Origin of the sequence: Salinimicrobium terrae DSM 17865, assembly GCF_000424665.1 — a bacterium.
Taxonomy (GTDB): domain Bacteria; phylum Bacteroidota; class Bacteroidia; order Flavobacteriales; family Flavobacteriaceae; genus Salinimicrobium; species Salinimicrobium terrae.
The window spans coordinates 57,672-288,357 of record NZ_AUKI01000016.1; the positions used below are offsets into that span (position 1 = coordinate 57,672).

General features: G+C 40.2%; 229 protein-coding genes and 2 tRNA genes (2 of these 231 only partly in view). 124 read left to right on the forward strand and 107 right to left on the reverse strand.

Features of this window, described 5'->3' with window-relative positions; genetic code table 11:
* The 5 genes in view from sufC to H148_RS0105635 are tightly spaced (at most 41 nt apart) and all read right to left on the reverse strand, a layout consistent with a single transcriptional unit that may run on beyond the window.
* Positions 1 to 177, reverse strand: the 5' end (the start) of a protein-coding gene (gene sufC / locus H148_RS0105615) for a Fe-S cluster assembly ATPase SufC (protein WP_029033933.1). It extends 576 nt beyond the left edge of the window; the window shows 177 of its 753 coding nt (coding positions 1–177); the start codon lies at positions 175 to 177; its stop codon lies off the left edge, out of view.
* Positions 178 to 199: 22 nt separating this feature from the next.
* Positions 200 to 610 (reverse strand): hypothetical protein, encoded by a 411-nt coding sequence (locus H148_RS17305; RefSeq protein ID WP_051286231.1) that lies wholly within the window; start codon positions 608 to 610, stop codon positions 200 to 202.
* A 6-nt stretch (positions 611 to 616) separates the two neighbouring features.
* Positions 617 to 2,062, reverse strand: coding sequence for a Fe-S cluster assembly protein SufB (sufB, locus tag H148_RS0105625; protein WP_029033934.1), 1,446 nt, complete (start codon positions 2,060 to 2,062; stop codon positions 617 to 619).
* Between the two features lie 41 nt (positions 2,063 to 2,103).
* Complete coding sequence (locus H148_RS0105630; RefSeq protein ID WP_029033935.1) at positions 2,104 to 2,496, reverse strand: four helix bundle protein; 393 nt, start codon at positions 2,494 to 2,496, stop codon at positions 2,104 to 2,106.
* Positions 2,497 to 2,531: 35 nt separating this feature from the next.
* Positions 2,532 to 2,861, reverse strand: coding sequence for a HesB/IscA family protein (locus H148_RS0105635; RefSeq protein WP_029033936.1), 330 nt, complete (start codon positions 2,859 to 2,861; stop codon positions 2,532 to 2,534).
* A gap of 274 nt (positions 2,862 to 3,135) precedes the next feature.
* Here H148_RS0105635 and thiL point away from each other — a divergent pair, with 274 nt between their 5' ends.
* Positions 3,136 to 4,188, forward strand: coding sequence for a thiamine-phosphate kinase (thiL, locus tag H148_RS0105645; protein WP_029033937.1), 1,053 nt, complete (start codon positions 3,136 to 3,138; stop codon positions 4,186 to 4,188).
* Here the strand turns inward: thiL and H148_RS0105650 are convergent.
* The 3 genes from H148_RS0105650 to H148_RS0105660 all read right to left on the reverse strand — a co-directional run bounded on the left by H148_RS0105650 (position 4,185) and on the right by H148_RS0105660 (position 6,671).
* Positions 4,185 to 4,454, reverse strand: a complete 270-nt coding sequence (locus H148_RS0105650; RefSeq protein ID WP_037324691.1) for a hypothetical protein — start codon at positions 4,452 to 4,454, stop codon at positions 4,185 to 4,187. The two genes, thiL and H148_RS0105650, sit on opposite strands and share 4 nt — an antisense overlap.
* A gap of 69 nt (positions 4,455 to 4,523) precedes the next feature.
* Complete coding sequence (locus H148_RS0105655) at positions 4,524 to 5,297, reverse strand: alpha/beta fold hydrolase (RefSeq protein ID WP_029033939.1); 774 nt, start codon at positions 5,295 to 5,297, stop codon at positions 4,524 to 4,526.
* Positions 5,298 to 5,378: 81 nt separating this feature from the next.
* Complete coding sequence (locus H148_RS0105660) at positions 5,379 to 6,671, reverse strand: aminopeptidase P family protein (protein WP_029033940.1); 1,293 nt, start codon at positions 6,669 to 6,671, stop codon at positions 5,379 to 5,381.
* A gap of 406 nt (positions 6,672 to 7,077) precedes the next feature.
* Between H148_RS0105660 and H148_RS0105665 the strand changes: the two genes are divergently transcribed.
* From H148_RS0105665 to H148_RS0105680, 4 genes are all read left to right on the forward strand, one after another.
* A complete protein-coding gene (locus tag H148_RS0105665; RefSeq protein ID WP_029033941.1) occupies positions 7,078 to 7,878 on the forward strand; it encodes a succinate dehydrogenase cytochrome b subunit in 801 nt (266 codons plus the stop codon).
* A 3-nt stretch (positions 7,879 to 7,881) separates the two neighbouring features.
* Entirely contained in the window at positions 7,882 to 9,885 is a 2,004-nt protein-coding gene (locus H148_RS0105670) for a fumarate reductase/succinate dehydrogenase flavoprotein subunit (RefSeq protein WP_029033942.1), read from the forward strand.
* A 78-nt stretch (positions 9,886 to 9,963) separates the two neighbouring features.
* Positions 9,964 to 10,707 carry a succinate dehydrogenase/fumarate reductase iron-sulfur subunit gene (locus H148_RS0105675; protein ID WP_029033943.1) on the forward strand — a complete coding sequence of 248 codons (744 nt, stop codon included), beginning with the start codon at positions 9,964 to 9,966 and terminating at the stop codon, positions 10,705 to 10,707.
* Positions 10,708 to 10,785: 78 nt separating this feature from the next.
* Positions 10,786 to 11,943, forward strand: a complete 1,158-nt coding sequence (locus tag H148_RS0105680) for a methionine aminotransferase (RefSeq protein WP_029033944.1) — start codon at positions 10,786 to 10,788, stop codon at positions 11,941 to 11,943.
* 2 nt (positions 11,944 to 11,945) lie between these two features.
* On the opposite strand, the gene H148_RS0105685 is transcribed toward H148_RS0105680, so the two are convergent.
* On the reverse strand, positions 11,946 to 12,461 hold the full coding sequence (locus tag H148_RS0105685; protein ID WP_029033945.1) for a DUF1440 domain-containing protein: 516 nt from the start codon (positions 12,459 to 12,461) through the stop codon (positions 11,946 to 11,948).
* Positions 12,462 to 12,562: 101 nt separating this feature from the next.
* On the opposite strand from H148_RS0105685, the gene H148_RS0105690 reads away from it, so the two are divergent.
* On the forward strand, positions 12,563 to 13,342 hold the full coding sequence (locus tag H148_RS0105690) for an amidohydrolase (protein WP_029033946.1): 780 nt from the start codon (positions 12,563 to 12,565) through the stop codon (positions 13,340 to 13,342).
* On the opposite strand, the gene H148_RS17310 is transcribed toward H148_RS0105690, so the two are convergent.
* Both H148_RS17310 and H148_RS0105700 read right to left on the reverse strand, forming a co-directional pair.
* Positions 13,329 to 14,966, reverse strand: coding sequence for an Ig-like domain-containing domain (locus H148_RS17310; protein WP_051286233.1), 1,638 nt, complete (start codon positions 14,964 to 14,966; stop codon positions 13,329 to 13,331). The genes H148_RS0105690 and H148_RS17310 overlap by 14 nt on opposite strands.
* Positions 14,967 to 15,016: 50 nt before the next feature.
* Positions 15,017 to 15,697: a ComF family protein gene (locus tag H148_RS0105700; RefSeq protein ID WP_029033947.1), complete on the reverse strand. Its 681-nt coding sequence runs from the start codon at positions 15,695 to 15,697 to the stop codon at positions 15,017 to 15,019.
* A 73-nt stretch (positions 15,698 to 15,770) separates the two neighbouring features.
* Here H148_RS0105700 and H148_RS0105705 point away from each other — a divergent pair, with 73 nt between their 5' ends.
* The 5 genes from H148_RS0105705 (at position 15,771) to H148_RS0105725 (ending at position 23,175) form a co-directional block, all read left to right on the forward strand.
* On the forward strand, positions 15,771 to 16,652 hold the full coding sequence (locus H148_RS0105705) for a hypothetical protein (RefSeq protein WP_029033948.1): 882 nt from the start codon (positions 15,771 to 15,773) through the stop codon (positions 16,650 to 16,652).
* Positions 16,653 to 16,715: 63 nt separating this feature from the next.
* Complete coding sequence (locus H148_RS0105710) at positions 16,716 to 18,254, forward strand: glycine--tRNA ligase (RefSeq protein ID WP_029033949.1); 1,539 nt, start codon at positions 16,716 to 16,718, stop codon at positions 18,252 to 18,254.
* A 108-nt stretch (positions 18,255 to 18,362) separates the two neighbouring features.
* Positions 18,363 to 21,347: a GEVED domain-containing protein gene (locus H148_RS0105715; RefSeq protein WP_029033950.1), complete on the forward strand. Its 2,985-nt coding sequence runs from the start codon at positions 18,363 to 18,365 to the stop codon at positions 21,345 to 21,347.
* A 78-nt stretch (positions 21,348 to 21,425) separates the two neighbouring features.
* Positions 21,426 to 22,193, forward strand: a complete 768-nt coding sequence (locus H148_RS0105720) for an exodeoxyribonuclease III (protein WP_029033951.1) — start codon at positions 21,426 to 21,428, stop codon at positions 22,191 to 22,193.
* Between the two features lie 10 nt (positions 22,194 to 22,203).
* Positions 22,204 to 23,175 (forward strand): OmpA/MotB family protein, encoded by a 972-nt coding sequence (locus H148_RS0105725; protein ID WP_029033952.1) that lies wholly within the window; start codon positions 22,204 to 22,206, stop codon positions 23,173 to 23,175.
* Between the two features lie 8 nt (positions 23,176 to 23,183).
* Here the strand turns inward: H148_RS0105725 and H148_RS0105730 are convergent, their stop codons facing one another.
* The 7 genes from H148_RS0105730 to panC form a co-directional block, all read right to left on the reverse strand.
* A complete protein-coding gene (locus tag H148_RS0105730; RefSeq protein ID WP_051286235.1) occupies positions 23,184 to 24,260 on the reverse strand; it encodes a M23 family metallopeptidase in 1,077 nt (358 codons plus the stop codon).
* 139 nt (positions 24,261 to 24,399) lie between these two features.
* The gene (locus H148_RS0105735) at positions 24,400 to 24,924 is read right to left on the reverse strand and encodes a GNAT family N-acetyltransferase (RefSeq protein WP_029033954.1); all 525 of its coding nucleotides are present in this window, start codon (positions 24,922 to 24,924) and stop codon (positions 24,400 to 24,402) included.
* Positions 24,925 to 24,955: 31 nt separating this feature from the next.
* Positions 24,956 to 26,320, reverse strand: a complete 1,365-nt coding sequence (gene radA, locus H148_RS0105740) for a DNA repair protein RadA (protein ID WP_029033955.1) — start codon at positions 26,318 to 26,320, stop codon at positions 24,956 to 24,958.
* A gap of 24 nt (positions 26,321 to 26,344) precedes the next feature.
* A complete protein-coding gene (locus tag H148_RS0105745) occupies positions 26,345 to 27,490 on the reverse strand; it encodes an alpha/beta hydrolase (protein WP_029033956.1) in 1,146 nt (381 codons plus the stop codon).
* A gap of 35 nt (positions 27,491 to 27,525) precedes the next feature.
* Entirely contained in the window at positions 27,526 to 28,491 is a 966-nt protein-coding gene (locus tag H148_RS0105750; protein WP_029033957.1) for a lysylphosphatidylglycerol synthase transmembrane domain-containing protein, read from the reverse strand.
* A gap of 3 nt (positions 28,492 to 28,494) precedes the next feature.
* Positions 28,495 to 28,845, reverse strand: a complete 351-nt coding sequence (gene panD / locus H148_RS0105755) for an aspartate 1-decarboxylase (protein WP_029033958.1) — start codon at positions 28,843 to 28,845, stop codon at positions 28,495 to 28,497.
* Between the two features lie 4 nt (positions 28,846 to 28,849).
* Positions 28,850 to 29,698 carry a pantoate--beta-alanine ligase gene (gene panC / locus H148_RS0105760; RefSeq protein WP_029033959.1) on the reverse strand — a complete coding sequence of 283 codons (849 nt, stop codon included), beginning with the start codon at positions 29,696 to 29,698 and terminating at the stop codon, positions 28,850 to 28,852.
* A 106-nt stretch (positions 29,699 to 29,804) separates the two neighbouring features.
* Here panC and H148_RS0105765 point away from each other — a divergent pair, with 106 nt between their 5' ends.
* The 5 genes from H148_RS0105765 to H148_RS0105795 all read left to right on the forward strand — a co-directional run bounded on the left by H148_RS0105765 (position 29,805) and on the right by H148_RS0105795 (position 36,525).
* On the forward strand, positions 29,805 to 30,614 hold the full coding sequence (locus H148_RS0105765; protein ID WP_029033960.1) for a glycogen/starch synthase: 810 nt from the start codon (positions 29,805 to 29,807) through the stop codon (positions 30,612 to 30,614).
* A 15-nt stretch (positions 30,615 to 30,629) separates the two neighbouring features.
* Positions 30,630 to 32,195: a BamH family beta-barrel-assembly machinery protein gene (gene bamH / locus H148_RS0105770; protein ID WP_029033961.1), complete on the forward strand. Its 1,566-nt coding sequence runs from the start codon at positions 30,630 to 30,632 to the stop codon at positions 32,193 to 32,195.
* A gap of 3 nt (positions 32,196 to 32,198) precedes the next feature.
* On the forward strand, positions 32,199 to 34,046 hold the full coding sequence (glmS, locus tag H148_RS0105775; protein WP_029033962.1) for a glutamine--fructose-6-phosphate transaminase (isomerizing): 1,848 nt from the start codon (positions 32,199 to 32,201) through the stop codon (positions 34,044 to 34,046).
* Between the two features lie 596 nt (positions 34,047 to 34,642).
* Positions 34,643 to 36,154 (forward strand): F0F1 ATP synthase subunit beta, encoded by a 1,512-nt coding sequence (gene atpD, locus H148_RS0105790; protein ID WP_029033964.1) that lies wholly within the window; start codon positions 34,643 to 34,645, stop codon positions 36,152 to 36,154.
* 80 nt (positions 36,155 to 36,234) lie between these two features.
* Positions 36,235 to 36,525: a FoF1 ATP synthase subunit delta/epsilon gene (locus H148_RS0105795; protein ID WP_029033965.1), complete on the forward strand. Its 291-nt coding sequence runs from the start codon at positions 36,235 to 36,237 to the stop codon at positions 36,523 to 36,525.
* A 459-nt stretch (positions 36,526 to 36,984) separates the two neighbouring features.
* Here the strand turns inward: H148_RS0105795 and H148_RS0105800 are convergent, their stop codons facing one another.
* Entirely contained in the window at positions 36,985 to 38,757 is a 1,773-nt protein-coding gene (locus H148_RS0105800; protein ID WP_029033966.1) for a M61 family metallopeptidase, read from the reverse strand.
* Positions 38,758 to 39,058: 301 nt separating this feature from the next.
* Between H148_RS0105800 and H148_RS0105810 the strand changes: the two genes are divergently transcribed.
* The 7 genes from H148_RS0105810 to mnhG are packed head-to-tail and all read left to right on the forward strand — an operon-like array spanning position 39,059 to position 44,794.
* The gene (locus H148_RS0105810; RefSeq protein WP_029033967.1) at positions 39,059 to 41,377 is read left to right on the forward strand and encodes a putative monovalent cation/H+ antiporter subunit A; all 2,319 of its coding nucleotides are present in this window, start codon (positions 39,059 to 39,061) and stop codon (positions 41,375 to 41,377) included.
* 4 nt (positions 41,378 to 41,381) lie between these two features.
* Complete coding sequence (locus H148_RS0105815) at positions 41,382 to 41,795, forward strand: Na+/H+ antiporter subunit B (protein WP_029033968.1); 414 nt, start codon at positions 41,382 to 41,384, stop codon at positions 41,793 to 41,795.
* 3 nt (positions 41,796 to 41,798) lie between these two features.
* Positions 41,799 to 42,152, forward strand: a complete 354-nt coding sequence (locus H148_RS0105820; RefSeq protein WP_029033969.1) for a Na+/H+ antiporter subunit C — start codon at positions 41,799 to 41,801, stop codon at positions 42,150 to 42,152.
* On the forward strand, positions 42,149 to 43,657 hold the full coding sequence (locus tag H148_RS0105825; protein WP_029033970.1) for a proton-conducting transporter transmembrane domain-containing protein: 1,509 nt from the start codon (positions 42,149 to 42,151) through the stop codon (positions 43,655 to 43,657). Before H148_RS0105820 ends, H148_RS0105825 begins: the two co-directional genes overlap by 4 nt.
* A 5-nt stretch (positions 43,658 to 43,662) precedes the next feature.
* Complete coding sequence (locus tag H148_RS0105830) at positions 43,663 to 44,139, forward strand: Na+/H+ antiporter subunit E (protein ID WP_029033971.1); 477 nt, start codon at positions 43,663 to 43,665, stop codon at positions 44,137 to 44,139.
* Positions 44,136 to 44,414 (forward strand): cation:proton antiporter, encoded by a 279-nt coding sequence (locus tag H148_RS0105835; RefSeq protein ID WP_029033972.1) that lies wholly within the window; start codon positions 44,136 to 44,138, stop codon positions 44,412 to 44,414. Before H148_RS0105830 ends, H148_RS0105835 begins: the two co-directional genes overlap by 4 nt.
* The gene (mnhG, locus tag H148_RS0105840; RefSeq protein ID WP_029033973.1) at positions 44,411 to 44,794 is read left to right on the forward strand and encodes a monovalent cation/H(+) antiporter subunit G; all 384 of its coding nucleotides are present in this window, start codon (positions 44,411 to 44,413) and stop codon (positions 44,792 to 44,794) included. Before H148_RS0105835 ends, mnhG begins: the two co-directional genes overlap by 4 nt.
* Here mnhG and H148_RS0105845 read toward each other — a convergent pair.
* Positions 44,791 to 45,240 (reverse strand): MgtC/SapB family protein, encoded by a 450-nt coding sequence (locus H148_RS0105845; protein ID WP_029033974.1) that lies wholly within the window; start codon positions 45,238 to 45,240, stop codon positions 44,791 to 44,793. The genes mnhG and H148_RS0105845 overlap by 4 nt on opposite strands.
* A 24-nt stretch (positions 45,241 to 45,264) precedes the next feature.
* Between H148_RS0105845 and H148_RS0105850 the strand changes: the two genes are divergently transcribed.
* The 9 genes from H148_RS0105850 (at position 45,265) to H148_RS0105890 (ending at position 53,227) form a co-directional block, all read left to right on the forward strand.
* Complete coding sequence (locus H148_RS0105850) at positions 45,265 to 46,404, forward strand: aminotransferase class I/II-fold pyridoxal phosphate-dependent enzyme (protein WP_029033975.1); 1,140 nt, start codon at positions 45,265 to 45,267, stop codon at positions 46,402 to 46,404.
* Positions 46,401 to 46,814 carry a putative signal transducing protein gene (locus tag H148_RS0105855; protein ID WP_029033976.1) on the forward strand — a complete coding sequence of 138 codons (414 nt, stop codon included), beginning with the start codon at positions 46,401 to 46,403 and terminating at the stop codon, positions 46,812 to 46,814. The genes H148_RS0105850 and H148_RS0105855 overlap by 4 nt, the downstream gene beginning before the upstream one ends.
* A complete protein-coding gene (gene bioD / locus H148_RS0105860; RefSeq protein WP_029033977.1) occupies positions 46,811 to 47,440 on the forward strand; it encodes a dethiobiotin synthase in 630 nt (209 codons plus the stop codon). The genes H148_RS0105855 and bioD overlap by 4 nt, the downstream gene beginning before the upstream one ends.
* Positions 47,430 to 48,704 carry an adenosylmethionine--8-amino-7-oxononanoate transaminase gene (bioA, locus tag H148_RS0105865; RefSeq protein ID WP_029033978.1) on the forward strand — a complete coding sequence of 425 codons (1,275 nt, stop codon included), beginning with the start codon at positions 47,430 to 47,432 and terminating at the stop codon, positions 48,702 to 48,704. The genes bioD and bioA overlap by 11 nt, the downstream gene beginning before the upstream one ends.
* A 64-nt stretch (positions 48,705 to 48,768) precedes the next feature.
* Positions 48,769 to 49,356, forward strand: coding sequence for an SET domain-containing protein (locus H148_RS0105870; protein ID WP_029033979.1), 588 nt, complete (start codon positions 48,769 to 48,771; stop codon positions 49,354 to 49,356).
* A 57-nt stretch (positions 49,357 to 49,413) separates the two neighbouring features.
* A complete protein-coding gene (locus tag H148_RS0105875) occupies positions 49,414 to 50,574 on the forward strand; it encodes a beta-ketoacyl synthase N-terminal-like domain-containing protein (RefSeq protein ID WP_029033980.1) in 1,161 nt (386 codons plus the stop codon).
* 73 nt (positions 50,575 to 50,647) lie between these two features.
* Complete coding sequence (bioB, locus tag H148_RS0105880; RefSeq protein ID WP_029033981.1) at positions 50,648 to 51,742, forward strand: biotin synthase BioB; 1,095 nt, start codon at positions 50,648 to 50,650, stop codon at positions 51,740 to 51,742.
* A 62-nt stretch (positions 51,743 to 51,804) separates the two neighbouring features.
* Positions 51,805 to 52,671 (forward strand): cupin-like domain-containing protein, encoded by an 867-nt coding sequence (locus H148_RS0105885; protein ID WP_037324739.1) that lies wholly within the window; start codon positions 51,805 to 51,807, stop codon positions 52,669 to 52,671.
* Between the two features lie 130 nt (positions 52,672 to 52,801).
* Complete coding sequence (locus H148_RS0105890) at positions 52,802 to 53,227, forward strand: ester cyclase (protein ID WP_029033983.1); 426 nt, start codon at positions 52,802 to 52,804, stop codon at positions 53,225 to 53,227.
* On the opposite strand, the gene H148_RS0105895 is transcribed toward H148_RS0105890, so the two are convergent.
* The 3 genes from H148_RS0105895 to H148_RS0105910 all read right to left on the reverse strand — a co-directional run bounded on the left by H148_RS0105895 (position 53,224) and on the right by H148_RS0105910 (position 55,990).
* A complete protein-coding gene (locus H148_RS0105895) occupies positions 53,224 to 53,703 on the reverse strand; it encodes a regulatory protein RecX (protein ID WP_029033984.1) in 480 nt (159 codons plus the stop codon). The two genes, H148_RS0105890 and H148_RS0105895, sit on opposite strands and share 4 nt — an antisense overlap.
* Before the next feature lie 124 nt (positions 53,704 to 53,827).
* The gene (locus H148_RS0105900; protein WP_029033985.1) at positions 53,828 to 55,369 is read right to left on the reverse strand and encodes an Rne/Rng family ribonuclease; all 1,542 of its coding nucleotides are present in this window, start codon (positions 55,367 to 55,369) and stop codon (positions 53,828 to 53,830) included.
* Between the two features lie 297 nt (positions 55,370 to 55,666).
* A complete protein-coding gene (locus H148_RS0105910; RefSeq protein WP_281169107.1) occupies positions 55,667 to 55,990 on the reverse strand; it encodes an HU family DNA-binding protein in 324 nt (107 codons plus the stop codon).
* 103 nt (positions 55,991 to 56,093) lie between these two features.
* On the opposite strand from H148_RS0105910, the gene mutY reads away from it, so the two are divergent.
* The 6 genes from mutY to H148_RS18585 all read left to right on the forward strand — a co-directional run bounded on the left by mutY (position 56,094) and on the right by H148_RS18585 (position 60,806).
* Positions 56,094 to 57,128 (forward strand): A/G-specific adenine glycosylase, encoded by a 1,035-nt coding sequence (mutY, locus tag H148_RS0105915; RefSeq protein WP_029033987.1) that lies wholly within the window; start codon positions 56,094 to 56,096, stop codon positions 57,126 to 57,128.
* 97 nt (positions 57,129 to 57,225) lie between these two features.
* Positions 57,226 to 57,720, forward strand: a complete 495-nt coding sequence (locus H148_RS0105925) for a single-stranded DNA-binding protein (protein WP_029033988.1) — start codon at positions 57,226 to 57,228, stop codon at positions 57,718 to 57,720.
* 21 nt (positions 57,721 to 57,741) lie between these two features.
* Positions 57,742 to 59,061: a gliding motility-associated protein GldE gene (locus tag H148_RS0105930; protein ID WP_029033989.1), complete on the forward strand. Its 1,320-nt coding sequence runs from the start codon at positions 57,742 to 57,744 to the stop codon at positions 59,059 to 59,061.
* Positions 59,058 to 59,633 carry a gliding motility lipoprotein GldD gene (gene gldD / locus H148_RS0105935; protein ID WP_029033990.1) on the forward strand — a complete coding sequence of 192 codons (576 nt, stop codon included), beginning with the start codon at positions 59,058 to 59,060 and terminating at the stop codon, positions 59,631 to 59,633. The genes H148_RS0105930 and gldD overlap by 4 nt, the downstream gene beginning before the upstream one ends.
* A 46-nt stretch (positions 59,634 to 59,679) precedes the next feature.
* Entirely contained in the window at positions 59,680 to 60,564 is an 885-nt protein-coding gene (locus tag H148_RS0105940) for a DMT family transporter (protein ID WP_029033991.1), read from the forward strand.
* A 68-nt stretch (positions 60,565 to 60,632) separates the two neighbouring features.
* Complete coding sequence (locus H148_RS18585; RefSeq protein ID WP_156877209.1) at positions 60,633 to 60,806, forward strand: hypothetical protein; 174 nt, start codon at positions 60,633 to 60,635, stop codon at positions 60,804 to 60,806.
* A 139-nt stretch (positions 60,807 to 60,945) separates the two neighbouring features.
* Here the strand turns inward: H148_RS18585 and H148_RS0105950 are convergent, their stop codons facing one another.
* A complete protein-coding gene (locus H148_RS0105950) occupies positions 60,946 to 63,009 on the reverse strand; it encodes a M16 family metallopeptidase (protein WP_029033992.1) in 2,064 nt (687 codons plus the stop codon).
* 20 nt (positions 63,010 to 63,029) lie between these two features.
* Positions 63,030 to 64,349: a M16 family metallopeptidase gene (locus tag H148_RS0105955; RefSeq protein ID WP_029033993.1), complete on the reverse strand. Its 1,320-nt coding sequence runs from the start codon at positions 64,347 to 64,349 to the stop codon at positions 63,030 to 63,032.
* Between the two features lie 179 nt (positions 64,350 to 64,528).
* On the opposite strand from H148_RS0105955, the gene H148_RS0105960 reads away from it, so the two are divergent.
* The 5 genes from H148_RS0105960 (at position 64,529) to H148_RS0105980 (ending at position 66,614) form a co-directional block, all read left to right on the forward strand.
* Positions 64,529 to 64,993, forward strand: a complete 465-nt coding sequence (locus H148_RS0105960) for a DUF4199 domain-containing protein (RefSeq protein ID WP_029033994.1) — start codon at positions 64,529 to 64,531, stop codon at positions 64,991 to 64,993.
* A gap of 93 nt (positions 64,994 to 65,086) precedes the next feature.
* The gene (gene rplU / locus H148_RS0105965) at positions 65,087 to 65,572 is read left to right on the forward strand and encodes a 50S ribosomal protein L21 (RefSeq protein ID WP_029033995.1); all 486 of its coding nucleotides are present in this window, start codon (positions 65,087 to 65,089) and stop codon (positions 65,570 to 65,572) included.
* Positions 65,573 to 65,599: 27 nt separating this feature from the next.
* Complete coding sequence (gene rpmA, locus H148_RS0105970) at positions 65,600 to 65,860, forward strand: 50S ribosomal protein L27 (protein ID WP_029033996.1); 261 nt, start codon at positions 65,600 to 65,602, stop codon at positions 65,858 to 65,860.
* An 87-nt stretch (positions 65,861 to 65,947) separates the two neighbouring features.
* Complete coding sequence (locus H148_RS0105975; RefSeq protein WP_029033997.1) at positions 65,948 to 66,265, forward strand: hypothetical protein; 318 nt, start codon at positions 65,948 to 65,950, stop codon at positions 66,263 to 66,265.
* Between the two features lie 34 nt (positions 66,266 to 66,299).
* Positions 66,300 to 66,614 (forward strand): putative signal transducing protein, encoded by a 315-nt coding sequence (locus tag H148_RS0105980; protein WP_029033998.1) that lies wholly within the window; start codon positions 66,300 to 66,302, stop codon positions 66,612 to 66,614.
* 385 nt (positions 66,615 to 66,999) lie between these two features.
* On the opposite strand, the gene ahcY is transcribed toward H148_RS0105980, so the two are convergent.
* A complete protein-coding gene (gene ahcY, locus H148_RS0105985) occupies positions 67,000 to 68,316 on the reverse strand; it encodes an adenosylhomocysteinase (protein ID WP_029033999.1) in 1,317 nt (438 codons plus the stop codon).
* Positions 68,317 to 68,378: 62 nt separating this feature from the next.
* On the opposite strand from ahcY, the gene H148_RS0105990 reads away from it, so the two are divergent.
* The 9 genes from H148_RS0105990 to H148_RS0106035 all read left to right on the forward strand — a co-directional run bounded on the left by H148_RS0105990 (position 68,379) and on the right by H148_RS0106035 (position 75,308).
* On the forward strand, positions 68,379 to 69,014 hold the full coding sequence (locus tag H148_RS0105990; protein WP_029034000.1) for a 4'-phosphopantetheinyl transferase family protein: 636 nt from the start codon (positions 68,379 to 68,381) through the stop codon (positions 69,012 to 69,014).
* The gene (locus H148_RS0105995; protein WP_029034001.1) at positions 69,014 to 69,721 is read left to right on the forward strand and encodes a phosphoglycerol geranylgeranyltransferase; all 708 of its coding nucleotides are present in this window, start codon (positions 69,014 to 69,016) and stop codon (positions 69,719 to 69,721) included. Before H148_RS0105990 ends, H148_RS0105995 begins: the two co-directional genes overlap by 1 nt.
* Before the next feature lie 87 nt (positions 69,722 to 69,808).
* Complete coding sequence (locus H148_RS0106000) at positions 69,809 to 70,069, forward strand: YkoF family thiamine/hydroxymethylpyrimidine-binding protein (RefSeq protein ID WP_029034002.1); 261 nt, start codon at positions 69,809 to 69,811, stop codon at positions 70,067 to 70,069.
* Positions 70,053 to 70,688: a nicotinamide riboside transporter PnuC gene (gene pnuC / locus H148_RS0106005; RefSeq protein ID WP_029034003.1), complete on the forward strand. Its 636-nt coding sequence runs from the start codon at positions 70,053 to 70,055 to the stop codon at positions 70,686 to 70,688. Before H148_RS0106000 ends, pnuC begins: the two co-directional genes overlap by 17 nt.
* On the forward strand, positions 70,646 to 71,224 hold the full coding sequence (locus H148_RS0106010; RefSeq protein WP_029034004.1) for an AAA family ATPase: 579 nt from the start codon (positions 70,646 to 70,648) through the stop codon (positions 71,222 to 71,224). Before pnuC ends, H148_RS0106010 begins: the two co-directional genes overlap by 43 nt.
* Positions 71,214 to 72,764 carry a DUF4301 family protein gene (locus H148_RS0106015; protein ID WP_029034005.1) on the forward strand — a complete coding sequence of 517 codons (1,551 nt, stop codon included), beginning with the start codon at positions 71,214 to 71,216 and terminating at the stop codon, positions 72,762 to 72,764. The genes H148_RS0106010 and H148_RS0106015 overlap by 11 nt, the downstream gene beginning before the upstream one ends.
* Positions 72,765 to 73,169 carry an alternative ribosome rescue aminoacyl-tRNA hydrolase ArfB gene (arfB, locus tag H148_RS0106020; protein ID WP_029034006.1) on the forward strand — a complete coding sequence of 135 codons (405 nt, stop codon included), beginning with the start codon at positions 72,765 to 72,767 and terminating at the stop codon, positions 73,167 to 73,169.
* A 169-nt stretch (positions 73,170 to 73,338) separates the two neighbouring features.
* Entirely contained in the window at positions 73,339 to 73,713 is a 375-nt protein-coding gene (locus H148_RS0106025) for a hypothetical protein (RefSeq protein ID WP_029034007.1), read from the forward strand.
* Positions 73,714 to 73,967: 254 nt separating this feature from the next.
* Positions 73,968 to 75,308 (forward strand): sigma-54-dependent transcriptional regulator, encoded by a 1,341-nt coding sequence (locus H148_RS0106035; RefSeq protein WP_029034008.1) that lies wholly within the window; start codon positions 73,968 to 73,970, stop codon positions 75,306 to 75,308.
* Here H148_RS0106035 and H148_RS0106040 read toward each other — a convergent pair.
* Complete coding sequence (locus tag H148_RS0106040) at positions 75,298 to 77,712, reverse strand: hybrid sensor histidine kinase/response regulator (RefSeq protein ID WP_029034009.1); 2,415 nt, start codon at positions 77,710 to 77,712, stop codon at positions 75,298 to 75,300. The two genes, H148_RS0106035 and H148_RS0106040, sit on opposite strands and share 11 nt — an antisense overlap.
* Before the next feature lie 296 nt (positions 77,713 to 78,008).
* On the opposite strand from H148_RS0106040, the gene H148_RS0106050 reads away from it, so the two are divergent.
* The gene (locus tag H148_RS0106050; protein WP_029034010.1) at positions 78,009 to 80,366 is read left to right on the forward strand and encodes a TonB-dependent receptor; all 2,358 of its coding nucleotides are present in this window, start codon (positions 78,009 to 78,011) and stop codon (positions 80,364 to 80,366) included.
* 58 nt (positions 80,367 to 80,424) lie between these two features.
* On the opposite strand, the gene H148_RS0106055 is transcribed toward H148_RS0106050, so the two are convergent.
* Positions 80,425 to 80,853: a Rieske (2Fe-2S) protein gene (locus H148_RS0106055; RefSeq protein WP_029034011.1), complete on the reverse strand. Its 429-nt coding sequence runs from the start codon at positions 80,851 to 80,853 to the stop codon at positions 80,425 to 80,427.
* A gap of 116 nt (positions 80,854 to 80,969) precedes the next feature.
* Between H148_RS0106055 and greA the strand changes: the two genes are divergently transcribed.
* From greA to H148_RS0106070, 3 genes are all read left to right on the forward strand, one after another.
* Complete coding sequence (greA, locus tag H148_RS0106060) at positions 80,970 to 81,446, forward strand: transcription elongation factor GreA (RefSeq protein ID WP_029034012.1); 477 nt, start codon at positions 80,970 to 80,972, stop codon at positions 81,444 to 81,446.
* Between the two features lie 104 nt (positions 81,447 to 81,550).
* Positions 81,551 to 81,940 (forward strand): HIT family protein, encoded by a 390-nt coding sequence (locus tag H148_RS0106065; RefSeq protein ID WP_029034013.1) that lies wholly within the window; start codon positions 81,551 to 81,553, stop codon positions 81,938 to 81,940.
* Positions 81,940 to 82,350: an acyl-CoA thioesterase gene (locus H148_RS0106070; protein WP_029034014.1), complete on the forward strand. Its 411-nt coding sequence runs from the start codon at positions 81,940 to 81,942 to the stop codon at positions 82,348 to 82,350. Before H148_RS0106065 ends, H148_RS0106070 begins: the two co-directional genes overlap by 1 nt.
* Here H148_RS0106070 and H148_RS0106075 read toward each other — a convergent pair.
* A complete protein-coding gene (locus H148_RS0106075) occupies positions 82,334 to 83,494 on the reverse strand; it encodes a sensor histidine kinase (protein WP_029034015.1) in 1,161 nt (386 codons plus the stop codon). The two genes, H148_RS0106070 and H148_RS0106075, sit on opposite strands and share 17 nt — an antisense overlap.
* Before the next feature lie 110 nt (positions 83,495 to 83,604).
* Between H148_RS0106075 and H148_RS0106080 the strand changes: the two genes are divergently transcribed.
* The 3 genes from H148_RS0106080 (at position 83,605) to aat (ending at position 85,596) form a co-directional block, all read left to right on the forward strand.
* Positions 83,605 to 84,483: a flavin reductase family protein gene (locus tag H148_RS0106080; RefSeq protein ID WP_029034016.1), complete on the forward strand. Its 879-nt coding sequence runs from the start codon at positions 83,605 to 83,607 to the stop codon at positions 84,481 to 84,483.
* 1 nt (position 84,484) lies between these two features.
* Positions 84,485 to 84,856 carry a DUF3127 domain-containing protein gene (locus tag H148_RS0106085; RefSeq protein ID WP_029034017.1) on the forward strand — a complete coding sequence of 124 codons (372 nt, stop codon included), beginning with the start codon at positions 84,485 to 84,487 and terminating at the stop codon, positions 84,854 to 84,856.
* 101 nt (positions 84,857 to 84,957) lie between these two features.
* Positions 84,958 to 85,596 carry a leucyl/phenylalanyl-tRNA--protein transferase gene (gene aat / locus H148_RS0106090; RefSeq protein WP_029034018.1) on the forward strand — a complete coding sequence of 213 codons (639 nt, stop codon included), beginning with the start codon at positions 84,958 to 84,960 and terminating at the stop codon, positions 85,594 to 85,596.
* On the opposite strand, the gene H148_RS18285 is transcribed toward aat, so the two are convergent.
* The 7 genes from H148_RS18285 to H148_RS0106125 form a co-directional block, all read right to left on the reverse strand.
* Positions 85,593 to 86,282, reverse strand: coding sequence for a DUF2490 domain-containing protein (locus H148_RS18285; protein WP_083961587.1), 690 nt, complete (start codon positions 86,280 to 86,282; stop codon positions 85,593 to 85,595). The genes aat and H148_RS18285 overlap by 4 nt on opposite strands.
* A gap of 4 nt (positions 86,283 to 86,286) precedes the next feature.
* Positions 86,287 to 86,871 (reverse strand): DNA-3-methyladenine glycosylase I, encoded by a 585-nt coding sequence (locus H148_RS0106100; protein ID WP_029034020.1) that lies wholly within the window; start codon positions 86,869 to 86,871, stop codon positions 86,287 to 86,289.
* Positions 86,871 to 87,596: an energy transducer TonB family protein gene (locus H148_RS0106105; protein ID WP_029034021.1), complete on the reverse strand. Its 726-nt coding sequence runs from the start codon at positions 87,594 to 87,596 to the stop codon at positions 86,871 to 86,873. Before H148_RS0106105 ends, H148_RS0106100 begins: the two co-directional genes overlap by 1 nt.
* Positions 87,597 to 87,599: 3 nt before the next feature.
* Positions 87,600 to 88,304, reverse strand: coding sequence for a tRNA pseudouridine(55) synthase TruB (truB, locus tag H148_RS0106110; RefSeq protein ID WP_029034022.1), 705 nt, complete (start codon positions 88,302 to 88,304; stop codon positions 87,600 to 87,602).
* A gap of 2 nt (positions 88,305 to 88,306) precedes the next feature.
* A complete protein-coding gene (locus tag H148_RS0106115; protein ID WP_029034023.1) occupies positions 88,307 to 89,107 on the reverse strand; it encodes an undecaprenyl-diphosphate phosphatase in 801 nt (266 codons plus the stop codon).
* Positions 89,108 to 89,109: 2 nt separating this feature from the next.
* Positions 89,110 to 89,364, reverse strand: coding sequence for a DUF3098 domain-containing protein (locus H148_RS0106120; RefSeq protein WP_029034024.1), 255 nt, complete (start codon positions 89,362 to 89,364; stop codon positions 89,110 to 89,112).
* Between the two features lie 71 nt (positions 89,365 to 89,435).
* A complete protein-coding gene (locus tag H148_RS0106125) occupies positions 89,436 to 90,314 on the reverse strand; it encodes a cell division protein FtsX (protein WP_029034025.1) in 879 nt (292 codons plus the stop codon).
* A 152-nt stretch (positions 90,315 to 90,466) separates the two neighbouring features.
* On the opposite strand from H148_RS0106125, the gene leuS reads away from it, so the two are divergent.
* Both leuS and H148_RS0106140 read left to right on the forward strand, forming a co-directional pair.
* Positions 90,467 to 93,283, forward strand: a complete 2,817-nt coding sequence (gene leuS / locus H148_RS0106135; RefSeq protein ID WP_029034026.1) for a leucine--tRNA ligase — start codon at positions 90,467 to 90,469, stop codon at positions 93,281 to 93,283.
* A gap of 116 nt (positions 93,284 to 93,399) precedes the next feature.
* Positions 93,400 to 94,092 carry a zinc metallopeptidase gene (locus H148_RS0106140; protein ID WP_029034027.1) on the forward strand — a complete coding sequence of 231 codons (693 nt, stop codon included), beginning with the start codon at positions 93,400 to 93,402 and terminating at the stop codon, positions 94,090 to 94,092.
* A 75-nt stretch (positions 94,093 to 94,167) separates the two neighbouring features.
* Here the strand turns inward: H148_RS0106140 and H148_RS0106145 are convergent, their stop codons facing one another.
* The 3 genes from H148_RS0106145 to H148_RS0106155 form a co-directional block, all read right to left on the reverse strand.
* Entirely contained in the window at positions 94,168 to 94,680 is a 513-nt protein-coding gene (locus H148_RS0106145; protein WP_029034028.1) for a ferritin, read from the reverse strand.
* An 85-nt stretch (positions 94,681 to 94,765) separates the two neighbouring features.
* A complete protein-coding gene (locus tag H148_RS0106150; RefSeq protein WP_029034029.1) occupies positions 94,766 to 95,077 on the reverse strand; it encodes a hypothetical protein in 312 nt (103 codons plus the stop codon).
* A 93-nt stretch (positions 95,078 to 95,170) separates the two neighbouring features.
* The gene (locus tag H148_RS0106155) at positions 95,171 to 96,544 is read right to left on the reverse strand and encodes a saccharopine dehydrogenase family protein (protein ID WP_029034030.1); all 1,374 of its coding nucleotides are present in this window, start codon (positions 96,542 to 96,544) and stop codon (positions 95,171 to 95,173) included.
* Between the two features lie 78 nt (positions 96,545 to 96,622).
* On the opposite strand from H148_RS0106155, the gene H148_RS0106160 reads away from it, so the two are divergent.
* Both H148_RS0106160 and pckA read left to right on the forward strand, forming a co-directional pair.
* The gene (locus H148_RS0106160; RefSeq protein ID WP_029034031.1) at positions 96,623 to 97,012 is read left to right on the forward strand and encodes a DUF423 domain-containing protein; all 390 of its coding nucleotides are present in this window, start codon (positions 96,623 to 96,625) and stop codon (positions 97,010 to 97,012) included.
* A gap of 78 nt (positions 97,013 to 97,090) precedes the next feature.
* Positions 97,091 to 98,692, forward strand: coding sequence for a phosphoenolpyruvate carboxykinase (ATP) (gene pckA / locus H148_RS0106165; RefSeq protein WP_029034032.1), 1,602 nt, complete (start codon positions 97,091 to 97,093; stop codon positions 98,690 to 98,692).
* 66 nt (positions 98,693 to 98,758) lie between these two features.
* On the opposite strand, the gene H148_RS0106170 is transcribed toward pckA, so the two are convergent.
* Together H148_RS0106170 and H148_RS0106175 are read right to left on the reverse strand one after the other, a co-directional pair.
* Entirely contained in the window at positions 98,759 to 99,508 is a 750-nt protein-coding gene (locus tag H148_RS0106170) for a uroporphyrinogen-III synthase (protein WP_029034033.1), read from the reverse strand.
* Between the two features lie 11 nt (positions 99,509 to 99,519).
* Positions 99,520 to 100,188: a DUF4271 domain-containing protein gene (locus tag H148_RS0106175; protein WP_029034034.1), complete on the reverse strand. Its 669-nt coding sequence runs from the start codon at positions 100,186 to 100,188 to the stop codon at positions 99,520 to 99,522.
* Positions 100,189 to 100,288: 100 nt separating this feature from the next.
* On the opposite strand from H148_RS0106175, the gene H148_RS0106180 reads away from it, so the two are divergent.
* The 3 genes from H148_RS0106180 to H148_RS17320 are packed head-to-tail and all read left to right on the forward strand — an operon-like array spanning position 100,289 to position 102,850.
* Positions 100,289 to 101,020, forward strand: coding sequence for a polyprenol monophosphomannose synthase (locus tag H148_RS0106180; protein WP_029034035.1), 732 nt, complete (start codon positions 100,289 to 100,291; stop codon positions 101,018 to 101,020).
* A complete protein-coding gene (locus tag H148_RS0106185) occupies positions 101,020 to 102,360 on the forward strand; it encodes a dihydroorotase (protein WP_029034036.1) in 1,341 nt (446 codons plus the stop codon). The genes H148_RS0106180 and H148_RS0106185 overlap by 1 nt, the downstream gene beginning before the upstream one ends.
* Before the next feature lies 1 nt (position 102,361).
* Positions 102,362 to 102,850, forward strand: coding sequence for a DUF4296 domain-containing protein (locus H148_RS17320; RefSeq protein WP_051286241.1), 489 nt, complete (start codon positions 102,362 to 102,364; stop codon positions 102,848 to 102,850).
* 3 nt (positions 102,851 to 102,853) lie between these two features.
* Here H148_RS17320 and H148_RS0106195 read toward each other — a convergent pair whose 3' ends face one another.
* Complete coding sequence (locus H148_RS0106195; RefSeq protein ID WP_029034037.1) at positions 102,854 to 103,873, reverse strand: SDR family oxidoreductase; 1,020 nt, start codon at positions 103,871 to 103,873, stop codon at positions 102,854 to 102,856.
* An 82-nt stretch (positions 103,874 to 103,955) separates the two neighbouring features.
* Here H148_RS0106195 and tyrS point away from each other — a divergent pair, with 82 nt between their 5' ends.
* A complete protein-coding gene (tyrS, locus tag H148_RS0106200) occupies positions 103,956 to 105,251 on the forward strand; it encodes a tyrosine--tRNA ligase (RefSeq protein WP_029034038.1) in 1,296 nt (431 codons plus the stop codon).
* Positions 105,252 to 105,381: 130 nt separating this feature from the next.
* Here tyrS and H148_RS0106205 read toward each other — a convergent pair whose 3' ends face one another.
* The 4 genes from H148_RS0106205 to H148_RS0106220 all read right to left on the reverse strand — a co-directional run bounded on the left by H148_RS0106205 (position 105,382) and on the right by H148_RS0106220 (position 110,802).
* Positions 105,382 to 106,362: a phenylacetate--CoA ligase family protein gene (locus H148_RS0106205; protein ID WP_029034039.1), complete on the reverse strand. Its 981-nt coding sequence runs from the start codon at positions 106,360 to 106,362 to the stop codon at positions 105,382 to 105,384.
* 40 nt (positions 106,363 to 106,402) lie between these two features.
* Positions 106,403 to 106,741, reverse strand: a complete 339-nt coding sequence (locus H148_RS0106210) for a T9SS type A sorting domain-containing protein (RefSeq protein WP_029034040.1) — start codon at positions 106,739 to 106,741, stop codon at positions 106,403 to 106,405.
* Between the two features lie 173 nt (positions 106,742 to 106,914).
* Positions 106,915 to 107,964: a hypothetical protein gene (locus H148_RS0106215; RefSeq protein WP_029034041.1), complete on the reverse strand. Its 1,050-nt coding sequence runs from the start codon at positions 107,962 to 107,964 to the stop codon at positions 106,915 to 106,917.
* A gap of 48 nt (positions 107,965 to 108,012) precedes the next feature.
* On the reverse strand, positions 108,013 to 110,802 hold the full coding sequence (locus tag H148_RS0106220) for a TonB-dependent receptor (RefSeq protein ID WP_029034042.1): 2,790 nt from the start codon (positions 110,800 to 110,802) through the stop codon (positions 108,013 to 108,015).
* A gap of 189 nt (positions 110,803 to 110,991) precedes the next feature.
* Between H148_RS0106220 and H148_RS0106225 the strand changes: the two genes are divergently transcribed.
* Positions 110,992 to 111,678, forward strand: a complete 687-nt coding sequence (locus H148_RS0106225) for a response regulator transcription factor (RefSeq protein WP_029034043.1) — start codon at positions 110,992 to 110,994, stop codon at positions 111,676 to 111,678.
* A complete protein-coding gene (locus H148_RS0106230) occupies positions 111,678 to 112,754 on the forward strand; it encodes a sensor histidine kinase (RefSeq protein WP_029034044.1) in 1,077 nt (358 codons plus the stop codon). Before H148_RS0106225 ends, H148_RS0106230 begins: the two co-directional genes overlap by 1 nt.
* On the opposite strand, the gene H148_RS0106235 is transcribed toward H148_RS0106230, so the two are convergent.
* The gene (locus H148_RS0106235; RefSeq protein WP_029034045.1) at positions 112,692 to 113,750 is read right to left on the reverse strand and encodes a glycosyltransferase; all 1,059 of its coding nucleotides are present in this window, start codon (positions 113,748 to 113,750) and stop codon (positions 112,692 to 112,694) included. The genes H148_RS0106230 and H148_RS0106235 overlap by 63 nt on opposite strands.
* Before the next feature lie 69 nt (positions 113,751 to 113,819).
* Here H148_RS0106235 and trmB point away from each other — a divergent pair, with 69 nt between their 5' ends.
* The 7 genes from trmB (at position 113,820) to H148_RS0106270 (ending at position 118,433) form a co-directional block, all read left to right on the forward strand.
* Positions 113,820 to 114,494, forward strand: coding sequence for a tRNA (guanosine(46)-N7)-methyltransferase TrmB (gene trmB, locus H148_RS0106240; protein WP_029034046.1), 675 nt, complete (start codon positions 113,820 to 113,822; stop codon positions 114,492 to 114,494).
* Between the two features lie 6 nt (positions 114,495 to 114,500).
* Entirely contained in the window at positions 114,501 to 115,124 is a 624-nt protein-coding gene (locus tag H148_RS0106245; RefSeq protein WP_029034047.1) for a LysE family transporter, read from the forward strand.
* A complete protein-coding gene (locus tag H148_RS0106250) occupies positions 115,121 to 115,447 on the forward strand; it encodes an MGMT family protein (protein ID WP_029034048.1) in 327 nt (108 codons plus the stop codon). Before H148_RS0106245 ends, H148_RS0106250 begins: the two co-directional genes overlap by 4 nt.
* Positions 115,448 to 115,573: 126 nt before the next feature.
* Positions 115,574 to 116,701, forward strand: coding sequence for an Mrp/NBP35 family ATP-binding protein (locus H148_RS0106255; protein ID WP_029034049.1), 1,128 nt, complete (start codon positions 115,574 to 115,576; stop codon positions 116,699 to 116,701).
* 2 nt (positions 116,702 to 116,703) lie between these two features.
* Positions 116,704 to 116,949: a NifU family protein gene (locus tag H148_RS0106260; protein ID WP_029034050.1), complete on the forward strand. Its 246-nt coding sequence runs from the start codon at positions 116,704 to 116,706 to the stop codon at positions 116,947 to 116,949.
* A gap of 29 nt (positions 116,950 to 116,978) precedes the next feature.
* Positions 116,979 to 118,040, forward strand: coding sequence for an NAD(P)/FAD-dependent oxidoreductase (locus tag H148_RS0106265; protein ID WP_029034051.1), 1,062 nt, complete (start codon positions 116,979 to 116,981; stop codon positions 118,038 to 118,040).
* Positions 118,041 to 118,094: 54 nt separating this feature from the next.
* A complete protein-coding gene (locus tag H148_RS0106270) occupies positions 118,095 to 118,433 on the forward strand; it encodes a 2Fe-2S iron-sulfur cluster-binding protein (RefSeq protein ID WP_029034052.1) in 339 nt (112 codons plus the stop codon).
* A gap of 216 nt (positions 118,434 to 118,649) precedes the next feature.
* Here the strand turns inward: H148_RS0106270 and H148_RS0106280 are convergent, their stop codons facing one another.
* Positions 118,650 to 119,558, reverse strand: a complete 909-nt coding sequence (locus tag H148_RS0106280) for a metallophosphoesterase family protein (protein WP_037324697.1) — start codon at positions 119,556 to 119,558, stop codon at positions 118,650 to 118,652.
* 20 nt (positions 119,559 to 119,578) lie between these two features.
* The gene (locus tag H148_RS0106285; protein WP_029034054.1) at positions 119,579 to 120,757 is read right to left on the reverse strand and encodes an acyl-CoA dehydrogenase family protein; all 1,179 of its coding nucleotides are present in this window, start codon (positions 120,755 to 120,757) and stop codon (positions 119,579 to 119,581) included.
* A gap of 140 nt (positions 120,758 to 120,897) precedes the next feature.
* On the opposite strand from H148_RS0106285, the gene H148_RS0106290 reads away from it, so the two are divergent.
* Entirely contained in the window at positions 120,898 to 121,731 is an 834-nt protein-coding gene (locus tag H148_RS0106290) for a tetratricopeptide repeat protein (RefSeq protein WP_029034055.1), read from the forward strand.
* Between the two features lie 166 nt (positions 121,732 to 121,897).
* On the opposite strand, the gene H148_RS0106300 is transcribed toward H148_RS0106290, so the two are convergent.
* The 4 genes from H148_RS0106300 to H148_RS0106315 all read right to left on the reverse strand — a co-directional run bounded on the left by H148_RS0106300 (position 121,898) and on the right by H148_RS0106315 (position 124,314).
* Positions 121,898 to 122,617, reverse strand: a complete 720-nt coding sequence (locus H148_RS0106300; protein WP_029034056.1) for a tRNA1(Val) (adenine(37)-N6)-methyltransferase — start codon at positions 122,615 to 122,617, stop codon at positions 121,898 to 121,900.
* A 108-nt stretch (positions 122,618 to 122,725) separates the two neighbouring features.
* Positions 122,726 to 123,067, reverse strand: a complete 342-nt coding sequence (locus H148_RS0106305; protein WP_029034057.1) for a four helix bundle protein — start codon at positions 123,065 to 123,067, stop codon at positions 122,726 to 122,728.
* A 133-nt stretch (positions 123,068 to 123,200) separates the two neighbouring features.
* A complete protein-coding gene (rimM, locus tag H148_RS0106310; protein WP_029034058.1) occupies positions 123,201 to 123,725 on the reverse strand; it encodes a ribosome maturation factor RimM in 525 nt (174 codons plus the stop codon).
* A 19-nt stretch (positions 123,726 to 123,744) separates the two neighbouring features.
* A complete protein-coding gene (locus tag H148_RS0106315) occupies positions 123,745 to 124,314 on the reverse strand; it encodes a 30S ribosomal protein S16 (protein WP_029034059.1) in 570 nt (189 codons plus the stop codon).
* Positions 124,315 to 124,554: 240 nt separating this feature from the next.
* Here H148_RS0106315 and H148_RS0106320 point away from each other — a divergent pair, with 240 nt between their 5' ends.
* From H148_RS0106320 to H148_RS0106355, 7 genes are all read left to right on the forward strand, one after another.
* Positions 124,555 to 125,004: a ferritin-like domain-containing protein gene (locus H148_RS0106320; RefSeq protein WP_029034060.1), complete on the forward strand. Its 450-nt coding sequence runs from the start codon at positions 124,555 to 124,557 to the stop codon at positions 125,002 to 125,004.
* A 212-nt stretch (positions 125,005 to 125,216) separates the two neighbouring features.
* Positions 125,217 to 129,599: a DNA polymerase III subunit alpha gene (gene dnaE, locus H148_RS0106325; protein ID WP_029034061.1), complete on the forward strand. Its 4,383-nt coding sequence runs from the start codon at positions 125,217 to 125,219 to the stop codon at positions 129,597 to 129,599.
* Positions 129,600 to 130,121: 522 nt separating this feature from the next.
* The gene (gene trxA, locus H148_RS0106335) at positions 130,122 to 130,466 is read left to right on the forward strand and encodes a thioredoxin (RefSeq protein ID WP_425414068.1); all 345 of its coding nucleotides are present in this window, start codon (positions 130,122 to 130,124) and stop codon (positions 130,464 to 130,466) included.
* A 96-nt stretch (positions 130,467 to 130,562) separates the two neighbouring features.
* Positions 130,563 to 131,492, forward strand: coding sequence for a DUF58 domain-containing protein (locus H148_RS0106340; protein ID WP_029034063.1), 930 nt, complete (start codon positions 130,563 to 130,565; stop codon positions 131,490 to 131,492).
* Positions 131,493 to 131,577: 85 nt separating this feature from the next.
* Positions 131,578 to 131,651 (forward strand) — tRNA-Asp (locus tag H148_RS0106345).
* Between the two features lie 285 nt (positions 131,652 to 131,936).
* Complete coding sequence (locus tag H148_RS0106350) at positions 131,937 to 133,133, forward strand: site-specific integrase (RefSeq protein ID WP_029034064.1); 1,197 nt, start codon at positions 131,937 to 131,939, stop codon at positions 133,131 to 133,133.
* 142 nt (positions 133,134 to 133,275) lie between these two features.
* Positions 133,276 to 133,710, forward strand: a complete 435-nt coding sequence (locus H148_RS0106355; RefSeq protein ID WP_029034065.1) for a hypothetical protein — start codon at positions 133,276 to 133,278, stop codon at positions 133,708 to 133,710.
* 16 nt (positions 133,711 to 133,726) lie between these two features.
* Here the strand turns inward: H148_RS0106355 and H148_RS0106360 are convergent, their stop codons facing one another.
* Entirely contained in the window at positions 133,727 to 133,960 is a 234-nt protein-coding gene (locus H148_RS0106360) for a hypothetical protein (protein WP_029034066.1), read from the reverse strand.
* 69 nt (positions 133,961 to 134,029) lie between these two features.
* Between H148_RS0106360 and H148_RS0106365 the strand changes: the two genes are divergently transcribed.
* Positions 134,030 to 134,413, forward strand: a complete 384-nt coding sequence (locus H148_RS0106365; protein WP_156877210.1) for a hypothetical protein — start codon at positions 134,030 to 134,032, stop codon at positions 134,411 to 134,413.
* Here the strand turns inward: H148_RS0106365 and H148_RS0106370 are convergent.
* The gene (locus tag H148_RS0106370; RefSeq protein WP_029034068.1) at positions 134,410 to 134,637 is read right to left on the reverse strand and encodes a helix-turn-helix domain-containing protein; all 228 of its coding nucleotides are present in this window, start codon (positions 134,635 to 134,637) and stop codon (positions 134,410 to 134,412) included. The genes H148_RS0106365 and H148_RS0106370 overlap by 4 nt on opposite strands.
* Before the next feature lie 83 nt (positions 134,638 to 134,720).
* On the opposite strand from H148_RS0106370, the gene H148_RS0106375 reads away from it, so the two are divergent.
* The 6 genes from H148_RS0106375 to H148_RS18730 all read left to right on the forward strand — a co-directional run bounded on the left by H148_RS0106375 (position 134,721) and on the right by H148_RS18730 (position 139,205).
* On the forward strand, positions 134,721 to 135,575 hold the full coding sequence (locus H148_RS0106375; protein WP_029034069.1) for a hypothetical protein: 855 nt from the start codon (positions 134,721 to 134,723) through the stop codon (positions 135,573 to 135,575).
* On the forward strand, positions 135,572 to 136,399 hold the full coding sequence (locus H148_RS0106380; protein WP_029034070.1) for a hypothetical protein: 828 nt from the start codon (positions 135,572 to 135,574) through the stop codon (positions 136,397 to 136,399). The genes H148_RS0106375 and H148_RS0106380 overlap by 4 nt, the downstream gene beginning before the upstream one ends.
* 213 nt (positions 136,400 to 136,612) lie before the next feature.
* Entirely contained in the window at positions 136,613 to 136,954 is a 342-nt protein-coding gene (locus H148_RS17325) for a hypothetical protein (RefSeq protein WP_037324700.1), read from the forward strand.
* A 112-nt stretch (positions 136,955 to 137,066) separates the two neighbouring features.
* On the forward strand, positions 137,067 to 137,927 hold the full coding sequence (locus H148_RS17330; RefSeq protein WP_051286275.1) for an AAA family ATPase: 861 nt from the start codon (positions 137,067 to 137,069) through the stop codon (positions 137,925 to 137,927).
* A gap of 10 nt (positions 137,928 to 137,937) precedes the next feature.
* Positions 137,938 to 138,921 (forward strand): DUF3871 family protein, encoded by a 984-nt coding sequence (locus H148_RS0106395; protein WP_051286277.1) that lies wholly within the window; start codon positions 137,938 to 137,940, stop codon positions 138,919 to 138,921.
* 20 nt (positions 138,922 to 138,941) lie between these two features.
* Positions 138,942 to 139,205, forward strand: a complete 264-nt coding sequence (locus tag H148_RS18730) for a hypothetical protein (RefSeq protein WP_029034072.1) — start codon at positions 138,942 to 138,944, stop codon at positions 139,203 to 139,205.
* 148 nt (positions 139,206 to 139,353) lie between these two features.
* Here H148_RS18730 and H148_RS0106405 read toward each other — a convergent pair whose 3' ends face one another.
* Together H148_RS0106405 and H148_RS0106410 are read right to left on the reverse strand one after the other, a co-directional pair.
* Positions 139,354 to 141,678: a DEAD/DEAH box helicase family protein gene (locus H148_RS0106405; protein ID WP_029034073.1), complete on the reverse strand. Its 2,325-nt coding sequence runs from the start codon at positions 141,676 to 141,678 to the stop codon at positions 139,354 to 139,356.
* A 19-nt stretch (positions 141,679 to 141,697) separates the two neighbouring features.
* The gene (locus tag H148_RS0106410) at positions 141,698 to 144,952 is read right to left on the reverse strand and encodes an Eco57I restriction-modification methylase domain-containing protein (protein WP_029034074.1); all 3,255 of its coding nucleotides are present in this window, start codon (positions 144,950 to 144,952) and stop codon (positions 141,698 to 141,700) included.
* Between the two features lie 543 nt (positions 144,953 to 145,495).
* On the opposite strand from H148_RS0106410, the gene H148_RS0106420 reads away from it, so the two are divergent.
* Both H148_RS0106420 and H148_RS0106425 read left to right on the forward strand, forming a co-directional pair.
* On the forward strand, positions 145,496 to 146,440 hold the full coding sequence (locus tag H148_RS0106420) for a DUF4382 domain-containing protein (RefSeq protein ID WP_037324752.1): 945 nt from the start codon (positions 145,496 to 145,498) through the stop codon (positions 146,438 to 146,440).
* A gap of 188 nt (positions 146,441 to 146,628) precedes the next feature.
* A complete protein-coding gene (locus H148_RS0106425; RefSeq protein WP_029034076.1) occupies positions 146,629 to 147,834 on the forward strand; it encodes a site-specific integrase in 1,206 nt (401 codons plus the stop codon).
* Between the two features lie 215 nt (positions 147,835 to 148,049).
* Here the strand turns inward: H148_RS0106425 and H148_RS0106430 are convergent, their stop codons facing one another.
* Both H148_RS0106430 and H148_RS0106435 read right to left on the reverse strand, forming a co-directional pair.
* Complete coding sequence (locus tag H148_RS0106430) at positions 148,050 to 148,583, reverse strand: EF-hand domain-containing protein (protein ID WP_156877212.1); 534 nt, start codon at positions 148,581 to 148,583, stop codon at positions 148,050 to 148,052.
* Between the two features lie 221 nt (positions 148,584 to 148,804).
* A complete protein-coding gene (locus H148_RS0106435) occupies positions 148,805 to 149,179 on the reverse strand; it encodes an SH3 domain-containing protein (RefSeq protein ID WP_029034078.1) in 375 nt (124 codons plus the stop codon).
* Positions 149,180 to 149,341: 162 nt separating this feature from the next.
* On the opposite strand from H148_RS0106435, the gene H148_RS0106440 reads away from it, so the two are divergent.
* Positions 149,342 to 149,836 (forward strand): hypothetical protein, encoded by a 495-nt coding sequence (locus H148_RS0106440; protein WP_029034079.1) that lies wholly within the window; start codon positions 149,342 to 149,344, stop codon positions 149,834 to 149,836.
* A 559-nt stretch (positions 149,837 to 150,395) separates the two neighbouring features.
* Here the strand turns inward: H148_RS0106440 and H148_RS17340 are convergent.
* The 20 genes from H148_RS17340 to ccoS form a co-directional block, all read right to left on the reverse strand.
* Complete coding sequence (locus H148_RS17340; protein ID WP_051286245.1) at positions 150,396 to 151,049, reverse strand: hypothetical protein; 654 nt, start codon at positions 151,047 to 151,049, stop codon at positions 150,396 to 150,398.
* A gap of 485 nt (positions 151,050 to 151,534) precedes the next feature.
* Positions 151,535 to 151,876 (reverse strand): hypothetical protein, encoded by a 342-nt coding sequence (locus tag H148_RS0106450; RefSeq protein WP_029034080.1) that lies wholly within the window; start codon positions 151,874 to 151,876, stop codon positions 151,535 to 151,537.
* Positions 151,877 to 152,466: 590 nt separating this feature from the next.
* Positions 152,467 to 152,646, reverse strand: coding sequence for a hypothetical protein (locus H148_RS0106460; protein WP_156877213.1), 180 nt, complete (start codon positions 152,644 to 152,646; stop codon positions 152,467 to 152,469).
* Between the two features lie 90 nt (positions 152,647 to 152,736).
* A complete protein-coding gene (locus tag H148_RS0106465) occupies positions 152,737 to 153,468 on the reverse strand; it encodes an SDR family oxidoreductase (protein ID WP_029034082.1) in 732 nt (243 codons plus the stop codon).
* 223 nt (positions 153,469 to 153,691) lie between these two features.
* Positions 153,692 to 154,078 (reverse strand): group III truncated hemoglobin, encoded by a 387-nt coding sequence (locus tag H148_RS0106470; protein WP_029034083.1) that lies wholly within the window; start codon positions 154,076 to 154,078, stop codon positions 153,692 to 153,694.
* 18 nt (positions 154,079 to 154,096) lie between these two features.
* Positions 154,097 to 154,387, reverse strand: a complete 291-nt coding sequence (locus tag H148_RS0106475) for a hypothetical protein (RefSeq protein WP_029034084.1) — start codon at positions 154,385 to 154,387, stop codon at positions 154,097 to 154,099.
* Between the two features lie 122 nt (positions 154,388 to 154,509).
* Positions 154,510 to 155,103 (reverse strand): Crp/Fnr family transcriptional regulator, encoded by a 594-nt coding sequence (locus H148_RS0106480; RefSeq protein ID WP_029034085.1) that lies wholly within the window; start codon positions 155,101 to 155,103, stop codon positions 154,510 to 154,512.
* A gap of 4 nt (positions 155,104 to 155,107) precedes the next feature.
* Entirely contained in the window at positions 155,108 to 155,407 is a 300-nt protein-coding gene (gene trxA, locus H148_RS0106485; protein WP_029034086.1) for a thioredoxin, read from the reverse strand.
* Between the two features lie 61 nt (positions 155,408 to 155,468).
* Entirely contained in the window at positions 155,469 to 156,743 is a 1,275-nt protein-coding gene (locus H148_RS0106490; RefSeq protein WP_029034087.1) for an acetyl-CoA hydrolase/transferase family protein, read from the reverse strand.
* A 4-nt stretch (positions 156,744 to 156,747) separates the two neighbouring features.
* Positions 156,748 to 157,317 (reverse strand): YceI family protein, encoded by a 570-nt coding sequence (locus H148_RS0106495; RefSeq protein WP_029034088.1) that lies wholly within the window; start codon positions 157,315 to 157,317, stop codon positions 156,748 to 156,750.
* Between the two features lie 75 nt (positions 157,318 to 157,392).
* The gene (locus tag H148_RS0106500) at positions 157,393 to 158,658 is read right to left on the reverse strand and encodes a hypothetical protein (RefSeq protein ID WP_029034089.1); all 1,266 of its coding nucleotides are present in this window, start codon (positions 158,656 to 158,658) and stop codon (positions 157,393 to 157,395) included.
* Between the two features lie 41 nt (positions 158,659 to 158,699).
* Positions 158,700 to 159,290: a YceI family protein gene (locus H148_RS0106505; protein WP_029034090.1), complete on the reverse strand. Its 591-nt coding sequence runs from the start codon at positions 159,288 to 159,290 to the stop codon at positions 158,700 to 158,702.
* A gap of 353 nt (positions 159,291 to 159,643) precedes the next feature.
* The gene (locus H148_RS0106510) at positions 159,644 to 160,345 is read right to left on the reverse strand and encodes a sulfite exporter TauE/SafE family protein (RefSeq protein WP_029034091.1); all 702 of its coding nucleotides are present in this window, start codon (positions 160,343 to 160,345) and stop codon (positions 159,644 to 159,646) included.
* Positions 160,346 to 160,792, reverse strand: a complete 447-nt coding sequence (locus H148_RS0106515) for a FixH family protein (protein WP_029034092.1) — start codon at positions 160,790 to 160,792, stop codon at positions 160,346 to 160,348.
* Positions 160,793 to 160,796: 4 nt separating this feature from the next.
* Positions 160,797 to 161,093, reverse strand: coding sequence for a cupin domain-containing protein (locus tag H148_RS0106520; protein WP_029034093.1), 297 nt, complete (start codon positions 161,091 to 161,093; stop codon positions 160,797 to 160,799).
* 17 nt (positions 161,094 to 161,110) lie between these two features.
* Positions 161,111 to 162,529, reverse strand: coding sequence for a cytochrome c oxidase accessory protein CcoG (gene ccoG / locus H148_RS0106525; RefSeq protein ID WP_029034094.1), 1,419 nt, complete (start codon positions 162,527 to 162,529; stop codon positions 161,111 to 161,113).
* 30 nt (positions 162,530 to 162,559) lie between these two features.
* Positions 162,560 to 163,435 carry a cbb3-type cytochrome c oxidase N-terminal domain-containing protein gene (locus tag H148_RS0106530; protein ID WP_029034095.1) on the reverse strand — a complete coding sequence of 292 codons (876 nt, stop codon included), beginning with the start codon at positions 163,433 to 163,435 and terminating at the stop codon, positions 162,560 to 162,562.
* Entirely contained in the window at positions 163,432 to 163,620 is a 189-nt protein-coding gene (locus H148_RS0106535) for a cytochrome c oxidase subunit IV (RefSeq protein ID WP_029034096.1), read from the reverse strand. The genes H148_RS0106530 and H148_RS0106535 overlap by 4 nt, the downstream gene beginning before the upstream one ends.
* 6 nt (positions 163,621 to 163,626) lie before the next feature.
* On the reverse strand, positions 163,627 to 165,816 hold the full coding sequence (ccoN, locus tag H148_RS0106540; protein WP_029034097.1) for a cytochrome-c oxidase, cbb3-type subunit I: 2,190 nt from the start codon (positions 165,814 to 165,816) through the stop codon (positions 163,627 to 163,629).
* 2 nt (positions 165,817 to 165,818) lie between these two features.
* Positions 165,819 to 165,998 carry a cbb3-type cytochrome oxidase assembly protein CcoS gene (ccoS, locus tag H148_RS0106545; protein WP_029034098.1) on the reverse strand — a complete coding sequence of 60 codons (180 nt, stop codon included), beginning with the start codon at positions 165,996 to 165,998 and terminating at the stop codon, positions 165,819 to 165,821.
* Positions 165,999 to 166,176: 178 nt separating this feature from the next.
* On the opposite strand from ccoS, the gene nirK reads away from it, so the two are divergent.
* From nirK to H148_RS0106560, 3 genes are read left to right on the forward strand one after another with little or no spacing between them, the layout of a single operon-like run.
* The gene (nirK, locus tag H148_RS0106550; RefSeq protein WP_029034099.1) at positions 166,177 to 167,628 is read left to right on the forward strand and encodes a copper-containing nitrite reductase; all 1,452 of its coding nucleotides are present in this window, start codon (positions 166,177 to 166,179) and stop codon (positions 167,626 to 167,628) included.
* A gap of 6 nt (positions 167,629 to 167,634) precedes the next feature.
* Positions 167,635 to 168,414, forward strand: coding sequence for a formylglycine-generating enzyme family protein (locus H148_RS0106555; RefSeq protein WP_029034100.1), 780 nt, complete (start codon positions 167,635 to 167,637; stop codon positions 168,412 to 168,414).
* A gap of 11 nt (positions 168,415 to 168,425) precedes the next feature.
* Positions 168,426 to 169,055 carry an SCO family protein gene (locus H148_RS0106560; protein ID WP_029034101.1) on the forward strand — a complete coding sequence of 210 codons (630 nt, stop codon included), beginning with the start codon at positions 168,426 to 168,428 and terminating at the stop codon, positions 169,053 to 169,055.
* A 744-nt stretch (positions 169,056 to 169,799) separates the two neighbouring features.
* On the opposite strand, the gene H148_RS0106570 is transcribed toward H148_RS0106560, so the two are convergent.
* The 3 genes from H148_RS0106570 to H148_RS0106580 form a co-directional block, all read right to left on the reverse strand.
* On the reverse strand, positions 169,800 to 172,169 hold the full coding sequence (locus tag H148_RS0106570; RefSeq protein WP_029034102.1) for a heavy metal translocating P-type ATPase: 2,370 nt from the start codon (positions 172,167 to 172,169) through the stop codon (positions 169,800 to 169,802).
* A 115-nt stretch (positions 172,170 to 172,284) separates the two neighbouring features.
* Positions 172,285 to 173,172, reverse strand: coding sequence for a YihY/virulence factor BrkB family protein (locus H148_RS17345; RefSeq protein ID WP_037324704.1), 888 nt, complete (start codon positions 173,170 to 173,172; stop codon positions 172,285 to 172,287).
* A gap of 74 nt (positions 173,173 to 173,246) precedes the next feature.
* Complete coding sequence (locus H148_RS0106580) at positions 173,247 to 174,509, reverse strand: cation:proton antiporter (protein WP_245583392.1); 1,263 nt, start codon at positions 174,507 to 174,509, stop codon at positions 173,247 to 173,249.
* 137 nt (positions 174,510 to 174,646) lie between these two features.
* Here H148_RS0106580 and H148_RS0106585 point away from each other — a divergent pair, with 137 nt between their 5' ends.
* Positions 174,647 to 175,414 (forward strand): XRE family transcriptional regulator, encoded by a 768-nt coding sequence (locus H148_RS0106585; RefSeq protein ID WP_029034104.1) that lies wholly within the window; start codon positions 174,647 to 174,649, stop codon positions 175,412 to 175,414.
* An 84-nt stretch (positions 175,415 to 175,498) separates the two neighbouring features.
* Here the strand turns inward: H148_RS0106585 and H148_RS0106590 are convergent, their stop codons facing one another.
* The 5 genes from H148_RS0106590 to H148_RS0106610 form a co-directional block, all read right to left on the reverse strand.
* Positions 175,499 to 175,732 (reverse strand): hypothetical protein, encoded by a 234-nt coding sequence (locus H148_RS0106590; RefSeq protein WP_029034105.1) that lies wholly within the window; start codon positions 175,730 to 175,732, stop codon positions 175,499 to 175,501.
* 196 nt (positions 175,733 to 175,928) lie between these two features.
* Positions 175,929 to 176,540 carry an EF-hand domain-containing protein gene (locus H148_RS17350; RefSeq protein ID WP_037324707.1) on the reverse strand — a complete coding sequence of 204 codons (612 nt, stop codon included), beginning with the start codon at positions 176,538 to 176,540 and terminating at the stop codon, positions 175,929 to 175,931.
* A gap of 66 nt (positions 176,541 to 176,606) precedes the next feature.
* Positions 176,607 to 178,295, reverse strand: a complete 1,689-nt coding sequence (locus H148_RS0106600; protein ID WP_029034106.1) for a hypothetical protein — start codon at positions 178,293 to 178,295, stop codon at positions 176,607 to 176,609.
* A gap of 135 nt (positions 178,296 to 178,430) precedes the next feature.
* Positions 178,431 to 178,826, reverse strand: a complete 396-nt coding sequence (locus H148_RS0106605) for a response regulator (protein ID WP_029034107.1) — start codon at positions 178,824 to 178,826, stop codon at positions 178,431 to 178,433.
* Between the two features lie 106 nt (positions 178,827 to 178,932).
* Positions 178,933 to 179,430 carry a DUF456 domain-containing protein gene (locus tag H148_RS0106610; protein WP_029034108.1) on the reverse strand — a complete coding sequence of 166 codons (498 nt, stop codon included), beginning with the start codon at positions 179,428 to 179,430 and terminating at the stop codon, positions 178,933 to 178,935.
* 107 nt (positions 179,431 to 179,537) lie between these two features.
* Between H148_RS0106610 and H148_RS0106615 the strand changes: the two genes are divergently transcribed.
* The 4 genes from H148_RS0106615 to H148_RS0106630 all read left to right on the forward strand — a co-directional run bounded on the left by H148_RS0106615 (position 179,538) and on the right by H148_RS0106630 (position 182,983).
* Positions 179,538 to 179,900: a BlaI/MecI/CopY family transcriptional regulator gene (locus H148_RS0106615; protein WP_029034109.1), complete on the forward strand. Its 363-nt coding sequence runs from the start codon at positions 179,538 to 179,540 to the stop codon at positions 179,898 to 179,900.
* A complete protein-coding gene (locus H148_RS17355) occupies positions 179,900 to 181,276 on the forward strand; it encodes a M56 family metallopeptidase (protein WP_051286247.1) in 1,377 nt (458 codons plus the stop codon). Before H148_RS0106615 ends, H148_RS17355 begins: the two co-directional genes overlap by 1 nt.
* 7 nt (positions 181,277 to 181,283) lie before the next feature.
* On the forward strand, positions 181,284 to 182,441 hold the full coding sequence (locus H148_RS0106625; RefSeq protein WP_029034110.1) for a tetratricopeptide repeat protein: 1,158 nt from the start codon (positions 181,284 to 181,286) through the stop codon (positions 182,439 to 182,441).
* 62 nt (positions 182,442 to 182,503) lie between these two features.
* Positions 182,504 to 182,983, forward strand: coding sequence for a hypothetical protein (locus H148_RS0106630; RefSeq protein WP_029034111.1), 480 nt, complete (start codon positions 182,504 to 182,506; stop codon positions 182,981 to 182,983).
* A 2-nt stretch (positions 182,984 to 182,985) separates the two neighbouring features.
* Here the strand turns inward: H148_RS0106630 and H148_RS0106635 are convergent, their stop codons facing one another.
* Genes H148_RS0106635 through H148_RS0106645 form a run of 3 tightly spaced genes read right to left on the reverse strand, consistent with a single transcriptional unit; the run spans position 182,986 to position 186,000 of the window.
* Positions 182,986 to 183,858, reverse strand: coding sequence for a hypothetical protein (locus H148_RS0106635; RefSeq protein WP_029034112.1), 873 nt, complete (start codon positions 183,856 to 183,858; stop codon positions 182,986 to 182,988).
* A 46-nt stretch (positions 183,859 to 183,904) separates the two neighbouring features.
* Positions 183,905 to 185,038, reverse strand: coding sequence for a glycosyltransferase (locus H148_RS0106640; RefSeq protein WP_029034113.1), 1,134 nt, complete (start codon positions 185,036 to 185,038; stop codon positions 183,905 to 183,907).
* Entirely contained in the window at positions 185,035 to 186,000 is a 966-nt protein-coding gene (locus tag H148_RS0106645; protein WP_029034114.1) for a lysylphosphatidylglycerol synthase domain-containing protein, read from the reverse strand. The genes H148_RS0106640 and H148_RS0106645 overlap by 4 nt, the downstream gene beginning before the upstream one ends.
* A gap of 75 nt (positions 186,001 to 186,075) precedes the next feature.
* On the opposite strand from H148_RS0106645, the gene ruvC reads away from it, so the two are divergent.
* The 12 genes from ruvC to H148_RS0106705 all read left to right on the forward strand — a co-directional run bounded on the left by ruvC (position 186,076) and on the right by H148_RS0106705 (position 196,531).
* Entirely contained in the window at positions 186,076 to 186,633 is a 558-nt protein-coding gene (gene ruvC / locus H148_RS0106650) for a crossover junction endodeoxyribonuclease RuvC (protein WP_029034115.1), read from the forward strand.
* A 60-nt stretch (positions 186,634 to 186,693) separates the two neighbouring features.
* Positions 186,694 to 187,092: a transposase gene (locus H148_RS0106655; RefSeq protein WP_029034116.1), complete on the forward strand. Its 399-nt coding sequence runs from the start codon at positions 186,694 to 186,696 to the stop codon at positions 187,090 to 187,092.
* A gap of 8 nt (positions 187,093 to 187,100) precedes the next feature.
* Positions 187,101 to 187,931 (forward strand): IS3 family transposase, encoded by an 831-nt coding sequence (locus H148_RS17360; RefSeq protein ID WP_156877214.1) that lies wholly within the window; start codon positions 187,101 to 187,103, stop codon positions 187,929 to 187,931.
* 51 nt (positions 187,932 to 187,982) lie between these two features.
* Positions 187,983 to 188,342, forward strand: coding sequence for a four helix bundle protein (locus H148_RS0106665; RefSeq protein WP_029034117.1), 360 nt, complete (start codon positions 187,983 to 187,985; stop codon positions 188,340 to 188,342).
* Positions 188,343 to 188,429: 87 nt separating this feature from the next.
* Complete coding sequence (gene hemW, locus H148_RS0106670) at positions 188,430 to 189,548, forward strand: radical SAM family heme chaperone HemW (RefSeq protein ID WP_037324710.1); 1,119 nt, start codon at positions 188,430 to 188,432, stop codon at positions 189,546 to 189,548.
* A gap of 209 nt (positions 189,549 to 189,757) precedes the next feature.
* The gene (locus H148_RS0106675; RefSeq protein ID WP_029034119.1) at positions 189,758 to 190,510 is read left to right on the forward strand and encodes a cyclase family protein; all 753 of its coding nucleotides are present in this window, start codon (positions 189,758 to 189,760) and stop codon (positions 190,508 to 190,510) included.
* Positions 190,507 to 190,893 (forward strand): DUF4260 domain-containing protein, encoded by a 387-nt coding sequence (locus H148_RS0106680; RefSeq protein ID WP_029034120.1) that lies wholly within the window; start codon positions 190,507 to 190,509, stop codon positions 190,891 to 190,893. The genes H148_RS0106675 and H148_RS0106680 overlap by 4 nt, the downstream gene beginning before the upstream one ends.
* Before the next feature lie 18 nt (positions 190,894 to 190,911).
* Positions 190,912 to 191,268, forward strand: coding sequence for an MmcQ/YjbR family DNA-binding protein (locus H148_RS0106685; RefSeq protein ID WP_029034121.1), 357 nt, complete (start codon positions 190,912 to 190,914; stop codon positions 191,266 to 191,268).
* An 8-nt stretch (positions 191,269 to 191,276) separates the two neighbouring features.
* Positions 191,277 to 193,049: a MutS-related protein gene (locus H148_RS0106690; RefSeq protein ID WP_029034122.1), complete on the forward strand. Its 1,773-nt coding sequence runs from the start codon at positions 191,277 to 191,279 to the stop codon at positions 193,047 to 193,049.
* A 98-nt stretch (positions 193,050 to 193,147) separates the two neighbouring features.
* Entirely contained in the window at positions 193,148 to 194,161 is a 1,014-nt protein-coding gene (locus H148_RS0106695; RefSeq protein WP_029034123.1) for a metal-dependent hydrolase, read from the forward strand.
* A gap of 35 nt (positions 194,162 to 194,196) precedes the next feature.
* The gene (locus H148_RS0106700; RefSeq protein ID WP_029034124.1) at positions 194,197 to 195,912 is read left to right on the forward strand and encodes a DUF885 domain-containing protein; all 1,716 of its coding nucleotides are present in this window, start codon (positions 194,197 to 194,199) and stop codon (positions 195,910 to 195,912) included.
* A 43-nt stretch (positions 195,913 to 195,955) separates the two neighbouring features.
* Positions 195,956 to 196,531, forward strand: a complete 576-nt coding sequence (locus tag H148_RS0106705; protein ID WP_029034125.1) for a PhnA domain-containing protein — start codon at positions 195,956 to 195,958, stop codon at positions 196,529 to 196,531.
* Between the two features lie 173 nt (positions 196,532 to 196,704).
* Here the strand turns inward: H148_RS0106705 and H148_RS0106710 are convergent, their stop codons facing one another.
* From H148_RS0106710 to H148_RS0106720, 3 genes are all read right to left on the reverse strand, one after another.
* A complete protein-coding gene (locus H148_RS0106710; protein ID WP_029034126.1) occupies positions 196,705 to 198,417 on the reverse strand; it encodes a M56 family metallopeptidase in 1,713 nt (570 codons plus the stop codon).
* A gap of 2 nt (positions 198,418 to 198,419) precedes the next feature.
* The gene (locus tag H148_RS0106715) at positions 198,420 to 198,785 is read right to left on the reverse strand and encodes a BlaI/MecI/CopY family transcriptional regulator (RefSeq protein WP_029034127.1); all 366 of its coding nucleotides are present in this window, start codon (positions 198,783 to 198,785) and stop codon (positions 198,420 to 198,422) included.
* Positions 198,786 to 199,107: 322 nt separating this feature from the next.
* Complete coding sequence (locus H148_RS0106720) at positions 199,108 to 200,508, reverse strand: dipeptidase (protein ID WP_029034128.1); 1,401 nt, start codon at positions 200,506 to 200,508, stop codon at positions 199,108 to 199,110.
* Between the two features lie 232 nt (positions 200,509 to 200,740).
* On the opposite strand from H148_RS0106720, the gene H148_RS0106725 reads away from it, so the two are divergent.
* Positions 200,741 to 200,822, forward strand: a tRNA-Leu gene (locus H148_RS0106725).
* A gap of 182 nt (positions 200,823 to 201,004) precedes the next feature.
* Here the strand turns inward: H148_RS0106725 and H148_RS0106730 are convergent.
* The 4 genes from H148_RS0106730 to H148_RS0106740 form a co-directional block, all read right to left on the reverse strand.
* A complete protein-coding gene (locus tag H148_RS0106730; protein WP_156877215.1) occupies positions 201,005 to 201,301 on the reverse strand; it encodes a hypothetical protein in 297 nt (98 codons plus the stop codon).
* Positions 201,302 to 201,392: 91 nt separating this feature from the next.
* Positions 201,393 to 201,656, reverse strand: coding sequence for a DUF2391 family protein (locus H148_RS18945; RefSeq protein ID WP_051286249.1), 264 nt, complete (start codon positions 201,654 to 201,656; stop codon positions 201,393 to 201,395).
* On the reverse strand, positions 201,631 to 202,197 hold the full coding sequence (locus H148_RS18950; RefSeq protein WP_051286251.1) for a DUF2391 family protein: 567 nt from the start codon (positions 202,195 to 202,197) through the stop codon (positions 201,631 to 201,633). Before H148_RS18950 ends, H148_RS18945 begins: the two co-directional genes overlap by 26 nt.
* Positions 202,198 to 202,456: 259 nt before the next feature.
* Complete coding sequence (locus tag H148_RS0106740; RefSeq protein ID WP_029034130.1) at positions 202,457 to 203,386, reverse strand: DUF389 domain-containing protein; 930 nt, start codon at positions 203,384 to 203,386, stop codon at positions 202,457 to 202,459.
* 512 nt (positions 203,387 to 203,898) lie between these two features.
* Between H148_RS0106740 and H148_RS18670 the strand changes: the two genes are divergently transcribed.
* The 4 genes from H148_RS18670 to H148_RS0106765 all read left to right on the forward strand — a co-directional run bounded on the left by H148_RS18670 (position 203,899) and on the right by H148_RS0106765 (position 208,152).
* Positions 203,899 to 204,066, forward strand: coding sequence for a hypothetical protein (locus H148_RS18670; RefSeq protein ID WP_169578550.1), 168 nt, complete (start codon positions 203,899 to 203,901; stop codon positions 204,064 to 204,066).
* A 603-nt stretch (positions 204,067 to 204,669) separates the two neighbouring features.
* Positions 204,670 to 205,026, forward strand: a complete 357-nt coding sequence (locus H148_RS0106755) for a hypothetical protein (protein WP_029034131.1) — start codon at positions 204,670 to 204,672, stop codon at positions 205,024 to 205,026.
* Positions 205,027 to 205,095: 69 nt separating this feature from the next.
* Complete coding sequence (locus H148_RS0106760; protein WP_029034132.1) at positions 205,096 to 205,890, forward strand: HAD-IIA family hydrolase; 795 nt, start codon at positions 205,096 to 205,098, stop codon at positions 205,888 to 205,890.
* A gap of 243 nt (positions 205,891 to 206,133) precedes the next feature.
* On the forward strand, positions 206,134 to 208,152 hold the full coding sequence (locus H148_RS0106765) for a S9 family peptidase (RefSeq protein WP_029034133.1): 2,019 nt from the start codon (positions 206,134 to 206,136) through the stop codon (positions 208,150 to 208,152).
* Positions 208,153 to 208,528: 376 nt separating this feature from the next.
* Here H148_RS0106765 and H148_RS18295 read toward each other — a convergent pair whose 3' ends face one another.
* Complete coding sequence (locus tag H148_RS18295; protein ID WP_051286253.1) at positions 208,529 to 209,512, reverse strand: AraC family transcriptional regulator; 984 nt, start codon at positions 209,510 to 209,512, stop codon at positions 208,529 to 208,531.
* A gap of 170 nt (positions 209,513 to 209,682) precedes the next feature.
* On the opposite strand from H148_RS18295, the gene H148_RS0106775 reads away from it, so the two are divergent.
* The 4 genes from H148_RS0106775 to H148_RS0106795 all read left to right on the forward strand — a co-directional run bounded on the left by H148_RS0106775 (position 209,683) and on the right by H148_RS0106795 (position 215,871).
* Positions 209,683 to 212,169: a TonB-dependent receptor gene (locus H148_RS0106775; RefSeq protein ID WP_156877216.1), complete on the forward strand. Its 2,487-nt coding sequence runs from the start codon at positions 209,683 to 209,685 to the stop codon at positions 212,167 to 212,169.
* A 12-nt stretch (positions 212,170 to 212,181) separates the two neighbouring features.
* Entirely contained in the window at positions 212,182 to 213,528 is a 1,347-nt protein-coding gene (locus H148_RS0106780) for a hypothetical protein (RefSeq protein WP_029034135.1), read from the forward strand.
* 79 nt (positions 213,529 to 213,607) lie between these two features.
* Positions 213,608 to 214,777 (forward strand): PepSY-associated TM helix domain-containing protein, encoded by a 1,170-nt coding sequence (locus H148_RS17375; protein ID WP_037324714.1) that lies wholly within the window; start codon positions 213,608 to 213,610, stop codon positions 214,775 to 214,777.
* A gap of 452 nt (positions 214,778 to 215,229) precedes the next feature.
* Positions 215,230 to 215,871, forward strand: a complete 642-nt coding sequence (locus tag H148_RS0106795) for a spermidine synthase (protein ID WP_029034136.1) — start codon at positions 215,230 to 215,232, stop codon at positions 215,869 to 215,871.
* Positions 215,872 to 216,000: 129 nt separating this feature from the next.
* Here H148_RS0106795 and H148_RS0106800 read toward each other — a convergent pair whose 3' ends face one another.
* The 9 genes from H148_RS0106800 to H148_RS0106840 all read right to left on the reverse strand — a co-directional run bounded on the left by H148_RS0106800 (position 216,001) and on the right by H148_RS0106840 (position 228,838).
* Positions 216,001 to 216,219 carry a YgaP family membrane protein gene (locus tag H148_RS0106800; RefSeq protein ID WP_029034137.1) on the reverse strand — a complete coding sequence of 73 codons (219 nt, stop codon included), beginning with the start codon at positions 216,217 to 216,219 and terminating at the stop codon, positions 216,001 to 216,003.
* 40 nt (positions 216,220 to 216,259) lie between these two features.
* Complete coding sequence (locus H148_RS0106805; RefSeq protein ID WP_029034138.1) at positions 216,260 to 216,565, reverse strand: hypothetical protein; 306 nt, start codon at positions 216,563 to 216,565, stop codon at positions 216,260 to 216,262.
* A 462-nt stretch (positions 216,566 to 217,027) separates the two neighbouring features.
* Positions 217,028 to 220,285, reverse strand: a complete 3,258-nt coding sequence (locus tag H148_RS17380; RefSeq protein WP_083961593.1) for an efflux RND transporter permease subunit — start codon at positions 220,283 to 220,285, stop codon at positions 217,028 to 217,030.
* 120 nt (positions 220,286 to 220,405) lie between these two features.
* The gene (locus H148_RS0106815; RefSeq protein WP_029034139.1) at positions 220,406 to 221,488 is read right to left on the reverse strand and encodes an efflux RND transporter periplasmic adaptor subunit; all 1,083 of its coding nucleotides are present in this window, start codon (positions 221,486 to 221,488) and stop codon (positions 220,406 to 220,408) included.
* Positions 221,489 to 221,869: 381 nt separating this feature from the next.
* Positions 221,870 to 223,186 (reverse strand): TolC family protein, encoded by a 1,317-nt coding sequence (locus H148_RS0106820; protein WP_029034140.1) that lies wholly within the window; start codon positions 223,184 to 223,186, stop codon positions 221,870 to 221,872.
* 186 nt (positions 223,187 to 223,372) lie between these two features.
* On the reverse strand, positions 223,373 to 223,933 hold the full coding sequence (locus tag H148_RS0106825; RefSeq protein WP_029034141.1) for a hypothetical protein: 561 nt from the start codon (positions 223,931 to 223,933) through the stop codon (positions 223,373 to 223,375).
* A 152-nt stretch (positions 223,934 to 224,085) separates the two neighbouring features.
* Positions 224,086 to 226,467: an AAA family ATPase gene (locus tag H148_RS0106830; RefSeq protein WP_029034142.1), complete on the reverse strand. Its 2,382-nt coding sequence runs from the start codon at positions 226,465 to 226,467 to the stop codon at positions 224,086 to 224,088.
* A 463-nt stretch (positions 226,468 to 226,930) separates the two neighbouring features.
* A complete protein-coding gene (locus H148_RS0106835; protein ID WP_029034143.1) occupies positions 226,931 to 227,950 on the reverse strand; it encodes a cytochrome-c peroxidase in 1,020 nt (339 codons plus the stop codon).
* Positions 227,951 to 228,193: 243 nt separating this feature from the next.
* A complete protein-coding gene (locus tag H148_RS0106840; protein WP_245583393.1) occupies positions 228,194 to 228,838 on the reverse strand; it encodes a GNAT family N-acetyltransferase in 645 nt (214 codons plus the stop codon).
* A 47-nt stretch (positions 228,839 to 228,885) separates the two neighbouring features.
* Between H148_RS0106840 and H148_RS0106845 the strand changes: the two genes are divergently transcribed.
* Positions 228,886 to 230,686 carry the 5' portion of a M14 metallopeptidase family protein gene (locus H148_RS0106845; RefSeq protein ID WP_029034145.1) on the forward strand. It continues 797 nt past the right edge of the window, so only the first 1,801 of its 2,598 coding nucleotides appear in the window; its start codon is at positions 228,886 to 228,888; the stop codon falls past the right edge of the window.

A 230,686-nucleotide genomic window follows, 5' to 3' on the forward strand; every position in this document is an offset into this window, starting at 1 on the left:
TTCTCCGCGGGTCACTTCATATTCTTCTTTTCCGGCAATTACAGAAGAAAGTGTACTTTTCCCGGAACCATTAGGCCCCATGATCGCATGTACTTCTCCCGCATTTATTTCGAGATCAATGCCTTTTAATATTTTAAGACCTTCAACTTTGGCGTGTAAATTCTTTATTTTAAGCATAATTTCTATATTTCCTGAAGTTTCAGGGTTTATCTATGTCTTTTTTTAATCTTGGAGTACTTGCAGTGTCGGGAACTTTGGCTGAAATTTCCAGGATTTCTTTAATTTGAACCAGCTCTTCCCAACCATTCTGCCCGGGATTTTGAACTATTTTTGCTTTTACCTTTACCGGAATCATGTCAAATTCATCCCTTTTAAACGGGGCCACACTATCCGCCAGTTTGCGGCTTATGGAATCCATTTGAACCCCGTATATAAAATCTTTACCCTTTAGTACTCCAGCATCTGAAAGAAAAATAAAATCTCCGTTTATTGTAGGAATACTGTCCTTGATCACCTCAGTTTGCTGTTCGATCTCTTCATGCGCAGACTCTTCTCCACACCCCGCGAACGTTAAAACAACTGCCAGTAATGCTAAATAAACTAATCTCATAACTTCTTATCCTACAGATCCTTCAAGGGAAATTTCCAGTAATTTCTGTGCTTCCACTGCAAATTCCATTGGCAATTTATTTAGTACTTCCTTGCTAAAACCGTTTACTATAAGAGCAATGGCTTTTTCGGTGTCGATTCCTCTCTGGTTACAGTAAAAGATCTGGTCTTCACCAATTTTACTGGTGGTTGCCTCGTGTTCTACTCTAGCCGATTTATTTTTCGTCTCGATGTATGGGAAAGTATGCGCCCCACATTTGTTACCCATTAAAAGGGAATCACACTGTGAAAAATTTCGGGCATTTTCGGCTTTACTATTGATTTGTACAAGTCCCCGATAACTGTTCTGGCTTTTTCCTGCCGATATACCTTTTGAAATGATTGTGCTTTTGGTGTTTTTCCCAATGTGGATCATTTTTGTTCCGGTATCTGCCTGTTGATAATCGTTTGTTACCGCAATAGAATAGAATTCTCCTACCGAATTATCACCTTTCAAAATACAACTCGGATATTTCCATGTCACTGCCGAACCGGTTTCCACCTGGGTCCAGCTAATCTTGGCATTCTTTTCACAAATTCCGCGTTTGGTAACGAAATTGTATACTCCACCTTTTCCTTCTTTATCCCCGGGATACCAGTTCTGGACAGTTGAATATTTTATTTCGGCGTCATCCAGAGCAATCAGCTCAACAACTGCAGCGTGTAATTGATTCTCATCCCTCGATGGCGCAGTACAACCTTCTAAATAACTTACATAACTGCCTTTATCGGCAACCACTAAAGTTCTTTCAAACTGGCCGGTTCCTGCCTGATTAATCCTGAAATATGTCGACAATTCCATTGGGCATCTTACACCTTTCGGAATGTAACAGAAGGACCCATCACTAAACACTGCTGAATTTAATGCAGCATAAAAGTTGTCCCTTTGAGGGACTACAGTTCCGAGATATTTTTTCACAAGTTCCGGGTGCTCCTGAATGGCCTCACTCATCGAGCAGAAAATAATTCCTTTTTCGCCAAGAGTCTTTTTGAAAGTTGTGGTCACAGAAACTGAATCCATTACGACATCTACCGCCACTCCTGCGAATTTTTTCTGCTCATCAAGAGAAATTCCAAGTCTTTTAAAAGTGTCCAGTAATTCCGGATCAACTTCATCAAGGCTGTCGTATTTTGGCTTTTTTGAAGGCGCAGAATAGTAGGAAATGTCCTGAAAGTTGGGTTTTTTATAATGTACGTTAGCCCAATCTGGTTCTATCATCTGCTGCCATGCCCTAAAAGCTTCAAGGCGCCAGTTGGTCATCCATTCCGGCTCATTTTTCTTGAGGGAGATTGCGCGTACTATATCTTCATTAAGCCCAACAGGGAAAGTATCAGATTCAATATCGGTATAGAATCCATACTTGTACTCTTTACTGTCGAGCTCTTTCTTTAAATCATCTTCTGTATATGCCATCTTCTTATGTTCCTGGTTTAAAGTTCAAGGTTTAAGGTTTTTCATCCTCTAAACTTCGTTCGTTTTAAATCACTTTTTTGCAGATAGTTAATGAAGGAGCTTATCTGCTTGCTCAATAAGATCAGTTTTTCATAAAGAAGATCAAATTCTTCTTTTGTTATATATTCCCTGTCCGAAGCACGATATAATTGGGATCGTGTTTCTCCACAGGATGCTTTTGCCACAGCAAGGAATTGAATAAATTCCCTGTTTCCATTCCTTTCAAATCCTTCAGCAATATTATCCATTATAGATCCTGAAGAACCATTAATTTGGTTGTAAAGTTTATAATCAGATTTAAGCTCTGTATTCTGTTTAATTCTGAAGATGTCATCGCAGATCTTCCGGGCACTTGTCCCAATCTCCAGATCTTCAAAACTTTTTACTGTCGCCATTAACCTTGAACTATAAACCTTGAACTTTGAACTAATTAGAGCGAAAAGCTTTCCCCACATCCACAAGTCCTGTTGGCATTAGGATTATTAAATACAAAGCCTTTGCCGTTTAAGCCACCGGAGTATTCCAAAATGGTTCCTGCCAGGTATAAAACGCTTTTCTTGTCTACCACAATCTTTACATCATTATCTTCAAAAAGTCGGTCTTCTTCTGCCTTCGAATGATCAAACTTTAGCTCATAAGAAAGACCCGAACAACCACCGCTCTTCACTCCCACGCGAACAAAATCCTGCATAGCATCAAACCCGTCCTCCTGCATGAGCATGGCAATTCTTTTTTTGGCACTTTCACTTACCTTTATCATTGCTTATAAAGATTAATTCTAAATTAAGTGCAAATATAATACAAACAATAGGTTTAACCATGGTAAAATCTATCAGAAAAAAGAATTAGTTCATTAGCATCCGCTATTTGCTGTACTTCCAGGGCTTATGGGATTTTTCAATGTAACAGGTTCATTTTCAGAATTAAATGAAAAAATTAGTGTTGGGTTATCTTCCAAAAATGTGTTTTTGACCACATCCTTCTTTGAATGAACATTTAAGCCCTAATTTTGCAGAAATTTATGTATTAAGATTATGTTTGAAAATAGTCGGGAAAGCAGAACGAACCTTTCGGAATATGGAGAATTCGGTTTAATTGAGCATTTGACGCGCAATTTTACCATTACTCCTGAAAACACTTTAAAAGGCATTGGTGATGACGCTGCTGTGCTGGATTATAAAGATGAGAAGGTGGTCATTACTACAGATCTTCTGGTTGAAGGAGTACATTTTGACCTGGCATATATGCCACTGAAGCATTTAGGATATAAAGCGGTGATGGTTAACCTTTCAGATTTGTACGCAATGAATTCAAAAGCCCGACAAATCACAATATCTATTGCTGTTTCCAATCGTTTTCCTGTCGAGGCCCTTGAAGAACTTTATGCTGGAATTGAACTTGCGGCAAAGCTTTATAAAGTAGATGTTGTTGGAGGCGACACTTCCTCATCAACCTCGGGAATGATCATAAGTGTTACCGCCCTGGGTGCAGCAAAAGAGGAGGAGATTGTTTACCGGAGCGGAGCAAAGGCTAATGATCTACTGGTGGTAACCGGAGATCTTGGAGCTGCTTACATGGGCTTACAGATTTTAGAGAGGGAAAAGCAGGTATTTAAGGTGAACCCAAATTCCCAACCCGATCTCGATCCTTACACATACCTTATTGAGCGACAATTAAAACCTGAAGCCCGCCAGGATATTCCGCCACTTTTCAAAGCATTGGATCTCCAGCCGACATCCATGATCGATATTAGTGACGGATTATCTTCTGAAACTATCCACCTGTGTAAGAATTCGGGAACAGGAGTAAATCTTTTCGAGGAGAAAATCCCGTTGGATCCTTCGGTTATTTCGGTTTGTGAGGAATTTGAACTTGACAGTACAACAATTGCACTAAGTGGTGGAGAAGATTATGAGCTTCTTTTTACCATTGATCAGGGAGATTACGACAAAATAAAAGCCAACCCTAATTTTACTGTAATTGGCCATATGACTGAAGAGAGCGAAGGAATGCACCTGGTAACCCGTGCCAATCAAAAGATTGAGTTGATCGCCCGCGGCTGGAATGCAATGAAGAGCGAAGATTAAGAAGCCCTGGAAAGTCCTTTTTGCGCAAATATTTTTCTTGAACATCTGCGTTGGTGAATCTTGGCGATATAAGCATTAGTCTCCCTGAATTTAGGAGTGAGCTTGGCTATAAAACCTTGAGCAGTATCAGTCACTTCTTCTCCGCAGCGGGTGCATTTATACTCCTTGATATGATCTGTAATATTTTGAGAAACCGTAAAACGGTGATCAAAAATGGCGCAAATCCAAGCCTTGGGAGAAAACAAAAGGGGCTTTTTATATTCCATTGTTAGAGAATTTAAAAAAAGTTTCAAAACGGAAATTAATAAAACTTTCTTAAAAATCGACAAACAACGTTAATTATTCGACGAAATACACAAATTTATAAATCGTTCTTTACTTTCAATGTAGGAAAGATGGCCACCCGGAAAGATAATAAACCTGCATTGACAGGCTTTTGCCAAATGCTTTAGGTCGTGTATATTAACAAGAGTATCTTCTTGTCCTGCCACTATAACTTTATTTCCCGAATAACTTTTGAGAACTGAAGTTTTACTTGTACGAATTTTCATACCTTTTAAAGCAGCTGTAATTCCCTCTATTGGGAAAGTCATTGCATCTTTCTTTAATTTCTCTATTTCTTCAGCAAATTTCCTGGTGTTGCTGGGTGAAAGCAGGTTGTTAATGGCCATGCTTACATAGGCCTGTTTGTTTTTTTGAACCAACTCGATTGATCGATCCCTTATTTCTTTCTTCTCTTCAGAATCTGCCTGAGGAGTAGAATTGAGGAGCATAAGATCATTAATTATTTCAGGATGTTTTTCCAGAAGTGCAAGGCTCACATAACCTCCCATGGAATGACCAATGAAATTAGCCTTTTTCACACCTGTAGTTTTCAGGATTTCATAGACTACTTCAGCCATCAGTTCCATACTGTGTACTGCCCCAATACATTCCGACTTTCCATGGCCCGGCAGGTCTATGGTGATAATTTTTCCGTAGCGGGAAAATTCCGGCAGGAACTCCTCCCAGATCTTTGAAGATTCCAGAAAACCGTGAAGCAGGACCGTAGCCTCTCCTTCCCCAACAACCGAATAATAAATTTCTGCTTCCTTAAAGTCTAGAATCATTGGATTTTGAGTTAAAGGTTAGTGGTTATTAGTTAGGTTCCTGACTCCCTTTAACTAATAACCATTAACCAATATCTGAAGTTAGCTGTTCATGATCTCCTCAATCTCATCGGCCTCTATCGGAATGTTGCCCATCAGATTAAAGGGTTCCCCTTTTTCCTGAATGACAACATCATCTTCTAACCGAATTCCGAAGCCTTCATCGGGAATGTAAATGCCCGGTTCTACGGTAAAGACCATATTGGCTTTCATTGGCTCATAAAGGAGACCGTAATCGTGCGTGTCCAGTCCAATATTGTGGGAAGTGCCGTGCATGAAGTATTTCTTATAGGCTGGCCAGTCTGGATCTTCATTTTGGACATCGGCTTTGTCAAGGAGACCGAGTCCAAGCAATTCCGAAGTCATTAGTTTCCCGACTTCCTTATGATATTCGGCCCAGTCGGCACTAGGCACAAGCAATTTTGTAGCGTCATTTTTTATTCTGTTCACTGCGTTGTAAACCTCTTTTTGGCGCTTTGTATATTTCCCTGAGACGGGAATGGTTCGGGAAAGGTCACTTGCGTAATTAGCATATTCGGCACCGGTATCTAGAAGAATGAGCTCTCCTTCTTTACACTGCTGGTTGTTCTCAATGTAGTGGAGCACATTGGCGTTATTTCCACTGGCGATAATAGGTGTATAAGCAAAACCTTTTGAGCGGTTTCTTATCATTTCATGCCAGTATTCGGCTTCAATTTCGTATTCCCAAACTCCCGGTTTGACAAATTTTAAAACTCTGCGGAAAGCTTTCTCAGTAATATCACATGCTTTTTGCATTAGATCCAGTTCGATAGGATCTTTTACAGAACGCAGGCGCTGCAGGATCGGATTACTCTTCGCTACACGATGAGCGGGAAATTGTTCCTTACACCATTTGATGAATCGGGCTTCCCGGGTTTCGGTCTCAACATTTGCACGGTAATGCTCATTTGTATTAAGGTAAACTGTGTCGCACTGAGTCATGACTTCAAAAAATACTTTTTCAAAATCCTTCAGCCAAAAGACATTTTTGATACCCGATACTTCCAAAGCTTTTTCTTTCGTCAATTTTTCACCTTCCCAAACGGCAATGTGATCGTTAGTTTCTGTGAGGAAGAGCATTTCTCTATGTTTTTCTGAAGGAGCATCGGGAAACAATACGAGTATGCTCTTATCCTGGTCTACTCCGCTAAGGTAGAAAAGATCACGTGCCTGCTGGAAAGGCATTGTGCTGTCGGCCCCGATTGGATAAATGTCATTGGAGTTAAACACCGCCAAACTGTTCGGCTGCATTTTTTCAGTAAAATTTTTCCTGTTTTTAATGAACAGTTTGCGGTCTATTTGATGATATTTCATGTTTGTTTTTTAGCGTGTGCAACAAATTTAAAAAATTAAAAGCGAGAAGCCTTGGGAAGGGCTAAGGAATAGTGGTTAATGATAAACTCGGGATAAGAAGAGCAAGGCTTCGTAACAATTCAAATTTATCCTTTTTTCTTTTGATCTGACAAGTTTGAATTTCCCGATTTAATATAGTTCCTGGTTATCACTGCGAAACGGCTCATATTTTTCAGTACCACAGTAATTATCAAAGTGTAAAAGGGTGAATGTAAGTGTATTATCACATTGATGTGAACTTTAAAAATAGAGTCTGTGCAGCTTCTTTAAATTTATTCTAAATAAAGACTAATTCAATAAGGTTTGTTTGCTAATGATGTGAAAGGGCGTATTTTTGTTTTCATTTATTAAAACAATCATAAATTTTATGGCAAAATCTGCGCTATTAAAGTCATCGCTTGCAAAGAAGTACTGGATGGCTTTCACCGGCCTGTTCCTTTGTTTATTCCTGGTTGGGCACCTGGCAGGTAACTTGCAGTTATTGGCCTCGGGAGAGGGGGCAAGAGATCAATTCAATGAGTACGCCTTGTTCATGACCTCAAATCCTGCAGTAAGAATATTGTCTATAGTTACTTTTGCGAGTATACTTTTCCATGTGATCGATGGGATCATTATTACAATTAACAACAGGAAAGCGAGACCTAAAGGGTATGTGAGTTTTAAACCCTCCACAAACTCCAAATGGTCTTCAAGAAACATGGGTGTTTTGGGAACAATAATCCTTGCATTTATTGTTATTCATTTGATTAACTTCTGGGGAGAAATGAAATTCGGGGAATGGGAAACGCGGGATGAAAGTAACATTGAAGCGGTTCATGTTATGGAAAATGGAGTAGCTGTTGTGGAAATGGAAGAGCAAGATCAAACCTCCAACCTTATATATACGACCGAGAGTGGGGCTGAAGTAAAAGACCTCTACACCATTACTATAAAAACTTTTCAAGATCCAGAATGGGGCCTTATCTGGGCAATTATTTACTTGATCGCGATGATCGCTATCGGGTTCCACTTGTACCATGGTTTTGGAAGCGGATTCCAGTCTCTGGGAATTAACCACCCCAAATACAACACTTTTGTGAGAAGAGTGGGAGTTGGTTTTGCCATTATTGTGCCGTTATTATTTGCCATTATTCCGTTCTACATCTATTTTGTACTGGATAAAATTTAAGCTATGGGAGTATTAGATTCAAAAGTACCACAGGGGCCGCTGGCCGAAAAGTGGGTCAATCATAAAAATAAGATCAACCTGGTCAATCCTGCCAATAAGCGGAATATAGATGTTATTATTGTAGGGACAGGACTGGCCGGCGGAAGTGCTGCCGCTACTCTGGCAGAACTTGGGTATAACGTAAAAACATTTTGCTATCAGGATTCTCCCCGACGTGCGCACTCAATTGCCGCACAGGGAGGAATTAATGCCGCAAAAAACTATCAGGGAGACGGAGATTCAGATTTTCGTTTGTTCTATGATACGGTAAAAGGAGGGGACTACCGTTCGCGGGAATCCAATGTGTACCGCCTGGCAGAGGTTTCAGGAAATATTATAGACCAATGTGTTGCGCAGGGGGTGCCTTTTGCGCGTGAATATGGTGGTCTTCTTGACAACCGCTCCTTTGGAGGGGTGCTAGTTTCCAGAACTTTTTACGCAAAAGGTCAAACCGGACAGCAGTTGTTGTTAGGTTGTTATTCTGCCATGAACAGGCAGATCAACCGCGGAAAAATAAAATCCTACACCCGTCACGAAATGTTGGACGTAGTTCTTGTTGGAGGAAAAGCCCGCGGAATTATTGCCCGGGACCTTGTAACGGGAGAGATCGAAAGACACAGCGCACATGCTGTGGTGATCGCTTCAGGCGGATACGGAAATGTATTTTTCCTTTCCACCAATGCGATGGGAAGTAATGTTACTGCAGCCTGGAAAGTGCACAAAAAGGGAGCATATTTCGCAAATCCTTGTTTTACTCAGATCCACCCGACATGTATTCCGGTTTCGGGAGAGCATCAATCTAAATTGACGCTTATGTCTGAATCCCTTCGGAACGACGGTCGTATCTGGGTTCCAAAGAAACTGGAAGATGCCAAAGCAATCCGCGAAGGAAAACTGAAACCAACAGAACTGGCTGAAGAAGATAGAGATTATTACCTGGAAAGACGTTATCCTGCTTTTGGTAACCTTGTGCCGCGTGATGTGGCGTCAAGAGCCGCAAAAGAACGATGCGACGCAGGTTTTGGAGTAAATAAGACAGGTGAGGCTGTTTACCTTGATTTTAGCGCTGCCTTTATGCGCTACGGAAGAGAGGCTGTTTCTACACAAAAAATAGATAATGCTTCCGAAGAAGATATAAGAGAACTTGGAAAAGCAGTAGTTGAAGCCAAATATGGTAACCTATTCCAGATGTACGAGAAGATCGTGGACGAGAATCCATATGTAACTCCTATGAAGATTTACCCCGCTGTTCACTACACAATGGGAGGACTTTGGGTAGATTACAACCTTCAGACTACAGTCCCGGGACTTTATGCTGCCGGGGAAGCCAACTTTTCAGATCACGGTGCAAACCGTCTTGGAGCTTCAGCACTTATGCAGGGACTGGCCGATGGATACTTCGTACTACCATACACTATGGGAGATTATCTTGCGAACGATATTAGTACCGGAAAGATCCCAACCGATTCTCCTGAATTTGAAGAAGCCGAAAAGAACATCCGTGGACAATTAGAACGTTTTATAAACACTAAAGGAACAAAGTCTGTAGATTATTTCCACAAGCGTCTTGGAAAGATCATGTGGGACAAAGTCGGAATGTCACGAAATGCAACCGGATTAAAAGAAGCTATTTCAGAAATAAAAGCATTGAGAGGAGAATTCTGGAAAGAGGTACGTGTTCCGGGAACTATAAACGAAATGAACCCCGAGCTTGAAAAAGCCGGTAGGGTCGCCGATTTCCTTGAACTCGGAGAATTATTTGCCAAAGATGCACTACATAGGGAAGAATCTTGTGGAGGCCATTTTAGAGAGGAATTTCAAACAGAAGAAGGGGAAGCTCTTCGTGACGATGAGAACTTTATGTACGTCGCTGCCTGGGAATATACAGGAGAGCCTGCAGATGCAGTTTTACATAAAGAAGAATTGAAATACGAGAATATCGAAGTTAAAACGCGTAGTTACAAATAATTTGAAAATTTGAAAATGAGGCAATTTGAATTAACTCATCATCAAATCTTCAAATCTTCAAATCTTCAAATTAAAGATATGAATCTTACACTAAAAATATGGCGTCAAAAAGATGCCGCTTCTAAAGGAGGAATACAAACCTACCCACTGGGAGGTATTGAGGCCGATATGTCGTTTCTTGAGATGCTTGATGTTTTAAATCAGGAATTGATAGACAAGGGAGAAGAGCCCGTGGTTTTTGACCACGATTGCCGTGAAGGAATCTGCGGAACATGTAGCCTTCAGATTAATGGGGAGCCACACGGGCCGGACAGGGGGATTACTACCTGTCAGCTGCACATGAGAGCGTTTAAAGATGGAGACACCATTACTATTGAACCTTTCAGAGCAAAGGCATTTCCGGTGATTAAAGATCTTGTTGTTGACCGTACATCTTTTGAGAGGATTCAGCAGGCAGGAGGTTATATTTCTGTGAACACTTCAGGAAATACCCAGGATGCAAATTCAATTCCTATTCCTAAAGACCAGGCAGATGCTGCTTTTTACGCCGCTACCTGTATTGGATGCGGAGCCTGTGTCGCAGCCTGTAAGAATGCCAGCGCTATGTTATTCACTTCGGCTAAAGTTAGTCAGATGGCCCTATTGCCACAGGGAGAAGTTGAAGCCGATCGTCGCGTACTTGCGATGGTGGAGCAAATGGACAAGGAAGGTTTTGGAAACTGCACCAATACAGGTGCGTGCGAAATTGAATGTCCTAAGGGAATTTCCCTTGAAAATATTGCCCGTATGAACCGGGAGTACATGAGAGCCAGTGTAAAATAACATTTTTGACACCTCAAAATTCTGAAGATCCCGGACTTTGCAGTTCGGGATTTTTTTTGGAACTTATTGAAAAAACAAATGGCAACCGTTAGTAATATATCTTCTAAACTTCCGAAGCACGAGACCAGTATATTTTCAGTCATGTCAAAAATGGCTTATGAACATGATGCTGTTAATCTTTCTCAGGGTTATCCAAATTTCGATACAGATAAGCGGCTCAAAGAGCTGGTTTATGAGGCTATGCTGGATGGATATAACCAATATGCACCTCTGGCCGGGATTGCACTGCTAAGGGAGCAGATCGTTAATAAGATCGAATCGCTGCACGGTAAAAAATATGATAAAAAAACCGAGATTACGGTGACAAACGGTGCCACCCAGGCTTTATACCTGGCCATTACTGCATTTGTCAATCCGGGAGATGAGGTTATTGTTCTAAAACCGGCATACGATTCCTATGAGCCCGCAATTAAATTAAATGGAGGAATTCCGGTACTTGTACAGCTGGAAGGAGAAGAATATAAGCTGAATTTTGATTCCATAAAGCAGAAGATAAGTTCAAAAACCCGAATGCTCATCATCAATACGCCTCACAATCCCAGCGGAAATGTGTTTAGTAATGCGGAAATGTTGCAGTTGGAGAAGTTACTCGAAGGAACAGATATCATATTGCTGAGCGATGAGGTTTACGAGCACATTACCTTTGATGAGGCTAAACATCATAGTGCTTCCGCTTTTCCTAACCTCTCAAAAAGGGCAATTATTTGTGCTTCTTTTGGAAAGACTTTTCACAACACCGGCTGGAAAATGGGCTATTGTGTAGCTCCCGAAGAATTAATGGCCGAGATTTGGAAGGTAATGGAGGTTAATGTTTTTTGTGTTCATCATCCAACCCAAAGAGCTTTTGCAAAATATCTCGAAACACCAAAGCATTACCTGGAGTTGGGTGAATTTTATCAGGAAAAGAGGGATACTTTCCTAAACCTGATCAAAGACACAGCCTTTAAAGCAATTCCTTCAAAAGGAACCTACTTCCAGTTACTGGATTATTCAGAGATAAGCAATGAGTCCGACGTGGAGTTCTCACGTAAGCTCATCAAGGAATTCGGGATTGCCAGTATTCCGGTTTCAGTGTTTAATAAGGATCAGGTAGACTACCGGCAGTTGCGATTCTGCTTCGCAAAGACCAATGAAACATTGGAAAAGGCTGCAGAGATCCTGAAAAAGATAAAATAGGCTTACTCCTCCTCGTGTTTTCTGAGGCTGTCATTGATATATGCCCTAACAACTTCTGTAGTGACTCCAAAGATGACATGAGCAATTAATTCATTGGCCTGGGTTTTAAAAGGTACTTTATCGGGACTTTTTTCAAGCCCCATGAGAGGCAAACTGGTTTCATGAGTAGAGGCCCAGGTAGTGGCTCCAAGTATTGCCCCATCAAAAATATTTACTTCATCCTTATCTCTTTTTCCGTATCCATAAATGGCGCCAACGGTGGCACCTAAAGGAAGATTGACAAGCTGCTCAACAATGGCTTCATTCTCAAGCTTAATTGGGGTACCTACTAATTTAGTAGAAAACTTATCCATTACCTTTATTTGTGCAGATCTCTGGTCGATCTTACGTACCTCAAGAAATCGCTCAACACCTGCCTTGACAGCTGTACCTACAAGACCTGCTACAAACCCTGCAAGTATTCCACGGGAAGTACTGGAAGGAAAAGAATCTTTTTCTAAAAATGACTGTAAACTCATAACTTAATTTTTTCTCATTTAAAACTATTCAACTTCTCCCGCCAATGCAAGCATTTAACAAGCATTTAGCAGGGAAAAAGGGATTTTTCATACCTTTACGTATGGCACAAATTCTAAACACCGCACTCCTTCAGGCAAACCTTGAATGGGAGAATATTGAACAGAACAAAGCACTTTTTGAAGAGAGGATAAAAGAACTTCCGCAGGAGACAGATTTAATTATTCTGCCTGAGATGTTCTCTACCGGATTTTCCATGAATGCGGAAAATCTGGCTGAACCTCATAAAGGAGAAACTTTTCAATGGATGCAAAAAATGGCATTGGAAAAAGACGCAGCTGTGACAGGAAGTTTGATAATTTCTGAAAATGGCAATTTTTATAACCGACTTTACTTCGTGCATCCGGACGGTACCTCTCAAAAATATGATAAACGTCACACCTTTACCCTGGCTAAAGAAAATGAGACCTATGCTTCAGGAAAGGAGCGTCTTACTGTGGAATTCAAAGGGTGGAAGATTTGTCCCCTGGTGTGCTACGACCTGCGTTTTCCTGTCTGGGCACGTAATACCGAAGATTATGACTTGCTTATTTATGTGGCTAACTGGCCGGCTGCCCGCGTAGCAGCATGGGATACACTTCTAAAGGCCCGGGCCATTGAAAATATGAGCTATTGTATAGGTTTGAATCGTGTGGGCCGGAATGGAAGCGATCTCAATTACGTAGGACATTCGGCAGTTTATGATTGTCTAGGAAAGCAGATCTCTTCCAACCTGAAAGAAGAAGAATTCACCGAAATCGTAGAATTAAACAAGCGGCATCTAATTGACACCCGTTCTCAATTGAAGTTTTTACAGGACCGGGACCGGTTTACGGTACATTAATAGGAGCAGCTGCAGGGCTTGCATCAAAAGGGTATGTGTCATCCCAGTTTGCCCTTACGTCAATGGGTACGGGGTAATACACCACAGTTTCCGGTTGTTTTCTTCCAAGAAAACTACCGGTGTCCCACACCCGGTTCTCGTTGCGATCATATATTAACCTGAGCAAGTACTGACCAGGCTTAAGATTTTCGAAATTAATGGTATTACTACCGGTGGAATATCTCTCGGCTATAACTTCACCTTTTTCTGTTGTGACTTGTACAATAACTGGAAATTCTTCAACTCCCGTGAGATTGACGATAAGGTTTCCAAGATCTGAAAGAGCAGGTGTTCGTATCTGTGATGTAAGAGTGTCATTAATCCTTCCGAAGAAATCTGTAAAAGCACCCGGTAAGGCTGTTACCCTATAAGTCTGTTTTTCGGCTTTTTCAAAGTCAAGGCTGTAGACATTGTTCCACCTGTCGTAACTTCCTGTAAAAGGTACAGGCATGCTGTCACTCCGGGTTATACTCACCAGGGAATCCATAATTTCCTCCAAAGGAACAGTAGGGCTGATTTTTAATTCCTGATGAAAGCCTAGGGTAGATTGCGGCTCAAAGTTAAACTGCAGGGTATCACGTTTTGCTGTTCTTAATCTTGCAATTAATGTATCAGTAACTCGTGGTGTCTGAGCGATAAATTTAATGGTGTCCCGTTCTTCAAATGGTTTGTACCAGTAATGTAAAGTATCTGTTTCAGGATCCTTAGTTATTCGATCCTCAAAGTCTGGAGGTACATTTAAAGGGGTAATAGAAATGCTATCGGCCAGCATAAGTCCGGTATAACCAAAAATAATATGCTGTTGCCCCTTTACCTGGGGCCTTTCAAAATTTCCTTCCAATACTTCGGTAAAGAGAGTTAGCCCAAATTCCTCATCTGTGGGAATGGTGATATAATCATCAGCAAAGGCAATTTTATCCGTTTGGGGTTCAAACGTGTAATTGTTGTTCACATCACGCATAGCTACCAGCTGATAAGTTCCCTGCTTTAGATTATTTAACTGAAAAGTAGTGGCACTATCCAGCGTATTGGTAACATAGCGGGGAACACGTGAATAAATAACTGAATCCGAATAAGTAGAATCTACCTCATATAGCATCACAGAAATAAAAGGATCTGGTGCCCTGAGAATTGCATCATTTACGCTTCCTCTTATGGAAAGGGAATCAATATAGGGTCCTGTCGAAAATGCATAAGTAAAAAAACTAAGAGGGTTCGCCTCATTGTTATCTGTAATACTTCTTCCAAAGTTGATTGTGTATGTAGTACGCGGTTCCAGAGTATCATTAATTTCAAGCCGAATTGATCTGCTGGCGGTCCCTAATGGAGTTATGTCGGGCCGGGGATCCATGGGAGGAGAAATAATAATTTGTCGCTGTGGATCTGAAAGTTTAATGTATTCATTAAAATGGATCCTTATTTCATTAGCGTCAAAGTTAGTAGTGAAATTCTCCGGCCTTGCCTTCACGTATCGGGGTGGTTCTGTATCCAGGGGTCCACCGTCTGGCGTACCTCTTTTTGCGCAGGCCGAAAAGGCGAGAATAAGAGATAATGTGAGCAGGAAGTGTACGCCGGCACGTTGCATAAACAGAAATTTGGTACAAAGAAACAATTTATTCTTCTAATCCTGAAGTTCTAATGCGTAACAGCCATTGTTGCAATGCTTATCCTCAGATTTGGAATTTTTAAAAGTTTTTGGGCGCAGGCCTCAAGGGTGGCACCTGTGGTAACCAGGTCATCTACCAAAAGCACGTGAGCATTCTCAAGGGAGGAAGAATTATGAATAATAAAAGTTTCATCTATTGTTCCCCAGCGGGCGAGCCTTTTCTTAATTGTCTGGGTTTTTGTGGCTGTTATTTTAAGCAGAAGGTCATCCCGGTAAGGTACTTCCAGAGACTTTGCTATTTCCTGTCCAAATCCCGCCACCTGGTTAAACCCTCTTATTCTTAGTTTTTTACGGTGTAAAGGGACAGGAACAACTACCGTGATTTCCTGCCAGGCAGATAATTCCTTCAATTCACTTCCCAACCAGGCTCCCAAAAAAGGACCTACTTCTTTATGGCCCCGGTACTTGAGGTTGTGAATAAGCTTTTGAACCATACCTTTCTTTTCAAATAGCAGGAGGGAAGTTGCATTTTCAACGGGAATTCTTCCGTAGAAAATTTTTTCCACAGGATTATCTTTTTCCAGGTGGTGATCGGCTATAGGTAGTTCATGAAGGCAGGAGGTGCAAAGAATATTTTCATTAGTATTTAAAGTGGTTTCACATGAACAGCACAGCTTTGGATAGAGAAGGTTAATGAAATCGTGAAACATTTGTTAACAAATTGGTCTTAGCCTGATTAAAACTCCTAAATTTACAAAAGTAAACCGTTAAATATCATTTGTTATGACAGACCAAAAAAGTAATAATGCTTTAAAGATCCTTACCGGGGTTTTGACAGTCGCTTTGGTTGCATTAGGAATTTATACTATTAAATTTTATAACGAGGAAAAAGAGAATCAGGAATTATTGCAGCAGGAAAAAGCTGTAATTGAAGGAGAACTTAACGATTTAATCGTAAAATATGATGAGGCTATTGCCGAGAATGAAGGGCTCGATTCTGAGTTAACTGAAGCCAGAGGCAGAATAGTTGCACTTCGGGATTCGGTACAGGATATGGAAGCTAACCTTGTTTTAATATCAAGGTATCGCCGGGAAGTGAGTAATCTTAAGGCCGAAAAAGAACAATTGTTTAGAGTGGTTGACAGTTTAAGCAACCAAAATCTGCGGCTTATTACAGAAATCGACAGCACGAATAACATGTTGCTGGAAAGAACCAGAATTTCCGATTCACTCCAGGTCCAGACTCAGACAATGGCTTCCCAGATCGATCGCGCGGCTCAATTAAAGGTTAGCAATTTAAGAGGAGAAGGAGTAATCGAAAGAAACAGCGGCAGGCTGGTTGAAAATGACCGTACGCGGCGGGTTGATAAAATAAGAACCTGCTTTACCATTACCCCGAATTCTTTGGCCACTGCCGGAGATAAAGATTTATATGTCCAGGTTTACAATCCAAATAATGAGTTGGTGGGAGATCAAATTGCCGTTCAGCACGAAGGCGGTGTCATGGTATATAGCGCTGCAAATGAGGTTTACTATGAAAATGAAGAACTTGATGTGTGTATTTTAGCTAATACCAATCCCGATCGGCTTATTGAAGGATCTTATAAAGTGCTCGTTTATGAAGGAACTAATCTTATAGGAGCCACCGGATTTAGTCTTAGATAAAACAATTGACAATTAATCCTACCGCCCTGTCTTGGATCGGGGCGGTTTTTTTATTTTTGCTCTATGGCAAAACAAGAAGATTTTTTTAAATACGTAATTTCCCATGCTAAAGAGTATGGGTACATTTTTGCTTCTTCCGAAATATATGACGGCTTAAGTGCTGTTTATGATTACGGACAGAATGGAGCAGAACTTAAAAAGAATATTAGGGAATACTGGTGGAAGAGCATGGTGCAACTGCACCAGGAAATTGTTGGAATTGATGCCGCTATCCTTATGCATCCCACTACCTGGAAAGCATCGGGTCACGTAGATGCTTTTAATGATCCTCTAATTGATAATAAAGATTCTAAAAAGCGGTACAGGGCCGATGTTCTTGTTGAAGATCATGCCGAAAAGATCCTTCAGAAAGCGCAAAAGGAGATCGAAAAGGCGCGAAAACGTTTTGGAGAAGCTTTTGATGAGGAGCAATTTATAAATACTAACGATCGGGTACAGCGATATCTGTCCGAAAGAAAAGAGATCCTGGAACGCCTGGGTCGCTCCCTTACAAATGAAGATCTTAAAGATGTGAAGGCTCTTATTGAAGAACTGGGCATTGCCGATCCCGAAACAGGTTCTAAAAACTGGACCGAGGTAAGACAGTTCAATCTCATGTTTGGAACCAAACTGGGAGCATCTTCAGAAACTGCTTCCGATCTTTACCTTAGACCTGAGACCGCACAGGGGATCTTCGTTAACTTTTCTAATGTGCAAAAAACCGGAAGGATGAAAGTTCCTTTTGGAATTGCCCAAACAGGAAAAGCTTTCAGAAATGAAATAGTTGCCAGGCAATTCATATTTAGAATGAGGGAGTTTGAGCAAATGGAGATGCAATATTTTGTACGTCCCGGAGAAGAGCTTAAATGGTATGAGCACTGGAAAGAGGTGCGTCAAAAATGGCATTTTTCACTAGGCTTGGGAGAGGAGAATTACCGTTTCCACGACCATGAAAAACTTGCTCATTATGCAAACGCCGCAACAGATATTGAATTTAATTTTCCTTTTGGTTTTAAGGAACTTGAAGGTATCCATTCCCGAACCGACTTTGACCTTAAGGCACATGAAGAATTTTCGGGTCGTAAGTTGAGGTTCTATGATCCGGAACTTGGAGAAAACTATGTGCCGTATGTAATCGAAACATCAATTGGGCTTGACAGGATGTTTTTAGCTGTACTATCGGCTTCTTTAAAAGAAGAAGAGCTGGAAGATGGCAGCTCGAGAACTGTTCTAAAATTACCTGCAATATTAGCTCCTGTTAAGGCAGCCGTTCTGCCTCTAGTTAAAAAAGATGGTTTACCCGAAATGGCACAGGAGATCATTGAAGATTTAAAGTGGGATTTCAATGTGCAGTATGATGAAAAAGATGCTATTGGTCGCAGGTATAGACGTCAGGATGCCGCCGGCACTCCAATGTGTATCACGGTAGATCACGATTCTCTTGAAGATCGTACAGTAACTGTGAGATATCGTGATTCCATGAAACAGAAGAGAATTCCAATTTCTGAAATTTCAAAAATCATTGCAGAAGAGACAGATTTCAAACACTGGTTGAAGAAGTAGCTTTTTTCTGTTTAATTTGAGTTAAAAAAGAACAATTCGGCCCGAATTGTTCTTTTTTTGTTTCAGCTTATGTTAATTTTCTAAATTTATAGGTTAAAGGTTCCTCTTATGGTGAAAAATTATTTTCTTTTTTTACTCATCTTTTTTGTTGGTGTGCAGGTTAAGGCCCAAACTAAAGAAATATTGGGGCCAATTTCCCAGGGACTGGCAGAGCCATCTGTTTCTGAACCTCTTTCGGCCAAAGAACTAATTCCATCTGTTAGTATAAGAAAAGAAGTAAACCCAAAAAACCGAACTGCCAACAGGGTGGTACCCGGCAAAGGCTATCCAAAAAGTACAGATGCCGCCCTTCAGGAAAAGCCCGGTTCAATTCCTATGAAACAGGCAATTCTCTCTTTCGATGCTGCCAATCTCTTTCATACTCCAACAGATCCCACAGGGGCTGCCGGCCCCAACCATTATGTCAATGCGTATAATTCTGGTTTTTCCGTTTTTGATAAGCAGGGAAATATTCTTCTTCCACCTACAGATCTTTCATCGCTGGGAGGAGAATTTCAAGGAGAAAGACTGGGAGACCCGATAGTTTTGTACGATCAATTTGCTGACCGGTTCCTTATCACCCAATTTGCAGGTTGTCCTTTCAATCCTTTACGCGGCTGTCCTAATAAAACAGATTCAACCAATGCCCTGCTGGTAGCCATTTCACGAGGTCCCGATCCCGTGAATGACGGTTGGTACACGTATAGGTTTGCTACAGGTACCTTTCCAGATTATCCGAAATATTTCGTGTGGAGTGATGGGTATTATGTTACCACAAACCAAGACCTTGACGACCCGGAAATACATGAGGTGGTTTATGTGCTTGAAAGGGATAGGATGTTACAGGGAGAAGCCGCACGACATGTAGGTTTTCCTCTTCCCGGAGTGAGAAATAATGGATTTTATAGCCCTGCAGCTTTTAATGCTACGGGGAATGAACCACCCCCTCCCGGAAATATGCCTGTAATTTTTTATCAGGATGATTCCTGGATGGGGGTAAATTTTGATCATCTTAAAATTTGGCATGTTAACGTGGACTGGAACAATTTGCAGAACTCGACGATAAGCGAATCCCAGGAGCTAGGCCCTTCCCAGGGTCTCACACCTTTTAAAAGTACTTTTGACGGCGGTGGATTTTCAAACTTACCGCAACCTTTTGAAAATGCCGATCTTGATGCATTACAAGGTGCGGTGATGTATCCTACCTCCTATAGGAGGTTCGAGACCCATAATTCGGTTGTTTTTAATTTTGTGGTAGATGTAAATCCTTCCGTTGCAGAGCATGCAGGAATAAGGTGGTATGAATTGCGCCAGTTTGGAGATAATCAACCCTGGGTAATTTATCAGGAGGGGACATATGCGCCCGACTCCAGTGACCGCTGGTGCGGAAGTATAAATATTGACAAACATGGAAATATAGGAATGGGATTTACTTTGGTAGATGATAATCCTGAAACTCCCATGCTTCCTACTCTCAAATTTACCGGTCGATTTTTTAACGATCCTCCTAACCGAATGACTTTAAAGGAGGTAACGCTTGTTGAAAGCACGTCGCCAAGTGAAAGTAACAGGTACGGGGATTATGCTCACACGAGTATTGATCCTGTAGATAATGAAACTTTTTGGTATAACGGGGAATACTTCAGGCCGGGTTCCCGCTTAAACCGGGTGGGAGTGTTTAAGCTGGCACCAGAGTTTTCACAAGATGTAGGAGTAACCGAGGTAATTTCTCCTGTATCTGCCACTCTTTCTACCAGTGAGAGTATTACGGTGAGAATAAGAAATTTTGGGAGCCAATCACAATCTAATTTTCCCGTTGCTTTTCAGTTGAACGATGGAGAGGTAGTGAGCGAGATCTTTAGCGGTACAATTCCATCAACCGACCAGGTAGAATTCACATTTTCTGAAACTATAGACCTTTCCACTCCTGGAGAAGTATATGATCTAACAGCATATACAGAATTGGAAGGAGACATGAATCTGGCGAATGATTCTTCGTCTGTCCGTATAAACCATCTGCCACCAAGGGATATAGGCGTCACCAGAATTGTTCATCCCGAAACGGCATCAGACCTGGGTGTAGAAAATATTGTGGTAACCATAGAAAACTTTGGAGGAGAACCTCAGAATAATTTCCAGGTAGATTATGTTGTCAATGGTGGAAATCCTGTGATCGAAACTGTGAATGAAGTTTTGGAAGTAGGCTCTCAAATTACCTATACCTTCAATAGTCCATTTGATTTTTCGGCTAACGGGAAGTATATTATTGAAGCATCCACCTTTCTTGAAAATGACAGCGATACAGAGAATGATGGAGTGATAGAAACTGTTGCACAGCTCAATTGTATCCCCGAAGGTTCATCCTGTGCTTTTGGCGATGGGATCAACAGCTTTTATCTGGAAGATATTGTAAATGAAAATATATACTGTGATGATGGTTATAATAACTTTCTCGAGATCTCAGCAAGGCTTGATGTGAACAGGGAAACTTATTACGTAGGAATAAGATCCAATAGCAGCAGCGAATTTTCGATGTGGATAGATTTCAATGATAATGCGGTCTTTGAGCCCGAAGAGCAACTAATTACATCTGGTGATATAGCTTCTTCTTCTGTTGTAACTGAATTTGAATTTACCCTTCCTGAAAATGCACCCTTAGGAGAGCACATTTTACGGGCAAGAGCCGGAGATGTTAGCTCAAGATATGAAGGGGATCTCAACGATCCTTGCAGTGTAATGGAATTTGGCACTACAGAAGATTATACAGTGGTCTTGGTTGATGGTATTGAGGAATCTGAAATTCAGGAAGGGGAATTTGTCATTAGTTCTTTAGAAGGGGATATTTTCGAGCTCAATTTTTTCGCAGCATATCAGCGCCCGCTCTGGTTAACTGTACATGATATGCTGGGACAAAAAGTTGTGGAATCAATGGTAAAGAAAGGAGCAATAGGTTATGAATATTCACTTGACATGTCTTACGCCGCAACGGGAGTTTACTTAGTGCGTATTGGTACACGGGAGGAGGGGAAGGTACAGCGCATTATTGTTCATTAATCCCGGAAAACTCCGCTTTCATTCCTTCTGAAAAGCCATCCAAAAATGCTATTTTTGGGCAGTATAAAATTCAGAAGAATGAAGATTATTTCCTACAACGTAAATGGAATAAGGGCTGCTATAAAAAAAGGCTTTTTAGACTGGCTTGATAAAACCAATGCCGATGTGGTTTGCCTTCAGGAAATAAAAGCTACTCCAGATCAGTTTGATCAGGAACCCTTTGAAGACCTGGGCTATAAATACAATTCCTGGTTTCCTGCTGTGAAAAAAGGTTATAGCGGGGTGGCAATACTCAGCAAAGAAGAACCTAAAAATGTAGTTTTTGGAACAGGAATCGATTATATGGATTTTGAAGGCCGCAATGTTAGAGTAGATTTTGAGGATTTTTCGGTAATGAGTTTGTATTTACCTTCGGGGACCAATATTGCCCGGCTGGACCATAAACTTCAGTATATGGCCGATTTTCAGAAGTATGTGGATGAGTTAAAGCAGGAAATTCCGCACCTGGTGATCTGTGGAGATTATAACATTTGTCATGAGGAGATAGATATTCATGATCCTGTGAGGCTTAAAAACACTTCCGGATTTTTACCTGTGGAAAGGGAATGGATAGGGAACTTTATTAAAAGTGGATTTGTGGATTCCTTCAGGCATTTCAATTCAGATCCCGGTCAGTATTCCTGGTGGAGTTACCGTGCCGGCGCTCGCGGAAACAACAAAGGCTGGAGAATTGACTACAACATGGTGAGTGAACCATTAATGGATAAACTAAAACGGGCCGTGATTTTACCCGATGCCAAACACAGCGATCACTGTCCTGTTCTTCTCGAATTAGATTACAACTAATTTCCATCTTATGAAAAAACATCTTTTTTTAGCTTTTTTAAGCAGTTTGATCTTACTTACCTCTTGTGTTTCTTCTAAGGTTTATAAAGATCTTGAAGATCAGCACGCTCAATTACAGGAAGACAACCGGGAGCTTTCACAAGAGTTTGATGACCTGCAGGTGAAACACAGGCAAAACGAAGCCGATCTTGCAGCTTTGCAGGCCGAATATGAGAAAACTATAGCTGAAAGAGATAGGTTACAGCAGGAGTACAATACGACCAGAGCCAGTTATGAAAAATTGACATCTTCATATGATGCTCTTGAAGCGAATAGTTCTTCAGCCCTTTCCGAAAATTCCAGGAGGAATCGAGAACTTCTGGCAGAACTTGATGCTAAAGAAGAAGCCCTGCTTACCGAAAAAAACCGATTAGAAAAGTTGCAGAAGGATCTTACGGCAAGGTCTCAACGCGTCGATGAACTGGAGAGCCTTATAGCTGCAAAAGATGCTAAAATGAATGCTTTAAAAAATGCCATTTCCAAGGCCCTTGTAAACTTTGAGGGCAAAGGTCTTACGGTTGAGCAGAGAGATGGAAAGGTTTATGTTTCCATGGAAAACAAACTATTGTTCAGCTCGGGGAGCTGGGCAGTGGGACCTGAAGGAAAAAATGCCGTGCAACAGCTGGCATCAGTCCTCGCTCAAAATCCCGATATTGCTGTTCTTATAGAAGGGCATACAGATAATGTACCATATAGCGGTAGTGGTCAACTGACTAATAACTGGGATCTTTCCACAAAAAGAGCTACGGCTATCGTTCAGTTACTGCTGGAAAATTCCGGGATTAATGCTGAAAACTTAACCGCTGCAGGTAGAGGAGAATATGCTCCAATTGCATCCAATGACACAGCCGAAGGGCGCGCTAAGAACCGAAGAATTGAAGTAATTCTTACTCCTAAATTAGATGAGATAAATAAGCTGCTTCAGGAACCTGATTTCGAATAGAATAATTCTTACCATGGTGCCGCCAGACTTTTATGAATGAAGAAATTTTCATTCTGAATCCTGGTATGATACCAATTCGTTGTCTCACCGAGTAGTTGCAGCGTATCATTTTTGCTCGCACGCCCGGCTATTTCAGCTTTCGAAGAAGGACCTTTTCGAAGGTTCGCGGTGCCGGTTGCCCGCAAATATTCTGTAGCTGAAGTCGAAGTAAAATCTTCCGGGGCGGGAGGCTGATACACATAAGGCAAAGGATCCTGAGCTCCCCTAAATCCTTTGTAAATTCCGAAGTGAAGGTGCGGCGGAGTAGTTCTGGCATTCCCGGTATTGCCCACAAGACCCAAAGTGTCACCTGTAGAAACTTTCATTCCGCCACGAGCAATAATGCTGTCGAGGTGGGCATAATAAAGGGAATTTCCTCGTTTCGCATCCCATAACCAGACCTGTTTCCCGCCGAGACCTTTATTTGCCGTTGAGGAAACCCGGCCTTCTGTGACCGCAACGACAGGAGTTCCTTTGGGCGCAAAAATGTCTATTCCCTCATGACTTCTTCTCCCTCCATCCCGTGCTGCACCCCAGTAACTTTGAATTTCAGAATTTCCTTTTTCGGCTACGGGAAAGGTATAGACCGGTTCCTTATAAATTTTGATCGCAAATTCTGAAGCGGAATTCATTCCCGGTTGAAGGAGTACCTTAAAAATTCCCGGCTCCTCAGTTTCATGCTGAATTTCCGTTTCTCCAAATCCGGCCGACTTGATATGTTTATAGTTTACTACTGAATCAATAACTTGTTGGTAAAGATCGACGAAAACAGGGATATTGAGAGAATCGGTTTCTACATCTATCCGAAGTCGTTCTCCCGGGGTGAGGGCAACATTATAACCAAACACCTGAAATCCGGAAGCAGTGAATTTACCGGCTTCCGAATATGGAAGCTGAACAGCTACACTGTCTAAAAGGGCATTTTGAAAAGTTCTTTGCCACTGCGCATAAGCTGCCGGTTCGTGAGAATAATCCTTTTCATATTTTTCCCTGGTGGTTGGTTTTACAAAGAGATCTTTTACCCTGTTCACTTTGGAACAGGACATAATCATCAATATGCTGAACAAGAGCACAGTAATATATAGATTTCGGGGAATTCTCACATCGGGTAAAAGGCAGAAACTGTGCCAATCACCCTAAAGAAAAATCGCACTTAGAAATGAGTTTTTAAAAGGGTTAGTGGTTCTACAGGAAAAGCTTCATTATTTTATCTGTCTGCTGGTCGCTGCCCACCATGTAAGGATGAGTTCCGGAAATCTGAAAATTATTTTTTAGGTAGAAGTTGATGCCCCGAATGTTTTTCTCCCATACTCCGAGCCAAAGATATCTCATTCTTCTCTGGATTGCCATTTCTATTACTGCATCCAGTATTTGTTGTCCAATTTTTTGATTCTGAAATTCCTGCTTCACGTAAATTCTTTCGAGTTCCATCCCATCTTCTTCCTGAAGATCGGTTTGTGCATCTCCTAAGTTGATTTTGAAATATCCGACTGTTGAATCCTCCAGTTTTGCAAAATAAAATTCCGAAAGTGGATTTAGTAATTCCCTGCTAAGGTTATCTTCTCCAAAGACAGAATTAAGATATGCTTCAAGATCTTGTGGGTTATTTTCTGCCCCAAAGGCGTCTACAAAAGTTTTTCTACTTAATTCTTGAAGCTCCTGAAGATCTTTAGGAGAAAGTTTTTCAAAAATGACATTTTCGGGTAACATTATTTTTTAATTTTTTCATGTGAACGCAGGGTTAACCAAATAAATAGCTCACTACGTCTTCTATTTTTGAAACTTTTTGAATTTTAATTTCAAAGTTATTCTTCGGGAACTTATTTTGAGCAGAAACCACAATACTGCTAAACCCTAATTTTTCAGCCTCCAGAATTCGCTGTTCCACACGGGTCACCGGTCGTACTTCGCCTGCCAACCCGATTTCAGCTGCAAAACTTATGTCTTTGGGTATTGCGATATCTTCATTTGAGGAGAGTATTGCTGCTACCACGGCAAGATCCAGCGCCGGATCATCTACAGAAATTCCGCCGGTAATATTCAGAAAAACATCTTTTGCGCCCAATTTAAATCCTGCTCTTTTCTCTAGAACTGCCAGCAACATATTGAGCCGTTTTGCATTATATCCCGTAGTTGACCTCTGGGGTGTTCCATAAACTGCAGAACTTACCAGCGCCTGTATTTCGATCATAAGTGGCCGCATTCCTTCCAAAGTGGCCGCAATAGCGGTACCGCTTAGGTCTTCATCATTTTTGGAAATAAGAATTTCTGAGGGATTACTTACTTCTCTTAATCCATTGCCCTGCATTTCATAGATCCCCAGTTCATTTGTGGAACCAAACCGGTTTTTATGGGCTCTAAGGATCCTGTAGACATGGTTGCGATCGCCTTCAAACTGCAGCACAGTGTCCACCATGTGTTCCAGTACTTTTGGACCCGCTATACTTCCTTCTTTGGTGATATGGCCTATGAGTATAACAGGAGTAGCGGTTTCTTTTGCAAACTTAATAAGTTCTGCCGTGCACTCCCTGATCTGTGAAATGCTGCCCGGCCCGCTTTCTATGTAGTCGGTCTGCAGAGTTTGAATGGAGTCAATAATGACAATTTCCGGCTCCAGTTTTTCTATTTGCTGAAAAATATTCTGGGTTTTTGTTTCCGTCAGAATAAAACATTTATCAGAATCCGGATTAATTCGCTGTGCCCGCATCTTTATTTGTTGCTGGCTTTCTTCACCTGAAACGTAAAGGGTTCTATAATTAAGATTCAGGGAAATTTGAAGCAGAAGCGTACTTTTTCCAATACCGGGTTCTCCGCCCAGGAGGGTGAGAGATCCCGGAACAATTCCTCCTCCAAGAACCCGGTCAAGTTCATGGTTGTTGGTTTTGAGCCGTTCTTCCTTTGAAACTTCAATTTCCGAAATACGTAAAGGCTTGGTGGTCCTTTTAAGGTTTGGAGCCGCCTCGGAATTCCAGGGTTTATTATCAGATTTTTGTATAACTTCTTCGACAAGAGTATTCCATTCCCGACAGGAATTACACTGGCCTTGCCATTTGCTGTGTTGCGCACCACAATTCTGACAGTAGTACAGAGTCTTTATTTTGGCCATTAATGAGTTACTTCAAATGAGCTGCTAATAACCGAAATCTTGTTTAATTAAATCAGCTTTTTGAAGCATAAAATCCATTGTAACGAAGGCCACTTCTTCTTTACCGTAGGCCCCCTGAAATGTTTTCATGGCCTTCTTTGGTTGGCCATTGGCTTCATAAGAACGACCTTTATAATAATCCCCCAATGCCATATGGGGATATTGTTTTTGGGCCAGTTCCCCCAATCTTTCCAAATCTTCCCACTTCTCCCGGTACTCAAGGGCCTTGCCAACTGCCAAAAAATCATTAATGCGAACAAGCTTTTCTATTCCAAAATTGTTGTTGATGAGTTCGTATTTTTTCACCAGAAAATCATACGCTGAATTGTCCATTATCACCAACTCGTCATACTCCTTTAAACCGATTGGTTTATAGGACGCAAAAATATGTTCCAGTGCTTTTGGTAGTGCATTTCCTATAAGAGTGTAATGAGTAGCAGCTTCAAAATCATCAAAGCGATAATGAAGTTTTTCGTTTTCTATTAAAGTTAATTCTTTATTCAGCTCTCTTATGTGTTTTTTTAGCTCGGGAATGTCATTTGAGCCGGTGGCGAGGTAAAACCACCGCGGAGTCTGGGTGGTTGAAAGTATTTCTACAAGCCTGTTGCTCATTTCGGGTGCCAGGTCAGGGCTCAAATTAATGTATGCCTGAAAAAGCGGATCTGGTTTGAAAAGATAATAATTAATGAAATTAGAGGTGAGGTCGTGACCTGCAATAGCTACAAATCTTGAGGTGCGGTATGTATTGTCAATAAAAGGCAACAACTCCATGCCTAAAAATTCAAAAAACTGAGCTCCTTTTTTTTCCGGAAGGAAACGCTGTGGATCGTAACTGCTATCATCATTTCTGCTTTGCAGCTGGTTTACCCCTACAACTATGGCTTCGGGAATTTCATCCCAGTAAGAGTAATAATCAACATTCCCAGCCATAGGTTCAAAAAGATAGTCACCGTCAAGAACTAGAATGACAGGATACTTCTTTTTAGTATTTTGGTCGTAATCACGGGGCAACTGTATCTTCAATTCCCGTTCTTTTCCAAGTTTTGAAGAGTTAATTGTTTTATAAAGGGTTTGCGAAAAACTTAACTGTACAGCTAAAAAAAGAAAGATAAAAATGTATAATTGTTTCATATGCAATAGGTTTTTTTCCTAAAGCAATATAGATATTATTTCTTTTGATTGTAAAGAGGAAGAAATAAGAAGGAAAGTCCGCCAAGGATTACTACCATCAAGGTCTGTGAACCCCACATGATCCACCCGAATGCTTCCCCTGCGGGTTGGTTGATTCCAAAAAGCAGCAGTACGGCTCCCATTGCAATAGGATAAACACCAATTCCTCCGTTAGTAGTGGTTATGGCAAAAGTGCCTACAATAAAAGCAGCCATGAAGCCAGCCATTGATAGAGAGTGAGTTTCGGGAATAGCAAATTTTATAACATAAAACATCAAAAGGTACATTGTCCAGATGAAGATGGTATGAAAAATAAATTCTTTTTTCTTTTTCATCCTCACGATACTGCGCATTCCTTCCAGAAGACCACGTGCAAAATCCTTAATTTTAACCATTAAAGGATGGCTGGATCTTCTAACCAGGTTGAGAAGAGCAACACCAATAATGATCAAAAGAAGAAATATACCTATTGAAATAAATGGATTGATATCGTTATCCTGAAAATAATTGATTAAACCTTCAGTTTGAATAAGAAATCCGAAGGTAGAAATTAATAAAACCATAGCCAGGTCTGCAATTCTTTCAGACACTATGGTGCCAAAAGCCTTATCAAAAGGGACTTTTTCATAGCTGGAAATAGTTGCACCCCGCAGCACCTCTCCCGATCTTGGCACCCCAAGGTTAGCGAGATATCCCACCATTACGGCCATAAAACTATTTGCCAGTTGTGGCTTATAACCCAGTGGCTCTAACAGGAATTTCCAGCGGTAAGCCCGGGAAAGATGTGATAAGATTCCGAAAAAAACACTTAAAATAACCCATTTTTGATCGGCAAGAAGAATGTTGTTCCATAATTCCTCGCGTTCTGCGGGAGTTGCACTGCTAAGGGAATACCAAATCAAAAAAACTCCCAGTAACAGAGGGAGGAAAGTTTTTGAAAATCTTAAAAGCTTTTTCTTCAAGAGTTAATTGAGGAGGTTTGTTTCTTCGTTAGGAAAAACCAGAGAAGGCTTAAAGTTTTTAGCTTCTTCAATATCCATGATAGCATAAGTAATTAGGATCAACACATCTCCTTTTGCCACTTTTCGTGCGGCAGCCCCGTTTAGAGTGATCTCACCGCTATTGCGGGGTCCCGGAATGGCGTAGGTTTCCAGCCTTTCCCCATTATTATTATTCACGATCTGCACTTTTTCACCCTCAATTATGTTGGCTGCATCCATAAGATCTTCATCAATAGTTATACTGCCGATGTAGTTAAGATCGGCCCCCGTAACTTTTACCCGATGAATTTTTGACTTTACAACGTGGATTTGCATACTGCTAATTTAAAGCTATATTATCAATTAACCTTATGTCACCAGCATAGGCAGCAATAAAGGCTCTATATTTTTTGTTTATTTCTTTTTCCTGAATACTCACCAGGTCCTCTGCATTTGCTATTTCAAAGTACTCCAGGACAAGGCCGGGTTGAGATTCAAATTTTTCTGTAACCCATTTACTCATCTCTTTTGCACTTTTTGTGCCAAATTCCTCTTTTACCTGTTGCAGGATTTGGTAAATAATAGCTGCTGTTTGTCGTGCTTCGGGGCTTAGCCTTTCATTACGGGAGCTTCTGGCCAATCCATTGGGTTCCCGGTAAATTGGGCAGCCAACTACTTCAACGTTCAGGCCCTGTTTTTCTACCAGTTTTTTAATGATCTGTAACTGCTGATAATCTTTTTCTCCAAAAAAGGCTTTGTCGGGTTCAACAATTTCAAATAATCTCTTAACAATGGTTCCCACCCCATTGAAATGACCTTCCCGGTATTTCCCTTCCATTTGATATTCCAGCCCATCAAAGGAGAATTTTTCCGAAGATATTCGATCTCCGTACATTTCTGAAGATGGAGGAGAAAAGACAATAACTTCTCCACTAATTTGTTCAATTTGCTCAACATCCTTTTCCAGGATGCGCGGGTATTTCTGAAGATCGTCCTGATTATCAAATTGAGTAGGATTGACAAAAATACTTACTACAACCTTATCACATGTGGAAAGCGCCAGTTTAATTAAAGAGAGATGCCCCTCGTGTAATGCTCCCATTGTGGGAACAAAACCTATACTTTGCCGGGCCTTTTTTAAAGCTTTAACCTGCTTCTTTAGAGCTTCCTTCTCCTTTAAAATCTGCATCTTATTCCAAAATTAAGGGCCTGCAAACTTAATATAATACTGGCAATCTGCATAAAATTTTGTATTTTTGCGTGTTTTTATTTTACAACAGCATTAAAGTGATCCTATGAAAGATAAGAGGATATTATACGTATCATCTGAAGTTATTCCCTACTTACCCGAAACAGAAATTTCATCTATGTCTTTTGAAGCACCGCGAATGGTTAATAACCAGGGTGGGCAAATACGCATTTTTATGCCGCGTTTTGGGAACATCAATGAAAGGAGGCATCAACTTCATGAGGTTATAAGACTTTCTGGTATGAATCTGGTCATCAATGATCTCGATATGCCGCTTATCATTAAGGTGGCGTCAATTCCAAAGGAGAGGATGCAGGTTTATTTTATAGATAATGAAGATTATTTTAAAAGAAAAGCCACACTTACAGATGAAGAGGGGAATCTGTTCCCAGATAATGACGAAAGAGCTATTTTTTTTGCTAAAGGGGTCATTGAAACTGTAAAAAAACTTAACTGGTCACCAGATATTATCCATGTAAACGGGTGGTTGTCTTCCCTGCTGCCGCTTTACCTTCGCAATTATTACGGGAATGAACCTTTATTTAGTGAGGCAAAAATTGTGACTTCGGTGTACAATCAGGATTTCGAAGGAACGTTAGATAATCAAATGCACAAGAAAGTTTTATTTGACGGTCTTGAGAATGAGCAGGTAAAACATTTGAAAAAGCCAAACTACGTAAATCTTATGAAAACAGCTGTAGATAATTCAGACGCTGTTGTTATTGCAGGGGATAACATTCCTGATGAACTAAAAAAATATTTGAGTAAACTTGCTAAGCCAGTCTTAGGCTATAAGAACCGGGAAGAATTTGCCCAGGCTTATCAGGAATTCTATACCAAACAGGTACTATCTTAATTAGAAAAAATTCGAATGAATTTAAAGAATACGATGTTGAGATTAGCAACAGTTGTAGCTGCTGCTTTTTCATTAATTGCTTGCGAAGACGACTTTGATGCCGTAGGCAGCAGTGTTATTGGAGAACCCGGCTTTAATGCCGATCTTTATGATGATGCGTTGCTCACTGCACGCTCTTATGATCTGCCCCCCGTGCAAACCAATAATTTACCGCTTAATCTTCTGGGGGTTTATAGTGATGAAGTATTTGGCATCCAGGAAGCCAGTGTGCTTTCTAACCTGTTGCTTACTACAGCTAATCCATCTTTTGGAACCGAGCCGGTAATTGACAGTGTTGTTCTTGCAATCCCTTACTTTTCACATGAAATCGTCGAGGATGAGGAAGTGAAATATGCTCTTGATTCCATCTACGGCAATTCTCCGATTAAACTTTCAGTTTATGAATCGGGTTACTTTTTGAATACCTATGATCCTGAATCAGATTTTGAAGAGGCTCAGAAATATTATTCTAATCTGGAGCCCCAGATCATGAGCTTTGCTAATCCTGATACTCTCTACGAAAACAAAAGCTTTATTCCTTCGGCTGAAGAAAGAGAAGAATACACTGTAGATGCAGCAGGCGAAACCGATACTGTCACAATGGCGCCTGCCCTTAGGTTAAAACTGGACAATAATTTTTTTCAGAGTAAGATCATTGATAAAGCAGGAAGTTCAGACCTGTTGAACCAAGGTAATTTTAGAAATTATTTTAGAGGTCTTTACTTGAAAGCCGATGAGATTGACAATAGTGGTACGATGATGCTGCTTGATTTGCTGCATCCAAATGCCGGTATTACAATTTATTACAGAACTAAAGTGATAGATGCAACCGATGCTGATGAGGATGATGACGTAGAGGAAATGATCGAAGTTAGAAGGTCCTATACCTTGAGGTTTGGTGGGGTAAGGGTAAATACTTTTGAGCAGGAGGTCCCCCAGTTTGATAGTGAAAATCTTTATTTGAAAGGAGGGGAAGGTTCTATGGCAATTATTGATCTGTTTTCCGGTCCGGATGCCAATGAAGACGGAGTTTCTGATGAACTGGAATTCTTAAGGGAAAATGATTGGCTTATCAACGAAGCGCATCTTGAGTTTTATGTAAACCGTGATTACATTAGTGACGTCAATGAAGCCGAAAGGGTTTACCTGTACGATTTAGAGAATAATTCAATATTAGCCGATTATATTCTGGACACCCCGGGAAGGCCTAATCAAACCTCTTCGGGTGTAAACAATCGTCATTTGGAGCCTTTAAAAAGAGACGAAGACGGTAATGGAATTAGCTATAAAATTAGGATTACCAACCATATTGACAAGCTTCTAAACAGAGATTCTACCAATGTGAAACTGGGATTGGTGGTAACGCAAAACGTAAATTTAATTTCTCCTTATAAAGTGCTTCCGGCTGCAAACCCGGAGGTAGAAAGTGTTCCCGGTGGTGCCCTGCTTACTCCGGAGGCGACTGTTCTTTACGGACCAAATGCAGAAAATCAGGATAAGCGCCTCAAGCTAAATATTTATTATACAGAACCAAAGAATTAGAATATGTGTGGAATAGTAGGATATATTGGTCACAGGGAAGCCTATCCCATTGTGCTAAAAGGACTCCAGAGACTGGAGTATAGAGGATATGACAGTGCGGGAATAGCACTTTATGATGAAAAAGAATTAAAAGTAAGCAAGACAAAAGGAAAGGTTGCCGATCTTAAGGCAAAGATGGAGAGTGAAGTCGATACTTCAGGAACTTTGGGAATTGGTCACACCAGGTGGGCAACTCATGGTGTACCAAATGACGTGAATTCCCATCCTCATATCTCAAATTCCGGAAATCTTGTGGTCATTCACAACGGGATTATTGAAAATTATGAAAGTCTTAAAAAAGAACTGACAAAGCGGGGTTACAAATTTGAATCTGATACAGATACAGAAGTACTGGTTAACCTTATCGAAGATGTTATTCTTAAGGAAAAGGTTAAACTTGGAAAGGCGGTTCAAATTGCTCTCAATCAAACAGTAGGTGCATATGCCATTGCTGTTTTTGACAAAAGTAAACCTAATGAGATTGTGGTGGCTCGTCTGGGAAGTCCATTGGCTATTGGCGTTGGTGATGATGAGTATTTCATAGCATCAGATGCTTCTCCCTTCATCGAATTTACCAACAACGCCATTTATCTTGAAGACGGTGAAATGGCAGTAGTAAGACGTCACAAAGGGGTGAAAGTGAGAAAGATTTTTGATGACTCCCTTGTTGATCCTTATATACATGAGTTGCAACTCAATTTGGAGCAAATAGAAAAAAATAATTTTGATCACTTCATGCTCAAGGAGATCTATGAGCAGCCAAGTGCTATAAAAGATACCTACCGCGGAAGATTACATGCAGAAGAAGGCATTATTCGTATGGCAGGAATTGATGATAATCTTGAGCGTTTTCTCAATGCCCGTCGAATAGTCATCGTAGCCTGCGGAACTTCATGGCATGCAGGACTGGTCGCCGAATACATTTTTGAAGATCTTGCCCGAATTCCTGTAGAAGTTGAATATGCATCTGAATTCCGGTACAGGAATCCAATTATTAATTCAGATGATATTGTTATCGCTATTTCCCAAAGCGGGGAAACGGCCGATACCATGGCAGCTATAAAACTTGCAAAAGAAAAAGGAGCTTTTGTGTTTGGAGTTTGTAACGTGGTTGGATCTTCCATTTCCAGAGAAGCTAATGCCGGAGCATACACTCATGCAGGTCCCGAAATTGGCGTGGCTTCAACAAAAGCGTTTACCACTCAAATCACAGTGCTTACTCTAATAGCTTTGAAACTTGCTAAAGCTAAAGGCACAATTTCAAATACAGATTATCATATGCATCTGCAGGAATTGGAAACTATCCCGCAGAAGATAGAGATAGCTTTAGAAGAAAATGACCATATCAAAGAAGTTGCTTTTAAATATAAAGATGCCCGTAATTGCCTCTACCTGGGCCGTGGCTTCAACTTCCCGGTTGCTTTGGAAGGAGCTCTCAAACTTAAGGAGATTTCCTACATTCACGCTGAAGGTTATCCTGCTGCCGAAATGAAACACGGGCCTATTGCTCTTATTGATGAAGAGATGCCGGTAGTGGTCATAGCCACGAGAAAAGGACACTATGAAAAGGTGGTGAGCAACATTCAGGAGATTAAATCCAGACAAGGGAAGATCATTGGAATTGTAACCGAAGGTGATACCAGTGTGCGGGATCTTGCGGATTACGTGATTGAAGTACCCGATACAATTGAGGCTCTTACGCCACTTTTAACAACGATACCATTGCAGTTGCTGTCATACCACATTGCAGTAATGCTTGGGAAAAATGTGGACCAGCCCAGGAATTTGGCGAAATCGGTAACGGTGGAATAGTAATAGGATCAAGCTTAGAAATAGAACAAAATAAATAAAAAAGAACGCCATTAAGCGTTCTTTTTTATTTAGCAGTTAATTATTAGAGGTTTTTTAATAAAAATCCATTTGATCTGAATTCTCTTTATGCCTTTTATACTTATATACTTAAGGGTTGGAGACAGGAAATGAGTGATTATCAGAGAAAGTAAAAGAGCAAAACTTTTTTTCAAAGCAGGAAAAAAGAAATCAAGTGTTCCATATATATTTAAGTAAATAATAATGAAGAGAATAATCCGGAAAAAAGATGTATCTGTAATTTTTATCATGTTTTACTTTTCTGGCTTCTGGAACCCAAAAATTGTTTTTAAAGATAGACATTTTCCCGTTGTAAGGCCTTATGGAGGAATCAAAAATGTCTTTTTTAGGAAATATTTTTCCGAAGCAAAACTTCGACAGCCTGCTTTCCTAAAAAAGTTATTATTTCTCTTATAGACTTTTATACAAAAAAACTATCTTTGCAGCCTGAAAAAGGCAATGGCTTTTTATCATTTTGAAAAAGTTGTTAGAGGTTCTTTTTTAGTTATTTATAAAAAAACAATATAAAGGAATAGATAATGTCTAAAGTTACAGGTAAAGTTGCACAGGTTATCGGTCCTGTTGTTGACGTAAAATTCGACACAGAGAATGCTGAACTGCCAAGGATCTTTGATTCTCTTGAGATTGCCAGAAAAGATGGATCAATATTGGTTCTAGAGGTACAATCTCATATTGGTGAGGACACAGTAAGAACAGTTTCTATGGATTCTACCGATGGTTTGAGCCGTGGAGTCGAGGTTCTTGCAACAGGAGCTCCAATCCAAATGCCAATTGGAAAGGAAGTGTTTGGTCGTTTGTTTAACGTGATAGGGGATGCAATCGATGGCCTTGGAAACCTGCCGAAAGCAAATGAAAAAGGACTTCCCATTCACCGTGAAGCGCCTAAATTTGAAGACCTGTCTGTTTCTACAGAAGTATTATATACCGGGATCAAAGTTATCGATCTAATCGAACCTTACGCAAAGGGAGGTAAAATTGGCCTTTTTGGAGGTGCAGGGGTTGGTAAGACTGTATTGATACAGGAATTGATTAATAACATTGCAAAAGGTCACGGTGGTCTTTCTGTATTCGCAGGAGTAGGGGAAAGAACACGTGAAGGAAATGATCTTTTGAGAGAGATGCTTGAATCAGGTATTATTAAATACGGAGATGATTTTATGCATTCTATGGAAGAAGGAGGATGGGATCTTGAAAAAGTTGATAAAACAGCTTTACTTGATTCAAAGGCTACCTTCGTTTTTGGGCAAATGAATGAGCCGCCGGGAGCACGTGCACGAGTTGCCCTTTCTGGGCTTACCATTGCTGAATACTTCCGTGATGGAGCCGGGGAAGGACAGGGGAAAGACGTACTTTTCTTCGTAGATAATATTTTCCGCTTTACACAGGCAGGTTCTGAGGTATCTGCACTTCTTGGACGTATGCCTTCTGCGGTGGGTTATCAGCCTACACTTGCAACAGAGATGGGTGCGATGCAGGAGCGTATTACCTCTACCAAGAGTGGGTCCATTACCTCTGTTCAGGCCGTATATGTACCTGCAGATGACTTGACCGACCCTGCACCTGCTACTACTTTCGCTCACCTTGATGCAACAACGGTACTTTCACGGAAAATTGCCGAACTTGGTATTTACCCTGCGGTGGATCCACTTGATTCTACTTCAAGAATTCTTACTGCTGATATTCTGGGAGCAGATCATTACGATTGTGCACAAAGAGTGAAAGAGTTATTACAGCGATATAAAGAACTTCAGGATATTATTGCCATCCTTGGTATGGAAGAACTTTCTGAAGAGGATAAACTTGCAGTGTCACGTGCCAGGAGAGTACAAAGATTCCTTTCTCAGCCGTTCCACGTAGCCGAGCAGTTTACAGGACTTAAAGGAGTTCTTGTAGATATTAAAGAAACAATCAAAGGTTTCAACATGATCATGGACGGGGAACTTGATCATTTACCCGAAGCTGCTTTTAACCTAAAAGGTACTATCGAAGAGGCTATTGAAGCCGGGGAGAAAATGTTAGCAGAGGCCTAAGCAGAGAAATCCCAATAAACAAATTCCAAAAGTAGGTGCTATTGGAATTTGGGATTTGAAATTTGTAATTTTTGAAAATTATGTATTTAGAAATAGTTACTCCTGAAGCAGTTTTACTCAGTGCAGAAGTTGATTCGGTAAGTGTGCCGGGAGTGGAAGGGCAGTTCCAGATGTTGAACAATCACGCCCCAATCGTTTCGGTGCTTGCAAAAGGTGAGATCAAGGTATTTACTCATTCTCATCCGGTGAGTTCAGATGATCTTGCTAAGAGCTTCAAAAGGGATGCAGGAGACAGTAAAATCCTCATTCTTTCCGTTGATGGTGGCGTTGTTGAAATGAAAGACAATAAAGTCATCGTTCTGGCCGACTAAGCTTAAAGAAATTTTTAATAGGAAAACCTGTTGTGAAAGCAACAGGTTTTTTTAGGTTTTATTTATTTCATTCGACTAATGCCGCTCCTCCGGAGCTCCTTAATTCGAGGTAATTTTTTTACCTATAAATATTTCGCTCCTCTGGAGCTACTCCTAAATATTGGGCTAAATCCCAGAGGAGATAGAATTTAATCCTCCGGCTAAAGCCGTAGGCAATTCATGTTCCTATTGTACAAAAGTGACTCAATTCTGGACAATTTGAGCCTCAGAGAGGCGGCATGTTTATAGGAGAAAATCATAGTATAAGGATCAAGCTCCAGAGAAGCGATTTATACATCCGTCCTAAAATTCGCTTTGAATAAATCTCCATGAACTTGAGGCAGTGGAGAAGATGGTATTCAAAAATGTGTTTTAGCCCAAGCTAACGGCTAACCGCTAATAGCCAACAGCTTAAATTTTTTATTTAGCCGACAACCATTCCTCCCTCGCCGCAACAGCCTTTGGTGAAGCATTTTCATCAATGGTTATTTTATAAATAGGATCTTCTTCTAAAATGACAATTTTCTTCATCTTATTGCCGTGACGTTCAATTTTCAGCTCAAGAGTATCTCCCGGACTATATTTTTCCAGTTCCTCTTTCCAGGAATTCTCAGTTGTCAGGATATTTCCATTGATCGAGATAATTTTGTCTCCCTTGCCAAGACCTGCTTTGTAAGCAGGAGTCTTTCTCTGAGGATTACCGCTTATAAAAAAACTGTCTTCGTCACTTGTTAGAGAGGTGCCAAAAAAGGCATTTTCTGAATCTCTTTTTATTTGCAGACCAACGTCGGCAAAGAGTTTTTCATAATCTAGCATTTTGCTGTTGTAGATATAGTTTTGAAAGTAATTTTCAGCAAATTCCTTTCCGGCGTAATTGGTTAAAGCTCTTTCCAGATCTTCCAGGTCATATGGAATTTCCGGTTCGCCGTAGGTTTCCCACATCAGTTGCATGAATTCATCCAGGTTGTGCCCTTTTTGACGTAGCTTTAAGTCGAGTGCCAGGCCGAGCATGCTTCCGTAGGAATAATATGAAATGAAGGTGTTTTCCCTATTTACAGGATCAATGGAAGCGGCTGCATCAACAAAGGGCGCCTGATAACTCATCTCTACCGGGCTGAAGTAATCCCTGGCCGGAGAATTCCAAACGTAATTGAAGGTGCCGTTGAGACTTTTGGCGTATTCTTCCGGGGTGTAGATTCCGGCGCGAGCCAAAGTAAGGCCGGTGTAGTAACTGGTAAAACCTTCGGCGAACCACAACAATCCGCTCATATTGGCTTCAGTGAAATCAAATGGCTCCAGAGATTCAGGACGAATTCTCTCCACGTTCCACGCATGGAAGAATTCGTGTGCTACTGTTCCAATATTCCGCTCCATTCCGCCTTCTGCCAATGGTAGCGAACTGGTAAGGATTGTGCTGTTTCTATGCTCCATGCCGTCACCGGAAACGTTTGGCATATAACAGGCCAAGAAAACATACTTATCAAAATCAAACTCCGGTAATTCTTCAAAAATCGCTTTTTGCTGCCTCACAATCTCCTTTACCTGTTCCCAATATTCAACAAATTCCTGCTCGGTCCCCGGATGATGTAAGATAAATCTTATCAATTCTCCATCAAGTTCAAACTCCCTGCTGTCAAAATTGCTGATCTCGGTTGGGCTATCCATAAAGTAGTAAAGATCTGGAGCGTAATATTTGTTCGCTTCGAGCTGCTTCAGCTGGGTTGCTATTTTCCATTCAGGGTGATGTTGGGTGTTAAAAGTGATTTCTACAGGACGTTCTTTTAGAGATTCAGAATACATAAAAGTCGCCGGAATATTGAGATGAGCATGAGTTTGATCTATTTGTGTATAAGTGCCATCGGCACGGTTTCCGAAGAGAATATATTCCAGGTTCACTGTGCCGTCATGTCCTGTAATAGTCCAGGAATAGGGGTCGGGACGAATGATCTCCAATTTTTCTCCTTTTGAGTTTGTAGCTTTTACTCCGTAAACATTCTTTGCGAATTCATGCAAGGCATAGCGACCGGGAGAGGTGCGACTCATTCGTACCGTAAAACTATCCTGCTCAAGATCGGGAAAATAGACCTTTACGTTTGCCTCGTGATGTTCAGCGTTTTCAAAGGAAATGTTATAGGTATTAGTCTGGCCAAAACAATAGGAAGTAAAAAGAAGAAAAAGAGCTAAGATTCGCATGATTATTTTTTTTGCTGAAAATAGAAAAATTTCTGCAGACCGCTGCTCCTGAAGTGACTATGGTATTTGAGCAGGAACAGGAACTTTTATTTTTGGCAAAGTAACTGAGTTTCAGAACTAAATATTTCTGCTGCAGAAGCTGCAAATTTTATAAATATCAAAAAATGATATTTCTATCCGAATTTTTTCCTGAAGAATTTGGATCAAATTTCAAATTCAGGGTTAGTAAAAAGACTTCAGGGGTTTAAATCCTCAGTTTTTCCTGCTATATTTGTGTTTCCAGATTATTTGAACGTTCCCTATGCTTACAGCTATACTTTCAGGTTTTATCTTTTCCATTTTTCTGGTCTTCGCCGGAAAGTTTTTTAAAGGTAAACTTGCTGTACTTTCTTCGCTCGTTCCGCTCGCATTGTTTATTTATTTCCTGTCGTTTATCCCACAAGTGGCTAACGGTGAAGTAATACGACAAAGCCATGAGTGGGTCCCCAGTCTAGGGCTTAATCTGGATTTTGCCCTGGATGGGCTTTCCCTCTTATTTTCTCTTTTGATCACGGGAATCGGATTCCTTGTATTTGCTTATACCGCAGCATATTTAAAAGGACATGATTACCTTGATCGATTTTATGGCTATTTGGGTATGTTCATGGGTGCTATGCTGGGGCTGGTGCTGAGTGATAACCTTCTCTCCATGTTCATATTTTGGGAACTTACGAGTATTAGTTCCTTTTTCCTGATTGGTTTTAATAATACAAGTGAAGCCTCTCGAAAATCGGCTGTACTTGCACTTGCTATCACAGGTTCCGGAGGGTTTTTATTGCTGGCAGGCGCTCTCTTACTTGGTGGGGTGGCAGGCACTTACAGTATTTCTGAAATGGTTGGTCTTAGCGATACCATTATCCAGAGTGAATACTACGTCTGGATCGTCATTCTGATATTTGGCGCAGCTTTTACAAAATCGGCTCAGTTCCCCTTCCATTTCTGGCTTCCGGGAGCGATGAAAGCACCAACGCCTGTCTCCACCTACCTTCACTCGGCGACCATGGTAAAGGCAGGAATTTACCTCTTGTTGCGATTTACACCTGTATTGGGAGGAGAAGACATCTGGAACACCACTCTTATTACAGTGGGCGGAATAACCATGTTCTATGCTGCTGTTCATACGCTTTTTAGGACAGATCTTAAAGGTGTGCTGGCTTATTCCACGATTTCGGTTCTTGGAATTTTAGTTTTTCTCATTGGTCTTGGTACCCAGTATGCTTTGACAGCCGCAGCTGTCTACATTATCGTTCACGCACTTTATAAAGCAACTTTGTTCCTGGTCACAGGAATTATCGATCATGAAACGGGAACACGTGATGTTACACGTCTTGCCGGATTACGAAAAGTGATGTTGCCTGTTGCCATAGCAGGATTCCTTGCCGCTTTATCAAGTGCAGGAATGCCTCCTTTTGTAGGCTTTGTTGGGAAAGACCTGGTCTACGAATCCACGCTTCAGATGGGTTCCTGGTCTGTAGTACTTACTGCGGTAGCCATTGCCACGAATATTCTTGTGCTGTATGCCGGTTTTGTCGCCGGAATTAAACCTTTTACAGGCAAACTACCTGAAGGTTTTTCAAAAGTTCACCTACCTGGTTTCCTTATGTGGCTTCCCCCGGTGATCCTGGCTGTACTTGGTTTGATCGTGGGTATTTTCCCCTCCTTTATTGATGGGCCCCTTGTGAAGCCCGTAGTCGATGCCGTAGGGATGGATGGAAGCGCAGTGCAATTAAAACTATGGCATGGCTTTAATTTAGTCCTGGGGTTAAGTGCTTTAACACTTGCTGTAGGATTTCTGCTGTACTTCTTCTTCAAGCCCTCTAAAAATAAAGAAAGAAAAATTGCCCGCTATGATTTTATGGCACCAATCACACTCATTACAGGCTTCGGGGATTCCTTTACAAGATTTTCAAACTGGTGGACCCGCATCTTTCAAAATGGATTTCTTCGGAATTATGTATCGACGATAATTCTCTTCCTGGTGGTTTTAGTGGGATATTCATTGTTTACAGATCACGACGGAATTCCTATAGACTTCTCTTCTTTTTCGAGGATGACTTATTATGAGATGATCATCATGGGAATCATGTTCCTGGCAATTATTTTTGTTGTGGGGGCGAGGTCGAGATTGACAGCCGTTGTTGCTATGGGTGTGGTGGGATACGCTATTTGTCTCATGTTTGTGATCTATAGTGCGCCAGATCTTGCAATGACTCAATTTTCCATAGATACTCTTACGGTAATACTATTTGTACTTGTCCTGTCAAGTTTGCCCAAGTATTTGTCAATTTCAGATTATAAGATGAAAGCTATTGATGGCGTCCTTTCTATTTCGTTTGGAATACTAATAACCCTTGTAGCCTTGGAAGTCCTTGGCGAACCCGTAGATAAGGAAATTAGTAATTATTATGCAGATAATGCCTACATCCTGGCTAAGGGTAAAAATGTTGTGAACGTTATCCTGGTAGATTTTAGAGGGGTTGATACTTTTATGGAAATCGCGGTATTAACAATAGCTGCTATTGGGGTTTTTAGCTTGTTGAAACTTAGGTTGAGAAGAGATGATAGGGAATTAAAAGACTAATAGGATGAAGACATTGATTTTACGTACCGCCTCAAATTATATGTTGCCGCTACTATTGGTATTTTCTGTATTTATACTACTGCGGGGTCATTATTTACCCGGCGGAGGTTTTGTAGGGGGATTAATTGCTTCTATTGCCTTTGTTCTCCATGCTTTTGCTAACGGGCTGGGAGATACACGAAAGTTATTAAAGTTTCATCCCGGTTTTCTAATGCCTGCAGGTCTCTCTGTAGCATTCCTTAGTGGGATCTCACCTATTATATTTACCGGTGAACCTCTAATGACGGGGATATGGTATCCGGATTCTCTGCCTATTGTAGGTAATTTGGGATCGGCTTTATTTTTTGACATTGGTGTTTATCTGGTGGTATTGGGAGTGACCCTAACCATAATTTTCTCAATTTCTGAATCTGCTTAAGCTATGGAAGTCCTTTTAGCCATCATAGTTGGAACTCTTTACGCTGCGGGCATTTATATGATCCTGAGACGCAGCCTGGTGAAGCTCATCATTGGGATCATCCTGCTGGGAAATGGAGCAAATCTGCTTATCTTCCTGCTTGGGCGCATAGCCAAAGGTGCACCCCCTATAATTCCGGGGGATTCAAAAGTTTTTCTGGAAGCGTATTCAGATCCGCTTCCGCAGGCCCTTATCCTTACTGCAATTGTCATAAGCTTTGGGCTTCAGTCTTTCGCCATTGTTCTTGTCAAAAGAGCACATAAAGTTGTGAAGACAGATGATCTTGATGAAATGAATGCAACAGACGAATACTCATGATCCAACAGTTAATCTTTTATCCCCTAATTGTTCAAATGCTCCTGGCGATCGTCCTGATGTTCGTTTGGAGCAGAATTGGCTGGCAGAGAGTAATAAGTATAGTTGGCAGCGTCCTTAACCTGGGAGTGGCTGTATGGCTCTTTATTTCAGTTTGGCAAAACGGCACCCAGGCCGTACAGGCTGGTAACTGGGAGGCACCTTTTGGAATTACATTTGTGGCCGATACTTTTGCGGCTACACTAGTCCTGTTGACTGCTATAGCAGGTTTGGCTGTTTCCAGTTTTTCAGCAGGTTCTGTAATTTCGCCACGTTTAAAATTTGGTTTTTTTCCCATTTTTCATTTTCTGCTACTGGGTCTTAACGGGGCCTTCCTTACAGGGGATATTTTTAACCTTTATGTGTGGTTTGAAATTATCATTATTACTTCCTTCGTGTTGCTTACGATTGGAGGAGAAAAAGCCCAATTGGAAGGGGCTGTAAAATATTTCACTCTAAACGTTTTGGCGTCAATAGTGTTTCTTACCGCTATTGCGGTATTGTATGGACTCACAGGAAGCTTAAATATGGCCGATCTCGCCTCTAAAGTAGCTGCTGTAGAGAACCGTACCCTGGTGCAAGTGAATGCGCTGCTGTTCCTGGTAGGCTTCGGAATAAAGTCGGCTTTGTTTCCACTTTATTTTTGGTTACCCGCATCCTATCACACGCCTCCTTCGGCAGTATCTGCGATCTTTGGCGGACTTTTGACCAAAGTAGGGGTGTATGCTCTAATTCGGGTCTTTACTCTCATCTTTGAAGTTGATCCATTTCTTGAGAATGTTCTGTTGGCCATTGCAGTCCTTACATTATTCAGCGGGGCGGTAGGAGCAATTGTACAGAACAACATCAGGAAGATCTTTTCATATCTCGTTATATGCCATATTGGTTATATGATTGCAGGTCTTGGGATGATGACTGAGGCGGCCATCGCCGGAGCTATCTTTTACATCATTCATGATATCATGGTTAAAACAAACCTTTTCATGGTTAGTGGTGTGATATATAAAATAAAGGCAAATCATAACATCAAGAAGTTAGGAGATTTTTATGCAGATCATCCAAAGCTGAGCCTGTTATTCGCAATACCACTTTTCTCTTTAGTAGGTATTCCTCCATTGTCTGGTTTCTGGCCTAAGCTTTCTTTAATTTCTGAAGGGTGGAATACTGAGAATTTTGCTGTGATCGCCGCAATTCTTTTTGCGAGCTTTATCACGCTATTTGTAATTGTAAAACTTTGGGGAGAAGTATTCTGGAAGACCGGGGCCAAGTTGCCTGAAGTGAGAAATTTTCCTTATTTTAATAAATTGAGCAAGTTCCGGAAGACTCAAATGCTGGCTCCTATAATTTTCCTGGCTTTTGTGACTCTTTATCTCGGTTTTGGCGCCGGGAATATTCAGTCCCTTGCCGAAAGGATAGCATTCGAGCTTATGGATAATCAGGAATATATAAACACGGTATTAAGAAAATAGAAGAAATGAAAAACCGGTTTTTAGCAAACTTACTTCTCACTTTTATCTGGGTAGCTCTTACCGGAGGCTTTACTTTTCCCAATATCCTGTTCGGATTTCTTTTAAGTTACTTCATTCTTTTTGTGGTCACCAGAGGTAGTGGTAGGGCCAGATATTTTCGCTTAGTCCCAAAGCTCGTTGCGTTTGTTTTTTACTTTTTGTACCAATTGTTAAAAGCAAATTTACAGGTAGCCTGGGAGGTGGGAACACCAAAATTGCACATGACTCCAGGAATTGTTGGAGTACCGCTGGATGTCAAATCAGATGCACAGATTACCCTTTTAGCCAATTTGATCACCCTTACTCCAGGGACTTTAAGTCTGGACGTTTCGGAGGATAAGAAAATTCTTTATGTTCACTCGATGTATATTACCAACAGGGAAGAATTTATTGGCGACATCAAGAATGGATTTGAAAAACGCATTTTAGAGATCTCTTCATGACATTAGATAGTTATTTATATTACGTGATTCTTCCTGTATTATCCCTTGCGATCCTACTGGTGTTTTTCAGGTTCGTTAAAGGTCCGAGTATATCCGACAGGGTAGTGGCAGTAGATCTTCTGGTGACTATTGGAATAGGAATAATTGCCGTCTACAGCATACTTTCCCATCAACCCACATTCCTGGATATAGCTTTGATCCTGGCTCTAATTGGATTTTTGGCTACTGTGGCATATTCATTTTACATTCAGAAACGAAAGAATAAAGACGAATGATAGATACAATTATTGGTATTATAGCAACTTTAGGAACTCTTTTCGTACTACTTGCGGGAGTTGGAATTCTGCGCATGCCCGACACTTATCTGCGTATGGCCGTGACCACGAAGGCTGCAACTTTGGGTATTGGCCTTATTCTGGTAGCCGCTGCTATTTATTTTAATGATCTTTCGACCACAACACGCGTATTGGCAGTAATAATCTTTATTCTATTGACAGCCCCTGTGGGTGCACATCTAATAGGAAAAGCGACTTATATTAAAGGTAATAAACTATGGGAAAAATCTGTAGTGGATGACCTGGCAGGAAAATACAGAAAAACCGGAAAGAACACCAGTCTGCCGCGCAATATGGATCATGAGCACAAGGAAAATTAATCATCAACCTTCTCTTCATCCTTATGACCAAAGAGTTTGGCGATAAACCTGTCTACGGGATTAAAAACTACATTTACAAAGACAATTATAACCACCAGTAAAAGTAACTCCGGATATTGACCAATTGCGGCCAGGCAACCGGCAGCGGCACTACACCAAACTGTAGCAGCAGTAGTAAGCCCTCTCACAATGGTTCCTTTATGCAGAATTACACCGGCCCCAATAAAACCTATTCCGGTAACTACCTGGCCAATAACACGCGTAGTATCGACATATTCGTCCCCTTCAAATGTGAGGGAAGTGAGAACAAAAACGGCAGCTCCAAGGGACACCAACGCATTTGTTTTAAGCCCTGCATTTTTATTGTGAATTTCCCGTTCGATTCCAATGAACATTCCGGCAATTAAAGCCGCACCAATTCTATATCCGAATTCAATTAGCTCCATATAATATTCTTAATTTAGCCTTCAATGTCGAAGTTACCACTAAAAATAAATAAAAGCCTCGAGAAGAGGAAAAGCAACGGATCCTTTAGAGAATTAAAACCATCTAAAAATCTGGTGGACTTTTCCTCAAATGACTACCTTGGTTTTGGCAACAATGAGAATATTCATAGAAGATCTCGTCAAATTTTAAAACAGAACAGTGCCTTGCTAAACGGTGCGGGAGGATCGCGTCTTCTTACAGGAAACCATATTCTCTATGCTTCGGCTGAAGAACTTGTGGCATATTTTCACAAAGCCGAATCTGCACTTATCTTCAACTCCGGTTATGATGCAAATCTTGGAATTTTTTCATCTGTGCCGGGGAAAGGAGATCTGATTTTATATGATGAGCTTATCCATGCCTCCATTAGGGATGGGATTAAATTAAGCGCTGCTAAAGCCACAAAATTTGCTCATAATGATCTCGAAGATCTCGGTAAAAAAATAAGCAGGCTCAAAAAAGGCATTTTAGGAGAGGTATATCTGGTGACCGAAAGTATCTTTTCAATGGACGGTGACTCCCCAGATCTTCATGCCCTTGTTGCTCTTGCTGAAGAAAAAGAATGTTTTTTAATTATTGATGAAGCTCATGCCGTAGGAGTAAACGGTGCCGGACTAATTGCTGAAGCTGATTTGCAGGAGAAGGTTTTTGCCCGGCTGGTGACTTTTGGAAAAGCTTTGGGAGCTCACGGAGCCGCTATTTTGGGTTCTAAAGAGCTGAAAAATTACCTGGTAAACTTCGCCCGAAGCCTTATTTACAGCACCGCTCTTCCTCCGCATTCCCTGTCCATAATCATTGCTGCATATGAGGAACTTCAGGGCGTTGGGATTTCAAAAATTGAGAATCTTCAGGAAAACATCGAATACTTTAAAGCTGAGGTGTCAAAAAGGGGCCTTCAGAAGCATTTTTTAGAGAGCGAATCGGCAATTCACTGTTGTATCCTTCCGGGGAATGAACTTGTAAGAGCGGCATCAGGTAAAATTGCGGAAAAAGGATTTGATGTGAGGCCAATTCTTTCGCCTACAGTGCCCGAAGGTTCCGAGCGGCTCCGGATTTGCCTTCACAGCTTTAATTCAAAAGCCGAAATAGCAGAATTGACCGAGGTCTTAAAAAATATATTATGAGTGAGATTTTTTCTACCGTTGCTGTGTTTCAATACTCGGCGGAAGCCCAGATCATCAAGGGTCGGTTGCAAGCTGAAGGAATCGAGACCTTTTTGGCCGATAATCACACTATAGACACAGATCCTTTGGTGAGCAATGCAATTGGAGGAGTAAAGCTTAAGGTGCATAAGAGAAACCAGGAGCAGGCTTTGCAAGTTCTGGGATCTATCAATAAATATTCTGTTGATGATGATGGGGAACAAATTTCCTGTCCTAAATGTCACGGCAAGAAGGTGGAGCTTTTCTCTAATATGAAAGGTTTGCAGTTCTTCTTCTTTCTTAGCCTCTCTTTCTTGATTTACGTCCTGCCAATGCGTATCAAGAGAGATTATTATTGCGCAACTTGTAATCACAAATTTAAGTTCAAATGAATCAGGCATATTTTATCACCGGGATTGGGACCGAAGTCGGAAAAACCATTGCCGCGGCAATAGTTACCGAGGCTCTTGAAGCCGATTATTGGAAACCCATTCAGGCTGGAGACCTGAATAACTCCGATACTCACAAGGTGAAAAAGCTTATTTCCAATAAGAAAACCGTTTTCCATGAAAATGCATTTGCTTTAAAAACGCCAATGAGTCCACATGCTGCGGCAGAGATTGATAAAGTGAAAATTTCAGCAAAAAAGATAAAGCAGCCAAAGACGAAAAATGCGCTGGTCATAGAAGGTGCAGGAGGCCTATTGGTGCCAATCAATGATATGGAAACGATCGCCGATCTCATAAAACCCGACCATAAAGTGATCTTGGTTTCAAGACATTACCTGGGCAGCATTAACCATACATTATTGACAGTGGAAGCTTTGAAAAGCCGAAACCTCACCTGTGCCGGAATTATTTTTAGTGGAGAAGAAAATTCTTCTTCAGAAGAAGTTATTAAAAAAATGACAGGCCTGCCGGTAATTGGCAGAATTGAACAGGAACCTTATTTCGATCAAAATGTCATTTTAGAGTATGCAGATAAATTCAGAAAAAAATTAAAGGAAAATGAAGATTGAGAATCTTTCGCAGCGGGATAAAAAGCATTTGTGGCATCCTTTAACACAGCATAAATTATCCGGCGATATGCTGGCAATAGTAAAGGCAAAGGGTGCAGTTTTGTATGACGAGCAGGGGAAGGAATATGTTGATGGAATTTCCAGCTGGTACACTGCAGTCTACGGTCATTGCAATGAAGACATCACGAACAAAGTTGCTGCCCAGATGCAGCAGCTGGACCAGGTGGTATTCAGCGGCTTCACCCACGAACCGGCTATTGCCCTTTCTGAGGCTCTTATCAAAATCCTTCCTGCCAACCAGGAGAAGCTTTTCTTTAGCGATAATGGTTCCACGGCCACCGAAGTGGGAATTAAAATGGCGTTACAATATCACCACAACCACGGTAGAAAGCGCAAAGTGATGCTGGCTTTTGAAGAAGGTTTTCACGGCGATACTTTTGGGGCCATGTCGGTTTCAGAGCTTTCTGTTTATAATGGGGCTTTTGAAGAACATTTTATTAAGGTACTGCGCTTGCCCGTGCCGGTAGGAGAGAACAACGCTGAAGTTTTAAACCTGTTCAAAAAATTTATTTCTGAAGAAAATCTTGCCGGCTTCATTTATGAACCTCTAATTCAGGGTGCCGCCGGAATGAAATTCGTGGATCCTGAAGGTTTAGACCAAATCCTTAAAATTTGTAAGGAGAACAAAATCCTGACAATTGCCGATGAGGTGATGACCGGCTTTGGAAAAACCGGGAAAAACTTCGCATCAGATTATTTGCAGAACAAGCCTGACATCATTTGTATGTCAAAAGCTTTGACGGCCGGTCTCTTGCCAATGGCGGTAACCTCCTGTACTGCGGAAGTGTTTAATGCCTTTTATTCAGATGAGCTTTCCAAAGGACTTTTTCACGGGCACACTTACACTGCGAATCCTCTGGCTTGTACGGCTGCATTGGCTGGAATAGAATTACTTACTTCCAAACAAATGCAGGAAAATATAAAACGGGTGATTGATTCACATAAAGCTTTTAAGAAGAGGATCCAGGGTCATCCAAAGGTTAAGAACACAAGGCACCTGGGAACCATAATTGCCTTTGAGCTCGACGTTAAAATGGAGCGTTATGGCAGTCTGCGTAACCGGCTTTTCGAACATTTCATGAGCCAGGGGATATTCCTGCGGCCTTTGGGAAATACTATTTATATTGCTGCTCCATACATTACTACAAATGAACAACTGGAGAAGATTTACCTCAGTATTGAGGCTGCCCTTGATAAATTTTAGAACCTTAAATTTTTTCTTTTTTCGCCCCTCAATTTTTGTATTTTAGAATGAAATTCAGAAGTATATGATGCATCCAGATACAGAAGTTCGTTTTATAAATGATGTCATTGGCTATGGCGTGGTGGCTAAAAGGTTCATTCCCCGTGGTACAATTACCTGGGTGCAGGATGATCTCGACCGGATCCTTACAGTAAATGAGGTGGAAAAAATGCACTCTAATGTACAGGAGCAGGTAGAAAAATATGCCTTTCGAAATAATAAGGGTCAACTGGTGTTGTGCTGGGATCTCGCCAAATACGTCAACCATAGTTTTAATGCTAATTGTCTTTCTTCAGCTTACGATTTTGAGGTTGCGGTACGGGATATTCAGCCGGGGGAGCAATTGACAGATGATTATGGTTATCTTAATATATCCGAGCCTTTTAAGGCGGTTGACGAGGGCACAGGACGCGATACAGTTTATCCCGATGATCTCTTAAAATATCACCAGAAGTGGGACAGACAACTTAAAGAGGCTTTTGAAGATTTTGAAGCGGTAGAGCAGCCGTTAAAACAATTTGTTTCCTCTGCCGTCCTTGAAAAGATCAAAACAAGTCTTGCGAAAAATGAGCCCCTGGATTCCATTTTAAATTTGTACTACGCAGAAAAATAATAGTCAGAGGATCCAAAAATGTAGATTTTACCTCTTAATTTTGCTGAAAATTCTACTTTGAAAATCCCCATCTCTATTACCTCTGTAGCTTCCGTTTCTGCACTTGGATCAAAACCGGATGAGGTGTGGAAAAATTACCTTTCACCAAAACATTTTTTAAGGAAGCATGATTTCAACGGAAATAAATCCTTTGCAGCTTTCCTTCCTGATTTTTTAAAAGAAGAGCTGGAGGGGTTGCGGGATGAAGATCCCAATTATAAAAACATTGATAATTCCGTGCTTTATGCCATTCAGGCTTCACGACAGGCAATTAAAATGGCAGGATGGGAAAATGGCGAAAACATTGGGATCAATATTGGAAGTTCAAGAGGGGCGACCGCTCTTTTCGAAAAGTATCATCAGGGTTTTTTAAACCAGGGCAAAGCAGAAACCCTGGCGTCGCCGGCTACCACACTTGGAAATATCTCCTCCTGGGTAGCACAGGATCTCCAAAGTACAGGTCCGGAAATTTCTCATTCGGTTACCTGCTCCACCGGACTTCATGGGGTGCTGAATGGAGTTGCATGGTTAACAACAGGCATGGCCGATAAATTCCTTGCAGGAGGAAGTGAAGCCTCTTTGACGCCTTTTACTATGGCACAGGTTAAGGCAATGAAAATTAATGCAAGAGAAGATCTTGATTATCCCTGCCAGGCCCTCAACCTTCAAAAAGGGCAAAATTCAATGGTGCTTGGGGAAGGAGCTGCTATTGTTTGCATGGAAGCCGGAGAGAAAAATAATGCACTTGCCTTGATCAATGGGATTGGTTATGCGACAGAAAAGCTGGAACACCCTGTATCCATTTCGGCGAACGGGACTGCTTTTCAGAAAAGTATGAAAATGGCCCTTGGAACCATGGCTGCTTCAGAAGTTGATGCTGTGGTAATGCATGCACCGGGCACGATCAAAGGAGATCTTTCAGAATTCAATGCAATAAAAGCTGTTTTTGGAGAGCTGCTTCCCGCAATGACAACTAATAAATGGAAATTAGGACATACCTATGGAGCATCGGGCGTATTAAGTTTAGAACTGGCAATTATGATGCTGCAGTATCAAAAGTTCATTCCGGTTCCTTTTATTTCCGAAGTAAGGGAACCTATTGAGCTAAGGAATATAATGGTTAATGCTGTAGGATTTGGAGGTAATGCAGTATCGGTTTTAATAGGGCTTCCGAAGTAAAAACGAGAAAACTTTTAGGGTTAAGCCACGTCATACAAAGGCTTTTCATTATTTTTGAAGTAAATATTGGTTAATGGCAACAACGAGACACAACTGGACCAAGGAGGAAATCCTTGAAATATACAACAAACCTTTTATGGACCTGCTTTATGAGGCAGCCACTGTTCACCGTCAAAATCACGACCCGAACACCGTGCAGGTTTCTACTTTATTATCTATTAAGACCGGAGGTTGTTCCGAAGATTGTGGCTATTGCCCGCAGGCTGCAAGGTACCATACCAATATAGAAGGTAATGATCTAATGAGCGTGAGCCAGGTAAAGGCACAGGCTATGCGAGCCAAAGAAGCGGGAAGTTCCCGGGTGTGCATGGGAGCCGCCTGGCGAAATGTGAAGGACGGGCAGGAATTCGATGACGTGCTCGAAATGGTTAGAACTATTAATAGGTTAGATCTGGAAGTGTGTTGTACTCTCGGGATGATTACTGAGAATCAGGCTAAAAGACTTGCTGAAGCGGGATTGTATGCCTACAATCACAACCTGGATTCTTCGGAAGAATACTACAAAGAAGTAATTTCTACCCGTGGTTACCAGGATCGACTCGATACTATTGAAAATGTGAGAAAGACGGCTGTTACTGTTTGTAGCGGTGGAATAATTGGTATGGGAGAGAGTGCAGAAGATCGTGCAGGTATGTTGGTGGCCCTTTCGACGCTTAACCCACAACCGGAATCTGTGCCTATCAATGCCCTGGTGCCTGTTGAAGGAACACCCATGGCCGAACAGCAGCAGGTTTCTATTTGGGAAATGGTAAGAATGATCGCTACAACAAGGATCGTAATGCCCGAGACCCAGGTGAGACTTTCTGCCGGAAGAACCCAGATGAGCAGGGAAGGACAGGCTATGTGTTTCTTTGCGGGTGCAAACTCTATTTTTGCAGGAGATAAATTGTTGACTACCCCTAATCCTGATGTAAATGAGGATATGGAAATGTTCAAAACTCTTGGCTTAAATCCTCAAAAACCTTTTGTGAAAAAAGCACAGCCGGTTACTGTAGACGCAGAGAAATCGGAATACATGGCTCTTGGTGAGAAACCAAGATGGACAAGGCCCGGGCATATTATTGAAAGAAATCTTGCTGCCCAGGAAAAATCCAAGCCTAAAGCCTAGGTTTAAGGTGCTACAGGGGAACCGGTCGAGGTGGTATAACCAGACGAGTGATGAATGGAAGAATGGAATTAGCACAAATACCCCGGGAAAAAAAGATCTCTAAAAAAGACTTTTTAGAGAGGTATGTAAAGACACAAAAGCCGGTGGTGATCGAAGAATTAATCGAGGACTGGCCGGCTTTCAAAAAGTGGAATTTCGATTATATTAGAGAAGTGGCCGGAGAAAGAACGGTGCCTCTCTTCGATGGAACTAAAAACATTTCTTCAAAATATAAATTTAATCAGCCGCATCTTCACATGAAGATGGCAGATTATCTTGACCTGCTTAAACAGGGGCCAACCAGTTACCGAATCTTTCTTTATCACCTGCTTCGGGAGGTACCTTCCCTCCAAAAAGATTTTGAATATCCAAAAATTGGGCTTCGAATCCTTAAGCAAATCCCAATGCTGTTCTTTGGAGGAGAGAATTCCCGGGTTTTTATGCACTATGATATTGATTTTGCCAATATTCTGCATTTCCATTTTCACGGAAAAAAGAGGTGTATTCTTTTCCCGCCCTCAGAAACAAAGCATCTTTATAAAGTGCCACATGCATTAATTACCCGTGAGGATATTGATTTCTTGAATCCAGATTATGGAAAATTCCCTGCATTGAAAAAAGCTAAAGGAATGGTGACGGAACTTAATCATGGAGAAACTCTTTACATGCCCGAGGGTTACTGGCATCAAATGACCTATCTTACTCCGGGATTCTCTATGAGCCTGCGAGCTGCACCTCGGAATCTTCAAAACCTGAGTAAAGCTCTGTACAACCTTTTCTTTATGCGACATTTTGATAATGCGATGAGAAAATGGAAAGGCCAAAAATGGATAGACTACAAGAACAAACAGGCTATCAAAAAGACCAACCAGAGGTACAGAGATTTTTAAAATGTATCTGGATTATCAGTTTTAAATTTGTTGTTAACTCCTGTTAATCTAAGCCAATTGTGGAAATTTTAGTTTTAAAACCTAATTATAATTCTGATATTAAATAGGTTACTTAATTAAAACTAAAAAGATGACAAAAGAAGAGAACAAAAAAGCACAGGAACAATTCGGAGAAGCAATCAACAGTGGGAATCTTGAAAAATTGCGGGATCTCGTGGCGCAGGATGTGAAGGACCATGATCCTGCACCCAATCAAGGACCCGGACCGCAGGGTTATATTGACTTTTTTACAATGATGCGTAATGCATTTCCCGATATGCAGGTAGAAGTGGAAAAGATGGTCGCAGATGAAGATAATATAGCGTTCGCGTATACTCTAACCGGAACTCATAAAGGTGATTTTATGGGAGTAGATGGAACCGGCACACTAATAAAAATAAGAGGAATGCAAATCAGCCGTTTTAAAAATGGTAAAATGGTAGAAAGGTGGGGAAGTAGTGACGAACTGGGGATCCTAAAACAAATAGGAACTGAATTTAAAATAAAAAAATCCTAAGAGGTTAGTTCTTCCACTACTTCATAAACAAGTGAGGTTTCATAGCCTTTTCGGAGCAAGTAATCACCAAGTTTTTTTCTCAGTTTAAACTTGTCGGATTCAGATAGGAGGACGAGTTTTTTTTCAGCGAGTGAATAGAGGGTGTCTCTGTAGTCATTTTCATTAATCTCGGTCATCGCGAGCTTAATGATAGGTGAGGAAATATCCTTAAGCTTCAGCTTCTGTTTAATCTTGTGCCGCCCCCATTTCTTGATCCTGAATTTACCCCTCACAAAGCTGCGGGCAAAACGTTCTTCATTAAGAAAATTCTCCTGCATTAGCTTAAGAATGATCTCTTCACGAGCGGCAGGGATCATGCGCATATCAATTAATTTATCCTCCACCTCTTTCTGTGAGCGATCGCGATAGGCGCAGTATTGCATAAGTTTTAGAGCAGCCTCTTTGACGGTATAGGATTTTCCGGATTCGGTATTCAAGATTTTAAAATTGAAAATTTAAAAATAGTTTTTTTTGAGATGAGGCAGTCTTAGTTCTTGATGGCGAAGCGGTTTTTCTGTCAAAAAAAAACGCCTCCCAAATTAATGAAAGGCGTCTTTAATGTTATTGAATCATTTCCCCGTCAGTGTCGTGGAAGTGATATTCAAGATACGTGTAAGCATCTCTGGGTACAATTTTAACCCACTTTTTGTGATCAAAGAACCACTTGGAGCGGGGTGATGGAAAACCTTTTGTTAAAAAGGCTGCTATAAAAGGATGGGCACTAAGCGTAATCTTTTTATAGTCTTTTTTTAGAAGCTTTTGCAGATCCTGGTTGATCCGGTTCACCAAAACAATTGGAGCTTCAATTTCTTCCCCATTCTTGTTGGGGTTTTCTTCTCTTGTTTTGATGTTCATTTCGGGTCGAACCCTCTGCCTTGTAATTTGTATAAGACCAAACTTACTGGGCGGCAAAATCTTATGTTTTGCCCGGTCGTCACTCATCTCCTCTTTAAGATGGTCGTACAAAGCCTTTCTGTTCTCGGCTTTGTTCATATCTATGAAGTCGATTACAATTATTCCTCCCATATCACGGAGGCGTAATTGACGAGCAATCTCGGTAGCACTTATTAAGTTCACCTCAAGGGCTGTATCCTCCTGGTTTTTAGATTTGTTTGAACGGTTACCACTGTTTACGTCAATGACGTGCATAGCTTCGGTATGTTCAATGACCAGGTAAGCTCCTTTGTTCATAGAAACAGTGCGGCCAAAAGTAGTTTTGATTTGTCGTTCGATACCAAATTTTTCGAAGATGGGTATATTTAAGTCGTACAATTTTACAATGGATCCTTTTTTTGGAGCAATCTCGCTCACATAATCTTTAATTTGTGTGTACAAGGTTTCATCATCAACACATATTGAGGTGAATGAATCGTTAAATACATCTCTCAGAATAGAGGATGCTCTGTTCAATTCGCCCAATACTTTTGAAGGTTGAGGTGCTTTGTACAGCTTTTTACACATTCCTGTCCAACGACTCATTAAATTCTGAAGGTCGTTATCCAGTTCTGCTACTTTTCTGCCTTCAGCTACGGTACGTACGATAATGCCAAAGCCCTTTGGTCTAATGCTTTTTACCAGTCGTTTAAGGCGATCCTTTTCTTCTTTGCTTTCTATCTTTTGAGAAACAGAAACCCGGTTGGAAAAAGGAACCAGCACGATGTAACGGCCCGGAAGTGAAAGTTCTGAACTTATTCTGGGACCTTTGGTTGATATAGGCTCTTTTACTACCTGTACCAGTAGCGATTGATTTGATTTTAGGACATCTGCAATGCTTCCATCCTTATCAATATCTTTTTCTAAAGGAAAATCCTTGAGGGAATAATCCTTTAATTTACCTGTGCTTACACGTTTTATGAACTTTAACAAGGAAAGTACCTGCGGACCAAGATCGTGATAATGCAAAAATGCATCTTTCGTATAGCCTACATTTACGAAGCCGGCATTTAAACCGGGAACAGTTTTTCGCACTTTTGCGAGGAGAATATCTCCAACTGCAAAATTACTGTCGTCTTCTTCCTTATTGAGTTCTATTAGTTTTCCATCTTTTAATAAGGCAAAATCTACAGCAGAGGAACCGGTTCTAATAATTAACTCTTTGTTCACTCTAAATTGATTTTTATCCCGATTGATCGGGATGGATTAAACAATAAAATTCACAGGGTTTTTAAAATCCTGAAGAAATTTAAGCTCAGAAAACTGAATTTAAATCTCGATTTCAAAGAACTTTTTAAATAAAAAAAGTAGTGTGAAAACTACTTCTTTTTCTTGTGGCGGTTAGCTCTCGCTCTTTTTTTACGCTTGTGCGTAGCTACCTTATGTCTTTTTCTCTTTTTACCACTTGGCATATTGTGACTTTTTAATTAATAATTTTATTTTGGTTCTGCCCTGGGGCAGAAAGTTCTATTTTACCTCAACGTTAGATTTAACGCCTTCAACAAATACTTTGGCTGGTTTAAAAGCCGGAATATTATGTGCCGGAATTTTTATCGTGGTATTTTTAGAAATATTTCTTCCGGTTTTTTCTGCTCTTGTTTTAATAATAAAGCTACCAAATCCTCTTAGGTAAACATTGTCACCAGCCTCTAAGGAAGTTTTTACTTCTTCCATAAAGGTCTCAACAGTAGCCTGAACATCTCCTTTTTCCATTCCAAGTTTCTCGGAGATTTTTGCCACGATATCTGCTTTAGTCATTTTCGTATAATTTAATAAATGGGGTTTGTAAATTTTCGAGGGGCAAATATATGAATTAAATCTGCAATTTTTTAATCCTAACCCATTAAATAGTAAGAGAATAAAGAATTATCATTGCACCACAGAATTTTTATTGATGTCTTTTAGTAAAGAGCTGATAAAGTGGTATTTAGAGAACAAGAGAGATCTCCCGTGGAGGGCTACAAAAGATCCATATCAAATATGGATTAGCGAAATAATTCTACAGCAAACCCGTGTTGAGCAGGGTAAACCGTATTATTTCAAGTTTCTTAAAGCTTACCCCACTGTATTTGCTTTAGCCAATGCTTCCGAAGAAGAGGTGCTTAAATTATGGCAGGGGCTTGGTTACTACTCTCGCGCCAGGAATTTACATTTCACTGCACAATATGTCGCTTTTGAGCTCGGCGGAAGGTTTCCTACTTCTTATAAAGAACTGGTGAAGCTGAAAGGAGTGGGGGATTATACGGCTGCTGCCATAGCTTCTGTTTGTTATGATGAAGCCCAGGCAGCTGTAGACGGAAATGTTTACCGGGTACTGGCACGTATCTATGGGATTGATACTCCTACAAATTCTTCCCTCGGGATTAAACAATTCCGAAATCTGGCTCAGACGCTTATAAGTAGGGAAGATCCGGCGAATTTTAATCAGGCTCTTATAGAGTTTGGATCAGAGCAATGTAAACCTCGAAAACCATTATGTGCTTCTTGTCCTTTTTCTGCTCAATGCGTAGCTTTTAACCAGAACCGGATTTTGGAACTCCCTGTGAAACTTAAAAAGCAAAAGGTTAAAACAAGACATTTTAATTATATCGTGTATGTTTCTGATGAAGGCAGGACAATTATGCAACAACGCCTCGGAAAAGGAATTTGGGAGGGTCTTTATGAGTTTCCGCTGGTGGAGACAGCTACAGAAGCCAGTCAGCAAAACCTTGTGCAGGAAGTTTCAGCCAAATATTCTATTACCGGTAAAGAACCTGTTTTGTTTAATGAATTACCCATTATCCACAAACTTACGCACCAGCATATCCACACAAAGTTCTGGATTATGGAGTGCAGTGAACTGCCTGAGAATGCTCTTTCTATAGCCGAAGTAAATAAATTACCGGTCCCCGTTTTAATAGAAAAATTTATTGATACCTTTGATTTTTAAGCTCTTTAAAAAAGAACTTTTTAAAAACCACATTTTTGGAAGGTTCTTGCAGAGCTTTTTTTCCTTAATTTTAAAAAAGTAATTAAAATATTTTATCATGACCGGAACCTTAAATAAAGTAATGCTAATAGGCCACACGGGAGATGATGTGAAAATGCATTATTTTGAAGGAGGAGGATCTTTAGGTCGTTTTCCATTGGCTACCAACGAAGTCTACACGAACAAAACGAGTGGAGAACGCGTAACTAATACCGAATGGCATAATGTTGTGGTGCGAAATAAAGCCGCGGAGATTTGTGAAAAGTATCTTAAAAAAGGAGATAAAGTATATATAGAAGGTCGTATTAAAACCCGGAAATGGCAGGATGATAAGGGAAATGAAAGATATTCTACAGAAATTCACTGCACAGATTTCACATTTTTGACACCTAAAGATTCCGGTAGTTCAGGAGAGCAATCAGGAACTTCTTCGGGTCAGCAGCAATCTCAGAGACCAAATCAGAATCAGTCTCAAAATCAGCCTCGTCAAAATACGGCGTCGAATCAATCCCAAAGCTTAACGCAGGAGGAGGATGATGACCTGCCGTTCTAAGTTTAATTAAAAAAATAAAATTTGGATCCTGATCCTGCCAGTTATATTCCACTTTTTGTCGACAATCTCTCACAATTCTTTGGTGTTGTTGTAGCCTTACTTTTACTTATGTCCTCCGCCCTCATCTCGGGTGCCGAGGTAGCCCTATTTTCCCTCACTCCTTCCGATTTTGAACCCGAGGAAGCCAAAAGAACTGCTAAAGAGCAGATCGTAATAAATCTACTCGATAAACCTAAAAAGTTATTGGCTACCATATTGGTTGCCAATAATATGATCAATATTGCGATAATCCTGTTGTTTGATAACCTTACCGACGAGGCTTTTGCCAATTTAAATACGGTAGTGATGGGTGTTGACCTGCAATTTCTCCTTGAGGTGGTCGTAGTGACATTTTTAATTCTTCTTTTTGGAGAGATCCTGCCCAAAGTTTACGCCAGCAGGAATAAAGTAATTTTTTCCCATTTCATGGCTTATCCTCTCAAAGTACTCGATAAATTGTTTTCTCCCCTGAGTATTCCCATGAGGGCCGTAACTATAAAAATTCATGAACGATTGGGTAATCAACGACCGGGTCTAAGTGTAGATCAACTGTCGCAGGCGCTAGAATTGACGAGCCAGCATGATACAACAAAAGAAGAACACAAGATCCTTAAAGGAATAGTTTCCTTTGGTAATACAGATACCAAACAGGTAATGCGACCCAGGATGGATATATTTGCACTAAATGAAAACCAATTGTATAATGAGATAATTTCAGAAGTCATTGCTAATGGTTATTCCCGAATTCCCGTTTATAAAGACAACATAGATAATGTTACGGGAATTCTTTATGTAAAAGATTTGCTGCCGTTTCTGGAGGAAGAGGATTATGAATGGACCTCTCTTTTAAGAGAGCCTTATTTTGTGCCCGAAAATAAAAAACTGGACGACCTTCTTAATGATTTCAAGAACAAAAAGAATCACCTGGCCATTGTAGTAGATGAATATGGTGGCACAAGCGGTCTTATTTCCCTTGAAGATATAATTGAAGAAATAGTTGGAGACATAAGTGATGAATTTGATGATGAGGATCTAATCTTTTCAAAATTAGATGAGAATAATTATGTTTTTGAAGGCAAGACTCCCTTGAAAGATTTTTATCGGGTAATAAAGCTGGAGAATCCAGAGTTGTTTGAAGAGAATAAAGGAGAAGCCGAAACCCTTGCTGGTTTTCTTTTGGAAATCTCGGGAAATTTTCCCCGCAAGAACGAAATAATTCTATTTGATAGTTACAGTTTTACAATTGAAGCCGTAGATAAAAAAAGAATTAAACAAATAAAGGTAAGTATTACACAGGTATGAAAAAGTTAATTGTATTAATTTTCCTGGCGGGGCTGATTTCATGTGAAGATGAAGTGCAGCCAAAACCAGGTGCATACCTTGCTCTGGAATATCCCGAGGCTCTTTATTCCAGCTTTTCAAAAGAGGATTGTCCTTACCAATTCGAAAAAAATATTGAGGCTGAAGTAGAGCCTTCAAGAGCAGGTAATGAATGTTGGATCAATCTTGAGTACCCTGAGCTAAAGGGTACGATCTTCATAACATATCAGCCGGTGCGTAACAATCTGGATTCGCTTCTTACTGATGCTCAAAAACTGCCTTTACAGCATACTATCAAGGCCGATGCGATAGAGGGTTCAATATATACTAACGAATTTAACCGTGCGTACGGCATGTTTTATCAGGTGGAAGGAAATGCGGCATCCCAGGCGCAGTTTTACCTCACCGATAGTACCAGCCACTTTTTAACAGGATCTGTATATTTTCAGGCCCAGCCCAATTTTGATTCAATTTTACCTGCTGCGGCTTACCTTAAAGAAGATATTAAGCATCTTATGGAGACGGTGCAGTGGAAGAAAGAACTTCAGGATTAATAAAATTTAGTTTATTCCTTTATTTTTGCGGGCCTAAAGCCCGGAAATGCCTAATAGTACTTTAAAGTGGATTTATCTTTGCCTACTAGCTGTGGTGTGGGGCAGCTCTTTCATTCTGATAAAAAAAGGCCTTGTTGGTCTTACTGCCTTGCAGGTGGGTTCTCTGCGTACAATATTTGCTGCACTATTTCTGGCAATTATTGGTCTTAAGTCCTTAAGACATATTAAGGGAAAGCAGTGGATGTGGATTACTTTTTCGGGGTTCTTCGGAACATTTTTTCCTGCGTATCTTTTCTCCTTTGCTGAAACAGAAATTGACAGTGCTGTAGCCTCAATATTAAATTCAACCACACCTCTGCTCTCCATGTTGGTGGGAATAGCACTTTTTGAAGCTGGTTTTGTAAAAAAGAAATTTGTGGGTGTAATGGTGGGGCTTGCCGGAACAACAGCTTTAATCTGGAGTGGTGCCACCGTTAATCCAGACCAGAATTACTGGTATTCCCTCCTGGTCATTTTAGCTTCCCTGTTCTATGGATTTAATGCGAATGTAATTAAAAAACATCTTCAAACTCTGCCGGCCCTGGCGATAACCACTGGAAATTTCATGGTGATCGTTATACCCGCCCTTATTGTTCTCGCAACTACAGGATTTTTTTCAACCGAAGTTCTCTCTGCCCCAAATGTGTCGCTGAGTCTCTTTTACATTGGGATATTAGGAGTGATAGGCACAGGGGCTGCACTTATTTTTTTCAATAAGTTAATTCAGATTTCAGATCCTGTGTTTTCAACCTCGGTAACTTATCTCGTTCCAATTGTAGCATTGGGCTGGGGAGTTTTGGACGGTGAGAAATTCACCTCCATTCAGTTGCTTTCAGGTGTAGTTATAATTATTGGTGTCCTCATTGTTAATAGCAGGAAAAAAAATAAGTAGAATACTTTTGGTATATTTTTAACTATTTATTAACTTCACAATGCTGTTGAACCTGAAAGCCCTATATAATGAAAAAGAAAATATTTTTTAGTTTCTCGTTGTTTGTCGGATTCTCCTTACTAGTTGCATGGCAATTTGCTGCCGCGGAACTTGCTGATCTTCAGAAAGAAGTAGAAGTTCCAGTTGAGAAAAATAAGACAGAAGTGGCTGTGTCTCAACCGCAAGTCCCCTTATTTATATAAGCAGCTGTGAATCATTTAATTTAAAGAATTGTTAATCTAATTACCTTTTTTGGAAGGTGAAAATTATTAATAATTGAATTGGATATAAAAAAACCGGTGCATTGTAGCACCGGTTTTTTTGTTGAATAGAATTATAATTTTACTCAAAGTCAGCATCTGTCACTTCCTTATTAAGTATGACGTCGCTTACTTGAAAATCTAGAGTCATTGGACCCATACTCTGAGATATCCCGAACGGGAATTTTACTCCTTCTACTTCCTGATAGTCACTGTAAATAATAGGAATGGTCATCGTTTGTGGCCCCTGCTTCATAATTTTTACCTGCATAACCTTCAGTCCGCTATCTTTACTGTAGTAGTTGGTGGTATTCTCATCCATTTTTACAGCATAAGCTTTTTCTCCTTCTACATCTTCAATACCCTGCAGAGTCGCATTTTCAACAATTAATTCAGGAAAAGGATGAGCTTCTGCCTTAGCAGCGATCACCTGCTCTTCGGTAAAAGGAAGTTTTTGTCCCTGTGCAGCAACAAAACCTGTTACCCCATTAAAGACCTGTTTCTGTATTACATTTCCGGCCATAGATACCACGGTCGAAGATTTCCCGGTTGAGGTCACTTTGGTCTCCAGATCCATTTTTTGACCTTGCATTTCGGCTTGTGCGATCATATAGACGGATTCTACATCTTCTACAGCATCTTTTCCTCCAATAGCTTGTATGTAGTCATTAAATACTGTGGAAACCGTTACCGACGGATCTACTTTTTGATTATAGTTCGGCTTTTCAATAGCGTTTGCATATTTATCGAAGTACTTTACAGGGATGTCTTTTCCATTGTAGGTAAGCTTCTCTAGATTTTCGGCCACCTCGCTACCTTTACCAACCACAATAATACGTGCATTGTCTGCCAGGTAATACTTTTGGGCTACTCTCTGAATATCCTCTGCAGTTACTGCATTGATCTTTTTAAGATAAGTCTGGTAGAAATCTTCTGAAAGCTCATCGGTTTCGATGTTTAGAGCGTACTCGGCGATAGTAGTTGGGCGTTCAAGGGCCAGTACAAAGTCACCTGTGTATTTGGCTTTTGCATTTTCCAACTCTTCGCTTGAAACCTTTTCGTTTCTTATCCTGTGCAATTCATCCAAAAAGGCAACTACGGCGGAATCTGTTACAGCATTACGTACACTGGCACTCGCTACAAAACGACCAATATATTTGTCGTCTCTTGTGCTTGAATATGCGCCATAAGTATATCCCTTGTCCTCACGCAGGTTAAGGAACAATCTTGCTTCACCACCTCCACCAAGGATCTTGTTAGCTATAAGTACAGGAAAATAATCGGGATCTCCTTTTTTAAGTTGGATGGTGTTGGTAACCTGTATCTCACTCTGTACCGCGTTTTGAAAATCTACAAAATTCACCTCGGTTTGATTAAGATTCTTTACTTCCGGAAGATCGATTGCAGGTAGCTCATTTTTCTCCCAGGAACTGAAGTTCTTCTCAATCAATTTTTTTGCTTCAGAAGGCTCTACGTCTCCAATTACCACCAAATATGCGTTCTGAGGTACAAAATAGTTCTCGTAATATTGTTGGACATCTTCCAGCGTTAACTCCTCTACACTTTCTTTTGTTGGGAATTCCCCGTATGGGTGATTCTTTCCATAAGTAAGCGCAGAACTTACTCTGCGTGCATTTGAAGCTACATTTTTCTCATCGACTATCATACTCTCAAGCGTTCGCTCTTTCTCAATTTCAAATTGCTTTTGGTTAAGATCAGGGTTAAGAGCTCCTTCAGCCATTAGCTCCAGTACTCTCGGAAAATACTTTGAAAGAGTATTTGCTGATGCTCCGCGGGAATTAAAGCCTAAGGTGGCTCCTAAATAATCGACCTCTTCGTTGTATTTTTCCTTTGGGATGTCCTTAGTTCCTTCTCCAAGCATGGAGGCCGTGAGAGATGATACTCCGGCATTTTCTCCTTCAGAATGTGGAGGGTTGTCCATGGTAAGGATCATAGCCACCCGGGGCAATTTATGATTTTCAACTACTAAAACCTTTAGTCCATTGTCGAGGGTAAAAGTTTCTGGTTTTTCAAGATTGATCTCGGGTGCAGGTCCCGCCTCTGGAGGAGTACTGCGATCAATTTGAGCCTGAATTCCCGTCGTAGTAAGGAATAAGACTGCTAATGCAAATATTTTATTCTTCATTTTATCCATTTTTATATTTGTTATTCAGAATCTTTCTTTGGAAGGTACTCTAACTCGACACGTTGATTAGGACTAAGATATTTTTTTGCAACATCTCTAATCTCTTCTCTTGTAATCGAACGGTAAATATCGATCTCCTCATTAATAAGATCTACATCTTCATATAGCATCTGGTAAGTTGCTAAAGAATGAGCAATTCCTGCCACACTGCTGTTTGAATTTACATACCTGTTCTCGAATTTATTCTGAAGCTTTTCGTATTCTCTCTGGCTTATAAGTTCGGTTTGTAACTTTACGATCTCTTCATCGATTTCCCCCACAAGAGTATCAAGGGAAGTTTCACCTAGTGGAAGAGCAAGTAGTACGTATTGGCCATAATCTTTTTGTGTTATATTTAAAGCGCCTACCTCAAGCGCCTGCTTTTGATCATCTACCAGTTTTTTGTACAAACGGGAAGATTTACCATCAGAAAGTACCGAGGATACCATGTCGAGTACAAATGCATCTCTCTCGGTCATTCCCGGAGTTCTGTAGCCCAACATTACTGCCGGGATTTGGATATTTGGGTCATAAGCCTTAGCTTCGATTGTTTCAGAAATAGGTTCTTCTTCTGGAAAGTTTCTAACAACTTCTTCTCCTGCCGGAATAGGTCCAAAATATGCTTTTATTAATTTTTTTGTCTCCTCAACGTCAATATCACCTGCCACGACGAGAGTGGCGTTATTTGGCTTGTAGTATATATCGAAAAACTCTTTGAATTCATCAAGAGTTGCAGCGTCCAGGTCATCCATGTAGCCTATGTTTGGGTCTTTGTAAGGATGTGCCTGGAAAACATGGGAAGAAATTTCGTTTACCCAATTCCCATAAGGCCGATTATCATAACTTACTCTCTTTTCTTCTTTAACTACTTCGTTTTGAGTATCTACTCCAGATTGTTTAATCACCGGGTGTAGCATCCTTTCTGACTCCATCCATAGACCTAATTCCAGGTTATTCGAGGGGAAAATCTCGTAGTAATAAGTGCGGTCATTAGAGGTGTTGGCATTGTTTGTTCCCCCGTGAGAAGAAACCATTTTGAACCATTCTCCCTCGCCTATGTTTTCTGTGCCTTCAAAGAGAAGGTGTTCAAAGAAATGGGCAAAACCAGTTTTGTTATTAATTCGGTCCTTGCCACCTACATCATACATAACAGCAGTGGTTACCACCGGTGCTGAATTATCTTGATGAAGTATTACATCAAGGCCGTTATCGAGCGTGTATTCGACAAATTCAACTTCCTGAGCTGTTCCCGTTACTCCCAGGAACAGGCCAAAGGCAGCTAATTTAAGTTTGTTGATCATTATATTGTGGTTTATTATTAAATGCGTTCGATAAGTATGAATAAGACGGGATTTGTTACAAAGATTCAGGATTTTATAATAGATTTGAAGATATTCAAAAATCTAAATTAACAAGCTGTTAAGGTATATTTCCTCTTATTTTTTGGAAATTTATAAAAAATCATAAAAAAACCAACTCCATGAAAAGATCATCTGTTCCATTAATATATGGAATTTATATTGCCATTGCGTTAATTGCCTACTTCTTGTTACTGTCTCTTTTTGACTTACACGAGAATCCGGTTTACAGCGTCTTCAACATGGTCATAACGGGAGGGGGAATATTTCTTGCCATTAAAAAGTACCGTGATAAAAAATCTGGAAAATTTAAATATCAAAAAGGTTTTATGGCAGGTTTAACCGCCGGATTTTTAGCTACTATTATTTTTACCGCTTTTTTTGCCATATACACCAGTGAACTTAATCCAAATTTTTCAGAAGAGTTAATAACTATGTGGGAAACCGATTGGTTTGTAAACATTGGGATGCTCGTATTCACTGTTGCCCTTATGGGTTTTGCGACTTCTCTTGTAGTTACCCTTGCCATAATGCAGCTATATAAACCAAGCTGGAATACCTCTGAAGGACAAAAGCATACATATTAAATAAAGCCTTTGCAAATTAATTAATTAGGAGTATATTTGCACCCGCCTTGAAAAAATTCTTGGCGAGAACATAAACCCTTAATTAAATACGCTATGTACGCAATTGTAGAGATAGCAGGGCAGCAATTTAAAGTTGCAAAAGACCAGAAGGTATTTGTGCACAGGCTTGCAGGAGAAGAAGGAGACAGTGTTTCTTTCGATAAAATTCTTCTAACAGGTGATGGTGACAATATTACCCTTGGCGCCCCAGCTATAGAAGGAGCATTGGTTGATGCAAAGATCACCAGGCACCTGAAAGGAGACAAAGTAATTGTCTTCAAAAAGAAAAGAAGAAAAGGTTACCGTGTTAAAAATGGTCACCGTCAATCTTTAACCGAAATTTCTATTGAAGGAATTTCAGTAAACGGTAAGAAAGCCACTTCAGCTAAAAAAGAGGAGTCAAAATCTAATAAAGAGGAAGCTTCTGACAATGACCTTAATAACAATTCAGTTGTTGAATTAAGAGAAATGGCTAAAGAAAAAGGGATTGAAGGATATTCTTCAATGAAAAAAGCCGAATTGATAGCTGCTTTAAGCTAAAAGTTTAACAGTAAAAAGTAAAATAAAATGGCTCACAAAAAAGGAGTTGGTAGTTCCAAGAACGGTAGGGAATCTGAATCGAAACGCTTAGGTGTGAAGATCTTTGGAGGACAGGCTGCCATTGCTGGGAACATCATCGTTAGACAAAGAGGTACTGCTCACAATCCAGGCGAGAATGTATATGCAGGAAAAGATCATACTTTACATGCCAGAGTAGATGGTATTGTAAAATTTACCAAAAAGAAAGATAACAAGTCTTACGTTTCTATAGAACCGTTTCAGGCATAGTATTGTTTCTTTTTAAGAATATATTAAACCCTTCTGATTTTTTCAGAAGGGTTTTTTTATCTTTATTGAAATCATTATTCCCGGGAAATGGATTACATCACAATATATTCAACAAAGGACGACAATGAAGTTGCTGTCCTAAAGAGGGTCTACAGTGAAGAAGGAATAAATTACCGGCTGGACGATACAGACGAGATAGGGGAGGTGAAAAGAATCCAGGTTGTGGAAAGAGATAAAACTAAGGCCAGGGAGTTGCTGGATCAAACGGGTTTTCTAGCAGCGAGTCAGGCTCATGCCCCTGTTCACAGGCGAATGACGGGTAAGAAATGGATCTTCATCTTTTTGGCTGCGTTTATTATAATTGTAGTGGCTATGGTGATTCTCATGTTTATGAATGTGGATTAGTAGTTTTTCTAAACTTAAACATTAAATATTAAAAATGGCTTATACAACTGTCTACGAAACCTCAGAACAAAATCAAATAGCTCTGCTTAAAAATATCTTTGAGCAGAATAATGTGAGGTGTAGGATTCTCGACGAATCAACTAACAGTAATTTCCCAATAGGAGCGAGGGTGCAGGTACATGAAAATGATGTGGTAAGGGCCGAAGGATTATTGAAGGAAAACGGCTTTTTGCAGGATCCTGATCCCCTGGAAAGCTCGGTATCCAGATCTAAATTTTGGCTGTGGTTTATTGTTGCCATTATATGTCTTGTCGTGGCAGCTTTCCTGATTAATATGTTAATGTCTTAATAAGACCTTTTCTGTTCTATATGATTTAAAGAAATTGCCCCACTTCATAACACCTGTTAATCTGAATAAAAAGAGTCAAATTCTTATATATGAATTTGTCACTACTTTATAATTCCACTAGCTCTACTGAAGTTTCCATCATTCGGAATTTATTCGATGAGAGTGATATACCGTTTTTTACACCCGATGTCTTTACAAACAGCGCCTCTTGCATGACGGGAACGGTAGCGAAGACATGAGCGTCCCGGTTCCCGAAGATCAACAAGAGCAGGCCGTTGCTATTTTAAAAGCCCGTGGATTCTCCTAAAACAAATACCCTTCAAAAATGTCTTTTTTGAAGGGTATTTATGAATAAGAATTTAAGATTAAATCTCAAATTTAAAATCTAATATCTATAGTACTCCGGTTTAAACGGACCTTCTACAGTTACGCCAATGTAATTAGCTTGTTCTTCAGAAAGCTCTGTCAATTCCACACCAATTTTTTCAAGATGTAATGCGGCTACTTTTTCATCCAAATGCTTCGGAAGCATATAAACTTTATTCTCATATTCTCCGTTGTTTCTCCAAAGCTCAATTTGAGCCAGGGTTTGGTTTGTAAATGAATTACTCATTACAAAACTCGGGTGTCCTGTGGCGCATCCAAGGTTCACCAATCGACCTTCAGCAAGAAGAATAATATCTTTCCCATCGATGGTATATTTGTCAACCTGTGGCTTGATCTCAGATTTTGTATTTCCATAGTTTTCGTTTAACCATGCAACCTGGATCTCGTTATCGAAGTGCCCGATGTTGGCGACAATAGTTTTATCTTTCATCGCCTTGAAATGCTCAGCACGAACAATGTCTTTATTTCCTGTAGTAGTGATCACAATATCTGCTTTTGGAAGTACGGTTTCCAGTTTCTTCACTTCAAAACCGTCCATTGCAGCCTGTAAGGCACAAATTGGATCGATCTCTGTAATGGTAACAATAGAACCTGCACCTCTAAAAGAAGCGGCGGTGCCTTTTCCTACGTCTCCGTAGCCACAAACCACAACTCTTTTACCTGCCAGCATAACATCTGTAGCACGACGAATTGCATCTACAGCACTTTCTCTACATCCATATTTGTTGTCAAATTTCGATTTCGTAACCGAGTCGTTTACATTGATTGCAGGCATAGGAAGAGTTCCGTTTTTCATGCGCTCATATAACCTGTGAACACCTGTTGTGGTCTCTTCAGAAAGACCTCTTATCCCCTCAGCAAGTTGCGGATATTTATCCAGGACCATGTTGGTTAGATCACCCCCATCGTCGAGGATCATGTTAAGTGGTTTACGATCTTCTCCGAAGAAAAGCGTTTGCTCGATACACCAGTTAAATTCTTCTTCATTCATTCCCTTCCATGCATATACCGGAATACCGGCATCGGCAATTGCAGCGGCAGCCTGATCCTGGGTAGAAAATATATTGCATGAGCTCCAGGTAACTTCGGCACCAAGTGCTACAAGAGTTTCAATTAGAACAGCGGTTTGAATGGTCATGTGAAGACACCCGGCAATGCGTGCACCTTTTAAAGGCTGCTCGTTTCCATACTCTTCGCGCAGGGACATAAGCCCCGGCATTTCGGCTTCTGCCAGTTCTATCTCTTTTCTTCCCCATTCTGCCAGGGAAATATCTTTCACTTTATACTTGGTATAAGGTACTGTTTTCGTCGACATATTATTATATTTGATTAAACATTTTTCAAAGTGCAAAAGTACAGAATATCTAAGAGTTAAGTATGCCCCTTTACAAAAGAATAACAATAAATCCTGCCACTAATGTGCTCATTTGGAAGATCGAAGAGCCGCTGGAAGCGTTAAGTAAAGGAATGGAACTCACACCTTTATGCAGAAAAAGAGTAGAGGGTATGAAAAGTGAGCTTCACCGTCGGGGTTTTATGAGTGTGCGGCACTTGCTTGCCCAAGAAGGTTATAAAGACAGCGACTTATATTACGATGAGGAAGGAAAACCACATCTACGGGATGGGAAGTATATTTCTATCACTCACTCATTTGGCTTTTCGGGTATTATCGTGAGTGACCGTGAGGTGGGGATTGACATAGAAAAGCAACGTGAAAAGATCCTTTTGATCGCCCAGAAATTCACTCCCCTTGAAGAATACAGAACTCTTGCCAATACCGATGCATTGATCAGGAAACTCACAATTGTGTGGGGAGCAAAGGAAGCTGTTTATAAACTGTACGCACAGCCAAAAGTGAGCTTTTTGCAGCACATCAATATTACCGATTTTGATTTCGATGATTACGAAACCACCGGAAAAGTTACTTTTAACGGCGAGACAAGCTGGTACGACTTTGATTTTCTTGAATTTGAGGGCTTTACCTGTGTTTATGCCTTCCGAAAAGTCAATTAATGCCTCACATTCTCCACGGAATCATTACTGCTGAAAAAGCCGGACAAAAACTCCTGGCCGTCCTTATAGATCCTGAAAAATTTGATCCAGCCAGTGCGCAAAAATTTCTTCAGAAAATCCCCTTTTTGACTACCCATATTTTTATAGGTGGCAGCACAGTAACTTCTGAAGCACTGGAGAATTGCACAGAAGCCATTAAAGCAAATACAGGACTTCCTATAGTTTTATTTCCCGGGGATCACCGGCAAATTTCAACCAAAGCCGATGCTTTACTTTTCCTTAGCCTCCTCTCGGGAAGAAATCCCGATTATCTCATTGAACAGCAGGTACGGTCTGTATCGTTTATTCGGAAAACGAGGCTCGAAATTATTCCCACAGCCTACCTTCTTATTGATGGCGGAAAAGAATGTGCCGTACAACGGGCGAGTGGCACTAAGCCCCTTCGGCAGGAGGATGTGCAGCTAATAGTAGATACTGCCCTGGCCGGGAAATATTCCGGAAAGCAATTAATTTATCTTGAAGCCGGCAGCGGAGCGGAAATCCCGGTTGCTCCCTCAATTATTTCCGAAGTAAAACGAGCCGTACAAATTCCTGTAATCGTTGGCGGCGGAATAAGATCCCGGAGCCAATTTGAAGCAGCCTATGAAGCCGGTGCCGATATGATCGTCATTGGAACTGCCTTTGAAAAAGGGGATTTTTTTCTGTAGTTTTTCCTTCAGCCAGAGCGAAAGTTCCTTAAAAGGTCTGTTTTACGTTCTAATCTTCCTAATTTTGAAAATACAAAACCAAAAATTATGCAAATTTCAGTAGAACTTGCTCTTACCCCCCTTCAGGATGATTTCGAAGCTCCTGTTAAAGCATTTATTAAAAAACTCCGCAGTTCGGGATTAATAGTTATGGAAAATCCTTTGAGTACCCAGATTTATGGAGAATATGATAAAGTGATGGAATTTTTAACAGAAGAAGTCAGAGAATCCTTTCAGGCATCAGATCATATAATCTTAACCATTAAAATTGTAAAAGGAAACAGAAACGACTATGCAGCCGATTTTTGATTTCTTTTTTCAGCAGTATTCAGATTATCCTACGCTCTATATTGTCCTGGAGATCATTGCGGTGATATTTGGGTTTCTTTCAGTATGGTATTCCAAGCAGGAGAATATTCTGGTTTATCCTACCGGGATTATTAGTACCGCTATTTTCGTTTATCTCCTTTGGCAGTGGGAGCTTCTGGGAGACATGATGATAAATGTTTATTACTTCACAATGAGTATTTACGGTTGGTACGTTTGGACTCGAAAGGTGGATGCAGTGCATTTCATTCCCATTACAAAGACCACCAAAAAAGAGCATTTTTGGAGCCTTCTTATTTTTATTGCTACTCTGGCTTTTACCTTTGGTGTCTACGAATATTTTGACAAATGGAATAATTGGACCGCATACGTAGATACTTTTACCACAGGAATTTTCTTTGTGGGGATGTGGTTGATGGCACGTAAAAAACTGGAAAACTGGATTTACTGGATGGTAGGAGATTTGATCTCTGTGCCGCTGTACTTTTATAAAGGTCTTACCTTTACCAGTTTTCAATACTTTTTATTTACCATAATCGTTTTTTACGGATATAGAACATGGAAGAAGAGCTTAAGCAGCGGCGGGCACGTGGTCTCATAAGGATCGTCCTTTTTGGACCTGAATCTACAGGAAAAACTACTCTGGCCCAGCTGCTGGCGTCTCACTACCAAACCGAATGGATCCCGGAATTTATGCGGGAATATCTTCAAAAAAAATGGGATGAACAACGAGAGATTTGTGAACCCCATGATCTTCTCCCTATTGCCAGGGCCCAAATGGCTCTGGAAAATAGAGCTGCAGCTACGGTTGGCGAACTTCTTTTTTGCGACACAAATTTACTGGAATTAGTGGTCTATTCCCGCGCCTACTATAACGAGACTGTAGACCCGACGCTTCTTAAACATGCGTTAAAGGCCCAATATGATCTCTATTTTTTAACGTATATTGATGTTCCCTGGGTTGAGGATGATCTGCGAGACCGCCCTGAAGACAGGGAGAAAATGTTCGCCAGGTTCAGGAAAACCCTCGATGAGCACAATCTGCCGTACCGGGTGCTGAAAGGGGACTTGCAGCAGCGGTTTGAAACGGCGGTAAAAATTATTGATCAACTAAAAAAACATAAAATTGGACTTTAACGAAAAAGATGTTTCCCTTTTCAGGGAAAAAGGAATCTCTCCGGAAAAAGTAGAACAACAAATTGAGATATTTAAACGAGGAAATATTGTTGTAGACGTTCGGGAAGCAGCTACCGTAAAAAACGGAATTCTCGCTGTTACCGAAGAAGAGCAGAACGAACTCACCCACTTGTATGAATCACGAAAAAACGATCTTGACATCTTAAAATTCGTACCTGCATCTGGAGCGGCTACAAGGATGTTCAAAGCCTTTTATAACTTCTTGAAGGAATTTGATCCCGAAAAAGATGATCTGGATGAGTATATAGATCAAAAAAATGAGCATAGTCTGGAGATCTTCTTTAGCCGGATAAAAGATCTTCCTTTCTATGAAAAAGTGAGAGAACAGGCTATTGAAGCTGAAGCAGGGTTTGAAAAAATGACGGAGGATAAACAGCACTATCTGTTTGTAAAGTATATGCTGCAGGAAGATGGACTAAACCTTGGGGAGCAACCAAAAGGACTTGTTCCATTCCATAAATATGAAAATCATCTTGCCACAGCCTTTGAAGAGCATTTAATAGAGGCTATAGATTACGCAGCTTCCGGAAAGAAGGTTAGAATTCACTTCACGGTAGCTGAGGAGCACCGGGAAAAATTTGAGGAGGAAGCAAGAGAGGTTGTGCCCAGGCTGGAGCGGGAAACCGGTAACAGTTTTGAAATTACCTATTCCTATCAGGATCCAAAGACCGATACGGTGGCAGTCACAATGGAAAATGAACCTTTCAGGGACGAAAGTGGGGAAATATTCTTTAGGCCGGGAGGTCATGGAGCTTTGATACAAAATCTCAATGAGCAGGAATCAGATTTAATTTTTATAAAGAATATTGACAATGTAGTAACTCCTTCAAACCGGGATTTACTTTCTTCTTACAAAAGAATGCTGGCAGGAAAATTACTTGAGTTACGGGAAAAAAGCTTCAGGTTCCTCAATCAGTTGGATAAAGGAGCAGGAGGTGCTCAACTTCAGGAAATGGGAGAATTCCTTCAGAAGGAATTAAATGCCGGTCTTAATGTTAATTTTGAAGATCTCAATGAGCAGGAGAAACCTTCGGTAATTAAAAAACTCCTCAACAGGCCGCTCAGAGTTTGCGGGATGGTAAAAAACGAGGGAGAACCAGGTGGCGGTCCTTTTTGGGTAACTCATAAAAATGAAGAAATCTCATTACAAATTGTAGAGAGCTCTCAAATAGATCACGACAACTATCAGCAAAGTAAGATCGCGCAGGAGGCAACTCACTTCAATCCTGTAGATGTTGTTTGTTCTACCCGGGATTACCGCGGAGGCAAATTTGATCTTGAGAAATACGTTGATGAAAAAACGAGTTTCATTGCTAATAAAACAAAAGACGGTAAAGAGTTAAAAGCACTTGAATTGCCTGGCTTGTGGAACGGTGGTATGGCTCACTGGAACACGATTTTTGTTGAGGTGCCGGTTGAGACATTTAATCCTGTGAAAACCGTGGCAGATCTTCTCAAACCTTCACACCAGGTAAAATAGGTGGATGAACAGCAACTTATACGGGAAGCCGAATACAAAGCGGTGAGAAGCTCGGGTGCCGGGGGTCAAAATGTGAACAAAGTCTCTTCTAAAGTTGAATTGCACATTAGGCTGGAAGAAACAAAAGGTTTATCTGAAGAAGAAAAACAGCGCGCCTTGAAAAAATTGTCTTCAAGGCTAACAAACTCCGGAGAATTGATCCTGCAGTGCGATGAATCCAGAAGTCAGCACAAAAATAAAGGAATCGTCACCCAAAGGTTTCTGTCTCTCGTAAAAGAAGCTTTGACTAAACCGAAAATTCGAAAAAAAACGAAAACTCCAAGAGCGGCGAAACTCAAACGACTAAGAGAGAAAAAGAAACTTTCAGAAAAAAAAGCAACCAGAAAGGATCCCCTAAAAGAGTAGAAATGGGGAGAATTTCCACACGAGGCTGGGGAAATACCTCAATCATATTTAAACTTAAGCTTTCTTAAAAAATTGCCAAAGACCTTGTTTTACAGGGGCTTTTTTGTCGATGCAAAAAATTGGCGCGGTTTTACCAATAGATTCATCAAACAAAGTAAAATTTAGAATTATGAAAAAGATATGTCTTACTGTAGTAGCCGCATCTGCAATGTTGTTTTCGGCACAGAGTCTTTCAGCCCAGGAAGTTCCTCAAACTCCGGTTGAAGTAGTTGAAGTAGAAGAAACTGTTGTTCAAAGAGCACAGGAAGATTTCAGGCAAATCGAAATTCAGGAATTACCTGCCGAAGTACAACAAGCCGTAGAGCGTGATTTTGCCGGAGCTACAATTGCTGAAGCTTATGTGAAAGAACATGAAGGAGAGCAAAAATTTAAAATAAAAGTTCGCACTGTAGATGGTGAGGACAAAGAACTTTATGCCGATGCAGAAGGTAATTGGATCGATATGGAGAAAAAAGAAGAAGCTAAAGATGATTGGGAAAAATAACCCGATCGTTTCCATCACTCAAAGGAGAAACCGACTCCTGATGGCAGTTATCCCGCCGAACATGTGTTATTAGATTAGTTAATTTTCGGAAATTTTTTCGAAACAAATTGAGGGAATCTGAAAAAATGGAGAGTATTTTACCCATATGGGAAAAATTCGAAAAAGGGAGCTAAAACCATAGCTCCCTTTTTTATGCTTATTTTTGGTATTGAGGGGCTTAAAAATTCTAATTTTGTCAATATCTAAGAACACTCATGGCCAAAATCCTTTTAGTTGAAGATGATGTCGCATTTTGCACTATGCTTAAAACTTTCCTTGTAAAAAAAGATTGTGAAGTAGATGCAGTTTACACGGCAACAGAAGCGCTCAATCTAGTGTCAAAAAATAAATATGATGTAGTAATAAGCGATGTTCGCCTGCCCGATAAGGAAGGCCTGGAAATTTTGCAGGCTGTTAATCAAAAGGGGGAAAAAACGGGAGTGATCATGATGACCAGTTATGCCGAAATTAGCATGGCTGTAAATGCCATTAAAGAAGGTGCACTGGATTACATAGCTAAACCATTTCACCCCGAGGTTATCATGAAGGCTATCAATGACGCCCTGGAAAGCCCGGACATTCCAAAAAGGTCGGGAGTTAAAAAAATTGAAACTTCTTCTTCACAGGATACTTACATAAAAGGAGGTAGTGAAGCCTCGGCAAAATTGAATAACTATATCGACCTGGTAGCCCCTACCAATATGTCTGTTCTTATTATGGGCGAAAGTGGAACAGGAAAGGAACAAATTGCAAAAAGTATTCATCAACAAAGCAAACGTGGTGCTGCACCCTTTGTAGCTGTGGATTGTGGAGCAATTCCCCGGGAACTTGCCTCCAGCGAATTTTTCGGTCATGTTAAAGGTTCATTTACGGGTGCGGTGACAAATAAAACCGGTCATTTTGAGGCTGCAAATGGAGGTACTTTATTTCTTGATGAGATAGGTAACCTAAATTATGAACTGCAGGTGCAATTACTACGGGCTCTACAGGAGCGCAAGATCAAACCTGTGGGTAGCAATGAAGAAATTCGTGTAAACATAAGGGTAATAGCTGCCACGAACGAAGATCTTTTTGAAGCTGTCAAAAAAGGCGATTTTCGAGAAGATCTCTATCATCGTCTCAATGAGTTTTCGGTAAAGGTGCCATCTCTCAAGGAGCGCAAAGAAGACCTGATGATTTTTGCCAATTACTTCCTCGATAGTGCTAATGAAGAGCTTGAAAAAGATATTTCAGGTTTTTCCGATAAAACCATTTCAGCTTTTAAAAAGTACAGTTGGCCAGGAAATCTCCGGGAATTGAAAAACGTGGTGAAACGTGCTGTTTTACTTTCCGAAGGGGAATATATATCTTCTTCCTGCTTACCTTCAGAAGTACTTGCCGCAGAAGATAAGCCCGAAGAACATGATTACAGTCTTTTTAAAAACAGGAACGAGCAAGAAATGATTCTGGATGCTCTGGAAAAAACCCATGGGAACAAAAGTAAGGCGGCGAAACTTCTTTCCATTGACAGAAAGACCCTGTACAATAAACTGAAACAGTACGGGATTAACCTGTAATCTCTTCCTGAAGACTTTCCAAAAGCTCATTTATCTCTTTGGCCAGGGAGGGAACATCTACGTTCTTGTTTTCTTCTCCATTAAGATTCTCCAGGATAACCAGTTTTTCTACCAAAAATGGTACCTGCAACTGCCGAAACATTGGCAACATTTTATGAGCAACGGCAGAGATCTGAACTCTTTGACCTTTTTGATCGGCCATTTGAAGTGCGAGCAGGTTGGACCGGGTACTCTCAATAAATGCAGTTAAAATAGCATCCATAGCCTGCGGGTCTTCTCCTGCAAAATTCATAATTTCATCAAGGGTATAACCCTTACCCGAATAATTGTGAAAAGAAATGGGTGGGACTTCTGGTTTGATCTCCAGGTGTAGTAGGTCCCCAATGATTTGAAGTAACTCCTGAGAGGAGTAAGGTTTTAAAAGACTACCATTAAATCCTTTTTTAAGATAATCTGCTGCATTTACATCTGGTTGACCGGAAAGGGCAATAACAGGAAGTTCCTGTGTGGCTGGATCTTTCCTTATTTTACTAAGAAGTTCAAAACCGTCCATCCTGGGCATTTGTATATCCGTAAGTACCAGGTTTGGCGGAGAAGCCTTAATTTTTTCCAGGGCTTCTTTGCCGTCTTGAGCGGTACTATACGACATGCCGGCATTACGTATTAATTCTTTTAGTAATCCCAGTTGTGCCGGTTCATCATCAACTATAAGAACTATAATTCCCGCAGGATCTTTAACGATTAAACTTTTTTCAGGGACTATCTGTTCGTGGTTAGCGGCATATTCTATTGGAATTTCAAGTAAGAAGGTGCTACCCTCTCCCGGCTCGCTTTCCAAACTAATTCTTCCTTCTAAGAGATCTGTAAGTTTTTTACTTATAGCCAGTCCCAGACCGGTGCCACCATACCGTTTTTCTATGCTGCTGTCTTCCTGTGAAAATTCTTCAAAGACTTTTTCTTTTTGTTTTTGTGAGATCCCAATTCCCGTGTCCTTTACTTCAATACACAAAATGGGATTATTTTTCGCTTGCCGAATCCAGGCCTTCACTTCTACACTTCCCTGGGGAGTAAACTTGCAGGCATTGTTCACCAGGTTAGTGAGGATTTGCTTAAGTCGAAAAGGATCTGTGATCACCGGGCGGTCCAACTCGGGTGCAATATTTACGCGCACCTCTACTTCCCTTGGTTTTTCAGGTGGGACGGCATTTTCTACAGTTTCTTCAATGAGATTTTTGGGGTTAAAAGCGAGTTCTTCAATAGACATTTTTCCGGCTTCTAATCTCGAGATGTCCAGCAAATCATTTACAAGGCGCAGAAGATAATCTGATGATCTTTTAAGTTGCCGAAGGTACCTGTTCTGGGATTTATTAAGTCCACTTTTTTCAAGCAGTCCGGTGTAACCGATTACGGTATTTAACGGAGACCTTAGATCATGTGTGACGGTATTCATAAATTGTTCACGGCTGGAGAGCAAAGATTCTGCATAGGTTTTGGCTGCCTCAAGTTCCTGCCTGTATTGCTGACTCTTCGAAACATCCTTTACTACCAGGAAGACAAAGGTTAAAATGACCAGAAGGCTCGCAATTCCCAGGAACAGGATGATCCTGGAAGTATCTTCTACAGTATCCTGCCAGGCTTCAACCTGAGTCATTGATGCCATTCGTTCTTCAGCCTCCAAAGTACTTAGGAGGATTCTTAGCCTGTTGTTAAGTTGGATTTCATTGGCCAATAATTGATCCTCTTTATCCTTCAATTCCTGCCGGTAAAGTCTCTCTTGTGTTTCCAGTTGTCCTAAAACTGATTTGACGGAATTCACCAAAGAGTCAATTGTTATCCCCGGCGGATCAGGATTTTGTTCATTGGAATACTCTAAAAGTTTTATGAGTAGTTGCCGCTGGTGGGGCTGAAGATCCTTAAAACGCTGGTCATAATTTCGGCTTTCAAAAGTTTCGTCTACTCGTTGTAATTCTGAAAGGACCCGGGCGTAATAACTATCTGTTTCCCCACGGGCACGCAGTTCCAGCAATTCCTCCAGGTTATCTGTCTTTTGGCTTAGAAGCATGTTTATGCTGTCTATCTCCCGGTCGAGAGAACTGTCTGTACGGTAATTCTGAAGAGAGGCGAGGCTGAGTTTGATTGAATCAATCTTAGCGTTGTAGGTATCTAGGCCTTCCAGGGTTCCGGTTTGAATAAGCTGCCTGCTAAGACTTTCAGCTTCATAAAGTTTTGTGGCAGCTTCACCTACCAGCAGGAGCTTTTGATTACCGGTATTACTTCTTTCAGTTAAACTTGTGTAGCCGGTGACTTGACCATATATGAACCAAATGGCCAACCCCATTAAAGTTGCCAGAATGATGTAACCGGCAAAGACTGTGAATGTTATGGATGCCTTTTTCTTAGCCATGATTTCTCCGAAAGTATAAAATTAAAAGCTTTCTTTTCTAAACTTTCAAAAATTAGGTTAAATCAAAAAAAAGCATTTACCTTTGCGCCGTCTCAAAGGGGTGCTAAGTCTTGCGGAAGCAGGAGGAAGCTGAGATCATACCCAAAGAACCTGGGCAGGTAATGCTGCCAAGGGATAGGCGCAAGGTGCGCCGTGCAAGTATCGTACTCCTGTTAACCAATTGTGGTTTTCAGGATTTTTTAATTTATAACAACAAGAATAACAGCCCCTTTTATTCGTAACATTTTTAATTACGAATGAAACACGTCTTCTTAATTTTCAGTTTTTTTCTTGCCGCAGTTACCGGTTTTTCACAGGAATTTCAAGTTTCGGGAACAGTCACAGACGGCAACACTCCTCTCGAAGGTGTGCTTGTAAAAGTGGAAGGGATTTCCCTGTACACTCTAACTTCAGCAACAGGAGAGTATTCCCTTAGCCTGGAGGAGGGAATTCACAATCTTATTTTTTCCTTCGGAAATAAAAAACGTATCCGTATTGATCTTTCCGAAGATATGGTGCTCAATGTAGACATGAGCGATGCAGAAGAAGTTCTCGATGAGGTATTTCTTTCTGCGGTCAGGGTTTCTGCCAATTCGCCAATCACCTACAGCAATTTGTCTAATGAGGAGATCGAGGATCGCAACCTGGGGCAGGATATTCCAAGCCTTATGCAGTACATGCCGGGTGTGGTGACTACCAGTGATGCCGGTGCGGGAATTGGCTACAGCAGTATTAGAGTGCGAGGTACCGAAGCTCGAGGAATAAATGTCACCATTAACGGAATTCCCTATAATGATGCGGAGAGCCAGGGAACCTTTTGGGTGAATCTAGGAGATTTTGCATCTTCTGTAGAAAACCTGCAGCTGCAAAGAGGTGTGGGTACTTCCACCAATGGAGCCGGAGCTTTTGGTGCCAGCATCAACCTCCTTACAGACAGGTACAGCTATGAACCTTCCGCAGAAATTGCCAATAGCTTTGGTTCGTATAATACCCGAAAACACACCGTTAAATTTAGCACAGGATTGTTTGATGATCACTGGGAATTCAATGGAAGAGCTTCAGTGATTAAAAGTGACGGCTATATTGATCGTGCGTCAACAGATCTTAAATCTTATTTTTTCCAGGGTTCTTATGTGGGTGAGACAACACTTGTAAAGGCCCTTACCTTTGGAGGTAGTGAGGTTACTTACCAGGCATGGGATGGAATTGATGCAGATCAATTAGAGGAAAATAGGAGGTTCAATCCTGCAGGAGCTTATGAGGATGATGAAGGAAATCTTAAATTTTATGACAATCATGTTGATGATTATAAGCAGGACCATTTCCAGTTGCTCTGGAATGAGCGTTATGGCAGTGGCTGGTCTTCAAACATCGCTTTGCATTATACTTATGGACGAGGCTTCTACGAATCTTATCGCGCCGGGGAAGATCTTGTAGAATACAACCTTCAACCCTTTACTGCCAATGGAGAAGAGATCACAGAGAGCGATCTAATCACGAAAAAGTGGCTTGTGAACGATTTTTACGGCACTACTTTTAACGTGCAGTATACCAATGAAAACGTGGAAGTAATTGCTGGTGGTGCCTGGAACAATTACGAAGGAGACCATTTTGGAGAAGTGATCTTTACCCGGTTTGCACCCAGTCTTCCTTTACACCGGTATTATGACAACAAGGGTCAAAAAAGTGACTTTAATATTTTTGGAAAGGTAACTTATGCAGTTACCAATGATTTGGCTTTGTATGGGGACTTGCAGTTAAGAAGAATACATTACGAAGTAGACGGTTTTGAGGAAGAAAATGTACCGTTCATAGTAGATGATACTCATACCTTTTTCAATCCCAAGGCGGGGTTAACTTACGAATTTTCTGAAGCCAGCCGCCTGTACTTTTCTTTTGCCAGGGCTCACAGAGAACCTAACCGTACAGATTATGAAGCAGGAGATCCTGAACCCGAAGAATTAAATGATTACGAGTTAGGCTGGAGATTAACATCCAGCATACTGCAGCTGAACTCTAACCTGTATTACATGGATTACCGCAATCAACTGGTGTTGACAGGAGAGTTAAATGATGTGGGGGCTCCTATTAGGAGGAACAGTGGAAATAGTTACAGGCTGGGGCTTGAACTTGATGCTGTTGTGAGGCTACATTCAAAATTCAGCTGGAGACCTAATATTGCAATAAGCCGAAACAAGAATGATGAATGGTTCGCTAGCTGGGACGGAGAGCTGCGCAGCTTCGGAAAAACTGATATTTCCTACTCTCCCGGGATCATTGCCGGAAATATTCTGGAATACCGCCCCATTGCTGGATTGGAGATTAAATTTCTTACAAAATACATAGGGGAGCAGTATATGAGCAATTTGGAGAACGAGGCATCTTTACTGGAAGACTATTTTATTAATGACTTTAATCTTCAATATACCTGGAGGAAAGCTCCTCTGTTTAAAGAGGTTGTATTCACAGGACTTATCAACAATATCTTAAGCGAAGAATATGTGTCGAACGGCTATTATTACACCTATGATTACGAAGGAATAACTTATGATGGCGCGGGATATTATCCACAGGCTACACGAAACTTCCTGGTGGGAATGACTTTAAGATTTTAAAAGAGAATACTATCAAAAAAAGGCATTTTTAGAAATCTCTCCAAAATGCCTTTTATTATTAATTCGAGATCTGGAGTACACTACCTGTTCTCTCTGCGCGATAAGGCTTCAGCATATATTCTCCGGTACCGGCAATTTGTTCTCCTGTAATTATTGTATAAATATTTCCGTCGCCGCAGGAACAAGTCGCTTCTGTGCCATTCACAATAAGAATTGAACAAGGTTGGGGGATATGATTTGGGTCTGTAAGCTCATAAGCCAGGTACTGGTCATTATTGAGGTTGAAGATCACGATCCCGTTGATGCCATAATTGCGGGTGACGAATTTATTTCCGGGAAAATTAAGCTGATTGTATTCGGGGAGACTCAGGTCAAACTGTATCGAAAAATTGAGGTGTGGCAAATATGGATTTTGTCTTATCTCATTATCAGAAGAACATCCAAAGAAGATGAAAAAGAGGGGGGAAAGCAGGGAAAGACGCTTCATTAATGGTTTTTTCAAAGCTACGGGATTATAATTGTTCTGGATATTTTAATTTCTTATATTTGTTACAAATCCCGTCGACGAATGGGATTTTTTCTATTTATATAAACGACGAAGTTATGAGTAAAGTATCATATTATTCCGCAGAAGGCCTTAAAAAACTTAGAGACGAACTTAATCAGTTGAAGGATGTTGAACGGCCAAAAGCCTCACAGGCAATTGCCGAGGCACGTGACAAAGGAGATCTGAGTGAAAACGCGGAGTATGATGCAGCCAAGGAGGCTCAAGGTCTCCTTGAGATGAAAATTGCAAAGATGGAAGAGATATATGCCAATGCAAGATTAATTGATGAGTCGCAGTTGGATACTTCTAAGGCTTTAGTGCATTCTACCGTTAAGATCAGGAATCTTACTAACAAGGCTGAAGTGAAATACAAGCTGGTAGCACAAAGTGAAGCCGATCTCAAGTCGGGGAAAATATCTGTAGACAGCCCTATAGGAAAAGGTCTGCTTGGGAAAAAAGTTGGAGAGATTGCCGAAGTGGAGGTGCCTTCCGGGACTATGAAATTTGAGATCCTGGAGATCACAAGGGAGTAAGACCTTCCAAAAATGACATTTTTAAGATCCTTTCTTCGGAAAGGATTTTTTATGCTTAAGAATTATCCTTAAAATCTTAACTTGTTACTTTAAAACCCTAAAATATGCCAACAATTTTTACAAAGATCGTGAACGGAGAAATTCCTGCGTATAAGGTTGCAGAAACCGATAAATTTTTAGCTTTTCTCGATGTGCGGCCGAATGTCAAAGGTCACACTCTCTGTATCCCAAAAGAAGAGGTGAATAAAATTTTTGACCTTGATGAGGAGACATATATGGGCCTTATGGCTTTCTCCCGAAAGGTGGCTAAAGGAATAGAAAAAGCTATTCCCTGCAAGCGCGTAGGAATGGCTGTGGTTGGGTTGGAAGTACCGCACGTGCACGTACATCTTATTCCGCTTAATCATATGGGTGACATGAATTTTGCTCAAAGTGTTTCTTTGAGTGAAGAAGAATTCCGGCAGATTGCAGAGGACATAAAAAATAACATCTAGTGGATCTTTCAGAATACAAACTTTCTCTTGAGCTTCGCATCGACTTTAGTGATCTCGATATGTACCGGCACGTGAACAACCTAACATTTATCAGGTTTTTGCAGTCAGGCAGGGTCAATTTTTGGGAAGCTACCGGGCTGGGCAAAATTTTCTCTGAATCAAACAAAGGAGCAATTCTGGTTTCTACCCATTGCGACTTCAAGAAATCCCTTTTTTATCCCGGTACAGCTATAGTAAAAACTAAACTGGCCTATATCAAGAACAGTAGTTTTGGTCTTGACCAGTTGATCCTGAATGAAAATGGAGAAGTATGTGCAGAAGGCAGGGATATAGCCGTTTTTTTCGACTTTTCTGAAGATAAGGCGCTGCCAATTCCTCCCGAACTAAAAAGAGTTATGCAGCAGTTTTAGTTTTCTGTAGCAGGATCTCTATAGTAGTTCCCTTATTGATCTCGCTTTTCAACACGCGGATTCTTCCCCGGTGGTATTTTTCAATGATCCTTTTGGAAAGAGACAATCCAAGTCCCCAACCTCTTTTTTTAGTGGTATAACCGGGCTCAAAGATCTGTTTGAATTTACTTTTTGGAATTCCTTTCCCGGTATCGCTTATCAGGATATGAACATTTTTAGGATCCTGTTTCAGCTTTATTTCCAGTGATCCTTTTCCTTTCATAGCATCGATGGCATTTTTCACCAGATTTTCAATGGTCCAGCTATAAAGCTGAGCATTCAGGTTTACCATGATTTTTTCTTCAGGAAGGGCAAGGTGGAATTTGATGAGTTTTGAGCTTCGGGCTTTGAGGTAATCAAAGGAGTCCCGGGTTTTTTCAACAATATCTTCTGGTTCGAGCGTGGGAGCCGAACCAATTTTGGAAAATCTTTCAGTAATTGTTTTAAGACGATCAACATCTTTTTCTATTTCTGTTATATAGGAAGGATTTACCTTTTCTACCTTCAGGATCTCTGTCCAGCCAATGAGTGAGGAAAGTGGAGTGCCAATTTGGTGTGCAGTCTCTTTTGCCATTCCTGCCCAAAGCTTATTTTGTTCACTGCTTTTGGTGGTCCTGTAGAAGAAATAGATCACTGCAATAAAAAGAATAATGATTAAAATAAGGGCCAGCGGATAATATTTCAATTTGGTAAGCATAGGGGAATCGCCGTAAAAAACCTGGTTCACGCGTCCTTCGCCCAAATCCATTTCTATAGGTTCATTGGTCCCCCTTAAATCACTAAGATAATCCTGAAGTTTTTCTTCACTCGACATAACCTCCTCGGGAATATTCATGGCGTCCTCTATTTCACCATTTTCGTTTACGAGGATTGTGGGTATACTTGAATTGCTGTTGATGATCTCCAGGTAGAGGTCTAATCCGGTATCTGTATCTACCTGGTCCAGGTAGACCTGTGCAGATGCCCATATATTCATCTTCACCCGCTCCTCCTCTTTGATTCGCTGAAAAAAGGCAACGGCATTCCAAACGATGAGACTAACTATAACTAAGGAAGAAAGGATTATGAACCAGCGGCGAAAGTTTCGTTTGTCTGAAAACCTCATGAAGGCAGGGCTTAAATTGCATTAAATATAAGCGTTTTATGTAGATTATTATTGTGCGGGTGATTTTTCATCTCTTGACATGTTTCGTTACCTTTGACAAAATCCTGAGTATGCTTTCCATAGATCCCAAAGAAATTCCGGTTCCAAAGTTACACCAGTACCTGCTTGGAGCAGTAGGACCAAGACCTATTGCTTTTGCCAGTACTGTGGATGACCAGGGAAGGCCGAATTTGTCACCTTTTAGTTTTTTTAATGTTTTTGGAGCGAATCCTCCTATTCTTATTTTCTCGCCCGCCCGTCGTGGAAGAGACAACACAGTAAAACATACCTATAACAATTCCAAAGCTACAGGCGAGGTGGTGATCAACGTGGTGAATTATGACCTTGTCCAACAGGTCTCTCTTTCAAGTACAGAATATGACGAAGGCGTTAATGAATTTGTAAAGGCAGGGCTTACCATGCTGGAATCTGAAATTGTAAAACCTTATAGGGTTAAAGAATCGCCTGTACAATTTGAATGCAGGATCAATGAGATCGTGGAAACCGGAAGTGAAGGCGGTGCTGGTAATCTTGTAATTTGTGAGGTGCTAAAAATGCATATTCACGAAGACATTTTAGATGAAAATGGCTATATTGATCAGCACAAAATTGACCTGGTAGCAAGGATGGGTGGCAACTGGTATACCCGCGCCACGCCGGGAATGTTCGAAGTTCCAAAGCCGTTGCAGACTCTTGGAATAGGTATTGATGCCATTGCCGAAGAGATCCGGAACAGCAGGTATTTAACCGGTAATGATCTTGGTAAACTGGGTAATGTGGAACGGCTGCCATCAGCAGAAGAAGTTGAGGAGTTTATGAATGGAAATTCTGAACTTTCAGAATTAGTGAAGCAGGGGAACGAGGAAAAAGTCTATTCTAAAGCAAAAGAATATTTAGAAAAAGATAATCCGGGGACCGCCTGGAAAATATTATTAGCAAAAAACGTTTGATATGGAAGTACAAGGAAAAATTAAAATGATTGGACAAACCCAAACCTTCGGAAGCAACGGGTTTAGAAAGAGAGAAGTAGTAGTAACAACAGAGGAGCAGTATCCACAACACATAATGGTGGAATTTGTGCAGGACAAATGTGAGCTTCTGGACAACTACGCTGTAGGTCAGCCTGTGAAGATAGGAGTGAATCTACGTGGACGCGAGTGGGTGAACCCACAGGGAGAGACAAAATACTTCAACTCTATTCAAGGGTGGAGAATCGAGAATCTTGCCGCTCAAAACCAGGGCGGATCTGCGGTACCTCCTGCAGACCAGTTTGAACCAGCCAATAATCTCAATGACGAAGATTACGACGATTTACCTTTTTAAGGTAGAGAGCAGGAAATAATAAAAGCCTCGTTTCGAAAGATCCGGGGCTTTTTGCATTGAATGTTTGATTAATTTTCACTTCTTAAAAAGAGTATTATACCTTGAAATTCTTAGGACCACAAGACGATTTCCCTTCAACTAGAGAAGCAACAGAAGAAGGTTTACTGGCTATTGGCGGGGATCTGTCACCCGAAAGACTTATGGCGGCTTATTCCCGCGGGATCTTTCCGTGGTACGAAGAGGGGCAGCCAATCCTTTGGTGGAATCCCAATCCCAGAATGGTGCTTTTTCCGGAGAACCTCAAGGTATCAAAAAGTATGAAACAGCTGTTGAAAAAGGAAGCTTTTGAGGTAAGTTATAATTCAGCTTTTTCAGAAGTAATAGACAATTGTGCGATGATCAAAAGACCGGGACAGCAAGGCACCTGGATAACCCCTGAAATGAAAGAGGCTTATCTCTCCCTTTACCAAAGAGGTATAGCAATTTCAGTCGAAGTTTGGAGAAATAACGAGCTCGTAGGTGGTCTCTACGGGATTTACCTCAGGGACAAAAAAATCTTTTGTGGGGAAAGTATGTTTACAAAAGTGAGCAATGCATCGAAATATGGGTTCATACATTTGGTAAGGGAGCTAAAAAAAGAGGGACTCAGGTTAATAGATTGCCAGATGTATACTCCACATCTCGCTAGCCTGGGTGCAGGAGAAATTCCCAGAAGTCTGTTCCTTAAATATTTAAATTAAAGCTGTAAACTTGCTCCACTATATATGTAGAATTCGCTTACTGGAGCACTGGTATAATTTTCCCGTCGCAGTTCTGCCCCAATCCTTAAATTCAGATTTTCAAAAGAAGAATTTCCAATCAGGAAAGCAAAGTAGTGACCTATCTGCGGCCGTAGATCTTTTATCATGCTGTAAAGAAATTCGGTTGAAAGGCTAAGGCTAAAATTTTTATTAAGAGGTTTAGAAATGCCAAATCTGTATCTTACTCTGTAAGTCGTGAGCTCGCGGAAACGCTGTTCAAATCTCAGCCTATGCGCAGGAGTTAAGAATATTCCCCGATGTTTATAGCTAAACTGCTGAGTGATTCTTAATTCATCGTGACGGGAATCTTCAAAAGCCTCTATAAACCGGTAACGTATGCCAAGGCCCCCGGTAGAATTTTCGCCTAGTCTATAGGAGGTAAGGTGATTTAATTCAAGGTACTGTTGTTCATTTTTCTTTATTTGCTCTCCGTTTGCTTCACTGTAGAAAAGATACCTGTTCGCAATTCCAAAGGAAAATTTCCATTCATTGTGTGAGGGAAGAGTGACATCAAATTCCGGCTCCCAAAAGAGAGTTTTCGGAGTTTGGCCCTGTGCTATGTTTAAACCTCCTAAAAATGTTGCTGAAAAAACAAGCATCGAAAAATGCCATTTTTGAAACATCATATTTTTAATTTTTTGAAAGATCTCTCACTTCAAGGTGCCTAAAGCATTTGGTCACATGATCATTGACCATTCCGGTAGCCTGCATATGAGCATACACAACCGTTGGTCCCACAAATTTAAATCCTCTCTTTTTTAAGTCTTTGCTAAGGGTTATACTAACAGGAGTGGTGGCCGGCACTTCTTTAAAATGTTGCCATTCATTTTGTACAGGCTTGTAATCGACAAAGCTCCAAATATACTCTGAAAAACTCCCGAACTCCTCCTGTACCATAATAAAAGCTTGTGCATTTGTAACTGCAGCACGAATTTTTGCGCCATTTCTTATGATGCCACTATTTTGCATGAGGTCATCGATTTTTTCTTCAGGATAATTCGCCATCCTTTGATAATCAAAGTTATCAAAAGCTTTTCTAAAATTTTCCCTTTTTCGAAGAATAGTGATCCAACTCAATCCCGCCTGAAATGTTTCCAGGATCAAAAATTCAAAAATTGCAGCATCATCTTTTAAAGGCACGCCCCATTCCAGGTCGTGATAGGCTTCATACAAAGGGTCACCCACGCACCAGTCGCAACGGATCTTTTCTTCCATTAATTCTGAAAATTATAAGTTATTGTGCCGGGTTGGGAATCCCTGCCCGCAAGCCTGGTAAATTTTGCGTTTGCTGCATATTCCATTGCCATATTTTCAAGGCATTCATTAGAAGTGGAAGAAGCATTCTTATTAATTGAGGTCTTCACCACGTCTCCCGAAGAATTCACAGTAATGTTTACCACGACCCTTCCACGGGTATCGCAGGTATAAATAGGATTAGGAATATCAATGGCCGTTCTTCCCAGGAGAGAAAAAGAAATGGAGCTGTTTCTCATGGAGCCTGGTTGAATGGAAGTTTCTTTACTGCTGTTATTTCCTTCTGAAGCTTTCCTTCTTTCCTCTGTTTTGCTATTTCTTACGACTACCTGGCCTTTTGCAGGTTCTGTAGATTCTTCTTCTGAAGCTTCCTGTTCCGCGGCATTCTTTTCAAAAATTTCATCTAATCTTGATTCAAGATTTCTCTGACTTTCTTCCTGATTTTGATTGAAAGCCTGGTGAGTTTGCACCGATGGATTTGGAGGTTGAGGTTCAACCGGCTCCTGTTCTTCGGGCTCGGGTTGCTCTTCTTCAGCAACAGGGGGTCGCAATTCATTTAGTTCAATAAGAGTTTCCCGAATCTTTTTTGATTCGTTGGAGATGTTGATGTTGTACATGGACAAGATCAAAATTGAAAATATAAGGGTGGTAATGATCAGTGCCTTATGTCGGTCGAAAAAATCCATTTTTTAAGTTTCCTCCTTAAGGGAAAGATACTCATTTACAAACGAATCCACTGTTAAGGCATTTTCAACTTTATAATCTCCGATACGAGTTCTGCGAAGGGAGGAAAGATATGCTCCGGTGTTAAGATGCTTCCCAAAATCAAAGGCGAGACTACGAATATAGGTGCCTTTGCTGCACACCACTCTAAAATGTACTTTTAGAAGCTCAATTTTGGTGATCTCAAATTCTGAAATGTTCACAGTACGGGTTGGAATTTCAACCTCTTCTCCACTTCGGGCGTACTCATAGAGCCTTTTTCCGTCTTTCTTTAAGGCTGAAAAAACAGGCGGCCGCTGCTGAATATCTCCCAAAAAGGTTTTTGTTGCTTCATGAATTCCTTCCGGAGTCAAATGTTCCGTAGGAAAAGTTTCATCTACTTTGGTTTCCATATCAAAGGAAGGCGTCGTTGCTCCAAGAGTAAAGGTGCCGGTGTATTCTTTTTCCTGCCCCTGAAGGCTTTCAATTAATTTAGTTGATTTTCCGGTACAAAGAATGAGTAATCCTGAAGCCAGTGGATCTAAAGTTCCGGCATGGCCAACTTTGATCTTTTTTATCCTGAAGTTCCTTTTTATAAGCCATCTCACCTTGTTCACCAGTTGAAAGGAGGTCCATTCCAGTGGTTTATCGAATAACAGGATCTGTCCGGCTTTAAATTCTTCTTCAGTCATTGTTAGGTGGCAAAGTAATATTCATAAGTGATCGCTATAACTCCTACTATGAAGCAATAAATAGCGAAGTAGGAAAGTTTGCTCTTACGAACCAGGGAGATCATCCAGGTACAGGCTGCATAACCTGCAATAAATGCGGCAATAAACCCGGCTAAGAGAGGCATGGGTTCAATAGTTGTACTGGTAAGATCTCCGCTTAAGAGATCTTTAGCGATCTTTCCTAAAATTAACGGAACGACCATAAGAAAGGAGAAACGGGCGGCTTTTCCCTTGTCATTACCCAACAGGACAGAAGTAGAAATAGTGGCTCCACTTCTTGAAATTCCGGGTAAGATAGCTATGGCCTGTGCGATGCCAATAACGATACTGTCTTTGTAACTTACAGGTTTACCGGTATGTTTTGCCCTGTCGGCTAACCACAGCAACAGGGAAGTGATCAAAAGCATAAAACCAACAAAAGTGAGATTTCCTCCAAAAAGAGATTCGAGTTCTTCTTCAAACATCAACCCGATAATGACTGCGGGGATCATTGAGAGAATGATCTTTACAGAAAATTTAGTTTCATCATTCCACTTAAATGAAAATAGACCACGGAAAATTTCGGCCACATCTTTCCTGAAAACTACAATTGTACTCAAAGCGGTTGCAAAGTGCAGGACTACGGTGATCATTAAGGACTCCTCCGGCATACTTTGGTCTCCTAAAAGAGCTTTTCCGATTTCAAGATGTCCGCTTGAGGAGACAGGCAAAAATTCAGTAAGTCCCTGGATTATTCCAAGAACAATGGCATCAATAACTTCCATTATTATTTTTGAGGGTTGAGAAGAATAGCATAGATTTCAATGGCAAAACCAATGAGCACCAAAGCAGGTGCGAGACGTATTCTTCTAAAATTGTAGATTTCGGGATTAAAAACATTGGGATCGTCGCTACCGCCACCGGCCATAAGGATAAAACCCAAAGCAATTACAGCTAAACCAATACCCATTACGATGTAGTTTTTCTTTTCGAAAACAAAACTGAGATCCTGCTTGTGTAAAGGCTTTTTATTCTTGTTCATTTTGTCTTTGTTTTTAGCCACCTGTGCCCGGATTTTATTAAGGTGTCAAAAATAGCATTTTTAAAGCTGTTTTAATAATAAAGCTCATCGGTCTTTAAGTTCAGGAATCTTTGGGTGGCAAAGAAGGTGCTTAGCCATGTTATTACTGCTCCCATTAGAAAAATTCCAATGAACAATGCAGCCAGGATACTTGTATCACTTAAAAGTTCCAGTTCAGGAAAACTCTTGTTCATATAATAGAGGACAATGGCCATGCCTATTAAAGCAATAAACGCTCCTATCATTCCAAGTTTTACACTTTTAAGAATAAAGGGCCTCCTGATAAACCTCTTTGTAGCCCCCACCATTTGCATCGTCTTAATAATAAATCTTTTGGAATAAACAGAGAGTCTTATGGAGCTGTTGATCAATAAAACAGCTATAAAAGTAAAGATGGCACTAATGGCCAGGATCCAGAAGCTTATTTTTGTCACATTTTCATTGAGAAGGGAGATTAGCGGTTTATCATAAACCACTTCGTCTACAAAACCTTTTGCGGTCAACTCTTCTGCTATTGTATCAATTTCCCCGGAGCTTATATAATCAGCTTTAAAATAAACATCAATTGAATTCTGGAGGGGGTTATAACCCAAAAACTCCATAAAATCTTCCCCTATTTCCTTACTGTGAGCCTCGGCGGCCTCTTCTTTAGTGACATAGGTTGTTGACTTGGTATATTCGGCTAAAGCAAGACTTTTGTTTAGCTGGGTGATCTCCACTTCTTTGGCGGTATCTTTCAGGTAAATAGTAAGAGCGATCTGTTCCTTAAAATGATCGGCTATTTTTTTGGCGTTGAGCACCAGAAGCCCCAGTAATCCAAGTAAAAAAAGGACCAGTGCTATACTGATCACGACCGAAAAATAAGAGGAAATAAGACGTCTTTTTTGATACTTTTCAAAAGATGAACTCATAGGGCGGCTGCGTAAATTTGTGTAAAAATAAGAAAGTAAATCAATCCCTTTCTTTAAAACGATCAAACTTTTCACTTTCGTACATTAAACGTATTTTTGCCCTGCTCCGGAAGGTTTCCGGAGGTGTAAAATTGTGACGCTGAATCATTAAAATGAGGTACGACTTCAATCAAATTGAAAAAAAGTGGCAGGAGTACTGGGCAAAAAACCAGACTTTCCAAGCTGAAAACAACTCCGATAAACCAAAATATTACGTGCTGGACATGTTTCCCTATCCATCGGGAGCAGGATTGCATGTGGGTCATCCACTTGGCTATATTGCCAGTGACATCTATGCCCGTTATAAGAGGCATAAAGGGTTTAATGTACTTCACCCGCAGGGATACGACAGTTTTGGACTTCCGGCCGAGCAGTACGCTATTCAGACGGGACAACACCCTGCTTTGACAACAGAGGCTAACATTAACCGCTACAGGGAACAGCTGGACCAGATAGGTTTTTCTTTTGACTGGAGCCGCGAGGTACGCACCAGTGAACCCAACTACTATAAATGGACGCAGTGGATCTTTATTCAGCTTTTCGATTCCTGGTACGATCATGATGCTGAAAAAGCAAGGCCAATCTCTGAACTGGAGGAAATATTTGCTTCGGAAGGAAACAGCGGTGTAAATGCGGCGTGTGATGCTGATGTTGAACTATTCTCTGTATCCCAGTGGAACAGTTTTTCTGATGAAAAAAAACAAAAGCTTCTTCTGAAATACCGCCTTACTTATTTGGCCGAAACGGAAGTGAACTGGTGTCCGCAACTGGGAACCGTTCTGGCCAATGATGAGATTGTGAACGGAGTTTCGGAAAGAGGTGGATATCCCGTCATAAGAAAGAAAATGACCCAGTGGAGCATGAGGATTTCAGCTTATGCTGAAAGACTGTTGCAGGGACTTAATGACATCGACTGGACCGAAAGTTTAAAGGAGAGCCAAAGGAACTGGATCGGGAAATCGGTGGGAGCCTTAGTAGAATTCAAAGTTCAAAATTCAAAGTTCAAGATTCCGGTATTCACCACAAGACCTGATACAATTTACGGGGTGACTTTTATGACCCTTGCTCCCGAGCATGAGTTGGTGGAGAAGATCACTACTCCCGAGCATAAAGAAGAAGTTGAAGCTTACGTCCAAGCAACCGCAAAACGCAGCGAGCGCGAACGAATGGCCGATGTGAAGACCATTAGCGGAGTTTTCACGGGAGCTTATGCCGAACATCCTTTTACTAAAGAGCCGGTGCCAATCTGGATTGGAGATTACGTATTGGCAGGATACGGTACAGGGGCTGTCATGGCGGTTCCATGTGGGGATCAAAGAGACTACGAATTTGCGAAACATTTTGATCTGCCAATCAGGAATATTTTTGAGAATGTAGATATTTCTGAAGAAGCCTTTTCGGGCAAGGAAGGAACTGTGATTTCAAATTCAGAATTCCTTAGCGGACTTGAATATAAAGCGGCTCTTCAAAAAGCCATTCTAGAGCTGGAGAGAATCGGGCAGGGGAAAGGAAAAACAAATTACCGGTTGAGGGACGCGGTATTCAGCCGACAAAGATATTGGGGAGAACCTTTCCCGGTTTATTACGTTGATGGCCTGCCAAAGATGATCGAAAAAGAGCATTTGCCGCTGCGTCTTCCCGAGGTAGAAAAATACTTACCTACAGAAACAGGGGAGCCACCTTTAGGAAACGCTACAGACTGGGCTTGGGACGCAGAGAAGAATGAGGTAGTAGAAAATTCGAAGATCGACCATAAAACTGTTTTTCCTCTTGAATTAAACACGATGCCGGGTTGGGCGGGAAGTTCCTGGTATTTGTTCAGATACATGGATCCTCACAATGAGGAGCGGTTTGCTTCTGAAAAAGCGCTGCAATACTGGGAAAATGTAGACCTGTACATTGGCGGAAGTGAGCACGCAACCGGTCATTTGTTGTACTCCAGGTTCTGGACAAATTTCTTAAAAGATCGTGGTTTTTTGGCCGTTGAAGAACCCTTCAAAAAATTGATCAACCAGGGGATGATCCTGGGGACCAGTGCTTTCGTGTACAGGTCGGAAGGAGAGAATAAATTCTTATCCAAAAATTTGGTCGAGGGGAAGGATGTGCAGCCTATTCACGCTGATGTTTCCATGGTAAATTCATCTGATGAGCTGGAAATAGAAGCTTTTAAAAAATGGAGACCCGAATTCGCTGATGCAGAATTCATTACCGAAGATGGTAAATACATAGTTGGTCGGGAAGTAGAGAAGATGTCCAAATCTAAATACAATGTGGTCAATCCCGATGACATTTGTGATAATTACGGAGCTGACACATTAAGGATGTACGAAATGTTCCTTGGTCCGCTGGAACAGGCCAAGCCATGGAATACTGCCGGGATCACGGGCGTGCATAACTTCCTCAAGAAGCTTTGGAAGCTTTATCATAATGAAGACAACAATCTCAATGTGAGTGAGGGAAAAGCTTCAGCCGATTCTCTAAAATCCCTGCACAAGACTATTAAAAAGGTGACAGAGGATATAGAGAACTTCAGCTTTAATACTTCCGTTAGTACTTTTATGATTTGTGTCAACGAACTTACCTCTCAAAAATGCCATTTTAGAGAGGTGCTTGAGCCGCTTACGGTACTTATTGCACCTTATGCCCCGCACATTGCCGAAGAACTTTGGCAGAAGCTGGGACATGACACTTCGGTCACTACGGCAACCTATCCCGTTTATGAGGAAAAATACCTGATTGAAAGCACGAAGGAATATCCGATTTCATTTAACGGGAAGATGAGATTTACCATGGAACTTCCGCTGGATATGAGTCCGCAGGAGATAGAAAAGACCGTGATGGCGCATGAGAAAACCCAACAGCAGCTTGACGGGCGCACTCCCAAAAAGGTAATTATAGTGCCCGGAAAAATCGTCAACATTGTGGGTTAGAAGCTTTCCGAAATTCCGCAGCAGCAGCGGAATAAGACATAATTTCAGTTTCAGGAAAAAATGAAAATTGGCTGGATTTTTGTTATTAAGATTTAAATTAAACAACTTTTAAAACTATGATAGGATATTATATCATTGCCGGACTCATCTTTGTAGTGAGTCTTTATGTTAGTAATAAATTAAAGAGCAAATTTAAGCACTATTCAAAGGTGCACCTGCAAAACGGGATGAGTGGTCGTGAGATTGCCGAAAAAATGCTTAGGGATAACGGGATCAATGATGTTAAAGTGATTTCTACTCCGGGGCAGTTAACAGATCACTATAACCCTTCTAAGAAAACGGTTAACCTTAGTGAAGCAGTGTATACTCAAAGAAATGCCGCAGCGGCAGCAGTGGCAGCTCATGAAGTGGGACATGCCATTCAACATGCCAACGCTTATAGTTGGTTAAAAATGAGAAGTCAGCTGGTGCCCGTGGTACAGGTGGCATCTCAATTTTCACAGTGGGCAATTTTTGGAGGTTTGATCCTTATGACCATGGTTTCTGTAGGAGTGGGACAAACGGTATTGCTTATAGGTATAATTCTTTATGGGATGGGAACACTTTTTAGTTTTATCACCCTTCCGGTAGAGTATGATGCCAGTAAGAGAGCTCTTGTTTGGCTTGAAACAGAAAACATGTTGAATGCACAGGAACACAATGCGGCAGAGGACTCCCTTAAATGGGCCGCCCGTACTTATGTAGTAGCTGCGATTGGTTCTCTTGCAACTTTGTTGTATTTCCTGAGTATTTATTTGGGTAGAGAATAACGATCAACTTATAATACAAGTAAAAAAGGACGCCAAATGGCGTCCTTTTTCTATTAAATGAGATTAATTATTGATCTAGTCGTGCTTGATACGTTCGTCAATGAATTTAAGAGCAAGACCATCTGTTCCCATAAGGTCAAACATTTCCAGAATTCGACGGAACTGATTTTCTTCCTCCATTTGTTCCTGTATAAACCATTGTAGAAAGCTTTCAGAACCATAGTCCTGTACCTTTCGACATTTCGTGACGATATTGTTGATGGATTTCGAAATTTGAATTTCCTGGTCCAGCGCCGTTTCGAAAATATCCTGGAGGGAGTTGTATTCATGGCTGATGTTGCTCACCTGGGGAGAATAAGCGGTACCTCCATTTTCATTTATGAATTTAAAGATCTTGAGCATGTGCTCCCGCTCTTCTGCCGATTGCTTGTAGAAGAATTCTGCGCTATATGAAAATCCATTGTGATCACACCATGAAGCCATTGCCAAATAGACCGAGGAGGAATGTGCTTCTTTGGCGATCTGTTCATTGAGCAGATCCATTACATCTACATTTATTCCTATTTTCTGTCTTACTATATCTTTCATATTTATTCTTTTTTTAAAAATACGAAAAGAAAACTGCTTTCTTAGAAAGCAGAGGAATTTATACTTAATCTAAATTTTAATATAATTAATGAGCGACAAGTGAGTTTAGCTCCAGGATTCCAAAAGTAGCTTTAATAAGTTGCTTTAAATCAATTACTTGTAAGGTGTCAAAAACAAACAAATGTTCCCGGTTACAGAGTGATAGAATTTCAATACCGCCGGAATTTAGATCCATGTCAAAATGAGAAGAAATATCAATTGCCTGCAATTTTTGCCGGATAGCCAAAAGTTGACAAAAACTTAGTTTTATCTGTTTATGCCCAAAGTCGATGTAAAAGCTACGACTGTGATCGCACTGGTAGGAGGCAAAGAAATATGACTTGTACAGCAGGTTCATTGTCGACAAATGTATATCTTATTCAGAATTAGTCCAAATTAAAAGGTTTAAAATTCTCAGAACCTGATAAGGATCAGGGAAAACAGAACAAGATCAATTTCCTACCTCTCCAAAAGGGTTATATCCCAGGTATTCTTTCTCCTCTTCTCTAAAGGTGATCCCATTTTCTGCGAGCTCTTTCAAAATTGGATCATAGACTTCTTTTGTAATAGGAATTTGAACTCCGGGAGTGGAAATAGTGCCGTTGAGGATTTTTAGTGCAGCAATAGCCACGGGTAGCCCTACTGTTCTCGCCATTGCAGTACTGGTTTGGTCCTCACCAATGTTTACCATAGTTGCATCTATCTGCTTCTTTTCTCCATTGATCTCAAAACCGAACTTGTGGTACATTACTATCATATCCTTATCATCGTTAGAGAGGCTCCATTTTTCCATCAGGATTTTCTGAAGAATTTCTGCCGGGGTTGCATTTTTGAGACCAACTTTTTTATTAGAATTAAAAATATCCAACTCCATTAGTTTATCCCACATAATATCATCCTGATCAATTTTCAGATTATGACGAAATTTTAGTTCCACCGAATCTGTAGGAGAATATGGTAAAAAGGAATTTATAAAATCCCGGTAGCTCATTTCTTCGGAATTTTCCATGGTGTAGCTGTCATCTGTCATTCCAAGCTGTACGAACATGTTCCAGGCACGGCTGAAGCCTACTCGTCTAATTGTACCACGATACAGGGTTAGGATGTCATCAAGGCCGTAAATGTTTTTATACTGGAGGGAGTTGCGATTAGCATAAACTTCAAATTTCCCATAGTCTTTTACATGAAGGAATTCGGTTCTTCTAAAGAGACGGTTGTATGGAATATATTTGAATTTCCCCTCCTGCAGGAATTTGGCAACTCCGCCCTGTCCTGCTACTACCACGTTTCGGGGATTCCAGGTGAATTTATAGTTCCACAAGTTTGTGTCACTTTCAGGAGCGACAAGTCCGCCGGTGAAAGATTCAAAAAGCAGCATCTTTCCTCCCTTTTCGCGTATACGGTCTATAACCTGCATAGCACTCATGTGATCAATACCGGGATCAACTCCAATTTCGTTCATAAAGACCAGTCCTTTCTTTTTTACGGCCTCATCAAGCTGTTTCATCTCCTCACTTATATACGAGGCAGTAACCAAGTTTTTTCCTAAGCTGAGGCAATCTTTTGCCACTTCAATATGAAATCTTGCCGGAAGCATGGAGATTATGATATCTGAATCTTGAATCGCCTTTTCCCTTTCTCCACTGTTAAAGATGTCAAGGGAGATAGCTTTCGCCCTGGCATGTTTACCGACCATTTTTTCGGCATTTTTCACTTCCAGATCTCCAATAATGAGCTGAAGGTTTTCAACTTCAGATTTTTTAAGTAAATAATCGATAAGTACAGAGGTAGATTTACCTGCACCAATAATGAGAATTTTACGCATAAGGCTTAACTTTGGCTTTGTTTGTTGTTTGTTTGGACAACGAATTTAATTAATTGATCGCGTCTTTAAAAATATAGTATGAACAAGAGTTTGTTGATTTGGGGTACAATTTTTGGCATAATCGCGATAATTCTCGGGGCTTTTGCCGCTCACGGTCTAAAGCCGCTCTTGGGTGTTGAAAAAATGCAAACATTTGAAACCGGAGTACGTTATCAAATGTATCACGCTTTATTCTTGTTATTCCTGGGAGGGTTGCCTGTGGCTTCAGAAAAAGTTAAAAGAATTTGCTTCTACTTAACACTTTTTGGGGTTTTCTTTTTTTCGGGCTCTATCTATCTTTTGGCTACCAATAGCCTGACGTCCTTCGATTTCGGGGTAATTGGCCCAATTACTCCCATAGGTGGAACCTTATTGATTGCTGCCTGGATAATATTGTTAATTAGCTTCTTTAAGTTAAAAAATAAATAAAAGAAAATAGCTCCGGCTGAATATTTATAAAGTTTTCTACTTTTGTTCCCCTAAACAAATCACACAACTAAACTTTTTATGTTGGCTAAAAAACAATTTACGAAAACGATTGCGCTGGAAAAGTATGGTATTAATAATGCCGAAATTAACTATCAGCTTACTCCTCAAGAACTTCATGAAATTACTATTGAGAAAGGACAGGGAGTTGAAGCTTCTTCGGGAGCCCTGGCTGTGAATACGGGGGAATTTACCGGCCGGTCTCCCAAAGACCGTTTTATTGTAGAAGATGATATTACAAAAGATAAAGTATGGTGGGGAAATATAAATATTCCTTTTGATCCCGATAAGTTTGATGCGTTATACGACAAAGTGACCGACTATCTTTCAGGAAAAGAAGTATTTGCCAGAGATTCTTATGCCTGTGCAGACGTGGACTACCGGCTTAATATTCGGGTAATAAATGAATATCCGTGGTCAAATTTGTTCGCCTACAACATGTTCCTTAGACCAGACGACAGAGAACTTGATAACTTTAAAGAGGATTGGTTGGTGCTTAATGCTCCAGGTTTTATGGCCGATCCCGAAGTTGATGGAACAAGACAACATAACTTTGCAATTTTAAATTTCACTAAAAAAATTGCTTTAATTGGTGGAACCGGATATACCGGGGAGATTAAGAAGGGTATTTTCTCTGCTCTTAATTTTATTTTACCTGTTGATAAAAATACGCTACCCATGCACTGTTCTGCCAATGTAGGAGAGGATGGAGATACAGCTATCTTTTTTGGACTATCGGGTACAGGAAAGACTACTCTTTCTGCAGATCCTGAAAGACGGCTTATTGGGGACGACGAACATGGGTGGACAAAAGAGAACAAAGTATTTAATTTTGAAGGAGGCTGTTACGCAAAGGTGATCAACCTTACGGAGGAAAACGAGCCGGATATCTACAGGGCCATTAAGCCCGGAGCTATTCTGGAAAACGTAGTACTTGATAAAAATGGAGATGTGGATTTTGAAAGTACAGATATTACACCCAATACCAGGGTAAGTTATCCTATTCATCATATCGATAATATCCAGGAGCCTTCTATTGGAGAAAACCCGAAAAATATCTTCTTTCTTACTGCAGATGCATTTGGGGTACTGCCTCCAATAAGCAAATTAACACCGGGGCAGGCCGCATACCATTTTATTAGTGGTTATACAGCAAAAGTTGCGGGAACTGAAGACGGGGTTGACGAACCAATTCCAAGTTTCTCTGCGTGTTTTGGTGCACCTTTTATGCCGTTGCACCCCACACGTTATGCCGAGATGCTGAGTGCAAAAATGAAGGAGAATAATGTAAATGTCTGGCTGGTAAATACAGGTTGGACGGGAGGTCCTCACGGAGTTGGTTCCAGGATGAAACTCCGCTACACGCGGGAAATGATCTCCTCTGCACTGGAAGGAAAACTTGATGATGTAGAATATGTTGAGCATCCTGTTTTTGGTTTACAGATGCCGGTTGAATGTGAAAATGTTCCTTCTAAAGTATTAAATCCACGAAATACGTGGAAGGAAAAGGAAGCTTATGACCAGAAGGCGAACCAACTTGCCAATTTCTTTCAGCAGAACTTCGAAAAATTTGAAAAACAAGCTAATAAAGAAATACTTTCAGGCGCTCCCAAAGTATCATAAAGGAGAGAATAGTGCATAAAAAAACCGGCAATTGCCGGTTTTTTTATGCACTATTTAGAAATCTAATTAGGGCTTTTTGTTTTGTTCCTTAATATATTTTTCTAGAGCCATAGTCATAGAAGGGGTTTGAGGGGTGGGAGCCTGTATGTTCACCACTAATCCATGGTCTTTGGCTGCCTTCACTGTAGTGTTTCCAAAAACTGCAATCTTGGTGTCATTTTGTTTAAAATCCGGAAAGTTCTCGAAAAGAGATTTAATTCCGCTGGGACTAAAGAAAACCAGAATGTCATAAAACACCTCCCTTAGGTGTGAAAGGTCACTCACAACCGTCTTATAAAATATTGCTTTTTTCCAGTCAACTCCCAATTTATTCAGGGTTTTTGGTACGTCTGGCTTCAGCATATCTGAAGATGGTAAAAGAAATTTTTCGTTTTTATACTTTTTAATAAGTGGAGAAAGTTCAGCAAAAGTCCGTTTACCTACATAGATCTTTCGCTTTCGGTAAACAACGTACTTTTGTAGATAATAGGCTACTGCTTCACTTTGGCAAAAGTATTTAAGAGTATCGGGCACCTTAAATCTCATTTCTTCAGCAATTCTAAAGAAGTGATCAACTGAATTACGGCTGGTGAGAATAATGGCTGTGTAATTTGAAAGATCAACTTTTTGTTGTCTTACATCCTTTGAAGAAACTCCCTCAACGTGAATAAAGGGAATAAAATCTATTTTTACTTTCTGTTTTTCTTCAAGATCAAAATAAGGAGAATTTTCAACCTTCGGCTCTGGTTGAGAAACCAAAATTGTTTTCACTTTCATACACTTTTTTTTTATTCACCCTGGAACTTGGTAACCAGCTTATATAAAATATAATAGGGCCCAATTTCAAGAGCGCAAAGATACAAAATAAAATAAAACCAATTGCTCGAAATGTACTGCCGGTTTTTAATAATGACGCTTAGTAAAGTGACTAAATTTATGAGTAAGATGAGGCCTAAAAGAATGTAAAGCACCAGCCGGGTTGGTTCCCAGGTATATACAAAGAACACGCTTACCGGGAGCAGTATTAAAGCCATAAAATTCCGGTAACTCAATTTATAGAACAGATAATAATCCATTTTGTTATTTACGGAGATTACATCTGCCAGGATCTTTTCGAGGGAAAATTTCAAAAGAACAAAAGTTGTATATGCAGTAATGATTCTCAGAAAGATTACCATTGGCCGGTCGGGGTAAGTTTCTGTAAAAGTGAGATAAAAAATAAAGATAAAAAGCCCTGCAGAAAAAACATTTACAGCAAACAGCAAGAGGTTAAAGGGATGAAAAAGGTTAGGATCTTTTCCCTTTAAGAGAAGATATTTGTCTGTAGCGAACAGCATACTGAAGTGGGCAAACCGTTGAGAGAAGGTATATTTCGCAATAACCAGCAGTCCAAAAACCAATACCAGTACCAGGGTAATCCAGTCTTGTGAAACCGCATGTCTTTCTATAGCTTCCAATAAAAACAGTTTTCTACAAAGGTAGGATTTATACGATTAAAAGAAGTTTGAAACTTCATCCTAAACTTTAAAAATAGTTACATTTGTCCAAAAGAATTTTATGCCAGATGGGATTGTTATTATACCCACCTACAACGAAAAAGAGAATATTGAAAAGATCATTAAAAATGTCTTTTCTCTTCAGCGCAATTTTCATGTTTTGGTGGTGGACGATAATTCTCCCGATGGAACCGCAGGGATTGTAAAATCCCTTCAGCCGGCCTATAAAGATCAATTATTTTTAATTGAAAGAAAGGGAAAGTCTGGTTTGGGCACTGCTTACATTAAAGGTTTTGAATGGGTTCTGTTAAGGGATTATAAATACGTTTTTCAAATGGATGCCGATTTTTCCCACAACCCCAATGATTTGATACGGTTGTATAACGCCTGTAGGCGGCGAGGAGCCCATGTTGCTGTAGGATCCCGTTATAAAACCGGAGTGAATGTGGTGAATTGGCCAATGAGCAGGGTATTGCTTTCCTGGCTAGCGTCTAAGTACGTACGTTTTATTACGGCCATGCCCGTGGCAGATACCACGGCAGGTTATGTATGTTATAAAAGAGAAGTACTCGAGAGGATACATCTCGACAAAATACAGTTTGTAGGATATGCATTTCAAATCGAGATGAAATTCAAGGCTTATCTGGCCGAATTTAGGATCGTTGAAGTTCCGGTAATATTTACCGACAGGACTCGCGGAACTTCAAAAATGAGTGGATCAATTATTTGGGAAGCTGTGTTTGGAGTTATAAAAATGAAAGTAAAAAGTCTGTTTAACAAGATGACGATATAATGAAGAAGGTATTAATTAAGAATGCAAAAATTGTCAATGAAGGTTCTATCGTTGAAGGGGATGTGTTTATTGAAGATGGAGTTATTACAGAGATTGCATCAAGTATAAGCGCTAAATCTGCAAATTTGAATATCATAGATGCCGAAGGGAATTATCTTCTTCCTGGATTAATTGATGATCAGGTGCATTTTAGAGAGCCTGGTCTAACCCACAAGGAGACGATTGAAACCGGTTCTAAAGCAGCGGTGGCAGGAGGAATTACCTCCTTTTTTGAGATGCCCAATACTCAACCCCAAACCACTACAATTGAACTGCTTGAAGAAAAATATAAAATAGCAGAAAGTTCCTCTTATGCCAACTATGGATTTATGTTCGGTGGAACTAATGATAACCTGGAGGAGATAAAAAAGATTGACCCTAAAAAAGTTCCTGCTTTAAAACTTTTTCTCGGCTCGTCAACCGGGAATATGCTCGTAGATGACGAAAAAGTGTTGGAAAAGATCTTCAAGGAATCTCCTGTATTGATTGCCGCTCATTGTGAGGATGAGAAAACAATCCAAAACAATTTACAGGAGTGTATTGAGAGATATGGAGAGGATATTCCTATTGAGCTGCACCCTAAAATCCGCAGTGAAGAAGCATGTTTTATATCTTCATCAAAGGCCGTGGCCCTGGCTAAAAAAACCGGGGCTAGATTACACGTGTTCCACTTATCTACTGCAAAAGAGCTTAAACTATTTGACAGTAAAAAACCACTGAAGGACAAAATGATCACTGCCGAAGTTTGCGTGCATCACCTTTGGTTTAATGATAGTGATTATCAAAATAAAGGAACCTTTATAAAATGGAATCCTGCTGTTAAGACCGCAAAAGATCAGGAGGCTTTATTGAAAGGGTTAATAGAAGACAAAATTGACGTGATTGCGACAGATCATGCCCCACATACCCGCGAGGAAAAGAAAAACGTATATACAAAAGCCCCAAGTGGGGGACCGTTGGTACAACATGCATTACCTGCCATGTTACAAATGCATCACCAGGGCAAAATTTCTCTTGAGAAAATAGTTGAGAAAATGTGCCACAATCCTGCCATTCTTTTTAATATTGAGAAAAGAGGATTTATTAGAGAAGGATATAAGGCAGATCTTGTATTGGTAGATCTTAATGCACCCTGGGCAGTGCAGCCGGGGAATACCATTTATAAATGTGGCTGGTCTCCGTTTGAAGGTACTACCTTTAAATCACGGGTAACTCACACCTTTGTCAATGGGAATCTTGTCTATAAAAATTTCAATTTTACTCCTTTTGTAAAAGCAGAGAGATTAAAATTTGATCGCTAGAATGAAGAAATTATGGGGAGTTTTGGCTGCTTTAATAGTTCTGGTTTCTTGCCAGGATATAAACCGCACCCCAAAACCAGATAATCTCATTCCCGAAGAAAAGATGGTAGAGGTGCTTACCGAGCTTTCTCTGCTTCACGGGGCAAGGAGTTATAATATGAGATTAAGGGAAGAGAAGGGGATAAATGCTTATTCCTACCTCACAGAAAAATTTAAGATTGACAGCATACAGATCGTCCGGAGTAATGAATATTATGCCCAAAATTATAAACAGTACAAAAGAATATATGAAAAGGTAAAGGAGAGACTGGAGTTATTGATGGCCGAATTCGATTCAATCCGGGAAATAGAAGAAAAGAAAAGAGATTCTTTGAGAAATATCAAAAAGGATTCAATCATTCCCCGTGATTTTAAAAACGACTCTCTCCTGCCCCAGCCAACTGGTCGGGAACGTCCCTTGCCTGTATCAAGAAGTAGAATGCAACAGTAGACCTTACTTCTGAACATCTTTCCGGAAGCATGCAGCAGTTTTTTCAATAACTTTCAAAATGGGTTCAAATTCAAAGCCAGTTTGTTCCTTTATTTTTGCTGAAGAATAAAAAGTACTGTCAAAAAGGCTTTTTAGGGACCTCATCTCCAGTTGTTTTTCTTTACTGGAAAACAACCCTGAAAATTCCTGCCAAAGCCATCCTGTGAATACCATCCATTTCTTTAGTTTTTTCGAGGGTAAGGGTTTATCCAGGATTCTGGCTGTCATATAGAAAACCTCTTTAAAGGGTAAATTTTCTGAAACTACAATAAATTCTTCATTTTTGACAGGGGAGCTCATTAGCTCCTGCATTGCTTTGACTACATCCCAAACCCCTACAAATCCCGTAGTTTTCGGAATGTAATAATCGAGACCCTGTTCAATTTTTTTAAAGATCTTACCACTTCCACTGTCCCAGAATCCCGGTCCAATAATCACTCCGGGATTGACTATCACTACTGGCACACCTTCCTGACTTGCCCGCCACACTTCCATTTCTGCACCATATTTTGTGATCGCATACATGCTGTGGTTGAGCTCCTTGTTCCAGAAGGATAATTCTTTTATTTCCTTTTGTCCCGGCTTTTTGTCTAAAGAGGCAATGGAACTTACAAAACATAATTTCTCCACCTTATTTTTGATGCAGAAGTTGACAATATTAGCCGAACCTTCAATATTTACCTTCCTTAATTCGGCATCTTTAGAGGTGTCAAAAGTGACCAATGCGGCGCAGTGATATACCCGGTCAACATTTTTGAAAATGTTTTTTAAAGAAGGAACATCTGTAATGTCTGCTATTTGCCACTCAATAGAGGAAAAAAGACGGTTAGCCTCAGCTTCAGAATTTGTATATAAAAAGACATTTTTGACATTTTGTAAACTTTCTACTGTACGGTAGATCGCGCGAACATGTTTTCCTGTCTTTACAAGATCAAGCAGTAAATGTGAACCTACTAAGCCTGTGCCTCCGGTAACTAAAATCATGAGGTAAATATAGCTAAAACCACTTAGGAAAAATGAAGCTTTATGGTATCTTTACGGCTGTTTTTACTTCAAAAGAAAGATTATGAATAAGAATTTTGTAGACGAATTGCGCTGGAGAGGAATGATTCACGATGTAATGCCGGGCACCAAAGAACATCTTATGGATGGTCTTAGGTCTGCCTACGTAGGAATTGATCCTACTGCCGATTCTTTACACATAGGACACTTAGTTGGTGTGATGATGCTCAAACATTTTCAACAGGCTGGACATCGCCCGGTGGCTTTGGTGGGTGGCGCTACAGGAATGATAGGTGATCCTTCAGGCAAATCCAATGAACGTAATCTTCTTACCGAAGCTACTCTTCTACAAAACCAGAATGCCCTTAAAAATCAGCTGTCAAAATTTCTTGATTTTGAAAGTGATGCAGACAATGCAGCGGTGATGGTGAATAATTATGATTGGATGAAAGATTTTAGTTTTCTTGATTTCATCAGGGATGTGGGAAAACATATTACTGTCAATTACATGATGTCCAAGGACAGCGTGAAAAAACGTTTGTCTTCAGATTCTTCAGAAGGAATGTCATTTACCGAGTTTACCTACCAGTTGGTTCAAGGTTATGATTTCCTGCATCTATACAGAGAGCTGGATTGCACGCTGCAAATGGGTGGTAGTGACCAGTGGGGGAATATTACCACAGGAACCGAACTCATTCGTAGAATAGGTGACGGAAAAGGGTACGCTTTGACCTGCCCGTTGATCACTAAAGCCGACGGCACTAAATTCGGTAAAACCGAAGCCGGAAATATTTGGCTCGACCCTTCACGTACTTCACCCTACAGGTTTTACCAGTACTGGCTCAATACCAGCGATGAAGACGCGGAAAGATTTATAAAAATATTTACTTTTCTTTCAAAAGAGGAAATTGAGCAACTCGTTGTTAAACACAAAGAAGCACCGCACCTAAGGGAGTTGCAGCGAAGACTGGCCGAAGAGATTACGGTGATGGTACATTCGTACGAAGAGTATGAGAATGCCGTAAAAGCTTCTGAAGTTCTCTTTGGCAAAAGTACAGCCCAGGATCTTAAAAAACTGAATGAAGCTACTTTCCTGGATGTTTTTGAAGGTGTGCCTCAGGCAAAGGTTGATCGTGAAGACGTGGAGGCAGGATTGGATATGATCGCAGCACTTTCAGCAAAAACAGAATTCCTTAACTCAAATGGAGAGGCCCGGAGAGCTTTAAAAGAAAATTCAATTTCGGTGAATAAAGAAAAAGTATCGGAAGATTACGTCATCACGACAGATGATCTTTTGAATAACAAATATGTGATTATCAACAAAGGGAAAAGAAACACTTATATAATAAGGGTGGAATAAATAAGAAACCCCCTTACCGTTGAGGCGAAGGGGGCTCCTAACTAACCAACCAATTATGAAAACATAATCTAACCGTTAAGTAAGTCGGCAGAAATTCAGTTCCTTACAGCGGGAATGTCTTTTTTTTTTGTTAAAAAACCATTAGGTTACATCCTCTAATGTCACTGTGGTCGAAACGGCCTAGTATTTCAGTCTTTCCATTGTCGAAATTCTTTCCCAGATCCTGTGTTGCGATAAAGGAACAGGAGTTGATATTTGCCAGATCAATGACGTTTATTCCACCGGATTTTTTCTTGGGTAAAAGGGTCAAGGCATCTTCGGGATCACGAATGAGGATTTGCATCCAGGGAGGGCATTCAAAAATGCCATTTTTGAGAGCATATGCCTGGGAAAGGAGTTCGGTCATTCCATACTCACTGTGAATCTGTTCCACACCAAGTCCCTGCTTCAAGGTCTCATGCAACTCTGCCCGAATCATTTCTTTTCTGCGACCTTTCATGCCCCCGGTTTCCATTATAACGGTATGCTTCAGGTCCAGGTTGAATTTTTCGGCCAAATCGAGTAAAGCAAAAGAAACCCCAATGAGCAAAGTTTTTTGTTTCTTTTGCTCCAGAGCCTTCAGGTTTTCGACGAGGGTATCTAAGTTGTGGAGGTAAAAACCACTTGCCGGATTTTTGCTCTTCGCAATAAGATCCTGCACCATGTAGATTAGTGATGAACCTTCCCGTTCAAGATAGGACGGAAGAAGTGCGAGCACAGCATAATTTTCCACATTGCCGTAGAAATGTGTGAAACCCCTGCGGAAACTTTCCTCATATAATGAGAGATCAGTTACGTAATGTTTGCTGGTTTGTTGTCCCGTCGTACCACTGCTGCTGAAGATGATCTCTTCCCGGTTACCAGAAGAAATGATCTTGTGAGATTTAAAAAATTCAATTGGTAAAAAAGGAATTTTTTTTAAGCTGTTAACATTTTCAGGGTTTCGGCCTAGTAAATCGGAAAAGCTTCGGTAGACTTCATTTTTCAAATATTGATATTGGAATACCTGCAGTGACTTTTCTTCAAATTCCGCGGCAGTAGTAATGGAAAAAATGTCTTGAGGCTTCTTCATGCTGAAGCCGCAAAGTTAAAGAATAATTTAATGGATATTTTTATCGTACTACCAACTTACGGGTGGCAGAGCTCTTGCCTTCCTGGATCTTCATTATGTAGACCCCGGGTTCAAGATTGGAAATATTTAGTTCATTTCCTGTTAACTGGGAAGAAAGGACATTGTTGCCCAAAACATTATAAATCTCAACTCTTTTAGCTTTTCCTGCTTTAGTATTAATATACACCTTCTGGCCGGTAGCAGGGTTAGGAAAAATTGAAAGACCATCAATGGGAACTTCTTTTGCAGGAGGTTCGGGTGGTGATACCTGTGCAGAGGCCGGGTTCGCAAAGAGCAAAAAACCAATGATCATAAGAGGGTACAAGTAGAGTTGTTTCATTTTCAATACGGTATCATTTCAAAATTACAATAAAAAATTCAAAAACCGCACCAAATTTTTCTTGGCGAACTGTTAAATGTATAATTGTGTGCAATAAAACAGAAAAGGCTACCGTTGGGCAGCCTTCTCTTCGAAAATCAACTTAGTAATTAGACCCCCTACAATCTAATTTTTTAGTCAACCCAATTAAATAATTCTACATCAACAGTTGGTGCGGCATCGTAAGCAGCATCAACATCTGCATCTTCTCCTTCGATCTTAATTCCGGATAGATCTGTTCTTCCCTCCTCTGTGATATCAATATTAGTTTCATATCCGGATAATGAAAGACCTGTTATGGTTGCTCCCGAAAGTTTTTTGAATTGCAGCGCAGTTCCACCGGTAGTAGAAACAGCGGTAAAATTGGTAATGGTAGGATTTCCGTTTTCTCCATCAGCTTCAATAGCGGTAGAGAAATTCTCAATAGTGTGATATATATAAACATTTTCTACGGCACCATCCCATCCTTCGGTCCAGTCTACAGCGTCATCTTCGTTATTTTCAAGATAAAGATTAGTGGCAGATACAGAACCTCCGTAGAACTCTACTCCGTCATCGGCTCCGTTCATGATAGCAATATTCTCAATTGTAGTTCCGGAACCAACAGCATAAAGAGAAAGTCCATTATATTGTGATTCTGCATCGATTTGTGCACCGGCATCAGAAAGGATAAGATATTTAATTGAACCCGAATTGTCTGCAGGATTTGAGCCACCGTAAACAAGGTTTGCGACTTCGGCAGTTACATCTATTCCAGCTGTAGTTTCGCCATTACCGGCAATAAGGAGACCTCCCCAACTTCCAGCCTCACCCGAGGAAGAAGACATTACAACAGGATTAGAAGCTGTCCCCAGAATATTTATTTTACCTCCTTTTTGCACGGCGATATATACCCCGGTTGCAGGATTGTCGTCATTAACATCTGTATCGGCAATAAATTGTGTTCCGGCAGGAATTGTAAGAGTAGCACCAGATAGTACAGAAAGTTCTCCAGTAAGATGATAAGTTTCAGAAGCGTCCAAAGTCAAATCTTCGCTTACTTCTCCCTGGAAATCATCTGGATCCAATCCTTCTTGTACCGGGGGAATCGGTTCAATATTGTCATCATCACTGCTACAGCCTGTGGATACGATTCCCAAAAAGGCAAAAAGCATTAGGTAAATTGTTTTAGTTACGTTTTTCATAATTTAAAATTTAAAGTTTAATGATTAAAATTTGTTGTTGTTATATGGTTAAAACGAATAGCTTACTCCAAGGCTCAAAACAGCCCCCCGTGTAAAAGATCTTACCGTTTCTGTATTTTCAATGCTTGTAGTGCTTGGTCGAATATTCTGCACGCGTTCAATTTCAGGGTTCAGCAGGTTTTGTCCGCGGAGTTGCAAGCCCCAGTGCTCACCAAGATCCTGGCTCATAATAACATCTAGTGTCACAAAGCCCTTTTCTATAATTTCATCGTTGTAGAACACTTCGGTCTGAGTTTGTACTTCGGGTGCGCCTAGAGCATAGATCTTTTCTGAAGCATAATTGGCAACAATTGCTGCTGTAAAAGGATTAACTCCCTCTGTCGAGAAATTGAGAGATCCATTGAATATCCAATCTGATGCTCCCTGTAATCCCACTTCTGTTTTGTTGTTGTACTGGAATGTTCTTATAAAAGTGTCTCCACGATAAACATCTTTTAGATCCTGTTCATGCCACATCCTGGAGGCATTAAATCCAACCTGCATGTCGATACCATTGGGATTTTGGTTTTTAATTACATCCAATGATGTTCCAAGTTCGATTCCATATACATTCGCCTCCTCCCCGGCATTGAAATATGAGAAAATTCCTGCGGCCCCTCTGTCCTGTACCCGGTTAATAGGATCTTTGATTTGCTTGTAAAAACCTGTGACAGAAATCAATTCTCCGGCACTTGGGAAGAATTCATATTTCAGATCAAAATTAAGGTTTGTGGAAGCCTCCAGGTTTGGATTTCCCCGCGTGATCTGGCCCGTTGGTGATACATAATTGAAAGGAGCGATTTCCTTAAATTCGGGTACCGTAATTGTTCTGCTTCCCAAAAATCTTATGTTTGAATCCTCGGTGGGTGAGTACTTTATGTTGAGGCTCGGATATATATTGTCATAGGATTTGTTTGCAAACTGGGGTAGTGATGAAGGATAATTATTCACGTCAAAATCAACATTTATCTCATCTACCTGGTATCTTGCACCGGCATTGAAATTCCATTTCCCCAGCTCAAGATTGAGGTTTGCAAACCCCGCATATGACTGAAGACTGGCATAATACACATCCGGTGTTAAACGACGGAGCCTAAGATCGCCATTCTGAAAGTTTTCAGTGGTAAATACACTTGAAAGGTTGTCAATAGAAGAAGGATTAACAGAGTTAAAATCATTTTCTGTGACTCCAAAAAATCTCCAAATAAAATCTCTTTCTTTATTTCTATAGTTACCTCCTGACTCAAGAAAAATATTTCGGTTTTCATTTTTTACAAAAGTGAATCGATCCTGTAAAAAAGCATTGATTTCCACATCATCGATCTTTTGATAGGATTTTCTTTGCTGAAAACCGCCCATTCGTCCAAGTTGCACAAAACCTTCTCCATCTATATTGACCTCGTTTCTAATTCTGTTCGGTTCATCGGCATTAACCAAATTATAACCTACTGCCCACTCCAGTTCATTTCTATTCAAAAAATTATGAGTTCCGTGAAGCTGATTTATCCATAACCTCGTTTGTTTTGTATTCTGGTCACGAACAAACTGGTTTAGATTTTCTGCAGGTGAGGTCTCTTCGAAGACCACTCCCTCTGCATTTCTTCCACTTTCATAAACTTCATCTGTAAGTTTGTTTATAAACAGACTTGTAGCTTTTATTCTGTGGTTGTCGTTTAGCCTGTAACCCAGGTCCAGAAGCCCGGTGGTATTGTCGGTCTTTCTGAAGATTTCCACGTCAGAGAAGAAGTCATAAAGGTTATTACTTCGGTATTCCCTAAAAATTCCCTCATTGTATTCAAATGATGTTGACTGTAGTCCTGTAAAAAGCACTCTTAATTTTTCACCAACTTTCGTTCCTGCGGTCAAGGAATACCTGCGGTTTATTGGAAATTCATTTGTTTGAGGATCCCATGGCTGATTGTTTATTGCATTTTCAGTAGGGATGCTTTGACTGTAGAATCCCAGCGTTACGTCTGCTTGGTTTGGGGAAACTTTGAATCTGTCGAACTGTCCCAGTACATTTGTGTTAATTCCGGCACGTATTCCCAGATCCAGCTCATTAACTCCGGCAAGTTCTCTCGAAGAAATATCTATAGTCCCCGAGGCCTGATCTGCTGAATTTTCTACAGAATAAGTTTTACTAATACTTACGTTCTGGATAACGCTTGTAGAAAACAATCCGAGATCAATGTTTTTCCTTTCTACATCATCTGAAGGAATGGGTAAACCATTCATTGTAGTATATAGATAGCGATCTCCCAACCCTCTAACGAAAAGATCTCCTGAAGCTTCACTGGTAGTTACACCTGAAATTTTTGATGTAGCAGTGGCAACATCAGAAACTCCCATCTTGGCGAGTTGTTGTGCTCCAATACTTTCTTTTATTGCAATAGCATTCTTCTGTTCTAACAGTAGTGCAACTTCAGAATCTTTTCTGGAAACAGTATTAATTACTACTTCATCAAGAGAGGCTGCACTAGACCCCAATTCAGTATTTATTTGTGTTACTTTTCCCGGAACAACCTGTACATTGGGAATTTCCAGCTGTTCGTATCCCATGAAACTGATAGCAATAGTGTAACTCCCGGGTTGCAGATTCTCGATTTGGAATAATCCATCGAGATCAGTGGTGACACCTGTGCCTGTACCTTTAATTATAACGTTTGCAAAGGGTAAAGGGTTACCCTGCATTTCTTTGTCGGTCAATTTTCCGGCAATAATCCCCGTAGGGATAAATTCCTGTGCCGCGAGGTGCATATTTGAAAGAAACATTGCGGCAGCAATTAAAAGGATTTTCATGTTTGTCGATTTTCTCTGCCGCAAAGAAAGAGGACCAATGTAATGTTGCGGTTAGGTGAAAATTACCAGTAGGTCAACTAAAGGTTATGGGGAATTAAATTTTAAGTTAAGAGAAGGTTATCAATGTTGAAGGGCAGAAGGGTACATAATAATTATCTTTACTTTTACGAGGTAATTCAACCACAACCAATGAAAACAAATGACATCTGTATACTGCTGGTCGATGACGAGCCAGATATTATAGAGATAATAAGATATAATCTCGCTGCTGAAGGTTATCGGGTAATAACCGCTGAAAATGGTAAACAGGCTTTAAAAGTTGCAAAGGAATATCGTCCTCAACTAATCATATTGGATGTTATGATGCCCGAGATGGATGGAATGGAAACTTGTATCCAAATGAGGAAAGATCCCGAACTGTCAAATACTCTTATTACTTTCCTTACTGCCCGGGGAGAAGATTATTCCCAAATGGCAGGATTTGATGCCGGGGCAGATGATTACATTACTAAACCTATTAAACCCAAGGTGCTGTTAAGTAAGGTTAAGGCTTTATTGAGACGGCTGAGTGAAGATAAGGGTAGTAAAGCTGAAATTCTTACTGCAGGGGATCTTGAAATAAATCGGGAGGAGTATAAGGTCACCCGGGGAGATGAAATTATAATTCTGCCACGCAAAGAATTTGAATTATTGTACCTTTTAGTCTCACAACCGGGAAGAGTATTTCAGAGAGATGAAATCCTTGAGCGGGTGTGGGGGAATGAGGTGGTTGTTGGTGGTCGTACCATTGATGTGCACATTAGAAAATTAAGGGAAAAAATAGGAGACGAAAGTATAAGGACCATAAAAGGTGTGGGTTATAAGTTTGTGGAATAATGGCAAAAGGCTTCAGGCGATCATATAAGTTTGCAGTAAAGACTTCGATTTACGTTACACTTTTTCTTACAGGGATTTCGGCCATTTTCCTTATTATTCACGACGCCTATTCCGAATGGTCTTTATTAATATATGCTATTTCCTGCTTTATATTTGCTTTTTTGATCATCCAGTACCGGGTGGAATTCTTCATTTATAAAAAAATAAAGAAGATTTACGAAAATGTGAGTATGCTCAGTTCAACCCCTTTAAAACCGGAACAGGTTACCACCGATATGACCACTTTGTCCCTGGAAGTCCAGAAGTTTGCTGAAGGAAAAAAACTGGAGATAGAAGCCCTCAAGGTTCGGGATTCCTATCGAAAGGAATTTATGGGTAATATTTCTCACGAATTAAAAACTCCTTTATTTACGGTTCAGGGTTATATCGAGACGCTTCTTGATGGCGCAATGAAAGACAAAACTGTGCGAAAGCAATATCTCAACCGTGCTGCCAAGGGTGTGGAACGGCTGGTTTATATAGTCCAGGATTTGGATATGATTACAAAACTCGAGACGGGGGAGTTACGGTTAAACCTTGAGGTTTTTGATATTGTGGAGGTTATCCAGAATGTATTTGATCTTCTGGAGATGAAGGCTACAAAGAAAAATATTACCTTATTGTTCGAGACTCCTTATGCACCGGTATGGGTAAAAGCCGATAAGGAAAGAATGCAGCAGGTGGTTACCAATCTTGTGGTAAACTCCATAAAATATGGAAAACACGATGGAACCACCGAGGTAGCTATTGAGGAACATTCAAAAAAGAAAATTATTGTTAGAGTCAGTGATAATGGAGAGGGGATCCAAAAAGAGCATATTCCCCGACTTTTTGAGAGGTTCTACAGGGTTGATAAAAGCGGTTCTCGTAAAGAGGGAGGTTCAGGACTTGGCCTGGCTATTGTAAAACACCTGCTCGAAGCCCATAAGGAAAGGATTTCTGTGGAAAGTACATTTGGGATGGGAAGTGAATTCTCATTTACTTTGAAAAAGGCTAAAAAGTCGGGAGTAATCGCAGATAAAACCGGGGTCCTTTAGTCCGGTAAAATCCCCTACTTTTTCCAATTTCTCAAGGTCAAAATCTTCCTGTCTGCAAGATGGAGCAAAACCTAATTTCCTCATTCTTTCGGCCAGATATTCCTGCTCAAATTGCCCCGGAGTGGGAATAAAAAAAGCCTTTTTTTCAAGTTTTGCGAGATCCATAAGCGTAGTATAGCCAGATCTTGCGATCACCACTTCACTGCTGTTAAGTGCCTGTTCCAGTTCCTTTCCAAAAAGGTAATTTTTGATGACCATATTCGGCGCAGCCATTTTGGGTTGTTCGTCACTTACAACTCCTCTTACAAAGAGGATCTTTTGTGCTGATTTTTGTAACTCCCTAAAAAGTATTTCTTCCAGCAGACTCCTTTGCGGCTCGGGTCCGGAAAGCAAGACCATATAATCATATTTTTGAGGGACAGTCTCCTTGTTGAATCTGCTTATGATCCCCATATATTTTACTGAGTTGGTCCTCATCTTTGAATGTCCTAAAAAACCGCTAAGGTTGGGCTTTCCGGGAGAATCAGGGATCCAGCACTCGTCATATTTCCTTATATACCGTTGGTGAAGTTTGCTGCTTAGAAAAGTTGTATTCCCCGAAAGCACATTTAGTTGGTGAGTTATAAAAATATTAGGTAGATGTTTGTAACGCACCCCAAACCGACTATCAGAAATAATTCCGTGGAGATTAAGTTTCTCAACAAGTACACGGGTTGCTTTTTTTTCCTTTTTGATATTTTTCAGGATGTAAGGACTGTCGAGAAGTAGCTTCCATTTTAAAAGGCTACCCCTACTGGTATAGGTGATATTATAAGAAGGTAATTCAAAAGCTTCTAAATGCGGAAATTCTTTTTTAAGCAATTCAAGTGCTGCTCCATCTGAAGCAATGATTGGAATAAAACCTTTTTCCTCCAGCTTTTTTATAAGCGGGATACATCGGGTGGCATGTCCCAAACCCCAATTGATCGGAGCAACCAAGATCCTTCTACTTTTCATAAAACAAATATATATATGAAAGGCCTGTGGGGGATTTTATTTATTTTTACCAAAATATTAAATTTTCTTGTGGGAAGTAAGAATAAATTAAAGAGGTTTAGGGAGAATGAAACTTTTTCCAATGTTGTGCAACCAACCAGGGAAGAAGTTTTAGAGGGAAATTTTGAATACAGGAATAATTGGAGCAGTGACTTTTTTAGGAATGAAAAACCTCTTGTATTGGAATTAGGGTGTGGAAAGGGAGAATACAGCGTTAATCTGGCTCAGGAATATCCCGATAAAAATTTTATAGGAATAGACATAAAGGGAGCCCGATTTTGGAGAGGTGCGAAAACAGCTCTGGAAGAAGGACTTGAAAATGTGGCATTTTTGAGAAGTCAGATCGAGCTGGTGGATCTATTGTTTGGTGAAAACGAAGTAGATGAAATCTGGATCACTTTCCCCGATCCCCAGATCAAATACAAGAGAACCAAACACCGCATGACGAACTCTGAATTCCTACAGAAGTATAAAAAGATCTTGAAACCGAAAGGTGTTGTCAACCTGAAAACCGATAGTGAATTTATGCATGGCTATACACTGGGTCTACTTCACGGGGAGGGACATGAAGTAGTGCAGGCCAATCATAATGTATATAAAAACACCTACTCCCCCAAAGAAGTTACAGGTATACAGACATTTTATGAAAAGCAGTATCTTGAACAGGGAAAACCAATAACTTACGTACAGTTTAGAATAAAATAAGCACTCTTGGAGGAAACCCGCATTTTCCTTATTACTTATTTTGCAGCCTTGCTGGGGGTTGTTCCTCCCGGGTTGGTCAATATGAGCGTGGCTAAGACCTGTCTCAAAAGGGGAATGACCAATGGTATTTATATGGCCTTAGGAGCTTCTTTTGTAGTATTGCTTCAGGCTGCTATCGCTATCGTTCTTGTTCGTTATATTTTTGACAATACTTATATAACTAGCATACTTTTACGCGCCGGCTTTGTGATCTTCTTAATTATGATGTTCTATTTTTTGATAATGGCACAGCGAAAGAGAAGGGAGGTTGAGGTTACACCAACTTCCGGGGTGAAAAGTATTTTTAAAGGAATGATAATAGGCGTTTTAAACATCTTTCCTATTCCTTTTTTTGTGGCACTTGCTGCTGCCCTTAATGTTAACGGTGATATTGAATATCACTTGCTTAATAATACCGCTTTTGTACTTGCGGCGTCTATGGGAACTTTTACAACACTTTATCTTTATGCACTTTTTTTCGCTAAAATAGAGTCTGAGGGTACTTTTTTTGTAAAATATTCCAATTACTTTATGGCGGCCCTCATGCTTATTCTGCTAGTGATAACTTTTCTAAGGATCTATACACAGTGACGGAAATCTCATTTTTTGATAAAGTTTATCTCGTGGTAAAGCAAATTCCGGTAGGGAGAGTGACCAGTTATGGAGCGATCGCTAATTATCTTGGTGCAGCCGGCAGTGCAAGAATGGTAGGATGGGCCATGAATAATGCCTCCAAAATGGAAGATATCCCTGCACACCGGGTGGTAAACAGAAATGGTCTACTTACCGGCAAACATCATTTCCCCGGCTCCAGAGTGATGGAGCAAATGCTGGAAGAAGATGGGATTAAAGTAGTCAACGATAAGATCGTGGATTTTCAGAGGTTTTTTTGGGATCCGGAGAAAGAACTTTAGCCTATCTTCCTATTACATTATTCGATCATCAAAATTGGGGTAATAACTTCGTAATCTTAGCTTTTCCGCTTATATTTGCATTTAGAATGAATCTATATAAGATTTAGGAATTACAAGTTGCTTAGCATGAAATTTAATAGAAAAGATATATTGAAAGCTCTTGAAACCATATCGGTATCAGGGGAAGGAAAAAATATGGTTGAAAGTGGTGCAGTTCAGAACATTATGACTTTCGGAGACGAGGTTGTAGTTGACCTCTTGCTTACTACCCCTGCGCTGCATATTAAAAAACGGGCAGAGGTGGATGTAATGAAAGCGATCCACGAGCATGTTCACCAAAAAGCCAAAGTAAAAGTAAATATAAAAGTTCAGGCGCCCGAGAAGACTGAAATCAAAGGAAAAGCAATTCCGGGGATTAAAAATATAATTGCAGTTGCTTCAGGAAAAGGAGGGGTAGGTAAATCTACTGTGACTGCAAATCTTGCTGTTAACCTCGCAAAAATGGGATTTAAGGTGGGTCTTTTAGATTCAGATATCTATGGTCCATCTATGCCCATGATGTTTGATGTGCAGACAGAGAAGCCGCTTTCGGTCAACGTGGATGGGAAATCAAAAATGAAGCCAATAGAAAATCACGGGGTGAAATTACTCTCTATCGGTTTCTTTACAAAACCTAATCAAGCCGTGATCTGGAGAGGACCAATGGCGGCGAAGGCTTTAAATCAAATGATCTTTGATGCAGCCTGGGGAGAACTGGATTTTCTTTTAGTCGATCTTCCTCCGGGAACCGGTGATATCCACCTGTCTATAATGCAGTCACTTCCTATAACAGGAGCTGTAGTAGTTAGTACCCCGCAAAATGTAGCTCTTGCCGATGCTCGCAAAGGTGTGGCAATGTTCCAGCAGGAATCTATAGATGTTCCGGTGTTAGGTATCATCGAAAATATGGCTTATTTTACTCCGGAAGAATTGCCAGATAATAAATATTACATTTTTGGAAAAGAAGGAGCTAAAATGCTGGCAGAAGACCTAAATGTGCCTTTCCTTGGGCAGATTCCGCTGGTACAGAGCATTAGGGAAGCAGGAGATATTGGACATCCTGCAGCATTACAGGATAACACACCATTTTCAAGAGCTTTTGAAGTTCTTACCCAAAATGTAGTACAGGAAACAGTTAAACGTAATAATAGTTTACCTCCTACCGAAGTAATAAAAATCACCACTATGGCCGGCTGTAGTGCAGTTAATAAATAGTCATGACAAGCGAAGAAGTTAGGTTGAATGTAGAAAGGGCCCTCGAAGAGATAAGGCCATTTTTAAGAAATGACGGGGGAGATATTTCCCTCATCAGTATTGAAGATGACGATCGGCTGGTAAAAGTACAGCTGGAGGGTGCCTGTGTGGGTTGCAGCGTAAATACAATGACTTTAAAATCGGGGGTAGAAATGACTATTAAAAGATACGTGCCTCAAATCGAAAAAGTGCTGAACATCGAAAAATAGCATTTTCGGCACGTTCTAAAAATGAAGTAATGATTAAAACAGATATGTTAATAATCGGCGCAGGGCCTACGGGCCTTTTTGCCGTATTTGAAGCAGGATTATTAAAATTAAAATGCCATTTAATTGACGCTTTACCACAACCGGGGGGGCAGTGTTCAGAGATCTATCCAAAAAAGCCGATTTATGATATTCCTGCCTTTCCCGAAATCCTTGCAGGTGACCTGGTAGATAACTTAATGGAGCAGATAAGACCTTTTGAACCCGGATTTACCCTGGGAGAAAGAGCAGAAACTATAGAAAAGCTGGATGACGGTTCATTTATAGTTACCACGAGCGAGGGTACAAAACATCAGGCGCCGGTGGTGGTGATCGCAGGTGGCCTGGGCAGTTTTGAACCTCGTAAACCACCTATTCCAAATATTGCAAAATTCGAGAATAATGGGGTCGCTTACATGATCAAAGAACCTGAAGATTACAGGAATAAGCGCATAGTTATAGCCGGCGGGGGAGATTCTGCTCTTGATTGGGCGATCTATCTTTCTGAAATTGCTTCGGAAGTTTCCCTGGTTCACCGGAGAAATGAGTTCCGCGGAGCATTGGATTCCGTCGAAAAAGTTTCAGAGCTTTCAAAAATCGGAAAAATAAACCTTATTACTGAAGCCGAAGTTGTAGGTTTGAATGGTGCTGAAGGATTGGAATCTGTAGTCATACGACAAAAAGGAGATGCTTCCGAAGAAGAAATAAAAGAAACAGATTATTTTATTCCGCTATTCGGACTTTCACCAAAACTTGGACCTATTGCAAACTGGGGTCTGGAGATCGAAAAAAATGCCATTAAAGTGGATAACAGCTATGATTACCAGACAAACATCCCGGGAATTTATGCCATTGGAGACGTAAATACCTATCCCGGCAAACTCAAATTGATCCTGTGTGGTTTCCATGAAGCTGCAATTATGTGTCAAAGTGCTTACCAAAGAATTTTTCCTGAAAAGAAATACGTGATGAAGTATACTACAGTGAGTGGAGTCAACGGCTTTGATGGCAGCAAGAAAGAAGCTAAACGAGAAGTAGTTAAGAGTATTAATTAATTTTAAATCGAGACCTCACAGGTTTTGAAATCTGTGAGGTCTTTTGATTACACCATGTCAGACATTAAAATAACCATCATCGATCGCGAAGGAGAAGCTCACCTTGTAGATGCACCTACAGATATGAATATGAACCTTATGGAAGTAATTCGTCTCCATGAACTCGCTCCCGAAGGTACTATTGGCATTTGCGGCGGAATGGCCATGTGCGCTTCCTGCCAGTGTTACATATTAAACAAGGATCATCTTCTGCCCGAAAAGAGCTATGAAGAGGAAGATATGCTGGACCAGGCTTTTTTCACGCAGGAGAACAGTCGGCTTAGCTGTCAGATACCAATGGATAAAGAACTGGAAGGACTGGAGGTTAAAATTGCTCCCTTTAATTCTGACTGATACTTTGTGGAAAAAGGGTTCAATTTTTGCCCTTTTTGGATAGTGAGTAATATCCAGGCAGCATGATATGTAATGTAATTGTTTTTTATTCCAGTAAATCGAAAGATTATCTTCAACTTGACGGAGTGATTTCTAAAAAGCCCCTGAAGCTGAAGAGTGAATGCTGCGAAAAATATAAAAAGGGCAAGCGCTGTAAACGCTGCCCTTGTTTTGATCTTATGTAGCTGTTTTTGCTTTTTGGTAAGCACTCAATTTCTGAGGTCCCTCCAGCACTATTCTTATTACTTTTAAAAATCCTTCCTCAGTGGTGGCTATCTGCCATTTCACAAGAGTTATTGCTCCGTTTTCAATTTCAAGTCCCGTGATCGATCTGGGATGTACACAGCTGCCGTCATTGAAATAAGGAATTTCCCCCGGCCGCGGAAAACGTGGTCTGTGCGTGTGGCCGGTAATTGTGAACTGGTCATTATTTTCTACGATCCATTTTTTGGTCCTGCGCTCGATCTTGTTGAGTTCAATATTGTTTCTTGCCGGACTTGTAGGATCACCAATGCCAAAAATTTGTAGCTGTCTCCACAACACCCTTACAAGAAACCTGTTAATTTTCCACATGTAGTAATGAAGCCAGTCTGCCTGATGTCCATGAACCATTAGTATCTCCTGCCCGGTGTGTTTATGTTCCAGCACAAGGGCTTCAGGAAAGGTGATACCCGGAAAAAGCGGTAGTTCTTTCTCTGTCCCCGTGTCATAGTAGGTATAAAGATGCTTTTCGACATAATCCTGATCGCTGTAAACCATGTCGTGATTTCCCACTATACGGAAAAGCCGCCCTTCTGTAAAGAACATTCGCATCAACAGGAAGACATCTTTATGGGCTTCAAAAATGGATTTAAAGGTGAGGTTTTCCCACAGCTCATCCCCGTCACCCAGTTCACAGTAGGTAAAACCATTCCTGTAATAATGTGCGAGGGCATGAAAATAACTGTTGCGGTTGTTCGCGAAATCATCGGCGAAACTGTTGTTTCCACGGTGACAGTCGCTAAAGATGATAAATTTTGAATCATCATCAAATGGTATCCGGAATGCTTTGTCGTACGCCTGGTTTAGTCTGCTTCCGGAGGACATTTTTTCTAATTTGGTTAAAATTATTGAAAAGCCGAAATCCCTGTAATATCAAGTCCCGTGATCAACAGGTGAATGTCATGTGTACCTTCATAGGTAATCACGCTTTCCAGGTTCATGGAATGACGCATGATGCTGTATTCCCCGGTAATTCCCATTCCGCCGAGAATTTGCCTTGCTTCCCTGGCAATCTTGATCGCCATATCCACATTGTTTCTCTTGGCCATAGAAATCTGTGCAGAAGTTGCGGTGCCTTCATTTCTCATCACTCCAAGTCTCCACGCCAGTAATTGTGCCTTGGTAATTTCGGTGATCATCTCCGCCAGTTTTTTTTGCTGAAGCTGGAAACTTGCAATAGGTTTTCCAAACTGCTCCCGTTCCTTTGCATAGCGCAAGGCTGTGTCATAACAGTCCATTGCTGCCCCAATTGCCCCCCAGGCAATTCCGTATCGGGCTGAGTCGAGACAACCAAGAGGAGCTCCCAAACCGCTTTTTTCGGGCATCAGGTTTTCCTTGGGAACTTTTACATTATTAAAGACAAGTTCTCCCGTAGCACTCGCACGCAGGGACCATTTGTTGTGAGTTTCGGGAGTTGAAAAACCTTCCATTCCGCGTTCTACAATAAGTCCGTGGATTCGTCCATTTTCGTCCTTTGCCCAAACTATAGCAATGTCGGCAAAGGGAGCATTGGAAATCCACATCTTTGCTCCATTGAGCAGGTAATGATCCTCTTTGTCTTTGAAGTTGGTGGTCATTCCGCCGGGATTGGATCCGTGGTCGGGTTCAGTGAGTCCAAAACAACCCATCATTTCTCCTGAAGCCAGCTTCGGAAGAAATTTCTTCTTTTGTTCCTCAGTTCCATACTTAAAGATTGGATACATCACCAGCGAGGACTGCACAGAGGCCGTAGAACGGACTCCACTGTCTCCGCGCTCTATTTCCTGCATGATAAGTCCGTAAGAGATTTGATCAAGACCTGCGCCGCCGTATTCTTCAGGGATGTAAGGTCCAAAAGCACCAATTTCAGCAAGACCATTTATTAATTGCTTCGGAAATTGGGCTTTTTGAGCCGCTTCTTCTATAATTGGAGATACTTCCCGCTTTACCCATTCCCGGGCAGCGTCACGTACCATTTTATGTTCGTCGGAAAGTAATTCGTCTAGATTATAATAATCTGGAGCCTGAAATTGATCTGCTTTCATTGTAGTTGTTTAATGTTTGTCTGGAAGAGTAAATTTAAGCAATCAGAAATTAGGAGCAAGGTAGAATTGAAGCGGAATTCCTTAAACAATAGCTTCCGAAGTTAATTCTCTATCTTGTCCGGCCAAATGATGCTATTTTAATGAATAAAATTTATTTATTGTTGCTCACAACGCTGACTTTTGGATGTAATGAGAACAACAAAAAGGAAATAGCTATAACCGATCCGGTTGTTGAAATTTCTGAAGAAGGAAAAAAGGCCCGGCAGGAAGAGATCATAAAAGAACACCTGTATGAGTGCGCAGGGAAATATCCATTGTATTCCCGGGAAAGGCAGAAATGTCTTGATGCAGGACTCGAAAAAGATCCCACTATAGCTTACTTATGGCAGCAAAAAGCGATGCCACTGTTCAAGCAGGGAAAATATGAAGTGGGAATGGAGTACATCGATAAAGCTGTTGAAATCAATCCCGAGCGTTGGCAGCCGTACAGGGCCTTCATAAAAGTCATTTTTGCTAAAACCTATAAAGCCGGAATAACAGATTTCGAAGATCTACTGGATAAATATGGAAATGCTTATGTAATGGATCACACCTATAAATTTCATATTGGACTTTCATATCTGCAGTTGAACGAATTGGAAAAAGCGGAAGCCATTTTTACCGAAGATCTCCGGGAACAGGTAGCGCAATGGGGAGAAGACGGGGAACATCACCTTGATCTTTTCTACTACGGAATCTCAAAATACGAACTGGGAAATTGCGAAGAAGCCATTGAGGTTTTCGATAAGGCATTGAAGATCTATCCTACTTTTGCCGAAGTGCAATATTATAAAGCCATTTGTCTTTATAAACTGGAAAGGCAGGAGGAGGCAATGAGATTGATGGAAACGGCGCAGGCAAATGGTAAGGCGGGAAATACCATCAATGAGGATAATGTGATCTATGAAAGATATCCTTACCAGGTGAGGTGGTAGATATGATTTTCAGACATAAATCCAAAAGATGCTGAAACAAGTTCAGCATGACGGGATTCAAAAAAGGCTGACTGCACGTCACCCTGAATTTATTTCAGGGTCTCTACAGTCAGCTGCAATACTTCAACCCTTTCCGGGTTCAAAACCCTGAAAGGGTTAGTGTTAATTACATCTTCAAATAAAAATCTTTTACCAGCTCGATATATTCCGGGGTGTATTGATGTCGGGCAGTCTCTATCACCAACTCATCTTCTTGGGGAGAGGTTTCCAAAAATGCCATTTCCACCAGACTTCTTTTAATTTCAGATTCCGGAGTACCTTTTACGCGGGTGATACGCTGCGGGAAAAGTCCGAAGTCACTGGCGAGGTAGCGGAATTTCTCCTCTTCGGAATTGGGAAGAACAACATTAAATTTTCCCTTTTTTGAGAGGAGTAAGGAAACTCCCTCTAATAGTTCCTCAAACGGAAGTGCCTCTGCAAACCGCGCCTGGTCCCGCTTCGAATCTCCCGAAGAATAATCGGCAGAATAAAATGGCGGATTCGAAACTATCAAATCATATTTATCTTCATCCTGCATCTCTTCTACGAATTCATCAAAAGCCGCATGGTAACAGAAAAGCCTGTCGCCCCAATCACTGTTCTCAAAATTCTCCACGGCCTGTTCGTAAGCGGCTTCATCTATTTCTAAAGCATCAATAAGTTCGGCATTGCTTCGCTGCGCGAGCATGAGTGCAATCATTCCTGTGCCGGTGCCAATGTCTAGAATAGAGATAGGTTCATGTGAAAGAGAGGCCCAGGCGCCAAGTAGCACTCCGTCGGTACCGACTTTCATGGCGGTACGGTCCTGGTGAATAGTAAATTGTTTAAATTTGAATGGCTTCTTCATAAATTTTAATATACAAGTAAGCCAAATAACAAGCACCAAATTCCAATTCTGCTAATTGAAGAGTCCTGTTAAATTAAAATCACAGCGCCAACTCTAAGTGTCCAAAGGTCAAGACTTTTTAATAATGGCAGATAATATTTTCCGAAGTTCTTCTGCCTCCTGCAGAACTTTGTCTATATCAAACTCAAGTTCGGGATTGGATGATTTTAGTAGCTTTAACCAATAAGCAGATTCTTTAGCTTCTTTTCTGGCAATTTTAAGGCGGAAAGAAAAGTCTTTGTCTCCCAGTTTTTCATTAGCTTCAATATAATTTGCACCCACAGAACCCGATGATCTTACGAGCTGCTTTCCATCCTCTAGATTGGATATGGTTTTGTGAAGTTTGGAGATCAGTTTTCGGCAATCTATTGCAAATTCAAATGTCCTTTCCTCCAGATCGTAAGGCTTCATATATTAGGCTATACATAAATATTTTCAACGCAAGTAGTGTGTTGTTTTTTTCTACCCCCTTCGGAATTTGGGTATTGGTGCTTGGAATTTTAATACGGTTGGAATTTGGGATTTGAGAGTTGGTGCTTTTGATTTATAAATATAAATCAATCAATCCTTCCGGCGTCTTCACATAGATCACCTTGTTCTTCTTATCCACCTTTACAAGGAATTGATCATTCATTGGGATAAGGATTTGTCTCCCATCCTTTTCGATCTCAAACAAAGCCTGAGTGGTAGTATCATTAACTCCGGTGAGGGTCCCGACTGTTCCGTAGTTTTCGTCTTCTACGGTGAAGCCAACTATTTCGTGGAAATAGAATTGATCTTCATTAAGTTCTGGCAAAAGGTTTAACGGAAGATAGAGGTCGCATTTCATAAGATCATCGGCGTCTTCTTCGGTGTCTACTTCTTCAAATTTTGCCCGCAGCAGATTGCTCTTTTGGAGCGAGCTTCTTTCAATAAAAAATGGAACCAGATTGTTGTCGTATTCGACAAAAACTGATTCCATTTCTAAATAACTTTCAGGTTCATCGGTATCGAGTTTTATCAACACCTCTCCCTTAAAACTAAATTTACTAACGATCCTGCCAAGGTAGAAACACTCTTCTTTTGTCATTGCTCGTTAGAATGAAAAATTAAGAACCTGCCTGGTCTTGTTTTTCTTCAGTTTTAGCTTCTTCTGCAGTAGCGTCATCCACTTCGTTTGCAGCAGCAGCTTCCTGATCTTCGGTGGTTTCCTCAACTTCAGGTTGTGCAGCGGCAGCAGTTTCGGCTTCGCGTTTTGCATTTACTTCTTTCTCAGCTTCAAGAGCTTTAGCTTTTTCAGCTTCCTGCTCTTTTGTTAAGTTTTCTTTTTTAGCTTCTACTTTACCTGCTTTTTCCTCAATCCAGGCATTGAATTTCTCCTCAGCTTGCTCTTCGGTTAGAGCGCCTTTTCTTACACCACCTGCAAGATGGTTTTTAAGTAAAACTCCTTTGTAAGAAAGAATTGCCTTTGCAGTTTCTGTAGGCTGTGCCCCATTCTGTAACCATTGTACAGATTTGTCAACATTGATCTCAATAGTTGCAGGGTTAGTAGTTGGATTGTAAATACCTAATTTTTCAAGGAATCTACCATCTCTTTTTGCGCGGGCATCCGCAGCTACGATCCAGAAAAAAGGTTTTCCTTTTTTACCGTGTCTTTGTAATCTGATCTTTACAGGCATAAAAATTAATTTGTGGGGTTCCCGACCCCGATTATTAATGAGGGGGCAAAGATACTATTATTTTTTATTGTAAATTAAGCAGTTAGTGAAAATTTATTTTTTGGATCCCGGTGATTGATTTCTGAAATTTTTTCGGCTACGTTAAGGAGTGCTAAAGCCTGTTAAACATTGGGTTAGGTTGGTTTTGTGTCTTATATTTAGAAAGAAAAAAAGTTGCTAATCTAAAAAAAGAGAATAATTATGAACACAACGAAAGAACAGGCAGCAAAACTTAATGAACTGCTGGAAAAAAATTACGATTCTGAAATGGGCTTTAAGAAAGCCGCTGAAGATGTAAAGAATAATGACCTAAAAGAATTTTTCGAAGTCAAAGCCAAAGAGCGATATGACTTTGGGCATGAGCTCAAAATTGAAATAAGAAATCTTGGCGAAGCCCCAGATAAAGGTACGAGCGTACAAGCGAAGGCGCACCATGTGTGGATGGATCTAAAATCTGCTTTTACCTCAGATAAAGAAGAGGAAATATTAGAAGAAGTAGTGCGGGGAGAAAAACTGGCCGTAGAAGATTATAACAAAGTTATCAAGGATGACGGTTTTGCTCCTTCAACTGCAAACCTTCTCATCAAACAGCGAAATGCCATTGAACGCACTTTTAATGATGTAAAGAAACTTGAAGAAGCTTTTGATTAGATAAATTTAGAATGGAAATAGAAACCCGGTCTCTTCGTCCGGGTTTTTTTATGCTTCAAAAATGGCATTTTTAACAGGTTATTTCGTTAATAATTCCTGAAAACTTTCCCCGCCGTTACCTGAAATAATACTTATTTTTACCTTTTTAAAATTGCTCCTAATCTTCCGCTTTGTGCTTATAATCAGTAATAAAGCTTCTAAAATACTATTTTATGTACCTTATTTTTGATACTGAAACTACCGGTCTTCCCAAACGCTGGGATGCTCCTTTGACAGATGGTGATAACTGGCCGCGATGTATACAAATCGCATGGCAGTTGCACGACGAAATGGGGAGGGTAGTTGAACATCAGGATTATCTGGTACAACCTGAAGGCTTTAATATCCCTTATGATGCCGAAAAAGTCCACGGAATTTCAACCGAACTCGCTGCCGAAGAAGGCATCTCTCTGAAGGAAGTACTTGAAAAGTTTAATATTGCTCTTTCCCGTTCAAAATATGTTGTAGGACAAAATGTTGGTTTCGATGTCAATATTATGGGGGCAGAGTTTCACCGGCTCCAAATCGAGAACAAGCTGCTGGAGCTTCCGGTACTTGATACATGTACAGAAGTGACCGCTCAACTCTGCTGTATTCCAGGGGGAAGAGGAGGGAAATTCAAATTACCCACCCTTACCGAATTGCATGAATTCCTTTTTCATGAACCTTTTGCTGAAGCCCATAACGCAACAGCCGATGTTGAAGCAACCACCCGTTGTTTCCTGGAGCTTATAAGAAAACGTGTATTTACTTCGGAAGAACTGGATGTAAAGCCCGATTATTTTGAGAATTTTTCAGAGGTAAATCCACAGCCAATTCAGCTAATAGGGTTGAAGCATATCAATCTGAAAAAAGCTTCCGAAGAGATCAGGAAAAGACTTCAGAAGAAAAAGGACAAAGGGATATCTTCAGAAGAAATTAAGGAGAATCTTGAAAAACTGGATGAAGTTGCTTTTTCGCACCTGCATAACCATAGCCAGTTTTCCATTCTACAATCAACCATAAGCATAAAAGACCTTGTGAATGCAGCGGCTAGCCAAAATATGCCTGCGGTGGCGCTTACAGATCATGCAAACATGATGGGCGCTTTCCATTTTGTGAAGGAGGTGGGCGCATATAACAAAGGCATAAAAGCTCAAAATGCTGTTTCAATAGAAAATAATGAACCGGCCACGGCGCGGGAACTTAAAGCAATAATAGGTTGTGAATTTTTTGTGTGTGAAAATCGAAAAGATAAAAGCCGAAAGGACAACGGTTACCAGGTGGTGTTTCTTGCAAAGAATAAACAAGGTTACCACAATCTGGCAAAAATGTCATCTTTAGCTTACACTGAAGGATTTTATTACGTTCCGAGGATCGACAGGGAAATAGTGGAGCAGTATAAAGAGGATCTAATGGTTCTTACCGGAAACCTTTATGGGGAAGTGCCAGGAAAGATCCTTAACGTTGGAGAAAATCAAGCTGAAGAGGCACTATTGTGGTGGAAAGAACAGTTTGGTGATGATTTGTATGTGGAGTTGATGCGTCATAAGCAGGAAGATGAGGACAGGGTAAACCCTGTGCTTGTGGAACTGGCGAAGAAGCATGAAGTGAAATTGGTGGCTACCAATAACACCTATTACTGCGAACAAAAAGATGCCAATGCACATGATATTTTACTTTGTGTTAAAGACGGAGAAAAACAAGCCACTCCTATAGGTCGGGGCCGTGGCTACCGATACGGGCTTCCAAATAATGAGTATTATTTCAAGAGTGGTGATGAGATGAAAGCGCTTTTTAAAGACTTGCCGGAAGCCATTTCCAATGTTCAGGAGGTTGTAGATAAGATTGAACCTTACGAGCTGGCAAGAGACGTCTTGCTTCCCGCTTTTACTATTCCTGAAAGGTTTGTCATGGCCGAAGATGCCGTTGACGGTGGAAAACGGGGAGAAAACGCATACCTAAAGCATATTACTTATGTGGGAGCCGAAAAACGCTATGGGGAGATCACTCCTGCAATTAAGGAACGCCTTGATTTTGAGCTTTCGGTAATTGAAAATACGGGCTATCCCGGTTACTTCCTTATCGTAGAAGATTTTATTAGAGAGGCGCGGAATATGGATGTTTCGGTGGGCCCGGGAAGAGGATCGGCTGCCGGTAGTGCCGTGGCTTACTGCCTTGGGATCACCAATATTGATCCTATTAAGTACGATCTTCTTTTCGAGAGATTTTTGAATCCGGACCGTGTAAGTATGCCCGATATTGATATCGATTTCGATGATGAGGGTCGAAGCCGCGTAATGGATTACGTGATCAAAAAATATGGTGCAAACCAAGTAGCGCAGATCATCACTTATGGTACCATGGCCGCCAAGTCTTCAATAAGAGATACTGCAAGAGTGCTTGACCTGCCGTTGAACGAAGCCGACAGAATCTCAAAACTCATCCCCAATACTAAGCTGTCCAAGATCTTCGGAATGGATGAAAAGGCATTGAAAAGCAGTTTCAGAAGTGAAGATCTGGACAAGATAAACGAGCTGCTCAATATTTCTGAAGGAGATGACCTGGAGGCACAAACCGTCAACCAGGCGAGGATTTTAGAGGGTTCGGTAAGGAATACGGGTATACATGCCTGTGGGGTGATCATTACTCCCAGTGATATTACCAATTTTGTTCCGGTAGCGGTTGCCAAAGATTCAGATTTATATGTGACCCAGTTTGATAACTCGGTTGTTGAGAGTGCCGGACTCCTTAAAATGGACTTTTTAGGTCTTAAAACGCTCACACTTATTAAAGATACAGTGAAGATCGTAAAGGGTCGACACGATATTGATCTCGACCCTGACAGTTTTCCCCTGGATGATGAGAAGACTTACGAGTTATTCCAGCGTGGAGAAACAGTGGGAATCTTCCAGTATGAATCTCCCGGAATGCAGAAGCACATGAAAGACCTCAAGCCAACGGTCTTTGACGATCTTATCGCTATGAACGCGCTGTACAGGCCTGGACCAATGGAATATATTCCAAGTTTTATTGCCCGTAAACATGGACATGAAGAGATCGTCTATGACTTGCCGGCAATGGAGGAATACCTAAAGGAGACCTACGGAATCACAGTCTACCAGGAGCAGGTGATGTTACTTTCACAAAAGCTGGCCAGCTTTACAAAGGGTGAAGCCGACGTGCTGCGGAAAGCGATGGGGAAAAAGATCTTCTCGCTTCTGGAGGAATTAAAGCCCAAATTTCTGGATGGTGGGGAAGCAAACGGTCACCCGCGGGAAGTGCTGGAGAAAATCTGGAAAGACTGGGAAGCTTTTGCTTCTTATGCCTTCAATAAATCCCACTCTACCTGTTATGCCTGGATCGCTTATCAAACAGCATATTTAAAAGCCCATTATCCTGCGGAATATATGGCAGCAGTACTTTCCAACAATATGAACGATATCAAGCAGGTTACCTTCTTCATGGAAGAATGTAAACGAATGAAGCTGAACGTTCTAGGCCCCGACGTGAATGAATCATACTACAAGTTCTCTGTTAACAAGGAAAATGCCGTCCGTTTTGGAATGGGAGCTATTAAAGGAGTTGGCGCCGGGGCGGTAGCAACAATCGTGGAAAATCGTAAAGATAAAGGTTCTTACAAGTCCATTTTTGATATGGCTAAAAGGATCGACCTTAGGGCAGCCAATAAAAAAGCTTTTGAGAATTTAGCGTTAGCCGGCGGTTTTGACAGCTTTGGAGATACGCATCGTGCCCAGTATTTTCATGATGAAGGCGACGGAATCACCTTTTTAGAGAAAGTGGTGAAGTATGCTGCCAAATATCAGGAAAATGAAAATTCGGCGCAGGTTAGTCTTTTTGGAGATGCCAGTGAAGTACAAATTCCCGAACCAGTAGTACCTCCCTGTGAAGAATGGGGAACTATGGAAAAGCTCAAAAGAGAACGTGAAGTGGTGGGGATTTATCTGTCAGGACATCCTTTGGATGACTTTAAAATAGAATTAAAAAGCTTCTGTAATGCTGTTTTGGCAGACTTCCAGAACCTTGAAGATGCCTTGAACAAGGAGCTTACGTTTGGAGGGGTGATAGGCGATGTGCAACACAGGGTGAACAAGCAAGGGCAGGGATGGGCCACTTTTATTGTCGAGGATTATTCAGATTCATATGAGTTCAGGATGTTCAAAGAAGAGTATTTGAAATACCGGCACTTCCTTGTGCCAAATTCATTTATTCATGCGAAGATCTTTATCAGGGAAGGGTATCCAAACAGGGAAACCGGAAGAAAAGGTGATCCAAGATTGCAATTCAATAACATTCAGCTCTTGCATGATGTAATGGAGAATTATGCAAAAAAACTTACTATCCAGCTTAATATTGATGAATTGCAGGAAGACAAGATCGATATCCTAAAAGACCTTTTTAGGAACCATAGCGGAGAGAATCGCCTAAATTTTGTGGTTTATGAGATGAAAGAAAAGATAAAGTTACACATGCCCAGCCGAAAACAAAAGATTAGGATCTCTCAGGAATTATTAAATGCCCTGGAAGAGCAGCAGGTGCTCTATAAGTTAAATTAGGTTTAATACCTCCTCAAAATAAAATTTGGTAGAGGTATTATTTTTTTCAGAAGGCAATTGATAATTCAATCCTTGGTCATAACCATCCCTGCTTAAGGTTACTTAGTTAATTCGAGATAGACTAAACCAATTGCGAAAATTGCTGTAACTAGAATAAAAGAAAGGATAATTCCAATGATTATCTTTTGAACAAATGAAAAACCTTCGGTTTGGTTTTTCCAGAGTTGTGTGAATACTGTCATGGCAATGTTTTTAAGGGGTAAAAATGTTTGAATATATTTGATTTTGAATTACTTAGTATTAAAGATAAAGAAATCTTAAATAATCAAATCAGAAATTTTTGTCAAAACGTTTAAAATCAAAAATAATAGATGAACCAATATTCTCATAATTGAATCGAAAGAAAAATCTTACAAAAACTTAGGAGTTTTGGTGTTAAATAGGAGGCAACAATGAGCAGATAGGGAAATCTGATTTTCTTCGACTATAGAATCCTTATTATTTTGACTATTTTTGTGTATAATAGAAAAACGAACTAAAACAACAAATATGGCTTTAGAAATAACTGACGCAACTTTTGAAGAAAAGGTACTTAAGAGCGACAAACCTGTAATGGTTGATTTTTGGGCAGCATGGTGTGGTCCTTGTAGAATGGTAGGTCCTATTATTGATGATATAAGCAAAGAGTACGAAGGAAAAGCAGTGGTAGGAAAGCTGGATGTAGATGCTAACCAGGAGTTTGCGGCCAAGTATGGTGTTAGAAACATTCCCACCGTCCTTATCTTTAAGAATGGAGAAGTAGTGGGTAGACAGGTTGGAGTTGCACCTAAAAATACATACGCAGAAGCATTAGATCAACTATTGTAGTTTATCTGATATTCAAATATTGAAATTGATCCGGAGGTTTTTCTCCGGATTTTTTTATGTCTATAATTCTGTAACTTAGAGATCAAATTTAAGAAGATGCAGCTAGAGCAGGAAATACATAAGGTAGGCGGATTTCTGAATCTTGAATTACTGGCAACCCAAATAGTAGAGGGATTCATATCTGGACTTCATAAAAGCCCCTTCCATGGATTTTCATCGGAGTTTGCGGAACATAAGGTTTATAACCAGGGCGAGAGTACACGGCATATAGACTGGAAGTTGTTTGCCAAGACCGATAAGCTTTATACAAAGCGATATGAAGAAGAAACCAACCTTCGCTGCCATTTGATCCTCGACAACTCTGCTTCCATGCATTTTCCCGAAATGAAGGGTCAGAGCCTTCAAAATCTGAACAAGGTCGGATTTTCGGTTCTGGCCTCAGCTTGTCTTATGCAAATCCTCAAAAAACAAAGGGATGCTATCGGCCTAAGTATATACAGCGACCGGTATGAATATTATGCACCCGAAAAAGGTAGTGAGAGACACCGCAGGATGCTTTTACATGTACTTGAGGAAACTCTGAGTCAGCCAAAAAATAAAACAGAAACGTCTACTTACACCTATCTGCACCAGATAGCCGAAAAAATTAAGCGACGGTCCCTTATTTTCTTCTTTTCAGATATGTTCCAGGATGAGGTAGAGGAGGAGAAACTTTTTGAAGCGTTAAGGCATTTAAAATTTAATAAGCATGAGCTGGTCCTGTTCCACGTGCTTGATAAGGAAAAGGAATATAATTTTAATTTTGGTGAGGATCCACAGCGGTTTACAGATGTGGAAACCGGTGAGAAAATGGATCTTTATGCTGACAATGTAAAAGAAAATTATCAAAAACAAGTGGAAGCCTACTTTGATAATCTTAAACTGAAGTGTGCGCAGTATGGTATTAAATACGTTCAAGCCGATATTAATGCCAGTTTCAATAAAATTCTGTCCACTTACCTGGTTGAACGTCAGAAGTTTGTTTAACTGGTAAAAAATACTTTCAAATAAGTCTAAAAAAGGTTTGTGGAATTTAAAATGTACTGTATATTTGCCCTCGCAATAAAGCAACGGTCTGGTAGTTCAGTTGGTTAGAATACCTGCCTGTCACGCAGGGGGTCGCGAGTTCGAGTCTCGTCCAGACCGCAAATTGCAAAGAAGCTCCTCTAATCGGGGAGCTTTTTTTCGCAATAAAGAGTAGTTGTGTTGTTTGGGGTAAATCGTTGATTTACCTGGGTTTAGAAGTAAACCAATGAGAAGCTTTTCCCTTTGAGGGAAGGGCTTTTTTGCTTTAAAAGCCTTTCTGATTATTCTCTTCTTCTCTACATTTCCACTTAATTTCTTCAATAAAAGGTACCAAATGAGGTACCCCCTCCAATATAAAAAGGTACCCCCTTATACAATGTATTACTAACTAAAAACCAAGAACATATGAAAACACTTTTTCTAATAATCAATCAAAAAATCAATAAAGCAGGATTGACACCTATTATGTGCAGGATAACTTATGAGAAATCACGAAAGCAATTCTCTACAGGATTATTTATTAATCCTGATTATTGGGATAGAGAGAAACAGAAGGTTCTGGATAAGGCAGAAAATTCAGAATATGTAAATAAACAGATAAGCCTGATTAAGCAAAAACTTTGTCAGGCTTTTTTAATACTCCAAATTCAGCAGGGAAGTTTTGATGTTGAAGATATCTTAAAAAGGTACAATGGTGAAGAAACTAAAAAGGAACTTGGTGTTATAACTGCCTATCAGGAGCACAATAACTACTACAAAAAACTGGTAGGTAAAGACATAAAAGAAGTGTCTTGGCAAAAGTTTGAGAACACGAAAAGTCACCTGCAGGAGTTTGTAAAGTGGAAATTTGATCAGAGGGATATAAAATTGAATACTCTGAAACATCAGTTTATACAAGATTTTGAATACTACCTCAGGACAGTAAAGGAGATGCAGCAAAGCACCATTAATAAAACTCTTCAGAGGTTTAAGAAGATGATCAATTTTGCTATAGCCCAGGATTATTTAGATAAGAATCCTTTCCTCATGCACAAACCTAAACCAGCAAGAAAAGAAGTTGTCTATCTAACCAAGGCTGAGCTTTCCCAGCTACAAAATAAAGAAATGGGGAATAAGAGGCTTGAAGAGGTAAAAGACTGTTTTGTATTCTGTTGTTACACTGGTTTAGCTTTTAAAGAGATGAGTAATCTTAGAAAACAACATATTGTAAAAAGTAGAGATGGGAGGAATTGGATTAAAATGAAGAGACAAAAAACTAATAAGTCTATTTCAGTTCCTTTACTACCCGTTGCTCAGAAACTAATTGAAAAATATGAAGGAAAAGTAAATGGAGAAAAAATATTGCCATCCAAAACTAATTCTCATTTCAATGCTTATCTCAAAGAAATAGCTAATCTCTGTGAGCTCAAGATTAACCTGACTCACCATATAGCAAGGAAAACTTTTGCCACTACTGTACTGCTTCTAAACGATGTTCCTATGGAAGTTGTAAGTAAACTCCTAGGTCATTCCAGAATAGGAATCACCCAAGCTCACTATGGGCAAATATTAGAAGAGAAGGTGCAGGAAGAAATGATGAGATTGTCAGACAAATTAAAGTAGAAAAATGATAGGCACCTAGAGATAGGTGCTTATCCTTTAAAATCAATCAATTACAAAAATTTTCTTAGATTTCAAGAAAAAAATATTGATTCAAAAATTTTGAGCACAAAGTTCTTTGTTAATAACTTCAAAAGAATTAAATATGAATTATGCTGTAAAAATTTATCCAGTCTCTAGACATCAATCTACAATTGTCAAACTTATTCTAAGAATCTTAGGTTCTAACGAGATGCAAAAGGCCAAAGAATTAGCTAAAAAAGGAGGAATTATTAGCAAAAACCTTAATAAAGAAGCTGCGACACAAATTGCAAACCAACTTCGGGAGCTGGGGGCTCAGGTCGAAATTATTGAAATGAATAATGTCGAGCCAATACCTGTAGAAGATAAGAGAAATGATCAGTCAAAAGGTTTAGATAATAATATTAAAGTAATTCTTAATAGCAAAAATACCACACTTATCGTAGAAACAGATTCAGGTTATAAATTACAAATAAAAGAAAATGAAAATTCTCTTCTTATAGAGGATCACTTAGGTAACAAAATTAATTTAAGCCAGAACGGAATTAATATAAAATAACTTCGCCAGTTCTTTTTTACAGGGAGGTAAAATCAGAGTATTTATCAAGCAGTTCCCCTTCTTTAAAAGTTCTTTTAGCTACTATTTTATTCTGGTTGTTGCAGTATTCTATTTCTATAAAAAACTTGGCTAAGGCATAAAGTAAGAACCTTGATCCTCCCTCAACTTTAATATCTAGGAATGTCCCTTTCTTGAATACGGTGTCATACTGAACCTGCTCAGATAATCTTGAAAAGTCATAAAGGGTCATAGTTGATAAATTTCAGATTAACTTCTTAAATTATATAATTTCTTTCAATTATAATGCTATATTCATAAAATGAAATTAAGTCTATATTGTTTTATAGCTTTTTTGCCGTTTTTGGGTTTTACCCAAACCTATACTTCACCCTATACACAACACTTCCCTTCTGGTGGAATAGAAGGTATTAACCGCACAATTATATTCCAAGAATCAGAAGTACAGATTATAACTGAGACTCCTGAGGGTAAGGATATATATGTGCTTAATATTCAGCAAGTTTCCTCGGAACTATTAAAGGAATCTGCTGGGGAGGATACTATATTTCATTGTGTCACCAGGGACGGAAAATTCCCAGCTACAATAAGAATACCCTACCAAGAAAAAATAGAAATTATAGATGTTATAGAGCCTTCTCTGGATGGGGAAGGGGAACGTTATTATAGATTTTTAGTGGATTAGGAAAGATCGAAGAGATCCTTTATATCTACACGTAAAGCTGAAGAGATAGCATTTACATTCCCTACAGATGTATTTATTATTCCTCTCTCAATTCTGCTGATTTGGGAGATTTCTACGCCAAGATCATTGGCTAGTTGTGCTTGTGTAAAACCCTGAGCTCTTCTTACTCTGCGCAGATTTTTACCAAATGCTAATAAAAATTCTTTTTCACTTAAATATTCCACGGGTTAAAATTCGTGGAGCATCAACTTTATTTGATAGGCATATTTGCCTATTTTTAACATTATCTTATTTCAATTTTATCCGCATGAACCTATTAAACCTTTTCAAACCTACGCCACAAAAATTAGAAAGAAGGAACCAAAAGAGAATATTTCAACTTCTGTACGAGTTTGCTAATTCTCCACAACTTGATGATCTAATAACTTCAGATAAACCCTTCAGAACTATCACCTTTTGGAGCAATCCTGATACTGCCATACCAGATTTTTTTTACGAATGGATTGATAGGAAAGGACTTAAAATAACCAGGAATGGAGATCAATATTCTCTATTAAATAATTCTTTTACTTGGCGTGTAACCAAGTATAAATTCAAGGAATTTCAAAATTATTATTACGGTTATTACTTTGAACCAAAATTTGAAGTTTCATCAAAACCATTTAAGAAGGAAATTTTACATCTAATTATTGAGATTGAGAGAAATTATCCTAAAAAAGTGGAACACATCCATTACAACCATGAAAAGCAAAGGATAGAGGGTTGTACCCTGAATGAAAATAAGACAAAAGAAGACCTTGATATAGTTTTTATTCAGAACCAATTAAAAGCACGGTTAGAGTCCTTGAAGCAATTTGATGTTAACCAATATCTAATGAGGACGAGTATGGCAAAATTCAATCCCTATATAGTTGAGGTCAGGAGGAATCTTGAGGGGCGCTTTCAAGAAATAGCAGAAGATTACTTGAAGAAATTAGCTAAATATAATATCCCTGTTGAAGGTGTACCTTTTAAAAAGGAATTAGAAAAAGAAGCTAACTACTTAGCTGAAAATTTACTTGACGATTATGACCTCTATGAAAATGGATTAGAGCGTGGAGATTTGAGAAAAGCTATAGATGCAGCAAAAACAAAAACAATAACTAAATATTTAAATATATGATTTGGATAATTATTACAGCAATCATTCTATTTTTCTTGGGTAAAATGATGTTAAGCTATCAAAAAGATAATGTTGATTTGCAAGAGAAAAGTCTTCAAGAAAAATTTCATGTTCTCATTAGTAGGCTAAATGAATATGCCTTCAATGGGGGAGGAATAATTACTCCTATAGATAAAAGAGAATTTAATTTATACAGAGAGGGTTCAAATCAAATAATTAACTTCATGTACAGCCAAGGCACCTTAAACATTACCTGGAGGTACAAATATTTTCAAAAAGAAGTAGTGCACAAAAAACATTTTCTTAACTGTCGCAATCTAAGTCTCTTTGAACAGGGAAATATGGCTTCAACTTTAATAAAGGAAATGGTGGAGGTAATAAATGAGCATAAAAGAAAAGTATTACCGATAGATACAGGAGGAGACATTTTTAAACCTGATAATTCCATTGAATTAGAAGAAAAGGAGCCATGTTTAATTGACTTATCAAAAAGGTATAAGGAAGCGGTAATAAGTTTACTCATTGTCCTAGCAGGAAGTGATCAGGAATTAACAAAAGGAATTCGGGAGGAGGAATTTGAAGTTATTAATAAATACGCTGATGAATTCTGCTTAACTGAGGAATTTACGCTATTACAAGACCTTGGGCTGGCGAAGATTCTTGAGATGTTGAAGGCTCTCTCTGATTCACAAAAGGAGGAGTTAGTAGATTTAGTATTAGAACTATTGAAATCGGATGGTCCTATAAACAAGATTGAAGAAGAACAAACTGATTTTGCTCTTATAAAAATAGATGTGCCAGGTCATTTGCTGATATATGTTTAAAAAAAATTATTTTTTTCTAAATTTCTCAGCGAAAGAGTATTATAATCTATAATACTACCCCCCTCTAAATTAAAAGTTGGTCATACCCCCCTTGCATTATTGTGTAGCTGGGGAGGTGTGACTTCTTTTCTCCTGTGAAACCTAACTTTCAGCCCCTACTCTCTTTCACCACCGGGGATATATTCTCCAAACAACATAAAAATTGATAAAACTATGGTTACAATTATTAGTTACAAATCCTTTGAAAGAGAGGATGGAGAAAAATTTTATGCACTAATTGTGCAAGGAGGTTTAGAAGCTGTCAAGAGTAAAGAAACAGGACAGAATTACTTCACTGCTAAGACAGCTCAAGTTCCCTGTACCTTTGATGAAGTCACTTGTAAATCTTTAGTAGGGTCACAGATCCCAGGTACAATAAAAAAGATTGAAGTGGAGCCTTATGAATACACAGATACTCAAACTGGTGAAGTCAATACTTTTTCCCAAAGAAGTGTTTTTATAACTGAAGAAGAAGAAATTGTGAATAGAAACGTAGAAAAAGAAGCAGTGGTTTAAAAACGACTGCATAAAAAAATAAGAAGGAGTCTATAATGGCTCCTTTTTTTATGTCTAATAATGTCATCTATAAATGATCATAGGGTCGGTGACACCTAATAATTTTTATATTATGAAATTACAACAAGCGCAGCGAAGTCAAGTAAAGCTAAGAATTGGCTTGAGCGGTCCCAGTGGTTATGGTAAAACCTATTCAGCCTTACTACTTGCTTTTGGGGTAACTCAGGATTGGAGCAAGATAGCTGTCATTGATACAGAAAATAATTCTGCAAGCCTTTACTCTCACTTAGGAGGATACAATGTTTTACCTCTTGAAGAACCTTATACTCCATCAAGATACATTCAAGCAATTAAAATATGTCAAGAAGCTGGAATGGAAGTGATCATAGTGGACTCGATAAGTCATGAATGGTCGGGAAAGGGGGGGTGTCTTGAAATGCATGAGCAACTTGGGGGGAGGTTTCAGGACTGGAGCAAAGTGACTCCTGAGCATAATAAATTTATTGATGCTTTAGTGCAGTCCAGCTCTCACATAATTGCTACTACTCGACGCAAAGTGGATTACTCTTTAGATAGAGATATGAATGGTAAAACCAAAGTTATGAAACTGGGAACTAAAGAAATTACTAGAGAAGGTTGGGAATATGAACTTACAGTCAACTTTGAGTTTATCAATGATAATCATTTGGTAAAAGCTTCAAAAGACAGGACTGGATTGTTTATGGACAAACCTGAATTTGTCATAAACGGAGCGACTGGTAAGAAACTAAAGAACTGGTGTAGTGAAGGAATTTCTCTAGACAATGTGAAGAAAGAAATTGCACAGTGTCATCATTTGAAAGGACTTAAGTATATCTATGAGAAATATCCTGCTCTCGCAAAAGAAATTTATCCGATAATTATGGAGCGCAAAACAGCAATTGAAAGCACTAATGCGCAGGTTATTGAAGAAAATAAAATTGAAAAACTCTAAACTATTGAAGATGGAATTAATCACAAATAACCCACTACATATAAATATAGTAGATGAAAAGGAGGTCATACACTCCTCTAATAGCAGCTTTATTGAAGCTAATACCAAAGAAGTTACTCTTGAACACCTGCGGAACGATTGTATAATACCTGTATTTGCAAAGGATAATGAAAGTACAATAAGTCATTATCAGTTTGTGCAGAAGACTAGAGAAATAGCGCAAGATCTCTTCCCTGAATTTGAAGTAGCAGAGCCTTCTATTAAGACTTCTCACATTATTAAAGGCAGAATACCCTCTGCTATTGGAAAGCCTGCTAAAGAGCTTCTAGAGCATGAAAAGACATTGTATTATGAACGCTGTGCCTTTGTTATGGAAATTCCATCTGTAGTTGAAAACATTAACGGGAATAGCTTAGCATTAAGCATTGGTGGAGTAAGAGCTTACAATCAAGAGAATTTGTTTAGTAAGAAGAGTCCAGAGAAATTTAAAATTTTCATTGGGTTTAAGAATATGGTCTGTACTAATCTCTGTATATCAACCGATGGATTAGCAGATCAGGTGAGAGTGAATAGTATAAATCAATTGTCAGATGCAGTAGAATTATTACTAAACAACTATGATCGGGAGAAGCACTTAGGATTAATGGAAAGAATGAGTAGGTATTGTCTAACTCAGGAACAGTTTGCTCATTTTGTAGGTAAACTAAGAATGTATCAGTTTATGCCAAAATCCGAGCAGAGCTTTTTATATCCTGTCGCATTAAATGATAGTCAAATCAACACTGTGGTGAAAAATTACTATCACTGTCCTAACTTTTCTTGTAGAGAGGATGGGTCAATTGATTTGTGGAGTTTATACAATTTGTTCACAGAAGCAAATAAGAGCTCTTATATAGATAATAATTTTGAGAGGTCTGTAAATGCGTATGAGTTAACAAATAACCTCGTTAATTCGCTGCAAAACAGGTCTGAGAACTACTTCCTGCTACATTAATTATATAGCTGTTTTGTAAAATGAATGATAAACAGTTAGCAGAGATATTGAAGTATAGCTCGCCCCAAACATTATATATAGTTACTTGGAACAATCTTTTAAAGATCCTTTACTGCCCATTTGAGGTGATAGTCAGACAGCAGATTGGAGAATTAACTAAGGATGAAAAAGTTTCAGTAGAAGCCGTAAAAGTTACTACTAAATTGAAGACTGTATATATTGTTAGAGGGCGAGCCTATTTCTATTGTCATTTTGAAATAATCGACAGAGTGGAGCCTCCCTAATACAAAAGAAAAGGAGTTTAGGTCATATTTTGTATAATCAAACTTTTGAGTGTGTTTTCTCCTGAACAAAAAAACCACTGAAAACGTAGAATTCGAAAAAGGCGGTTTTATCCCTTTTCTTTCTTAATCTTCTTAAAAGATTAGGAGATCAATCCGTCTTTTTTTCTAAAAGAGAATAGAATCCTTTGTCCACCAAAGAATAGGAGAGCAGCGCATGACTGTTTAAATATCTTTTCTTTAAATTTTTGAATTTAATTTTTTCATAAGTCATGGTTAATCCAGAGTAATGCAGAATTATAGAATCATTATTGGCTTTAATTATGTCAGATTCCTCTTTTATTGTAGTAGCATTTTTACTATTGGGAAGCTGAGATTCGAATAGGTAAGAACTAATTTTTCCATCTCCCTTTTTTCTTTCCTGTGGTTTTTCTTTCATGTAAAAGAGACCTTTTATTATCCCAATAACAAGGTTAGATGGGTAATCTATTATCTTTCCATTTGAGTTAACATTAATTTCACTCAAAATTGGATCTTTAAATATTTTAACGTGCTGTGAAAAATAGTCTTTAAGATAAGCTTGTAATTTTTCGATATTAATATACTCTTGTCTAATGCAATATTTGTAACAGAATCTAATCAAGTTAACTTTAAAATTCATTCCCTTGTCCTGTTCCAAAAGCTCCATGTTCAGTTCTTTTTTATAGATTAGTTCTGGGTGATAAGACGAGGGAAAAAATTTGATTTCAAAATATTGATGTAGAAGCTCATTTACATGGAAAGAAATAAGCGTGGACTTTCTTTTATTTTTTGCTGTAGTTTTCAGAAAATACAAGCTTTTGGCAACATTTCTAACTTCAGAATTTATTTGAATTAGATCCTTGAAAATGCTGTCAATAAAATCGGTCTCTTTAAATAGAATACCATACTTGGGGGCTATCTCTTTAGGAACAGAATTAGCATTAAACTCTCCTTTCAAAAGAGTCTTAATTTTAGTTTGGATGTAAGTATTCCGCTCCGAATAGGCAAATAGATTAAAAAGTAAGATTTTATAATTTTGAATGGAGTGATCAATAACCTCCTCAAATTTCATTTTTAATAGAAATTCAATTTCTCTCTCTTCATCTAAACTTCCTGAAAATTCGAAATCATATTTATTTGGTATATGGACTGGGAAGACATCATCAAACTCTTGTAGTGCTATTTCTAACTCGTCAGGGTCATTATAAGTTTGGTTTAATTCCTCAATAAAATATGCCTCTTGTATAACCATCTTTTTAATTAGGGAATCAAGTAAATGAGATGGGCTACCGTCAGAATCTTTATAATAAAAGGAACTCTTCTGGGCAAACAAATATTCAAATCTGTTATGTGAATCTATGAGATACGGGAGAACCATGTTAAAATAAAGTCTTTGGTGGTTCCTTTCAAGATTAATTTCTTCCCTTTTAGCTTTTACAGAAAATTCAGCTTTTTGATATTGTCTATTTACTACGTCTACTTCAATATCCATTTTTTTTCTAAACCTTTTGGAGAATTGCTTTATTTCAACTGGATTATGTTCGTGAAGCATTAATGCTTTACCAATCTTTTCATTTAATACATTAGCACCTGTACTTATCACGTTGGTAGTAATTAAAAACTGTATGCCGGAGGGAATATTACTATCAATAACTAGGCTTTCATAAATTTCACTGTCCTTGCGTGATGCAGTTAAAACAAAAGCTTTACAATTGAAGTTTGACTCAATTAGATGTTTAAATTTTTCACATTCCTTTTTGTTTTTGATGTAAATAATATTCAGGTGGTCCTGAGGGAATCTTTCCAGACATTCCTCAGCAAATCTTTTAACGTGGTTGGCAGCACTATCTTTAGAATATTGAATATTTATCTGAGCCTTTTTATTTCTCTTGATTATCTTCAATTCGTTAAGCCCAAGAATATATTTAATGGCTTCGTAAGGAGTACCACTCATTGCTACAATCTTTGCAGAAGTTTTTATAAGGACTTGAAAAGTGGAAAAGAAAAATTGCCTAACATATTCTTTTTTATAATTATAAAGGAGAGAATGCGCTTCATCTAAAATTATTATATCTTTTGATGTAAGCCCATCTCCAATCAATTTTAGACTGTGATAAGTTGAAGTGACAATTTGGTCCTCCGAATTTAAACTCTTCCTTCTGCTCTGATGATTTAATTCAAGATCAATAGCAATACCCTTTTTCAAAAGTTCATTTTTGAACTGATTTTGTATTATTAAAAAGGGACTGCAGTAAATTATTCTTCCTTCCTTTTTATTTTGTACTTGGGAAATACAGAGGTCTGCGAAAAATTTAGTTTTACCACTACCCGGACTTGCATTGAGAAGGACTCTTCTGCTTAGGTCTATAAAAGACAAAATGTTTTCCTTCTCTTCAGAAATGTATTGTTTAATAAAAATTTCTTTAGTTTGATCCTGGTCTTTTTTTAAACTCATTTTTAGCTAAGAGTAAGGATTAAATTTTACTAACTAGCTCATTAAGCCGTTCATCTAACTCTAACATTTTTGATTTATCTGAATGATGTTTATGAGCTAATTTGGAGGTCTCCATCAATTTTTTGTGAATTATATTTTTATTATCAAATGAAGGGATATTTAATTGTGGTCTTATTTTAAAAGTTCTGGAATCTGACGAGTTATAAATGAACCTGGCTGTAACAGGGGCATTAAAAATTGCACAGATGTAATGTGCTTCATCTAATGTTATAAACCTGCCATTCTCGTCTTGAGTAATAGTTACAGCATGGTTTTGAAACTGCGGACGCTTCAATTCCCCCCAAGGTGTAATTAAATCTGTTACAACGGCTGCCTGCCATTTGGAGTTATCCCTAAAAGCTACGTAATTTTTAGCGAAGCTATAATCCCCAACTCTGGCAAGAGCATAAAATTCATTATTATGTTTTGAGCCAATAATCTTGGAATTGTAGTCAGTTTGTGAAGTTAGAACTTCTTTAAACTTTGTAAAATATTTAGCTAAAAGTTTGGACTCTTTTGTTAGCTCCTTAATTCCAATGGGGCTTCTTTTATTGTTTTCATTATATGGAAATGGTACAAGATATTTTGGCTTTTTAATATGGAATCTCTCAATATCAACTCCTTTTACCAGAGGGTGTAAAAACTTTTTTTCTAGCAGAATGGTTTGCTGTGGAATTTTATATTTAGAACTTTTCTTTTGGAAATTCTTGACAAACACTTTGTCCTTTTGTGGTTTCATTTTAGAATCATATTCCAATAGAAATAATTCTTGGGGATAAAATTCTACACCTTCTCTTCCTACATAAGAAGTAGATCCTGAAATTTTCTTGAAATTATTAAGCTCTAAACTCGAATCAGCATAAGAAAAAATGGTATTATCTTCATTGGCATGACCAATCAGCCCTATTTCTTTTTTAAATAGATGCGACACTTTGGAAAATTGAGTGACATTTACATATTTTAAAAGATTCTCCCTACTGTTTTTTATGTAATGGGTGGCAGGAATTCCTTCTGAATAGTCAACTTCTTTGGCAGAAAAGAAAAAAGAAAGAAATTTATGTTGTACCGGTTTGAAAGGATGTCCAGCTTTTGTCCAGTCATATATTTCCTGTAAATACAGTTTCCTTTCATTATCCAGGTTAAACTTTCTAAAACCTTCATAGGTTTGTTGGAAGAGTAATGATTGTGGCATGAGGAAAGCTAAATTTCCATCAGGCTTTAACCAATTTTCAGCACATACATTTGAAATTAATGCACACACGTTTAAGTTAATTCCACCTGTGATACTGTCCCCCGAAAAGAGATGTCTAGACACACATAAACTTTTAATTCTTTCTCTGTAACCGGCAGGTAAATTTTTCCAATCTATCCAGGGTGGATTTCCTGCTATTATGTCGAATCTACCCAAGTTGGCAGTGGTTAAAAAATTAGTCACTATTCTTGCCCATATTCCATTCCAATCATTCTTCTCCAGTTCAATAAATTGTGAAGCTAGAAGTTTAATGTTTTCAATTACTACTTTTTGTTGATCTTTAGGTGAAGTTATACTCAATAATTTAGTGACGATGTTTTCCTCATCTAAATTGTGGATATCATCTTCTATAGAAGTCATTATTTTTGAAAACTCCTCAGGATTATCTACTATACTTTTTGGTAGTATTATTTCAATTCCACCTTTAATTGTCTGGATTTTGTAGTATAGACAGTCCACCCCTTCAACTAAAGTTTGTGATGGCACGTAAGAGGCATCTCCTAAATAAACGGGTATTTCAAATTCATCACCATCTAAAATGAGGGGAGAAATATTTATAAAATAATTAATTCTAGCTGTCAGAACTGCCAAAGGATTTAAATCAATTCCCTTTACCCTGGAAAGTATAGATTTCAGCCTTTCCTCTCTTGATAAGTGTGTGGTTTCTTCTAATACCTTCCTTATCATAGTGGTCAAAAAAGTTCCTGATCCAGCACATGGATCAAGAGCGGTCCATTTAGAATTATTTGACTTATTAATTGCTTCTTGAATAAGATGATCAGCAAGCCAAGGTGGTGTATAAAATTCTCCAAGGCTATGTCTTACCTTATCAGGTATAATATTCATGTATAAATCTTTAAAAAGATCAAACACGTTTATTACATCATCAAAAATAGCTTTATCCTCATAAGGTGTAAGAATTTGAAAAATTTCGCCTACTAAATTTCCTATGTCACTATTCCATTGTTCAGGTGTACTATACCAGGCAAAGAAGTCTCCTTCTAGTAAGTTCCCTATTCCCAAATTTCTGAAAACTGCGCCTTCCTCTAATTCATTCATCTGGTGCCTTAATGAATTGGAGTCGGAAAGGGCTAACTTATTAAATTCAATTAATGACTCATCGAACCTAACTTTACTTATTACCTTATAGGCTATTATTTTAACAATAATGGCGTATGTAGTCTGGAGGGCATAGAGTGTAAGATATTCATCATCTTTACTTTTAAATTTTTCATTGACTATAGCCTCTAATGCCGATCGTCTCTCCTCTATAGCTTTCTGCTTTGATTTATCATCATGAGCTAGACGGAAAAGTTCCTTCCACTCCTGAAAAAGCATTTTAGATTTTCCTGTAGATAAAGTTTTAAGAGTGTTGTAAAGAACTAAAGTCAATTGTTTAGCTACACTTTCTTCTGCAGGGGAACAGAAATCTTTGACCAGATTTTGTGGAGTTAAGGCAACTTTTTCAAGTAAAATAATATTCTTTATAAGACGGTCAAGATGCTTCGCCTTGATTGGCTCAAATGCACCAGTAACAACTTGTCCATCTTCCATGGAAATAAATTGACACTCTACTCCATCTGTCACCAATCCAAGATAATCTGTCTCTTCCTCCTTGAAAAGTCCATTTAGGTATTCTTTTAGTTGCTTTGAAGCCTTATTTTTTTTGCCAACATTATTAAAGGTAGAGGGTTGCTTAAATTCTATTACTAGAGCTCCTATTTTACTGTCTATTCTCCCTTTGGAAATATGTCTCTCAGTATGGACAGACTTCTCTTTCTGGGGATAATAGGTGATACCCAATACATTTTTAATAAAAGCGAAAAGTTCCAATTCAAAAATGGAAACTACTGTTGCTTCATTTTCTGCAGATTTACATGCTTTAACTATATCGGAGGATACTTCTTCTAAGATGGAGGAGTATTCATCTGATTTAATTATGAATTCTAAATTTTTTTGTTTAAGCTTTTCTAGATTGTTCATTTATCGAAGTTTCCCTATAATATAATTGTAGAAGTAGTGGATGATGAGGCTAAAATAATTAAACTAAGTCTCCCAATTATGGTAGGTTTAAACTTATTTCCTCAAAATATTTTTTTTGTAGATGGCTAGTTATAGAGAGGAAAAAGGGACCTACTTCTTCTTTTTTATTGTAAATGGATGGTAATAACTGGGTTGCAAGGAAAACCGTCAGTCTCGTCCAGACCGCAAATTGCAAAGAAGCTCCTCTAATCGGGGAGCTTTTTTTCGCAATAAAGAGTAGTTGTGTTGTTTGTGGTAAATCGTTGATTTACCTGGGTTTAGAAGTAAACCAATGAGAAGCTTTTCCCTTTGAGGGAAGGGCTTTTTTACTTTGTGTTCGTTTTATAATCCTTTTTTACATGCTGTTGGAAAAGGGTTTTTTTGGTATTCTCAGTGCGGGTTAAATTTTTATTAAAATGAAATGTTTTTTAAATACTCTTTTCAAATTTGCGTTTGTTAAATATTAACGGCACAATTGTGCTAAAAACCATAATTATGATTTCAATGAACAAATTTAAACCTACCATTTATTTGCTGTTTTTAAGTTTGATGTTGTCTTGCTCGGCAGACGATGAAGCGGAAAATGTTTCTACAACCGAGACTTACTCCACTGAGGTTTATTTAACCGATTCTCCTGTTGACAATACTGGAGTGCAAGGGATTTTCATAACAATTGCCGAGGTAAGAGTCAATGGAATGGCTCTGGAGAGTTTCCAAAGAACCACTTTGGATGTAAGCAGTCTTACTGAAGGAAATACCGAATTATTGGGACATGTTGACCTTGAAGCGGGTAATACTTCAGAAATTGTACTGGTATTGGATGACGCAACAGATGCCTCAGGGAATACTCCTGGGAATTATGTACTCACTGCCGACGGCGAAAAGGAAGTCCTTATTCCTGCACAAAACAGCATTGTTATTAATGATCATGCCGAAATTTTTGCTACGGGGGAGAATCAACTTATCCTCGATTTTGACCTCAGAAAAAGTCTTCGCTACGGTGCTGAAGGAGGTTATAGTTTTGTAAGTAGTGCTCAACTTTCCAATAGCTTTCGTGCAGTGAACAAGTTGGAAACTGGAACTATAACAGGAAAAATTTCTAATCGTACGGCGACTGGTGCGGAAGCTGTTGTTGTTTATGCTTATGAATCAGGTTCCTACAGTGAAAGCGAAACCCAATCAAACGCAGATGGATTACTCTTTTCAAATGCCGTAAGCAGTACAGCGGTAAATGATGCTAATGGAAATTTTTCCCTACATTTCCTTGAAGAAGGGAATTATAAGCTTGTATTTGCTTCCTATGAGGATGAGGACAATGACGGAAAACTGGAATTGCAGGGAGAGCTGGATATGAATCTAGAAGGGGAGCTTGCTCTGAATGAAATAACAGTAGAATCAAATTCAACTGTAAATCTCGATTTATCCATAGAAGGATTTTTGAATTTGTAATTAATTTAATGACACAAAGAAATCCTTAATAATAAGGGCTGCCTAAAAAGCAGCCTTTTTTTATTTGAAATTTTTTCGTTTAGTCAAGTTGTCAACTTTTTCATCACTTTCTGTACCCCATACAGTACCCCAAAAATTTTGCTGTACCCCACTTTCAAAAATTAATAACCAACTAAAACTAAAATAATATGAAAATTACATTTTTATTACAAAAAGGTAAGACTAATAAAACAGGATTAGCACCCTTACGTTGTAGGGTTACTTTAGAAAAAAGAGTTAAGCAATTCTCCACAGGAATCTTTATTAATCCTGATCACTGGAGCCAGGAAAAACAGAAAGTTTTAGATACTGGTGAAAGTTACCAAACAGTAAACTCTCAGATAAGCCTGATTAAGCAAAAACTTGTTCAGGCTTTTTTGATGCTCCAGATTAAAGGAGATTTTTTTGATGTAGATGATGTTTACAAAATCTACTGCGGAGAAGATGCCAAAAAGGAAATGGGAGTTATAGCTGCATATGTGGAGCATAACAATTATTACAAGAAACTTGTAGGGAAAGATCTTAAAGAGGTTTCCTGGCAGAAGTTTGAAAACAAAAAAGGTCACCTTAAAAAATTTATACAGTGGAAGTTTCAGAAAAAAGAGGTGAAGTTGAGCAGCCTAAAATTCCAGTTTATTAAAGATTTTGAATACTATCTAAGAACTGAGGAGAATATGCAGCAAAGCACCATCAATAAAACTCTACAAAGGTTTAAGAAGATGATCAATTTTGCTGTAGCACATGAGTATCTGGACAAGAACCCTTTCCTGATGCATAAACCTAAACCAGCAAAAAAAGAGGTTGTATTCCTTACAAAGGATGAGCTTTCCCCGTTACAAAATAAAGAATTTGGAAATAAGCGGCTGGAAGAGGTGAGGGATTGTTTTGTTTTCTGTCGTTACACTGGCTTGGCTTTTAAAGAAATGAGTAATCTCAAAAAGGAGCATATTGTAAAAGGGGAAGATGGAAAAAAGTGGATTCGAATGAAACGGCAGAAAACAGGTAAGACTATTTCTGTTCCTATGTTACCTGTAGCTCAAAGAGTTTTCGATAAGTACAATGGTGTCTTAGCTGAAGGAAGAGTTCTGCCTGCTAAAACAAATGCTCACTCCAACGCTTATTTAAAGGAAATAGCAGATCTATGCGAGCTGAAAATTAACCTGACTCACCACATTGCTAGAAAAACTTTTGCGACTACTGTGCTGCTCCTAAATGATGTTCCAATGGAAGTTGTAAGTAAGCTATTGGGATATTCTCGTATTGGGATTACACAAGCTCATTATGGTCAGATTCTGCAAGAAAAGGTAGATGTGGAAATGAAGAAACTAATTTCAAAATTAAAAACTGAGATTTAGAAAAAGAAGGCACTCTCTTGAAGGGTGCTTTCTTAATCTATGGAAGTGAAATTAGAATATTTGTTCAATGATTCACCTTCTTTAAAAGTTCGCTTCTTTGCCTATTCTGAGTTTGTGGGAATATTCTACTGCTGCAAAAAATTGTCCAGGTGATCTAAAACAAAAAGGGACAACCTGTCAATGGCTATCCCTTTCTTTAAATTCCTCTTCAGGTTTTATACGTCAAGATAGTACAGTTTAAAACTGTTCCACTCATATCTGCTTAAGACACCGTTATCATTAGTATCCCAATTGTTAAAGACATATTCGGCAAGCTCGTGTTCACTTATGTAGTTATCACTATCTAAATCAACATCTGTGAAATAATCAGTATCATATATCACCTCATAATATTCATCATAGTCTATCAAACCATCATCATCAGTATCAATAAACGCAATTTCATTTACTAAATAGTCATCATAGAAATAATTATATCCTATCAGCCATTCCTCATCAGAAAGAAAACCATCATTGTCTGTATCCAATCCTGCAAAAGATTCCCTAAAAAAACCTTCCTCTATTACTCCTTGAGGGTCAGCTCCTTCAGCCCAAGCAGAATAATACTCACTTGTAAATTTATCGACAAATTCTTCCTTTTCTATAAGATAGTCATCGTCCTCATCCCAAGTATCAAAATCTTGTTGTGCAAACACGCTTGTTGTACATAGTATGAGAAAGCTGCTTAAAATGTATTGTAAAATTTTCATAGTTTTTATTTTAATTAGACTTCTCCTTAATTTAAAGAATTTTGTCCAGGCTACCCTGTTTTATTACCTGTTTAACTGTGATTTAACCATACTGTTAAAGAATAAAAGTCTTATTTAAAGTCATTGAAGAGAGAGACAATTGCCGATGAAAAGGTTATTGAGGAAATGAACATTTATCCACCAGTGTCAGAAATTTCTAATAAAGTATATTAGAAAATTTCCTATTTGGTTTTGTTTTTCCTTATGTAGGATTTGTGAACGTAGCCACAATTCCCAGCTATACATACGAGATAGTAACCTCTAAATAAATCAACAACTTGAACGGTAGTTTTTTTGTTAAGAGTCAGGATTACTTCTCCCTTTTTATCAGGTTCCTTTCTCAGAGCTGCACCCTCTGTACCATATGCTCCTACTGGTTGAGAAACATCTTGAATGGGAAATTCATTGATTTTTTCACTAATTGAAGTTAAAGAATCCTGAAGAATAATAATGTTGTGTTTTAGCTCTTGTCGCTTCTCCTGCAGTTCTTCAAGAGTGGCGGTTTGGGAGTGGGACAGAGAGGAGAAAAATAACAGAATGAGTAGTGGAAATTTCATATTAATTAATTGTACTAAAAGAACCGCAAAAACTTTACCAATACTCAGTGCCTGTTAAGATCTATTAACCATGGTTGTGTATTTTTACCTTTTTAACTTTTGCTTAAAGAAATTAAATTTTCTATTTTAGATATTAGCAAGTAATTAAATAAACTATTAAAAATGAATAAACTAAATATAATTTTCACAGTTTTAGCATTTGTACTTGTGAGCTGCGATGATAAATCAGCCGAACTCCGCGAAGAGTACGACACCTTGTTAGGAGAGAGCCAAAGATTGACGGAGGTTCATCAGGAACTTTCGGAGGCAAATGAGCTACTCGGTCAGGAACACTTGGAGTTAACAAATCTAATCGATAATCTCAGCGAGGAGACCGTGGGACTCCCAGACCTGGCTGAACATGAAGTGATTCTTCAAAGACATGAGGCAATACTGCAGGGCCACCAAGCGCTTCTTCAAGGTCATGAGGAACTAAAAGACGGTTTTGGTGAGCTTACTCCAGAAGAAATGGAGGCACAAATTGATAAAATGAGAGAGGACCATGAGAGATTGGTGGAGGGGCATGAAGAGATGACGGATGAACACGAGGAGTTGCGACAGCAACATGAGGAACTAAGAACTGAGTTGAGCACTCTTTTAGAAGAAATAGATATTTAGCATTCAGTTGAACGAGTATAAGAGCCTGCACCACTAGAAGCAGGTTTTTTTAATTTTCCATTTTGGACCTTTTGAAGTCATAGAGGAGAAAACTGGAAAATTTCTATCAGTTCCAGTCTTACCTATTGCTCAGAAACTTTTAAATAGGTATGAAGGTAAGTTAAAATTATAGGTCATTCCCGAATAGGCATAACACAAGCTCATTACGGCCAGATCCTGGAGGAGAAGGTTAGTGAACAGATGGCACGATTATTTTCTAAGCTAAAATGAACAATTTAACTGTTTTTATGGAAAAAGGGAGACCATTCCTGGACCTCCCTTTTCGTTTAAACATTTAATCACAATCACATTAAAATTTTCTATTAAGCATACTCAGGCAAAAAAGCTCTCTTGCTTATAAGGGTATCTGTGTCATCTTATACCCATTTAGATTATGTAAGACAATTAGAACAAAGAAAGTGGAAATCTTTTAAGAAGAAATTAACTGAAGGTTACCAAAAAAATAAAGAACACCTATAACGAGGTGTTCTTTTAAAGCTTTTACTTTAATTAAACATATTTAGTTCCTTCCTTGGCTGGGTCTAATTTGCCCACATGCCACAGGTAAAGTTACAATGTAATCATTAACAACAACGATCTCACCATCAACTTCTTGAGTAAGCTCAGCTGTCATCCCGTGTAGAACAATAGCATTATTCTGGAGTGGTGTTATAAACATATTTTCATCCACTGTGTAGGTTTGTGTAAATTCTATTGTTCCATCCGGTGCGGTAGGGAAAGGAGTTAGTGGTAATAAAACTGGACCATAAAAAGGGAGTCCCTCACCCAATTCAACGAATCCGTCGCCATCCGAATCGGCAGAGGATGTAGGACACTTCGCATTTTTATTATTTTCTTTGAACCCATGGATATGTTGGGGATGAGGCATGTCTGGTTCTAATCCTGTGGCGTAAATCTTTACAGTTAACTGATCTCTCACAAGCGAAAGTTCGGCCGTCCCTTCCACCCCTGAATTGTTTAGCTCATCCAGATCTACTGTGTATTCTTTAGCTATGACAGCATTGTTGGCTTTCTTTTGCTTTTGTTCAACCTCTAAATTTATCTGGCTGTTAAGATCTTGCATTACTTCTTCATCAGGATCTGAGCATCCAGCCACCATTAAAAGGAAAGAAAAGAGGAAGAAAAAACGGAAAGTAGACATAAAATTTTTCATAGTATTTGTTTTTTGTTATTTAAGCTAAGTTAGTCAAACTGGTTTATATTCAATTAATTAGCTAAATTTTTGGGGATGATTTAGTCTTTGTCTTATTTAATTGGCAGTTTTTAATATTAAAAAAGCTGAAAGAGGGAAAAAGAGTACAAAGGTTTTTAACCTGCAAAGAATTAATTCAATGAGAATTTAAAACAAAGGCTATTCAATAATTTAATTTTAAAAAAAGAATGAAAAGTTTTTCTTTTTAGGAAGGGCTTTTTATACATCTCTCCTTTTGGTCAAATCGTTAACTTTTTCTCTCCAAAAAGGTAGCTAAGATCCTGCACATGAAGATTGAATCCTCGACAACGGTCAAAGTTAGCTCTCTCAGTTCTGAAGGGAGAGATTGTTCAGAGAAAATAATGATTAAAGAAAAAAGACCTACAGTTATAGCTATTAGTAGAAGTAATTTTACAGGGAAGATACAATTTCGGCTATTTATTACTTTAGAACAATATTTCACAATCGGAAAGTGCAACTGCAACAAAGAAAACCAGGAGAGTTAAGCATAACCCTAAGCAGAGATGTGTTATTTTCGATTCTTTTTTTTGAGTGCCTAAAGAAAATTCTTTTAATTCTTCCTGTGTCTTTAGATCAGCGAGTACTTTATCAAAACTGAGATCTTTTGCTGCCAGACCTCTTTGGGTAAGAACCACCCGATCATCTATAATATCTATCAATTGATACTTTAAAAGCTCATTAAAATTTTCTGCCAGTGACTCTTCAGCTAAAATAGGAAGAGGATCTCCTTTTTCAATTAATTCTATTATTTTTTGTGTCGGTTTCATTAACGCCTTAACTATTTGTGAATCAATGGACAAAGTTAATTCAGCATTAGCATCAGAAAACTGACTTAAATCATAATCAAAGGAAAATGTACAGGAATAGCATCAAAATTAACATAGGAGGTTATAGGCAAAACTATTTTCAATATCGAAAAGAGAGTCATTTTACTACATAAAAATCTTTATGTTCATCCAGGAACCTCTTTTTAAAGTGTGCCAAAGAATAATTTTTCAGTAGTGCTAATTTCAGTCCATGCCGAAATTAGCAGGAGTCAAGGTGCAGATGATTTTATTGCCAATTACGGCCAGGATGAGCTGTTGCAAAGATTTCCGAAACAAACCGCGTAGATCTTATAGGATGATATATTCCAGAGATCACTTTGGCCATGCCATTTACAAAGCCTCTCTTGTAAAACCTCTCTTTGAACCGCGGACGCAACTTTTCGAAGTAGTATTATGGAATAAAATTGAAAGGTCTAAGGTTATCATATTCTGCTCCGGAACTTAGCGCCCAGAACTAAAAAAAAAAGGCTGTCGGGGAAAATTAATATTAATTTCCCCCGCAGCCTTTCACTATCAACAATTATTATTGTTTAAGACAATTTAGCCTTGATCTGATCTTTATTATCTCTTACAAGTGTGTAGGCGTAATATCCAGCTCCCGCGATAGCACCCCATTTAAGAATACTACCGGTCATTTGAAAGCCTTTTTTAGCAGCCCATAGCTTTACTACTTTTTCACCTGCATCTTTTGCATTTTTCTTCAAGTCCATTTTATTGGTTTTTTTAGATTCCTTTACAAGGTCGTGAACAAAAGACATATCCTGCGTTAAAGACTTTCCAAATAACAGTTTTTTAACCCTTTAAGCCTTGCCGGTAGGCTTTATCATAAGTTCGTTTACATTAACGGTATCAGGTTGGGTAATCGCATAAAGAACTGCATCGGCAATATTCCCCGGATCTAATTTGGGCTCATCTTCAGAATAATCTTTTTCATCCAGAAGTTCTTTATCTGTGATATCATTCCTGAGATTCGTCGCCACTGTTCCCGGTTCGATCGAAGTCACCCGAATATTAAATTCGGGGGAAAGTTCCATACGCATTGCACGGGAAAGGGCGATAACCGCAGCTTTTGAGGCACCGTAAACCGCGCCACCTTTGAAAACTTCAATTCCGTCAACAGATGCGATGTTTACAATATGGCCATTCATTTGATTTTTCATGGCCGGCAGGACAGCATTTATACACCGTAAAGTGCCCTTTACATTGACCTCAATGGTCTCCAGCCACTCCTCCAAATGTTGATTTTTAAGGTATGTGAGTGGCATCACCCCGGCACAGTTCACCAGGATATGTATCTGACCAAATTCATCCCAAATATCTTTAAATGCACCCTGTACGCTTTCTGAATCCTTTACGTCCATTCGTACCACGAGGCTTTTCTGTTTTAATTCCTCCTGTAAATCTCTTAGTTTGTCTACACTGCGGCTGGCCAATGCTACTTTGCATCCAGCTTCAGAAAGTGCTTTGGCTATTGCTCTGCCTATTCCACTGCTGGCGCCGGTAACTACCGCTACCTTATCCTGTAATTCCATAAATTTTTTCTTTTGTTTCTCTTTAAGATAAGACTTGTGGTCTATTTACAGAGGCTTAATAACAGGATTTTAACTTCTAAATTTTCTGTATCTTCTGAATAGAAACTGAAAAATAGAATATCGTAAAAGGAGATGACTAGTCCTCGCTGCACTTCGGCAACAAAGACGGTTCAAAAATGGCCAGGATTTTGATTTTGAGTATTGGTGCTTGTAATTTCCAGACTTATTTCTTCCTACTCATATAGATATTCATAAAAAGATTGTGCGCCATATTTCTTGCGCGGTTCTTGGCTAGGATGGCTCGTTCTCCTTCAAAAAGTTCATCGATAGTCTGGTACCACATATTGAGCCATTCTCCAAAATGTGCCTGTTCAATATTGTTATTGAATTCCTCATCCACCTGCTTGTGCGCTCTCATTGGATTTCCCCTAAACTTGCTTACCAGGAAAAGATTTGTTTCCCAAAAATCTGTAAGCTTCTCGAGATGAGCAGGCCAATCCTCAATAGTATCATTGAAGAAATGTCCAATATTTTCGTTGGCTCTCACTTTATTATAAAAAGTAGAAACCAGGAGGAAAACATCCTCCCGGTTTTGTAGATCTTTTTTCATCAATTTTTCTCCTAATGCTTAATAACGCATTGCGACATTTATCAAAAGCAGGATGGCGCTCACGAGCAAACTTATGATTAAAGTATTAAATACAAATTTGGGTTTAAATTGAGCCAGAACTGAAGTCATATAAATCATACACACTGCAACCACTAAAAATAACTGTAGCATTTGAACAAGATCATGCCCATTCATAAGGATAACCATTGCTGCAGCCGCACCCAAACAGGTAGAGAGAATTATGGCTACCGCCGAATATCCAACGTAAAGTTCTTCAAAATCTTTGTAAAGTGTGTTGTAAAGTTTCATATCCTTTTCTATTTAATTATGCTGTAAAATTAAATTTATAGGCCGGGAGAGAATATGATTAGGATCATAAAACAGGACATTTATGTCCCGGTTAGAAATCTTAAATATTTGAAAATGAGGTTCTACCGATAAACTTTTCTTTTCTTTATCTGTAATTCTCCCTTTTTTTCGAGGGATTTGGTGGCCCGTATCACTGTCTCGACCCGCAAACCCGTTAGATCGGCGAGTTGTTGACGGGTAAGATTAAGCTTGTAATTGAACTCCCCTTCCACCTTATCAACATGTTTTAGATAATCGATGATGCGTAGGATTCTGTGTTCCGGTTCCTGGCTTGAGATTTCTGAAACCATGATAGCCTTGTAGTAAAGTCTCTTTGCTAGAGTAGTGGTAATTTTAAGGTGAACCGTGGGATTTGAGGAAAGCAATTGCAGAAATTGTTCTTTTGTTAACTGAAAAACTTCTGCATCTGAAATGGCTTCAGCATTTGCCGGATATTTCACATTGGCCAGTAATGGTGGTTCTCCAAAGCTTTGACCGATGGAAAAAATGCCCTGTATGAACTCTTTCCCTTCTTCATTGTAGTTGTTCATTTTTATTTCTCCTGAAGCTACCTGGTAAAAATTGAGCGCGGACTCTCCCTCCCGGAACAACTGGTCTCCCTTAGAAAAGGCCACTTTCTTTGCACCGTGATTTAACAGCAGGTTTTCGTCTATCATATATCTACTGGTGGGAGTTTATAAGCTGAACAAGGTCTGCCTTTGGAATAACCCCAGATTGACGCCATAATTGTTCACCATTTTTAAAAAGGATAAGGGTGGGTACCCCACGCACCTGATATTTCTCTGCCAGGGGCTGGTTCTTATCCACATCGATCTTCACAATCTTCACCTTCTCTCCCAAATCTGCTTTCGCATCTTTAAGGATAGGGGCGAGGGCCTTACATGGTCCACACCAATCTGCGAAGAAATCTACAAGTACCGGTTTATTGTCGTTGATAATTTCACTGAAGCTACTTTTCATTTTTTTCTTTTTTAAGCCCACTAAAGGTACTCAAAAATGGCATTTTTGAAAAGTCTTTTAGTTACCTGATTTTGTTCATGCGGTGCCAGGCTTCCTCTTCCAGTGCTTCTCTATGATTTGGGTGCGCGATTGATATTAAGGCCCTGGCACGTTGTTTTAAGTTTTTTCCGTAGAGATTAACTACCCCGTATTCTGTGGCAATATAATGAACATGTGCTCTTGTGGTGGTTACTCCTGCGCCTTCTTTAAGGTTGGGAACTATTTTCGAGAAGCCCTTTGAGGTAATTGATGGCATTGCAATAATAGCTTTTCCGCCTTCAGAAAGTGATGCGCCGCGAATAAAATCCATTTGTCCGCCAACACCTGAATACTGGTAGGTGCCAATAGTATCGGCACAAACCTGTCCTGTGAGATCAATCTCAATAGCACTATTAATGGCAGTGACCTTTGGGTTTTTCCTGATTATTGCCGTGTCATTGGTATAAGCAGCCTCTTTAAAATGGATCATTGGGTTATCATCTATAAAATCATATAACTTCTGGGAACCCAAGGCAAAACAGGTTACGATCTTACCGGTTTTAACTTCCTTTTCTTCGCCTGTGATAATTCCTTTTTCTATAAGAGGTAAAACTCCGTCAGAGAACATTTCGGTATGTATACCCAGACGTTTATGGTTCATAAGGTTATTGAGTACAACGTTCGGGATTCCCCCAATTCCCATTTGTAGAGTGGCACCGTCCTCGATAAGTTCGGCTACATTTTTTCCTATTTGTTTTTCAATTTCTGAAGCTTCTGCAGGTTCATGGGAATGAAGAGGATTATTTCTTTCAACCGCTGCGGTGATGCGACTCACGTGGATTATCCCGTCTCCATGGGTTCTTGGCACCTGTGGATTAATCTGTGCAATGACCTTTTTGGCTGTCTGAATTGCAGGGAGCGTAATATCCACGGAAACTCCTAAAGAGCAAAAACCATGTTTATCTGGAGGAGATACTTGTATAAAAGCTACATCCAGAGGTAAAATATTCTTTCTGAACAGGAGATGGATCTCACTTAGGAAAATTGGAATGTAAGCTCCATATACGGAATTTATGGCGTCCCTGACGTTACCGGCGGCAAAACAGCTGTTAAGGCAAAAAGATTCCCTATAAGGAGGTTGGGTATACCGGGCAGGTCCTTCGGTATGTATATGGAAAATTTCAACATTTTTAAGTTCTGTGTGTCTGTCAACAAGTGCTTCAATCAGGATATTGGGGGTCATAGCCGCTCCCTGAAAAAATACCCTGTTACCAGAATTTACGTGTGATACAGCTTCGGCAGCAGATACTATTTTCATGCTTTTATTTTTTTACAAGTAAATCAAAATTGATATCGATTTCATCTTTGACAACGATCATTCCGAAAAGCTTTTTTGGAGCCTCCAGGCCATAGTCCTTAATGTTAAGGTGGAGGTTTCCGGTAAACTGTGCAATTGCTCCATCTTTTATGATTACCGGTACTTCATAGTTATTTCGTTTTCCGGCAATGGTGATTGTTACTGTTGCTATCCCCTGTGTAGGAGAGGATAGGATCACCTTGTTCATCTCCAAAAGGATCCTTGGATATTCTTCAGTTTTTAACAGGTCGTGGAAATCCCGGTTAATCCCTTTGCTTCCGCAGTCAAAGCCGCGATTATTGAGAGTGAGTACAGCCCCGGTAAATTTTATTTGATTTCCGGTTTTTTGATAGGTGACCACTTGTGATTCCTGAAGGTGGGAGGTATCGAATTCACACTGAAATTTAGCAATGTTGGAGTCTCCTATTATGGTAAGGTCACTGGAGGGGAGAATGGTTACTCTTTTTTTTGTATTCTGTGCGTGTGTGATTGCAGCACAAAAAAGTACCAGTACAACAAACGCATTTTTTTTCATAGTTTATAAATTTAAAAAAAAATGGGGGAATTTTAGTTCCCCCATTTCCGGCTAAGTCAAACGAATCTTTTATGATTAGAAGCTAATAACAGCTTCAATGTTAAATCCGTTGAATTGTGCATCGTCATAAAGTTCTCCGGTAGGGAAGTCGTTATACTGCTGGTTTACGTACTCTACTTTGGCAACAACGTTTTTGGTCATGAACCATCCACCGCCTACGTTGAAACGATTTACAGAAACCTCGTCATTCCTTACAGTATTGTAACGTGTACCTACATAGAAGTTTTCGGTTGCTCCAAAGCGGTAGATAAGCTCACCTGCATATTGATTCCAATCATCACTTTCATCTGATGCATTTTCATAGATTCCAAAGAATTCAAGTCCGCCTACTTTGATGAATGGGTTGATCATGAAAGCAGTTAACTCTGCTCCACCGATAGGGTTAATTCTTCCAGCTCTAAAAGTGCCGTCCATTACATTGTAATATCTTGTTCCTGCACGGTCACCGGCGTAAAGGTATTGTGTGCTTCCGCGTCCACCAATTGGTCTGAAGTTAGAGTGAAAGACAGATCCTGTTAATCTAAATCTGAAATCTTCACTTATTTGCTTGTCAAAACCAATCTTTGCAAGGTATGAAGGATCTCTGTCGCTTGCTATAGAACTCTGGTTGATAGTACTGTTTGTAAAACCTGCCATTGCTAGCCAGGGGCCGTTGAAGTAGTACACCTCTGCACCAACTTCGGTAGTAAAGCTATCCATTAAATAGTTTCCAACGAATGGGTTGTAAAGAGCCATGGCGTTATCACTTCTCCTAAAGTGTGCATCCCCATAGTTGTTCTCCATGTGACCAATTTTCACCCTCCAGTTGTCCATTAGGCCACCCAGATCTTCGCTTAGCCAGTCAAGACCATCGATTTGAATATATCCACCTTTCACATATGTTTCATTGTGGTGTAGGGAAGATAGATAGGTAGTAAGGTGCATTCTCATTCCTTTAGCCAGCATAACATCCAATGTAAGGTTGGCGGTAGGAAGGTTGAAGTTGGTCCCAAGGTCGGCAAGTTCAGGAGCACCTGAAGCATTTTCCTGGCGTAGTCCCTGAAGCTGGATTGCAAAAGCACCACCTACTCTAACTTCAACACCGTCGAAATCTTCAACTAGAACATCTTTGTTAGGTTCAAAATTGTTGATCCCCAATTGGCTGGGAGGTCTGAAGTTTGGGAAAAGTCTGTCATTTTTTTCCTCTTCTTCCACGACAAGGACGTCTACGTCTTGTGCTTGTGCTTGTAAGCCCATCGCCATGAACAAAGCGATTCCGGAGTATTTGATAAAATTTTTCATCTTGATAATTTAAATGTTGATAGTTGAAATTTGAATTAGAATTAATTAGTGAATACAGATTGAAATTTGATGTTTACTTCATCTCCTGTAGTAATCGTTCCAAACATTGCAGTTGGAGGGTCTACATTGAATTCGGTCATTTTAATTTTTTTGTCTCCCGAAAGGGTAATTTTGTTCCCGCTTACTTTAGCGTCAAAAACAAGATCAACCAATTTTTTTGTCCCGGCTATGGTCATGTAGCCTGTGGTGGTGACCTTACAGTTGGTCGTGGAAGTACAGTCAATGTTTTTCACATCCTGTAGTTGAAAAGTGATCCTCTGATGATCATCTGTGCCAAGGGCTTTGTAAGCGTTTTTATCCATTCCCCCTTTGCCACTTTTAAGACTTTCTGCAACCACTGCAAACTGAAGTCCTTCAATTTGTACCAGTTGTCCATCTTCTAATTGTGCTTTCATACTTCCCTGGAAGCTTTCTGCCTTCATTTCCCAGTCGTGGATATTAGAAGTCCCCAAAACTTTAAGATCTGAAGCCTTGCTATCTACATTATATGATTGAGCCATCATTGTTTGCCCTGTAAAAGCCATTACTAAAAAGCTTCCGAGTACTAACCAAAAATTCTTTTTCGTTCTCATGATTTTTGTTTTTAATTATGATACAAAGATGGGGTAGATATGCAGGTTAAGGTATGACGCGGGTCAGCTTTCGATAAGATTCTTATGCTCGCATATTATTAACTCAGGTTTTTTTGATTTTTAAGGTAACATCGGTAAAATGAGTATGTTACATCGGTAAAGAGTAAATTCTACTCCTAAAAAACTGATAATTCTCATATTTCGAAACAGATTATTTCTTCAAAAAGCCTTAAAAAAGGTATTGAGGCTACTGAATTCTATTCTAGTTGTAGAAATAAAAAAAACCGGATGCACATTCCGGTTTTTGAAAAAGCCTTATACTAAGAAATTATAATAAGATAGCTTGAAGAAATTTAGTGACAGCCGGCTGCGGCATCTACTATTGCAGTCGTAGGGGCAGGAGACAGGTACGGGATATCGAGTCCCATTCCTCTTATAATAAAAAGGAATCCGATAAGGATAACAAAAGCAGGAATTAAGCGCTGTACTTTTCTTCTCATGTTACCTCCCAGAAGACTGCTAAAGTAAACGGCAGTGGTCATGAGAGGGATAGTACCCAGTCCAAAAAGAAGCATATAAAGACTTCCTGTAAATATTTCGCCTGCGGCAATTGAACCAAAAACTGCCATGTAAACTAGTCCGCACGGTAAAAAGCCGTTGAGAAATCCAATTGTAAAAAAGGTATCGGGCGTTCTTTTCTTTAATGCGGCCCCAAGGGAGGATTTGATTCTTCCGACAAAGCGATATAAGGGTTGAGAAAAATTGAATTTTTGAACCTTTTTTGATGGGATAATGATCACCAGGATCATGAGAACACCGACACCTATAGATAATTGTTGCTGAATTCCGAAAAGGTCCAGACTCTTTCCAATTAGACCGAATAAAAGTCCAATAATGCCATAAGATAATAGCCTTCCAAAGTGATAGAGAAAGATCTGGACAAATTTTAAGACTTTGTTCTCACGGGATACCGGTAGCATAAAAGCAATGGGTCCGCACATTCCAATACAGTGAAAACTTCCCAGAATTCCTAATATGAATGCAGAATAGAGCACTTAATAATTGATGTCTTGTTTAAAATAATATTTTTCATCCCGGTATTCCCAGTCAATAATGATGTGCCAGCGGCCGCCTAACAAGCTCTTATCAGGTACGAGCAATTGATGTGAGGACAATGAGAGAGGAATCTCAGAGTCCAGTCGCTTATTTGACGGCCGGTATAGGAACACCTTTCCGGTAATTTCTTTAGCATCAAGTTCTTCTGGAAAGGTTACAGCCAATCCTTCAGAAGTTTTTTTCAGGTTTATATTCTCAGATAATTTTGTAGCATTCCGGGTTTTATCTAATTGTTCCTGAAATGTCAACTCATTTTTGTAATATTCTTCTACAACCAGATCATGGCTGTAAGCTTCATCTGTGAGCATGGTGACCACAAAAAACATGATAAAGGCTATAAAACTTATAATGGCCAAAACAATTGATGTACCCCAGGATATTTTCATGATCTTATTTTTTTATTACGAGGAAGATACTGTCTTCCTGTGGTTCGACTGAATGGAATTCTCCTACCGGAATTATATGCTCGTCAAAAAGGGCAAGTTCTGTTCTCTTTTCGCCGGCTATATAAGTAATAGCTCCTTTGATTACAAGAATCCTTGCGGGAATATCGCTCTTATGTTCTTTAAGTTCCACATGCTTATTTAAACCAATGGCCAGAACGTGTGAACCTTCTTCCTGTTCAAATTTTCTAACAACCGGTTTGATGGCTGTTGGTAATTCCGATAATATTTCTTTTACTAGCATCTTTTTTTGTTTAAAAGTTACCTGAAGCTTCTGGGCCCCATGAAATTTGTACTGGTGGTTTCAATTAATTTTTCTCCACTGTAAATTCCTATTTCCACACTGTTCTTTTCATCCTTTAAAAGAGCTTTTGGGATTTCGATGAATAAAGTCCCTTCTGCAAGTCCTTTTTCAGGAACTATGATCCTCTCATGAGTGACAGATTCTATACTACCCTTGTGAGACAGCAATTTGAAATGTACATCTTCAAAACTACCTGTAGTCTTATTTATTAGCTTGAATGTGTAAACATTACTAATAATGTTATTCTCTTGTGTTTCATAAAGCTGACCCGGAAGTCTCAAAACGGTAGCCTCCACATCTGTTCGTATAAACAGCATTCCGGAGAGGATGCCTACAAGCACAAATAATATGGCTGCGAAACCTTTCATTCTCGAATTGAATCTCACCTTCTCTTCCTTCTCAATATTCTCTTCTGAATAGAAGCCTATTAGCCCTTTTGGAAGATCTACCTTCTCCATTATGATATCGCAGGCATCTATACAAGCTGTGCAGTTAATACATTCCAACTGTGTGCCGTTCCTTATGTCTATACCTGTTGGACATACCTGTACACATTGAGAACAATCTATACAATCTCCTTTCCCTAACTCCTGCCTGTCTTCGTTCTTTTTAAACTTAGACCGCCCAAGGCTTCTTTCTCCCCTTTTATGGTCGTAAGCAACTACTACAGATTTTTTATCCAGAAGCACACTTTGAAGCCTTCCATATGGACATGCTATAGTACATACCTGTTCCCTGAACCAGGAGAAGATGAAATAGAATACTCCTGTAAAAATTAACAATGCAATAAATGTGCTCAGGTTTTCCAGCGGTCCCTCAGTTACATACTGTAGCAGCCTTTTACTTCCCACCAGGTAGGCCAGAAAAACATTTGCAATTCCAAAAGAGATTAGAAAGAACAAAAACCATTTGAATCCTTTCTTTTTTATTTTATCACTTGTCCACTCCTCTTTATCCAACCTCATCTGGGCGCCACGGTCTCCTTCAATCCAATATTCGATCTTTCGAAAGACCATTTCCATAAAAATGGTCTGTGGACAAATCCACCCGCAGAATATTCTTCCAAAGGCAGAAGTGAAGAGGGTGATAAACAAAACCGCAATGATCATTGCTGTTACCCCAAGGTAAAAATCCTGAGGCCAGAAGGGTTGGCCAAAAATGTGGAATTCCCGCCCCAATATATTGAACAGCATGAATTGATTTCCATTTATGTGAATAAATGGGGATGCAATAAGAAAAATTAAAAGGAACCAGGTTAACCAGGTTCGGTATTTATAAAAACGGCCATCAGGTTTTTTAGGATATACCCAGGCCCTCTTGCCTTCGGCATTCATAGTGCCAATGCGGTCCCTGAAGTTATTATCCTCTGTATCCAATAGTTTTTCTTTAAAATTTAAGTTCTGGGTCTATTCTCCTGTCCACACTTCTCCTTCTGCATCCGTAGGATTTGCCGGAGTTGTTCCCTGCAGGCTTATAATGTAACTCGATACCTGCTGTATTTCTGTTGGATTTAAAATGGAGTTCCAGGCCACCATACCTTTACCTGCACGTCCTCCTTCAGCAATGGTGTTATAAACATTTTTAATTCCACCTCCAAGGATCCAGTGTTCATCGACAAGGTTGGGTCCAATTCCACCACCACCATCGGCAGCATGACAGGCCATACAATTTGTCATATAGATAGATTCTCCTTTTTCAAGTTCTGCAGCATCTGTAAGCAGTACTACGCTTTCGGCATCAATTAGATCGGGTGTGTTTTTTCTATACTCTTCAATTTCGATCTCTGCTGCCAGCATTTCCTGTTCAAATTCGGCTGTTTGGTTCTCGCCGCCCAGGATGTGGTAGTAGGCCATATAACCTACAGCAAAAATAATTGAAGCGTAAAAACTATATAACCACCATGGCGGGAGTTTGTTATCCAATTCCTTGATTCCGTCATAGTTGTGATCGAGTTCGAGATCTCTTTCTTCAGAAATTGGACGGGTTCCCATCATTTTCCGATAGATCTCTTTCATATCATATTTCTTCATTCTCTCCTCGTGAGCAGCCATATAGCGCTCTTTAGCTTCGGGAGATAGAGATTGGAACATAATGTTCTCGAAAGCATCTAGAATAAATTCCGCAGCAATTAATACTAGCAGGAAAATAAGGAGCACGACTGCCAGAAGTGGATATTCCACGAAGGCAAAATTACCCCCTGAATCTACAAAGTATTCCAGGGCTCCTGCAATGATCAAGAAAAATATTGGGATTCTTATCCAGGCCGGGATTGCATGTCTCATTGGTTCTGATCGTTATTATCGTTTTCTAATGGAATTTGTTCTACAGTGTTGATGTAGTCTTTTTTGGCAGTAAAGACCCACCAGAAAAGAGCTACAAAAAAGAGGAAGAAAATGAGCAGTGAAATAATAGGATATATCTCTATTCCGGCAATGCTCTCCATATGTCCTTTTACAAATTTTAACATGGTAATTTAATTTGAGGTTGTTGTATTGACCACTTTAATATCTGTTCCCAATCGCTGCATGTAAGCAATAAGAGCCACTATTTCCCGATTTTTCATTTCAATGAAATCCAGCCCGTTCTCTTCTGCATATTTCTTATCGGCTTCATATGTGGCAACAAAGTCGGGATCGGTATAGAGGTTCTGCTGGATTTGAGCAGCCTGTTCTTCCATATTAGCCTGGGCACTTGCGATCTCAGCTTCTGTATAGGGAACGCCTAACTGTACCATCGCTTCCATTTTGTCCTCAATATTTGAACGGTCGTGCTCATCGGTAATAAGCCACTTGTAGCCGGGCATGATGGATCCTGAAGAGGTACTTTGTGGATCATACATATGGTTAAAGTGCCAGTTATCTGAATATTTTCCTCCCACCCGCATCAAATCGGGTCCGGTTCTTTTACTTCCCCACAGGAAGGGGTGATCATAGACGTATTCTCCGGCCTTTGAATATTCACCATATCGTTCCACTTCACTTCTAAATGGTCGTATCATTTGAGAGTGGCAGGAAACACATCCTTCTCTTATATAGATGTCTCTTCCTTCCAATTCCAGCGGAGTGTAAGGCTTAACACTGGTTATAGTGGGTATGTTAGATTTTACCAGAAGGGTAGGCACGATTTGGATAATTCCTCCTATAAGGATCGCAATGGTCGCAAGAATGGTGAGTTGTACAGGTTTTCGCTCAAGCCAGGTGTGGAAACCTTCCCCGGCCAGTCTTTTGTTGCTTATCTTTTGTAAAGGAGCAGCTTCTGCCAGTTCATCTGTAACTTCAGTTCCGGCTTTAACTGTTTTATACATGTTGTACAGTAAAACGAACATTCCTAAGATGTACATACTTCCTCCAATGGCCCTGAACCAGTACATAGGCATAATTTCGGTCACGGTTTCAAGGAAGTTTCCGTAAACAAGAGTTCCGTCGGGGTTAAATTGTTTCCACATGGAAGCTTGTACAAAACCTGCCACATACATTGGCAAAGTATAAATAATGATCCCGAGGGTGCCAACCCAAAAATGAGCGTTAGCAAGTTTTATTGAGTAAAGTTTTGTCTTGAACATCCTGGGGACAAGCCAATAGATCATCCCAAAGGTGAGAAATCCGTTCCAGGCAAGTGCTCCTACATGTACGTGAGCAATGATCCAGTCTGTATAATGGGCTATGGCATTTACGTTTTTGAGGGAAAGCATAGGCCCTTCAAAGGTCGCCATTCCATAACCGGTGATCGCTACTACCATGAATTTAAGAACAGGATCTGTTTTAACTTTATCCCATGCTCCCCGTAGGGTAAGAAGCCCGTTGATCATACCACCCCACGACGGCATAAGAAGCATTACTGAGAATGCGACTCCAAGGTTCTGTGCCCAGTCTGGCAGGGAAGTATACAATAGGTGATGAGGTCCCGCCCAGATATAAATAAATATTAAGGACCAAAAGTGAATAATAGATAGTTTATAGGAGTAAACGGGTCTGTTTGCTGCTTTTGGAACAAAGTAGTACATAAGCCCCAGAAAAGGTGTGGTAAGGAAAAATGCCACAGCATTGTGTCCATACCACCACTGTACCAGTGCATCCTGAACTCCTGCGTAAGCAGAATAACTCTTAAACAGACCAACCGGAATTGCGAGACTGTTGAATATATGTAGTACAGCAACAGTTACGAAGGTGGCGATGTAGAACCATATTGCAACATATAGATGCCTTTGTCTTCTTTTAAAAATGGTAGCAATGAGGTTCCAGCCGAATACAACCCAAACCACGGCAATAGCGATATCAAAAGGCCACTCCAGCTCTGCATATTCTTTGGAACTTGTAAAACCTAAAGGTAAAGTAATTGCAGCGCCAACAATGATAAGCTGCCATCCCCAAAAGTTGATTTTACTAAGGATATCACTGTACATCCTGGCTTTCAACAATCGTTGGGTGGAGTAATAAACCCCGGCAAAAATGGCATTACCTACAAAGGCAAAGATCACTGCATTTGTATGGAGAGGTCGTAAACGACCAAAACTCAACCAGGAGATTCCATCGGTCAGGTTAGGAAAAATGAATAAAAAAGCTAAAAGTAGCCCGACGAGCATTCCAATTACTCCCCAAAGAAGAGTAGCGTAAATGAAATTTTTTACGATTTTGTTGTCGTAGTAGAACTGTTGCAATTCCATACTTAATTGTCTTGATTATTTTTTTTGGGTTTCTCTTTTACGAGCTCATCCTCAAATAAAATGCGCACAGAAGGGGTATAGTCATCGTCGAACTGGCCATTTCTAACGGCTATAATGAAAACAACGAAAAAAAATACCGCTACAATAATGCTTATTGTAAGGAGTAAATAGATGACGCTCATACCTATTTATATATTCGGGCAAAACTAGCAGGTATGTATTTTTCGAAATATGATCTTGATCAGGTTTTGCCTGAAAAGAAATTCTAAAAAATTCAGTTAGATATGATTAGCCTCATATTCAGGAGGGAACTTAATTCGGACATTTGTATCTGAAATTAAAAATTAAACACTTCTGATCATGAAAAATTTCAAAACTTCAAAAAAGAGATTTGTATACCTTTTCTTTCTTGCTGCGCTTGTTGCAGGGGTCCTTACCTCATGTGAGAAAGCTGTGGCTGCAAAAGAAAATCCTGAACTTATGAAGGTGTATGGAGAGAGCGAAGCCGAAATGACTGCTCCGCCCATGGTGCCAAGACCTGTTGGAAAAAGAGCGGCTACCAAACTCATCGTTAATATGGAGGTGGTAGAAAAAGAAATGGAAATGGCAGACGGGGTTACCTATAACTACTGGACATTTGATGGTTCGGTTCCGGGAAGCTTTATCCGTACGCGGGTAGGAGATGAGATTGAGTTCCACTTCAAAAACCACCCTGATAGTAAACTGCCTCACAATATTGACCTGCACGCAGTGACAGGACCTGGGGGAGGAGCCGAGTCTTCTTATGTAGCTCCAGGACAGCAGGCAACTTTTACATTTAAAACCATGAACCCAGGTCTTTACGTTTATCACTGTGCTACCGCACCGGTGGGAATGCACATAGCGAACGGGATGTATGGACTTATTCTTGTTGAACCGGAAGGGGGACTACCTCCCGTTGACAGAGAATATTATGTAATGCAGGGAGATTTTTACACAGAAGGTGAGTTTGGAGAAAGAGGCTTGCAGCCTTTTGATATGAACAAGGCAGTAGATGAGGATGCAGATTATGTGGTATTCAATGGAAAAGTCGGAGGACTTACTGGTGAAAACGCATTACACGCCAAAGTGGGAGAAACCGTGAGACTGTATGTAGGAAACGGTGGTCCAAACCTTGTATCTTCTTTCCATGTGATTGGGGAGATCTTTGACAAAGTATATGTTGAAGGAGGAAGCACAATTAATGAGAATGTCCAAACTACTCTCATCCCCGCAGGAGGTGCTGCAATAGTTGAGTTTAAGGTTGATGTACCGGGAGAGTTGGTATTAGTTGACCATTCAATCTTTAGAGCCTTTAACAAAGGAGCTTTAGGTATCCTTGAAGTAGAAGGAGCTGAAAATGAAAAAGTTTTTGGTGGAAAAATAAGTGAAGGTGTTTACAATCCCGGAACTTCAGTTACCGGAATTGTTGAAGAAGTTGAAGATTCAGCACCCGTAGCGGAAATGTCAATGGCCGATAAAATGGAGAGAGGTAAGCAGGTCTATACTCAAAGCTGTCTTGCATGTCACCAGGCAACCGGTGCGGGAATACCAAATGCTTTTCCTCCCCTTGCAAACTCCGATTATCTAAATGCCGATGTTCACAGATCTATTGAAGTAGTTAAGTTCGGATTAAGCGGAGAAATTGAAGTAAACGGAAATGTATACAACAGTGCCATGCCTCCACAGAATATCTCCGATGAAGATGTGGCTGCGGTCCTTACCTATGTCTATAACAACTGGGGCAACAACAAAACTGAAGTGACCCAGGAAATGGTGAAAAAAGTAAAATAATTCAAAATGAAGACTATAATCAGATTGGCCGTTTGTATCGCAATAATGATCCAGAGCCAGGCATATGGCCAGTCTGGTTCCATGGTCAAAATTGAAGGAGGGGAATTCATTCCTCTTTACGGCACCGAGACTGCTGTAAAAATAAATGACTTTTATATGGATGTTTATCCTGTAACTAATGCAGAATTTCTCGAATTCGTGAAGAAGAACCCAAGGTGGAAACGCTCTGAGGTGAAGAGGCTTTTTGCAGATGAAAGTTATCTTAAAGACTGGATAAACGATGAAGCTTTTCCTTCAGATCGTTCTCCAAATGCCCCTGTTACCAATGTATCGTGGTATGCAGCTAAAAATTACTGTGAATGTGAAGGGAAGAGACTTGCAACGGTAGATGAGTGGGAGTATGTAGGAATGGCCAATGAAAAGCAGCCCGATGCAAGAGAGGAAGAAAATTATAACAAATATATTTTGAGCTGGTATGAAACTCCCAAAACCTATAAGAATGAAATTGGGAGCACCTTCAGGAACTATTGGGGAGTGTATGATATGCACGGTCTCGTCTGGGAATGGACTTCAGATTTTAATTCCGTAATGATTGGTGGAGAATCCAGGAAAGACAGTACCGGTGATAATAACCTCTTCTGTGGAGCTGCCGCTGTTGGCGCCACAGATCTTATGAACTATGCAGCCTTTATGAGGTATGCCTTCAGGGGAAGTATGAAAGCGAAGTACTCCAGCAAAAATCTTGGGTTTAGATGTGTCGAGGATGTAGAGAAAAAGGCCCTATAAAAATTGAAAAGATGAAAAAGTATTTATTATTTATGCTGTCGCCGTTCTTGTTTTTGTCCTGTGACCAACCGGGGGAAGAAAAGGGACAAATTGAGGATTCAGAGAAGGTCGTTGCAACCCACACTGTGGACTTCAACAAGGAATTGCCCGATCTTTCGGTTTATCATTTACCCTCTACCTGGACTACACAGGATAACAAGGATATTCAGCTGGAAGATTTGCGGGGAAATGTGCTCGTTATGGTAATGATCTATACTTCCTGCAAAGCTGCCTGTCCACGTTTAATTGCGGATATGCGCAATATAGAGAAGCAGGTGCCTGAAGAATATCTTGGTAAGACAAAATTTATCATGGTGAGCATAGATCCTGAAACCGATACTCCACAGATGCTCAATTCTTTTGCTAAGGAAAATCTAATGGAAGATGATCACTGGATGTTCCTTCGCGGTACGCCCGAGGACACCAGGGAATTCGCAGCAGTATTGGCTGTGAGTTATAAAAAGATTTCTCCCATTGATTTTTCACATTCCAACATCATTAGTGTTTTTAACGAGGAAGGGGTGTTGGTTCACCAGCAGGAAGGTCTTGGCGTAGATAATACCGAAACTGTTGAAGCCATTAAAGCTGAAGTTTCAAATTAGAAATTAAAATGATCAGATAATTGAAGCTGTCTAATATATAAGGTGGAGTCATTCTGAATTTATTTCAGAATCTATTAGAACCTGAAACAAGTTCAGGTTGACAGAACTCCGTTTTAGACAGCTTCTATTTACTTGAAATATTTATCTCTGATAGCATTAAGTTCCAAGTCTTTCCTTAATCATAAAAATTGAAGATTCAGACCTTCATTTCCATTTCACAGAGAACATAACTCGATACCCGAATATCCTTCTCAAAATGCCTTTTTTGGAATCCCGTTCTTTCATAAAATCTTAAAATGTTCTCTTCAGAAGCATTTTTGGATACCCCGGGAATAAAACTATTATTCATACCTTTAAAATAATTGTATTAAAAATGTCGTTTTCATGACCTCTTGTTTATGGAATTATTATTCAATCTACCGGAATAGAAAAATTATCTATCCCTTACAGACTGTGCGAAAAATAGAGAGTAATCGGACTCAAAACAACAGGACCACTTGCATCTTGGCAATATGGATAAAGTATATATGAATTCTTTTTTGAAAGAATGAGGAGAGGGGAATTTTAGGAGCTACATCAACAAGAAGCAAGTAGGGGATTGCTGTCTCGTTGGCTCTCCCTGTCATGCGACAGGGAAACAAATAATCACACTTCTAAAGTAGGTGTTTTTTCACCTCTCTTACAAAAATTTAAATAGGAATTTTTGAAATTTATACTATGTTCGTTCTTTTAGCAGGTGCGAACTTATATTCTGCGGCCAATAATATTAGTGCAAATTGTAGCAAAAGCAATGATGCTAATGGAGCTAAGCGGCATAAGAATGGCTGCAATAATGGGAGATAATTGCCCGGTAACTGCAAAATAAAGTCCCACCACATTATACAGAAAGGAAAGTGTCATACTTATTTTGATCACCGTCATCGCCGATTTTGAGGCCTTGATGAATTTATAGAGACTGTCGAACCTGCTCGCGTCGAGAATAGCGTCACAGGCAGGGGAGAAAACATTTACATTTTCTGAAATTGCGATTCCTACTTCGCTTTTTGCCAGTGCCCCGGCATCATTAAGTCCATCGCCCACCATAATTGTCTTTTTCCCCTGTTGTTGCAGGGAGGCAATGTAGTCGAGTTTATTTTCTGGTTTCTGGTTAAAAAGCATTTCGGTTTTTGCAGGTAGTAATTGTTCCAGTCTGGTTTTTTCCCCTTCGTTATCCCCCGAGAGGATAGACAGATGGTAATTTGGTGCCAATTCAGCAAAGAGCTTTTTTACCCCTTCGCGATACTCGTTATAGAAGATGTATCTGCCCTTGTACTCGTTGTTAGCACTAATGTGAACTGAAGTGTTGAGGGTTTGTGCCGCTACTGTACTGCCTACAAAGTCGGCTGAACCTACTTTCATGGCTTGCTTCTGGTGCATTGATTCTATTCCTTTCCCGGTGATCTCGCGGAATTCTTCGGGCGGAGTGATATCATATTCGGCCAGCATATCATATAAGGTGCGACTTAACGGGTGATTGGAAGCACGAAGAGTATTTTTCAGAAGAGATTCTTCTTCCGTAGTAAGCATTATGCCCTCGTAGCTAACGCTGCTTTTTTTGTTGGAGGTGATGGTTCCTGTTTTGTCAAAAATCAAAGTATCGGCCTTTGCCAGTTGCTCGATCACCCCGGCATTTTTTAGATAAAATTTCTTATTTCCGAAGATCCGCAATAGATTTCCAAGCGTGAAAGGAGTCGACATAGCCAGGGCACAGGGACAGGCGATAATGAGTACTGCTGTAAAGACATTTATCGCAGTGGCAAAATCTAAAAACGCCCAGAACCCTGCAGCCGAGAAAGCAATAAGCAGCAGCACGATCGTAAAGTATTTGCTTATATGATTGATAAAGGAGGTGAAGGAATCTTCTTTCTTTACCTGGAAAACGTCATTGCTCCACAATTTGGTGAGGTAACTTTGAGAAACCGATTTTAGGGCTTCCATTTCAATCATCCCTGAAACCTGACGCCCTCCCGCAAATAATTTATCCCCCGATGCTTTATGTACGGCCTCGGCTTCACCTGTTACAAAGCTGTAGTCAATACGGGCATTCCCATTGATGAGGATCCCATCTACAGGGATAAGTTCTTCATTTCTTATAAGAATACGGTCTCCTTTGTCAATGTCGTGTACATGGATACTTTCTTCCCTCCCATCATGATTGATGCGGGTAATACCAATGGGAAAGTAAGATTTATAATCCCTTTCAAAAGAGAGAAAATTATAGGTCTTTTGCTGGAAAAATTTTCCGAGGGTAAGGAAAAATACGAGACCTGTAAGACTGTCAAAGAATCCTGTGCCCCAGTCGAAAGAGATTTCTAATGTACTACGCACAAAAAGGACAAGAACTCCCAGGGCTAAAGGCACATCGATATTGAGAATCTTTGCCCGTAAACCTTTGTAGGCCGAGATAAAATAATCCCGTGCCACGTAAAAAACAACGGGAAGGGAAAAGGTAAACATAAGCCATCTAAAAAGACCTTTATACTGCTCCAGCCAGTATTCATTGACTTCAAAATATTCGGGAAAGGATAAAAACATTACATTCCCAAAAGCAAAACCTGCAACGCCCAGTTTATAGATAATGCTCCGGTTGATTTTCTTTTTTCCGGTTTCACTATCATCCAGACTTATGTATGGCTCGTAGCCAATGCTGCTAAGAAATAACACCAGATCCTTTAAATTCAGTTTTTCTGAATTATAAGTAATGCGAAGGTTTTTTTTAGGAAAATCTACTTGTGAGGTGGTGATTTCGGCTCTTAGCTTGTTGAGGTTTTCAAGGATCCAGATGCAGGAACTGCAGTGAATATGGGGAATGTACAGGCAAATTACCTGCAGCCTTCCATCATTGAATTCCAGTAGTTTCTCTGCAATTTTTTCGTTGCTCAAAAAATCATACTTTCCATCGAATTTTGGTGGTGCCGCACCGGGTGCAGCTTCCATATCATAATAGGAAGTGAGGCCGTTCTCTGAAAATATTTCATAAACGGTCTTGCAGCCATTGCAGCAAAAAGACTTGTCATCGAAATTAATACATGACTTAATCGCATCACCGCAGTGATAACAAGAAAGTTCCTCCATAAAAATTGCTCGTTTCGTACCGGGTACAAAGGTTGAAAATGAGCGGATTGGAAAATATGACGTGGATCAGGTTTTCGAAGGTTGCCTAATTTATATAGTAGTCATGACATTGAGGTCATTCCTTAGGGTGACTGGCATACTTCTCGATTTCAGAATTAAGTTCGGCCCCCAGAAGAATAATGAAACTGGTGAGGAAAAGCCATAAAAGCATTACTACCACTGCTGAAATAGACCCATAGACTTCTCCATAACTTCCGAAGTTCTTTACGTAAAAAGAGAATCCCCAGGAAGCAATTAACCACAGGACGGTGGCCAGTAAAGCCCCCGGAAGCACCCATTTAAATTTTGAGCTTTCTTTTGCCGGGGCATATTTATAAATAGCTGCAAGAAAAAAGATTACAATTGCTGCCAAGATCAACCAGCGACCATAACTAATAAGCGTTTCTATGCCCGAAGGTAGTCCTAAATGTTCCACAATTGCCGGGAATATCACAATCACACCCATGCTTATAATAACCAGAATGACTGCTGCCAGTGTAAATAGAAGAGTAAGGGCATTCTGTTTGATAAATCCGCGGTCGTCATTAGTCCCATAAGCTATGTCAACCCCGGTAAAAAGTGATTTTGTTCCTTTGTTTGCACTCCAGAGACTAAAAAGAATTCCCAGGGCCATGCTCCATCCCAGGGCGGAGCCGGAGGTAGAAACTATGTCCTCAAGTTGTTTTTCTAAAATTTCCAGAGCTTGATCTGGCATCACAGAGGATATATTGTCAAGTTGTTGCTGAATACTTTCAGGATCCATTGCGAGTCCATAAATGGAGACTAAAGCTCCAATTGCAGGAAATACTGCGAGAAAAGCATAAAAAGCTACTCCGGCGGAAACTATGGAAACATTATTTTCTCCTATTTCATCCTTTACCCTTAGAGCAATTTTTTTCCATCCTGAAGATGAAATTTCGGAAGGTTTATCAAATTTTTTTGGTGGTAGATAATCATATTTCATAACTGATTTTTCTGATATTCTTTAAAATAAGGAAAACCGGTGGTAGATTAAATTTTTGTTTCTATAAACAATTGTTAATTCCCCTTTTCTTCCGGTTTAGGTTGTCTTTTCTTCTTAAAATGGCCCACAACAGAAGGTGCGGTAAACCCATGGATTACAATAGATATTAAAATTATATAGGCAGTTATAGCGTACAGCTCATTTTTGTGATCAAAGTAATCGAAGGTGACGAAAGCCCATGAGAGGTAGAAGATAGAACCTATTCCTCTTATACCAAAAAAGCTGACGGCTAATTTACTTTTGAAACTTTCCTTAAAACCTCCCAGGGCAATAAGCCCTGCAAGAGGCCTTACAAGAAGCACGAATATAAAGGCGAAAGCAATTCCTTTCCAGTCGGTAAGAGTAAGCATCCCATTCATTATGGAACCCCCAAAGAGGAGGATGTAGATCACCATAAAAAGATGTTCCATTTCCGTAATAAAATCGTGGAGTTTTTTCTTGTAATCCTGACCAACTTTTTCATAGTATCTAAGGCTAAAACCCGCAAAAAATACGGCGAGGAAGCCGTAGCCATGAATTAACTCTGTAGCACCATAAGTCATGAATGTAAGGGAAAGAGCCAGGAAACCAACAAATGTTTTTACTCCGGCGTACTTGTAAAGGCGATCCATCAAAGTTCCGATCAACCACCCAATAAACACTCCCGCAATTACACCTATAATCACTTTTAAAATTAATTTATCCCAGAACCATTCTGAAAAACTAAAAGCAGCCCAGGTTCCTGCTTGGGCTACAAGAACTGCCAGGTAGGTAAAGGGATAAGCGATTCCGTCATTTAGGCCTGCTTCGGCGGTTAGAGTAAACCGTATGTCATCGTGGTACTCTTCTTCCTCCATGGGATCATCCAATTGAACCTCTGCAGCCAGGACAGGATCTGTTGGTGCAAGTACCGCGGCCAGTAATAAACTTGAAGGCACACTCAGCAATAGGAAATACTGCCCCAGGAAATAGGCAGATATCATGCAGATAGGCATGGTTACAAATACGAGGAGAAGGGGTTTACGCCAGGCCTTAAAAGAATAATTCTGCCCCATCTTTAGACCGGCTCCCATAAGAGAAATAATTACAAGAGCTTCTGAAAAATACATAAGATCCCGGTCATTCCACAGAGGATCGGGCCAACCCAGGGGTAATCCAATGGCAAAAAGTCCGAATCCTATAAGTAATAGTACAATTGGGGAACTAATCCTGAGTTTTTTGGAAAAAGACGGCAGCCATGCCATAATAATGGTAGCAAATCCAAGGCCTGCCAGAATCAGGTAGTGTTCTTTCATCATAGAAAAATAGGATTTATTCCTTTTTTAAGTTCCTAAAGGAATGTTACTTCTTTACCAATGATTAGAAAATTCAGGATTTTAGGATATTATCCTAGACCTTAGTAGGATATTTTCCAAAAAATATTAAATTTGTTAGTATGGGAACAGATGTATCACAAGAAATCAAAAGGTTTAAGGAGGTAAGGGATGAAAATAATTTTACTCAAACAGAGTTTGCAGGCTTGCTGGGTATCAAAAATTCTACTGCCGATATAGAGAGGGGGCGCACTAAACTCTCCGGTAGAGTAGTGGCCGAACTTTTGCGGCAATTCGGGATTAATCCTATGTGGTTGTTTGGGGAGAGTAATCAAAAATATCTTCAAGTCACAAAAGGAGATATAAGTCCCAAAGTGGTTAGCCTTAACAGTGCAGAGGAAGAGAACATTGTGCTGGTAAATGTGAAGGCGGCGGCAGGTTACCCGCATAACGTGCAGGATGTGGAGTGGTATCAGCAACTGCCTGCCTTTGATATTCCTTTACCTGAATATCGGAATGCCACTCATAGGGGATTTCAGATTGAAGGTGACAGTATGTTACCCAATTTTAGACCGGGCGAATGGGTATTGGGCAAGGCGGTTCCAACGATTGAAGAAGCGAGCAATAACAGGGTTTATGTTGTTGTCCTTTATGATTCGGTTTTGGTAAAAAAAATTCAAAAACTACCCGATCCTTCCAAACTTCTACTAATTTCACTAAATGAAGAGTACCTGCCTATTGAGGTGCGAGTGAATGATATCCAGGAGTTATGGCAGGTAAATTCCAAGCTAACCTTTAATCTGGATGCACCCTCAGAAAGCAGCCTGCTTAAACAGTTACAGCAGTCAATGGAAGAATTAAAAAGTGAATTTAAAACTATCCGCCATTAAAAAAAGGAGGCCTGACATAAGCCAGGCCTTTTGTGGGGATCACCAGATCCCTGGTTATAGTTCGTTAAGTTCCGGGGATATTATTTAGTTATCATCTCCTATTTTCTCAATTTCTTCATCTATTTCTTTGTTGACTTCGGTATCTACTTTCCTGGCTGTTCTTTCAAGGATGCCTTCATTTTCTTTTTCTGCAACTTCTATGTCTTCCTTCTCCACTCTTACTTCGCGCACAATTGTTTCATTGTTTACTTCCTCTCTACAGGATGTAAAGGTGAAGGTCGTTAAAACTATGGAAACTATTAAAAATCTAAATTTCATAATATATTAATTTGGGTTTGAATCGGTGAAGGTAGAGGACTCATGCATCACTTATTTTAATATTGGCAACGAATTATGATTCAACTTGAAATAAATCGTAAAAATTAATATTTAGCTTAGTATTTAACCCGTAAAAAAAAGAAGCCGCCTAAAATGATTTTAGGCGGCTCCCGTGTAATGCTAATTTTAGTAGTGATTACCAGGTGTCATAGTAGACAGTATAGGTGTTATATTCGTCCTCATCCCAGAATCCATCATCATCTTCATCCCAAAGGCCGAAAAGACCATCTCCCCATTCATCGTTATCTACTAAGCCATCATCGTCCAGGTCATAATCATTAAACCAGTCAGAATCGCCCCATCCTTCATACCATTCATCCTCATCAAGAAATCCATCGTCGTCAAGATCGTATTCTGCAAAATCACCTACAGCACCGTAGTCCCCGTATAGGTTGTTATAGCCTTCATTCCACTCATTCTCACCAATAAGACCATCGTTATCGGCATCTACCCAACCATAGTAGGTGGTATAGAATTCGTTATCATCCAGATAACCGTCTGAATCGACATCCCAGGTGGCCCAATCATCGTCATAGGCTTCTCCAAATTCATCTGAATCCCATAAATTGTCATCGTCGAGATCATATTCTCCAAAACCGTCATCCATAACCTCTTCATCAAAAACCTCAGTTTCCAGATCGTCCTCAAGTATTTCTGTTTCTCCGACCTCTCTTTCGGCATCTTTACAAGATAAAAATGCACTGCTTGCAGTAAATAAAAATGCAAATGCTAAAATAAATCGTTTCATAATATTCTTTTTTAAGTTTATATGTAGTACTGTGAAAGGATTTTCCTTTCACAGGTATTTCTTTTTCTAAAATATCCCTTCAAGTGCGAGCATCCCACCTATTGCCGATGCTGCGGCCGAAACAATTCCGGTCGCTACCAGCCACCATGCTGCAGTTGCGGCTGCTTTTCTTGATTCTTCGGCAGCAATTAGAGCCTTGTCTTTGGCTTCAGCCATTTTCTCGTTCACTTTGATTTGTACATTGTAAGCTTTTTCAAGAACAGTATCTCTGGCACTTACAATTTTATCAGCTATAGGCTCTGCTTCGCTGCGGCTAAGAGAAGTTTTGTTCGTGATCATAGTGATCATCTCCTCCTTATTATAATGCTCCAGTTTATATTTTAAATCTGGACCGGCTCCTGAATCCTGGAAAATCGAAGTGAAATCTGAGTATATTCTGTTCAGATCAGACTTTCCGCTTGAGAACATGCTCTTAACTTTGGCTTCAACATCTCCTTCTTTCTTCTGCAATCGGCTTTTCTCTACATTAGCATCGCCTTTCTTCTCATTAAAGAAAGAACTCACTTTATTAAAGACTTTTTCCACCTGAGAGATCTTTTGATCTGCCTCCTGTTCACTCATATTTTGCGATGCAAGAAGTTGAACAAGGGTATTTCGATCCATTGCACTCGCCTTTGCTTTAGCAATATTACTGGCTTCTTTAGGTTCGTTCAGAATTCTTTTAAGGTCCTGTTCCAGTTTATCCGGTTGCAGTTCCTTATTATCTGTATTCTTTAAAGCTTTTCTGATCTCTTCCTGATACTTATCTATTTGTTGTCTGTCAGCCGGAGTAAGATCTTCAATACCTGCTTTAGCTTTTTCTTCCGGAGAACCATCCCCCTGCGCAATGTTTTTAATATTTTTGACATGCTCTTTCACGGCCTCTTTATCCTCTTTGGAAAGAGTACTTTTATCGGCCTCTTCAAGAATTAATTTCTTTACTGAATTTGGATAGTCGAAATCAGCTTTTTCAGTAACCTGAAGATCCGTCAGCAAATCCTTAATCTGTTTCTTAATATTACTAATGTCTACCTTTTGGGGTTTTAGTTGTTGAACATAATCTTCAACTTTTTTATCGACATCATTAGTAGAGAACAATTTTTCCAATTGCTTTCTCATTTCTTTTGCTTCTGTCCTGGCCTGGGTTTTAGCGACATCTTTAGCCACACTGGCATCAGATTGTGAGAACGCTGAACCGGCAGACGAAAGACCTTGTTTTACGGCCGATGCAAGACCACCTACGAGAGAGGTCACCATACTTGCTTCAAGATAGGTTACTAACATGAAAAAAGCAGCCCAAATTACCAGTCCTAATGTGGCTCCAATAAAGTTGGCACCTATAAGACCAAGTTTTACAGCCAGTAAGCTGGCAAAGAAAAGCGCTATAGAAGTGGTGATTAGAGTCCATGCTCCAAGTCCTGTGGATACTTTTTGTCCCACATTCATTCCGTCATCATCGTCATCATCATTATGCGCCTTTTGACGATCTTTGGAAGAATCTTTATGTCCTTTTTTCCGGATGTTTCCTACTGCTGTAATTCCTCCTGCTACGGATAATGCAGTTAGCAAAAGCTGGAACCCGAGCGCCAGTAAAACTCCGGCAACTACTACTATGAAGAAGTTGGTGTCTTCAAGAAAATAGGCTGCACCGGTTTCTTCCTGTGCTAAAAGTTGTGTGGGAATTAGTGTAGATAGAATAAGAATACTTTTTTTCATATCTGATTTTTAATTGGTTATATTCCAATTTAGGAATATTCCTCAGCAGATGTTTCTAAAGTAATCTTAAAAGGTGTCCTATTTAAGGATAACTTATTATTTGATAGGGCATACGTTAAAATTTTCGAGTAAAAATTAAGAATTAAGCTTTGGAATAAGTTTCATGTAAATCCTTTCACAAGCTTGTTTAGAAAGAGGTTTTTCATAATAATCAATCACCCGGGAATATTGGATAGCTTTTTGACGATCACTTTCATTCATAGAAGATGTGACCATTACTACAAAAATTTTCTCTCTTAGAGGGAAACTCTCAATTTTTTTAAGAAATTCCCATCCATTGCATTGAGGCATATTAATATCCAGCAAAATTAACAGGTAACGGGAGAAATCATGGTGGTGAATGTACTCCAGTGCTTCTTCAGCACTAAGAAAATCAATCACGCTGGAGGAGAGCCTGCTTTTTTTTATAAGCACCTTGTGAAGGAATAAGACGATTGCATCGTCATCAATTACAACAACGTCAAGATTCATATTTAAAGGTGAGTCATCGGCGGGGAAGCCGGGAATTAGGGTTGTGAATATGAATTAAAAGCAGGCCCAAAGATAACAAAATAAATCCTCCTTTTTCTATTCTATGCTAAAAGAGGACTTCTTTAAATTCCCAAAGTTTATAGATAAAGAGCAAAAGAAAAATGGAAGTCACCACGAATTCCATAAAGGTAGAGGCGAGTAACCCAACAAAGGAACCCGAGGCGGCTCTTAAGGCAGTACGGGAATCGGCTTTATTTAAAATTTCACCTAAGTATGCTCCTATAAAAGGAGCGATAAGAATAGCAAACGGAATAGGTATGAAGATCCCTGCAAACAACCCGATTGTAGCTCCAAACATACCTTGTTTGCTGCCTCCAAGATATTTTGTTCCCAATGCAGGTATGGCATACTGCAGTGCAAATATTATGATGGTGATAACCAGGGTGAACCCCAAAAAGGTATAGTTAACTGGAATTACCGACGTGAGATGCAACAACAGTAAACCGCCCCAGCTTACGGGAATTCCGGGTAACATAGGAAGAAAACTTCCGAGTATACCAATAAGCATTAAAATGGCTGCCAGGGCCACCAAAATTAGGTCCATATTTAAAATTTTTCAGCTAAGATAGAGAAAGAAAAAATAAATTTAAACTAAAACATTAGTTTAAACTAAATGATTAGTTGTATATTAGCAGAAACATACAGGGAATTATGAAACAACTGACCAAAGCTGAAGAAGAGATCATGCAGATCCTTTGGGATCTTAAAGAAGCTAATGTGGCTTCAATTATAGAGGAAATCCCTGAACCCAAACCCGCGTACAACACAGTGTCTACAATAGTTCGCATCCTGGAAAATAAGGAATTTGTGGACCATCGGAAAAAGGGAAAAGGCTACATCTATTTCCCGCTGGTGGAAAAGGAGACTTATACCAACCAAAGTATGAATAAACTCATCGACGGATATTTCGACGGTTCCTTTAAGAGCATGGTGTCCTTCTTTATGAAAAAGAACGAAATGGACACCCGGGAACTGGAAGCCATTCTTAAGGAGATCAATAAAAAAGAGAAATAATGCTGCACTACATTTTACAGATCATCGCTTTTCAGCTTGTTTTTTTACTGGTATACGAGCTATTACTAAAAAAAGAGACTTTTTTCATCTACAACCGGGTTTATCTTTTGATCACGCCGGTTTTGGCCATGATTTTACCATTGCTGAAATTAGAGTTTCTTCAACAGGCCATTCCTCCTGAAAATATGATTGTCTTGCCGGAAATTTTTCTCGGTGAAAATTCATCGGCTGTCACAGGTCAGGAATCTAAGGGTTCTGCTTCAGCTGCAGCGACTCTCAACTGGTGGCTGCTTGCATACTGCGCGGGATTCCTCTTTAGCCTCGGAGTATTCTTCAATAAGTTCAGGATTCTCAAACAACTATTTTCTCATAAACCACTGGTGAGCAATCATGAGATGAAGATAGTGGAGGTACCGCAATCACAAATTGCCTGTACCTTTTACAATACTGTCTTTCTTGGCGCCCAACTTTCTGAAAAAGAGCGGGAGCAAATTCTCTCTCACGAATTGGTCCATGTGAGGCAGAAACATACGCTGGATTTGTTGTTTTTCGAAATTCTTAGAATTGTCTTATGGTTTAATCCTCTTGTTTACATTTACCAGAACAGAATTTCGACGCTACACGAATTCCTCGCCGATGCCGGGGTAGTCAAGAATGTCAAAAAACAGGTCTATTTCCAGCAGCTGTTAAACTCAGCATTTAATACAGAAGATATTTCATTTATCAATCAATTTTTTAATCATTCAATCATCAAAAAACGAATAGTTATGTTGCAAAAAAACAAATCAGGATCAGTTTCAAAATTTAAATTTCTAATCATTCTGCCGCTAATGCTGGGAATGTTAACTTATGCTTCCTGTAGCAGTACGAAGGGACAGACACCAATTGTTGCCTCTCAGGTTGCTCCGCCACCGCCACCGCCACCGCCTGCCCCTTCTGCAACTGTGGAAAGAGTGGATGATACAATTGAAGATCTTCCCATACCGTTTGCCGTTGTTGAGCAGGTTCCAATATATCCCGGGTGTGAAAATTTGACTACGAATGAGGAGAGGAAAGAATGTATTTCGCAGAATATTAATCAATACGTTAATAAAAATTTTAATACTAATCTGGGCAAAGAATTAGGTTTAACCGGTTTAAACCGGATTTACGTTCAGTTCAAGGTATCTGAGTCGGGAGAAGTTGTAGATGTAAGGTCAAGAGCACCTCATCCCGATCTTAGTGCAGAGGCAATAAGAATTGTAAATAATTTACCGGATATGCAACCTGCCATGCACAGTGGAGAAGAGGTGGCCGTTCTTTATTCTTTGCCAATCGTTTTTAACATTCCCCAACCAGCTTCTTCAGAAAAGGAGAAGCAAGAAGGTCAGAATTAAGTAATAGATGAAATCATTTATTTTTCTTTTATTATTATTTATAGCCACTAAAGCCGAAGCTCAAACTTCGGCTTTAAACATTGCCGATATCCTTTATGCAGTAGGCAATTATTCCGAAGCAATTGAGGAGCTGGAAAAAGTAACAAAGTCAGAGGCTGTTTTGCTGAAACTTGCCCGGGCCCAAAAAGCCAGTGGTAAGACAGCTGCTGCTCTTAACAACTACAAGTCAGTCTTAGAATCCAACCCCGGCCGTGTGCTCACTGCCGTAGAATATGGGAAGTTGCTTTCCTCAACCGGAAGACTTAAAGAAGCCGACAGCATTTTTTTACTGCTTGCAAAAGAATATCCCATGAACGCAAACTTTCGTTATCAAATGGGATTAGTAAAGGAAAAACTGAAGGATTCTACTGCTATGAAACACTTTAACCTCACGATTTTGCTTCAGGATGATCATCAACAGGCGTTAGCAAAAGTGGCAAAAAGTGAACTGATCCAGGGTAAATTGGCTCGCGCAGAAAGATTAAGCAAACAGGGACTCGAAACAAAACCTTCCAATCGTACCCTGCTCTCCATTTTAGCCCAGGCATATTATTTTCAGAAGGCATACGAACTGGCAATAGAAGAATTTGAAAATCTGGTTGCAATGGGTGAAGGTAGTGAATTTATTCACAGTAGACTTGGAACTTCATATTTTCACCTGGACAATTTTGACATGGCCATATCACATTACAATTCGGCACTGGATTATGAAAATGAAAACCATGCCACCCATTACAGGTTGGGGAAACTTTATGCTCTAATAGGGGAATATGAAAATTCTGAAGAGCATTTGCTGCAGGCGATTTTGCTTAAGGATATGATTTTGGATGAAGAATATACCAGCCTCGGTCTTACTTATAAATTTTCTGAAAAACCAAAAGAGGCGCTGACCTACTTCAATAAAGCACTTGAAGAAAATCCCGATAATGAACGGGCAATGTTTGAACGTGCCATAGCAGCCGATTCTTATTATAAAGATCTCGAAACCCGGCTAAAACAATACCAGGCATATCTAGACAAATATAGAAGTGGCGGCACCAGACAGCTTGTAAAGTTGGCGCAGATAAGAGTAAAAGATATTAAGGAAGAAATTCACATGCAAGCTTCAGTTTCAGAGGATAAATAGAAGGATTAATTTGTTCAGACTCCTTTATTTCCACTATTTTTGGAACAAGTTCCTGTTTCCGAATGAAGAAAGTTTTACTCATTTTATTTTTTCCGCTGTTGCTCGTCTCCTGTGAAGAATTCCAGACAAGGAAAATCTCTTCGGAAGAAATTCTCATTGAAGAAACACGAGGCTTTAACTGGCATGAGGTTGATCAATATCCTGCTTTTTCCGACTGTCGTAGTATTACTGAAGTCGAGGCCGCAAAGGCCTGTTTTGGGGATAAGGTGGCTCAATACTTTTATTCCAGGCTGGAGGCCAAACAACCTGTAGTGACTGAAGCTTTGGACGATACGCTCTACCTCTACCTCAGGATTTCTGAAAAAGGAATGCCGAAAATAGATTCCATGGAGATTGATTCCTTAGTGCTGGACCAGCTGCCCGAAATAAGATCATGGCTTTCCCAAAGTGTTGATTCCCTGCCAAAGATCTATCCGGCGACCAAACGCGGGATTCCGGTAAAAACTTCTTTTAGAATGCCGGTGGTTATAAAAGCTGAATAAACTTAAAGGCTGTATTTATATCCTACTGTAAAATCGATGGGAAAATTGCCGTTACCATCAAGCACGACAGAATATATATCATTGTAGCCAACGGTAATAAAACTGTTTGGGGTAATTTTTATCTCACTGCCTATCCCAAAGCTAAAGGGAGCAGTAAAAGTGAAGCCACTTTCCTCACGTACGTCCACTATTTCTCCCATTTCGTTAGTAAGTGAGATCGTTTCCTGTGAATAGTAAAGGGTAGCCAGTCTTACATCTATATGTAAGTCGAAACCTTTAAAATACAGCGCCTTGAACCTGTAATTCAGGGAGAAGTGAGTGGCGCTATAGCGATATTCGTTCTGGTTAAAATTGTGCCGCAGCTGTAGAAAAGCTGAATGTCGTGGTGCCAGGTTTGGATCATAGAATTCATATTCCAAACCGGCTACGGGTGCCAGGATGTTATTTGGATTATCTGTATAAATGTTGTTAGAGAGTCCGGTAAAAAGACTGATTCTTTGCTTTATATCATCTGTGGATTCATTCTTTACGTAATCTTCTTCTACGAGCGAATTATATGTGTTGGCGAAGTGTCTTAGACTGTAAAGCACAAACTGTACATCCCTCGTCTTAATTTTAGCATCTGCCGTTAGTTCTGCCAGCTGTTTTTTGTACAGCTCATTTCCATTAGGATTAAGCAGTTCTACCATTCGGTTTTCCTTTTGTACAAAATAGCGGTAATTGCGACCTTCTTCTGTCCAAAAAAGAGTCAAAGGCCCCTTCACTTCCCGGTTGAGTTGCAAAGTGTCATTATTAATGATATAGATTTTCTGTGCGGTCATGGAAAGCGCAAGACAAAAAAATATACCAAATAAAAGGATCTGCGATTTTAGCATTTTTGAAAATCAATGAAATTAAAGATAATAAAAAATTGGCCGGGGCTCATTTTTTAAAGTAGCGGCCCTTCCATTGATATCCTGAGAAAAGAGAATAGATTGCAACTGCACTACTAAAGAAAGGATAGATCAAGCTGCTTAAAATAAAGGTTTTCATTGCTCTTTTCCGGTTAAAAAATTTTGCACTGCTGTAGATAAGTAAGAAGTCCAGGAGGACTTTCAGCAGGAAAATGACCAACAACAATAAAGGTTGAGCCAGATCCAGGAGCACAAAAATAAAGAGAAATAAAATTAAGACATTCATTAACAGCACAAGCACCCCTAGTCCTCTGGAGTAAAAACTTTTATAAGCTGAAGTTTTTGCAGCCCATCGCACTCGTTGAAAGAATAGCTGCTTCCAGGAGAAATTGGGGGCAGTGGACACTACAGCAACAGGGGATTTCAAAAATGCCGTTTTGAACCCTTTTTCCTGAAACTTCTCCAGCAGGAAAATATCATCCCCGCTGGCGATCTCATTATTTCCTTGAAATCCGTTAACTATTAAAAATGCCATTTTTGAATAGCAAAAATTTGCTCCGTTGCACATGAATGGTTGATTTACCCCGAAGCCTCCAATGGTTGCCGCCTGTAGGCTAAAGATATCCAGCTCCTGAAAGCGCTTCAAAAATGTCATTTTTGCGCCTGTATATTTTACGGCCACCGGGGCGGCAACAGCAATTGCATTAGTCTCCGAAATGAAGGAATTGTATTTCTGTAGCCAGAACTGTGGCACCTCACAATCGGCATCTGTGGTTAAAATATATTCGTTGTTTGATGTCGAAACTGCCAGCTCTATAGCGTCTTTTTTTGGACTACCCGATTTTCTGAAGTTCTGCAGTAACCGGATGTTGAACTGAGGATTTCCCTTCCGGAATTCCTCCCATGATTCAGCCGAACTGTCTTCGGAAGCATCATCAACTGCTATAATTTCAAACATTTCGAGAGGATACCTCAGCTTCAGAAGAGATTTGAACAACAGGGGTAGATTTTCAGCTTCATTCCGGTAGGGAATGACTATCGAAAAAGTGGTTTTGGGAGCTGAATTTTTTCCGCAAAAATAGGAGGCCTTTGAAAACCCGTACAGTAGGAATAGCATTGCCAGAGAATAGAGCAGCGTAATGATAACCGCTGTCGCGATCATGCTGTTCTGTGCTTTGACTTTTTGTACCTAAGTACATAATAACTGCCGGCAAGACCGGGAAGACCAAAATTCAGGATCCAAACCGTAAGGACTACGGTAAGTATGATAATTTGGGGTACTTCCAAAAAGCCGAAGATCCAGACTGCAAATCCTCCTTTTATAAAAGCATCAAAAATGATCATAGTAGGAATAATGGAAGCAAGAACATAGGTGCTGAAAACGGCGGATATAAGCAAAGGATAGGAGACATCCACTTTAAACTGCAAGAGCAGGAAATAAAACTGATGGGTAAAAATCAAAAATCTTATGCTCGCGAAAATGATCGTTTTCCACTTTATTTCTTCAGAAACATTCTGGAAAGATTCCTCCAGCCTCTTAATGGAGTACCCCTTAATACGAATCCTGAATTTTTTCATCGCCACATAAAGAATAAATGGGGCAAATAATAGACATGATACCAGGATGATATTAAATACGGGCAGTGCCAGGTCGAGGGAAGTAATGAGAAACAAAAGGCCTGCAATTCCAAAGAAATAAGTTGCAAATAATTGAGCAGTATTGCCCAGGAAGTTGAGGAAAATGATCTTCCTCCAGGCTGCCCGGGTGTAATAAAGACACTTGGCTCCATATTCCCCTATGCGACTGGGGGTGAAAATAGCAGCAGTAAAGGAAGCCAGACTTTCGCGGGTGGCAACTTTGAATGAGTTTTCCCGTACGTGACTGCTTAAATTTTGCCATTTCAGGATCTCAAAATACCAGTTTAAAATGGTTAAGATTACTAAAACTATCAAATTGGTAAATGAAAAGATCCTGTAATCCTCGAGTATTTCCACAAAACGGTCGAAGTCCATGGCCTCATCACGAGTCACTTTATACCAGATAAAAGATACTGCGGCCAGGACCACCAGGATCTTAAGAACTAGTGAGAAGAATTGATTAGCTTTGTGCGAGGTTATTCGCATGAAATAATTTAAGAACCGGATAAATTTCCGGCATATTTTCACCGGCAGGTTTGAACTTGCAATATTACGAAGCTTTTGAATACCGAAAAAATCATTTTAGGAATTGATCCCGGTACCACGATAATGGGCTTCGGACTCATTAAGGTGGTAAACCGCAAAATGTCTTTCCTGCAACTTAACGAGCTTCAGCTTCAAAAATATGATGATCCCTATGTGAAGCTCAAGCTCATTTTCGAACGCACCATTGAACTTATTGATACCTGGCATCCAGATGAGATCGCGATTGAAGCCCCTTTCTTCGGAAAAAACGTGCAATCCATGCTTAAGCTGGGCAGGGCGCAGGGAGTGGCCATGGCGGCAGGCTTGAGTCGGCAGGTTCCGGTAACGGAATATTCTCCGAAAAAGATAAAAATGGCGATCACCGGAAACGGAAATGCCAGTAAGGAACAGGTCGCGGGGATGTTGCAAAGTCTACTTTCTTTAAAAACTCTTCCTAAGAACCTTGACGCCACCGACGGACTCGCAGCTGCGGTATGTCATTTCTACAACTCGGGGAAGGTGGAAATTGGGAAAAATTACACCGGCTGGGCCGCTTTTGTAAAACAAAATCCCAAAAAGATCAATAAACAATAATCAATGAGCAATGATCAACATGTACGTCCCTGATATAGGTTGACCACTAAATCAACTTATATGAAGTCAAATGTTCGATTATTGAGTAAACATCGTAAGTTCTCTGATGAGTTCAAAAGACAAATTGTGAATGAGTATGAAAGTGGCAAGTACAGTGTATTTCAACTTTCTAAGCTTCACGGAATGTCACGATCTATGATTTATAACTGGATCCATAAATTTTCTACCTTTAATGAGAAAGGTTATAGAGTCGTAGAAATGAAAGACAGTAGTAGTAAAAAGATGCAAGAGTTGGAAGCCAAAAACAAAGAACTGGAGGCAGCTTTAGGACGTAAACAGATACAGCTGGATTATCTTGAAAAGATGATCGAACTGGCCAAGACAGAGCTTGATATTGACATTAAAAAAAATTACAGCACCCCACAATTAACTGGTTCAGGCAAAACAAAGAAAAAGTGAGTTATTCCATGAATCAATTCTATGAAGGTGTCGGGATCAGTAAACAAGCTGTACATCAATATGCACGACGGCAAACTCTGTTTGATCATCGCTTGATGGAGTTAATGTCGGAAGCCGATGATATTCGTAGAGATCATCCTGGTTGTGGGGTGGAGAAAATGTACTATACTCTAAAGCCCGGTTTTATTGGAAGAGACCGTTTTGTAGAGACTTTTATGGAATTAGGTTACCGTCTCAAAAGAAAGAGAAATTACAGGCGCACTACTATCGCCGGTAAGATCTACTACCCAAATAAAATCAAAGGTTTAGAGATCAATGCACCTTCGGTGGTGTGGCAAAGTGATATCACCTATTATAAAGTAGGAGATAAGTTTTATTACGCAGTCTTTATTATAGATGTTTACACGAAGAAAATAGTTGGTTATGAAGTCTCCGATCACATGAGAGGGACAGCAAACCTAAAGGCTCTAAAGATGGCTTTAAAAAACAATAAAGCTCCAAAGATCCATCACTCAGATCGAGGAAGCCAGTACACTTTTAAGTCTTCCACGGATCTTTTAAAATCCAATACTACTACTATTAGTATGGCCTTAAGTGCTCAGGATAATGCTTATGCCGAAAGGATTAACAGAACAATAAAAGAAGAGTACTTGGATCACTGGAAGCCACAAACCTTTAGCCAACTTAAAAGTCAGGTAAACAAGGCAGTGAAAAACTATAATAACAAAAGATCTCACGATCATTTAGAGAAAAAAAATCCTGAGGAGTTCATTAATTATTGGTCAACCCTCAAACCAGAAGAACGACCTGTAATTACTATTTTTGATAATGAAAATTAATATCTAAAATCGGTCAACACTAATCAGGGAAGTTCAACAAAATAGAAGGTTATGGAAAGAAAAGAAAATGTACTGGATGAAAAGTCTTTTGATTTTGCGGTAAAAACTGTGAAGCTTTATAAAAAGATAAATAAGGAAGAAAAAGAGTATGTGCTGCCGAAGCAGTTTCTAAGGTCTGGAACTTCCATAGGTGCGAATGTTGCTGAGGCCAATGGTGCAATTTCAACTGCAGATTTTTCTTCCAAAGTTTCAATTGCCTATAAAGAAAGTTTAGAAACTAAATTCTGGCTACGATTGTTTGAAGCTACAGATTATATTGGAACAGAAGAATTCCAGGAAATGTTTGACAAGGCCGACGAGCTTTCCAGGATCATGTACAGTATCTTGAAAAAGACCAGGATCAACAAGTGAAGTTCCCGACCTTGAGATCATTATTTTACTCCCATTGATTAATTACTAAATGTTACCTGTTAATTGATCATTGCTAATTGTTAATTGATGTACATACACATCCCCTTCTGCAAACAAGCCTGTCACTACTGTGATTTCCACTTCTCGACTTCGGTAAGAAAGAAGCCGGAGATGGTGGAGGCGATTTGCAAGGAATTGCTGTTGCGGAAGGAGGAGATTCCGGGAGAGGTTGAGACCATCTATTTTGGAGGGGGAACGCCATCGCTTCTTTCTTCGGAAGATTTGCAGAAAGTCTTTGAAGTTATTCAGCAGAATTTTTCAGTTTTAAAAGATGCGGAAATTACTCTCGAAGCAAACCCCGATGATCTTACCGAAGACAAAATAAAAATGCTGGCAGCTTCTCCGGTGAATCGGCTGAGTATAGGAGTTCAATCTTTTTTTGAAGAAGACCTGAAGCTCATGAATAGAGCGCATAATGCTGAAGAAGCTTTGGAGTCCATCAAACTTGCAAGGAAGTATTTTGAAAACATTTCTATTGATCTTATTTATGGGATTCCGGGAATGAGCAACGATCGCTGGAAAGAAAACCTGAAGATTGCCCTTGCTCTTAACGTACCTCATATTTCCAGCTATGCATTAACTGTAGAGCCCAGAACAGCTCTAAAAAGCATGATCGAGAAAGGTAAAATTTCTCCGGTAGAGGAGGAATTAGCTAAAGAGCAGTATGAGATCATGATTGAAGAATTATTGATTGCAGGCTTTGACAATTATGAATTTTCGAACTTTGGGAAACCTGGATTTTTCTCCAGAAATAATACAGCTTATTGGTTTGGAAAACCATATTTAGGAATTGGACCTTCTGCGCACTCCTTGGTTGGTTTTCACAGGAAATGGAACATCAGTAATAACACACTCTACATCAAAACTCTTCAAAAAGGGGATATTCCGGCAGAGGTTGAGAAACTTTCCGTTTCCGATAGATACAACGAACTGGTGATGACCCGCCTGCGTACAAAGTGGGGCGTTGCGGTAGAGGAGGTGGAAAGGAGCTTTGGCAGAAAATATAAAGATTACCTGCTTCAGGAAGCTGCAAAATTAATAGAAGAGGGAATGTTGGAATGGAACGATAACAGACTGCAGGTCTCCAAAAAGGGCAAATTTTTAAGTGACGGTATTGCTGCGGAATTATTTTGGGTGGAGGACTGAATTCAACCGTGACCCGTAAATGGTTAACGGGTTTGGTGGAGCCAGCCTGTATAAAGAGATGCTGAAGCAAGTTCAGCATGACATGGTGGTAAGATCGTCACGATCGTCACTCTGAATTTATTTCAGAGTCATTTCAATCTGAATTCTGAAAGAGATGCTGAAACAAGTTCAGCATAACAAAAAAAATTTGAATATGAATACAAAATAGAATGCAGGCAACAATCCATTATAATAATCAAAACTTTATCCTCGACCTCTCAAAACCCCTGGACATATCCCTTAGTTTAAGAGGTGATGTAAAAAATCCAGTTGCATGGTACCTTAAAGCTCCTAAAATTGAGCCCGTGCAAGAAGGGAATTGGATAGGGAAGATAAGCAAAGGCGGATCGGTGAATTTTAATAATATTTATTTCAATCCGCACGGGCACACCACCCATACCGAATGTGTGGGTCATATAACACCGGAATTTCGCAGCATCAATGAAAGTCTTAAAACCTTCTTTTTTTCTGCCAAATTAATTTCTGTTGAACCTTTAAAATCGGGAGGCGATGAAGTTCTTACAGAAGAGCAGCTGAAAGCACATTTTAGGGAGGGAGAGGCGCAGGCGGTTATTATTCGTACACTTCCAAATAGCATTGCCAAACGCAGCAAACATTATTCTCACACCAACTGGCCATATCTGCAGGAAGAGGCTGCAGTTTACCTTCGGGAATGTGGCGTAGAGCACCTGTTGATCGACCTGCCTTCTGTAGACAGGGAAGAAGACGGAGGGAAGCTGCTGGCACATAAAGCTTTTTGGAATTATCCAAAGAATACCCGTTTTGATGCAACGATAACTGAATTAGTTTATGTACCGTCGAGGATCGAAGACGGATTTTACTTTCTTAATCTCCAACCTGCATCTTTTGAGAATGATGCTGCACCATCAAAACCGGTACTCTATAAACCCGAAAAAAAATGAATATAATCTTGAAGCTTGAGGAACTGGCAATGCTGCTTCTGGGGATCTGTGGCTTTAGTTTCCTGCATTACGAATGGTGGGTTTTCCTGATCCTCTTCCTGGTACCCGATCTCGGAATGATTGGCTACGCATTTGGAAATAGATCCGGAGCCTTTTTGTATAACCTTTTTCATCATAAAGGTGTAGCGATTGTGACTTTCCTCGGAGGTTTATTTTTCCTGGTTCCGCTTCTGCAGCTCATTGGCATCATTCTTTTCTCTCACGCAGCATTTGACCGGATGCTTGGCTACGGTCTTAAGTATGACAAAGGCTTTAAATACACTCATCTCGGTCCAATAGGGAAGTCAAAATTGACAAACGGAGAAGACCCTCAACTGTCCTGAAGTTCTTATCTTTGAGCTATGGATGTAGAAGCCTTCAGGATTTATTGTCTCGAAAAGAAGGGCGTGACAGAAGAACTACCTTTTGGTCCCGATGCACTGGTCTTCAAAGTATCTGGCAAAATGTTTGCCCTTGCTGCTTTAGAGAGTGATCCGTTTAAAGTAAGCCTTAAGTGTGATCCCGAAAAAGCACTTGTTTTAAGGGATGAATATCCCGATCATATTGAAGGAGCCTATCACATGAATAAAAAACACTGGAACAGTCTGGAAACTGAATGTCTCCCGCCGCAGCTGGTGAAAGATCTTACAGACCATTCTTATTCCCTCGTCGTTTCGGGGCTTCCAAAAAAACTTCAGCAGGAATTAAAAAATCTTTAAAATTACAAATGCAGGATCCCGCAAATTTTTATAAAGCACAAATCGATAAATATCGGACTCATCTCCACGCCGCTTCCCGAAAGCTTGGACTGTCCAGTTTATTGCGCTTCTTTGTGTTCCTGGCCATGGCCTATGCCGTTTACGCCTTTTGGGGAAATACTACGGCAGTCGTTGCTTCCCTTCTCGTTGGCATCACGATTTTTGTGTTTCTGGTTTCACGACATTCCGATCTTCGGTACGAGCGGGATAAATTCCGGGAGCTTATTCGTATTAGTGAAACTGAATTGGAAGTCCTGAAACGAAATTTTCACAATCTGCCTACAGGAGCCGAATTTGCTGATCCTCTGCACCCCTTTAGTCAGGATGTTGATCTCTTCGGAAAAGGTTCATTTTTTCAGTACCTTAATCGTACAACTCTGGTTGAAGGCAAGGAAAAGCTGGCGCAGTTGCTGCTTTCCAATGACATTGACCAAATCCTCCTGAAGCAGAAAGCCATAAAGGAACTTGCCGAAAAAGCCGATTGGCGACAGAATTTTTCTGCCCTTGCTACTTTAGTAAAGACCGAAACCCGTACTGCAACAATAACAGGTTGGCTCAATAATTATAAAACTTTCGTACCCGGTTTTATGAAATGGTTTCCATGGCTTTTTTCCACGATTTCAGGAATTGTGATCACTGCTTTTTTTATGGATATTATTGGTGGGATCGAACTTGCGATCTGGTTTTTTGCCGGACTCCTTATCACAGGTTTTTTCTTGAAACGTATAAATTTACTCTCTTCCAGCGTGAGCAAGGTACAGGATACTTTTCATCAATATTACCAATTGCTCGCCTTGATCGAAACTACCAATTTTTCTTCAGAATTGTTGAACGCTCAAAAGGAGCAGATCGTTTCTGAAAAGCAAAAAGCTTCGGCTATCCTGAAGCAGTTTTCCAAAGCCATTGATTCCCTTGACCAACGTAACAATATGATTTTTGGGGTTCTTGGAAATGGATTTCTGCTTTGGGATCTGCGCTATTCCTGGAAACTCGAAAAGTGGATAAAAGAAAATGGACAGGTAGTTCAAAAATGGTTTAGGGTGATAGAATTTTTGGATGCGTACAACTCCCTGGGGAATTTTGCTTTTAATCATCCCACATATGTTTTTCCCGAACTTCATCACGATTCCCATATTTCTGAAGCCACGCAACTCGCTCACCCGTTACTTGATCCCGAAAAGCGTATAGCCAATGATTTCTCTATTGAAAAAGAGCAATTTTTTATTATCACCGGAGCAAATATGGCCGGGAAAAGCACCTTTTTGAGAACGGTAAGTCTGCAGATCCTTATGGGAAATGTGGGGCTTCCGGTTTGCGCTGCCTATTGTCATTACACACCCATTAAACTCATCACCAGTATGCGTACTACCGATTCGTTGACAGATGATGAGTCCTATTTCTTTTCGGAATTAAAGAGATTAAAATTTGTGGTGGACGAGATTAAGACGGATAAATATTTCATCATTCTTGACGAAATCCTGAAAGGTACTAACAGCACTGATAAGGCAATCGGCTCCCGGAAATTTATCGAAAAGCTGGTGGGCTCTAACTCTACAGGCATTATTGCAACTCATGACCTTAGTCTCTGTGAAGTAACTGAAGTTTTGCCGCAGGTAAAGAATTATTATTTCGACGCTGAAATTATCAATAACGAACTCAATTTCGATTATCGCTTTAAAGAAGGCATTTGTCAAAATATGAATGCTTCCTTTTTGCTGAAGAAGATGGAAATTGTTGATTAGCCCCTAACTTCCGAAGGGGGAGCTGCGTTCCGGAAAACAAAAAAACACAAAACAAAAAACTAAATCCGAAGGATGTCATACAATATACATTTTAGAGAGTGGATAGTTTAACACAAATAGTACTCGGTGCCGCTGTAGGCGAAGCAGTGCTCGGCAAAAAGGTCGGAAATAAAGCGATGCTGTACGGGGCAATTGCAGGAACAATTCCCGATCTTGATACTTTTATTGGTAATTTCACCGATACCATTACCGCAATCGAGATTCATCGCGGTCTTTCTCACTCCATATTTTTTGCCATAATAGCGGCACCTGTTTTTGGGTGGCTCATCTCAAAAATTGAAAGAAAAACAGGCGTAGGCTGGAAAGATTGGTCCTGGCTTATGTTCTGGGGATTGTTTACACATCCCATTCTGGACGCTTTCACCACTTGGGGAACTCAACTGTTTTGGCCGCTGGACATTCGGTTGGCGTTTAAGAGCATTTTTGTGATCGATCCCCTGTACACGCTTCCCTTCCTGGTATTTCTGATTCTAGCCATGCGGCGGAAAAAAGAGGATCCAAAAAGGGCAAAATTTAACCGTCTTGGATTGATAGTAAGTACTTCTTATCTCATGCTAACTCTGGTCTTAAAGTTCATTGCTCATCAGCAATTCGAACAGGACCTGGAGCGACAGGGAATATTCTACGCCCGCCTGGACACGCGTCCCACTCCGCTGAACACTATTTTATGGGCGGCCAATGCCGAAGCTGAAAATGATTTTCTCATTGGCTATTATTCCTTCTTTGATGAGGATATGGCAAGATTCGAAGCGGTGCCAAAGAACCATCATTACCTGGGGAGTCTCAAAAATGACAAAAACGTGCAGCGTTTAATAGACATATCTAAGGGCTGGTATACTATTTCAGAAAGAGATGGAGAACTTTATTTTAATGATCTGCGTTTTGGAAAGCTAAATCCTTCAGATGAAGATTCGGGTTTTGCTTTTAGCTATAAATTAATCCCTGAAAATGGAACTGTACGCGCAGAGGAGGTCGAAAAAAACCCCGGAGACGGGAAAAAGATCCTTACAGACCTTTGGCAGCGCATTAAGGGTAATTCAGCTTCAGAATAGTTTTATATTTACAACTTCCGCTAATAAAATATTGAATGAGAACCACTTTTATCCTAACTCTCGCTTTTTTTCTTGGTACAATCACATCTCACGGTCAAAATCCTTCCGAAGCTTTGCAACAGGTAATTCAAAAGGTGGATGCATACGATGGATACGATCAAAAAACCAATCCGCTGGGGCTTTATACCAAAGAATATTACAAAAAAGAAGCTGAATTTGCCCGGGAACTACTGGAGGAATTACAACAGATCGATAAGGAGAAACTTTCAGAAACTGAGAGTATTTCTGCGGAATTGCTCCGGTACAAACTTCAGGAGACTATCGATTTTTATGAATATGAGGCTTATTTGAATCCGTTACTTTCAGATGCCGGGTTTCATGTGAGTTTGCCGTATCATGTGAGGGATTTCAGCAACTATCAACAAGTTAAGGATTATCTCAATAAGTTGAATGCAGTTCCTGCTTTTGTCGATCAACACCTGGTATTGCTTCGGGAAGGCATCGAAAAAGGTAATTTACAGCCCGCAGTTATTTTTAAGTGTTATGAGGCAACTTATGATGACCAAATTGTGGATGACCCACAGGAAAGCTACTATTATTCGCCATTTTTGAAGCTCCCGTCAATACTTACCCAACAACAAAAAGATTCAGTCTTAACAGCAGCAGAAATTGCGGTTTCCAAAAATGTTGTACCGCAATTCAGGCGTGTAAAGCACTTTTTTGAAACCGAATATTTACCGGCGGCCAGGGAATCTTTAGGAGTTTCAGAAACTCCCGGCGGAAAGGAATATTATCAAAATCGGCTGAATTACTATACAACTCTTGATCTTTCCGCAAAGGAAATTCATGAAATGGGTCTTAAAGAAGTGGCAAGGATCAATGCCGAAATGAAAAAGATCATTGCTGAAGTAGGTTTTGAAGGTAGCTTTGAAGATTTCATTCATTTTCTGAGAACGGATGAGCAATTTTATGCTGAGACAGGAGAGGAACTTCTAAAGGAGGCAAGGGATATCTCTAAAAGACTGGATGCGCAGCTTCCGAAGTTTTTTAAAACACTTCCACGCAGGCCGTACGGAGTTGCACCGGTGCCCGATGCAATTGCCCCAAAATATACAACGGGTCGCTATGTGGGTGGCGGAGATGACACGCAGCCGGGATATTATTGGGTGAATACCTACAACTTATCAAACCGGCCACTTTATGTGCTTCCGGCCCTTACTGCCCACGAAGCCGTGCCCGGTCACCACCTGCAAATTTCACTCAACAAGGAATTGGGGGATAGTATTCCCAAATTCAGAAGGAACTTTTATTTGTCGGCTTTTGGAGAGGGTTGGGGGCTTTATTCTGAAGCCTTAGCCGAAGAAATGGGTATTTACCGAACTCCTTATGAACGTTTCGGAAAACTCACCTATGAGCAATGGCGCGCCGGCCGACTTGTAGTTGATACGGGAATACACGCTCTGGGCTGGACCCGCGCACAGGCAGTGGAATTCCTTCGTTCCAATACCGCACTTTCCTTACACAATATCAATACTGAAGTAGACCGGTACATCTCATGGCCGGGACAGGCGGTTTCGTACAAAATAGGCGAGATGAAGATCCGTGAATTGAGGAAAAAGGCTGAAGAGGCTTTGGGGACAGACTTTGACATCAGGGAATTCCACGAGGTGATCCTCGAGCAGGGAACGGTGACGCTGCCAATTATGGAAGAAAGAGTGGAGGCCTATATTGAGAAGGAAATAAAGCGATAAACAATTTTAAAGTCTAAATTCGCATTTCATTTCAACCCTCTCCATGAGCCTCGAACAAGAATTATTTCAAAGAAGCGGATCTCAATGTGAACTTTGCGGTTCCAAAGAAGATTTACAGGTATACGCTGTGCCCGATTCTCCTGCCGATGTAGAAAATCATATTTTGATTTGTGGAACCTGCAAAGAACAAATTGAAGATCCTGAAAAAACAGATCCTAACCACTGGCGGTCTCTTAACGACAGCATGTGGAGCCCTGTTCCTGCGGTGCAAGTGATAGCCTGGCGATTGTTGAACAGGTTAAAAACTGAAGGCTGGCCCCAGAACCTTTTAGATATGATGTATATGGAAGAGGAGCAGCTGACTTGGGCTAAAGCCGGACAATCAACCGGAGAAACATCTGGAGGAGTGGTGCACAAAGACAGCAATGGTGTAACAATAGAGGCAGGTGACACTGTCGTTCTAATTAAAGATCTTCCGGTGCGGGGCTCCAGTATGGTGGCTAAAAGAGGAACTGCTGTGAGAAGAGTTTCATTAGTTCATGATAATCCGGAGCAGATAGAAGGTAAGGTGGAAGGACAGCAGATTGTGATCCTGACGAAGTTCGTGAAGAAGGTTTAGAAGTAGAGCCGGGGAATTCCTTTAATCCATTATTTATAAGTATTCCAAAACCTTCAAGGGCTATTTGAAGAGAAACCTACAAGGTAAAAAAGGACCTTGCAGGTTTGGAATGGCAACTAATACTCACAAAATCGCACCGGTTCCCAATACATGTTCGATCTGGCAATCAGCCACTACTTATTATCAGATAATCTTACCGTTTTTCCGGAATTCCTTCTCTCTACCTTCACACTAAGATTTTTTCCATTATTCTCCTGTACAAATTTTAGAGCTTCCGCCCCTGAAACTGCTTTTCCATTATAGTAAAATTCGGCTCCCTCTTCGATCCAGTTTTTAACGGCCTCTACCGGTGATGGGGGAGGTGGTGGTGGAGCTGGTATGCTTATGTTTTCAGCCGGTGGTGGTGGAGGCGGTAATGGAACATCTCCGTCTTTAGTTAGAGGAGGAACCGGTGGAGGAGGTGGGGGAGGAACTTCTCCAGTACTTTCCCGAACAGCCCGGTTTTTCCCACTGTCTTTATCTTCTACTATGGTAATTATATAATTAGGATTTAAAGTTGGGAATTCTTCAGATCCTTTTCTCTGCTCCCGAGTCATAATACTGTAAATGTAATTCATCCTTTCCCAAACCTCTACTTCTACAAGAGCATTTTCATTTTTGTTGTAGTGCTTTGCCCATTTATTGTATTCGGCCACCATTTCGGGTGAGGCTTTTTCCTGAACCTCATTAATCGTAAACATTTCGTTTAGCACATTGTTTCCCTTAGTACTATCCTCTCCAAAAGAACATACAGTAACGCTGCCTTGAACCCTTGCCTGAAGCACTATTTCCATAAGTTCCTTCATAATTTCTTCCGGGGCTGCGGGAGAAGTATTAATTGCATAATTGGTATACTGTTCCGGCTTTAGGCTTTCCCTGATTTCATTCAGAGTCATTTGTTTCCCCTCTACGTGAATAATTCCTTTTTCATCTACGGAAATTTCTACTGTTTTGGAAACAGGATTTTCCGAAGCAATTGTTGTTGTTTGTAAGGTTTCGGTCTTTCTGTCACTGAAGCTGTAAAGAACTGCCGCTAATAAAGGAAGCAATACCAGACTTCGCGCCCAGATCATCTCTTTTGAAGTGTTTGTTTTCATAACTGTAATTCGTTTTTTGATTGATTGATAATTGATTGGATTAACGAGGCTGCTGTCAAAGGCACTGGATGAGAATGCCAACAAAGTCTTCTGGTAATGTGCGGGTATAATTCCTTCTTTAAGAACAGCACGGTCGGCAAGGAATTCGTGGTTCAGTTTAATGGCTTTTTTAACTATGTAAAGCAGCGGATGAAACCAGAATATTATTTGGAGCAGCTCCATAATAAGGATATCAGCGCTATGTTTTTGCTTGGCGTGAGCCTGTTCATGCTGAAATACTTCCTTCGGAATTTCCTGCTTCTCATATTTTACTTTGTTTAAAAAAATGTAATTCCAAAAGGTATGAGGTGCCAGATTTTCCTGAAGGAGTACATTAGTAGTTCGTCCACATCTGATCCTGGGATTTCTTTTGATCCTAAGGAGGATGATGTTCAGGTTCAGGATAAATTTGATGCCAAAGAACAGGAAGCCGATTCCGTAGAGACTCCACAGCAAGTAGGACAAAATAGAGGTTTCTTCTACGGAAGAAGTTGCACCGGCGATTTCAGGTTGAAATATTAGTGCAGAATTCCCGGGAACGGGTTCCATATGGCTGGTAAAGGTGATCCACGGAATTATAAAGGAAACTAAAACTGCCGCTAACAAATACCATCTTTTAAAGACATGCATATTTTCCTTCTCCAGGAGAAATTTGTAGAAAACCATCAGGATGGCAAGGCAGGCAGCCGATTTTAAAAGATACATTTCCATGACTATTTGTTTTTAATTTCCTGGTCAATTAAACTTCTAAGATCCTCCAGTTCCTCCTTACTCAGGTCGGTTTCTTTTGTGAAGAAAGAGGCAAATTGGGAAGCAGAATCATTGAAAAAGTTCTTGATCATGCCATTGACCTGCTTGGAAAAATAGTCTTTCTTCTTTACCAGCGGAAAGTATTCCCGGGACCTGCCGTACTGTTTGTAATCCACAAAGTTTTTGTCCTGCATCCGCTTCAGCAAAGTAGCCACGGTGGTTTGAGCCGGTTTTGGATCGGGATAGGCATCGATCAGATCTTTCATAAAAGCTTTTTCCTGTTTCCAGAGGATCTGCATGAGTTGTTCTTCGGCTTTGGACAATTGCATTTGTTCTACAACTTTAGATGGTTATCTACAAATGTAGAATAAAAATTTAATTCTACAAACATAGAAGAAAAAAAATTTAAGACCTCACAGGTTTTCAAAACCTGTAAGGTTTTAAAGAATAAAACCTACCAGATCAAAAAAAAGCCCTTGCAGGTGAGATTGGTGCAAATAATCGGAAAACTGGTAACAGGTGAGGGAGCAACAAAAAACCCTAACAGGTCTCTGAGACCTGTTAGGGTTGAAATTTGGACAACCTCTGTCAGGGCGTCAAGCCGCTGACAGGTTTCGAAAATTTTACTGATCACTAATCACCGACCACTGATCACTTTTTCTCCGCCTGCTTTAGCTTTGTGAAATGCTTATAGAAAAGCGGAATGGTCTCAATCCCCTTCAGATAATTCCAAATCCCGAAATGTTCATTAGGGGAGTGAATTGCATCTGTGTCCAATCCAAAGCCCATCAGGATCGTCTTGCTCTTCAGCTCCTTTTCAAACAGAGAAACGATTGGTATACTTCCCCCGCTGTGCTGCGGAATTGGATCTTTACCGAAGGCTTCCGCATAGGCATCATTGGCAGCCTGATATTCCAATGTGTCGATGGGAGTTACATAGGCTTGTCCGCCATGATGAGTGGTCACTTTTACTTTAACTGATTTTGGTGCCAGGCTCTCAAAATGTTTGGTGAACAATTCACTGATCTTTTTCCAGTCCTGATCACTTACCAGGCGCATGGAAATTTTAGCATAAGCCTTTGACGGAAGGACAGTTTTAGCACCTTCCCCTGTATATCCTCCCCAGATTCCGTTAACATCGAGAGTCGGTCTTATGGAGGCACGTTCAAGAGTGGAATAACCTTTTTCCCCCTGTACATCTTCAACATTCAGTTTCTTTTTATAATCGGAAAGATCGAAAGGAGCTTCAGCCATTTTTGCTCTTTCGGCTTCGCTATATTCCTTCACATGATCATAAAACCCCGGAATGGTGATTCTGTTGTTCTCATCCTGAAGTGAAGCGATCATCTTTGAAAGTACATTAATTGGATTGCCTACCGCCCCACCGTAAAGTCCGCTATGGAGATCACGATTTGGACCGGTTACTTCCACTTCCATATAACTTAACCCGCGAAGTCCGGTGGTGATTGAAGGAGTGTCTTTGGCGATCATTCCGGTGTCGCTGATAAGGATCACATCGTTTTTAAGTTTTTCCCTATTCTTCTCTATAAACCAGCCAAGGTTTTCACTTCCTACTTCTTCTTCGCCTTCAATCATGAATTTGACATTGCAGGGAAGCTGATCATTTTTGGTCATATATTCCAGTGCCTTGACGTGCATATACATCTGGCCTTTATCATCGCAGGCTCCCCTTGCAAAAATGGCACCTTCGGGATGAATTTCAGTTTTCTTTATCACCGGCTCAAACGGCGGACTTTCCCATAGGTCAACGGGATCTGGGGGTTGTACATCGTAATGTCCGTAGACCAAGACGGTAGGCAGATCTTTATCAATAATCTTTTCTCCAAAAACTACGGGATGACCCGGAGTTTCATGAATCTCGGCAACATCACATCCCGCTTCAAGCAGGCGCTGTTTTACGGCTTCTGCAGTTTTTAAAAGATCATTTTTGTATTTGGAGTCGGCACTGATTGAAGGGATTTTCAGCAATTCAATGAGTTCGTCCAGGAAGCGTTGTTTGTTCTCTTCCACGTATTTATTAATGTCTTGCATAAGGTAATTTTTGTAGAAGAGTAAAGGTAAGAATTAGAAATGAGTATATAGCATTGAGATAGTATATTGGAGCGATAGCCGAAGACATATCACCACACGCCATACTAAAATCTCCTATCTGGAAAATAATTTTTCCCAGAGCAGAAAAAAAATTATTTTTCCATTTGCAGATTCAAACTTATACTTATATTTGCATCCGCTTACAAGAAGCAAATTTATTGAAATTACCAATGCGGGCGTGGTGGAATTGGTAGACACGCTAGACTTAGGATCTAGTGCCGCAAGGTGTGGAGGTTCGAGTCCTCTCGCCCGCACAGATTGAGGAAAGCCGACTTTAACGAGTCGGCTTTTTTATTTCGGGTAATAACTGGATAAACACTTCTAATTCTTTTTCCTGTGTTTTACGCTCCCTTCTTTCAGTTTCTTTGCAATTATGGGCTTAAGAGATTCCAAATGCTCATTTTTCATTCTACTATTCTTAATTTTAAGTTCAGATTCAGGGTTTAAGAAAAGTCACAGAACCTACTGCCAAGGAATCTGCAGGCTCCCTTTTACTTGTAAAAGAAATCCACCCGCTAACTTTGGAATGCACCGGCACATATCCAGTGATCATTTGTGCACTCTCCACCACCTGACCATCACGATAAAGATTTAAAAAAATATGGACATTTTTGGCAGTTTCCCCTCCGTTGTTCTCGATGTCTATCTTAAAAGTATATCCGGGCAAACTTGATTGGAAAGAAGAATGCACTTCAAGAGCGGGGGGCTTTTTTTCTTTATTTATAATTTCCACGCATAGGTAAGAAATTAATGATATCAGGATTAAAAGTCCGATAAAAAAGGTTATTTTTTCTAAGTAATTTTTTTGGTCTTTCATGTAATTTTTATCCGATTAACATCCTTCCGGCAGAAGCTCCAAGAGAACCAGGAATTGCCAGGACAACAGTTTCTGCTATTATTACGCTCCACCCGAGATCCCTGGTGCGCCCGAAGAACCACAGTAATAAAAGAGAGATTACCAAAGCACACACATAGCTTATGACTAGATGCACCATCATTCCGTAGCTGCCCCCTTTGAATGAACCAGTACCTTTAAAATCGCTAAAAAAGAGGATGACGGCGCTAAAGCATAGAGAAATAATAATCATGGCAAGCAGGCGGGGGGGGTCCGCTAATTATTGCGATCTTCAAAATTTCTTCTGTTGGTGCAACCGCAGAGGCAATTAAAACAGCACCACAAATTGAAAGAACAATCATTTGGAGGATTCCTCCTCCTTCTTTTGAACCCTCTCTTTTCTTTTCTTGCCCCAGTTGAGCTGTTCCTACAGAAACTCCTATGGCAACTATCATCGACTCTACAATTACTTTTCCTGCTATTTCGCGAAGAGGCATGGTGAGGCTAATTTTATTAATGAGCAGGAGAAATAGAAATGCAACCGTGAATGCAATGGTTATATCTTCAATAGATTCGTGTAGAATATCTTTTAAGGAAGCATCTTTTCGCATCCCGGAGTGCTTATTGTATCCTAGAAGTAGCAGGAAGGTGAATGCAACAAAGGCAAGAAGCTTTTCCGGGGAAGCAGTAAAACCGGTCCACCACACTTCCATCGTATAAAGAAGGGGGAGACTGAAGAGGAGCCCACCAACAATACCTCTGCCGTATTCTTTAGCTGTCTCTGAAATTTTCACTTTTAATATAACTTTAATTTGAAATTCGAACGTATACCCTCATAACCCTAGACCGAATTAATTATAACTCAAAACATTTTGAAATACTTTAGAAAGACAATATACATTTTATAAAAGAATTCTCATTTTTTCCCTTAAAGTACCAATAGAGTTCTATTCTTTGAATTTACAGATCGTTCAGACGTTTTAATTTATAGGATTTTTCTCTACTTAGGAAAACAGAATTTTCAAGTATTCTTGAGCTGAGAAAGAAGTCGTTTTATGGTGATCCAGTGAAACCTTTTATAAAATTTTTTATTCCTGCTCCTTTCATTTTCATAAGCTTAAAAGTAATACTGGCGAAAAGGATTAGAGTTCCAACATCCATCAAATAAACCAGTAGCAGGTGCCAGGGTTTGTCATCAGCATCAAATCCATAAATAAACTTGAATCCGAACCAAATAGGATAAACAGAAATATGTGCCGTAGCGGCTAAACCGATTAACTCTCTTCTTCCTGCATCATCCACGGCTCCCAGTCCTGCTGCAATCCCTATTGCCATGGAAATGAGAAAGCTAAACAAAACTGTACTTTCCATAAAAGCCGTCCATTCAATCCCCGGTTCAGTGAGTAAACCCATCGCCACTCCTCCCAGTATAATTAAAAGGGTTGTGACGGCAAAACCTATTAAAGCCTGCCGAAATAATTTCCATTCCTTCATACCTGCACTGAGCCCAATGCCAAGCATGTGATGATGATAAGGAAGAAAAAGAAGGCCCGCAATTACCAATGGCATAAAACCTTCTCTCATTCCGTAGGCAACCAAAAATGCCGACAGAAATACCCTTCCTAGCAAGCTAACGGTAACTTTGCAGAATTGCCATAATTCTTCATACACATCTGTAGTAGGCCTTGTTAGAGGCTTGGTTTCTTCTTCGGGCGGTTCAGAGGCGAAAAGTGATTCTGGATGTCTTACCGTGAAACTATAAGACGCAGGGTTGTAAAATGAAGCAATCATTAAAGACTCTACGAATTCCTTAACTTTTGGAGTATTGGATTGAATATCCACAACATCGGCCGATCGTGGCGCACTTTCTTTCTGATAAAGAGTGGTTTCTGAAATTGCCACAGTAGAAATTCCTTTTTGAAATGCCAATTCTGCTACTTTTTGACCTTCTCCTTTTGGTGTTTGAATGGTGACTAGTCTCATTGAATTCAGTTGAAAGTTATCATTGATTTCTTTTTCTTCAGAACTTAATTGTTTTAAATTTTTAAGATAAAAATATCTCTCTCCAGCCTATACTAAAGGAATCACAAAGTTGATTTACTAATGGTTATGATGAGGTCTTTTTCTCAAATCCGGTTTTAAGGAAGATAATCCTTAAGTTGCTTCACGATTGAGTTCTTCTGTGCTTTACCCTAAAAAAAAATTGAGATTCTTCAGGTTTATAGTTTAAAGAATAAGATTTTAAATTTTTGTTCAGGGCTGCTGATGAAGTTTATTATTGTAGACTGTAGCCACAGTGAGAATGAAGAGAAAGGACTTGATGAACATTCACCAAAAATTTACTCCACAATATAAATTCTTCGCTTTCTAAAGTTATTTTTTATCTCAAATTGAACATTAACCTTAAGTACCTTTGCATTTTTTTAACTTAAAAACTATTTCTCACCCGCTCCTTTTTATTACTTTGCCTTTCTAATCAACAAAATTTTAGTTTTATGAGAAAGTTAATGTTATTATTCGCTTTATTATTTACCGTAAGTACTTCATTCATTTCCTGTAGGGAAACTCCTGAGGAGGAGAGAGCAGAAGAAGCGGCAGAAGCTGTAGAAGAAAGAACAGATGAAATTGAAGAGGCAGCAGATGAAATTGAGTCTGAATATTAAATCAGAGTCTGAAAACAAAATTTAGAAACTAATTGTCATTTTCTAAATTTAAATTTAAAAGGCCCAAAGGGCCCAAGTCTTGTAAAATCTTTAGAAGTACTTAAAAAAATGAAAGGTTGCCGATATTCGGCAGCCTTTTGTTTTTAAGGATTATTGGCTGCAAGTGTTCAGTATTAAGGTTCCTGTATTCTTCGGTAGACATATTTTAGTACTACCTCTCCTACCAAATATTTACATTTAAAAAGAGTGAAAACCTGAATCATTTTTGAGGGAGATTTATTAATGATTCTACGTTATTTGATTTTCACCGGTTTCTTCTGTTATTGTAAATTTAAAAATGACTGTATTTATTTTTATACCCGTCAAAGATAAGGGCCTGTAATTACCTTAATGATAAATTTTGAATAATTACCCTAAATTGTTATGGGGTGTATTTAAAATTTGTATAAGTTTATCATGAATTTGAGGTGCGGAATTAAACAATGTTGTAATCCACCAAAGCCGCCCTTCGTAATGAAAAATTTCAGAAGGTTAGATGCATGCAATAGCCGAAAGAAATAAATCAACTGATTAAATTTATTGATAACATTTATAATTTGTGCTATGACAACCTATGTAACTAAAGGTGAAATAAGATTTCTCTGGAAAACCTCATTAAATATCATGATTGCAGAGTGTAGAATAAATAAAAAGGTTCCGGAAGGATTGATAGAACTTATAAAGCATAACCTTTATGTAAAATACGTTTGTTACAATCCTGCGACAGATTCTATTGAAATTGGAGTAAATGAGTCAATGCAAAGAACTGCTACTTATCCTATAATCAAGGTTTACCAATTTCCACTAAACGAAGTAGAAGACAGGTTGAAGGATTCATACCAAACCAAAAGAGGGGATTTGGAATTTTATGCGAAAATATTTAAAGGAAAAAGCTCCGAAAACAGGATGTTTGTCCTGTAGATCCTTTATTTTTTTATCACCACCTTGACCTGTCCGGAAACCAGTAATTAATTATTAAAAATAAATGCTATGAAAAAAGGATTTTTAATAGATATGGATGGAGTGATCTACGGAAATGACACTTTGATCCCCGGCGCCGATAGATTTATCGAACAGCTACAGGAAAGAGATATCCCATTTCTTTTCATGACCAATAATAGTCAGCGTACACCACTGGATGCGGTGAACAAGGTCGCAAAAATGGGCATTCATATCACTGAACAGAATGTATATACCAGCGCCATGGCAACAGCCTCCTTTCTTTCATTTATGAAACCGAACGGAAGTGCTTATGTTTTAGGCGAAGGTGGATTGATCACAAGCCTGGCGCGGGAAGGTTACAATCTTGTTAATCAACGACCCGATTTTGTTGTGGTGGGGGAAGGCCGGAATTTTACCCTCGAAATGGTGAACTCCGCGGTAGATATGATCCTCTCCGGTTCGCGTCTTATAGCTACCAATCTTGATCCCTCGCCTAAAAAGACGGGCTGGACCAATCTTGGAATCAGGGCCGTAGTTGCCATGATAGAAGAAGCTACCGGGAAAAAGGCATTTTCGGTGGGGAAGCCCAGTCCGGTCATGATGCGATCTGCGCGTAAGTACTTAGGACTTGAGGCAAAGGAGACAATCATTATCGGAGATACTATGGATACAGATATCCTGGGCGGAGTTCAATTAGGATATACCACAATTCTTACCCTTTCCGGAATTTCGAGCAGAGAGAGCCTTGACGATTATGCTTTTAAACCGGACATTATAGTAGACTCTGTGATGGATTTAAATCTGGAAGAAGCTTTGAACTGGCATAATAAGGCTTTTGCCTAGTGTGGTTGTATAGATAATTTTTATTCTTTACAGTTTTCCAATTTGGAAGCCCTTCAGTCCTATCGGCAGCAGGGCTTTTTTGGTTGTTTTAATAGCTTCTATCAAACTGCACTATTGTCAAAAATGGATCATCAAAGATCACCGGACGCTGTCGGAAACCGCGTCGTCCATAGTGGAGCTAAATTTTCATCTTTCTTATGAGCAAGGAGTTTTGTATTTTGAGCTCCCTAAAATTCAGCTTATATGAAAAAATTATTTCCCCTGTTTCTCTTTTTAGTATTAGGGACTTCAGTCTCAGCCCAGAAAACACCGCTGGAACTCACTGATTTCTTTGATCTTGAATTTGTATCCGATCCGCAGATCTCTCCCGATGGTAAAAAGGTCATTTACGTTAGGAATTTCAAAGACATAATGACCGATAGTAATCATTCCAATCTCTGGATAGTGAATGCCGACGGCAGCCAGAACCGGCCGCTAACCTCAGGAAACCAGACCGATATTTCTCCACGCTGGTCACCGGACGGGAGTAAGATCGTCTTTCTTTCAAATATGCAGGATGAGAAAATGAAACTCTTTCTAATGTGGATGGATACCCGGGAAACTTTTCCGTTGACCAATACTTCCCAATCTCCCGGAAATGTTAGCTGGTCCCACAAAGGAGATCAGGTCGCTTTTACTATGTTTGTTCCTGAACAAGAGGAATCAATTATTCAACTACCGCAGAAACCTGAAGGCGCAAAATGGAATGAAGCTCCTATATATATTGATGAATTAAATTATCGTGGCGACGGCAGCGGATATTTAAAGGCAGGGAATGATCAAATTTTTGTACTGTCCACCGATGGCGGAACTCCGCGACAGCTCACCACTGCAGAAGAGAATCTTGGAGCCCCTGCATGGTCTGAAGATAACACAAAGCTGTATTTTTCGGCTAATCTACACGAGGATGCAGACCTGGAACCTAATAATTCTGAAATTTATGAGCTGGAAATAGCGTCCGGAGAAATGAAGACACTTACTACGAGAGTAGGGCCGGACAGTAGCCCAAAAGTTTCTCCTAAAGGTGACCTTATTGCATTTACAGGTTATGACGATGAATATCTGGGATACCAGATGAGTGAGCTTTATGTGATGGAGCCAGATGGTTCCAACATACGCCACCTTTCTACAGACTTTGACAGGGACATTGAGAATATACAGTGGGATGGAAAGGGCAGAGGTCTTTACTTCCATTATAACGACCATGGCAAAACTAAAATAGGTCACATAGATCTCAAAGGAAACACCGAAGTGGTCGCAGATAATTTGGGCGGACTCTCCCTGGGCAGGCCTTATAATGCAGCAGCTTTTTCAGTTTCGAAGGACGGAACACTTGCCTACACACTGGGCACTCCTGAACATCCTGCAGATCTTGCCATAAAGGAGGGGCGAAACGTGGAGCGGATTACGGCTTTAAATGATGATCTGTTTTCCTACCGCGAACTGGGTAATGTGGAAGAGATCACCTGGAAATCCTCTTTTGATCAAAGAGAGATTCAGGGTTGGCTGGTAACACCTCCCGACTTTGATCCCAATAAGAAATATCCATTTATCCTGGAGATCCACGGTGGACCTTTCGCAAGTTACGGCTCAGTTTTTTCCGCAGAGGTACAGGCGTTTGCTGCAGCAGGTTATGTAGTGCTCTATTCCAATCCGCGGGGAAGCAGTGGCTACGGTGCCGAATTTGGAAATCTTATCCATCACAATTATCCCAATCAGGATTATGACGATCTTATGAGCGGTGTGGATGCAGTGATCGAAAAAGGTTTTGTTGATGAGGAGAACCTGTTCGTAACTGGTGGCAGTGGGGGCGGAGTATTAACCGCATGGATCATTGGGAAAACCGATAGGTTTAGTGCTGCCGTGGTAGCCAAGCCGGTGATCAACTGGTACAGTTTTGTATTGTATGCAGATAACCCTGCTTTTTTTACCAAATACTGGTTTCCTGCCAAGCCCTGGGAAGATCCTGAACATTATATGGAGCGGTCTCCAATATCTTATGTGGGAAATATTACTACACCTACAATGCTATTGACGGGAGAGGAAGATTACAGAACTCCTATAGCCGAATCTGAACAATTTTATACAGCTCTTAAACTTGAAGGTGTGGAGGCAGCCATGGTTAGGATTCCCGGTGCATCACATGGAATTGCCAACAAGCCGAGTAATCTCATAGCTAAAGTAGCTGCGATTCTTGCCTGGTTTGAAAAATATAAAGAATAAATGCCTTTTTAAAGAAAATAAAAGTCAACAGAACTAAAAACAACCAGATCCTGCTCATCTAATGAGCAGGATCTGGTTGTTTTACATAGAATCAGAGGACTTTGAATGCAGCAGGAAATGGAGAAGCAGAAATATAGTCTTGATCTATCTGAAAATTTCCTAACCTGATAATTATCATAGTTTAAATCAATTTTATTTGTCAATTTTCCTAATCCCCTTCAACCTGAACTCCCCAATGGAATATAAGATCTACATAGCAGGAGGAATATTGACAATTCTAGTCGTGGCATTATACTGGCTCTTGTTAAACAGGAACAGCAAGTAGTTTCTCCGGGTCTGAAATATTGAAAGAAGTACTTCTAATAAACTAAATTTTTCAATTAAGAGAACTTGGCAGGATACCATAGTATTTTTTAAAGGCGACCGTAAAGTGCTGCGGATTTTTATACCCTACTTTGTAAGCAGCTTCCGAAACCGATAATTTATCATCTTTTATAAGTGTTTTTGCACTTTCCATTCTGAGCCTGGTGATATACTTAAAAATGGTTGTGGAATACACTTTTTTGAAACATTGCTTCAGTTTTGAAGTATTGAGTCCGGCTATGGGTGCGAGTTCTGCAATGGTTATGAACTCCCTGAAATTTTCCCTGATGTGTTCTTCCACTCTCAGAATTCCTTCATGTTCTGTTTTTGAAAGATTTTTATCTTCAATTTCAGAAGTATTTGAAGTGTCATCTACGAGAAAATTCACTAGCAGGGCTGTGATCCTGGCTTCCAGGTAGATCTTTTTAATATGTCCACAGTACCAACAGCTTATTATTTCTCTAATGTGTTGTTGGAGTTCGGCTGGGATGGGTCTGCTTTGTTCCCATAACAGGAATGCGCGGTTCTTGTTTAGCCCGGCTTTTAATTTTGAAGATAATCCACTGTAATCGAAACCAATTATTTTCTTCAGGAGTTCTTCCGTGAATAAGACTTCCAGGGTTTTTCGGGAAGGGGCTTTAAAATTAAGGCAGCCTTCGGGCCTGGTTAAATAGAAGATATTGAAGTGTCCTGCGGGAATGGACATAACAGGAGCGGCGGGATCTGCCGGAGTGTAGTTATAGTCTCCTTCCAGCTCAAAATGAAGCTTGAAAACCGGGGAATTTCCGGAGATGTTCATGGTATAACCTGCGGGAACCTGTAGATCCTGAATAACTAAACAGAAACGGTCAAGATGCAGTTGACGGACATTTCCTTTTATTTCCACCCTGTCAATAATTATAGTTTCTTCATTAAAAATTTCGGCGCGAAAATCTTTGCTGAAAGTTTTCACCACAGCATTTTCTTCAAAAAGAGAACTCTCTAACCTTAATTCCATGTTTTAATTATCTGTGTGACTTCTTTGTACCTCCTTTCCGGCGAAAGACCGGCCGGAACATTATTCCTTTCTCGTAAGTAAAAATTCCTTTTGCGTTATCCGGGAGCTCTTCTGCTCCTGTACCTTTGCCAAAGGTAATTATTTTTATTAAATCTAAATAAGCACAATTCTTGAAATCTCTAATAATCTATTTTTTCCTGGCTTTCTTTTACGGTTTTTCAGTGGCACTAATGGCTCAGACGGCGCAGAGTTCTTCAGAAAAGCTCAAGGCAGGTGCTAATGCTGTTTATAAGCTTACCGGCCATGTGAAAGATCATAATGGTTATTCTTCTGCCAATGTTGAGATAGTGCTTTCCAACACAATTAGAGAATATAAGACTGTTTCAAATACTTCAGGCTATTATGAAATTGAGGGGCTTTCTTCCGGAGCCTATATCCTGGAGATTAAAAAGGCTGAATATTTAGATTACAAAGAAGTTATTATTGCTAGGGAGGATATAATACTCAATTTGCAGATCAACAATGCTTCAGATTATGAGCTGGAAGAAGTGCTCCTGAACATAGAATCTGTCAAATCTGAAATCGAGAAAAAGGGCTTTGCCGTAAATGTGATTGAGACGCAGGAAGCTGCAGTGCGAAATATTCAAACCAATGAGCTCCTAAACAGGAGTGTTGGAGTAAAAATTCGGCAGGATGGGGGTTTAGGGGCTTCTGTAGATTATAATCTCAATGGAATGTCCGGTAACTCTATTCAGCTCTTTATTGACGGAATTCCAATCTCTTCCTATGGCTCTTCCTTTAACCTTAACAGCATAAGTCCAAGCATGATCGAAAGGATTGACGTCTATAAAGGTGTGGTTCCCGCCGAGCTGGCTTTTGATGCTTTAGGAGGTGCCATAAATGTCATTCTGAAAAAGGATTTTAGCAGCCAGATCAATGCTTCAGTTTCCTACGGCTCCTTCAATACTACTCAGGCGAACTTCAATGCTGTGTATCAGGCAGAAAATTCCGGGTTTTTTGTGAAAGCCTCAGGATTTTATAATCATTCCGATAATGATTATGAGGTTTGGGGAAGGAATGTCTACAACATCCTGCCCAACGGGAAGTATGACTATGTAAAGGTGAAGAGATTCAATGACGAATATTCTTCTTACGGCGGAATTATCGAAACGGGTGTCAAAAATGTCAAATTTGCAGATCTTTTTTCTGTAGGCTATACAGCTTCCGATTCTTATAATGAAATTCAGCATGGAACTTACATGACGATTCCCTATAAGGGCAGATTCATGGAAGCCGATGCCGGAATTGTAGATCTCACTTACGAGAAATCTGATCTTTTGATCAAAGGTCTGGACCTTGATTTCCATGGCTTGTATAGCGAGCGTAAAAGAACCATCAATGACACCGTAACCTGGACCTACAACTGGTCTGGCGAATTAAGCAGGGACCGTAGGACGGGAGCGCCAATTCCTTCGCAGCGGGGAGCGCAGCAGGGGCCTCTAACAATTCAGAATATTTACAGAGATATTTACTCTTTTAGAGGCGGACTAGGGTATTCGATCGATAATAATCATAAGGTGAGTTTCAACCATGTACTTTACAATATTTCCAGGGATGAGAATAATGAACTGTGGAATGGAATAAGGAGGGATTTTGTGGAGACGCGGAAACTGGAAAAAAATGTCACTTCTCTTTCTTATGAATCCCGGTGGTTAAAAGAGGCATTAAAAACTACCATTTTTGGAAAGTATTATCAGCAGGAAATTGAGAAAATGGATCCTGTTGTAAGAAGGATAGATGGTGAAGACGTGAGGGTAGAAGAACATTTTAGCCGGGAAACCAGCCACACCGGGTATGGAATGGCGGTATCGTACCTGGTCAATTCGGGCATAGCCGTTTTGGGTTCCGCAGAGAGAGCTATCCGGCTGCCTTCAGATAATGAAACCTTTGGGGATGTGGGAGAAAATATTGTGGAAAACCCAGGAATTGAACCTGAAAAAAGTAACAATTACAACCTGGGATTAAAACTCGGACCTTATAAAATAAGTGACCACAGCATCTCTCTTTACGGCTCAGGCTTCCTGAGGGACACGCAGGATAAGATCGTAAGGCAGACTCAAACCACACTTAACGACGCGATCCAGACAGCTCCTTTTGAGAACCTGAATAAGACCCAATCTCAGGGTTTTGATGCAGAGCTGAATTATACCTATAAAAATAACCTGAACCTGCTGGTGAACATGTCAAAATTCAATACCAGGATGAAGGCCAAATATGATAGCAACGGGAATGTGTTGTTCAATTATAATGCACAACTTCCCAGTGAACCATTTTTAACAGCCAATGCCGCGGCACAATACTCTTTCAGGAACATCTTTCAAAAGGGATCCCTGCTAAACATATACTACAACTATGCGTATGTGGAATCTTTTTACAACGTCTGGATCATTAATAAAAGAAGTGGTCTGGAGAATTCCCAGGTTCCCGAACAGCATATTCAGGATGTTGGATTAAGCTATGTGTTTCCGAAGAAGAACCTCATAGTAAGTTTTGATGCCAACAACATCTTCAATGAACAGGCCTATGACAATTTTGCGGTTCAGAAACCCGGAAGAGCATTTTACCTAAAACTCAATTACTCAATCAATAATTTCTAAATAATGAAAAAAATGAAAAATAGATTTACAAAAGTACTCGGTTATGCAGTTGTAGCCGGACTGTTAAACCTTTCAACAGGTTGCAGCAGTGATGATCCCATCACTCCGGACCCCGAACCAAATCCCGGAGAAAGCAGGTGGTTTACCATTGCAGGAGCAGTAATGGATGAAACCCCGGGCAACGGTAATGGGGGTACCGTGATATATTCTATCTCAAAAGAAAACGCCCAAGATCCTGACTATGCTATCAATGTTTTTGAGAACGGATTCCAGGTTAGATCTCAAAGGACGGCAAGATTACAGTCTTCGGTAGATGGTTCTACCATGTTCAATATTGCCTACGGAGGCGACAATGGAGGAGAATTTTTCAAGTACATGGTTAATGGAGGTGACAATTTTGAGCAAACAGGGGGTCTGGTCAATATTTTACAATATGCTGGAACTTCTCCAAGATGGGTGAAGTTGTTCGATGGAGATAAAACAGGAGTGGCCGTTAGCGTTACCAGACCGCAGGTGAATGAAGGAGAAACTTATAAGTTTACAAGAGGTACTGCTACAATAGTTACCATAGACATGGAGAACGTAGAGATCTCAAATAATATCTCTTTTGAGATCCCTCTTTCTGCAGAAGAAGAGGCAGCAGGCCACCATATTTTTAGGCTGGATACGCCGGTACTTAATGCTGCAGGAGATAAATTGGTCATTGGAATCTGGATGGGAAAAACAGATCCTGCCACAGGAGAACGTGACGCGAACGCCTACGAAAGACTTGGTTCAAAAGCACTTGTGGTAGACTATCCATCTCTTGAGAATCCTAAAGTGATCACATCTACCTTAGGATTTGGGGATACCAGCGGTTACCGTAGCTTTAACAGCTTCCTGGCCGAGGATGGTAATATCTACCAGGCTACTCAAAGAGATCCGGGCGGGTCACATATTCTAAAGATCAATTCAAACAATGAATATGATAACAGCTATGACTTTAGCCTTGATGAAGCCCTGGGCGTTGAAGGAGCCTACATCCAGAGCTGGAGATATGTGAAAAACGGAATTGCTTACGTGATGTACACTCATGAGGGGGCAGCAACCACAGGTTTTAATGCAACTACGCAACAAAGTTTCCTGGCGAGGGTAGATCTTAATTCAAGAACAGCCGAGAGAGTAAATCTGCCTTACGAGCCGGATATGTACTTCTTCCAGTACCAGGGCTTTGTGGTAGACGGGGATAATGTTTATGTGACTGTTTCTCCTGTAGGAAAAGATGGAAATATCTATATCCTGAATAGCGTAACCGGAGAAGCGACCAAAGGTGCGCAGTTGCTCAATGAGCCGGGCAATCACTTTATCGGGGTGTTTTAAATAGAAACATAAGAATAAAAAAATCACACAGTTCCGGCTGCAGCCTCTGGTTGGTGGCCGGAATTTTAAATTTCCTTCAATGAAGAATAAAAAGAAAAAATACGGCTTTAGAAAGTTATTGAATGACCTTCATTTATGGCTTGGCCTTGGCAGCGGGATCATCCTTTTTCTTGTATGTTTAAGCGGAACGGTGCTCACTTTTGAGAAGGAGATCAAAAGTTTTTTTGCTAAAGATTTCCAGGTCTCCGGCACGAAGGTCATGAAGATTGAAACTTTAGCTGAAGCCTTGCAGAAGGAAGGAGAAGTGTCCTCTGTAAGCATACCTGCGGAAGCCGGGAAAGCCTATGAATTTAGAGTTAAGACATCGCCCGAAGATCGCCGCGGCACCACCTTTTACGTAGATCCTTATACCGGCGAATACTTGCAGTCTAAAAAATCCTCCCTTGACGGATTTTTCATGTGGAATTTCAGGATGCACCGCTGGCTTCTTTTAGATTCAGCTATTGGAAGACCCATTGTTGGGATAGCTACGATCATCTTCCTTTTCCTAGCCTTAAGCGGGGTAGTGCTCTGGTTTCCAAAAAAGCTGAAATGGAAGAACATGAAAAGCGGCTTTAAGATTAAAACTTCTGCCAACTGGAAACGTATCAATCACGATCTTCACAACACACTTGGATTTTACGCCTGCATTTTTCTTGTGATCATGACCCTCACGGGGCTCTTTTGGAGTTTTGAGTGGTACAGGGAAGCAGGAAGTTCTGTGCTGGGGACCAAAGTATTTAACAGGGGCGGAGCCCCTTCCTTTATTTCAAATGATAATATAGGTGCGGGAGATGAAGCCTCCCTGGCTTCTATCTGCAGCATTTCTTCTGAAGAGCTGAATTACGACGGCACCACCACCATCTCATTTCCTTCGGGGGAGGACGGAGTGTATAATATCAGGAAGACCAATGATAACGGCTGGTCTCCCGTGACGACAGATCAGCTGGTTTTAGATAGAGACGGGACTGTTTTAAACAAAGAGATCTTCAGTGAAAAACCTCTGAATGTACAGATAGCTTCCCTTATCAAGCCAATTCACACGGGCGAGATCTTCGGGACTTTTTCCAAGATCATCTATTTCCTCGCCTGCCTCATCGCCACCAGTCTGCCCATCACCGGAACCTTAATCTGGCTGAATAAAATGAAGAAGAAGAAACCGAAGAATAGAAACAAGAAACAAGAGCCAGGAGTCAAGACTGTGTTTTAATAAGCCACTATATTTGGTGCCCGGAATCTGATGTTTACCGGTTGCGCAAAACTTTCAGGTCCAATTAAAAGGGGAAGCTTGAAGTCACTGAATTAATGGCAGAATAAGATAAATTGTGCAGAGGACAAAATTTGGGCTAAAGCCCTGTTATAATTTTTCTTAAAAACCCCTGGCTAAAGCCAGGGGCAATTCAAAAGCAGGGATAACCAAATATTCTGAAATTTTCGGGGATTAGCCTCTCCGCCTTGCCTTTGCCTAAAGGCAGAAATTTAAACTTCCATAGAGATAAGAATTTTTTTCTGAATTGCCTTCGCCTTCAGGCGGAGGCGTGTATAAATATTTGAACTAAGGGCTTTAGCCCAATTCAATTCAGTTTTATTATTTCCTTGAACTTCTCTCTTTTCCACTTCCCTTCCTCCTTCCAACTTCTAAAATCGTATTTTTACGGGGCTATGAAAAGATCCCTCAGTTACCTGTGGCCACTAACTAAAAAATACAATTCCAACTACAGCGGAAAGCTGGAAGTCACCTGGATCAATGGCCGCAAAGTGCTTGATAGCAGCAACGCCAATTATTCCTATGGTGCGCTGCAGGAGGTGCTGGACCGCGGCTTCGCAGAAGTTCGTGCAGACCGTGCTGCTCCCGTTTTACTTCTTGGCCTGGGTGGAGGAAGCGCAATCCCCCTGCTTCGGGAGAAATACGGCTACTACGGCAAGATCACTGCGGTAGAACTGGATGCTGCCGTTATTGAGATTGCAAAAAAGGAATTTGAAATTGAAGCACATCAACCCCTCGAACTTATTTGTGCAGATGCCGGGGAGTATGTAGAAGCCTCGCCGGAGAAATTCGGATTCATCATCGTGGACCTCTTCCTGGATCTGCAGGTACCCGAGCAGTTCTTTTCAAATGTCTTCTGGAAAAATGTAGCTTCCTTGTTAACACCATATGGTAAGGTCCTCTTCAATTCCGGTATAAACTCCGCTCACGAAGAGCAGATCTCCTGGCTTCTCAAAAATGACCATTTGGACATCAGTTTTTTCAGAAAAGATGAAGTTTACGGCAGTAATACGTTATTGTTTGGGGAGAAGGCCTGAACAGTCAGTATTAATAAACTGTGAATCTGAATTGCCGGTATGATCTTTATTTTAATAGGATCATCTTCCTTTAGGAAAAAATCAGTTGATGTAAACCACCAGGTTTTGACGCTTCAAAAATTCCTGCGGTTAAATATTGGAGCGGGATTTCTTAGGTATGGCTTCATTCCTTATCCCGAATTTCTTCAGAATATCTTCCATTAGACACCACTGCGTTAGGGAAGACTGCAATAAATTGATTCCCACAAAGGCTGTAAACCATAACCAATTGATGTTGACGTATACTGCCAGCAGCAGACTTATAAGAATGAAGGTTCCGGCGATACCGCGTATTACTCTGTTTAGCATAATCTTGAATTTTAAATTGTTAATTGTTTATTGATCATTGTTAAATCGATTGTTCTATAGGGACTACTACTGCACGAACAGGGTTATTGGTCTCCAGGTTATTGTTAAATTCCCGTACTGTGTTAAAGAATTCGCTGATCTTCTCCTCATCTGTGAACGAAAAGAACATGGAGGATTCATTTCCTCCCTTTTCTCCGGGAAACCAACTCTGAGTAGCGACCAGGTTATTTCCGTTCTTATAGCCATCGATCTCTGAAGAGCTGAAGGCTTCAATATTCGCTTTTTTAAATAGCTTTAGTACGTCTTTTTGAAAAGCTGCTACGCTTGTTACTATTAGTAGTTTCATCTTCTTGGGTTTAATGTTCAAGGTTCAAGGTTTCGGTTCTTGGTTGTCGTTTTTCGGTTTTCGGTTGTTTTTACTGTCACCTCGAGCGGCGTCAAGAGGTCAATAATTTCAAAATCTTTTTTCGTTTTTTCCCCACCCTAAAGGGAGCCGAAAAAATTATTGTGAACTGTATTTTTTATTTTTTCATTCCTTCGTACTTCTAACTTCGTATTTCGTTTAACCCCCCGCCCTCCATGAAAAATTCATGGTTATTTTTTGTGATTTATTTGTCATTCGTCACACTTTTCTGTCAGGTCGAGCGAAGTCGAGACCTCCTTCATTACCTCTCGACTCCGCTCGAGGTGACAATGTAACTCGTTTCCGCCTCCCTTTAGGGAAGGGGTAAAGCGGAAAGGCTACCCACAACTCACAACTCACAACTGACAACTGACAACCCGCAACCCGAAACTCACAACTCATAACTCATAACTCTGCACTGGATAACTCCGTTTCTCTCTCTTCCACAACCTCCGGTTTCTCCTCCCTGTCCTCATACTTCTTTCTCTCGATCATGTAGTACACCAGTGGCACTACCAACAGGGTTAGGAAGGTTGAAACTATGGTTCCTCCCATCAGCGAGATGGCCAGTCCCTGGAAAATTGGATCGAAGAGGATCACAAAGGCTCCTATTACTACCGTTCCTGCGGTTAAAAGGATTGGCGTGGTCCTTACGGCCCCTGCTTCGATCACCGCCTGCTTCAACGGAATTCCGTCTTCCAGTCGCAGGTTCACGAAATCAATGAGCAGCACCGAGTTCCGCACCATGATCCCGGCGAGCGCGATCATCCCAATAAACGAAGTAGCGGTAAAGAAGGCGCCCATGATCCAGTGTCCAAGTACGATCCCTATCAGGGAAAGCGGAATGGCAACCATCATCACTATAGGTGCCTTAAAGTTCTGGAACCAGCCCACGATGAGGATGTAAATGATCACGATCACTCCCAGAAATGCAATTCCCAGATCCCGGAACACCTCCAGGGTGATCTGCCACTCTCCGTCCCATTTTACAGTATAGTCATCTTCATATTGCGGCTGACCCATATACAGGTCACTGATCTCATAACCGGCCGGCATGTCGATCTCCTTCAGTTTTTCTTCCATTCCAAGGATAGCGTAAACAGGGCTCTCGAGTTCCCCGGCCATATCGGCCAGCACATAAACCACTCGTTTTTGATTTTTACGATAGATGCTCTTGTCCCTTACCACCTCTTTTGGCGTTACCAGATCGGCAATGGGGATCATTTGACCACTTTGGGAAGCGATCTGGATATTCATGATATCCTCAACCGAAGATTTTTCCTCTTCATCCAGGGTAAGCACGATTCCCACCCTTTGGGTAGCTTCTTCATCATAAAGCTGCGTAATAGCTCTTTCCCCCATCGCGGAGTTCAGGGTATAAACGATCTGCTGGGGAGCAATGCCATTGAGCATGGCTTTTTCCTTATCTATTTCGAATTCGTACTCTTTTTGATCGGCTTCGACCATCCAGTCTATATCTACCACATCTTCGGTATTATGAAGTATGGTCTGGATACTGTCAGCAAGTGCGATCTGTGTCTCATAATCGGGTCCGTAGACTTCCGCTACTATGGTAGATAATACCGGAGGTCCCGGCGGAACTTCCACCAGCTTGATGTTGGCTCCGTATTTATCTCCTATCGCCTGGATATCCGGACGCAGCAGTTTTGCAATGTCGTGACTCTGCAAATCACGATCTCCTTTTGGCAACAGGTTCACCTGGATATCGGCAGTGTTACTAGCTCCCCGAAGGTCATAGTGACGTACGAGTCCGTTGAAGGTAATGGGGGCAGAGGTGCCAATATAGGTTTGGTAATTTACTACCTGTTCGCTATTGCTAAGGTATTGACCTAGCTCTTTGGTCACCACGGCTGTTCTCTCTAAAGTTGTTCCTTCAGGCATGTCGATCACCACCTGGAATTCGTTCTTATTATCGAAAGGCAGCATTTTCACTGCCACGTCTTCCGTAAAGAACAAGGCAACAGAACCCAGCAGGAGTAGGGCAGTTAAGCCCAGGAAGCCCCAACGGATCTTCTTGTTGTCGATAAGTGGCTCTTCAATGCGCCTGTAGATGCGGTAGATCATGGAATCTTCAATCTTCTCTTCAGGCTTTTCAGGTGCTCCTTTTTTGGTCTTTTCCCTAAGAAAAATAAATCCGAGGTATGGCGTGATCGTAAGTGCCACGAAAAGGGACAGGATCATCGCGATAGAAGCACCAATTGGCATTGGGCTCATATAAGGTCCCATCAGTCCGCTTACAAAAGCCATTGGCAGCACCGATGCGATGACCGTAAAGGTCGCAAGGATTGTTGGGTTTCCTACTTCGTTAATGGCATAGAGTGCGGCCTGTTTGAAGGGCAGGCGTTTCATCTTAAAGTGCCTGTGCATGTTCTCGGCAATAATGATCGAGTCATCCACCACAATACCTGTTACGAATACCAGAGCAAACAAGGTGATCCTGTTCAGGGTGTAATCAAGCATGTAATAACTAAGCAGCGTAAGGGCAAAGGTGATAGGTACCGAAAGGAATACCACCAGTCCGCCACGCCAGCCCATGGCCAGCATCACTACCAGGGTCACCGCTATGATCGCGCCAATAAGGTGCAGCAACAGTTCCGCAACTTTGTGCGAAGCGGTTTCCCCGTAGTTTCGGGTCACTTCCACATGCACATCTTCCGGAATAAGGTTCGTTTGCAGGTGTTCCACTTTCTCCAGGATAACATCGGCGATCTTCATCGCATCGGCTCCTTTGCGTTTGGCTACAGATAAGGTTACGGCAGGATATTCCCCCGGATAATTTTCCGAAGCATTTATTGCCTGTCCAAATCCAAAATTCACATAGGATTTTGAGATCTCAGGCCCGTCCTGTACCGTTGCAATTTGCTTCAGGTACACCGGCTGACCATTATTCAGTCCCACGATTAGGTTTTCCACATCCTGAGGGGATTCCAAAAAGCTTCCGGAGCTAACCAGAATTTCACTGTCATTCCGGTCAAAACTTCCGGAGGAAAGCTGCTGATTGGAGGCCTGGATCTTTTCAGAAACCCCCAGCATATCCAAGCCACTGGCCGCCATCCTGTCTTTGTCCAGCACCACGCGCAGTTGCCTGTCACGGCCCCCAATGGTGTTCACAATAGAAACATCTTCCACCTTTTCGATCTCATGGCGCAGCTCATTGGCCATTTGCCGCAGCTGGTAATCATCATAATTTTCGCTCCACAGAGTGAGCCCCAGTACCGGAACATCGTCAATAGCCCGGGTCTTCACCAGCGGCTGGGTCACATTTGGCGGGAACTGGTCCATATTCTTCATGAGCTCGTTGTAGAGCTTCACATACGAACGTTCAATATCCTCGCCCACGTAGAACTGCACGATCAACATCCCCTGTTCCTCCATGGAAGTAGAGTAGACATACTCCACACCCGGAATGTTAGAAACCATCTTTTCCAGGGGCTTAATAATGCGCTGTTCCACCTCGGTAGGGCTTGCACCCGGATAGCCTACAAAAATGTCGGCCATGGGCACATCGATCTGCGGCTCTTCCTCGCGGGGAATGAGAAACGACGCGTACACCCCCACGATCATGAACACGATCATGAGCAACACCGTCAATTTCGAATTTATAAAGCCTTTGGCAATCTTGCCTGCTAATCCTTCTTTCATATTATTTATGGTTCTTTGGGCGTTTCCCCACCTTCGCTTAAGCTTCGGCGGGGTCAGGCTTTCGGCGCTATCTCCCTTCCTGCGGTCGGGAGGATAACTGCCTCAATCCTTAACGCTGCTTTATTCCTTTACACTAACTTTTGCTCCGTTGAACAATTTTCCGTCTGCCGAAACTATATAGGCTTCCTCAGGGTTAAGTCCGCTAAGAACTTCTACACGGTCTCCGTAAGTTCTTCCCAGTCTCAGCCATCTTAGCATCGCGGTATTTTGCTGACTCACGGTATAAACTCCTTTCAGGTCCCCGCGGGTAATGATAGCCTCGGTTGGCATCATTACCACTTCGGCAGTGCTTTCCTGCTTCTCTACCGGAAACCTCACCGTGGCATACATGCCTGATTTTAAATTGGCTTCAGAATCTTCAAGAGCTACTTTAACCAGGTATTGTCCGCCGGTGTTACTGGCCGAAGTACTTACTTCGCCCACTATTCCCGGAACGGATTCGTCAACAGATTTTACCATGACGTCTACTTTGGTTCCTGTTTCTACCTTGGAAATACTGGATTCCGGAACTCTTGCAGTCACCTCAAAATTCCCGGGGGCTTCTATGGCTAAAAGCGGCTGACCCGGATTCGCCATAGTGCCTTCTTCGGCAAATTTGTTGGTGATGACTCCGCTAAAGGGAGCACGTATGTTCACGTAAGCGAACTGGGAGTTCACTTCATTTTTCATTTGTCTGGCAGCTTCAAGCCGTGCCTGCGCCATCACGAAACGCGCGGTCTGGTCGTCCATTTCTTTCTGGGAAGCCGACTGCTCTTCGTAAAGCGCCTTAAAACGTTCGTAATCTTTTTTAGCGTTGTTAAAAGCGGCTTCAGCTTCGGTGATACCAGCGTTTACCTGGGCCCGTTTTGCCTGCAGGTCGCTGTTATTGATGGAAACCAGCAACTGTCCTTTATTTACACGGTCTCCCACATCCACGGGAATGTCATCTACAAACCCCATCATGCGGGTGCTAAGGGTGGCGCTGTTCACCGCTTCGATCTTCCCGCTGGCAGTAAGAAAACGATCTCCCGCCCCCGCCGGATTCTCCACCTGTACGGGTACAACGGGACTTTCATTTACCGCCTGTTTTTTATCATCGCTGCCACAGCTCGTCGCGAATAATCCCAGGGAAGCTAATGCTAGTGTGTATATTGTTTTTTTCATTTCTGTTGGTTCAAGGTTTAAAGTTTAATGTTCAAAGTTTTTTTAGTTCTCGGTTATGGGTTTTCAGTTGTTTTTCGCTGTCACCTCGAGCGGAGTCGAGAGGTCTTTGTACTCTTCACTCCCTTTTTTCCCCCGGCCCCCTGAAGGGGGAGAAGGGCATTCTTGTTCAAATTTTATTTTTGTTTCCAGAACCACTTCGACCGTCGCTCCTTTCAGTCGCTGGCTCAGTGTGACATTTGTTTACTTATTCTTTTTTCGTTTGCCCTCCCGATAGCTATCGGGACTAAAGGGAGCCGAAAAATGTATTTTTAGAGTGGTATTGGAATTTGGTGCTTGGTGCTTGGATTTTTTTACTCTCCACTTTCCTCTCCCCACTTTCCACTATTCTGTACTCTCTGTTAAAAACTCCAGGTATGCTACTGCATAATTATACTCATACACCGTCTGGAAATACTCCAGCTGCTTTTCTGAATATTGGGTTTCGGCGCCAAGGAGGTCTGTTGTTTTTTCGAGACCCTGTTCGTAACGGTTATTTCTTATTCGCAGGGCTTCTTTGGATTGTTCCAGGGCCAGTTGGGTGAGCTGCAGTTTGTTCTCTGCATCCTGTAAAGCGCGGGTGGCGCGGTTTAGTTCCAGCTGACTCTGTTGTACGTGTTGTTCCAGTTCCAGTTCTGCCTGCTTGAATTCGGCTTTGGATTGTTGGGTCTTTCCGAAGCGCTTGCTGCCGTCAAAAACATCCCAGGTCAAAGCGACTCCGGCCAGGTAGCCGTTAGCATCTCCCTGGAAGATCTCGTCATCATAAAGTTCATAGCTTCCAAAGGCATTAAGACGGGGCAAAAATGACATTTTTGAGGCCGTATACATTTTCCTTCTTGCATCGGTGGCCAGTTCCATTGCTCTTATGTCGGCACGGTCGGCGGGAAGGGCAGGAGCGGTTGCGGAATTCAGCTGCACGCTAAGGGAATTCTTTGGCAGCAGCACGGCGTCAATCGAGTCGCCCATGAGGAACATGAGGTAATCGCTCGCGTTCTGCACGTTGCTCCTGGCGTACTGCAGCTGGTTGTTCACCTCGGTCACGCGCACTTCCACGGCCAGCACATCAGAGCGCTGCAGATAGCCCTGCTTGAAGTTGTTCTCGGCTAGTCTCAGGTTCGCCTGTGCTGTTTCCAGCGCCTGCTCCAGTACGGTCACCGCTTTGTGAGCGAGCTGCAGCTGCATATAGGCTTTTTCGGTTTCGAGTTTCATGTGGTCGCCGGTGCGAACGCCCTGCAGTTCTGTAGCCTGCATCTTGTTCTTCGCAGCACCACGCTCCCAGAAGCCATCCAGGTTTACCAGCGGTTGCTGCACTTCCACTTTGGTAGCGAAATTGTCGATGCGGTCGGGGTTGTTAAGGCGGGCGGGATCGAAATCACTTTGGGTGATGCGCTCCTGGTTCAGTTTGGAACCAAAGGCCATAAGGGGATTATTGGTGGTCATTCCGGTATGGGAGACACTTATGTTGGGTAGAAAAACTGCGTTGGATTGTCGGTACTGCGCCCGGGCTGCAAGGAACTCCTGCTGGGAGATCCTTAGCTGACTGTTATTATCCTGCACGCGTTGCAGCACTTCTTCCTTTCCAATGGAAACTGTTTCCTGCGCCTGTAACAGGAAGCCAAAAAACAGTATGGGAAAAAGGATAAGGGTTCTTGTTCTTTTCATCTCTTAAAATTTGTGAGACAAAAATACCCTCAGGAAGTGCTGCTATCAGTAACATTTGTTACCTAGCAATGTAGCATTTGTTACAGAAGGGGTGGGGGAAAATGTTTTTTAGAAAGGCTTATAGAAACCGAGAGGGAAAAGTTGAAAATAGGTTTGATCCTTATCAATTCCCTGTTTCTAAAATTTCTAATTTAATGTTGATGGTGGTAACGGTGGTGGGGGCGGGGTGTGGTTGAATTTATCAAAAACTAATCCCGTTTGATCTAAATAAGATTGATATCCATTCAAAAACCAATTGTTAATATGATCTGGACGGGTAAGTATTTGTGAATTCTTGTAAGTCAAATGTCCATCTTCCATTTTCACAGTAGAATTTAAAATTAAATGATATTTTCCACGGTGAAACTCTTCTCCTTTTCTTTGAGGTTCAACTGTTAGCGAGAATATAGTTAGCTCCAGTTCGTCGGGATTGTTTGTTAAGAAGTAGAAGGGGAAAATGTGGCTCTTAGCCTGCATATTTTTTAGAAACTCAACTCTATTATCCAAGATGAAATTTTTAATTTGCACTGAGTCAGTTGCCGAAAGGTTAAACTTCTCTACTAATTTTAGAAAATCATCGGAATTATTAATAAACAGGAGAGTTTCTTTTACATCTGCATTTATTCTATCAAATTCCTTTTGGCTCAGACCTTGAGCAATAATACTACTGGTAAAAAGAAATACCAGTACCGTTGTAATTGTTTTCATTTTTTAATTTTTTCCAACGGTTTCGCTTATCGCCAGTTGGCGGAGTAAGGGACGCGGATTTGTCGGATTAGTATTAATTCGTTGGTCAAGTTAATTATTTTCCTTCTAACGCTGCCGCTTATTGGTGGTGAACCGTTGTTGGCTGCTGGTGTTTAAGCGGATTGAACTTCTTCAACTCCAATACTTTTCAGTAATGCTTCATACTGCTCTTCGTCTTTTTCTTCAATTTTGTTAAGAATAAATTGAGCAGTTTTTTTCATCTCCGGAACATCAATTGGTGTCATACTTCTCTCAAACAAACCTTCTAAATGAGAATATTCATTATTAATTCTATCTGTCATTGATGCAGCTTGGCTATTATTACCAAAGAATCTTTTTAGTTTGTCATCCCTTTCTACAGCGTTTGGATATTTGTAAAATAGAAATGCTTCTAAGAATTTTCTGGTATTGTTTGCGAAATTATAAAATAAACTATGTTCTGAGGTATCAGAATCTGCCTTAGCGCATTGATAGATTTGATGAAACAGAAAATTAAATTCTGTTACATAATCTTTTAAATACTTTGGCATATCGCAGATTTTACTTTCATTATTTTCCCTTGTAATGAGAAAGTAATGACTAAGGTTTTTATTAAGAGCTTTTGGTAATCTTTTTAGATATTTTAAAAAATCTAAATTATGTGTAGAAATGAAAATTTGTTCAAATTTATCATTTATTATTATTTCAGAATTTATTAAGCTGTAAACGAAGAAAATATGGTTTGAATCTAAACTGGAAATTGGATCATCAATCCAAATTATTGGTTTTGTCCCCTTGGTTTCAACATCATCCAATTTGGCCATAAAATAGCAAAACGCTATTAAACTGCATTCTCCTTCACTCAAGTGATGAGCTTTTTTACCGTCTCTTATAATTTCGAATTTTATCTTTTTTTCTTCGTTCTCGTCTGGATGCTCAATTGCTTGTAGAGTTAGAAATTCGTGACCAAAAAAATTATTTAAAAACTCGTTTACCTTTAAAGCACCTTTTTCTTCATCATTCATCAATCTTTGCTTGTCCAAGATTAATTTTTTTAAATCTTCAATTTTATCGAGAATGGCAATTTTGCTTGCTTTATCGGTCTCGAAAATAGATTCCAGTTCATTTATTGTTTCTAATTCTTCATCATATTTTATAGTTTCAAGAAAATCAGCAACTTCTTTTAATCTTAAATCTTCCTGAGCTTGTAATTGATCTTTTTTAAGAGACGAAGAATAGCTGTTCGATTCCGTTCGGAGTTTATTGTATAAATTTTCTAACCAGATTAACCTATTTGCACTAGTTGTAAACGCCGTTATTTTTTTAGGATTTAATATATCATTTTTTCTCTCTTCTAAATCCTTCTTTAGTAAATCGAACTCGTTTTGAACTCTTGATATTATATCAATTTTAATTCTTTCTAGCTGTTCTAACTTGTTATCAAATTTACTGTAGAACTCGTTCTTGTCAATTTCGAGGTAATAATCTAAATGCTCTTTTTCAAGATCGATTGATCTTATTAATTGATCTATTTCTGATTCTAATTTATCTGATTCTTCATCAAAATGTTTATCTAATTTTTTCCATCTTTCATCTGAAATTTCGTTTCCGCAAAAGGCACATTCTTGTAACTTATTTTCGTGTAATTTTTTTCCTTCTTTGACCCATCTATTAAGAATACTATCTTTTACTAATTCTGTAATTTTATTGGAATCTCCAACCTTTCTTTCCAAAAGTTCTTTTGTCTGAATTAATATTATATCAAATTTGGTTTTGTGGAGTTTAGGATCAGGAATTGCTGTTTTTATTTTTTCCTCTAGTAATATTAGCAGTTCTTTACTTTGGTTATTTCCAATTCTTTGAAAATCTTCTTTTTGAACTGACTTGATATCTTTTTCTAATTTGGAAATTGAATAATTTTGATCACCGAATTTAGCTGGTTGATATTTTATTCCAACTTTTCTATCAGTTGCTTTATCGCTTAATTGAGCATTCAATTTTTTTGATTCTCGTCCAAAATTATCTTGACTGATTTTTAATTGCTCTTTTGCTTTTTTGTAGTCTAAATAAAGACCTGTTTCCTTTTCTTCCTCGTCAATACCTAATTCCTTTTTTAGATCTAATATCTCAGTCTCGAGCGAACTATTTCCTCCCAAAATTGCAAATGGCAAAACACTATCTTCGGGATTAGAAATAAACTTTAAATTTTCTTTGATAAAATCTTCATTGAAAACTCTAATCTTTCTTTGATGTTCAGTTAAATTAGATTGAGAAATATCCTCCCCATCCTCAAAACTAACTAGGAATTCTGGGTTTTCATATTTATTAGAAATTTCACCAACTTCAAGTGATCTTAAAATCCTGGAAAGAGTGGTTTTCCCGGAATAATTTCTACCATATAAAATATTGATAGGTTTGAAATTAATCACAGTATTACCTTTATCTCTCAAATTACTATCCCAGTCGAAACTTTTAAAGACAGCGAGATTTTTAATCAATTTGATTTTTTTGATCATTAATTAGAAATTTATTTTTTCTGATCACTTGCAGCCAACTTGTTATATCACCAAAATCCTCAGCCATTATTCTTATTAGCGGCGGGATGACAGCAGGATTTTTGGCGCTCCTGTAAATTTATTAAAATTTTGTTAAGGAGCAGTTACGGGAAACCGTAAAATCAATGACCAATTATCAATGAACAATGAACAGAAATTCTTCTTGGACGGGAGATTTTTCTGTCGCCCAAAAGCTTATGGAAAATGACATTTTTGGCACCTTTTCTTTATGCTCTCCTTTTTTGTCTCTGTGCGCTTAGTGTGAAAATAGTCCGCCGTGGACGGTAGTGGAGGTTTGACCAGGTCGAAGCTGCGCTATCCCGGTCGCAAAATAAAAGCCCTTCAAAATAACATTTTAAAGGGCATTAATTTATGTGATAACGATATTATATTAGATCCCTGATCTTTTAACCAGGACGTCTCTCTACTCAAAAGGAGACTGTTTTACCTCTTCACGAACATCGGCTGAAAGGCTTTTTAAATAAGCTACTATGTCGTCGACTTCACTTTCAGACAGGTCATTGGCTGTTTGCAGTTCTGCCATTATTTCAACCGCTCTGTGTAAACTTTCTACCGAGCCGTCGTGAAAATAGGGATAGGTATGTTCAATATTGCGTAATCCGGGTACTTTAAAGAAATATTTTTCCATCTCATTCTGGCTGATCTCATATAAACCTAAATCAATGGTTTCCGATTCTGTATGCTTCCAGTAATCTTCATACAAACCAAATTTCTGAAACATTTGCCCTCCCATAGCAACTCCGCTGTGGCAGGTAATACAACCGGCATCGATAAATCCAAGGCCTCTTTTCTCCCTTTCATTAAGAGCTGTTTCATCTCCTTCCAGATACCTGTCAAAACGGCTTTCGGGCATCAGGGTCTTTTCAAAAGCACCAATTGCGTTGGCTACATTCTGAAACGTAATTCCCTCCTCCCCATAGGCTTTCGAAAACATTTCCCGGTAGAGTTCAACTTCTTTCAGGCGATTCACCAGTTGTTCTTCGTCCTTAATATTGTGTTCCACCGGATTTAAAATGGGTCCCATGGCCTGCTCTTCCAGAGTTTCGGCGCGACCATCCCAGAATTGCATTTTATGCAAAGCAGCATAGAGTACAGTAGGTGAATTACGATTTCCAAAGGTTCCTTCCACATCTCCGGGAGAAAATCTTTTGTTATCCACTCCAAATGTTTCCATGTTATGACAGGAATTACAGCTGATATTTCCCTCTCCTGATAATCGCGTGTCGTAGAATAAATGCTTCCCCAGCTTCACCTCATTGGAATCCGGTTCTTCCATTTCAACAGTAGAGAGCGGTTGAAAGAAAGTTTGTGCATCAGTTAAAAGTTGATACTCATTCTCGTCCAATTCGTCTAAGGTCTTTTTTTCATTGTTTTTACAGGAAATGAGAGGTAAAAGTAAGATTAAAATAAAAATGCGTTTCATAAATCAAAATGTTTAGCCGTTGGAATAATTTCGAAATTATTAAGAGATATGGTTTTAAAAAATGATAGAAATCAGGTTAGAAGTGATGAACTGGTCTTTTGAAAAAACAGATTTGAAGATGTGGTGATTTGAAGATTTGAAGATAATGGGAAATAAATTCCAAATTACAAGCACCAAATTCAATGGGAGGTAAATTTCTTCGTGTTCTTAATTTTTTGCCTTTGTGCGCTTAGTGTGAAATTTTTATCCCTGTATAAAATCCCTTTTCAGCAAAGAATAGATCTCACTGTCAAGAAATTTGCCGTTGTAGTAATAATTCTCCCTGAAATAAGCTTCCTTCACAAAACCCATTTTAAGCAGGAGTTCGCGGGAGGTGGTGTTGTTGGGGTTGATGTTGGCTTCAATGCTGTGGAGCTGCAGATCCTTAAACCCAAATTCGATCACCGCACGCATGGCTTCTTTCATATAGCCGCGGCCCCAGAAGTCGGGCATAAGCGTATAGCCTATCTCGGCCCGGACGTTGGTCCTGTCGATATTCCGCAGGATGATATCCCCTAAATAATTCCCGGTTTCAGCTGAGGTTATTACCCAGAAAAAACCTTTCTTCCTTTCATAAGCTTTCGGATTTTTGAGGATAAAGGCTTCGGAAGTTTGGACATCATCATGAGCGTCTGAATCCATATACCGCATCACCTGCGCATTGGATCGCGATTGCTGCAGGTGGGGCGCATCTTTCAGCTCCTGCTTCCGAAGCAGAAGTCTCTCCGTTTGCAGCTGCGGAAATTCCTCAAAATATTGCTCGTTGATCATAACAGGAGTAAAGATAGGATTTGCCTCTGTATTATTTACCCCGGAAATTTTCCGAAGCCCGGTTGGAAATCCTTTCATAATTATTTTTTATCAATATCTTAGGCCGTAGTAAAAAACCAGTCCCTATGCGATTTCCCCTTCTGTTATTATTGAGTCTTTTGTTCCTGTTCAGCATACCTGCCGCTGCGCAGCAGGATTATTTCTTTCCGGATAAATCTAGTTTTGATCCCAATATTCCCACCCCCGAAGAATTCCTGGGCTACGGCATAGGCGATTTCCACACCCGACATGACCGCCTCGTAGCCTATTTCTATGAGCTGGCAGAGAAGTCAGACAGGGTGCATATTCAGGAAATAGGTCAGACCTATGAACAAAGGCCAATGATCGTTGCGACCATTACCAGCCCTGAAAATTACAACAACCTGGAAAACATAAGACAGGAGCATTTGCGGCTGACAGAACCTTCAGCTTCCATCTCTTCCTTTGAGGAGATGCCGGTGATCATTCAGCTGGGATATAACGTCCACGGGAATGAACCTTCCAGCAGTGAAGCAGCTATGCTCACCGCCTGGTATCTCACTGCTTCAGAAGATCCCGAAGTGCTGGAATATCTGGAGAAAGCAGTGATCTTTGTAGAGCCTGTACTCAATCCCGACGGAAGGGACCGGCATACCACCTGGGCCAATATGCACCGCGGTTTTCCGCCGGTGGCCGATCCTCTTGACCGGGAACACAACGAAGCCTGGCCGGGCGGAAGGGTAAATCATTACTGGTTTGATCTTAACCGCGACTGGCTGCCCCTGGTACACGTGGAAAGCAAAGCCCGTCTTGATTTTTACCATAAATGGTATCCAAATGTGGTGACCGATTTCCATGAAATGGGCACCAACAGCACCTATTTTTTTGAACCTACAAAACCTCATGGTTCAGAAAATCCTATCATTCCGAGGGAGAATTACGATCAGCTGAATAATCTGCTGGCTCCTTATTTTGCTGATGCAATGGATGAGATCGGATCTCTGTACTTCACCAAAGAAGTCTTTGATAATTCCTATCCCGGTTACGGTTCTACCTATCCCGATATTCAGGGTGGGCTGGGGCTTGTTTTTGAACAGGCGAGTTCCCGCGGGCACCTGCAGGAAAGTATTCATGGCGATGTCTCTTTTGCCTTCACCATTCGCAATCATTTGGTGAACAGCCTGGCCACGCTTAAGGCTACGGTAGAGAACAAGGATATTTTCCTGCGTCACCAGAAGGATTTCTTTGAATCGGCCATTGAGCAGGCGCAGGAGCATTCTGCAAAGGGATATGTATTTTCGGATGGTGGAGACCCTAATCGCGCGAAAGCTTTTATGGATCTCCTGTTAAGGCACAAGATCAGGGTCTATGAAGCCGGCGGGGATGTAAAGGCCGGAAAAAAGAATTTTTCCGCAGCAAATTCCTTTATAGTTCCGGGAGAGCAGCCGCAGTTCAGGATGGTGGCCACCATGTTTGATACAATCACCAAATTCCACGACAGTCTGTTTTACGATACAACTGCCTGGTCTATGGTACATGCTTACGGCTTGCCGACCTCACCACTGAATTCCCGGCAGCTTCGGAATGTGAACCTTGGGCAGCAAATCGATTCCACTTTTTTAAAGGCGGAAGAGTTTCCGGTTGAAAAAAGTAATTACGCGTACATTTTTAACTGGGAGAATTATAATGCACCGGCGGTGCTTCAGGAGCTTCTGAAGCATGATCTCATCACCAAAACTGCATTTAAACCCCTGAGTCTGGAAACGGAAAACGGACTTAAGGAATTCAGCTACGGAAGCATTCTGGTACCGGTGGTTATGCAAAAGATGCCTTCAGCAGAAATTCATAAACTCCTGAAGGGGCTGGCCCAGGAACATCAGATCGAGATAGAAGCTGTAAGCAGCGGAC

Coding starts and splice junctions, on each gene's coding strand:
- H148_RS17305 (WP_051286231.1), bottom strand. CDS start 610: ATGAGATTAGTTTATTTAGCATTACTGGCAGTTGTTTTAACGTTCGCG.
- sufB (WP_029033934.1), bottom strand. CDS start 2,062: ATGGCATATACAGAAGATGATTTAAAGAAAGAGCTCGACAGTAAAGAG.
- H148_RS0105630 (WP_029033935.1), bottom strand. CDS start 2,496: ATGGCGACAGTAAAAAGTTTTGAAGATCTGGAGATTGGGACAAGTGCC.
- H148_RS0105635 (WP_029033936.1), bottom strand. CDS start 2,861: ATGATAAAGGTAAGTGAAAGTGCCAAAAAAAGAATTGCCATGCTCATG.
- thiL (WP_029033937.1), top strand. CDS start 3,136: ATGTTTGAAAATAGTCGGGAAAGCAGAACGAACCTTTCGGAATATGGA.
- H148_RS0105650 (WP_037324691.1), bottom strand. CDS start 4,454: ATGGAATATAAAAAGCCCCTTTTGTTTTCTCCCAAGGCTTGGATTTGC.
- H148_RS0105655 (WP_029033939.1), bottom strand. CDS start 5,297: ATGATTCTAGACTTTAAGGAAGCAGAAATTTATTATTCGGTTGTTGGG.
- H148_RS0105660 (WP_029033940.1), bottom strand. CDS start 6,671: ATGAAATATCATCAAATAGACCGCAAACTGTTCATTAAAAACAGGAAA.
- H148_RS0105665 (WP_029033941.1), top strand. CDS start 7,078: ATGGCAAAATCTGCGCTATTAAAGTCATCGCTTGCAAAGAAGTACTGG.
- H148_RS0105670 (WP_029033942.1), top strand. CDS start 7,882: ATGGGAGTATTAGATTCAAAAGTACCACAGGGGCCGCTGGCCGAAAAG.
- H148_RS0105675 (WP_029033943.1), top strand. CDS start 9,964: ATGAATCTTACACTAAAAATATGGCGTCAAAAAGATGCCGCTTCTAAA.
- H148_RS0105680 (WP_029033944.1), top strand. CDS start 10,786: ATGGCAACCGTTAGTAATATATCTTCTAAACTTCCGAAGCACGAGACC.
- H148_RS0105685 (WP_029033945.1), bottom strand. CDS start 12,461: ATGAGTTTACAGTCATTTTTAGAAAAAGATTCTTTTCCTTCCAGTACT.
- H148_RS0105690 (WP_029033946.1), top strand. CDS start 12,563: ATGGCACAAATTCTAAACACCGCACTCCTTCAGGCAAACCTTGAATGG.
- H148_RS17310 (WP_051286233.1), bottom strand. CDS start 14,966: ATGCAACGTGCCGGCGTACACTTCCTGCTCACATTATCTCTTATTCTC.
- H148_RS0105700 (WP_029033947.1), bottom strand. CDS start 15,697: ATGTTTCACGATTTCATTAACCTTCTCTATCCAAAGCTGTGCTGTTCA.
- H148_RS0105705 (WP_029033948.1), top strand. CDS start 15,771: ATGACAGACCAAAAAAGTAATAATGCTTTAAAGATCCTTACCGGGGTT.
- H148_RS0105710 (WP_029033949.1), top strand. CDS start 16,716: ATGGCAAAACAAGAAGATTTTTTTAAATACGTAATTTCCCATGCTAAA.
- H148_RS0105715 (WP_029033950.1), top strand. CDS start 18,363: ATGGTGAAAAATTATTTTCTTTTTTTACTCATCTTTTTTGTTGGTGTG.
- H148_RS0105720 (WP_029033951.1), top strand. CDS start 21,426: ATGAAGATTATTTCCTACAACGTAAATGGAATAAGGGCTGCTATAAAA.
- H148_RS0105725 (WP_029033952.1), top strand. CDS start 22,204: ATGAAAAAACATCTTTTTTTAGCTTTTTTAAGCAGTTTGATCTTACTT.
- H148_RS0105730 (WP_051286235.1), bottom strand. CDS start 24,260: ATGTCCTGTTCCAAAGTGAACAGGGTAAAAGATCTCTTTGTAAAACCA.
- H148_RS0105735 (WP_029033954.1), bottom strand. CDS start 24,924: ATGTTACCCGAAAATGTCATTTTTGAAAAACTTTCTCCTAAAGATCTT.
- radA (WP_029033955.1), bottom strand. CDS start 26,320: ATGGCCAAAATAAAGACTCTGTACTACTGTCAGAATTGTGGTGCGCAA.
- H148_RS0105745 (WP_029033956.1), bottom strand. CDS start 27,490: ATGAAACAATTATACATTTTTATCTTTCTTTTTTTAGCTGTACAGTTA.
- panD (WP_029033958.1), bottom strand. CDS start 28,845: ATGCAAATCCACGTTGTAAAGTCAAAAATTCATCGGGTAAAAGTTACG.
- panC (WP_029033959.1), bottom strand. CDS start 29,698: ATGCAGATTTTAAAGGAGAAGGAAGCTCTAAAGAAGCAGGTTAAAGCT.
- H148_RS0105765 (WP_029033960.1), top strand. CDS start 29,805: ATGAAAGATAAGAGGATATTATACGTATCATCTGAAGTTATTCCCTAC.
- bamH (WP_029033961.1), top strand. CDS start 30,630: ATGAATTTAAAGAATACGATGTTGAGATTAGCAACAGTTGTAGCTGCT.
- glmS (WP_029033962.1), top strand. CDS start 32,199: ATGTGTGGAATAGTAGGATATATTGGTCACAGGGAAGCCTATCCCATT.
- atpD (WP_029033964.1), top strand. CDS start 34,643: ATGTCTAAAGTTACAGGTAAAGTTGCACAGGTTATCGGTCCTGTTGTT.
- H148_RS0105795 (WP_029033965.1), top strand. CDS start 36,235: ATGTATTTAGAAATAGTTACTCCTGAAGCAGTTTTACTCAGTGCAGAA.
- H148_RS0105800 (WP_029033966.1), bottom strand. CDS start 38,757: ATGCGAATCTTAGCTCTTTTTCTTCTTTTTACTTCCTATTGTTTTGGC.
- H148_RS0105810 (WP_029033967.1), top strand. CDS start 39,059: ATGCTTACAGCTATACTTTCAGGTTTTATCTTTTCCATTTTTCTGGTC.
- H148_RS0105815 (WP_029033968.1), top strand. CDS start 41,382: ATGAAGACATTGATTTTACGTACCGCCTCAAATTATATGTTGCCGCTA.
- H148_RS0105820 (WP_029033969.1), top strand. CDS start 41,799: ATGGAAGTCCTTTTAGCCATCATAGTTGGAACTCTTTACGCTGCGGGC.
- H148_RS0105825 (WP_029033970.1), top strand. CDS start 42,149: ATGATCCAACAGTTAATCTTTTATCCCCTAATTGTTCAAATGCTCCTG.
- H148_RS0105830 (WP_029033971.1), top strand. CDS start 43,663: ATGAAAAACCGGTTTTTAGCAAACTTACTTCTCACTTTTATCTGGGTA.
- H148_RS0105835 (WP_029033972.1), top strand. CDS start 44,136: ATGACATTAGATAGTTATTTATATTACGTGATTCTTCCTGTATTATCC.
- mnhG (WP_029033973.1), top strand. CDS start 44,411: ATGATAGATACAATTATTGGTATTATAGCAACTTTAGGAACTCTTTTC.
- H148_RS0105845 (WP_029033974.1), bottom strand. CDS start 45,240: ATGGAGCTAATTGAATTCGGATATAGAATTGGTGCGGCTTTAATTGCC.
- H148_RS0105850 (WP_029033975.1), top strand. CDS start 45,265: ATGTCGAAGTTACCACTAAAAATAAATAAAAGCCTCGAGAAGAGGAAA.
- H148_RS0105855 (WP_029033976.1), top strand. CDS start 46,401: ATGAGTGAGATTTTTTCTACCGTTGCTGTGTTTCAATACTCGGCGGAA.
- bioD (WP_029033977.1), top strand. CDS start 46,811: ATGAATCAGGCATATTTTATCACCGGGATTGGGACCGAAGTCGGAAAA.
- bioA (WP_029033978.1), top strand. CDS start 47,430: ATGAAGATTGAGAATCTTTCGCAGCGGGATAAAAAGCATTTGTGGCAT.
- H148_RS0105870 (WP_029033979.1), top strand. CDS start 48,769: ATGATGCATCCAGATACAGAAGTTCGTTTTATAAATGATGTCATTGGC.
- bioB (WP_029033981.1), top strand. CDS start 50,648: ATGGCAACAACGAGACACAACTGGACCAAGGAGGAAATCCTTGAAATA.
- H148_RS0105885 (WP_037324739.1), top strand. CDS start 51,805: ATGGAATTAGCACAAATACCCCGGGAAAAAAAGATCTCTAAAAAAGAC.
- H148_RS0105890 (WP_029033983.1), top strand. CDS start 52,802: ATGACAAAAGAAGAGAACAAAAAAGCACAGGAACAATTCGGAGAAGCA.
- mutY (WP_029033987.1), top strand. CDS start 56,094: ATGTCTTTTAGTAAAGAGCTGATAAAGTGGTATTTAGAGAACAAGAGA.
- H148_RS0105925 (WP_029033988.1), top strand. CDS start 57,226: ATGACCGGAACCTTAAATAAAGTAATGCTAATAGGCCACACGGGAGAT.
- gldD (WP_029033990.1), top strand. CDS start 59,058: ATGAAAAAGTTAATTGTATTAATTTTCCTGGCGGGGCTGATTTCATGT.
- H148_RS0105940 (WP_029033991.1), top strand. CDS start 59,680: ATGCCTAATAGTACTTTAAAGTGGATTTATCTTTGCCTACTAGCTGTG.
- H148_RS18585 (WP_156877209.1), top strand. CDS start 60,633: ATGAAAAAGAAAATATTTTTTAGTTTCTCGTTGTTTGTCGGATTCTCC.
- H148_RS0105950 (WP_029033992.1), bottom strand. CDS start 63,009: ATGAAGAATAAAATATTTGCATTAGCAGTCTTATTCCTTACTACGACG.
- H148_RS0105955 (WP_029033993.1), bottom strand. CDS start 64,349: ATGATCAACAAACTTAAATTAGCTGCCTTTGGCCTGTTCCTGGGAGTA.
- H148_RS0105960 (WP_029033994.1), top strand. CDS start 64,529: ATGAAAAGATCATCTGTTCCATTAATATATGGAATTTATATTGCCATT.
- rplU (WP_029033995.1), top strand. CDS start 65,087: ATGTACGCAATTGTAGAGATAGCAGGGCAGCAATTTAAAGTTGCAAAA.
- rpmA (WP_029033996.1), top strand. CDS start 65,600: ATGGCTCACAAAAAAGGAGTTGGTAGTTCCAAGAACGGTAGGGAATCT.
- H148_RS0105975 (WP_029033997.1), top strand. CDS start 65,948: ATGGATTACATCACAATATATTCAACAAAGGACGACAATGAAGTTGCT.
- H148_RS0105980 (WP_029033998.1), top strand. CDS start 66,300: ATGGCTTATACAACTGTCTACGAAACCTCAGAACAAAATCAAATAGCT.
- ahcY (WP_029033999.1), bottom strand. CDS start 68,316: ATGTCGACGAAAACAGTACCTTATACCAAGTATAAAGTGAAAGATATT.
- H148_RS0105990 (WP_029034000.1), top strand. CDS start 68,379: ATGCCCCTTTACAAAAGAATAACAATAAATCCTGCCACTAATGTGCTC.
- H148_RS0105995 (WP_029034001.1), top strand. CDS start 69,014: ATGCCTCACATTCTCCACGGAATCATTACTGCTGAAAAAGCCGGACAA.
- H148_RS0106000 (WP_029034002.1), top strand. CDS start 69,809: ATGCAAATTTCAGTAGAACTTGCTCTTACCCCCCTTCAGGATGATTTC.
- pnuC (WP_029034003.1), top strand. CDS start 70,053: ATGCAGCCGATTTTTGATTTCTTTTTTCAGCAGTATTCAGATTATCCT.
- H148_RS0106010 (WP_029034004.1), top strand. CDS start 70,646: ATGGAAGAAGAGCTTAAGCAGCGGCGGGCACGTGGTCTCATAAGGATC.
- H148_RS0106025 (WP_029034007.1), top strand. CDS start 73,339: ATGAAAAAGATATGTCTTACTGTAGTAGCCGCATCTGCAATGTTGTTT.
- H148_RS0106035 (WP_029034008.1), top strand. CDS start 73,968: ATGGCCAAAATCCTTTTAGTTGAAGATGATGTCGCATTTTGCACTATG.
- H148_RS0106040 (WP_029034009.1), bottom strand. CDS start 77,712: ATGGCTAAGAAAAAGGCATCCATAACATTCACAGTCTTTGCCGGTTAC.
- H148_RS0106050 (WP_029034010.1), top strand. CDS start 78,009: ATGAAACACGTCTTCTTAATTTTCAGTTTTTTTCTTGCCGCAGTTACC.
- H148_RS0106055 (WP_029034011.1), bottom strand. CDS start 80,853: ATGAAGCGTCTTTCCCTGCTTTCCCCCCTCTTTTTCATCTTCTTTGGA.
- greA (WP_029034012.1), top strand. CDS start 80,970: ATGAGTAAAGTATCATATTATTCCGCAGAAGGCCTTAAAAAACTTAGA.
- H148_RS0106065 (WP_029034013.1), top strand. CDS start 81,551: ATGCCAACAATTTTTACAAAGATCGTGAACGGAGAAATTCCTGCGTAT.
- H148_RS0106075 (WP_029034015.1), bottom strand. CDS start 83,494: ATGAGGTTTTCAGACAAACGAAACTTTCGCCGCTGGTTCATAATCCTT.
- H148_RS0106080 (WP_029034016.1), top strand. CDS start 83,605: ATGCTTTCCATAGATCCCAAAGAAATTCCGGTTCCAAAGTTACACCAG.
- H148_RS0106085 (WP_029034017.1), top strand. CDS start 84,485: ATGGAAGTACAAGGAAAAATTAAAATGATTGGACAAACCCAAACCTTC.
- H148_RS18285 (WP_083961587.1), bottom strand. CDS start 86,282: ATGATGTTTCAAAAATGGCATTTTTCGATGCTTGTTTTTTCAGCAACA.
- H148_RS0106100 (WP_029034020.1), bottom strand. CDS start 86,871: ATGGAAGAAAAGATCCGTTGCGACTGGTGCGTGGGTGACCCTTTGTAT.
- H148_RS0106105 (WP_029034021.1), bottom strand. CDS start 87,596: ATGGATTTTTTCGACCGACATAAGGCACTGATCATTACCACCCTTATA.
- truB (WP_029034022.1), bottom strand. CDS start 88,304: ATGACTGAAGAAGAATTTAAAGCCGGACAGATCCTGTTATTCGATAAA.
- H148_RS0106115 (WP_029034023.1), bottom strand. CDS start 89,107: ATGGAAGTTATTGATGCCATTGTTCTTGGAATAATCCAGGGACTTACT.
- H148_RS0106120 (WP_029034024.1), bottom strand. CDS start 89,364: ATGAACAAGAATAAAAAGCCTTTACACAAGCAGGATCTCAGTTTTGTT.
- H148_RS0106125 (WP_029034025.1), bottom strand. CDS start 90,314: ATGAGTTCATCTTTTGAAAAGTATCAAAAAAGACGTCTTATTTCCTCT.
- leuS (WP_029034026.1), top strand. CDS start 90,467: ATGAGGTACGACTTCAATCAAATTGAAAAAAAGTGGCAGGAGTACTGG.
- H148_RS0106140 (WP_029034027.1), top strand. CDS start 93,400: ATGATAGGATATTATATCATTGCCGGACTCATCTTTGTAGTGAGTCTT.
- H148_RS0106145 (WP_029034028.1), bottom strand. CDS start 94,680: ATGAAAGATATAGTAAGACAGAAAATAGGAATAAATGTAGATGTAATG.
- H148_RS0106150 (WP_029034029.1), bottom strand. CDS start 95,077: ATGAACCTGCTGTACAAGTCATATTTCTTTGCCTCCTACCAGTGCGAT.
- H148_RS0106155 (WP_029034030.1), bottom strand. CDS start 96,544: ATGCGTAAAATTCTCATTATTGGTGCAGGTAAATCTACCTCTGTACTT.
- H148_RS0106160 (WP_029034031.1), top strand. CDS start 96,623: ATGAACAAGAGTTTGTTGATTTGGGGTACAATTTTTGGCATAATCGCG.
- pckA (WP_029034032.1), top strand. CDS start 97,091: ATGTTGGCTAAAAAACAATTTACGAAAACGATTGCGCTGGAAAAGTAT.
- H148_RS0106170 (WP_029034033.1), bottom strand. CDS start 99,508: ATGAAAGTGAAAACAATTTTGGTTTCTCAACCAGAGCCGAAGGTTGAA.
- H148_RS0106180 (WP_029034035.1), top strand. CDS start 100,289: ATGCCAGATGGGATTGTTATTATACCCACCTACAACGAAAAAGAGAAT.
- H148_RS0106185 (WP_029034036.1), top strand. CDS start 101,020: ATGAAGAAGGTATTAATTAAGAATGCAAAAATTGTCAATGAAGGTTCT.
- H148_RS17320 (WP_051286241.1), top strand. CDS start 102,362: ATGAAGAAATTATGGGGAGTTTTGGCTGCTTTAATAGTTCTGGTTTCT.
- H148_RS0106195 (WP_029034037.1), bottom strand. CDS start 103,873: ATGATTTTAGTTACCGGAGGCACAGGCTTAGTAGGTTCACATTTACTG.
- tyrS (WP_029034038.1), top strand. CDS start 103,956: ATGAATAAGAATTTTGTAGACGAATTGCGCTGGAGAGGAATGATTCAC.
- H148_RS0106205 (WP_029034039.1), bottom strand. CDS start 106,362: ATGAAGAAGCCTCAAGACATTTTTTCCATTACTACTGCCGCGGAATTT.
- H148_RS0106210 (WP_029034040.1), bottom strand. CDS start 106,741: ATGAAACAACTCTACTTGTACCCTCTTATGATCATTGGTTTTTTGCTC.
- H148_RS0106215 (WP_029034041.1), bottom strand. CDS start 107,964: ATGAAAAACGTAACTAAAACAATTTACCTAATGCTTTTTGCCTTTTTG.
- H148_RS0106220 (WP_029034042.1), bottom strand. CDS start 110,802: ATGAAAATCCTTTTAATTGCTGCCGCAATGTTTCTTTCAAATATGCAC.
- H148_RS0106225 (WP_029034043.1), top strand. CDS start 110,992: ATGAAAACAAATGACATCTGTATACTGCTGGTCGATGACGAGCCAGAT.
- H148_RS0106230 (WP_029034044.1), top strand. CDS start 111,678: ATGGCAAAAGGCTTCAGGCGATCATATAAGTTTGCAGTAAAGACTTCG.
- H148_RS0106235 (WP_029034045.1), bottom strand. CDS start 113,750: ATGAAAAGTAGAAGGATCTTGGTTGCTCCGATCAATTGGGGTTTGGGA.
- H148_RS0106255 (WP_029034049.1), top strand. CDS start 115,574: ATGAAATTTAATAGAAAAGATATATTGAAAGCTCTTGAAACCATATCG.
- H148_RS0106260 (WP_029034050.1), top strand. CDS start 116,704: ATGACAAGCGAAGAAGTTAGGTTGAATGTAGAAAGGGCCCTCGAAGAG.
- H148_RS0106265 (WP_029034051.1), top strand. CDS start 116,979: ATGATTAAAACAGATATGTTAATAATCGGCGCAGGGCCTACGGGCCTT.
- H148_RS0106270 (WP_029034052.1), top strand. CDS start 118,095: ATGTCAGACATTAAAATAACCATCATCGATCGCGAAGGAGAAGCTCAC.
- H148_RS0106280 (WP_037324697.1), bottom strand. CDS start 119,558: ATGTCCTCCGGAAGCAGACTAAACCAGGCGTACGACAAAGCATTCCGG.
- H148_RS0106285 (WP_029034054.1), bottom strand. CDS start 120,757: ATGAAAGCAGATCAATTTCAGGCTCCAGATTATTATAATCTAGACGAA.
- H148_RS0106290 (WP_029034055.1), top strand. CDS start 120,898: ATGAATAAAATTTATTTATTGTTGCTCACAACGCTGACTTTTGGATGT.
- H148_RS0106300 (WP_029034056.1), bottom strand. CDS start 122,617: ATGAAGAAGCCATTCAAATTTAAACAATTTACTATTCACCAGGACCGT.
- H148_RS0106305 (WP_029034057.1), bottom strand. CDS start 123,067: ATGAAGCCTTACGATCTGGAGGAAAGGACATTTGAATTTGCAATAGAT.
- rimM (WP_029034058.1), bottom strand. CDS start 123,725: ATGACAAAAGAAGAGTGTTTCTACCTTGGCAGGATCGTTAGTAAATTT.
- H148_RS0106315 (WP_029034059.1), bottom strand. CDS start 124,314: ATGCCTGTAAAGATCAGATTACAAAGACACGGTAAAAAAGGAAAACCT.
- H148_RS0106320 (WP_029034060.1), top strand. CDS start 124,555: ATGAACACAACGAAAGAACAGGCAGCAAAACTTAATGAACTGCTGGAA.
- dnaE (WP_029034061.1), top strand. CDS start 125,217: ATGTACCTTATTTTTGATACTGAAACTACCGGTCTTCCCAAACGCTGG.
- H148_RS0106340 (WP_029034063.1), top strand. CDS start 130,563: ATGCAGCTAGAGCAGGAAATACATAAGGTAGGCGGATTTCTGAATCTT.
- H148_RS0106350 (WP_029034064.1), top strand. CDS start 131,937: ATGAAAACACTTTTTCTAATAATCAATCAAAAAATCAATAAAGCAGGA.
- H148_RS0106355 (WP_029034065.1), top strand. CDS start 133,276: ATGAATTATGCTGTAAAAATTTATCCAGTCTCTAGACATCAATCTACA.
- H148_RS0106360 (WP_029034066.1), bottom strand. CDS start 133,960: ATGACCCTTTATGACTTTTCAAGATTATCTGAGCAGGTTCAGTATGAC.
- H148_RS0106365 (WP_156877210.1), top strand. CDS start 134,030: ATGAAATTAAGTCTATATTGTTTTATAGCTTTTTTGCCGTTTTTGGGT.
- H148_RS0106375 (WP_029034069.1), top strand. CDS start 134,721: ATGAACCTATTAAACCTTTTCAAACCTACGCCACAAAAATTAGAAAGA.
- H148_RS0106380 (WP_029034070.1), top strand. CDS start 135,572: ATGATTTGGATAATTATTACAGCAATCATTCTATTTTTCTTGGGTAAA.
- H148_RS17325 (WP_037324700.1), top strand. CDS start 136,613: ATGGTTACAATTATTAGTTACAAATCCTTTGAAAGAGAGGATGGAGAA.
- H148_RS17330 (WP_051286275.1), top strand. CDS start 137,067: ATGAAATTACAACAAGCGCAGCGAAGTCAAGTAAAGCTAAGAATTGGC.
- H148_RS0106395 (WP_051286277.1), top strand. CDS start 137,938: ATGGAATTAATCACAAATAACCCACTACATATAAATATAGTAGATGAA.
- H148_RS18730 (WP_029034072.1), top strand. CDS start 138,942: ATGAATGATAAACAGTTAGCAGAGATATTGAAGTATAGCTCGCCCCAA.
- H148_RS0106405 (WP_029034073.1), bottom strand. CDS start 141,678: ATGAGTTTAAAAAAAGACCAGGATCAAACTAAAGAAATTTTTATTAAA.
- H148_RS0106410 (WP_029034074.1), bottom strand. CDS start 144,952: ATGAACAATCTAGAAAAGCTTAAACAAAAAAATTTAGAATTCATAATT.
- H148_RS0106420 (WP_037324752.1), top strand. CDS start 145,496: ATGAACAAATTTAAACCTACCATTTATTTGCTGTTTTTAAGTTTGATG.
- H148_RS0106425 (WP_029034076.1), top strand. CDS start 146,629: ATGAAAATTACATTTTTATTACAAAAAGGTAAGACTAATAAAACAGGA.
- H148_RS0106430 (WP_156877212.1), bottom strand. CDS start 148,583: ATGAAAATTTTACAATACATTTTAAGCAGCTTTCTCATACTATGTACA.
- H148_RS0106435 (WP_029034078.1), bottom strand. CDS start 149,179: ATGAAATTTCCACTACTCATTCTGTTATTTTTCTCCTCTCTGTCCCAC.
- H148_RS0106440 (WP_029034079.1), top strand. CDS start 149,342: ATGAATAAACTAAATATAATTTTCACAGTTTTAGCATTTGTACTTGTG.
- H148_RS17340 (WP_051286245.1), bottom strand. CDS start 151,049: ATGAAAAATTTTATGTCTACTTTCCGTTTTTTCTTCCTCTTTTCTTTC.
- H148_RS0106450 (WP_029034080.1), bottom strand. CDS start 151,876: ATGAAACCGACACAAAAAATAATAGAATTAATTGAAAAAGGAGATCCT.
- H148_RS0106460 (WP_156877213.1), bottom strand. CDS start 152,646: ATGGACTTGAAGAAAAATGCAAAAGATGCAGGTGAAAAAGTAGTAAAG.
- H148_RS0106465 (WP_029034082.1), bottom strand. CDS start 153,468: ATGGAATTACAGGATAAGGTAGCGGTAGTTACCGGCGCCAGCAGTGGA.
- H148_RS0106470 (WP_029034083.1), bottom strand. CDS start 154,078: ATGAAAAAAGATCTACAAAACCGGGAGGATGTTTTCCTCCTGGTTTCT.
- H148_RS0106475 (WP_029034084.1), bottom strand. CDS start 154,387: ATGAAACTTTACAACACACTTTACAAAGATTTTGAAGAACTTTACGTT.
- H148_RS0106480 (WP_029034085.1), bottom strand. CDS start 155,103: ATGATAGACGAAAACCTGCTGTTAAATCACGGTGCAAAGAAAGTGGCC.
- trxA (WP_029034086.1), bottom strand. CDS start 155,407: ATGAAAAGTAGCTTCAGTGAAATTATCAACGACAATAAACCGGTACTT.
- H148_RS0106490 (WP_029034087.1), bottom strand. CDS start 156,743: ATGAAAATAGTATCTGCTGCCGAAGCTGTATCACACGTAAATTCTGGT.
- H148_RS0106495 (WP_029034088.1), bottom strand. CDS start 157,317: ATGAAAAAAAATGCGTTTGTTGTACTGGTACTTTTTTGTGCTGCAATC.
- H148_RS0106500 (WP_029034089.1), bottom strand. CDS start 158,658: ATGAAAAATTTTATCAAATACTCCGGAATCGCTTTGTTCATGGCGATG.
- H148_RS0106505 (WP_029034090.1), bottom strand. CDS start 159,290: ATGAGAACGAAAAAGAATTTTTGGTTAGTACTCGGAAGCTTTTTAGTA.
- H148_RS0106515 (WP_029034092.1), bottom strand. CDS start 160,792: ATGAAAATATCCTGGGGTACATCAATTGTTTTGGCCATTATAAGTTTT.
- H148_RS0106520 (WP_029034093.1), bottom strand. CDS start 161,093: ATGCTAGTAAAAGAAATATTATCGGAATTACCAACAGCCATCAAACCG.
- H148_RS0106530 (WP_029034095.1), bottom strand. CDS start 163,435: ATGAGACATGCAATCCCGGCCTGGATAAGAATCCCAATATTTTTCTTG.
- H148_RS0106535 (WP_029034096.1), bottom strand. CDS start 163,620: ATGTTAAAATTTGTAAAAGGACATATGGAGAGCATTGCCGGAATAGAG.
- ccoN (WP_029034097.1), bottom strand. CDS start 165,816: ATGGAATTGCAACAGTTCTACTACGACAACAAAATCGTAAAAAATTTC.
- ccoS (WP_029034098.1), bottom strand. CDS start 165,998: ATGAGCGTCATCTATTTACTCCTTACAATAAGCATTATTGTAGCGGTA.
- nirK (WP_029034099.1), top strand. CDS start 166,177: ATGAAAAATTTCAAAACTTCAAAAAAGAGATTTGTATACCTTTTCTTT.
- H148_RS0106555 (WP_029034100.1), top strand. CDS start 167,635: ATGAAGACTATAATCAGATTGGCCGTTTGTATCGCAATAATGATCCAG.
- H148_RS0106560 (WP_029034101.1), top strand. CDS start 168,426: ATGAAAAAGTATTTATTATTTATGCTGTCGCCGTTCTTGTTTTTGTCC.
- H148_RS0106570 (WP_029034102.1), bottom strand. CDS start 172,169: ATGGAGGAACTTTCTTGTTATCACTGCGGTGATGCGATTAAGTCATGT.
- H148_RS17345 (WP_037324704.1), bottom strand. CDS start 173,172: ATGAAATATGATTATCTACCACCAAAAAAATTTGATAAACCTTCCGAA.
- H148_RS0106580 (WP_245583392.1), bottom strand. CDS start 174,509: ATGATGAAAGAACACTACCTGATTCTGGCAGGCCTTGGATTTGCTACC.
- H148_RS0106585 (WP_029034104.1), top strand. CDS start 174,647: ATGGGAACAGATGTATCACAAGAAATCAAAAGGTTTAAGGAGGTAAGG.
- H148_RS0106590 (WP_029034105.1), bottom strand. CDS start 175,732: ATGAAATTTAGATTTTTAATAGTTTCCATAGTTTTAACGACCTTCACC.
- H148_RS17350 (WP_037324707.1), bottom strand. CDS start 176,540: ATGAAACGATTTATTTTAGCATTTGCATTTTTATTTACTGCAAGCAGT.
- H148_RS0106600 (WP_029034106.1), bottom strand. CDS start 178,295: ATGAAAAAAAGTATTCTTATTCTATCTACACTAATTCCCACACAACTT.
- H148_RS0106605 (WP_029034107.1), bottom strand. CDS start 178,826: ATGAATCTTGACGTTGTTGTAATTGATGACGATGCAATCGTCTTATTC.
- H148_RS0106610 (WP_029034108.1), bottom strand. CDS start 179,430: ATGGACCTAATTTTGGTGGCCCTGGCAGCCATTTTAATGCTTATTGGT.
- H148_RS0106615 (WP_029034109.1), top strand. CDS start 179,538: ATGAAACAACTGACCAAAGCTGAAGAAGAGATCATGCAGATCCTTTGG.
- H148_RS17355 (WP_051286247.1), top strand. CDS start 179,900: ATGCTGCACTACATTTTACAGATCATCGCTTTTCAGCTTGTTTTTTTA.
- H148_RS0106625 (WP_029034110.1), top strand. CDS start 181,284: ATGAAATCATTTATTTTTCTTTTATTATTATTTATAGCCACTAAAGCC.
- H148_RS0106630 (WP_029034111.1), top strand. CDS start 182,504: ATGAAGAAAGTTTTACTCATTTTATTTTTTCCGCTGTTGCTCGTCTCC.
- H148_RS0106635 (WP_029034112.1), bottom strand. CDS start 183,858: ATGCTAAAATCGCAGATCCTTTTATTTGGTATATTTTTTTGTCTTGCG.
- H148_RS0106640 (WP_029034113.1), bottom strand. CDS start 185,038: ATGATCGCGACAGCGGTTATCATTACGCTGCTCTATTCTCTGGCAATG.
- H148_RS0106645 (WP_029034114.1), bottom strand. CDS start 186,000: ATGCGAATAACCTCGCACAAAGCTAATCAATTCTTCTCACTAGTTCTT.
- H148_RS0106655 (WP_029034116.1), top strand. CDS start 186,694: ATGAAGTCAAATGTTCGATTATTGAGTAAACATCGTAAGTTCTCTGAT.
- H148_RS17360 (WP_156877214.1), top strand. CDS start 187,101: ATGAATCAATTCTATGAAGGTGTCGGGATCAGTAAACAAGCTGTACAT.
- H148_RS0106665 (WP_029034117.1), top strand. CDS start 187,983: ATGGAAAGAAAAGAAAATGTACTGGATGAAAAGTCTTTTGATTTTGCG.
- hemW (WP_037324710.1), top strand. CDS start 188,430: ATGTACATACACATCCCCTTCTGCAAACAAGCCTGTCACTACTGTGAT.
- H148_RS0106675 (WP_029034119.1), top strand. CDS start 189,758: ATGCAGGCAACAATCCATTATAATAATCAAAACTTTATCCTCGACCTC.
- H148_RS0106680 (WP_029034120.1), top strand. CDS start 190,507: ATGAATATAATCTTGAAGCTTGAGGAACTGGCAATGCTGCTTCTGGGG.
- H148_RS0106685 (WP_029034121.1), top strand. CDS start 190,912: ATGGATGTAGAAGCCTTCAGGATTTATTGTCTCGAAAAGAAGGGCGTG.
- H148_RS0106690 (WP_029034122.1), top strand. CDS start 191,277: ATGCAGGATCCCGCAAATTTTTATAAAGCACAAATCGATAAATATCGG.
- H148_RS0106700 (WP_029034124.1), top strand. CDS start 194,197: ATGAGAACCACTTTTATCCTAACTCTCGCTTTTTTTCTTGGTACAATC.
- H148_RS0106705 (WP_029034125.1), top strand. CDS start 195,956: ATGAGCCTCGAACAAGAATTATTTCAAAGAAGCGGATCTCAATGTGAA.
- H148_RS0106710 (WP_029034126.1), bottom strand. CDS start 198,417: ATGGAAATGTATCTTTTAAAATCGGCTGCCTGCCTTGCCATCCTGATG.
- H148_RS0106715 (WP_029034127.1), bottom strand. CDS start 198,785: ATGCAATTGTCCAAAGCCGAAGAACAACTCATGCAGATCCTCTGGAAA.
- H148_RS0106720 (WP_029034128.1), bottom strand. CDS start 200,508: ATGCAAGACATTAATAAATACGTGGAAGAGAACAAACAACGCTTCCTG.
- H148_RS18945 (WP_051286249.1), bottom strand. CDS start 201,656: ATGATTATTATTTCTCTATGCTTTAGCGCCGTCATCCTCTTTTTTAGC.
- H148_RS0106740 (WP_029034130.1), bottom strand. CDS start 203,386: ATGAGACTAGTCACCATTCAAACACCAAAAGGAGAAGGTCAAAAAGTA.
- H148_RS18670 (WP_169578550.1), top strand. CDS start 203,899: ATGAGAAAGTTAATGTTATTATTCGCTTTATTATTTACCGTAAGTACT.
- H148_RS0106755 (WP_029034131.1), top strand. CDS start 204,670: ATGACAACCTATGTAACTAAAGGTGAAATAAGATTTCTCTGGAAAACC.
- H148_RS0106760 (WP_029034132.1), top strand. CDS start 205,096: ATGAAAAAAGGATTTTTAATAGATATGGATGGAGTGATCTACGGAAAT.
- H148_RS0106765 (WP_029034133.1), top strand. CDS start 206,134: ATGAAAAAATTATTTCCCCTGTTTCTCTTTTTAGTATTAGGGACTTCA.
- H148_RS18295 (WP_051286253.1), bottom strand. CDS start 209,512: ATGGAATTAAGGTTAGAGAGTTCTCTTTTTGAAGAAAATGCTGTGGTG.
- H148_RS0106780 (WP_029034135.1), top strand. CDS start 212,182: ATGAAAAATAGATTTACAAAAGTACTCGGTTATGCAGTTGTAGCCGGA.
- H148_RS17375 (WP_037324714.1), top strand. CDS start 213,608: ATGAAGAATAAAAAGAAAAAATACGGCTTTAGAAAGTTATTGAATGAC.
- H148_RS0106795 (WP_029034136.1), top strand. CDS start 215,230: ATGAAAAGATCCCTCAGTTACCTGTGGCCACTAACTAAAAAATACAAT.
- H148_RS0106800 (WP_029034137.1), bottom strand. CDS start 216,219: ATGCTAAACAGAGTAATACGCGGTATCGCCGGAACCTTCATTCTTATA.
- H148_RS0106805 (WP_029034138.1), bottom strand. CDS start 216,565: ATGAAACTACTAATAGTAACAAGCGTAGCAGCTTTTCAAAAAGACGTA.
- H148_RS17380 (WP_083961593.1), bottom strand. CDS start 220,285: ATGAAAGAAGGATTAGCAGGCAAGATTGCCAAAGGCTTTATAAATTCG.
- H148_RS0106815 (WP_029034139.1), bottom strand. CDS start 221,488: ATGAAAAAAACAATATACACACTAGCATTAGCTTCCCTGGGATTATTC.
- H148_RS0106820 (WP_029034140.1), bottom strand. CDS start 223,186: ATGAAAAGAACAAGAACCCTTATCCTTTTTCCCATACTGTTTTTTGGC.
- H148_RS0106825 (WP_029034141.1), bottom strand. CDS start 223,933: ATGAAAACAATTACAACGGTACTGGTATTTCTTTTTACCAGTAGTATT.
- H148_RS0106830 (WP_029034142.1), bottom strand. CDS start 226,467: ATGATCAAAAAAATCAAATTGATTAAAAATCTCGCTGTCTTTAAAAGT.
- H148_RS0106835 (WP_029034143.1), bottom strand. CDS start 227,950: ATGAAACGCATTTTTATTTTAATCTTACTTTTACCTCTCATTTCCTGT.
- H148_RS0106840 (WP_245583393.1), bottom strand. CDS start 228,838: ATGAAAGGATTTCCAACCGGGCTTCGGAAAATTTCCGGGGTAAATAAT.